Source organism: Roseateles chitinivorans (genome assembly GCF_050632235.1).
GTDB classification, from domain to species: Bacteria; Pseudomonadota; Gammaproteobacteria; order Burkholderiales; family Burkholderiaceae_C; genus Roseateles; species Roseateles chitinivorans_A.
This window is the reverse complement of sequence record NZ_CP192584.1, coordinates 115011-344447: the sequence shown is the minus strand read 5'-3', so window position 1 is coordinate 344447 and position 229437 is coordinate 115011. Positions and strand designations below refer to the sequence as shown.

Here is a 229437-nt window from a genome sequence, read left to right as displayed (position 1 = left end):
GCCAGCGGACGCTGACGCCCGCGGCCGCAGCGGCCGTGGAAACACCTCGGGCCGGCGTGCAGCCGGCCCCACGGCTCAGGCGCCGAGCTTCTTCTTCAGCAGCTCATTGACAGTGGCCGGATTGGCCTTGCCCTTGGCCGCCTTCATCGCCTGGCCGACCAGCGCGTTGAACGCCTTCTCCTTGCCGGCGCGGAACTCCTCGACCGACTTGGCGTTGGCGGCGAGCACCTCGTCCAGGATGCGTTCGATCTCGCCGGTGTCGTTGGACTGCTTCAGGTCCTTGGCGTCGATGATCGCGTCGACATCGGCGCCCTCGCCCGTCCACAGCGCCTCGAACACCTGCTTGGCCGAGTTGTTGTTGATCGTGCCATCCTGGATGCGCTTGATCAGCGCGCCCAGTTGCGCTGGCGACACCGGAGCGCTCTCGATGCCACGCTCCTCGCTGTTCAGCCGGCGCGACACCTCGCCCATCAGCCAGTTCGCGACCAGCTTGGGCGCGCCGCACAGGTCGCGGGCGGCTTCGTAGAAGCGCGCCGTGGCCAGGCTCTGCGTCATCATCGTCGCGTCGTAGGCGGGCAGGCCGTCGGTCTCCTGGAAACGCGCCGCCATCACCGTCGGCAGCTCGGGCATCTCGCCGCGCACGCGGTCGATCCATTCGGCCGAGATCATCAGCGGCGGCAGGTCCGGATCGGGGAAGTAGCGGTAGTCCGCCGCATCTTCCTTGGTGCGCATCGCGCGGGTCTCGCCGGTGTTCTCGTTGTAGAGCACCGTCGCCTGTTGGATCGCCAGGCCGTCCTCGATCTGGTCGATCTGCCAGTTGACCTCGAAGTCCACTGCGTCGACCAGATGGCGGAAGCTGTTCAGGTTCTTGATCTCGCGGCGCGTGCCGAAGGGCGCGCCGGGCTTGCGCACCGAGACGTTGACGTCGCAGCGGAACGAGCCCTCCTGCATGTTGCCGTCGCAGATGCCCAGCCACATCACCAGCGCGTGCAGCGTCCTGGCGTATTCGACGGCCTCGGCGCCGGAGCGCATCTCGGGCTCCGAGACGATCTCCAGCAGCGGCGTGCCGGCGCGGTTCAGGTCGATGCCCGACTGGCCGTGGTAGTCCTCGTGCAGGCTCTTGCCGGCGTCCTCCTCGAGGTGGGCACGGGTGAGCTTCACGACCTTCTTCTCGTCGCCGACGAAGAACTCGATGTGGCCGCCCTGCACGACGGGGATCTCGTACTGGCTGATCTGGTAGCCCTTGGGCAGGTCCGGATAGAAGTAGTTCTTGCGCGCGAAGATCGACAGCGGCGCCACCTTTGCGCCGACCGACAGGCCGAAGCGGATGGCGCGCTCGACCGCGCCGCGGTTCAGCACCGGCAGCGTGCCCGGCAGCGCCAGGTCGACCGCGCTGGCCTGCGTGTTGGGCGCCGCGCCGAAGGCGGTCGACGACCCGCTGAAGATCTTCGATTCGGTCGAGAGTTGGACGTGGTTCTCCAGGCCGATGACGACCTCGTAGCCCCGCACCAGTTGACTGTTCTTGCTCATGTCGTTCACACCCCCGCCGGTGTCTGGCGGTGCCAGTCGGTGGCCTGCTGCAGCGCGTGCGCGGCGTGCAGCAGCGTGCCTTCCCTGAAGTAGTTGCCCAGCAGCTGCAGGCCCACCGGCATGCCGCCTTCGCCGTTGCCGACCGGCACGCTCATGCCGGGCAGGCCGGCCAGCGAGCCGGGCAGCGTGAAGATGTCGGCCAGGTAGGCCTTGACCGGATCGTCCGCGCCCTCGCCCTGCTTCCACGCGACCGTCGGCGCCACCGGGCCGGCGATCAGGTCGCAGTGCTGGAAGGCCTGCTGGAAGTCGTCCGCGATCATGCGGCGCAGCTTCTGCGCCTGCAGGTAGTAGGCGTCGTAGTAGCCGTGCGAGAGCACGTAGCTGCCGATCATGATCCGGCGCTTGACCTCGGCGCCGAAACCTTCGGCGCGGGTCTTGCGGTACATCTGGTCGAGCGCCGAGTTCAGCTTGTCCGCAGGATCGAAGGCGGCGGACGTGCGGTGACCATAGCGCACGCCGTCGAAGCGCGACAGGTTCGAGCTCGCCTCGGCCGGGGCGATGATGTAGTAGACGGGAATCGCGAGCTCGGTGCGCGGCAGCGACACGTCGACCAGCGTCGCGCCCAGCTTCTCCAGCTCCGCCAGACCGGCGCGAACGGCGCCGTCCACGTCGGCGGAAAGCGCGGCCGGGAAGAATTCCTTCGGCAGGCCGATGCGCAGGCCCTTGAGCGGCTGCGCCGCGGTGGCGCCTTCACGCGCCGTCAGCATCTGCGCGCCGAAGTCCTGCGGCGGTTGCTGGACGCTGGTGGCGTCGCGTTCGTCGAAGCCGCTCATCGCCGACAGCAGCAGCGCGCAGTCCTCGGCCGAACGCGCGAACACGCCCGCCTGGTCCAGGCTGGAGGCGAACGCGATCATCCCGTAGCGCGAGCACACGCCGTAGGTCGGCTTGATGCCGGTGATGCCCGAGAAGCTGGCCGGCTGGCGGATCGACCCGCCGGTGTCGGTGCCGGTCGTCGCGGGGACGAGGCCCGCGGCCACCGCCACGGCCGAGCCGCCCGAGGAGCCGCCAGGCACGCGGGTGCGGTCCCAGGGATTCAGCGCCTTGAAGTAGGCGCTGTTCTCGTTGGCCGAGCCCATCGCGAACTCGTCGCAGTTCAGCTTGCCCAGCGAGACGGTGCCGGCGGCGTTCAGGCGCTCGACGACGGTGGCATCGAAGGGGCTGAGGTAGCCCTCGAGCATCTTCGAACCGGCCGTGGTCGGCATGTCACGGGTGACGAAGATGTCCTTGTGCGCGAGCGGCACGCCGATCAGCGCGCCGGCTTCGCCCTGCGCCAGGCGTGCGTCCGCCTCCTTGGCCCGGGCGAGCGCGTAGGCCTCGTCGACATGCAGGAAGGCGCCGAGATCCTTCGTCGCGGCAACACGCGCAAGCAGATGTTGCGTCAGCTCGGTGCTGGAGACGGTCTTGGCGCGCAAGGCGCGGCCGAGCTCGGCCACGCCGAGGTGGTGGAGGGACGGGGTCATTCGATGACTTTCGGGACCAGGAACAGGCCGTCCTCGACGGCGGGAGCGCTGCGCTGGTTGAGCTCGCGCTGGTCGGCTTCGGTGACGCGGTCCTCGCGCAGCCGCAGGGCCACTTCTTGGACCGCCGACAGCGGCGTGTAGAGGGGATCGACGCCGCTGGTGTCGACCGCGCTCATCTGCTCGACGATCGAGAAGAAGCCGTTGAGCTGCGGCAGCAGGGCGGCCTGCTCGTCGCCGGAAAGTTGCAGCCGCGCCAGTTTGGCGATGCGGCTGACGTCGTCGTGGGTGAGTGCCATGGGGAATGTCTCGTGGGCCGGTCGGACAGGCTGGGCGCCCGGCGCGCGAATCATTCGATGAACGCTGACGGAAGCCTTGCAGACGGGCCAAACCAGGGGGTGATCAGTTATTATCCCCGCTTATCTCCATGAGCCGAGGCTGCCAGCGCAGCCTCGTTCCTTATGGCAAGGAATCTCGCTCGCGCGGACGCCGCCGGTCCGCGCGGTACCCCGACCCGAACCGCCCCGAATCGCAGCCGCCCGGACAGAACGCAGACGAACGCCGCTTGATGCCGTCGAATGCCGCCGATTGCGTGTAGTTCGACGATGACGGGCGGCTCCAGGTGCCGAAGCGTCTTGTCCAGGTCTTGCCTACACACATGTTCGCCTCCCTGCGCCGCTACTTCTCTACCGACCTCGCCATCGACCTGGGCACCGCCAACACGCTGATCTACGTCCGCGGAAAAGGCGTGGTGCTGGACGAGCCCTCCGTCGTCGCCATCCGCCATGAAGGCGGTCCCAACGGCAAGAAAACGATCCAGGCCGTCGGCCACGAAGCCAAGGCCATGCTGGGCAAGGTCCCCGGCAACATCGAGGCGATCCGCCCGATGAAGGACGGCGTGATCGCCGACTTCGTGGTGACGGAGCAGATGATCAAGCAGTTCATCAAGATGGTGCACGACACCAAGCTGCTGCGTCCCTCGCCCCGCATCATCATCTGCGTCCCCTGCGGTTCCACGCAGGTCGAGAAGCGCGCGATCCGCGACGCCGCGCTGGGCGCGGGCGCCTCGGAGGTCTACCTGATCGAGGAGCCGATGGCCGCCGCGATCGGCGCCGGCCTGCCGGTGTCGGAAGCGTCGGGCTCGATGGTCATCGACATCGGCGGCGGCACGACGGAAGTCGGCGTGATCTCGCTGGGCGGCATGGTCTACAAGGGCTCGGTCCGCGTCGGCGGCGACAAGTTCGACGAGGCCATCATCAACTACATCCGCCGCAACTACGGCATGCTGATCGGCGAGCCGACGGCGGAATCCATCAAGAAGAACATCGGCTCGGCCTTCCCCGGCTCCGAGGTCAAGGAGATGGAGGTCAAGGGTCGCAACCTCAGCGAAGGCGTGCCGCGCAGCTTCACGATCTCGTCCAACGAGATCCTGGAAGCGCTGACCGATCCGCTGAACCAGATCGTCTCGGCCGTGAAGAACGCGCTGGAGCAGACCCCGCCGGAACTGGGCGCCGACATCGCCGAGCGCGGCATGATGCTGACCGGCGGCGGCGCGCTGCTGCGCGACCTGGACCGCCTGCTGGCCGAGGAAACCGGCCTGCCGGTCCTCGTGGCCGAAGACCCGTTGACCTGCGTCGTCCGTGGCTGTGGCATGGCCTTGGAGCGCATGGAACGCCTGGGTTCCATCTTCACGAACGAATAAGCAAGCCTACTGCGCGGGCGCCAGGCGTCGTTGGGCGGTGCTCGGAATCCTCACGTACAGGAAGTACGCTCCGGTTCCTGCGCTCCGTCCGCCTAGCCTGACACCCGCTCGCTACGGCCGATACGTTGTCAACGAGCGTTGTCGTCGGATCATTTGAAAGTCTGAGATCCCTCTCATGCCGCTCGGCACCCTGGATCGAAATCCACCGCCGCTGTTCCGCGAAGGCCCGTCCGCACTGACGAAACTGGCCTTCTGCTCAGCGCTGGCGATCTTCCTCATGGTCGCGGACTCCCGCTTCCAGTTCACGGCGCCCGCCCGCGCGGGGCTGGCGCTCGCGCTGCATCCGCTGCAGCGCGCGCTGCTGGCGCCCGTCGATGCATGGGAGCAGGCCGGCGACTACGCCCGCGGCATGGAGAAGGCCACCGCGGCCGAGAACCAGGCCCGGCAGCAGCTCGCCTCGCAGGCGGTCATCCTGAGCCGCGCCGCGCAGCTGCAGGCCGAGAACACGCGCCTGCGCGCGCTGCTCGACCTGCGCGAGGCGCTGCCGGTCAAGGGCCTCGCCGCCGAGGTGCTCTACGAGGCGCCGGATCCCTTCTCGCGCCGGATCATCATCGACCGCGGTGGCCATGGCGGTGTGCGGCTCGGCGCGCCGGTGGTCAACGACGCGGGCGTGCTGGGTCAGGTGACGCGGGTCTATCCGCTGTCCGCGGAGGTGACGCTGCTGACCGACCGCGATGCCACCATTCCCGTGCTCAATACCCGCACGCAGCAGCGCGGTGTCGCCTACGGCGGCGAGCGCGGCGTGATGGAGCTGCGCTTCATCGCCGCCAACGCCGACATCAAGCCAGGCGACGCGCTCGCGACCTCGGGCCTGGACGGGCTCTACCCGCCGGGCCTGCCGGTGGCCAAGGTCGCCGAGGTGGAACGCCGCGGCGATACCAGCTTCGCACGTGTCGGCCTGGCGCCGATCGCGCAGCCCGACAGCGCGCGTCACGTGCTGGTGCTGGAGCCGCTGGAAGGGCAGGAATCGGCGCGCACCGAGGCCGCGCAGGAAGCGGCCAGTTCGGCCATCGCCGCTGCCGCGGAAGCCGCCAGCAGGCCGGCGCGCGCTCGCGCGGCCTCGGCCGCCTCCGCGCCCAAAGGAGGCACCCGATGATCATGCCCCGTGGCGCGAGCCAGCTGCTGCTGCCCGCCAACCCCCTGTTCATCGCATTCAGTCTGGTCGTCGGCCTGCTGATCGACATGGTGCCCGTCGGCCGCCAACCCTGGATGCCGGATGTGCTGGCGCTGGTGCTCGTGTTCTGGAATGTCCATCAGCCGCGCCGCGTCGGTGTCGGCTGGGCCTTCGTGTTCGGCCTCATGATCGACGTGCATCACGGCGCGCTGCTCGGACAGCACGCGCTGGCGTACAGCCTGCTCGCCTTCGGCGCGGTCGCGCTGCATCGCCGGTTGCTGTGGTTCACGCTGGGCGCTCAGGCGCTGCATGTGCTGCCGCTGTTCGTGCTCGCCACGACCATCGCGGTGATCGTCCGGCTGATCGTGGGCGGCATGTGGCCGGGCTGGAGCCTCGTGCTGGCGCCGCTGCTGCAGGCGGCGTTGTGGCCGGTCGCCGCGGCGCTCCTGCTGGCGCCCCAGCGCCGCGCGCCGGATCCCGACGCGCACCGCCCGCTCTGAGCCCGCCGTGATCGGGCCCGCGATGACGGTCATCAAGAACCTCCAGGCGGAGCTGAGCCGCTTCCGGCTGCGGCTGTTCGCCGCAGCCGCGTTCGTGCTGTTCTGCTTCGGCCTGCTCGTCGCGCGGCTCGTCTACCTGCAGATCACCCAGCACGACACGCTGCTCGAGCGCGCCGAGACCAACCGTGTCTCCGTCGTCCCCATCGTGCCCAACCGCGGCCTGATCGTCGACCGCAACGGCGTGGTGCTCGCGAGCAACTACTCGGCGTACACGCTGGAGATCACGCCGTCGAAGGTGCCGGACCTCGAGCGCACGATCGACGCGTTGTCCGCGGTGATCGAGATCCAGCAGCGCGACCGTCGCCGGTTCAAGCGCCTGATGGAAGAGAGCAAGAACTTCGAGTCGCTGCCGATCCGCACGAAGCTGACCGACACCGAGGTGGCCCGCTTCGCCGCGCAGCGCTTCCGCTTCCCCGGCGTGGACATCAAGGCGCGGCTGTTCCGCAACTATCCGCTGGGCGACGTCGGCGCCCATCTGCTGGGCTACATCGGCCGCATCAACCAGGCGGAGAAGAAGTCGATGGACGACTGGTCCGAAGAGGACGTCGCCAACTACCGCGGGACCGAATACATCGGCAAGCTCGGCCTGGAGCAGGCTTACGAACGCGAGTTGCACGGCCAGACCGGATTCGAGGAGATGGAGACCAGCGCCGGCGGCCGCGCGGTGCGCCGGTTGCGCAACCGCCCGCCGACGCCGGGCAACACGCTGCACCTGTCGATCGACATCAAGCTGCAGGCGCTGGTGGAACGCCTCTACGGCGACCGCCGCGGCGCGCTGGTCGCGATGGACCCGCGCACCGGCGAGGTCCTGGCCTTCGTGTCCAAGCCCAGCTTCGACCCCAACCTGTTCGTCGACGGCATCGACGTGGACAGCTGGCGCGAGCTCAACGAGGACATCGACAAGCCGCTGCTGAACCGCGCGCTGCGCGGCACCTATCCGCCGGGCTCGACCTTCAAGCCCTACATGGCGATGGCCGCGTTGAACACGGGCAAGCGTGCCGCCAACGTGGTGATCCAGGACAACCTGAACTTCAGCTTCGGCGGACGTGTCTTCGGCAGCGCGACCGGCGACCGCGCCGGACCGAAGGACATGCGGCTGGCGATCGTGACGTCGTCGAACGTCTACTTCTATTCGCTGGCCAACGAGATGGGCGTGGACATGATCCACGACCAGCTCGAGCCGTTCGGCTTCGGCCGCAAGACCGAGATCGACCTGCAGGGCGAGGTCACCGGCCTGCTGCCCAGCACCGAGTGGAAGCGTCGCGCGTTCAAGCGGCCGGATCAGCAGAAGTGGTACGCCGGCGAGACGATCTCGCTGGGGATCGGCCAGGGCCAGAACAACTTCACGATGCTGCAGCTGGCGACGGCGATGTCGACGCTGTCCAGCGGCGGCGAGCGCTACCGGCCCCGGCTGGTGCGGGAGATCGAGGACGTCGTCAAGCATACGCAGCGGCGCGTCGCGAGCGATGCGCTGGCGCCGCTGGCGCTGCGCAAGGCGGATGTCGACGTGATCCGCAACGCGATGCATGACGTGACGTTGGAAGGCACGTCACGCGCGGTGTTCGCCGGGGCGCAGTACCAGAGCGCCGGCAAGACCGGCACGGCCCAGGCCGTCGGCCTGCGCGCCGGCCAGACCTACAGCAGCATCAAGGCGGACGAGCGCAAGCGGGACCATTCCTTGTACATCTCGTTCGCGCCGTACCAGGCGCCGACGATCGCCGTGGCGCTGATCGTCGAGAACGCGGGCTTCGGATCCGAATCGGCGGCGCCGATCGCGCGCCGCGTGTACGACTACGTGCTCACCGGCACGTATCCGAGCGAAGAGGACATCGCCAAGGTGCGGCTCGGCCAGGTCGGCGCGCCGATCGGCACGCCGCGTCGCGTCGATGACATCCCGCTGCCCAACGCCGCGGCGAGCGCGCCGGAGTCGGCGTCCTCGGCGGCCTCCGCGCCGGCGTCGACGCCCGCCACGTCGCCGAAACCGCCCATGGCAGCCACGCGGTCCGCCGCGGCGGCACCACGTCCCACGTCGGGAGCCTCACGATGAGCGCCGTCTTCAGCAAACCCAGCCTGCTGCAGCGCGTGAAGCCGCTGTTCCAGGGATTCGACATCCCGCTGCTGCTCGCGATGGCCTGGCTGATGGGGCTGGGCCTCATGTGCATGTATTCGGCCGGCTACGACCACGGCACCCGTTTCGTCGATCACGCTCGCAACATGGTGCTGGCGATGGGCGTGCTGTTCGTGACCGCCCAGGTGCCGCCGCAGCGGCTGATGCAGCTCGCACTGCCGCTGTATGCCCTCGGGGTGACCTTGCTGATCGCGGTGGCGCTGTTCGGCATCACGAAGAAGGGTGCGACACGCTGGCTGTACGTCGGCACGCAGATCCAGCCGTCGGAGCTGCTGAAGATCGCGGTGCCGCTGATGCTGGCGTGGTGGTTCCAGAAGCGCGAAGGGCAGCTGAGATTGCCCGACTTCATCGCCGCGTTCCTCCTGCTCGTCGTGCCGGTCGGCCTGATCGCGAAGCAGCCGGACCTCGGTACCTCGCTGCTGGTGCTGGGCGCGGGCCTGTACGTGATCTTCTTCGCCGGGCTGTCCTGGAAGCTGATCATCCCGGCGCTGGTGCTGGCCGGTGCTGGCATCACGGCGCTGGTGTTCAGCGAGGACCAGATCTGCCAGCCCGACGTGAAATGGGTGGTGCTGAAGGACTACCAGAAGGACCGCGTCTGCACCTTGCTGGACCCGACGAAGGATCCGCTGGGCAAGGGCTTCCACATCATCCAGGGCGAGATCGCGATCGGCTCGGGCGGCGTGACCGGCAAGGGCTTCATGAAGGGCACGCAGACGCATCTGGAGTTCATTCCGGAGCGGACCACCGACTTCATCTTCGCCGCCTACGGCGAGGAGTTCGGACTGATCGGGGCGGCAGGACTGCTGATCGGTTTCACCGCGCTGATCCTGCGCGGACTGGCGATCGCGCACGAGGCACCGACGCTGTTCTCGAGATTGCTCGCGGGGGCGATCACGCTGAGCTTCTTCACCTACGTGTTCGTGAACATGGGGATGGTCACCGGCATCCTGCCCGTGGTGGGCGTGCCGCTGCCGTTCATCTCGTATGGGGGGACCGCGATGGTGACGCTGGGCCTGTCGCTCGGGATGCTGATGTCGATCGCCAAGAGCCGGGGCGGAACGCAGCGCTGAGCGGACGGCGGGACGTCAGGCGGCGGCGTTCGACAACGGATGCGCCGCGAACCGGACGGTGAAGCGCGCGCCGGGGCCGACGCCCTCCGACTCCGCCTGCCGACGTGCCCGCGTGTCGTCGACCGCGATCTCGGCCTCGTGCTGCTGGACGATCTCGCGCACGATCGCGAGCCCCAGGCCGGAGCCGTCGACGTTGGTGCCCAGTGCGCGGTAGAACGGCTGGAAGACCTGCTCGCGTTCCGACTCGGCGATGCCGGGTCCCGAGTCCTCCACCTGCAGCACGCAGACCTGCCCGAACGGGTCTTCGACCACACGCACGGTCACCGTGCCGCCGCTCGGCGTGTAGAGCAGCGCGTTGTCGACGAGGTTGCGGATCAACTCGCGGATCAGCAGCGGATGCCCGTTGACACGCAGACTGGCCTGGCTCGCCTCGGGACCTTCGTAGCCGAGATCCAGCCGCTTTTCCATTGCGCGCGGCACGAAGTCCCGCACGGTCTCGATCGCCAGCACGGCGAGGTTCACCTCGCTGCGCCGCGCGGCGTGCTCCTGGTCCTCGGCGCGCGCCATCGCGAGCAGCTGGTTGACCATGTGCGCCGCGCGCTGGCTGGACACCGCGATCTGCTTCAGCGAGCGTCGCAGCTCCGCCGGTGAACTGCGGCCCTCGTCGATCTCGCGCTGTGCCAGCTCGGCCTGCGTGCGCAGGCCTGCGAGCGGCGTCTTCAGCTGATGCGCGGCATCGGCCAGGAAATGCTTCTGCGAGCGGATCGACTGGTCGAGGCGCTCCAGCAGATCGTTGATGGCCTGCACCAGTGGCGCGACCTCGTCGGGGATGCGCTGTTCGTCGATGGGGCTCAGGTCCGAGCTGTCGCGCGATCGGATGCGTCGCTGCAGATCGTTCAGCGGCGCGATGCCGCGCGCCAGCGCCAGCCACACCAGCAGCACCGCCAGCGGCAGGATCACGAATTGCGGCAGGATGACGCCCTTGATGATCTCGTTGGTGAGCCGCGAGCGCTTGCCCAGCGTCTCCGCGACCTGCACCAGCATCATCTTGTCGCTGCCCGCCATCCCCTCCGGCACCACCCACAGGTAGGAGATGCGCACGGCCTCGTTGTTGACCTCGTCGAAGCGACGGTTGACCTCCCAGGGGACGATAGGCGGTTCCACTTCGGGCACGGGCAACTGCGCGTCGCCGCTGAGCAGTTCGCCGCGCAGGCCGAGCACCTGGTAGTAGACGGTGTCGGATTCATCCGCGCGCAGGAGCGCAGCCGCTTCCGGCGCGAGCGCGTACCGCGAGCGTCCGCGGCGCGCCGCCGCGTCGCCCGGCGCCGGCTCGGTCACGACCTGCAGCCCGAGCGTGCGCGCCATCTCGTCGAGTTCGCGGTCGTACGGCTTGTTGGCGATGCCCTGCGCCACCAGCCAGGTCAGCGCGACGCTGATCGGCCAGATGACCAGCAGGGGCGCGAGCATCCAGTCGAGGATCTCGCCGAACAGCGAGCGGTGGCCGGAGGAATCAGCCGCCATGCGGCCGCTCAGCCGGGAATCTTCTCAAGGCAGTAGCCCAAGCCGCGTACCGTGGCGATGCGGATCGGTCCCTGTTCGATCTTCTTGCGCAGTCGATGGATGTAGACCTCGATCGCGTTGTTGCTGACTTCCTCGCCCCATTCGCACAGCCGCTCGACGAGCTGGTCCTTGCTGACGAGTCGCCCGGCGCGCTGCAGCAGCACCTCCAGCAACGACAACTCGCGGGCCGAGAGTTCCACCATCTGCTCGTTGATGTAGGCGACACGGCCGGTCGCGTCGAAGGTGAGCGGGCCATGACGGATCACGCTGGATGCGGTGCCCAGGCCGCGGCGCGTGAGCGCCCGCACGCGGGCCTCGAGCTCCTGAAGCGAGAACGGCTTGGCCATGTAGTCGTCGGCGCCGAGGTCCAGCCCCTTGACGCGTTCCTCGATGCTGTCCGCGGCGGTCAGGATCAGGACCGGAACAGACGAGCCGCGAGCGCGCAGGCGTCTTAGCACCTCCAGGCCATGCAGCTTGGGCAGGCCGAGGTCAAGGATCAGCAGGTCGAACTCGTGGGACGCGAGTGCCGCATCCGCTTCGCTGCCGCTGCCAACCTGATCGACGGCGCAACCCGATGCCCGCAACGAACGCAGCAGGCCGTCGGCCAGGACCTGGTCGTCTTCGGCGATCAAGATGCGCATGTGTCGTCCCCTCTGGTTATGAAGACATTCTAGGGAGCGGCCCGCTGGTGTTCCCTAGGCGTTTCCGAGGCGTCTGCCAAGCGGCTGCCGGAGGTGCGGGGTCAGGCCGGCGACAGGTTCGCGGGGGGACATTTCCCACCAATGATGGAAAGGAGGGGGTTGGCGGCGACTGGCTCATCCAGTGAGCGACCTGCTGCCTAAGATGGCTGCATCGATCAACACCGGCGCTGCAAAGTGGCCCGGCAGGTTCGACAAACCACTGTACAGATATACAGATTGCGCCATAATCCGTCGCAGCCAACAGGAGAAGATTGCATGGACGCCCCCGTGAAGAACGCCAACACCGAAAAAGCCAAGGCCCTGCAGGCCGCCCTCGCCCAGATCGAAAAGCAGTTCGGCAAGGGCTCCATCATGCGGCTGGCCGAAGGCGAGAAGATCGAGGACATCCAGGTCGTCTCCACCGGCTCGCTGGGCCTGGACATCGCGCTGGGCGTCGGCGGTCTGCCGCGCGGCCGCGTGGTCGAGATCTACGGGCCGGAATCCTCGGGCAAGACCACGCTGACGCTGCAGGTCATCGCCCAGATGCAGAAGCTGGACGGCGTGTGCGCCTTCATCGACGCGGAGCACGCCCTGGACGTCCAGTACGCGCAGAAGCTGGGCGTCAACCTGCAGGAACTGCTGATCAGCCAGCCCGACACCGGCGAGCAGGCCCTGGAGATCGTGGACTCGCTGGTGCGCTCCGGCTCGGTGGACCTGATCGTCATCGACTCGGTCGCCGCGCTGACGCCGAAGGCGGAACTCGAAGGCGAGATGGGCGACTCCCTGCCCGGCCTGCAGGCCCGCCTGATGAGCCAGGCGCTGCGCAAGCTGACCGCCACCATCAAGAAGACCAACTGCACCGTCGTCTTCATCAACCAGATCCGGATGAAGATCGGCGTGATGTTCGGCAGCCCGGAAACGACCACCGGCGGCAATGCGCTGAAGTTCTACGCCTCGGTGCGTCTGGACATCCGCCGCATCGGCTCGATCAAGAAGGGCGAGGAAGTCATCGGCTCCGAGACCAAGGTCAAGGTCGTGAAGAACAAGGTGGCGCCGCCGTTCAAGACGGCGGAGTTCGACATCCTCTACGGTGAAGGCATCAGCCGTGAGGGCGAGATCATCGACATGGGTGTCGCGGCCAAGATCGTCGAGAAGGCTGGCTCCTGGTACGCCTACAGCGGCGAGAAGATCGGCCAGGGCAAGGACAACGCGCGCGAGTTCCTGCGTGAGAACGCGGATCTGGCGGTCGAGATCGAGAACAAGATCCGCGACTCGCTGGGCATCCCGTTGCTGGGCGCCGCGCCCGGCGGCGACGCCGAGTAAACGCGGGGCGCACGCATGCCCCCGTCCGACGGTCGGCGGGGTCGTGCCTCGCAACCGCTGTCGCTGAAGGCTCGCGCGGTGGCGCTGCTCGCGCAGCGTGAGCACAGCGCGATGGAGCTGCGGCGCAAGCTGCTGCGCATCGCGCGCGACCGGCAAGACGAAGCGGCCGTCGAGGGCTCGGAGGCGTCTCTCGATGAGTTCGTGAAGGACAGCGAGTCGCCGGACCTCGCCCCAGAGGTCGACGCCGTGCTCGACTGGCTGAAGGCCAACGGATATCTCGACGAGTCGCGGTTCGTCGAATCCCGCATCCATGTGCGTTCGCAGCGTTTCGGCCAGCGGCGCATCGAGCAGGAGCTCGCCCAGCATGGGCTCTCGTTGGACGCGGAGCAGCGGTCGACGCTGGCGGCCGGTGAACTTGAGCGAGCCTGCGAACTGCTCAGACGGAAGTTCGGCGACGGCCCGTCCATCGACGCCGCGGCATTGGCCAAGCGCCTTCGCTTTCTCATCGGACGGGGTTTCGGCGGGGACCTTGCGCGCCGTGCGGTCCGTCAGGTGGCTGCGGGCAGCGACGACGACGCGTGAGGTCTGGCGAGGAACTCGGGTCCGACGATGGGTCGTGCCGCCTGAAAGAGCGACAGCGCCTGAAACTCCCCGAAACTTCGTGCGTCATGAGCACCTTGCGACGCGCTGACAAGCCCACGCCGGTGCGCGTCTCAACCGCGCCAAGGGCTTGATGCAACGCAGCATGCTACATTTTCGGCTTCGCAAAACAGCCCGCCGGCGTTCGTCCGCGGGCGTGTTTTCGCGTGTTTGCATCGGTTTTATGTCTTCCTCCGCCTCCCCCGAGCGCCATCCACCGCATCCCCGTCGCTCCGTCGACGCGCGGTCCTATGGCCGCGACGACGGGTGCCTTGTCGCGGTGGCCCGGCTGGATCCGGCGTTGCAAACCTCCTCTCCAAGCCGGCACCGCGGAGCGTCCGCGGCACCGGTTGCTTCTTCCTGATTCATCCATCAAGCGAGACCTCCCTATGAAGATTCACGAGTACCAGGGCAAGGAAATCCTGCGCCAGTTCGGCGTGCCGGTGCCGCGCGGCATTCCCGCGTTCACGGTGCAAGAGGCGGTCGAGGCCGCGCAGAAGCTGGGCGGCCCGGTCTGGGTGGTCAAGGCGCAGATCCACGCCGGCGGTCGCGGCAAGGGCGGCGGCGTCAAGCTGGGCAAGAGCCTGGACGACGTGAAGGCGCTGTCCGAGCAGATCCTGGGCATGCAGCTGGTCACGCACCAGACCGGCCCGGTCGGCCAGAAGGTCCGCCGCCTGTACATCGAAGAAGGCGCGGACATCAAGAACGAGCTGTACGTCTCGCTGGTGACCGATCGCGGCACGCAGAAGGTGGCCTTCATCGCGTCGAGCGAAGGCGGCATGGACATCGAGGAAGTCGCCCACTCGACCCCCGAGAAGATCATCACCGAGTACATCGATCCGCTGACCGGCATCACGACCGAGCAGTCGAAGAAGATCGCCGCGGCCATCGGCCTGAGCGGCGCTTCGGTGGACCAGGCCGTCGACCTGTTCGCCAAGCTGTACAAGTGCTACATGGACACGGACGCGTCGCTGGTTGAAATCAACCCGCTGAACTGCGATTCCAAGGGCAACCTGGTCGCCCTGGATGCCAAGTTCAACTTCGACGCCAACGCCCTGTTCCGTCACCCGGAAATCGTCGCCTACCGCGACCTGGACGAAGAAGACGCGGCTGAAATCGAAGCCTCGAAGTTCGACCTGGCCTACATCTCGCTGGACGGCAATATCGGCTGCCTGGTGAACGGTGCCGGCCTGGCGATGGCCACGATGGACACCATCAAGCTGTTCGGCGGCGAGCCGGCCAACTTCCTGGACGTCGGCGGCGGCGCCACGGCCGAGAAGGTCACCGAAGCCTTCAAGATCATGCTGAAGAACCCCGAGGTGAAGGGCATCCTCGTGAACATCTTCGGCGGCATCATGAAGTGCGACACCATCGCCGAAGGCGTCATCACGGCCTGCAAGGCCGTCAACCTGAGCGTGCCGCTGGTCGTCCGCATGAAGGGCACCAACGAGGAGCTGGGCAAGAAGATGCTGGCCGACTCCGGCCTGCCCATCATCGCCGCCGACACCATGGCCGAAGCCGCGACCAAGATCGTCGCCGCCGTCAAGTAAGCCGCAGACCCAGCCAAGGAATACGACATGAGCATCTACATCAACAAGGACACCAAGGTCATCACCCAGGGCATCACGGGCAAGACCGGTCAGTTCCACACCCTGGGCTGCCAGGCCTACGCCAACGGCAAGAACGCGTTCGTTGCCGGCGTGAACCCGAAGAAGGCGGGCGAGAAGTTCTCGGACATCCCCATCTACGGCACCGTGAAGGAAGCCGCCGCCCAGACCGGCGCGACCGTGTCGGTGATCTATGTGCCGCCCGCCGGCGCCGCCGCCGCGATCTGGGAAGCCGTCGAGGCCGACCTGGACCTGGCGATCTGCATCACGGAAGGCATCCCCGTCCGTGACATGCTGGAAGTGCGCAACAAGATGAAGGCCAAGGAACTGGCCGGCGGCAAGAAGACGCTGCTGCTGGGCCCGAACTGCCCCGGCCTGATCACGCCCGACGAGATCAAGATCGGCATCATGCCCGGCCACATCCATCGCAAGGGTCGCATCGGCGTGGTCTCGCGCTCGGGCACGCTGACCTATGAAGCGGTGGCGCAACTGACCGAAATCGGCCTGGGCCAGTCCTCGGCCGTCGGCATCGGCGGTGACCCGATCAACGGTCTGAAGCACATCGACGTGATGCAAGCCTTCAACGACGATCCGGACACCGACGCCGTCATCATGATCGGCGAGATCGGCGGACCGGACGAAGCGGAAGCCGCCCGTTGGTGCAAGGCCAACATGAAGAAGCCGGTGGTCGGCTTCATCGCCGGCGTGACCGCGCCTCCCGGAAAGCGCATGGGCCACGCCGGCGCGCTGATCTCGGGCGGTGCCGACACGGCCGACGCCAAGCTCGCCGTCATGGAAGAGTGCGGCTTCACCGTGACGCGCAACCCGTCCGAAATGGCCAAGCTGCTGAAAGGCCTGCTGTAAGTAGCAGGAAAAACCTGATGCCAGAAGCCGTTGCTGCGTAATTTCACGCACTGCGGTTTCGGGGGCGGGCGCGGACAATCCAGCCGCACCCCCGAACCAATGAAGGGGCCCATCGGGCCCCTTCCTTCGTTTGCCCCTCCAACGCTTTAGACTGGGCCCTCGTTGCGCGAGGCCCGGCGCGGGTTCCCCCACATGGACATGCTCACCAGCCCCGAGTTCTGGCTCGCCGTCGGCCAGATCATCCTGATCGACATCCTGCTCGGCGGCGACAACGCCGTCGTCATCGCGCTTGCCTGCCGCAAGCTGCCGCCCAATCTGCGCACCAAAGGCATCCTCTGGGGGACCGCCGGTGCCATCGTGCTGCGCGTCGTGCTGATCTTCTTTGCGCTGACGTTGCTCAAGCTGCCGTTCCTGAAGCTGGTCGGCGGTGTGCTGCTGCTGTGGATCGGCATCAAGCTGCTGATCCCGGAGGCTGAGGACGGCCACGAGAAGCTGGAAGCGAGCGACAAGCTCTGGGGCGCGGTCAAGACCGTCATCATTGCGGACTTCGTGATGAGCCTGGACAACGTCATCGCGATCGCAGGCGCCGCCGAAGGCGCGGGCGGCCAGCATCAGATGCCGCTGGTGATCTTCGGCCTGCTGGTGTCGATCCCCATCATCGTCTGGGGCAGCCAGCTGGTCATCAAGCTGATGGACAAGTTCCCGATCGTGATCACGCTCGGCGCGATGCTGCTGGGGTGGATCGCCGGCACGATGCTGGTGACCGATCCGGCCCTCAACAGCTGGGTGCCGATGCAGCCGGGCAGCAAGCCCGGCACGACGGAAGTGTTGCCGCAGGTGTATTACGCCCTGGGCGTCGGCGGCGCGCTGTTCGTCCTGCTCGTCGGCAAGCTGCTGGCCGCGCGCCGGCCGGCGCAAGCCTGACGAAGGGCCCGCCATGTCATGAGCGCCTCCGGCTTCCTGAAGCGACTGCTGGGCCGGGGTGCGTCTGACGACGAGGGACTGGGTGCGTCCGACACCCTGCCGACGACGCAGCCGATGCCACGCGCTGCCGGCGTGGCACTCGACGACTACGAGATCGGCGAGGAGCTGGGGCGCGGCGCAATGGCGGTCGTCCATCGTGCCGTGGATCGCCGCAACGGCCGGACCGTCGCGATCAAGCGCCTGGCGCTGCAACGCGAGTTCGCGCCGGAGGACCTGATCGACGTCCGGGACCGCTTCATGCGTGAGGCGAGCGCGGCCCGGCACCTGGATCATCCCGACATCCTGCGCGTACTGGACGCCGGCGAATGCGCCGGCGAAACCTGGATCGCGATGGAATACGTCGTCGGACAGGACCTGAGCCACCACACGCGACCCGGGCAGCTGCTGCCCCTGCGCGAGGTGCTGCTGCTGGGGGCGCGCCTGGGGCGGGCGCTGCAGTACGCGCACGGTCATGGCGTCGTCCATCGCGACATCAAGCCCGCCAACGTCATGCTGGAACGGGAGTCCGGCAGCGTGAAGATCATGGACTTCGGGATCGCGCGTGTCGCGGACGGCAGCCGGACGCGCACGGGACTGGTCCTGGGCACGCCGTCCTACATGTCGCCGGAGCAACTGGCAGGTCTGCAGGTGGATGGTCGCAGTGACCTTTATTCGCTGGGGGCCATGCTGTTCCAGCTTCTGACCGGTCATCTGCCGCACCAGACCGAGTCGATGGCCACGCTGATGCACCAGATCATGAATCAGCCAGCGCCGGATGTGCGGCGGCTCCGGCCCGAACTGCCGGAGTCGCTGGCGATGGTCGTGGCGCTGTCGCTGGAAAAACGCCCGGAATTGCGATACCAGCGCGGTGATACGCTGGCACAGGATCTGGAGTCGGTGTTGAGCCAGATTCCGGTGGAACTGGCCAATAGCACAGGCGCCACACCCCCCACCGGCGGGACAGGCATTCGAGCAAACTTTGCGGCTACAGTCCCAGGGCGCAGTGCACAATCCCCTTCCCCCAGCCGATCCCGCCAGCAAGACATGACCCTGGAGTTCTTCAGCGCCACCGATACCGGTCGTGTGCGCGACAACAATGAAGACTCGGTTGCCCTGGAACCGGGTGTCGGGCTCGCAGTGCTCGCTGATGGCATGGGGGGCTACAACGCCGGGGAGGTGGCCAGCCAGATGCTGACGACCTTCATCAAGTCGGAGCTGGGGCGATGGCTGGCCGAAGCCGGTCAGCATGCGACCGACATCGATGTTCGGCGCGCGATGGACATCTGCGTGGACAACGCCAACCGGGCGATCTTCAACGCCGCCAATACCAATCCGCGTTATGCGGGCATGGGGACGACGCTGGTGCTGGCCGTGTTCCGGGAGCAAAGCCTGTTGCTGGGACACGTGGGCGATTCGCGGGCCTATCGATTTCGAGAAGGCCAGCTCGTGCAACTGACGCGTGACCATTCGTTGCTGCAGGAACAGCTCGATGCAGGTCTACTGACGCCGGAAGAAGCCGTCTTCAGCAGCAACAAGAATCTGGTCACGCGAGCCGTTGGCGTCGAGGATACGGTGATGCTGGAGGTACACCAGCACGAGTTGCTGCCCGGGGATCAGATCCTGCTGTGCAGCGATGGTCTTTCCGACATGGTCGATGACGTCAGCGTTGCGCAAGTGCTTCAAAGCCACAACGATCTGCCCGAAGCGGCGCAGGCGCTGGTGGACACGGCCAATGACATGGGCGGCAAGGATAATATTGCGATCGTTCTGGTTCGCGCGGAAAGTCGCACCAAGCCATGGGCGTGGTGGCCATTCAGTCGCAACAATGGGCGCCGTTGAGGCGGCCCTCTACAAATAAAGACAGGACTCGAGGTCAAGCATGGGCAAGCTGGTGGTGTCGCTCGACGGTGTGGTGATCAAGGAAGTGCAGATCACCAAGGACAAGACCACGCTCGGCCGGCGGCCGTACAACGACATCGTCATCGACAACCTGGCGGTCAGCGGCGAACACGCCGTGCTGCAGATGGTCGGGGCGGATGTCTTCATCGAGGACTTGAACTCGACCAACGGCACGTACATCAACGGCAAGGCGATCAAGAAGCAGTTGTTGTCGCACAGCGATGTGATCGAGGTCGGCAAGTACAAGATCAAGTTCCTGATCGAAGACAACGCTGACTACGAGAAGACGATGATCCTGCGCCCCGGCACTGCCCCGAGCAGCGGCTTCGGTCTGCCGTCGTCGTTCGGTGGATTGGGCCCAGCCCCGGTGTCGACAGCGCCAGCCGCGATCAAGGTGCTGAACGGACCCGCCGCAGGTCGCGAGGTTTCGCTCACCAAGGTCGTGACGACCGTGGGCAAGCCCGGTGTCCAGGTGGCGTCGATCACCAAGCGGCCAAGCGGCTATGTGTTCGCGCACGTTGAGGGCGGTGCTAGACCGGTGGTGAATGGCGCGCCTTTGACGGCCGAATCGGTTCCCCTGAAGAACGGCGACGTGATTGAACTGGCGGGTACACAGATGCAGTTTGTTCAAGCCTGATCGTGGCCATCGCGATTGGAAGGGCCCTGTGGGGCCCTTTTCGCTTCTGGCGGCTCGTGGGACGGGCGTGGTTTTGGCGCGCCATCCTGTATCGAGATGATTCGCTTTTGTCGGGCGAACACCTACGCGCGTGCATGTTTTCACGGCATCGGGCCGAGGTCGCGTAAGCGACAGCAATAAATCTTCGAATCGAGGATTCGGCGCTTAGCGCCGCTCGAGGGTGCCTCTACAGTCTCCCGCATGAAGATTCGCGTGCTCGGTTGCGCCGGAGCCCTGGCGGCCGGCTACAGGACCACTTCCTTCCTGCTCGACGACGATGTGCTCATCGACGCCGGCAGCGGCGTGGCTGAGCTCACCGTGGACGCGATGGTCGAGGTGGACCACATCCTGGTCACGCATTCGCATCTGGACCATGTGCTGGCGATCGGACTGTTGGCCGACACCGTCCAGCGCCGACGCGCGCAGGCTGGTCGCCCCCAGTCAAGGTACACGCACTGCCCGAAACGCTGCAAGCACTACGCGCGCACGTGTTCAACGGTGTGATCTGGCCTGATTTCACACGCCTCCCGTCACCCGAGCGACCGGCACTGACATTCCACGAATTTGCCGTCGGTGACCGGCTGGACCTGGGGGCGGATCGACGCATCGAGGTCATCAGCGCCGCACACACGGTGCCAGCGGTGGGATTTGCTGTCGATGGGGGCGCGGTGGGGCACTGGGTCTTCACCGGTGACACCGGCCCGAACCCGGCGCTCTGGCAGCGGCTTTCTGAGATCAAGGTGGCGCACTTGATCATCGAGTGTGCATTCGGCGATGAGGAATGTGGGCTGGCCGGCATCAGCAAGCACTTGTGCCCGACGACGCTCCGGGAAGAGCTCAAGAAACTCGGTGGTGCGATCGATGTGCACATCACTCACATCAAGCCGGGAGAGCGTGCTGCGGTCATGGACGCTGTGCGGGCGCTGCGCACCACGCACAGGATCTCGGCGCTGGAGAACTTCCAGGAGTTTTTGCTCGTTTGACGAACTTCAGCAATGGTTTTGCTGATCGCAGCCCGCGCCGGACGACCGCCGCGGGCTGTGTCGTTTCTGAACGTAAGAGCGGGTGAACGAAGCGATCTGACAAACCTTGTCAGGGACATCGCGGGTGACAAATCTGGGCAGCTGACTGACAAAAAGCGTCACTTGAAGTCCGGCGCACGGCCGCCAGTCCGTGATGTCATGCACAGATCAGGGAGTTCGACGGCTGGCACGAGCCCTGCGTACATTGGGTTTGTCTCTACCCCCACTTCCTCTCTGGAGTTTTTATGAAGCGCGTTCAACAAGGTTTCACCCTGATCGAACTGATGATCGTCGTGGCGATCATCGGTATTCTGGCTGCCGTGGCTCTGCCGGCCTACTCGGACTACATCAAGAAGTCCAAGGTCACGGAAATCATCGGTGTGGCCAGCCAGCCCAAGGCTGCCATCCAGGAATGGCTGTCGGTGAACGGCTCTTTCCCGGCTGACGGCACGAAGCTCGGTCTGGAATTCAACTCGACAAAGTACGTCCAGTCGCTGACGTACACGAAGGGCACCGACACGTCTGTGACGCTGGCCGCCAAGGCTGCAACCACCGGTATCGGCGCCGGCGTTGACGGCAAGAACCTGGTTCTGACCGGCACCCGCGAAAGCACCACCGCCGACCAAATGAAGTGGACCTGCTCCAACGGCGGCGACGAAACCACCGGCATCGCCCTGAAGTACCTGCCGGCTTCCTGCAAGCCGACCTAATCTGGTCTAAACAGATCAGCGGATGGCTTCAATGCCATCTTCTTGAAAGGGAGCCCTTGGGCTCCCTTTTCATTGGTCGTTCCGCTGCCCTGCGTCGGGCGGAGCTGCGGCGTTACCATTTGGCTAGCCTTGAAAACGCCTCTCATCTCCTCAATGCGCATGACCCGCTGGCTGCTGATTGCGCTGGCGGTGTTGCTCTGGGCTGTGCCGTTGATGCACAGTGCTTGGCCGGGTCGCTTGGGGCCGCATGACTTCTCCCGCGTCGCGCAGCTGCTGGTACTGCTGATCGCGGCATGCGCGTGGGCCTTCTCGACGCCAAGATGCTCGCCCCCTTAGAGCTTTCTGTTCTGGGCCCGCACCTCGTGTTGGCCGCGCTGATCGGCGCGTCCTGCCTGCATGCCGCGCATCCGCTCATCGCCCTCCGGGAGGTGGCGCTCTTTATCGGCTTGCTGTTGCTCGCTCGGACACTGGCACGATGCTTTACCGATGATGCCCAGGTGCGCGATCGATTCCTCGATGTGGTGGCCGTCGGCGCGGCGGCCTATGGCGTGATCTGGACCCTCATCCTGCTGGTCGGTGCAGTGTTGCAACGCGAGCTCTTCTCGCCGTGGGACATCATCTTCGGTTTCGACAATGGTCGCTTCCTCAACCATGTGCAGTCGATCTCCTTGCCGCTGGCGGGCGTCGTGCTGCTCAGGCCCGGCGCACCGCGTTGGCTGAAAGCGGCCGCCGGCATTGCGCTGGTCACCGGTGGCGCGATCCTGTCGTTGTATCTGGCCCGCGCCTCCATCCTTGCCTTGCTGGTAGGCGCGGTCGTCACGGTTGCCGTCTTCGGCCGTGCGAGCGCGCGGTATGTGCTGACGATTGTCGGGACCTTGGGCACAGGCGCCGTCGTCATGGGTTTGCTGTGGGTGTTCTGGTTCCAGCACGCCTCCGAGGCGATGACCGACAACATTCTGAGCCCCCACTTCCGCGGCTTCCTGGTTAATCAGGCGCTGAGCCTGTTCGCGACCTCACCGTGGCTGGGCGTGGGGCCGATGCACTTCACCAACACCGTCAACCTGATCGCGGGCCATCCCCACAACGTCTACGTGATGGTGCTGTCGGAGTACGGACTTCCCGCCACGCTGCTGATCTTTTGGCTCGCGGTCAGATTCCTGCGGCGGGCCTTCAGTCGAGTCCGTCGACTGGTAGTCCACCAGCCGGTGCTAGCCTGCGCTCTGCTGGCTGCGACGGTGTCGATGCTCGTGGACAGCGGTTTTTCCGGCAACTGGGTCATGCCGATCTCGCAGATGTGGATCGCGGTGCTGGTAGCGCTGTTGATGTCGCTCGGACCCGCGGCGAAGCCGACCGAGACCGCGCAACGTGCGCTGCCGCGAGTGATTGGAAGTGCGCTCGTCCTGTCGACGCTGGTGACGACCACCGGCCTAGCGCTCATGGAAGTTCCGGACGACATCCCGCACCTGCATACTGGTCAGCCGATGAAGAAGCCGATCGGCGAGCAGTTCCTCAGTTTTCGTTTCTGGTCCTACGGCTGGTTTTGATGACGACATCCATGAAAGCCCCCTTCGAATGGCGGCGCCGTGCGGGCGCCTCCGCCGTCCATCTACTCAGCTGCCTGGTGGTCGCGGCACTCGTGGCAGCGCTGGTGCTGTTGCTCTGGTATCCATGGCCCTATCGCGTCATCTCCGGGGGCGAAAAGCTGCTCTTCCTCGTGATGGGGGTGGACATCGTCATGGGGCCGTTGATCACGCTGGCGATCTTCGACATCCGCAAACCGATGCGCGAGCTCAAGCGCGACCTGACGATCATCGTTGCCCTGCAATTGGCGGCTCTGGGATACGGGCTGCACACTGTCTACATCGCCCGCCCGGCGGTGCTGGCGTTGGAGGGGCAGCGCTTCCGTGTCACGACCGCCAATGACGTGGCGAGCGAGGAACTCCCTCGCGCGGTCGAAGGCCTGCGGTCGTTGTCGCTGGACGGGCCGCGCCTGGTCGCCACCGCCGAACCGTCGGACACGGAGCGCGGCGATGTCATATTCAATGCGTTGGCAGGCTCCGATATCGGCTCGCGTCCGCTGTTCTGGCGCCCTTGGGGCGCCGAGGGCCGCCAACAGGCGTTGAAGGTGGCGCGACAGCTCCAGCCGCTAATGGCCCGTGCCAAGGACCGTGCGGCCCTGGATGAGGCCATCGCCCGGACGGGCAAACCCGTGGAGCAACTCGCTGTGATCCCCATGATCGCGCGCAGCACCGACTGGTCGGTGCTGATCGACAAGACCAGCGGAGACCCCGTCGGTTTCGCACCGCTCGACGGTTTCTGATCCCGCGCGGCGGATGCGCCGCGTCGGGCGTTAGAGTTCCGCCCTGACCTCACGACCCGGATCGTCCATGACGCTTGCCGCGACGGCGCCCGCCGCCGATTTTCCCGCCGCCGCCATCGCGCCTCACCGCCAGATCCTGACCCTCCTCGGGCTGCTGATCGGCGTGACGCTGGCGCCGCTGATCGCCTACAACCAGACGCCATCTGCCACGCTATACAACCAGCTGGCAGCGTTCGCGGGCCTCGGCTTGCTGGTCGCGGGACTGGCGTGGGGACGCTCCCTGGAGGCCGGCTGGCGGCCTGACGGCGTGTCGCTTGGCCTGCTGTTGATGACGGCCGTGGCGGCCGTCGCGCCCTTCACGCATGGACTCCCCTGGTCCATGACGCTCACGAGCATGGCGATGCTGCTCGGCGCGCTGGTGGCGGTGCAGGTCGGTGGCGCGGTCACGACCCGGCAGCGCGATGCGGTGCTGACGCTCTTCTGTGTCGCGCTCGTCGGCGCGGGACTGCTGAGCGTGGTGGTCTGCATCGTGCAGATGTTCTTCCCGGAGCTGGCCAACGGTGTCCTGATCGCGCGATCGGGTGTCGTCGGCAGTGCCGTCGGGAACATGCGGCAACCCAATCACCTCGCCAGTCTGCTGATGTGGGCCTGTGTCGGCGCCGTCTGGCTGGAGCAGGGCGGCTGGCTGGGCCGGCGGCTCCGCAGCGTGCAGGCGGGAACGGCAGCGCTGTACGTGATGCTGTTCCTGTTCGTGTTCTGCGTGGTGCTCAGCGGTTCCCGAACCGGATGGATCGGTATTGCCCTGCTGGTGATCTGGGGGGCGATCGATGGGCGGCTGGCGCCTCGTGTCCGAATCGCGTTGGTCTCCACCGCGGCCATGTTCGGGATCTGCTGGGGCCTGATGGACCTGTACGCCGCAGGGGGTCATCACGCCTTCCGTGCACAGTCGCGGCTTTCCGACGAAGGCGCCGGGTCGCCGTCGCGTCTCGCCATTCTCAAGAACGCCGTCGGCCTGCTCGAGCAGTACCCGCTGACGGGCTCGGGCTGGGGAGATTTCAACCTGGCTTGGACCCTGACACCCTTCCCGGATCGGCCGGTGGCGTTCTTCGACCACACGCACAACCTCGAGATGCAGTTGCTCGTCGAGATGGGCCTGCCGTTGGGATTGTTGACGCTCGGCCTGCTGGCCTGGGGCTTGGCGACGGGGCTCTGGCGCGCCATTCAAAGCGGACCCGCCGGGCACTGTGCCGGCATGCTCGTCGCGATGATCGGCGTCCATAGCCAAGTCGAGTACCCACTCTGGTATGCCTATTTCCTCCTGCCTGCCGCGCTGGCCTTCGGCCTGTGCCTGTCGGGAAAGCGGACCGCCGATGTGCCGGGAAGCGCTCCGGTCGCGCGGCCAGCGGATGCGCCGGTGTCTCGGCGCCCAGCACTCGCCGTGCTCGGACTGGCCATCACGGCGGCGGTGCCGCTGGTGGTCGTCGACTATCTGCGCATCGTCCACATCTATGCGCCGCCGGCGGGCGCCGCGTCGCTCGACGATCGAATCCTCGCAGGCCAGCGCTCTCCGCTCTTCGCACTGCAGGCCGACTATGCCGAAGCGACCGTGCAGCCTCCCGGCGCGGTGGCGCTCGAGGCGTCACGGCAGACTGGGCACCATCTGATCGACACCCGCCTGCTGATGGCCTGGGCGAAGTCGCTCAACGCGGTGGGCGAAACCGACAAGGCCCGCTACCTGGTGCAGCGGCTGCGCGAATTCCGCAATGCGGCCAGCGAGGAATGGCTCGGCGAATGCGAGGAAGTCGTCGCGCTCGGTGCGGCGGCAAAGCCGTTCCAATGCGAACCGCCGCAGCGCGAATACAGCTTCCGCGAATTGCGCTGACCGCGTCCTTGAGGAGGGTGAGGACCTTCAGAGGCGGCGCAAAGCGCTCAGACCTCGGCGTGCCACTCGCCCGACTTCCCGCCCTGCTTCTCCAGCACGCGGATCTGCTCCATCACCATGCCGCGATCCGCCGCCTTGCACATGTCGTAGACGGTCAGCAGACCGACCTGCACGGCGGTCAGCGCTTCCATCTCGACGCCGGTGCGTCCCAGGGTTTCGACCTGCGCGGTGCAGATCACGGCATTGGCCGGCTCATCGAGCTCGAACTCGACGGCGACACGCGTGATCGGCAGCGGGTGGCAGAGCGGGATCAGGTCCGAGGTCCGCTTCGCGGCCTGGATGGCGGCGATGCGCGCCACCCCGATCACGTCGCCCTTCCTGGCGTTGCCATCACGGATCAGCGCCAGCGTCTCGGCCTTCATCCGGATGCGGCCCGAGGCCCGGGCCACGCGGTGCGTGACATCCTTGCCGGAGACGTCCACCATGTGGGCTTGTCCGTTGGCGTCAAAATGGGTCAGAGGCGAGCTCATGAGCGCGGCAACAATCGCGAAACCGAAGAGCTGTCATCATAGGTCCGGCCCTGGAGATCCCTTGAAGCGAACGAACCCCATTCCCTTCACCCGACGCTGCCTGGCGGCGCTGCTCAGCGCAGCCTTGCTCGGCCAGGGCGCCGTCGCGCAGGTGAACCTGCCGGCGCTGGGCGACTCGGTGTCGGCCGACGTCAGCATCAGCGCCGAGAAGAAGCTTGGCGACCAGGTCATGCGGCAGATTCGCCCGGACCCGGACTACATCGACGATCCGCTGCTGCTCGAGTACGCGCAGAACACCTGGCAGCCGCTGGTGGACGCCGCGCGCCGCCTCGGCAACATCAGCGATGACACCAGTGACCGCTTCGCCTGGGAACTCTTCCTGGTCCGTGACCGCTCGGTGAACGCCTTCGCGCTGCCGGGTGGCTACGTCGGCATCCATCTGGGCCTGATCGCGATGACCGGCGCGCGCGACGAACTGGCCTCTGTGATGGGGCACGAGCTGTCGCACGTCACGCAGCGGCACATCGCACGCAGCATCGTCGGCGACGCCCGCACCAGCGCGCTGGCCACGGTCGGGCTGCTGCTGGGTGTCCTGGCCGCGGCGAAGAGCCGCAGCATCGACGGTGCGCAGGCGGCCATCGTCACCAGCCAGGCGGCGGCGGCGCAGGCACAGCTGAACTTCTCGCGGGACATGGAACGCGAGGCCGATCGGGTCGGCTTCCAGGTGATGACGCAGGCCGGCTACCAGCCGGCCGGCATGGCCAGCATGTTCGAGCGCATGGAACAGGCCTATCACCTGATGGACTCGGGCGCCTACCCCTACCTGCGCAGTCACCCGCTGACCAGCGAACGCATCGGTGAAGCCAAGGCACGGCTGGGCACGAGCAGCCAGGCCAGGCTGGTCGGCACTTCGGAACATGCCTTGATGGCGGCGCGTGCGAAGGTGTTGATGGACCAGCGGACCGACCCTTGGCGGGTGCTCCAGGGCCTGGACGCCGGATCGCGGGCCGGAGAGAAGAACATCGACCAATTGGCCGCCCGCTATACCAGCGCACTGGCCTCGATCAAGCTGCGCGACTTCTCCCGCGCCGAGGCCACCTTGAAGACCGCCGATGCCTTGGCCGGTCTGCTGGGAGCCGATCCGGGCGCGAAGCGCCTGCTGGTCTACGCGCACGCTGAACTGGAAGTGGCTCGCGGGAAGCCTGAAGCCGGCTTCGCGGCGCTGGAGCCGTTGAAGAACGAACGCTCGCGCCCGATGCTGATGATCCGTGCCGACCTGGCGCAGGCGGATCCACGCCCGGAGGTGAAGCGTGAAGCCGCCGAGGCGCTGCAGACGCACCTCGCGCTGCATGCGCAGGATGCGCTGGCATGGCAGGAAAGCGGCACCTTGTGGCAGCAGCTGGGTCAACCGTTGCGGTCGCTGCGCGCGCAGGGAGAGACGCGGGCGGCGCTCGGTGACATCACCGGAGCGATCGACCGTCTGGCCTCCGCGGAGCGGCAGGGCCGCGCGAGGTCAGCCGACCAGTTCGAGGCTTCGGTGATCGACTCGCGCCTGCGCGACCTGCGCTACGAGCGTCGCCAGATGTTGATGGAGATGTATCCGCGCGGCGTGCCGCAGGGCGCCGAGCCCTGACCGCGAGTCACTCGCTGTCGGGGAACAGGCGTTCGATCAGCACGTCGATCGCCATGCCGCACAGCGAGTAGATCAGCGAGCCGATCAAGGCCGCGCTGAAACCGGCGACGGTGAAGCCGTCCAGCACGCTGGCCGTCGCCCAGAACAGCAGCGCGTTGATGACGAAGAGGAACAACCCCAGCGTCAGCAGTGTCACGGGCAGCGTGAGCAGGACCAGTACCGGTCGCAGGATCGTGTTGAACAGACCGAGCACGAAGGCCGCGATGAGTGCGGTGACGAAGCCCTTCACCTGCACGCCGGGATAGAGATGCGCCACCAGCAGCAGCGCGGCGGCCAGCAGCATCCAACGGGTCAGCGTTTTCATGCGCTCAGCATACCGGCATCGATCATCAGGAAAATACGAACTTGAAATCGACAACAACGCAGGATAATTCGAACCTTCCGAAGGGGAGTAGCCGCGCGGCCCAGGCCGCGGCAGACGCCCGTCAAGACGTTGCCGTGAAGGCAGCCGGGCCCTGCACCTGATGCCGGATTCGCAAGGTCGCCAGACCGCGAACCGCATCAGCCTTGCAAGACCCTTCGGCCGCACCGTGCCGCCCTCGTGGCGGTGCGTTGTCGTTGAAACCGGGACGGCGCATGCTCGGGCACGCCGTCCGCCTCTTGCAAGGAGCTCTCATGAGCACGATCGTCCCCATGTGGCTGTGGGTGGTATTCGTCGGCATCGTCGTGGTGTCCCTCATCCTGGACTTCGTCGTCCTGCGCAAGCAGGGCGCGCATGACGTGGGCGTCAGGGAAGCGATCAACTGGTCGCTGGTGTGGGTGGCGCTGAGCGTCGCCTTCATGGGCCTGCTTTGGTGGGCCGTGCGCGACGGCACCGGCAGCACGGAACTCGCCAACACCAAGGCGCTGGAGTTCATCACCGGCTATCTCATCGAGAAGTCGCTGGCGGTCGACAACATCTTTGTCTTCCTGATGATCTTCACCTACTTCGCGGTGCCCTCGGCCTACCAGAAGCGGGTGCTCATGATGGGCATCATCGGCGCCATCGTGCTGCGCACGGTGATGATCCTGGTGGGCGGCTGGCTGATCGCGCAGTTCCACTGGATCCTCTATCTCTTCGGCGCCTTCCTGCTGATCACCGGCATCAAGATGTGGTGGGCGGCCGGCCAGGAACCCGACCTCGAGGACAACCCGGCGCTGAAGCTGCTGCGCCGCGTGCTGCCGGTGAGCAAGAACTTCGACGGCGAGCGCTTCTTCACGCTGGAGAACGGCAAGCGCATCGCCACGCCGATGCTGCTGGTGATCGCGCTGGTGGGCATGACCGACGTGATCTTCGCGGTGGACTCGATCCCGGCGATCTTCGCGATCACCAACGATCCGTTCATCGTGCTGAGCTCCAACATCTTCGCGATCCTGGGCCTGCGCGCGATGTACTTCCTGCTGGCGGCGATGGCGTCCAAGTTCCATCTGCTCAGCTACGGCCTGGCGGTGGTGCTGGTGTTCATCGGCGCGAAGATGATGCTGATCGACGTGATCAAGATCCCGGTGCTGCTCTCGTTGGGCGTCGTGGTCGCGATCCTGGCGATCACGATGATCTGGAGCCTCAAGACGGCGCCCAAGCTGCCCGTGTCTCCGGAAAGCAAGGCCGAACCGCTGAACTGAGGACGACGACGGGCATGGATTGCCCGTCGGTCTCTTCCCCGAAACCCGCGCGACGCGCCAGCGTCCCGCGGGTTTTGTGCTTTACAGAACAGAAACAGGGACGTCGCGCGTTCGCCACGCGCAACGACCTCCGCAACGCAAATCTTTGACACACTCAAATGAGAATGCTTAGCATTTGCGGCCTTTGAGACCCGTCCGGCCTCAATCACCCGCCACCGCCAGCCAGTCGCGACCAGGGAGGGGCCTCGCCACCGTGCGCCGTGAAGCGTCGGGACGACGCCGCCAGCACGCGCAGCCAGCCGAGCCGATTCCAACAAGAACTTCCCTCGGAGCTCGATTCCATGTCCCGCTACATCAAGAGCCGCAAGCATGCGGTGGCCCCGCTGGCCGCACTGGCCGCCTCCCTGACCTTCCCGCTGGCCCACGCCGCCGAAACCCCGGCACCCGCAGACGCCTCGACCGCTTCCGCCGCCGCCGCGCCCTACCTGCCGCAGGTGAAGGTCGAAGGCACGGCCCAGTCCGACTACAAGACCGACAAGAGCGCGTCCTCGAAGCTGACCCAGCCGCTGCTGGAAACGCCCAAGACGATCTCGGTGATCAAGAAGGAAGTGCTGCGGGAGCAGGGCGCGGTCTCGCTGATCGACGCGCTGCAGAACACCCCCGGGATCACGATGCAGCTGGGTGAGAACGGCAACACCTCCGCCGGCGACACCTTCCAGATGCGCGGCTTCTCGGCCAGCACCTCGACCTTCGTCGACGGCATCCGCGACCTGGGCGCGGTCACGCGCGACGTGTTCAATATCGAGCAGATCGAAGTCGTGAAGGGCCCCTCGGGCGCCGACACGGGCCGCGGCGCGTCCGCCGGCTACATCAACCTGATCAGCAAGCTGCCGCAGATCGAGAACTCGATCGACGGCGTGATCACGGTCGGTGATGCCAGCCGCAAGCGCGCCTCGATCGACGTGAACCAGAAGGTGATGGACAACACCGCCGTGCGCCTGAATGCCGTGTGGCAGGACAACGGCGTGCCGGGTCGCGACATCGTGGATCGCAAGACGCACGCGATCGCGCCGGGGATCGCCTTCGGCCTGAACACGCCGACGCGCTTCTTCCTGTACTCGCAGCACGTGCGTCAGAACAATGTGCCGGACGGCGGCATCCCGGCGATCGGCTGGGAAGGGTTCACCGTCGCGAACCCGGCCGCGGGCGCGACGCCCGCAGTCATCGCGGGTCTGAACGCGCTGAAGACCGCCGCCAAAGTGGACTCCGACAATTACTACGGCAGCCGCAACGACCGCGAGAAGGTCAAGGCCGACATGGTCACGGCCAAGCTGGAGATGGACATCGGCAACGGCCTGACCGTGCGCAACACCTCACGCTATGGCCGGACCCACATGGACCGCGTCATCACCGGCATCGTCGGCATCACGAACGTGCCGGGCACGGGCACCGCCGCCGGCATCGTGACCGCGGACCCGTCGACCTGGCAGATCGCCCGCTCGCGTCAGCGCGTGGACCAGACCAACGAGATCCTGGCCAACCAGACCAGCATCAACGCCGCGTTCAACACCGGCGGCATCAAGCATGACCTGGCCACGGGCGTCGAGCTGATGTACGAAAGCCAGGACAGCCTGGGCTTCGGCACCACGACCCAGAGCATCAATGGCGTCGGCTACACCGCCATCGCCAACCCCGCGGCCAACCTGTACAACCCCAACGCGAACGACGTGCTCGGCATGCCCTACCGCACGGGCGCGGACAGCGAAGGCAGCACCATCACGCAGGCGATCTATGCGCTGGACACGCTGACCGTGACCGACGCGCTCAAGCTCACGCTGGGCGTGCGCACCGAGCACTACAAGATCAAGACCACCACCGGCTCGGTGGTCCTGGCGCAGGGCGCCGCGACCGGCTCCAACATCAACACGATCAGCACCTCGCGCTTGAACGCCGGCAAGTGGATCACCAGCTGGAACCTGGGTGCCGTGTACAAGCTGGCCGACAACGGCACGGTCTACGCCGCCGTGGCCAACTCGCTGACGCCTCCCGGCAGCGCCAACTTCTCGCTCAGCACCTCGGGTCAGGCCAGCACGGCTGCCGATGCGCAGGAGACGAAGAACGTCGAGCTGGGCACCAAGTGGGACCTGCTGAGCAAGCGCCTGAACCTGACGGCCGCGCTGTACCGCAGCGAGAACGACGGCCAGGTGAGCGTGGACGCGCTGACCAACGTCGCCACGCAAGGCGGCAAGACCCGCGTGCAAGGGATCGAGCTGGCCGCAGTGGGTCAGCTCACCAACTTCTGGCAGGTGACCGCCGGCGTCCAGACCATGGACACCAAGCAGATCAACCAGCGCGCCGCCTCCACCGCCACCAACCCCACCCAGACGGTGACGGACGGCGTGCGCTGGTCGCCGAAGTGGTCCGCCACGCTGTGGACGTCGTACCAGTGGAACGACTGGACCGGCGCCGTCGGTGCGCGTCACACGTCCGAGCAGAAGCGCGTGGTCACCGTCGCCGCGGCGCCGTCGACCGGCCTGCCGGAACTGCCGGCGTACACCGTGATGGACGTGATGGGCGCCTACCGCGTCAACAAGAACGTCTCGCTGCAGCTGAACGTGACCAACGTGTTCGACAAGAAGTACATGAGCTCGTTGAACAACGGCGGCGGTCGCCTGGTGCTGGGCGCTCCGCGCGCGGCGACGCTGTCGGCCAACATCGGCTTCTGATCGACGCCTGAGCGTTTGAGGTAGCGTACGGCCGGCCCGTCCCTGTCCTAGCAGGGGCGGGCCGTCGTCCGTCCTCACCTCCTGAATTGATTCGATCCGGACATGCTTCTTCACATCCCCGAAGTGCTCAGCAAGCAGGACGTGCGCGAGATGCGCAAGCTCCTGGACGCCGCCGACTGGACCGACGGTCGCGCGACCGTGGGCGAGCAGGGCGCGAAGGTCAAGCAGAACCGGCAGCTGCCGGTCGAGCATCCGGCCGCGCGCGAGATCGGCGCGCACATCCGCGAGGTGCTGGCACGGCATCCGCTGTTCATCTCGGCGGCGCTGCCGCTGCGCACGCTGGCGCCGCTGTTCAACCGCTACGAGGGCGGCGAGCATTACGGCTTCCACGTCGACGGCGCGATCATGCGCCAGCAGGGCAGCGACCAGCCGCTGCGCAGCGACGTGTCCTCCACCCTTTTCCTGAGCGAGCCCGACGAGTACGACGGCGGCGAGCTCGAGGTCGTCGACACCTACGGCACGCACGAGGTGAAGCTGCCCGCGGGCGACCTCATCGTCTACGCGAGCACCAGCCTGCATCGCGTGACACCGGTGACGCGCGGCGCGCGCGTCTGTTCGTTCTTCTGGACGCAGAGCCTGATCCGCCAGGACTGGCAGCGGGCGATGCTGTACGAGCTCGACCAGACCATCCAGAAGCTGCGCGGCCGGCTCGGCGACGACGCCGAGACGACGGCGCTCACCGGCCACTATCACAACCTGCTGCGGCTCTGGGCCGAGACATGAGCGGACCCAAGCGCACGAATCCAGGCGGCCATGCCGGCAGCCCTGCGGGCAGCGCCGTGAAGCGGTCCGGCTGGCTGAAGCAGCTGCACCAGTGGCACTGGATCAGTTCGGCGATCTGCCTGATCGGCATGATCCTGTTCGCCGTCACCGGCATCACGCTGAACCACGCGGCCGACATCGAGTCCAAGCCGGCCATCGTCAGCAAGACCGCGCAACTGCCGGGAGAACTGGCCGCGCCGTTGAAGCCGAAGTCCGCCAACGAGCCCGACAGCAAGGCGCCGGTGCCGGTCTTGGTTCGCGCGTGGCTGACCAAGGAGCTGGGCCGCGCGATCGACGGCCGCGAGGCCGAGTGGAACCGCGACGAGATCTACCTCGCGCTGCCGCGCCCGGGCGGCGACGCGTGGATCCGCATCGCACGCGACAGCGGCGAGGTCGAGTTCGAGGACACCGATCGCGGCTGGATCTCCTACCTCAACGACCTGCACAAGGGCCGCCACGCCGGCGTGGCCTGGAGCTGGTTCATCGACATCTTCGCCGTCGCCTGCCTGCTGTTCTCGATCACCGGCCTGCTGATCCTCAAGTTCCATGCGGTCAGCCGCCCCAGCACCTGGCCGCTCGTCGGCCTGGGTCTCGTGATCCCGGCGCTGCTGGCGCTGCTGCTGATCCATTGATTTTTTCCGCTCCGAGCCGCCGCCAGGATCCTCCCGACCTTCAACCGAGACTCGACCATGAATCGCTCCGCAAGTCGTACCCTCCTCCAGCTCGGTGCCCTCGGCACGCTGGGGACCCTGGCCGTGGGCTCCTCCGCCTGGGCCGCCACCGTCCAGCTCAAGCTGGAAGTGCCGCGCCTCAACGTTGCCGAATACCACCGTCCCTACATTGCCGTGTGGGTCGAGAAGGCCGGCGAATCCGGCCCGGCCGTCGCGCAGCTGGCCGTCTGGTACGACACCAAGAAGCAGAACAACGCCGGCACCAAGTGGCTCAAGGACATGCGCCAGTGGTGGCGCCAGGGCGGCCGCAACCTGACCGTGCCCGCCGACGGCGTCACTGCCGCCACGCGCGCCCCGGGCGAGCACGCGATCTCGCTGGACACCAGCGCCGCGCTCGCCGCGCTGCCTCCGGGCAAGTACGAAGTGGTCGTCGAGTCCAGCCGGGAGGCCGGCGGCCGCGAGGTGCAACGCCTGCCGCTGACCTGGCCGGTCAAGGCCGCCGCGACGGAGAAGGCGCAGGGCGAGCACGAGCTCGGCGCGCTGGAACTGACGGTCAAGCCCTGATCGCGTCGCGACAGGCTCCACGACAAGACACGGAGGAACTGACCATGATGAAGACTTCGATTGCTGCCCGGATCGCTCCCGTCGCGCTGGCCATCGCCGCGCTGCTCCCGCTGACCGCGCAGGCGCACATGACCTGGCTGCTGCCCAACAAGGCGGCCTTCGACGGCAAGGAGCCGGTGGCGTCGTTCGACGCGGCCGTCTCGGAAGACCTCTTCAACTTCGAGCGCGCGCTCAAGCTGGAGACGCTGCGCATCACCGCGCCCGACGGCAAGACCGTCGAGGCCGAGAACCGCAGCGCCGCCCGTCACCGCGAGAGCTTCGACGTGAAGCTGACGCAGGACGGCACCTGGCGCGTGAGCAACGTCAGCCAGTCGCTGATGGGCGCGTACAAGCAGGGCGGCGAGACCAAGCGCTTCCGCGGTACCAAGGAGAGCTTCGCCAAGGACGTGCCGGCCGACGCCGAGGTCACCGCGCTGACGGTGATGAGCAACCGCCAGCAGACCTTCGTCAGCAAGGAAGAGGCCGGCAAGGTCGATTTCAAGCCGGAGGGCGACGGCCTGGAACTGCTGCCGCTGGGTCCGGTCACCGACCTGAGCCACGGCGACAAGACGAAGTTCCGCCTGGTGCTGGACGGCAAGCCGGCCGCCGACGTGCAGCTCAAGCTGATCCGCGAGGGCAACCGCTACCGCTACAAGTTCGGCGAGGTCGAACTCAAGTCCGACGCCAAGGGCGAGTTCACCGTCGAATGGACGGAGCCGGGCCGCTACTTCATCGGCGCGAGCACCGGTCCGGCACGCGGCCCGAACGCGCCCACCGGCACGCGCGAAGCGCCGGTGCAGCGCGCCAGCGTGAGCGCCACCTTCGAGGTGCTGCCGAAGTGAACGTGACCCGCGGAACGATGGCGACGCGGGGCGCGGGCATCGCGCTCGAGCCGCGCGTCCTCGTTCCGCTGCGCATCGAGGGCGAGCCGCCGGCGCTCGGACAGGCCGTTCATGCGCTGGCCGGCGAGTCGATGGGAACGACCTGGTCCGCGCGCTTCATCGGTCCGGCGGGCTTGCGTCTCGCCGCGATCGAGGCGGCCGTCGTGCACGCCTGCGACGAGGTGATCGCGCAGATGAGCAGTTGGAATGCAGGTTCGGACCTCTGCCGCTTCAATCGTGCGGCGGCAGGCACCTCGTGTCCGTTGCCGGACGGCTTTGCCACGGTCGTCGATGCGGCGCTGCGGATCGCCGCAGAGAGCGATGGCGCCTATGACCCGACCGCCGGCGCGCTCGTCGCGCTGTGGGGCTTCGGTCCTTCGGGCGAGACCGCGCTCGCGCCGCGCCACGATGCGCCCGGCTTCCGCGCACCGTCGGCCGAGGACTGCGATCGCGTCCATTGCGGCTGGGATTCAGTCCCGTGGGATGGAGCGCGACGCGTGCTCACCCAACCCGGCGCGGCCACGCTGGATCTGTCGGCCATCGCCAAGGGCTTCGCGGTCGACCGCGTGTCCGCCGTCCTCTCGGCGCTGGGTCTTCCGGACCACCTCGTCGAGATCGGCGGGGAGCTGCGCGGTGCCGGGCTCAAGCCGGAAGGTCAACCGTGGTGGGTCGACCTGGAGCCGCCGTCCGCCGATTGCGGCCTCGCGCCGGTGCGCATCGCGCTGCACGGCCTGTCGGTGGCGACCTCCGGCGACTACCGGAAATTCTTCGACGAGGCCGACGGGCCGCGGCGTTCCCACACCATCGATCCGCGCAGCCGGCGTCCGATCGAACACGGCCTGGCATCGGTCACCGTCGTGCACGGCAGCGCGATGTGGGCCGACGGCTGGTCGACGGCGTTGATGGTGCTCGGCCCGGACGAGGGCCTCGCGCTCGCGGAGCGCCTCGGACTGGCCGCGCTGCTGGTGCGGCGTCGCGCGCCTTCTGAAGGCGGCGGCTTCGAGGAGCGTTTCTCCACGGCGATGCGCGCGCTGATGCTGTGATGTCCTGATGGCTGCGATCCTGTCCCGACCCGCGACGGCCTTGCTGCTGGTCGCGCTCTACCTGCTGATGTGTGCCGCCGTCTGGTGGCGACATCGCCGCCGGTTGCGGCAGGCGGCCGACGCCGCTGCCGCGTTGCTGCCCGCCGCCGACGCGGGCCCGACGGTGCTGGTGCTGCACGCGAGCCAGACCGGCCAGGCCGAGGAACTCGCCTGGCAGACCGCCAAGGCGCTGCACCTGGCCGGCATGCCGGTGCGCGTGGCGTCGCTCGGCGAGATCGATCGCGACGCCTTGCGCGGTGCGCGTCATGCGCTGTTCATTGCCAGCACCTACGGCGAAGGCGATGCGCCGGACAGCGCCGCGCCATTCGCGCGTGACGTGATGGCGGCCGACGGACCCGCATTGGACCTGTCTTCGCTCGAGGTCGGCGTGCTGGCGCTGGGCGACTCGACCTACACGCATTACTGCGGCTTCGGGCGTGCACTCGATGCCTGGTTGCACGAGCGCGGCGCGCGGCCGATGTTCGACCGCATCGACGCCGATCGTGCCGACGAGCACGCGCTGGCCCAATGGCGCCAACGGCTCAGTCACTTCGCGGGTACCGCTGATCTGGCGGAATGGGAAACGCCGGTCTACTCGTCGTGGCGCCTGAACGCGCGGCGGCATTTGAATCCGGGCAGCCAGGGCGGTCCGGTGTTCCATCTGGAACTGACGCCGGCGGACGGCTCGCCGCTGCCGGTCTGGGAAGCGGGGGACCTCGTGCAGGTGTGCGTCGCGACCGAGGGTGCCGACCAGGCCGGCGACGTCGACCACGACGCGCAGCGGCCGCGCGAGTACACGATCTGCTCGCTGCCGGCTGACGGACGCGTCGAGCTGATGGTCCGCCGCACCACGCGCGAGGACGGCACGCCGGGACGCTCGTCGGGCTGGCTGACCGAAGGGCTGCCGCTCGACGGCACCGTCGCCATGCGCCTGCGTGCGCATGCGAGCTTCCGCATCGGTGGGAACGCCGATCGCAAGCTGATCCTCGTCGGCAACGGGACCGGGTTGGCGGGACTGCGCGCGCATCTGAAGGCACGGGCGATGACCCGCATGGACACGTCGAACGCACCCGCGTGGCTGCTGTTCGGCGAACGCGAGTCGGCGCACGACGCGCATTACCGCGACGAGATCGACGCCTGGCAGCGCGACGGCCTGATCGCGCACGCGGACTGGGCCTTCTCGCGCGACCAGATCGAGCGCGTGCATGTGCAGCATCTGCTCGAGCGCCACGCGCAACGGCTGCGCGAGTGGATCGCGGACGGCGCCGCGCTCTACGTCTGCGGCAGCCTGCAAGGGATGGCCGGCGCGGTCGACGCGGTGCTGCGCGAGTCGCTCGGCGACGCCGATGTCGACGGCCTCATCCGCGACGGCCGCTACCGCCGCGACGTCTACTGAGCGGCGCATCGCGGTCTCGCGCCGGCGCGCACACGACTCGCGCACGACGCGATGACCACGGGGAACCCCGTAGGTGAAGACGTGCGGCGCGCGTAGGACACGCGGAGATTGATGCGCGCCTGCGACAAACACGGGGCCGCACGTTGACTTCGGGGCCGTTTCCCCCGGTAAAGCCTTCTCAATGGCAGAGGTGCGCAGTACCATTGCCCGCGCAGGGTGCCATCGAGTACCGAAGGCGTCAGACCTTCACCAGGGCCCGGCACATCAACAACCCTTGATGGAGAGAATCGAAATGGCAACTGCGAAGAAGGCTGCGCCCGCCAAGAAGGCGGCACCGGCCAAGAAGGCGGCTCCGGCGGCGAAGAAGGCCGCCGCTCCCGCGAAGAAGGCGGCACCGGCGAAGAAGGCCGCGCCCGCGACGAAGGCGGCAGCCCCTGCGAAGAAGGCTGCCGCGCCCGCGAAGAAGCGCACCCCCAACGCCGCCTTCATGAAGGCCCTGACCCCCAGCGCCGCGCTGGCCGCGATCGTCGGCGACAAGCCGCTGCCGCGGACCGACGTGGTGAAGAAGGTCTGGGAATACATCAAGAAGCACAACCTGCAGGACCCGGCGCAGAAGCGCGTCATCAACGCCGATGCCAAGCTGAAGGAAATCTTCGGCAAGGCCAAGGCCGACATGTTCGAGATGACCCGTCTGATCAACAGCCACCTGAAGGATTGAGCGGCCGGGGCCGAGAGGCTCTTCCGCATTCCGGACAAGGCCCGCTTCGCGCGGGCTTTTTGCGTCCGTCTTGCGCCGGGAGTGCGTCCGTCTTGCGCCCGTCTCGTGGCCCGTAGGGACCACGCTCAGCGAGCCTCAGAGCCGTTCAAGCGCCGCGCGCAACTGGCGCACGTCGATCGGCTTGAGCCAGTAGTCCTGGAAGCCGGCTGCCCGCGCGCGCTGGCGCTGGTCATCCATCACGTCCGCAGAAAGCGCGATGCAACGCAGCTGGGCGAATTGAGGCTGGGCACGCACCAGGGCCATCAACTGCAGACCGTTCATGTCGGGCAGGTTCATGTCCATCAGCACCAGCGACGGGGTGGCGCGCGACAGGGCGTCCATCGCCTGTGCGCCGGTCTCGGCGATGTCCAGGGTCCAACCGGGCATCAGACGGAACACCTCTTCCATCAGCACGATGTTGATGCGGTCGTCCTCGACGTAGAGGACGTGGCGGGCGGCGGTGGGGGACGACATGGCGATGACTGGCAGGGGACACGGAGACGATAACAGTGAATGCCGCCGACGGCAGCGTTGTCCATGCCGCCGGTGCTTTTACCCACGGGTGTGCGAACTGTGAGGCCGGTGTGACAAAAACCACGCGCGACCACACCCCCGGCTGAGGGGAAGGCCCGGAGCGACGGGGTTTCGCTCCCTACACTGCCGATCAATTCCTGTCACATCTGGTGATTCAAGCCCACCGATCGATACAGGAAAGACTGCCGGCAAGGCCTGACCCCGACGAGGTGTTCTCACGGAGGCGGCCGCCGAATAAAGAGACTTGTCATGTCGTTGGTGGCCGCATTCGCGCTGGCCGCGTCCACGGTGACGCTGCCGAACTGCTCCTGGGATCGCCCCGGGGTCAACCCATTCATGGGTGATCTGGTGGCGGCCGTCGACCGGTACAAGGACATCCCGCCGGCGACGCGCGCCAAGCTGAAGAGCCGCATGGCGGAGCGCCAGTACGACGAGATCGTCGACATCCATCGCGACAGCATCGTCGGCCGCTACGACTACGGCACCGAGATCCGCGACATGCACTTCGGCGCCGGCTCGATCTGCAAGACCGTCACGCGCGGCAAGTGGACCGAGCAGACGCTGGAACGCGGACTCGTGTACTGCGAGGACGGCCAGTGCATCCTGGTGCCGACGGTCTGCCGCAATGTGAGCCGCATCTCGCGCGGCAAGCTGAAGCCCGCCGCGGGCGGCGCGCAGACGGCGAAGAATGAAGACGATCCGCTGATGTTCGAACCGCCGGCAGCCGGTGCCGCGGACGGCGGCGGCGACCCGGGCAGCTTCGCGCGCACGGCGGGCCTGCCGCCGACGGCGACATCCGATACCAGTCTGCTCGCGCCCACCACGCCGGGTAGCAGCAGCGGCCTCTCCGGTGGCGGGCCCGCCCCTGCGCCCGCCGGGAATCCCGGCATCATCACCCTGCCTCAGATCCCGCAGAACAGCGGTGGCAATGGCGGCAGCCTGCCCATCGTGCCGGGTGTGCCGGAGCCGCAGACCTGGTTGCTCTTCGCGCTGGGGTTGGGGGTGTTGGCGTTTGCGGTGAAGCGTAAGACGGCCGTCTGACTTCACTGGTCGTCTCGATCCGAACGACCGAGCCGTGCGATGGAGATGGCGCCGTGTTGGATCAGCCGCGCGCGAGCAACGGCTTCAGGTAACGGCCCGTGTGGCTCGCCTCGCAGGCGGCGACGTCTTCGGGCGTTCCCGCGACGAGCAGCAGTCCGCCACCGGATCCCCCTCCGGACCCATGTCGATCAGCCAGTCGGCCGTCTTGATGACGTCGAGGTTGTGCTCAATGATGACGATGGTGTTGCCGGCGTCGCGCAGTTGATGCACGACCTTCAGCAGCAGCGCGATGTCCGCAAAATGCAGACCGGTCGTCGGCTCGTCCAGGATGTAGAGGGTGCGGCCGGTGTCCCGCTTGGACAGCTCCAGCGCCAGCTTGACCCGCTGCGCCTCGCCGCCCGACAGCGTCGTCGCGCTCTGTCCCAGCTTCACGTAGCCCAGGCCGACATCCATCAGCGTCTGCAGCTTGCGCGCCAGCGTCGGCACCGCGCTGAAGAACGGCAACGCATCCTCCACCGTCAGGCCCAGCACCTCCGAGATGTTCTTGCCCTTGTAGAGGACCTCCAGCGTCTGGCGGTTGTAGCGCTTGCCGAAGCAGGTGTCGCAAGGGACGTAGACGTCGGGCAGGAAGTGCATCTCGACCTTCAGCACGCCGTCGCCCTGGCAGGCCTCGCAGCGGCCGCCGGCCACGTTGAAGCTGAAGCGGCCTGCGCCGTAGCCGCGCTCGCGCGCGGTAGGCATCTCGGCGAACAGCTCGCGGATGGGCGTGAACAGGCCGGTGTAGGTCGCCGGGTTCGAGCGCGGCGTGCGGCCGATCGGCGACTGGTCGACGTTGATGACCTTGTCGAAGGCGTCCATGCCCTCGATCTCATCGTGCTCGGCCGGCTCGGCATGGCTCTGGTAGAGCTTGCGCGAGACGGCCGCGTACAGCGTGTCGTTGACCAGCGTGCTCTTGCCGGAGCCGGATACGCCCGTCACGCAGGTCAGCAGTCCGACCGGGAACTCCGCGGTCACACCCTTCAGGTTGTTGCCGCGCGCATTGACGATCTTCAGCGTGCGCGGATCGGGGCTGTCGGACAGCGCATGCCGCTTCTTCGGCACCTCGATGCGTTCGAGGCCGCTCAGGTAACGACCGGTCGACGACTCGTGGTTGGCCGCGACTTCCTCGGGCGTGCCCTGCGCCATGATCCGGCCGCCGTGGACGCCCGCGCCCGGACCGAGGTCCAGCACGTGGTCCGCGGCACGGATCGCGTCTTCGTCATGTTCGACGACGAGGACGGAGTTGCCCAGGTCGCGCAGCCGGCGCAGCGTGGCGATCAGGCGGTCGTTGTCGCGCTGGTGCAGGCCGATGCTGGGCTCGTCCAGCACGTACATCACGCCGGTCAGGCCGGAGCCGATCTGCGACGCGAGCCGGATCCGCTGCGCCTCGCCGCCGGACAGCGTGTCGGCGCTGCGGTCCAGGCTCAGGTAGTTGAGGCCGACGTCGTTGAGGAAGTGCAGCCGCGAGGCGATCTCGCGGATCACCTTGTCGGCGATCTCGGCCTTCGCGCCCTTGAGCTTCAGACCTTCGAAGTAATGCAGCGCCTCGCGCAGCGTCGCGTGCTCGACCTCGTAGATCGGCTTGCCGCGTTCGCCCTCGACGGCTTCGGCCGGCTGGAGCAGGACGTTGCGAGCCTCGCGACGCAGGCGCGAGCCCTCGCACTGGGGGCAAGGCTTGGCGCTCTGGTAGCGCGCGAGTTCCTCGCGCACCGCGGCCGAGTCGGTCTCGCGATAACGCCGCGTCAGGCTGGGCAGGATGCCTTCGAAGGGATGGGCGCGCTTGACGCTGCGCTTCTTCCCGTTCGCGCCCTCGGCCTCGTAGGTGAAGGTGATCTCGTCGTCGCCGGAGCCTTGCAGCAAGACCTGGCGCGCCTGCTCGGGGAGCTCCTCGAAGGGCAGCTCGATGTCGAAGCCGTAGTGCTTGGCCACCGTCTCCAGCATCGAGAAGGTGTACGCGTTGCGCCGGTCCCAGCCCTTCACCGCGCCGCTGGCCAGGCTCAGCGTCGGGAACGCGACGACGCGATCCGGATCGAAGACGGTGACCTGGCCGAGACCTTCGCAGGACGGGCAGGCGCCCACCGGCGAGTTGAAGGAGAACAGCCGCGGCTCGAGCTCGGGCAGCGAATAGCTGCAGATCGGACACGCGAACTTGCTGGAGTAGATCGCTTCCGTGCCGCTGTCCATGTCCAGCACCAGCGCGCGGCCGTCGGCCAGGCGCAGCGCGGCCTCGAAGCTCTCGGCCAGACGCTGGCGCAGCGTATCGGCGCTGTCGTGGCGCAGCTTGATGCGGTCGACGACGACGTCGATGTCGTGCTTCTCGGCCTTCTTCAGCGCCGGCAGTTCGGTCACCTCGACGGTCTGCCCGTCGACGCGGAAGCGCACATAGCCCTGCGCCTGCAGGTCCTGGAACAGCTCGACGAACTCGCCCTTGCGATCGCGCACGACCGGGGCGAGGACCATCAGGCGCGACTCGTCGGGCATCGCCAGCACCGCGTCGACCATCTGGCCGACGCTCGACGCCTCCAGCGGCAGATGGTGGTCGGGGCAGAACGGCGTGCCGGCGCGCGCATAGAGCAGGCGCAGGTAGTCGTGGATCTCGGTGACGGTGCCGACCGTCGAGCGCGGGTTGTGGCTGGTGGCCTTCTGCTCGATCGAGATCGCCGGCGACAGGCCTTCGATGACGTCGACGTCGGGCTTGTCCATCAGCTGGAGGAACTGCCGCGCATAGGCCGAGAGACTCTCGACGTAGCGGCGCTGACCCTCGGCGTACAGCGTGTCGAAGGCCAGCGAGGACTTGCCCGAGCCCGACAGCCCGGTGATGACGACCAGCTGGTTGCGCGGCAGGTCGACGTCGATGTTCTTGAGGTTGTGGGTACGCGCCCCCGGACGCGGATCATCGGCGTCTCGCCGACCGGTCGCATCGCCTGGCCCAGGTAGCGGCCAGGGTTCGCCTGCAGTGCGGCGCCCGCCTTCGGCTCGGCGCCGGGCTCGGACGGGGCGGGGGCGACGGGCGGGACTTTCGTGGACATGGGGGCCGGGACACAACTGGAGTCGAACTCGCCATGATAGGGCCAGGGCCGGCTCCGCGTCGGGCCCTGCTGACATCGCGTGGCAGCGGGAGGAATGCCTAAATCCTTCTCGGCGACCCCGTCTTTGCGGGGGGCGTCCACTTTTCGGACGTGCAGAATCAGCCATTCCCCTCCTGCCCACCCCTGATTGATGAAGCTCAAAGCTCCGTCGCTGTCGCTGCGCAGTGTGATCCTGCTTGCGGTGGTGATCGGAATCGCCGTGCCGGCGCTGGCGCTGGTGGCGTTCAGCGACGCCTTCATCCGGCGCAGTCTGGAGCCGGTGCTGGAAGGCCAGCGCGCGGCCGTGCTGACGCTCGCCGCGAACGGCCTGGCCGAGCCGCTGTGGACGGTGGACAGCCCCGCCGTGCAGCGCGCGCTGGACCAGCTGCTGTCGGACGTGAATGTCTGCGCCGTCGAGCTCAGCGAGGAACGCGCCGACACCCGCGACATCGTCCGCACCAAGTGCAGCCCCGGCTGGCCGACGGTCACGCTGGCCGCGACCATCCAGCGCGATGCGCAGGTGCTGGGCAGCCTGCGGGTGCAGTTCGACGACGCCGCGCAGGAGCGCATGCTGGAGGAGGGCCGTCGGCAGACCGCGCTGATCGTCGCGTTCCAGGTCGCGGCCGGTGTCGTCATCGTGCTGCTGGTGTTCTATCTGCGTCTGGTGCGCCCGATCGACCGCCTGAAGCGGCTCGCGAGCGCGATCGCCGAACGCCAGCCGGTGCCGCGCCTGCGCTGGAACCGCAACGACGAACTGGGCCAGCTCGGCGTGCACCTGGACCAGATGGGCCAGCAGATCGCCGGCCTGCTGGCCGACATGGAAGGCAAGAACGCGCAGCTGCATCAGCTGGCGATGTACGACCACCTCACCGGACTGCCGAACCGGACGCTGTTCCGCGAGGTGTTCCTGCACGAGGCGGCCGTGGCGCGCCGCGAGCAGACGCACCTGGCGCTGCTGTTCGTCGACCTGGACCGCTTCAAGGCGATCAACGATTCGCTCGGCCATGCGGCCGGTGACCGCATGCTGCTGCAGGCGAGCGAGCGCCTGCGTCAGGCGGTGCGGGAGTCGGACCTGGCCTGCCGCGTCAGCGGCGACGAGTTCCTGCTGCTGATGCGCGACTCCAGCGAGCACGTCGGCGTCGCCGCGCAGCGCCTGATCGAGGCGCTGAACGCGCCGCTGCAGCTCGAGGGGGTGTGGCGAGCGTGTCGGCGAGCGTCGGCATCGCGCTGTTCCCGCGCGACGGCGAAGACTTCGACACCCTGGTCCGGCACGCCGACCTGGCGATGTACCGCGCCAAGCAGATGGGCCGGTCGCGCTACAGCTTCTTCCAGCAGGACATGGACGCGGCCGCCGTGGAGCGGATGGAGCTCGAGCGCGAATTGAAGCTGGCCCTCGAGCGAGACGAGCTGCTGCTCCACTACCAGGCCGTCGTCGACGCCCGCACCGGCCAGTGGTCGGGGCTGGAGGCGCTGATGCGCTGGCAGCATCCGCAGCGCGGCCTGGTGATGCCGGGCCAGTTCATCGAGCTGGCGGAGGAGACGGGCCAGATCCTGGCGCTGGGCTGGAGCACCATCGAGCAGGCCTGCGCCCAGCTGGCGCGCTGGAAGTCGGCGGGGCGGCATCCGGGGCCGATCTCGATCAACCTGTCCGCCCTGCAGTTCCGCGAGCCGCGGCTGGCCGAGCGCATCGCCGAGGCGATGCGCCGGCATGCGGTGGCGCCCGGCGAGCTCGCCATCGAGCTGACCGAAAGCTCGCTGCTCACCGACACCGATACCGTCCTGCAGACCTTGTCGCGCCTGACGGACCTCGGGCTCAGCCTGTCGGTGGACGATTTCGGGACGGGGTATTCCTCGCTCGCCTATCTGAAGCTGCTGCGCCCGGCGCGCCTGAAGATCGACCGGGCGTTCGTCCGGGACCTGCCCAACAGCGCCGACGACCGCGCGCTGGTCCGGGCCATGATGGGCATGGCCGAGGCCCTCGGCATCGACGTCGTCGCCGAGGGCGTCGAGACCGAGGAACAACGCGATGCGCTGCTGGCCCTCGGCTGCTGGCAGCAGCAGGGCTATTTCTATTGCCGGCCGCAGCCCGCCGTGGCGCTCGCGGACCGGCTGGCCGTCTGGCCGCCCCAGGCGGGGGCATCCCGGGTCGCGCAGGTCTGAGACCGCCCCCCTAACTTCCGTTCAACCGGCTGACCGGCATTTCGGCGCGCGATTGCGGCAATTCGTCGCGTCCGGATGGTCTTGTCATTTCCGGCGGCGCACAGTCCACCCTCGTTGACCTTCCAGGACAGGAAAGACACCGCAGGGGACCGCCATGAACGACGCAGCAAAGACCTTCCTCACCGCCCTGGCCGCCGTGGCCAGCGCCGCCGTCATCGCCTTGTGGCTGGCGGACTCGAACGAGGCCGCGCGTCCGTCCAACACCCTGCCCCTGCACTGGGCCGAGCAGACCGTGCCGGGACCTCAGGCTGATCGGGCCGATCAGGCCAGCAAGCCGCACGGATGACCGTGCGGCTTGCGCTCCGATAGACGCCACGCTTCCCCCGGCATTTCGAAGCCCGCCTGACCAGCGGGCTTCTTTTTTGTCCGTTCCGTGTGTCCGTTGTGTCCGACATGTCCGCGGACACAACGGACACGATCGATCAGAACACCGATGGAATGGGGCATCCGGGCGATCGACGATGCCGGCCACCTCCATTCGTCGCGATTCCGCGCAGTTCACGCCGCCGTCGCGCGCATTCGTCGCTTGTGCCTCGCGAAGCGGGGTCGCAATGACGACACTGACTTCACTGACACACGCAACCCCTTCCAGGAGATCGACATGAGCACCACCCCTTTCAAGACCCGTTCCACCCGCAGCCCGCGCATCGGCATGACCGGCGCGGCGAGCGTCAAGGCGTTCGCCTTCGGCATCGGCGCCACGCTGGCGATCGCGTTCAGCCTGCTGCACGTGCAGGAACAGCGTGAGCAACGCGCCGCCGTCATCACGCTGGATCCGGTGGTCATCACCGCCAAGCGCACGCAGCTGCCCACCGTCTACATCACCGGCCGTCGTGACACGTCGGCCGACGGCCAGCGACTGGCTTCGGCCGCGCAGGCCGGTTGCACGACCCCGCTCTGCTGAGCTCCCGCGGTTGCGCCGTCAGGGCGGCGACCGCGGCTGATCAGCTGTAGCGCTCGCCAACGACAACGCCCGGCATTGCCGGGCGTTGTCCTTTTCGTCATGACGATCGCGTGACGCGACGACGGGCCCGGACTGGACGGGGGTCAGTCCTCGCTCAGCACGCGCAACAGCGCCTCGCCATAGGCCTCGAGCTTCTTCGCGCCGATGCCGCTGATGCCGGACATCTCGTCGAGCGACTGCGGCTGCACGCGCGCGAGTTCCGCGAGCGTGACGTTCTGGAAGATCACATAGGCCGGCAGGCCGTGCTCGCGCGCCACCTCGGCGCGCCAGGCCTTGAGCGCGTCGAAGCGTCCCTGCGCCGCCGCGTCCAGATCGGTCTCCGCCTCCGAGCGCCGTGACGACGAGGCGCCCGACCGGCTGGACTTGCTCCGCTTGGCCGGCGTGGCGGGTTGGCGCAGCAGCATCTGCACCTCGCCGCGTAGCACGGCCTTGGCGTCGCCGCCGAGGGACAGGGTGTTGTACTCACCCTCCGTGACCGCGTAGCCGAGCGCGATCAGCTGGCGGATCACCGCGCGCCACTGCTGCTCGCTGAGCGACGCGCCCACGGCCCAGGTGCTCAGTTCCTGATGCCGGTACTGCTTGACCTTGTCGGTCTCCTTGCCGCGCAGCACGTCGATCAGGTGGCCGGAGCCGAAGCTGAAGCCCGTCACCTGATGAAAGCGGTAGATGCACGACAGCGCCATCCGCGCCGCTTCGGTCGCGTCCCAGGTTGCGGGCGGGTTCACGCAGTTGTCGCAGTTGCCGCAGGGCTGGCTGTCCTCGCCGAAGTAGGCCAGTAGGCGCACGCGCCGGCAGTCGATGGCCTCGGCCAGCGCCAGCAGCGCGTCGAGCTTGCCGCGCTGCACCTGCTTGAACTCGTCGGTGGACGGGCTCTCGTCGATCATGCGCCGCTGCTGGACGACGTCGGCCAGGCCGTAGGCCATCCACGCCTCGGCGGGCGCCCCGTCGCGGCCGGCACGGCCGGTCTCCTGGTAATAGCCTTCGATGTTCTTGGGCAGGTCCAGATGGGCGACGAAGCGCACGTCGGGCTTGTCGATGCCCATGCCGAAGGCGATGGTCGCGACCATCACGATGCCGTCCTCGCGGAGGAAGCGGTCCTGGTGGCGGCGGCGCTGGTCCTGCTCCATGCCCGCGTGGTACGGCAGCGCGTTGATGCCCTTGGACTTCAGCCAGTCGGCGGTCTCGTCGACCTTCTTGCGGCTCTGGCAGTAGACGACACCGGCGGCGTCCTCGTGCTCGTCCTGGATGAAGCGCAGCAGCTGCTCGCGCGGGCTGTCCTTCTCGACGATCAGGTAGCGGATGTTGGGCCGGTCGAAGGACGCGACGAAGATCTGCGCCTCCTCGAGCTGCAGCCGCTCGATGATGTCCGCGCGGGTGATGTCGTCGGCGGTGGCCGTCAGCGCGATGCGCGGGATGTCGGGGAAGCGCTCGTGGAGCAGGCTCAGCGACAGGTATTCGCTGCGGAAGTCGTGGCCCCACTGGCTGACGCAATGCGCCTCGTCGATCGCGAACAGCGCGAGCAGGCCGCGCTCGTACAGCGACTGCATCTGCGCGATGAAGCGCGGCGTGTTGACGCGTTCCGGCGCCGCGTAGAGCAGGGTCAGGCGGCCGGCGAGCATCTCGCGCTCGATGCGCTGGGTCTCTTCGAGCGTCTGCGTGGAATTGAGGAAGGAGGCGTTGACGCCGGCTTCCTCGAGGGCGCCGACCTGGTCGTGCATCAGGGCGATCAGCGGACTGACGACCACGGTGACGCCGTGGCCGGCGCGCTGGCGGGCGATCGCGGGGATCTGGTAGCAGAGCGACTTGCCGCCGCCGGTGGGCATGAGGACCAGCGCGTCGCCGCCGGCGGTCACGTGGTCGACGATCGAGGCCTGCTGGCCGCGAAAGGCGCTGTAACCGAACACCTCTTGCAGGATGTCGAGCGGGACGGGATGATGGTTGGACGAACTCATGGAGCGCTCGATTGTCCCGTACATCGGCGGGTCCGTCGTTCAGCCGGGCTTGACCCGGCGGGAACGCGGCGCAGAGCGGCATCGAACCTCCACAGCACAGGCAGACACGTCGACATGATTGCTGCGCCGTTGCCCGATGACGAGAATGCCCGCCTGTCCACGCTGCGCGTGCTGCAGGTGCTGGACACGGACCCCGAGGAACGCTTCGACCGCCTGACGCGGATGGCCAGACGGCTGTTCCAGGTGCCGATCGCGCTGGTGAGCCTGGTGGACGCGGACCGGCAGTGGTTCAAGTCGGCACAGGGCCTGGACGTGTCGGAGACGCCGCGGGACATCAGCTTCTGCGGCCACGCGATCATGTCGGACGACATCCTGCTGATCCCCGACACGCACGCGGATCCGCGCTTCGCGGACAACCCGCTGGTCAGCGGCGGGCCGAGGATCCGTTTCTACGCGGGCTGCCCGGTGCGCGCGCCGAGCGGGCACCGGCTCGGCACCTTGTGCCTGATCGACCGCGCGCCGCGGGGCTTCGACACGGACGACCAGGCGACCCTGCGCGACATGGCCTTCATGGTCGAACAGCAGTTCGCGGCGATGTACATGGCGATGGTCGACGAGCTGACGGGACTGGCGAACCGGCGTGGCTTCGAGTCGCAGGCGGGGCACGTGCTGGCGCTGTGCCGGCGCAAGCAGTGGCCGGCCACGCTGCTGTACTTCGACCTGGACAACTTCAAGCATGTGAACGACCGCTACGGTCACGCGGAGGGCGACTGGGCGCTGAAGTCCTTCGCGGACATCCTGCGCTTCTGCCTGCGGTCCTCGGACGTGGTGGCCCGCACCGGCGGGGACGAGTTCGTCGCGTTGCTGAGCGGCACGGCGACCGAGCAGATGGCGCCGGCGCTGGAGCGGGTGCGCAACCAGGTCGGTGCGCTCAACCTGCGGGCGCAGCGGGGCTACGAGCTGGCCTTCAGCGTGGGCGACGCGGCCATGTCGGGTGAGGAACCGCTGGCGCTCGAAGAGTTGATGCAGCAAGCGGACGCGGCGATGTACGCCCACAAGCAGTCGCGACGGCGGATGAACTGAGCCGACGCTGCTCATCCAGGTCGTTCAACGGCTTGTGGCCGGTATCAGGTTGGCGTTTTCGAGCGATCGCTCCGGGATGGAGCGGGCGGCATAATCCGACCCCTGCGCCGCGTTTCGGCAAGCCGGACCGGCCCGAAACAGCCAGCAGACGCCCGAAGCGCACGTTCCGGGCGATTGGCGGCGCAAAAGTTTCCCTTTCCGAACACCCCAACCATACGCAAGCGAAGGCAACCACCATGGCCTCGGTCAATAAAGTCATCATCCTCGGCAACCTGGGCCGTGATCCCGAACTGCGCTACACGCCGAGCGGCAGTGCGGTGTGCAACGTGAGCATCGCCACGACGCGCAACTGGAAGAGCCGCGAAGGCGGCGAGCGCCAGGAAGAGACCGAATGGCACCGTGTGGTGTTCTACGACCGCCTGGCCGAGATCGCCGGCGAGTACCTGAAGAAGGGCCGTCCGGTCTACGTCGAAGGCCGCCTGAAGACCCGCAAGTGGCAGGACAAGGAAGGCAAGGACAACTACACCACCGAGATCATTGCCGAGCAGATGCAGCTGCTGGGCGGCCGCGACGGCGGCGATGAGATGGGTGGTGGCGGTGGTGGTGGCTACAGCCGCGAACAGCGCGGCGGCGGCCAGGGCGGTGGTCAAGGTGGCGGCGGCAGCGGTCGCGACAGCGGCGACTTCGACGCCCCGCGCGCGCCGGCGCCTCGCGCCGCAGCCCCTCGCGCCCCGGCCCCCGCGCCGAAGGCCGCGACCGGCTTCGACGACATGGATGACGATATTCCGTTCTGATCGATCATCGGACACGTGCCAATGAGAAGGCCCGCAGGAATCGCTTCCTGCGGGCCTTTTTGCTTCAGTGCGTGAAGCTTTGGAGTCAGTCCTTCGTCTTGGACTTCTGGTCCAAAGTCGGCACGTTGGCCGTACGCGGCGAAGGGAAAGTGAGTGTAGCCACACGTGCCGCATCTTTCATGGTCTGCCGAAGTTCCTGCGCCTCCTTTTTGGCTGGGCTGATCTGTCCCACGATTGACAGATTAGTGCTGCTTGATGCCCAGGGGGCCCCGTTCTGCCCGTTATTCACGAAGGCTATGCTGGGCGGTTTCCGATTTTCGGCTCTTCTTGCGACTTAGTCATGCGAGGGGGCATTCCCCGACAACCAGGGGAGTGTTCGCATGACCAACGGAAAACAACGATGCACACATCAGAAGCTGATGCGGCCGTAGAGGCCCTCGACGACCGCGCCCTGCGTGCCAGGCTGGCGCACACGGATTGGGAACATGACCCCCTGTTCGTGCCCAGCGAGCAGGTCTTTCGCATGTTCCGCCGCACCCGCGAGGAAGCGGACGTTGGCCGCGTAGGGCTGCTTTCAGAGGTGTTGTCACGGCGCCTGCTAAGCCTTGCCCGCGGCTTTGCGGTGCGCAGCGGCATCTACCCGGGCAGCATCGGCGACCTCGACCAGGCCTCCGAAGAGTTGTCCCAGTTCGTTTGGGAGTGCCTGGTCACGCGCCCTCTGGATGCGGCGCATGCGGAGAAATTCTTCGGGCAGTTGTTCAACCGGCGTGCACTCGACTTCCAACGTCGCACGCTGGCCAAGAAGCGCAAGCTGCAGGACAGCCTGGATGCCATGGACTGCTCGCCCGAAGACGACGACCCCGACAAGACCATCCGCAAGGTGTCGGCGCTTAGGCAGCACACCACGCCAGCCGACGCCTTGGCCAGCAAGCAGGAGCACGCGCAGGTCGCCGCTCGCTTGCAGGTCGTCCTCACCAAGGAGGAGCATTACGTCTACACGATGCTCTACGTCGAGGAGATGCTGGTCAAGGAGATCGCGTCCGCGCTCGGGGTCACCACTCGAACCGTCAACAACTACAAGAACACCGCCCTCGACAAAGTCGCAGAGATGCGGAAGGAGTTCAACAAATGACATCGCCCGCCCGTAGGCTGTCGCTCGACGAAGTTCTGGACGAGTTCTTCTTCTCAGCCGACAAGCCGTCGCCCGCCATGGTTCTTCGAACCTGCGAGGCACACCCGGAATATCGCGAGGACATCCTCGAGTTCGCAGCCCTTTGGGCGTCGCACGACGCCTCGCCCGAGGTGGCAGCGGATGTCTTGGACGTCCCCGAGGAGTCCGTGTCGCGCCTGCAGAGCTTTGTCCTCAATCGTATTCACGAGCTGGATGGCAAACCGACGCCGGCCTCGGATAGCGAGGCCGTCAAGCGCGCCGTCTCCGCCTTGAAGGGCGCGAAGCTGGCAAAGGCCGCTACGGCTGTTGGTTTTGGCAGCAGCGTCCTGCTGCTGGTGAAGGTGCTCACAAGCATCCCCAATGTCCCCGCGAGGGTCATGAGGGATTTGGCACAGCATCTTCAGGTCTTGCAGGCAGACCTTCAGCAATGCCTCGCGCAGCAGCTCGCCGGCTCAAGGAAGATGAGCTACAGCTCGACCAAGCCGCCAAACTCGGCCGGTGCGGAAACCTGGGAGAGCGCTGTTCGCGCCTTGCCGGTCAGTGAGGACGAGAAAAAGCGGCTGCTTGCGTTCCAGGAGGGTGATGCCCCGTGACACCCTTCCAGCGCGCTCGTGAAGCTGCGAAGCAGCTGCGGCAGGAACTCTTCAAGGAGGCTGCCGGGACTGGCATCGTGTCCAGCGTAATCATTGACGCAGTGGCCCAGGAGGATGTCGGGAACTTCACGATTTCCGACGCGCATTCTTCGGACAAGACACTCGGGGGCGCCGATGCGGTCCTCGACCACGATTTCAACCTCATCGTGGTCCGCAACGACGTATCGACGTGCGAGCGCGCCTTCCTCATCGCGCACGAGTTCGGCCACTGGAAGCTGCATCACGAGAGCCACGAAGGCTGCCACAAGGTTGTCGAATCCACGCTGAAGCCCGAAGAGGGCGACACGCTCGGCGCACAGAAGGTCGAGGCCTATGGCGCGCGCGAGCGCGCTGAACTGCAGGCGAACACCTTCGCCCGCGAGTTACTGCTGCCGAGAGACGTTGCCCGCAACCTGTACTTCGCGGGGAAGACGGCGGAACAGCTCTCGATGGAACTGGACCTGCCCCTGGAGCTCGTCAGGCAACAGCTGTTTGACGGCCTGCTGCTTCCTGAGCCGCCGCCGGAGGTCCCGAAGCCGCCGAAGGTCATCATCCCGACGCAGGAGCAGATAGACGCCGCACAATCCAAGGCCGTCACATCGTTGGTCAAGGCAGGCCCGGGTACCGGCAAGACCGCCACGCTGATGATGCGCGTGCAACACTTGCTTGCATCGGGCGCGAAGCCAGAGGAGTTGTTGCTGCTCACCTTCTCCAACCGTGCGGCACGGGAGTTGGTGGACCGGCTGAAAGAGCTCGGCGTGGCCAATGCCCACGACATGTGGGTGGGCACTTTCCACGCCTTCGGGCTCGAGTTCCTCCGCAAGAACTGCGAGGAGTTTGGCCTGGTATCACGCTTCGGGGTCGCGGACAAAATGGCCGAGATTGCCATGCTGGAGCCGGAAATCTACGGCCTGGGTTTGCAGTGGTTCAACCCCCTCGGTGACCCGCTCGACTGGCTGAAGACCGTCGTCGAGGCCATCCAGCGGGCGAAGGACGAGCTGGCCAACGCCGGCGACTACAGCGCGGCCGTGGAGAAGGCCGCGAATGACACGCCTGACGACCTCCTTGCGAGACGACGAGACGTCGCGAGGCTATACAGCTGCTACGAGTCGAAGATGGATGACAACACCCGTCTCGTCGACATGGGCGACCTCGTGATGCTCCCAGCGCTCGCGCTGACGAACAACTACGACAGCTTCAAGGCCAGCGTCGGCAGGTTTAAACACATCCTGGTTGACGAGTACCAGGACGTCAACCGCGCGAGCGCACAGCTCGTGAAGGCTCTCGCCGCGTACGCCGACACGCTCTGGGTGGTCGGCGATGCACGCCAGGCCATCTACCGGTTCCGTGGTGCGTCGATGCGCAGCATCGTCAACTTCGGCGACGACTATCCGGACCACCAGCCTTTTCCGCTCAACGAGAACCGGCGCAGCTACGAAGAAGTCGTCCGCGTCTTTGAACATTCAGGACGCGCGACCCACCCGTTGCAACTCATCCTGCCGCTGGACGATGTAGAGCCGGCTCGCGGCGCGAGTGGCGTGAAGCCCCGCCACGTTAAGTGCCCTACCACTGACATTGTTCGCGGTGAGGTTGCGGCGAACATCGCCCGTATTCATGGACTCGGCGTCACGTACCGAGACCAAGTTGTGCTCGCGAGCACCCACGAAACCTGCGGCGACACCGCTGCAGCTTTGAACGCTGCCGGGATACCTGCCCTTCACCTGGGCGACATCTTCCAGCGGCCCGAGGTCAAGGACCTGCTGGCGTTGCTTCAGGTCTTCATCGACCGCTCTGGCAGCGGTCTGTTGCGCATCTCCCGCCTGCCTGGCTTGGAGATGCCGTCCACCGACATCGACCTCATCCTCGCTTGGCTCGACCGGTTTCGGCCAGACCCGTTGTCTTGGTTCGACTCGCCGCCACCGGGCCTCTCTGCCCTTGCCATCTCCGCGCTGCAGCGATGGAAGGCCGTCTTCGAAGGGCTTTCATCCAAGGAGTCGCCGTGGGACGTCATTTGCACACTGCTGCTGGACCGGACGCGCATCCTGGACCCGCATCTGTTGGGGACCGGCATCCTCGACGTCACGCGGCGCATCGCCCTCTGGCAGCTCATCTACTTCCTGCGCGTGCCCGACGGCGGCCACGCGTACCAAACCGTCGGCAGCTTCATCTCTCGCTTGCGCCGCCGCCTGCGCATCGGTGATGACCGCGAGCTCCGCGTGCCGCCGCCTGAAGCCGACAGCCTCAATGCCGTAGCAGTGATGACTATCCACGGCAGCAAGGGGCTCGAGTTCGAAGCGGTCCACCTTGTCGACATCGACGCCAAGCACTTCCGCATGGGCGCTGACCCGGACTTGGTGCCGGAATCGTTGCTGCAGTCACTTCAGCACAGCGAGAACTTCGAGGAAGAAACTGAGGCCTCAAACAAGCTGTACGTTGCGCTATCAAGAGCACGAGAGCATCTCGTCTTGTACGAGAGCCAAGGCGCGTACAAGGCGCAATGCGTGAGCGCCATCGCACACGCAGCCCATCTTCTCCAGCCGGTTCAAGGGTTTGCGACCGCACCCAAAGCCGCAATACCGACGACCAAAGGTGCAGCGGGTCATGCGGGTGCCTGCGAGTTTCCAGGCTTCTTGACCTACATGGTCTGCCCGAGGCGCTACTACTACGATTTCATCAAGAACCTCAAGCCAGCAGCCGGACTGCATCCTGCAGCGCTGATTGAGGGCGCGGTGATGCGCGAACTCTTCGTTTCCTACGGCGCCGACGCTTCAGTGCCTGCTAGCGAGGTGGACGGCGCCTTGGCGTCACTAGGCCATGCCTTCAAAGACTCGCTGCCTCACCTGCGTGCCTACGCCGACGCGCTACTGTCTGCGGGACGCAGCCTGACAGGAGTACCGCGGGCGGCCATGGCCAAGCCGTTCCAAGTCACGTGCGCGGGGCTGCAAATCACCGTGATGGCACACCGCATTTCAAGCTCTGGCAACGCCTACACGATTCACTTCGTCCGCACCAAACCGTCCGGCAAACTCGGGCGGCAGAGGTCTGCAATCCGCTGGCTGCTGAAGTACTTGGCTGCAGCGAACACGAGCTACTCCTTCTCCGCCCGTATTCACGTTCTCAGCACGGGGGAAGAAGAGACCCTGTGGCCGGACGGACCTAGGTTCGACAACAAGTTTGCGATGGCAGCCGCGGAGGGCCTCCTGGCCGGCAACTTCGAAGCTCGCCCCAACCCCTGGGAGTGCCCGAAGTGCAGACACTTCCTGCACTGTCCAGCCTAGCGACTAGCTCAGTCCTTGCTCCGTAGCGCCGCCACCGGTCCCACTCCGGTCGCGGCGCTGTAGGCGTTTCACTCGAGCGCCTGCTTCTCGCGCATGAACTAGTGCGTGAGCGCGCCCGGCGGGCTGCGCCTGCCAGCTCATGTCAGAGCGCGATGTTCCTCGCATCCGCCGCAAGGCGCAGCGTTGACGAGCGCCCACGGCTGGGCCTGACGTCCCAATCCATGGCGCCGCAAGCACGCCACGTTCCCCGCGCGGGACGGTTTCCGATTTCCAGGGCTCCCTGCGACTTACCCAGCATGAGCAGCGCATCCCGTGCCGCTCACCTAGCTGACAAAGGTTTGTCCAAAATGCCCACGCGCATCTACATCCAGTCGGAACTCTTCCCCGACATCAAGTTCATCGAAATCAACGACGAGGCCACCATCGAGGAGGCGAAGCACGCCGCGTTCGCGCTGCTGCCGCCTGGCACCGACCTGACCGACCTGAAGCTGTCGGTCGAGGACGACGAGGACGGCGCCCACCACGGCGCCACCCACGTCAAGCACCTGAAGAAGGAGCACGGCATCCGCCTGCACCTGCACCGCTGCCTGGTGGTGGAAGTGCAGGTCCGCTACGGTGGCCAGGTCGTGCACCACAAGTTCCGCCCGGCCGCCACCATCGGCCGCGTGCGCCTGTGGGCTGGCGAGAAGGTGGGCATGTCGCCCGGCGACATCGCCGAGCACGTCCTGCAGATTGCCGGCACGACCGAGCAGCCCGACGTGGACATCCACATCGGCACGCTGACCAAGTGCCCGCAGTGCTCGGTGACGTTCGACCTGGTGCCCGCGCACCGCATCAACGGCTGAGGGAGGGGTATGGCACCGGACGAGCAATCGCTGCGTGCCGACCTCGTGTCGGCACGCTTCCTCTCGGGCGAAGACCGCAACCGCTGGCAGTTCAAGAAGCTGGAGTGGCCCTTCGTCTACATCAACGTCACCGCCCGCGACCGCCGCGAGTACACGCTGCGCCTGAACTGCAGCGGCTTCCCGATGAACCCGCCCACGGGCACGTTCTGGGACCTGTCGACGGGCTGCAGGCTGACGTTCGACAAGTGGCCCCAGGGCGGCGAGCGCCTGCAGCTGGCCTTCAAGCCCGGCTGGCAGGGCGGTGACGCCCTCTATATCCCGTGCGACCGCGCAAGCATCGTTGGTCACGGTGACTGGTTCGCCCAGTATCCGCAGCTCATCTGGAAGCCCGCCAAGGGCATCAGCCACTACCTGGAGGTGGTCCATGAACTTCTTCAGAGCCGCGACTATGTCTGCGCACCGGCTTGAGCTGCCGGCCACGCTCTGGACCGACCTGCTTGCGCATCTGCGCCAGCAGGGTGGCGGCGTGCGCGAGAGCGGTGCCTTTCTGCTCGGCCACAAGACCGACGCCTGCCGCGTGGTGACCCGCTTCCTGCCCTACGAGCAACTGCAGGCAGACGCCCTTCAGGGCGACTACGTCCAGCTGGAGGCGGCGAGCTTCGCGAAGCTGTGGGAGGTCTGCCGCGCCGAAGGCCTGAGCGTCGTGGCCGACGTTCACACGCATCCCGCCGGACCCGGCCAGAGCCGCTCTGACCGCACCAATCCGATGGTCGCGCTGAGAGGGCACATCGCACTCATCGTGCCGCGATTTGCCACCGGCAACCCGCGCCCGCGTGACCTGGGGCTGTACGTGTACGAGGGCAACCACCGGTGGGTGTCGTACTCGCGTTCCGATGTCGAGCGCCTGCTGCGACTTACCGATGCTGGAGTTCCGAAATGAATGATTTCAACGCCGAGTCCATGCACCGCCTGGCCAAGATGGCGCTGGACGCTGGCGAGGTGGCCTCGCCCGAGGAAGCTGTGGCGCTGTTCTCCCGCTACCGGCTGCGCATCCATCTCGGCGCGGGCTGGGCGGGCACGCTCGCCGGCCAAGCCTGCTTGCTGACGGCCCTGAACACGGCCGTGCGCGCTTTCCTCGGCGGCGTCGAGGTCTATGGCGACCTGGAGAACACGCTCGACGTTCCGCTGTACCAAGGCCGCAGCGCCCGAGGTGTCGCCGAAGAACTCGGCGGGCAGGTCGCGGACACCACGTCCACGGCGCTGCCGACGCTGGTCATCGGCGCCGCCCCTGATGGCGCGCTGCCCGAGTTCTGTGTGCGCCTGAGCTGGGACCACTGGCGCTTCGAGATTGCACCGGCCGCTGAAGGCAGTACGCTGGCGTGCGCTGACGACAACCCGCTGGCCGGCATCGGCGCGGCGGCCCTGGGCGTCAACGAAGCGTTCATGCACGTCCGTGGCGACCTGGCAGAGGCGGGCCACCGCAGCGTTGGCATGTCGCTCTGGAATCCGCTGGCGGTCGCCGACTGGCGCAGCGATGCGCACAAGGGCCCGGCGCTGGCCTACCTGCCGAAGTCGCTGTGGCTCGTCGGCTTGGGTCACTTGGGTCAAGCGTATGCCTGGACGCTGGGGCTGATGCCCTATCCGCTGGAAGCGCGCCCGCATCTAGTCCTTCAAGACTTCGACAAGGCCGCCAAGTCCAACCTCAGCACGTGCCTGCTGCTGTGGGCAGCGGACCTGCTCAAGCCCAAGGTCCGGGTGGTCGCAAGTCGCCTGGAGGTTGCAGGCTTCACGACTGCGCTGGTGGAGCGTCGCTTCGGCGCCGCGCACCAGGTCATGGCCGAGGAGCCCACCACGGCACTCTTCGGCGTCGACAACGTGGCCGCGCGCCGCGACCTCGACACCGCCGGCTTCTCGATGGTCGTCGAGGCCGGCCTGGGCAGCGGATATCGCGACTTCCGGAACATCCGCCTGCACACGTTCCCAGGTCCGCGCCAGCCGTCGGCAATCTGGGCGGCGGCGTCGACGGCCCAGGCCACCATTGAGCTGAACGCCGCCTACAAGAAGCTCGCGGACGAGCACAATGACATCTGTGGCATGACGCTGCTCGCCTCGCGCGCGGTGGCCACGCCCTTCGTGGGCGCGCTGGCGGCCGTGCTGGCCATGGCCGAGGTGATGCGTCCGCTGCACGGCGGCCTGGTCCACGCGGCCCTGGACGTGCAGATGAAAAGCATGCGCCATCGCACCGGTGCAGCGCCCGCGGTCTACGGTGGCCTCGCACCGGCCTTCGTTCATGCCGACAAGGAGTTGGTCGGCCGCGTGGGCAAGTCGACGTGAGCGGGCGTCGCTACCGGCGCCGGCGGCGGGACGACCTATCGTCGGCGGTCGACGGCGTCGCGCGTATCGCCGCGAAGCTCGGTCCGGTCGGTGCCTTGTGGACGGGCGTGATTGGCTTCGCCTTCTTCTACGCGGTCCTGCCGGCCTGCGTCCTGACTTGGTGCGAAGGGCGTAAGGCCGCCCTCAACGGGCCGGCTGCGGCCATCTTCGCGCACGCGATTGACCAAATCGTATGGCAGCGCGTGATTACGCCTTCCCAGTGGGCCGGCATCGCCACGCTCTTGGTCTGCGGCGCGATTGCAATCTGGAAGCTGTTCGACCAGGCTGACCTCGAAGACGGCGACGTGACATTGCTGAGTGCAGCCTCAAGGTTCATCAGCCGCCTAGTTGGGCATTGAGCCGGTCAAGTTAGACAGCACTTTTTATACTTTCGTCCGCTTCCGCAGGGACATGGCGCGTTGCGGCCGACCTTTAACCCCCTTGCCGCACTGACCATCTGCGGGAGCAGTTCCGATGCTCGTTGGGGCTTATTCATACCGGCCGTCGCACGGTCCATCTCGGCCGACTGCTCCCACGGAAAATCGAGGGTTATACCGAACTGAACATCGCCGTCAGCGTCAATGGAGACACCGAACCACTGTGGAGCGCGTTGGGCGTACTTGCGCCGGCGACAGTAATCGTCGAGTGAGGCTATTGATGCTGCATCGGACGTCCGAGAGCAATGAAATGTGAAGCCGCCTTTCGCCCCGTCAGTGGACAGGGTGAAGTCGTGGCGTTTCCCGTCGAATCGAGTCTGCCGGATAAGCGATTCGATACCCCTGTTGATGGTTCCTGCGGAGTCTTCGCTTATGGCCAGCAGCGCGAGGCCGAGCTCTAGCGTTGCTGGCTCTGCTCGGTCCTCTATCGCGGCGACTAGGCGCTCAAAATGCGTCCCGACCATCCTCGTCAGAATGCCGGGTGGTGTCCTCTCGCCTGGCATATTTTCCCGACGCACCGTCATCGCTACGTCCAGGTCGACGTTGATAGAGTCGTCGAGATGGACCATGTCGTACTCGCCGCTCAGCCAGAGGTTCATGCGCAGGTGATAGGCCAGAGCCGTCAGTTCGTGGCTAAGGGTTATCTCTTCAATCGCTGAAGTGCGGAGTTGGGCATAGCTCAGCAACCTGAGGGGCGTCGCCAACATCTCGGTCATCGTGTCGAGCAAAAACACGTCCATGATGAACGGTGCCCGGATGACGTCGGTCGTTTGGTATTTCAGAAACTGACGTGCCTGGAAGGCAAGCGCTGGATAGTGCTCAGCGACCACACTGAACAGATGAATCTCCTTGATGGTCGCGGGCAGCCGGACTTCGGTGCCGCTCGCATCGACCAGCCTGCACCCGCCAGTCATGAGCTCGTTGGCACACTTCCAGCCTTGGTCGTATGAATCTTGGATTGCGCCAGCGAAGTCCTTCTTCAACTGCCCATCGTTCCCCTTCCTCGCCTCAATGGTCAGCTTCTTCGCTTTGCACTGAACGATGATGAGTCTGTCGGCGAATGCCACCAGAACATCCGCCTCGCCAACGATGGCTTTGCCACGGTGAAGGTTGACGTTTGAATGAACATGCTCGCGGCCGAAAACGGCTGCCAAACGGCGTGACGAGTACTGCTCGATGAATGCACCGCGGTTGTCCTTCGCGGTTGGCCAGTAGGCCTTGTCTGCGAGCATCCAGAAGAACGGCGACTCGTACAGCGCTTCATAAATCGCATAGTGCTGGAACAGCAGGAACGTTCCACGGTCTGTGGGCAACAACGGGGTCGCCGCCAGCGCGCTGAAATCGCCGAGTTCTTTGAAGTTCTCGTTGTGACCAGAGAACAGGAAGGTTGTCAGGAAAGCATCGACCGCTGGTCTCGCGACTCCACTTCGATGCGCTACCTCTGACGCGGATAGCTCAAATACAGGCAGCCATGTTGAAGGCTCCGTCCCCGCTCGGCGAGCCTCCGCGAACAAGGCTGTCGACTTGTCATCCATGAGCTTGCACATCGCGTGGGCAATCGCTCGGCCCTGCGTTGACGTGAATCCCTTGTTCTCGAGAAGCCAGGCGTCATCGGCTCCGTATTTCTCAGGCAGCAGGTCGCGGTACTGGAAGGCGTACGCGGACTCGCCCCCGTAGAAGATGGGTTCTCGGAGCATTGCACCTTGCCAAATGTCCGGCTCGGCGGCAGCGGACTTGCCCGCTGCCGCCGAGACTATCGTCGCCCACATCGGATGGGACATCGCGCGGTGCAGTTCCTCCATCAATGCGTCAGTCCGCTCGACGTAGAACTTGAGAACCTCTCGCGCGTGCTCGTCCAGCACTAGGGGAGCCTTGACCATCAACCCAAGCAGCGTGTTCACCTCCGTCCGGATAAGGCGGTCATGCCCGAACATGCCTTCCATGTCGGCCGGTTGGAGCTGCCCGCTGTACTTGATGATGGTGTCGCGATGGCAGATATGTGCAATCGCGTGCGGATAGCCAGGGGAGGCGGTGAGCGCAGTGAGGTCTTCAAGAATCTGCGCTTCTGTGCGTGGCGCTTCGAGCAAGTGAAACTCCCTAGTGGAAATGGCGTCGACGCGGCCTGCATCGCTTGTTCCACAACTAGATATTCCGTCGAATTTACGCGGCTGACATCCACAGAAGCGCCAGTGCAGCCAATTGCAGACCAGACGCTATGCTGCGCCCATGAAAATCGCTTGCATCGGGTGGGGCTCGCTGGTCTGGGACCCGCGTACCCTTCACTGTGCCGGCGCTTGGCTGCCAGGGGGCCGCTGCTGCCCATCGAGTTCGCGCGCACATCCAAAGATGGCCGGCTGACGCTTGTTCTACTTGATGGCGCCCAGGTCGTTCCCACGAGGTTTGTCGAGTTGACCTACGACTCCGCCGAGGCTGCACAGATGGCACTTGCTGCCCGAGAGGGTAGTGGCGTTGCGTCCATTGGGCTTTGGCCTGGACCGGAGCCAAAGTACGCCGTTGGAGCACCAGCTATCGCTGAGTGGGGGCAGCCAAGGGCTTTGATGCGGTGGTCTGGACGGCGCTGAAGCCGAAGTTCCGTGGCGCTGCTGGACAAGTGCCCAAAGATGCCGGCGATGTGCTCGACTACCTCCGTGGACTGGATGGTGAAGCCGCAGCACGAGCGCGCGACTATGTATGCAGGGCGCCTGCGGAGGTTCGCACACCATTCCGGGCGGTCATCGAGGCCGAACTCGGCTGGGCGAACGGCCAGCCCTAAACCAGGGGCCACTGCTGGCGCTGCATCGCTACCCACAAAATTAGCGCTGTAGGGCCATTTCGACTGGAAACAGAGGTGCTCACCGCGGACAACCCAAAAATCTGTACATCGCTCGCCCTGAAACTCCTGTCACTCACTTGGAAGCCTCTAACAACATTTTTTAGTGGCAATAACCGTTCTGATCGGTTCGACTCTCTTCGAGTCGATGTCTGAACGAACAAGGCCCGCTGGCATGACTGCCACGGGCCTTTTTCATTACCAATGAGCGGCCGTTGTCAGGGCTGCACAGCCACCGTCAAATCCAACTCCACACTCGCGCCCTTCGGCAACGCATAGACCCCGACCGAGGTCCGCGCATGCGTGCCCGCCGGGCCGAGGATCTGCACCAGCAATTCCGACGCACCGTCGGCCACTTCGCTGAGCTGGGTGAAGTTCTGCGCGCACTGCGTGAACACGTTCAGGCGCAGGATCTGCTCCACCGCGTCGAGCGAGCCAAGTGAGCGCTGCAGCAACACCAGCGCACGCATGACGCAGATCTTCGCGGCGAGTTGCGCGCGCTCGAGATCCACATCGGCGCCGACGCGGCCTGTCACCACGACGGTGGTCCCGACTCGCGGCACCTGGCCGCTGAGGTACACGGTGTTGCCGTCGCGGGTCAGCGGCTGGTAGTTGCCGCCGGCCTTGATCTCGCCGTCGAAGTCATAGCCCAGTTGCTGGGCGGCCTGGGTGAGGGCCTGGTCTCTGCTCATGGTGATCTCGTCGAATGGGGAATGGCCCATTCTCACGCGATCACCCCTTGTGATCGGACCTCACATCCATCACGACCAGACCGGCAAGCATCACCAGCGGTAATAGCAGCGACCAGAACTTCCACCCCGCATACGCGAACGCCCCCGACAGCGCGCCGACCGCAAACGCCACCACCGGCCAGATGAACCGCTTCAGCCTGTCCCGTACCTCCGGGCCGGCCGCGCCGCGCAGCAGGTCGACGCTGTCGATCACCACCTGCGTGACGTTCCCGGTCATCACCGTGGTCGGCGTCAGCGCCGGCCATGCCAGGCGACCCGCCGCGTTCTGCACGCCCATCGCGGCCGTCATGAACAGCCCCGTCGCCATCGCCCACGGCGCATCCGGCGCGAGCGCCGCCCCCGCCGGCACGCTGCAGACCAAGGCCACCAGCAAGAGCACCGTCTGCATCACCAGCAAGGGCCGGCTCGCCACCGTCTTCGTCCGCTCGCAGCGCAGCGCCACCAGGCGCGCGAGCGCCACCGCCACGATGAAGGTCGGGAACACCAGCAGCTTCAGCAGCACGCTGTTGGCGCTGGCGCGGCTGAGCTCCGCGCCGATCAGCACGAAGTTCCCCGTCACGTGCGCGGTGAACAGGCCGAACAGCGCGACGAAACCCACCGTGTCCACATAGCCGCCGATGAAGCCCAGCGCGAGGCTCGCCAGCAGCAGCTTCTTCGCGCCGGTCATGCCGCCCCCTTGCGTTCGAGCACCGCGATCCGCGCCGCCATCGCCAGCGCGCAGATCAATCCGAGGTGCTCGAAGAACGCGTTCTTCGCCATGAATCGCGCCTGCCCGCTCAGGTCCCAGAAGTTGTTGGCGACGAGCATCGCCACCAGCGTCAGCACGCCCAGCGCGCCGGCTGCCAGCCACACCTGGCGGTTGACGATCAGCAGCACCGAGCCGATCAGCTCGACCGCGATCGCCAGCACCGCCCACAGCATTGCCGGCTGCAGGCCGAAGTGCGCCTGCTCCGCGACCGCGCCGGGGAAGTTCATCGCCTTGTCGATCCCGCCGATGAGATAGGCCGAGGCCAACCCCACCCGAAGCAGGCACCCGAAGGTGGGCCATTGCAGGATTCCCTCCACCCATCGGGGGGCGGCAGGGGAAGACGTTTTCATCGCTCGGAATTCGCTCATCGCCTGTCTCTCATCACACCGCCCAGCAGGCGCAGCCCAACGCGCCCCAGAAGCCGCGCAGGTCCGACGCCGGAATCTCCGAAGCCCACGCGTTTGCATGCGCATGCCCGTGGACGCCGCAGGCCGTGTCGCAGCAGGCGACGCGCTGCATCGCCGCCTGCAGCGGCTTGCCCTCCGCGCCCCACGCGCCATAGCCGCCGAAGCGCCGCACCGGCGACCAGTCCGGCATCGCCGGCGGCGGCGCCGAGTCGTCGAGTTCGGCGAACTCCCCGCGCCCCACACGACCTTGCCACCGACCATCGTCAGCAGCGCGCTCGTGTCGGCGATCTCCGATTCCGGGCAGCCGAAGAAGTCGCGGTCCGGCACGACCAGATCAGCCAGCTGGCCCGCGGCGATCTGACCCTTGTTGCCCTGCTCGTTGGAGAACCACGTGACGTTCTCCGTCCACATGCGCAGCGCCGCCTCGCGGTCCAGGCAGTTGCGCTGCGGCGTGATCTGCAGTCCGCCGACGGTACGCCCGGTCACCAGCCACGACAGCGACACCCACGGGTTGTACGAAGCCACCCGCGTCGCGTCCGTTCCTGCCGAGACCTTCATGCCCCGGCGCAGCATCTCCGCCACCGGCGGCGTCGCCTCGGCGGCGCGTGCACCGTAGCGCTCGACGAAGTACTCGCCCTGGTAGGCCATGCGGTGCTGCACCGCCACGCCGCCGCCCAGCGCGGCGATCCGGTCCATCGAGCGCGTCGAGATCGTTTCCGCATGGTCGAAGAACCAGTTCAGCCCGTCGATCGGCGTGTCGCGATGGACCTTCTCGAAGACATCGAGCGACCGCGAGATCGTCTCGTCGTAGGTCGCGTGCATGCGCCACGGCCAGCGGTTCTGGACCAGGATGCGCACCACCTCCTCGAGTTCGCCTTCCATCTGGTCCGGCATGTCCGGCCGCGGCTGGCGGAAGTCCTCGAAATCGGCCGCCGAGAACACCAGCATCTCGCCCGCGCCGTTGTGGCGGAAGTAGTCGTCGCCCTGCTTGTAGGTGACCGACTGCGCCCAATGGAGGAAGTCCTCCTTCTCCTGCCCCGCCTTCTGGGTGAACAGGTTGTAGGCCAGGCGGATCGTCAGCTGTCCGGCGTCGGACAGCTTCTGGATGATCTGGTAATCCTCGGGGTAGTTCTGGAAGCCGCCGCCCGCGTCGATCGCGCCGGTGACGCCCAGCCGGTTGAGCTCGCGCATGAAGTGGCGCGTGCTGTTGAGCTGGTACTCGAGCGGGAGCTTCGGGCCCTTGGCCAGCGTCGCGTAGAGGATGGAGGCGTTCGGCTTGGCCAGCAGCAGGCCCGTCGGATTGCCCGAGGCGTCGCGCAGGATCTGGCCGCCCGGGGGCTCCGGTGTCTCGCGCGTGTAGCCGACGGCCCGCAGCGCGGCGCCGTTCAGCAGCGCGCGGTCGTAGAGGTGCAGCAGGAAGACCGGCGTGTCCGGCGCGATCGCGTTGAGTTCATCGATCGTCGGGAGGCGCTTCTCGGCGAACTGGTGCTCGGTGAAGCCGCCCACCACGCGCACCCATTGCGGCGCGGGCGTGATGTCGACCTGCGCCTTCAGCATGGCCATCGCATCGGCCAGGCTGCGCACGCCGTCCCAGCGCAGCTCCATGTTGAAGTTGAGACCGCCGCGGATGATGTGCAGATGGTTGTCGATCAGGCCCGGCAGCACGCCGCGGCCCTTCAGATCGATGCGCCGCGTCGAGTCGCCGGCGAGCGCCAGGATCTCCTGGTTCGCGCCGACGCCCAGGAAACGGCCGTCCTTGATCGCCACGGCCGTGGCGGTCGGCCGCGCGCGGTCCAGCGTCGTGAAGCGGCCGTTGAACAGCACCAGGTCGGGCGTGGTCGTCTCAGACATCGCGGGTCTCCTTGGTCGTCGTCTGCGTGTGTGGCTGCGTACCCGCCTGCAGCTTGGCCTTCTCGCACCCGGGCATCTGGCCGAACATGTGCGGACGCACCTTCTGTTCGATCCAGCTGGCCTGGTGCGTGTCGCGCTGCAGCCATTGGCGCACGAGCGGCGGGATCTGCTCGCCGGCGAGGATGCCCAGCAGGCCCACCAGCGCGATCACCGGCGGCGCCGGCGAGCGCACGTTCAGCACGCCGTAGATCACCCCGACCAGCAACCCGACGGCGGCCGACAAGACATAGGTATTCATGAGAGCCGCCTTCCTGCGGAGGTGCCGATCGGGAGAAACGCGTGAGGACGCGCAAGGAGGGCGATCAGCCCTCGTGGGCGTTGAACATCGACTTGGCGTAGTTGATGCCGATGCCGTACGAGCCGCCGACCTTCTTCGCGATGCCGGTGGTCAGATCGTAGGTCTCGCCGCGCGCCCAGTCGCGCTGCAGCTCCAGCAGGTACTGCAGCGAGGTCATCGGCTGCGCGCCGGCCTGCACCATGCGCTCGACCGCGCGCTGATGCGCCTCGGCCGAGACGTCGCCGCAGGCGTCGGTGATCACGTAGACCTCGAAGCCCTGGTCGATCGCCGACAGCGCCGGGCCGACGATGCACACGCTGGTCCACAGGCCGGCCAGCACGATGCGCGGCTTGCCGATGCGGTTGATCTCCTCGATCACCGCGACGTCTTCCCAGGTGTTCATCGAGGTGCGGTCCAGCAGCTTCTGGCCGGGGAAGGGCGCGGTGATCTCCTCGAACATCGGGCCGGAGAAGCTCTTCTCGGCGACCGTGGTCAGGATGGTCGACACGCCGAAACCGGCGGCGGCCTGCGCCACCAGCGAGGCGTTCGTGCGCAGCTCGTTGGCGGAGATCGAATGCGTGGCGAAGGCCATCTGCGACTGGAAGTCGATCAGGACCAGCGTGTGGTCCTTGGGGTTCAGCAACTTGGCGCCGGGGGCGGCCTTGGCGATCGGGGTCATGGACATCTCCTTCGAGGGGGTGAAAGGCCGATCCGCACCCGATGGCGTCGGCGCCATCGAGCGTGCGGCGATCGGCCCGGAACGATCAGGACTTGGCGAAGGCCAGCAGGTCGGCGTTGAGCTGGTCCTTGGCGGTGACGGCCAGGCCGTGCGCGCCACCCTTGTAGACCTTCAGCGTGGCCTTGGGGGCCAGCTTCACCGACAGCTCGCCGGAATGGGCTATCGGGACGATCTGGTCGTCGTCGCCGTGGATGATCAGCGTGGGCACGGTGATCTTCTTCAGGTCTTCGGTGAAGTCGGTTTCCGAGAACTGCTTGATGCAGTCGAACTGCGACTTCAGCGAACCCTGCATGCCCTGCAGCCAGAAGCTGTCGCGCGCACCCTGCGACACGACCGCGCCCGGACGGTTGGCGCCGAAGAACGGCGTGGTCAGGTCCTTGTAGAACTGCGAGCGGTCCTTCTGGACGCCGGCGCGGATGCCGTCGAAGACCTCCTTGGGCAGGCCGTTCGGATACGCGGCGGACTTCATCATCGTCGGCGGCACGGCGCCGACCAGGACGACCTTGGCCACGCGCTTCGTGCCGTGACGGCCGACGTAGCGGGTGACCTCGCCGCCGCCGGTCGAGTGGCCGACCAGCACGGCGTTCTTGACGTCCAGCTTGTCGAGCACCGCGGCCAGGTCGTCGGCGTAGGTGTCCATGTCGTTGCCGTTCCAGCTCTGGCTGGAGCGGCCGTGGCCGCGGCGGTCATGCGCGATCACGCGGAAGCCGTTCTGGCCGAGGAAGAGCATCTGGTCTTCCCACGCATCGCTGCTCAGCGGCCAGCCATGCGAGAAGACGACCGGCTGGCCGCTGCCCCAGTCCTTGTAGAAGATCTGGGTACCGTCCTTGGTGGTGACGTAGCTCATGGGGGCTCCTGGCAGGGGGTGTGTGGAAGAAGAAGTGGAAGGGGTTGCGGCCCCGGCGCCGTCGGCCAGCGCGAGCGGCAGCGCCGCGGCGAGCGCGAGCTGGCCGCCCAGCGCGAGCACGTCGCGGCGGGTGGGGTCCGTGGGGAGAAATGCGGTGGTCATGGCGGGGCTCCGGGGATCACCTCATCGTAGGAACCGATGCCCCGGCAAACCAGCCGCCGATGGCGCACCCGCTGCTCTCCCGTCGGAGGCAGACGTCCGTGACGCCGCGTTGCAGACGGGGCCCGGAAGGGCTGCGGACGATGACACGCGCCGGCAGCCGACGACCGCGGCCGACGACGGGCTATCGGCGGCGGCGGCCGGCGATGGCTACAGGCGGACTACAGGCGGAGGATGCCGCGCTTGAGCGCGAGCACGACGGCATGCGTGCGGTCGCGCGCGTCGAGCTTGGACAGGATGGTCTTGACCCGCGCCTTGATGGTGTCCTCGGACAGCGACAGCTTGCCGCCGATCTCGCGGTTGCTCATGCCCTGGGCGATGTGCTCGAGCACGTCGATCTCGCGGCCGGAGAGCTGCTCCTGGCCGGCGTGGGCGGCGATCTCCTGCGCGACCTCGTTGGGGATCCAGCGGTTGCCGCGATGCACGGCGCGGACCGCGTCCAGCAGTTCGGTGCGCAGCTGCGTCTTCAGCAGGTAGCCGCTGGCGCCCAGCTTCAGCGCCTGCCAGGCCTGGCCGTCGGACTTGAAGGTCGTCAGCACGATGACCCGCGCGGCCGGGCTCAGCGCGCGCAGCCGCGCCAGCGCCTCCAGCCCGTCCATGCCCGGCATCTGGATGTCCATCAGCGTGACGTCGGGGCGCAGCCGCTCGTAGGCCTGCAGGCCCTGCCAGCCGTTGTCGGCCTCGCCCACCGGCGTCATGTCCGGCTGCTCGCCCAGCACCGCGGCGATGCCCTCCCGCATCAGCGGGTGGTCATCGACCGTCAGGACGCGGATGGGATCGGGCGCGGGCACCATGGCGGCGATCATAGGCGCGAGCCCCGCCGGACGTCCCAGTTCCAGGGGGCCGATACCCTTTCGGGTAAACGTTGTCGACTCGACCGGGGCTATCGCGGCGCAGCATCGCTTCCGATGATCGGGCGTCTCTCAGGGAAGCGCTTTCAACGCCTCCCCCGGCGCCCGTTTCACGGTCCGCCCTGCCCTTCATTGCCCCTCACCGCCCCGGGAGCCGTCCATGTCCCTGATCGAGCGCCTCCATGCCGTCCCGGACGCCGTCCTCGACGCGATCGTCCTCCACCGCAATCCGCTGCTGCGCGCCGGCATCGCCGCCGCGCTGTCGCCGTTCTTCCGCGCTCATGACGCCGGGGACGACGCCGGCTTGATCGCCGAGTCGGGCGTGCTGCCGACGCTCGCCGCCGGCCCGTCGGGCCGCGTCGAGCCGATCCGGCTCGTCGTCGCCGATCACGAGGGCGCGCTGCAGGCGCTGGCCGGCATGCCGCGCCGTGGCGCCCCCGTCGGACACGGCGGACACGGCGGATCCGGCTCGCCTGCCGGCTCCGGCCTGCCTGGACCGCACTGGCTGGTCGTCAGTCCCGTGGTGCATGGCGGCCGGGTCCGCCAGGCGATGGCCGCGGGCGTGCTCGGCTACGTGCACGCCGCCTGCGCGCTGGAGGAGTTGCGCGATGCCGCGCGCGCCGTGGCGGCCGGTCGGCGCTACCTCTGCCGCACCGCTGCCGGCGCCGTGGCCGAGGGCTGGCTCGGCGACGACCTGACCCCGCGCGAGCGCGACGTGCTGCGCATGCTGTGCCTCGGGTTGGACAACAAGTCGATCGGCCTGCGGCTGGGGGTCGCGGCCGGCACGGTCAAGACGCATGTGAAGACCCTGCTGCAGAAGCTCGGCGCGCGCAGCCGCACCCAGGCTGCCACCGAGGCGCTGCGGCGCGGGCTGCTCGACGACGAGCCGCTGATCGACGATCCCTTTCCGCATCCGGTGCGCGTCGCCGCGCGCGGGCCGGCGCAGGGGCTCTACGGGCTCCGTCCGCTGCCTGCCGCGTGAACGGGACGTGACGCGGCGTGGTGCGGCGTGATGTGGCCCGACCCGACGTGACGCGGCGCAACCGGAACGTGACCCGGCCATGGACCGCATGGCTGCTCGCGGCGGCCTGCCTGCTCGGCGCCGGCCTTGCGCCGGCTCATGCGGCCGGGGAGGGACCGCCGGACTTCTCCCACCGGTCGTGGACCGTCCGCGACGGCGCGCCGCCGGACGTCTGGACACTGGGCGGCGGACGCGAGGGCGTGCTCTGGCTCGGTACCGGCATGGGCCTGTACCGCTTCGACGGCCTGCGCTTCGAGCGCTACCGGCCCGGCGATCCGTCGCTGCCGGCACTCAACATCAACGCGCTGCTGGTCGACGACGATCGCACGCTGTGGCTGGGCTTGTTCGACGGCGGCGTCGTGCAGCTGCGCGAGGACCGGGTCGTCCGCCACGGCGCGGCCGAGGGACTGCCGGGCGGCCGCGTGCTGCGGCTGGTGCGGGCATCCGGCGCGCTGTGGGCGGCGGCGGGCAAGGGGCTCGCGCGCTTCGACGGCCAGCGCTGGCATCGCGTCGGCGAGGAACAGGGTTATCCGGAGCCCGGCGCCGAATACCTGTTCCGCGACCGGCAGGGCACCCTGTGGGTCAGCTCGGGCGAACGGCTCTATCGCCTGGCCGCGGGCGCCGACCGGTTCGACTACACCGGCGTGGCCACCGGCCGCTCCGCGGTGATGACCCAGGACGGGCAGGACCGGCTCTGGCTGGCGGACGGGCGCGGCGGCGTGCGTCCGCTGGGGCTGCCGGGGTCCTGGCGCGCCTGGGCCGCGTTGCCGGAGACCGCCCCGGCGCCCGGACCGGTGCGGGCCGACGACCTCGCCGCGGCGGCCTTCTCGCCGAGCGTGGTGTCCTCGCGCGACGGTCAGCCGGTCACCCTGGTCAAGCAGATGCTGTTCGCCAGCGATGGCGGACTGTGGGTGACGGTGAACGGTCGCGGCGTGTTCCGCACCGACGCCGCGGACACGGCGCGGCTGCCGGCGGGTGAGCAGCTGGACTGGGCGCGCGGGCAGTGGTTCACCGTCGCGGACGGCCTGGGCTCGTCGATCACCGTGCCGCTGCTGGAGAGCGACGACGGCGAGATCTGGGTCGGCACCAACGTCGGCGTGAGCAGCCTGCGCGCGCACCGCATCCAGCGTGTCACGCGGCTCGAGGACGCGGCCGCCACCGGCTTCAGCGTGCAGCCGGACGGCACCGGTGTGCTGCTGTCGAGCTCCTCCGCGAGCTGGCGCGTCGATCCGCCGGGCGGTGCGGTGCGCGAGAACGGCGTCGATCCCCGGCCGCTGTCGCGGCGGCCGGCCACGCAGGCGGTGCGGGCGACCGACGGCTCGCTCTGGCTCTGGGACAACGAGACGCTCTGGCGCTCGCCGCCGGGCGGGCGATGGGAACGCTGGAACCTGCCGCTCCCCGCCGGCACGCGGGCCGCCGCGGACGCCATGGCGGCGGATCCGACGGGCGGCCTGTGGTTGTCGCTGCACGAGGCCGGGGTGTTCCACGCGACACGCGCCGGCCTCGAACGGGTCAGCGAGGCGGACCTGGACGGCACGCCGCCGGGGACGATCGCGGTCGATGCGGACGGCGCGGTCTGGTTCGGGCACGACGGCGTGCTCACCGGCATCGACGACCGCGGCCGGCACCGGCGCTTCGGGCCCGGGCAAGGCTTGCGCACGGGCCGCATCCTCACGGTGATCAACACCCGTCACGGACTGGTCGTCGCGGGCGAGAACGGCGTCGCCCTGGGCCGCGACGGGCGGTTCGCCACGATCACGCTCGACCGGGATCCCGCCTTCGGACGGGTTTCAGGCGTCGTCGAGTCCTTCGACGGCGACCTCTGGCTGAACGGCGCGCGCGGCCTCGTGCGGCTGGCGGCGGCGGAGGTGCCCTCGCTGTTCGTCGAGTCGGCGCACCCGCTGAGCTACCAGCTGCTCGATGCCGCCGACGGCCTGCCGGGTGTCGCGCGACAGGCGTCGGCGACACCCACCGCCACGCGCGATGCGCGCGGCCGGCTGTGGTTCGTGACCAACCTCGGGGTGGTCTGGCTGGATCCCGCACGGACGAAGCGCAGCGCGCGCGAGGTCGGCGTCGACGTGCAGGCACTGATGGCCGGGGGCCAGGACTATCCGGCGGCACAGGGGCAGCAGTTGCCCGAGGGGACCAATGCGTTGACGTTGCGCTACGCCGCCCGCGTGCTCAGCAAGGCCGAGCAGGTCCGCTACCGGTTCCGGCTGGTCGGCGTCGACGCCGGCTGGCGCGACGCCGGCACGCAGCGCGAGGCGACCTATGCCAACCTCGGTCCCGGCGACTACCGCTTCGAGGTGCTCGCGTCGAATCCGGACGGCCTGTGGAGCCGCCAGCCGACGGTGCTCGCCTTCCGCATCGCGCCGATGCTGCATCAGCACCCGGCGTTCCGCTGGGCCGTGGCGCTGGCGTTGGTCGTGGCCGTCTGGGGCGGCTACCGGTTGCGCGTGCGGTCGCTGCAGGCCCGGTGGCGACTGCGGCTGGCGGACCGCCACCGTGAGCGCGAACGCATCGCCCGCGACCTGCACGACACGCTGCTGCAAGGCTTCCAGGGCCTCCTGCTGGGCCTGGACGCGAGCGTGCGGCGCGTCGCCGACGCGGCGTTGCGCCAGAAGATGGAACGCGACCTGACGCGCGCGGAGGCGTTGCTCGCGGAGGGGCGTGATCGCGTCGGGCAACTGCGGCAGCGGATCGACGACGAGGACGCCGCGGATCGCGAAGGTCACGGCGACGGCGATGACGACCGTGGCGACGGCGGCGACGGTGACCGCGGCGGAAACGGCGGCGATGGCTGGCACGGACGTGCCTGGATCGATCGCCTGGCGCGCGCCGGTCAGGACCTGATCCGCCCGCCGGGCCAGTTCCGGATGCGGGTGCTCGGGACGCCGCGCGCGTTGCCGGCGTCGGTGGGGGACGAACTGCTGCTGATCGCGCGCGAGGGCCTGACCAACGCCGACCGCCATGCGCGGGCCACCGAGGTGACGCTCGAACTCGATTACCGGGTCGACGCCGTGGCGCTGACCGTGCGCGACAACGGCATCGGGCTGGCGCCGGACTGGGAGTCGGGCCAGTCACGCGGCCTGCGTTACGGCATGTGCGGGATGCGCGAGCGGGCGCGGCTCATGGCGGCGGGGTTTTCCGTGCGCAGCGTGCCGGGTGCCGGCACTGAACTGGTGCTCCGCGTGGTCGATGCGCGACACGCGGGACGGCGGGGGCGCTGGTGGCCGTCGCGCGTGCCCGTCTCCCCGTGAAGTCCCGGAGGGTCAGGCCTGACCCCGCTTCCTAGAATCCGCGCGCAGTCGAGGTCCGATTGCTTGAGGAGGGAAAAGAGATGAAGAAATTTGCCGCGCTGTCCGCGCTTTGCCTGTCCATGACCGCCGCGCTGCCGGCCTTCGCCGATCCTACGCCGGTGCCCGACATCGCGCAGGCGCAGTCGCTGCGCGACGCCGTCCGCGCCGACCGCAAGGGCGTCGTCCTGAAGGCGCTGGTCCTGGACGAGGCGCAGACCAAGAAGTTCGTCCCGGTCTACGAGGCCTACGAACGCGAGCTCGCCGCCCTGAACCGCCAGTTCACCCGCATGTCGGTGGAGTACGTGCAGATCGGCGAGAAGCCGACGAACGCGCAGTCGAAGTACTTCTCGCGTGGTTACCTGGGCTATGTCGACGCGGAGCAGAAGCTCTACAAGAAGTACCACCCGCGCGTGGTCAAGGCGATCGGCGAAGTGGGCGCCGCCCGCTTCCTGTCCGTGGAGCGCCGCATCCGCGCCCTGCAAGACTACGACCTCTGGATCTGAGCCTGCTCTGAGTTCACAGCGGTCATCGGTTTCTCGACTCCCTCTCCCGCTTGCGGGAGAGGGCAGGGGTGAGGGCCAGCGGCGGTGGAAGTGCTGAAGCCTTCTTGCTGACTGCCGAGTCCGCTGGCCCTCACCCCACCCTCTCCCGCAAGCGGGAGAGGGAGCAAGAGGGGGCGAGGCGGATCTCAGATCCAGCCGAGATCGATCGCGCGCAGGACGGCCTGCGTGCGATCACGCACGCCCATCTTCGCGAACACCGCGGAGCAGTGGTTCTTGATGACGCCCTCACTGTTGCCCAGCAGCGCGGCGATCTCGGTGTTGCTGCGGCCGCTGGCGACCAGCCTCAACACCTGGAGTTCCTTCGGGCTGAGCGTCTCCGGCTCGGGCGTCGCGGCGAAGGCACGCTCCACCGGCGCGCGTTCCATGCGCTCGGTCAGCAGCGGCCGCAGCGCGGTTGATCCGCCGACCACGTCGCGCAGCGCCTGCACCAGCGTGTCCGGGCTGATCGCCTTCAGCAGGAACCCTCGCGCCCCCGCCCGCACCGCCTCGTCGAAGGCGGACGTGTCGTCGAAGGTCGTCAGCAGCACCACCGGAATCTTCAGCGCCCGCGCCGCCAGGGCGCGGATCAGCCCGATCCCGTCCAGCCGCGGCATGCGCATGTCCGACAGGATCACGTCCGGCTGCTCGCGCGCCAGCAGCTCCAGCGCCTCGGCGCCGTCGGACGCCTCGCCGATCAGGCGGATGTCGTCGTGCAGCGCCAGCAGGCCCTTCAGGCCCTCCCGCACCAGCTGCTGGTCTTCCACCAGCAGCAGCTTGATCGTGTTCTCGCTCATGTCGTCTCCTTCCCTGGATGGCGCCGGCCCGCTTCAGGCGCGCCGCGGGCAATTCAATTCGATCAGGAATCCGGGGTGATGCCGCAGCACCTGCATCGTCCCGCCCAGTTCGGCCATGCGTTCCTGCATGCCCTTCAGGCCGTTGCCCTCGCGCAGCTTGCGCGTGCCCCGGCCATTGTCGTCAACCCGCACGCGCACCTGTGATCCCGCGGCCGGCAGCGCGGCCCGGGCAGGATCACCGGCAGCGAATGCCGCCCCGCCGGCCGGTGCCGCCGTCGCGTCGACCGCTTCCAGCGTCACCCGCACGTGCGTCGCGCCGGCATGGCGCACCGCGTTGGTCACCGCCTCCTGCACGCAGCGCAGCAGCGCGTGCGCGCAGCGCGGCGTCAGGTCTTGCGCGACCGGGTCCAGCGCCAGCTCGATCTGCGTGCTGGCGATGCCGTCCGCCAGCGTGCGCAGCGCCGCCTCGAGGTTGATGCGCTGGCTTTCGCGCTCGCGCGACACGGCCGCGCGGACCTCCGCCAGCAGACCCGCCGCGCCCAGCTTGGCCTTCTCCACCGCCTGCGCCGCGCCCGGCTCGTCGTGACGCTGGAGCAGCGCCTCGCTGAGCTGCAGGTGCAGGTTGAGCGCGGTCAGGTGGTGGCCCATCACGTCATGCAGCTCGCGCGCCATGTGCAGGCGCTCGGCGTAGCGCAGCTGCTCGATCTGCAGGCGCTCGCCGGACTGCTTCTCCGCCAGCATCGCCTGGAACCAGCGGCGGCGCTCGCCCTCCGCGGCGGCCAGCCGCCCCAGTCCGAAGGCCATGCCGTGCAGTGCCACCATCGACATCGACAGGCCCAGGCTGTTCAGCCACCAGGGCATGTCGGGCTGGAGCTGCTCCAGCCGCTGCGCCTCGCTGGGCAGCAGCCAGTACAGCGCGACGTTGATGACGACCTGCGCCAGCGCGACATTGAAGGCGCGCCGCACGTTGAGCAGCAGCGCCGCCAGCACGGTGACCAGGAAGGGCAGCCCGGGCGTCACCAGCAGCGCCAGCAGGTTGAGCAGGAGCACCCGCGACAGCGCGTTGCGGGGCGGCAGGTCCAGGTGCTGCTGGCGCGCCAGGCGCCAGAAGTGCCAGGCGAACACCATCACCAGCGCCAGGCAGGTGAGGACGAAGGGGGCGTCGTGGGTGGTCCCGCCGGTGCGGCGGTAGAGGCTGGCCAGGACGCCGTCGTAGGGCTCCGTCTGGTTGCCCATCAGGCCCCAGATGGCCGAGCCCAGCTCCAGCAGGCAGATCGCCAGGGCGGCCACGCGCAGCACGAAGGCGGGCTGGGCGATGCGGGCGAGCAGACGATCGAGGGGGCGATCCAAGGGGCGATCCAGAGGACGATGCAGACAGGGCCGACACGGCCGACAAGGCGCCAGCGTGCCACAGGCGACGTCCGGCAGGGAAGGGGCGCATTGTCATGGGACCGCCGCGGGGCGGTCCCGCCCATGCGACGAGTGCCCCGAATCGCCGGATGAGTTGCGGGCCGCGCCGCCCGGGACGGCGCTTCCGGCCGGGCCTAGGCGATCGCCTCGGCGATCACGCCGCCGCCCAGGCAGACGTCGCCGTCGTAGAGCACGGCGCTCTGGCCCGGCGTCACCGCCCACTGCGCCTGCGGGAAGTCCAGCCGGATGCTGTCCTGGCCCGGCGTCAGCGCGCAGGCGGCGTCGGCCTGGCGATAGCGCGTCTTGGCGCCGAAGCCGCCGAAGGCTGGCGGCCGGTCCGTCCAGCTCAGGTCCTGCGCGACCAGGCCGCGGCTCTGCAGCAGCGGGTGGTCGTGGCCCTGGACGACGACCAGCGTGTTGCTGTCCAGGTCCTTGCGGGCGACGAACCACGGCGCGTGCTCGCCGCCGCCGCGCGGCGCGCCCTTCTCCTTGACGCCGCCGATGCCCAGCCCCTGGCGCTGGCCCAGCGTGTAGAACGACAGGCCGACGTGCTCGCCCACCTTGCGGCCGCGCTCGTCCTTGATCGGACCGGGCTTCTGGGAGAGGTAGCGGTTGAGGAACTCGCGGAACGGGCGCTCGCCGATGAAGCAGATGCCGGTCGAGTCCTTCTTCTTCGCGTTGGGCAGGCCGATCTCCTCGGCGATGCGGCGGACTTCGGTTTTGGGCAGGTCGCCGACCGGGAACATCGTCTTCTGCAGTTGCGCCTGGTTGAGCCGGTGCAGGAAATAGCTCTGGTCCTTCAGCGGATCCAGCCCCTTCAGCAGCTGCACGCGGCCGTCGACCTCGCGCACCCGGGCGTAGTGCCCGGTGGCGATCTTCTCCGCGCCCAGGCGCATCGCATGGTCGAGGAAGGCCTTGAACTTGATCTCGGCGTTGCACAGCACGTCCGGGTTGGGCGTGCGGCCGGCCTGGTACTCGCGCAGGAACTCGGCGAAGACGCGGTCCTTGTATTCGGCGGCGAAGTTGACGTGCTCGATCTCGATGCCGATGACGTCCGCCACCGCCGCCGCGTCGACGAAGTCGATGTTGGAGGAGCAGTACTCGCTGTCGTCGTCGTCTTCCCAGTTCTTCATGAAGATGCCGACGACCTCATGCCCGGCCTGCTTCAGCAGCCAGGCCGTCACGGCGGAATCAACGCCGCCGGACAGGCCGACGACGACGCGTTGCTTCTTGGGAGTCATGGGGCGGCATTGTCCCAAAGGTCGGCATCACCCAGTCCGGGCGGGGTCGGAACGAGGGCGGCACGCCCGTCCGTGACGCAGGACACGCCCGAGGGGCGATCCCCCCATCCGGGTGTCAGGGATGGCTGACAAGGGTTTGCGCCGATCCCGACAGGCGCTCGCGGCAACGCCGACTCCACCGGCGCCCGGGGCGGGAAGAAACTGAATGCAACAGGGAGCACCAGATCATGAACATCGTCATCGTCGACGGATCCATCACGGCACGGGCGCAATGGCAGGCACTGCTGGCACGGGAGCGCCAGATCCACGTGGTGGGGGAAGCCGCGGACGAACAGTCCGCCGTCGAGACGATCATCCAGGCGCAGCCGGACGTGGTCCTGATGGACCTGGCACTGCAGCCGGGCAGCGGCCTGCGGGTGCTGCGGGCGATCCGGCAGCTGGGCGTGGGCGCCCGGGTGATCGTGCTGACCCACAGCTATTACGAGGACATGCGGCGCGCCTGCGCGGAGCACGGCATCTCGGGCTTCTTCGAGAAGGGCAGCCAGACCGACGAGGTGCTCGCGATCCTGCGCGGCTGGCTCGCGCCGCTGCAGCCCGACGAGCACGCGCGCCAGGCCGCCGTGGACGGGCTGGACGTGGCGGCGCGCACGCACGTGGCCTTCGACGAACTGGCCGACCTGGCCTGCGACATCAGCGGCGGCGCGATGGCGGCCGTGGGCCTGGTCGACGGCGACCAGCTGCGCCTGATCGGCACCTCGGGCCTGCACCTGCGGCTGATGCCGCGTGCCCGCGGCCTGTGCACGCACGTGATGCACCACGGCCATCTGCAGGAAGTGCCCGATACCTGGCACGACCAGCGCTTCGTCGACCATCCGCTGGTCCAGGGCGCGCCTTATGTGCGCTTCTATGCGTCGGTGCCGCTGTCGCTGTCGACCGGCGAGGTCGTCGGGAGCCTGTGCGTGATGGACCGGCTGCCGCGCCGCCTGCGCGAGCGGCAGCGCGAGTCGCTGACGACCCTGGCGCGCTGCGCCGTCAACGAGCTGGAAGCCTGCCGGCGCGCGCCGCGCCACAGCGAGCAGGCGATCAGCGCCGCCATGACCCTCTGAACCCGCGGCGGGCCGGCGCCGCGCAGGACGACGGGCCCCTCGGGGCCCGTCGCCGTTGCGGGCGGCTCAGCGCATGAGGCTCAGTGCGGCCAGGCCCGCGGCGCGTAGAGCGACGGGTGGCCGCTCACCGCCTCGATCGGCAGCCGGCGCCCCGCCGCGTGATCCTCGATGCACTGCAGGATCAGCGGGCTGCGATGGCGGTCCTGGCTGGCGCGGATCTCGTCCAGCGTCAGCCACAGCGTGCGCTGGATGGGCTCGTCGAACGGACGTCCCGGGATCTGGTCGCCGACGCGGCCGGTGAAGGCCAGCCGCACGTAGGTGACGTCGTCGTTGCGGTCGGGACGCAGGAAGCGCGACATGTAGACGCCGAGGAAGGCGTCCGGCGTGAACGGCCGGGCGGTTTCCTCGAGGACTTCGCGGACGACGGCGTCGATCGCGGACTCCGCCTGCTCCAGGTGGCCGGCGGGATTGTTCAGCAGCAGTCCGTCCCGGGTGAGCTCCTCGACCAGCAGGTAGCGGCCCTCCTGTTCGATCACGGCGGCGACGGTGACGCTGGGCTTGAATCGTTCGGTCATTGGTCCTTCCTGATAGGGCGGCGCGAGCCGCGGCGCCAATGCCGGGAGCGGCCACCGCTGTGGGTGCGGGCCGCATTGTGAACGCCGAAAATGAAAAACCCCGGCATGCCGGGGTCTTGTCATTCGGACAGGGGATCAGCGGCGGCCGCGATCGTGGTCGTCCCGGTCGCGATCCGGGCCTCGACCGTGGTCCCGGTCATGGTCGGGACCACGGCCATGATCCCGGTCCGGGCCGCGATCGGGCCCCCGGCCGTGACCGTGGTCATGGTCGTCGCGCCAGTCGCGGCGGCCGTCCGGACGCCAGCGGTACTCGGTGTGCTCGCGGCGGTACTGCGGTGCGTACACGTCGCGGTACCAGGTCTCGCGGACGAAGTACACGGGGCGGCCGCAGGCGTTGTAGCGTCCGCAATAGCGCGCCCAGTTCTTCTGGTGGCCCGGGGGCACCATCAGGTAGACGGCGGGTTCCGGCGCGGGGACGCGCTGGACCAGCACCGGCCGTTCGTACACGACCTGCGGACGGACGTTGCCGATGTCGATCTGCCCGTAGAAGCCCGGCTCGCCGATGCTCACCGACACGCCGACGTCGGCCGCCCGGGAAGCCATCGGCACCAGGGCCGCCATCGCCAACGCACTGCTGAAAACAATTTTCTTGATCATGGGGTGACTCCTTTCGGGGGTCATTGGACGCCTCCATTTAACGCCGCTTTCACCCCGGCGGACGACCGCTGTTCACCACTCGAAACAGCATTGCCGGCAGGTTGCCGACCCGTTGCCTTCGGGTTGCGGACAGCTGTCTCCCTGGTGAAAACCCCTGTCGCGGGCGAGCCTCGCCCAAGGCGGTGACCCGGTTAAGCTCCCCTCGACCCTGAATCGGACGGAGGACCTCCAGATGCTGATCGGTGTGCCGCAGGAAAGCGCGGCGGGAGAGACGCGCGTCGCCGCGACGCCGGAAACCGTCAAGAAGCTCGTCGCGCAGGGCCATGCGCTGCGGGTGGAGCAAGGTGCGGGCCTGAACGCCAGCGCGACCGACGAGGCGTTCGCCGCCGCCGGCGCGGAGATCGTCGGCCGCGAGGCCGCCTTCGGGGCCGACCTGGTGCTCAAGGTGCGGTCCCCGGATCCGGGCGAGCTGCCGCTGTTCAAGCCGGGCGCCGTGCTCGTGGGAATGCTGAACCCGTTCGACCGCGACGGCCTGCAGCGTCTGGCCGATGCCCGCCTCACCGCCTTCGCGCTGGAGGCCGCGCCGCGGACCTCGCGCGCCCAGAGCATGGACGTGCTGTCCAGCCAGGCCAACATCGCCGGCTACAAGGCGGTGATGCTGGGCGCCTTCCACTACCAGCGCCTGTTCCCGATGCTGATGACCGCCGCCGGCACGATCAAGGCGGCGCGGGTGGTGGTGCTCGGCGTCGGCGTCGCGGGCCTGCAGGCGATCGCGACGGCCAAGCGGCTGGGCGCGGTGATCGAGGCCTCGGACGTGCGGCCCGCCGTCAAGGAGCAGGTCGAGTCGCTCGGCGCCAAGTTCATCGACGTGCCCTACGAGACCGACGAGGAACGCGAGGCCGCGGTCGGCGTCGGCGGGTATGCCCGTCCGATGCCGCCCAGCTGGCTGCAGCGCCAGCAGGTGGAGGTCGCCAAGCGCGTGGCGCAGGCCGACGTGGTCATCACCACCGCGCTGATCCCCGGCCGACCGGCGCCGGTGCTGGTCACCGAGGAGATGGTCCGCGCGATGAAGCCCGGTTCGGTGATCGTCGATATCGCCGCTCCGGCCGGCGGCAACTGTCCGCTGACCGAGCCCGGCCAGACCGTCCGCAAGCACGGCATCACGCTGGTCGGCGAGACCAACCTGCCCGCGCTGGTCGCGGCGGACTCGTCCTCGCTGTACGCGCGCAACCTGCTGGACTTCCTGAAGCTGGTGCTGACGAAGGAGGGCGGCTTCGCGCTGCCCGCCGACGACGACATCGTGACCGCCTGCCTCGTCGTGCACGAGGGCCAGGTGTTGCGCAAGGCCTGAGCGCCAGCGCCGCCCCCCGTTTCCTCGTTTCCCGGAAGGAGCTCTCCGCATGGACGCCGTCTCCCCCACCCTGATCAACCTGACGATCTTCGTGCTGGCCATCTACGTCGGCTATCACGTCGTCTGGACCGTCACGCCGGCGCTGCACACGCCGTTGATGGCCGTGACCAACGCGATCTCCGCCATCGTCATCGTCGGCGCGATGCTCGCGGCCGCGCTCACCGAGACCACGCTCGGCAAGGGCCTGGGCACCTTCGCCGTCGCGCTCGCGGCGGTGAACGTCTTCGGCGGCTTCCTCGTCACGCGGCGGATGCTCGAGATGTTCAAGAAGAAGGAGCGCAAGGCGCCCGCCGAGGCCAAGGGCGACGGGGCCGGCAACCACGTGACGAAGGGCTGATCCCATGTCGATGAACCTCGTCACGCTGCTCTACCTGATCGCGAGCGTCTGCTTCATCCAGGCGCTGAAAGGCCTGTCGCATCCGACGACCTCCATCCGCGGCAACGTCTTCGGCATGGCCGGCATGACCATCGCCGTGCTCACGACCGGCGCGCTGATCCTCAAGCTCGCGGGCGGGCAGACGCTCGGCCTGGGCTACGTGCTCGGCGGCCTGGTCATCGGCGGCGGCATCGGCACGGTCATGGCGCAACGCGTCGAGATGACCAAGATGCCGGAGCTGGTCGCCTTCATGCACAGCATGATCGGCCTGGCGGCGGTGTGCATCGCCGGCGCCGCGGTCGTGGAGCCGCACGCCTTCGCCATCGCGCCGCGCGGCGAACCGATTCCCGGCGGCAACCGCATCGAACTCGCCCTCGGCTGCTTCATCGGCGCGGTGACCTTCTCCGGTTCGGTGATCGCCTTCGGCAAGCTCAGCGGCAAGTACAAGTTCCGGCTGTTCCAGGGCGCGCCCGTCACCTTCCCCGGCCAGCACTGGCTGAACGCGATCCTCGGCCTGGCCGCGGCGTTCTTCATCTTCGGCTTCTGGCATTCGCAGAGTGCGATGGATTTCATCCTCGTCGCGCTGCTGGGCTTCGCGCTGGGCGTGCTGCTGATCATCCCGATCGGCGGCGCCGACATGCCGGTGGTCGTGTCCATGCTGAACAGCTATTCCGGCTGGGCGGCGGCGGGCATCGGCTTCTCGCTCAACAACAGCATGCTGATCATCGCGGGATCGCTGGTGGGCAGCTCGGGCGCGATCCTGAGCTACATCATGTGCAAGGCGATGAACCGCTCGTTCTTCAACGTGATCCTGGGCGGGTTCGGCGCGGAAGCCGGCGCCGCGGCCGCCACGACGCAGCAGCGCAACGTGAAGAGCGGCAGCGCCGACGATGCCGCCTTCATCCTCGGCAATGCCGAGAGCGTCATCATCGTCCCCGGCTACGGCCTGGCGGTGGCGCGCGCGCAGCATGCGGTGAAGGAGCTCGCGCAGAAGCTGATCGACAAGGGCGTGACGGTCCGCTACGCGATCCATCCGGTCGCCGGCCGCATGCCCGGCCACATGAACGTGCTGCTCGCGGAGGCCGAGGTGCCCTACGACCAGGTGCACGAGATGGAGGACATCAACGCCGAGTTCGGGCAGACCGACGTCGCCATCATCCTCGGCGCGAACGACGTGGTGAATCCGGCCGCGTTGCAGAAGGGCAGCCCGATCTTCGGCATGCCCATCCTCGAGGCGTACAAGGCGCGGACCATCATCGTCAACAAGCGATCCATGGCGGCCGGCTACGCGGGCCTGGACAACGAGCTCTTCTACATGGACAAGACCATGATGGTCTTCGGTGACGCGAAGAAGGTGGTCGAGGACATGCTCAAGGCGGTCGAATAGGACTGCGGTAGTCCGCTGTCGGAACACGCGCGGACGCCGACGGCCTTCTCCCATCAGTTTTGATGGATGGCCTACCGGCATCGGTGGGAGATGTCGGCGTTGACGGCAAGTGGAGGTCAATGCGGCCGCCGGCCAACATGAACAGACTTCAGGGTCCGTCGCTCTCCTCTGTTCATCATGTCCGACACCCCAGATCTGTTGACCGGCGCTCGCGCGCTGCCGCCTGCGAACAGCACGCCGACGCCCAGGACGCGCGATCGGCGCGTCCGCCCCGAGGACAGTCGGGAGGACGAGGTCGTCGATCCATCCGGCGAGGCCTCGGAAGAAACGACCGCCGCCAGCACCGCTGAAGCCGTGGCCGTGCCGGGTGACGTCGTTGCGCCCGACGGGGCGCCCGATGCCGGCACGGTAGCGTCCGAGGCACCGCCTGCCGCCGCCGCGCCCGAGGGAGAGAAGCATGACGACCGCTATGCCGCGCTGCTGGCGGCGGGCATCGGTCTGCTGGGCATCGGGGGCGCTGCCGGCCTCGCGGGATCGTCGTCGGGCAGCGCGCCGCCGATCGCGACCATCGATCCGCCGAAGCCCGAACAGCCCCGGCAGGATCCCCCGTGTCAGGGCAGAAGCCGGATGCCGGCTCCGGTTCCGGTCCCGGTCCCGATCATCCGGGGGCGGACCTGCCACCGCCGGATCCGTCCAAGCCTGGGGAACCCAAGCCCGACCAGCCCAAGCCGGATCAACCCAAGCCGGATCAACCGCAGCAACCCGACCCGGCCAAGCCGGACCCGGACCCCACGACGCCGACGGACCCGGATCCGAAACCCCCGGCGCCTGTGCCGGCCGCGCCTCTGTTGTCGTTGGCGGTGGATACCGGCAGCAGCGATCATGACCGGATCACCTCGTCGGGCTCGGTGAACGTCTCGGGTCTGGAGGCAGGCGCCACGCTCGCCTTCAGCCTCGACGGAGGCAAGACCTGGACCGCGCACGGCGGCGATGCGTTGCTGCCGGATTCTCTGTTCGGCACCGACGGTGAGAAGCATCTGACGGTCCGGCAGATCGATGCGAGCGGCAACGAGGGTGTCGCCGCGGAACTGTCCTTCGTGCTGGACCGGACGGCGCCCGACGCATTGCATTGGACGATGCCGGCCGACAGGCCGGCGCTCGGCGCGGCCGACAGGATCGTGCCGCTGGGCGCCGAGGCAGGGGCTCTCGTCGAGTACCGCCTCGCCACGACGGCCGCGTGGCAGACCGCCGTGGACGGGCAGATCCCGATGTCGATGTTCCACCAGGACGGAATCGCGCACCTGGCGGTGCGTCAGACCGATCTGGCCGGCAACGTGGGTCCGGTGACGACGCTGACCGTCAATCTCGACGCCACCGTGCCGCACGCGCCGACGCTGGCCCTGCAGAACGACACGGGCGTCAGCAGCACCGATGGCATCACCTCGTCGGGCAATGTCGTCGTGGGCGGGCTCGAGCCCGGCGCCAGGCTGCTGGTGAGCACGAATGGCGGCGACTGGGACGAGTGGGCGGCAGGCACGGGCGTGGTGAATGTGGATGCGCAGTTCCCGTATGGCGGCCAGCCGACCGTGCAAGTCAAGCAGGTCGATGCCGCCGGCAACGCCAGCGTGGCAGCGGCGCTGACCTTCACGCTGGACCAGGAGGCGCTGATCCCGAACTGGACCTCTTCCAGCAGGCATCAGCAGACAGGCGGGGCCGCACCGGACCAGGTGAGCCTCAATGCGCAGGATGACTTCACCATCAGTCTCCACAGCCTCGGCGCCCGGCATCAGGACAGCCTGGCCTACCGCGTCGATGGCGGCGCCTGGCGGGACGCGCCCGCTGACGGCCATCTCCCCTTGAGCACGTTCGGGGCCGACGGCAAGCATCTGCTGGAGCTGCGGGAGACGGATCTGGCCGGCAACGAGGGCCTGAGGAAGGTCGAGGTGACCCTCGACGCGACACCGCCGGTGGCGCCGACGCTCGCGCTTTTCCACGATGACGGGCCGAGTGCGACGGACCATGTGACCACCGATGGCCGGGTGGTGATCTCCGGTCCGGATCTGCTGGGCCTGGACTTCCAGTCCCGCCTCAACGGAGGGGGCTGGGTGGACGAGCGGCTGGGGGACAACTCACCGCGCAACTACCCCAGCGTCGGCGAGACCGACCTGGAAGTGCGGTTCATCGATGCGGCGGGCAATGTCGGTCCGTCGAGTCATCTCCATTACACGGTGGGTGATCCGGACACGACACCGTCGCCGTCTCCTGGCTCGGCGAAGATCCAGATCCCGAACGATCCGGCAATCTCATCGCTCTGGAACACGGCCTATACGCAGTCGGGAACGATCCTGGTGTTCAACGCCTCGAATGGGGAGTACCGCTGGGACGACGGCGCCTGGAACGCGCTGGGCGACGGCACGATCCGCAAGGAGCAACTGCCCGGTGAGGGCCTGCATACGCTGTCCATCCGGACGCAGGATGCGGCCGGTCACCCGGCCCTCACGCAGCGTCAGTTCACGATCGACGACACCAAGCCTGAGGCGCCGCATCTGGCGCTGATCCACGACACCGGCGCCAGCGACACCGATCTGCTGACGTCCGATCCCTCGCTGCGGGTGACCGGGCTGGAGCCGGGGGCGACCTGGGTGTTCTCGGGCGGCTTCGATCACATCTTCCACTATGGATCCGGCGACACGATCTCGAAGGCGGATCTCCATCTGCCGAGCGAAGACTATGCCGGACTGGTCCGTGTCACCGTCCAACAGATCGACCAGGCAGGCAACCTCAGCGACTATGGCCGGATCGACCTTCAGCTGCGCCCCGATGGCGCCGTGATCTGAGCGTCGCCGACCCGCCCCCTAGGTCCGAGGTGTCGCCGACACCCACGATGACCTAGCATCTGCCGCGGCCGGCCTCTTGCGGGGCCGGCCGTTCCCTTTCATGTGCGGCGTGGGGGCGACTTGGCGGTATTCACCCGATCGATGGAGGTCCGTCCGACAGCGGCGACGGTGTCGATCCGGCGGCTCGCGCTGCTGGTGGCGCTGCCGTTGCTGGTGCTCTGGGTCGTCCATCTGTTCTCCCAGCACTACGGGACAGCAATGCCGGCGCAGGTGCTGCGGCTGACCGAAGCGCGTCTGCTGCCGGGCGATGCCCGCGATCCCGCACAGGTGCCCGGCGCGTTGCCGGAGGCCAGGCCCGGTGCGCCGTCCCGTGGGCATGCCTCGCCGGAATCCGCCGCGTCGGCCGTCGTCTCGCAGCCGTTGAATCCGACGGCCACGCCGACGCCGATGCCGTCGACGATCCCGAGCACGCCGGCCGTGCCCCTCGCGCCGGGGCACGTGGTCGCGTTGCCGGTCCAGATCCACGACACCGACGCGCCAGGTCCCCTCTGGTTCGCGCTCGACTTCCGGCTGGACCGGGCCGCCGAGGCGCCGTACTGGCTCGTGATCCAGCATCGGCCGGCCGCGACGGTCTATCTGGACGGGCAGTTGATCGCGACTTCCAGCCCGGGCAGCGGCTACTCCGCCGAGGACGAGGACGACCTGGCGCAGCGCGGCCTGCTGCTCGCGGGACGACGCCTGCAGGTGAGCATCCCGCCTGCGATGCTGCCCGCCGGAGAACATCGGCTCAGCCTGCGCCTGGCGCGCCCCGGCTTCGAAGGCGCCGGCCTGTCCGCGCCGCTGCTGGGCCCGTCGGAGCAGATCCGCGCGTTGCAGGAGGGACGCCGCTTCTGGCAGGTGATCCGCGTGACGACGGCGCTGGCCGGCTTCGTGATCGGCGCATTCATGCTGATGGTCTGGCTCGCCCTGCGCCAGGAATGGCTGTATGGCGTCACCGGCCTGTTCTGTCTGTGCACCGCGTTGCTGCTCACGCCCTACCTGCTCAACGGCGCGCTTTTCCCGGCGCCGTGGTGGCGTGTGGCGCTCGATCTGGTCGACGTGCTGTCGAAGGCGGGCCTGCTGTTCCTGGTGGCACGGCTGTCGGGCATCGGCGCGCGATGGCCGGAGAAGGTGGCCGTCGCGTATCTCGTGCTCGGCACCGTGATCGACGGCGCCGCCGCCTTCCTCGGCTGGAGCTGGACCGACTTCCACCATCCCTGGCCCTGGTGGGCCCTCGGCAGCCGCGCCGTGGTGCTGGGCGCCGCCGCGGTGCTCGCGGCCCGCGCCGCGCTCGCGACGCCCCGCCGCGCGCACCTCGTCGGCGCCTGTGCGGTGGCGCTGTCGGCCTGGGTCTGGCTCTATGTGAGCTGGTTCGCGCTCGTGCTGTCCCGGCAGATGAGCGTGGTCGACATCAACGTCGTCGGCCATGCGGTGCTGATCGCGATCGCCGGCGTGGCGCTGCAACGGCGCTTCGTCGGCTCGCTGCGCGACGAGGCGATGGCGCGCATCCGGCTCGAGCAGGCGCTCGATGCGCGCACCCGCGAACTGCAGGACCGCTGGGAGGACCTGCAGGACAGCGAGCGCCAGCGCAGCGCCGCGCAGGAACGCGAACGGCTGCTGCAGGAGATGCACGACGGCCTCGGCTCGCAGCTCGTGACCGCGCGGCTCTGCGCCGAGCGTGGCGTGTCGCCGCAATCGCTGGTCGAACAGCTCGACGAATGCATCCGCGAGATGCGGCTCACCGTCGATGCGCTCGCCGTCACGGATGGCGACCTCACGCTGCTGCTGGCCAACCTGCGGCACCGGATGGCGCCGCGCCTGCAGGACGCCGGACTCGAACTCGACTGGCAACTGACCGACGTGCCCTTGCTGCCGACGCTGCGCGGCACCGGCGGCCGTGAGCTGATCCGCATCGTGCAGGAGGCGCTCAGCAACGTCATCCACCACGCCGATGCGACGCGGGTCCGCTTCTCCACGCGCGTCGACGAGGCGCGGGGGCAGGTCTTGCTGTCGATCGTCGACAACGGCCGAGGGATGGCGGCGGACCTGCGCCAGGGCAACGGCCTGCGCGGCATGCGTCGCCGCGCGGAACGGATCTCGGCCGAGATCGACTGGCGCGCGCCGGAAGAGGCGCCGATGGAGGGCGGCACCGAATTGCTGCTGCGATTGCCGCTGCGCGCCGGCGCGTGAGACCGGTACTGCCGTGGTCGGCGCGAGACGCAGGACGCGCCTTCGCGCGCGCAGGCACGATGCGGGCCCGCCATCGCGTGGCATCGACGCTGTTTCCTGCGCGTTCTGGAGTCATCTCTCCACTTTGTGCGGTCTATCGAATCCCCTGATGGGGCGCCGATGGCGATCGGCGAGAATCCGCGCCGTACCTTGGAGACAGAACAATGGAGAAGAACTGGCTGAAGCACTATCCGGCGGGGGTGCCTGCCGAGATCGATGCGGACGTCTATCCCTCGCTCGTCGAGCTGATGGAAGCGGCGTTCAAGCAGTTCCCGGAGCGCCCCGCGTACAAGATGCTGGGCAAGTCGATCAGCTTCGCGCAGATCGACGAGGTCTCGCGCGCGCTGGCCGCGTACCTGCAGGGCCTGGGCCTGGAGAAGGGCGATCGCGTCGCGATCATGATGCCCAACATGCCGCAGTACCCGGTCACCGTCGCGGCGGTGCTGCGCGCCGGCTACGTCGTGGTGAACGTCAATCCGCTGTACACGCCGCGCGAGCTGGAGCACCAGCTCAAGGACGCCGGCGCGAAGGCGATCGTCATCGTCGAGAACTTCGCCGCCACGCTGCAGCAGGTGCTCGCGAACGTGCCGACCAAGCACATCGTGCTCGCGGCGATGGGCGACATGCTGGGCTTCGCCAAGGGCATGGTCGTCAACTACGTCGTGCGCAAGGTCAAGAAGCTGGTGCCGGCCTTCGAGCTGCCCTCGGCGGTGCGCTTCAACGACGCGGTCTCGAAAGGCCGTGCCCAGACCTACAAGCGTCCGGCGGTCGGTCCCAACGACATCGCGGTGCTGCAGTACACCGGCGGCACGACCGGGGTGTCCAAGGGCGCGGTGCTGCTGCATCGCAACCTGGTGGCCAACACGCTGCAGTGCGAGGCCTGGTACCAGCCCGCGCTGAAGAAGAAGCCGGCCGATGAACAGCTGATGAGCGTCTGCGCGCTGCCGCTGTATCACATCTTCGGTTTCACCACGAATCTGATGCTGTCGATGCGCGTCGGCGGCTGCAACGTGCTGATCCCCAACCCGCGCGACCTGCCGGCGGTGTTCAAGGAACTCAGCCGCCACAAGATCCACAGCCTGCCGGCGGTCAACACGCTCTTCATGGCGATGGCCAACCACGCGCAGTTCAACACGGTGGACTGGAGCGGGCTGGTGATCTCGGTCGGCGGCGGGATGGCCGTGCAGCAGGCGACGGCGCGGCTGTGGCTGGAAAAGACCGGCTGCCCGATCGTCGAAGGCTACGGCCTGTCGGAGACCTCGCCGGTCGCGTGCTGCAACCCGACGGACAGCACGGCCTACACCGGCTCGATCGGCCTGCCGCTGTCCGGCACCGAGGTGACGCTGCTCGACGACGACGGCAACGAGGTCCCGTCCGGCAGCGCCGGCGAGATCGCGATCCGCGGTCCGCAGGTGATGGCCGGTTACTGGCAGCGGCCGGACGAGACCGCCAAGGTCATGACGTCCGACGGTTACTTCCGCACCGGCGACATCGGCACGGTGGACGAGCGCGGCTTCTTCCGCATCGTCGACCGCAAGAAGGACATGATCCTGGTCAGCGGGTTCAACGTCTATCCGAACGAGATCGAGGACGTGCTGACGCAGATGCCGGGCGTGGCCGAGTGCGCCGCGGTCGGCGTGCCCGACGAGAAGGCCGGCGAGGCGGTGAAGGTCGTGATCGTGCGCCGCAACCCGGCGCTGACCGAAGCCGACGTGAAGGCCTTCTGCGAAGCCAACCTGACGGGCTACAAGCGCCCGCGGATCATCGAGTTCCGGACCGAACTGCCAAAAACGCCGGTTGGCAAGGTGCTGCGTCGTGAATTGCGCGACAAGAAGTAGCAGTCGGTAGCAGTTTTAGGGATTGCACTTGGGCGAAACCCGCCCTTGACGCCCTAAAGTTCGCCCTCCTGAGGAGGAGGCAAGGCCGTGCTCGAAGAACGCTACGAAAAGACAGAGGCCGGGAGGGCGGAGATCAAGTCGCGCGCGCTGGTGCAGGCGCGCGTGGCGCGCAACCTGTTGCTGGTGATCGACGCCAGCAAGTCCGGCGGTGACTGGGTGGGCGTGGTGCAAGGCGCCGCGCCGACGGATCTCGAACTGCTGGTGCAGCATCAACTGGTGAAGGTGACGGCCGGCGCGCCGCTGTCGCGGCCCATGGGTCCGGCATCGATCGCGACCCCGATGGGAACGGGCGGACCGTCGTCGCGGATGAGCGGCGCTTCGGCCTCGCGTTCCGCGGCGTCGCGGCTGGCGGGGGCACCGACCTCGTCGCTGCCCTTCCAGGAGCTGTACACCGCGCTGAGCACCTTCGCCAAGCAGCAGGGGCTGCTGAAGGGCTACAAGATCGCGCTGGAGGTCGAGCAATGCGCCGACATCCACCAGCTGCAGACGCTGGCGCTGGACATCATCGACCGCGTGCGTGCCGCCAAGGGCGACGCCGCGGCGCACGAGCTGCGTGCGACACTGGGGTTCAACTGAACCGGACCGCCTGACTTCCTGGAGGCGGTCCTTCCATTGTTGGGAGCCCCTCCATGTCCACGTCCTACCGCGTCGCGGTGCTGGTCGGCAGCCTGCGCAAGGCGTCGTTCAACCGCAAGCTGGCCCTCGCGCTGGCCGATATCGCCCCCGCTGAGCTGAAGCTCGAGATCGTCGAGATCGGCGCGCTGCCCTTCTACAACGAGGACGACGCGGCCGAGCCGCCGGCGGCCTGGGTGGAGTTCCGCAAGGCGGTGAAGTCCGCCGACGCGGTGCTGTTCGTGAGCCCCGAATACAACCGCTCGATCCCCGGCGTGCTGAAGAACGCGCTGGACGTGGGCTCGCGTCCGTACGGACAGAGCGCCTTCGACGGCAAGCCGGCGGCGGTGTTCACGCTGTCTCCGGGCGCGCTGGGCGGCTTCGGCGCGAACCACCATCTGCGCCAGGTGCTGGCCTGCCTGAACACGCCGCTGCTGCCGTCGCCGGAGGTCTACCTCGGCGGCGCGGCCGACATGTTCAAGGACGACGGCAGCTTCGCGAAGCCGGAGACGGAAGCCTTCCTGCGCAAGGTCCTGACGACCTTCGCGGCCTGGGTGGGCAAGCACAAGGGGTGAACGTTGGCGGCGAGGTTGTTTGTCGAGCAGCCGCTGGGTGCGGTCGGGCTCGAAGATGAGTTGGCGCTGCCCTCCGGGGCGGCGCGTCATGTGCAGGTGCTGCGGCTGCAGCCGGGGGACGAGGTCACCTTGTTCGACGGCAGCGGCGACGAGTGGACCGCGGTGGTCACGGCGATGGGGCGCAGCGAGGTCCGTGTCGCGCTGAAGGCGCGTCAGGCGGTGGATCGCGAGCTCAGGCGTGCGGTGACGTTGGCCGTGGTGATGCCGGCCAACGACCGGATGGACGGCATCGTCGAGAAGGCCTGCGAACTCGGCGCGGTGGCGATCCAGCCGCTGATGAGCGAGCGCTCCGTGCTGCGCCTCAGCGGCGACCGCGCGGACAAGAAGCGCGCGCACTGGCAAGGCGTCGCGATCGCGGCCGCCGAGCAGTGTGGTCGTTCGAAGCCTCTGCAGGTCGCGCCGGTGAAGACGCTGGCGTCCTGGCTCGCCGAGCTTCCCGCCGATGCCGACGAGCAGCGGTGGCTGCTGAGTCCCGTCGCTGCGCAGCCGCTGTCGTCGCTGACCTCGGCATCGAGCGATACGCAACGCATCACCGTCCTCAGCGGTCCCGAAGGTGGCCTCAGCCAGGTCGAGGAGCAGTCCGCCCGCTCACGCGGATTCAGCGCCGCGAAGCTCGGTCCGAGGATCTTGCGAGCCGACACTGCGCCGCTGGCTGTGCTCGGCTGGCTGGCGCTCAGCGAAGCCTGAGGCGAGGCTGGCCAGCAGTTCGTCGACGACATCCTTCATCGGGCGCCCGCGATTGTTGTCGGAGTCGTCGATGCCGCGATCGAGCGAGGCTTTGAACTCGCGAAGCCGCTCTTCCCGCTGCAAGCGCATTGCTTCCGTTTGCTGTGCATCCATTCGTCGATCCATTTCCAATCTCACGACCGCTCCCACGAGGCCAGCAGTGACTGGTGGTCTCGCGACATCTGCATGACGTGTGTGACCTCGACGGTGTCGTCGTCGAGGATGCGATAGAAGATTCGATAGTTGCCGTGCGTGCGGCGGCGAAAGCCGGCTGTCTCGAAGCCTGAGATCACGGGATATGACTCGGCCATGTGGCCGAGGCCCGCGATCTTTTCGTGCAGTTCCCCGATGAAAGAATCTGCACGGCGCTTGTTCTTGCGCGCGATGTACTGGTGTATTGACCGCAAGTCCGCCCACGCCTCCGGGTGGAGGCTGACCTTCATGCGCTGCGGTCGCCCTTGATTCCCAATTCCCGGTAAAGGCGGTCAAAAGCCTCTTCTACGGGGATGTACTCTGAAGACGGCGTCGACAGCCTGCTCTCAAGCAGCTCCTTGAACGCTTGTGCTTGAGCATCCCGCCAGCCCTTCAGCTCCTCACTCTCGCGCAGCACCTGCGTGCGCGACGAATACTTTCCGCTCTCGATCAGACTCAGCACGATGGCCTCCAGTTCGGGTCCCAGATCTGTGTGAATCATCTCGGTCATTCCCTCGAAAAGAAATCGCATCGTCGGGTGAGACTCATCCCCAGCAAGGGGGCCCACCTTCGGCGGAGTTACTCGTCGGAGTCAGTGTTCCCTGCGTTCTGCTTGCGAGCCGAGCCGGCGACGAGGTCGAACTTGAAGAGCCGGCATTCGATGGGTCCGTTCCACATCGGGATGCGGCGCGACTCCTTGAGTCGCATCTTGCTCGGCAACTTCATTTCCGGGCACAGCAGCCACGCGGTCCATCCCGCCGGATGCTGCGTGTAGGCGCGCTTCCAATGCGCTGAGAGGCGCGGGAAGAAGTCGTCGCCCGCATCGCGCTCTTCGGACAGCGCGCCGCCGTCCAGGCGCTGCGTGCCGGCCTTGCCGCGGACCTCGATCCGCTCGCCGTAAGGCGGGTTCAGCATCAGCGTGCCGGCCATGTCGTCCGGCAGCGCCGGCGCGGGACGTTCGAGCGCGTCACCGCCGTTGAACTGGATGTACTGCGCCACGCCGGCTCGCTCCGCGTTGCGTCGCGCGAAGTCGACCATCCGGAACGACACGTCGCTCGCGAAGATGGGCACCGCGGACGGACGCTCCGCCGCGCGGGCCTCTTCCTTGATCGCGCGCCACGCAGGGAGCAACGACTGGAATGGCTTCAGCTTCTCGAACGCGAAACGGCGCTGGATGCCCGGCGCGATGTTGCAGGCGATGGTCGCCGCTTCCACCGGGATCGTGCCCGAGCCGCAGCACGGGTCGTGCAGCGCGCCGCCCGCCTCGCGCGTGCCCTTCCAGCCCGCCGCGGCCAGCATCGCCGCCGCGAGTGTTTCCTTCAGTGGCGCATCGCCCTTGTCCTCGCGCCAGCCGCGCTTGAACAGCGATTCACCCGAGCTGTCGACGTAGACCGTCGCCAGGTCCTCGGTCAGATGCAGCTGCAGCGGCAGGTCGGGCCAGCGCGTGTCGACGCTCGGCCGCTCGCCGGTGGCGTCGCGCAGGATGTCGCAGACGGCGTCCTTCACCCGCAGCGTCGCGAAGTTCAGGCTGTGCAGCGGCGAGCGCTGCGCGGTCGTATCGACGCGCAGCGTCTGCTGCGGCGTGATCCAGCGCGTCCAGTCGACGGTGCGCGCGATCGCGTAGATGTCGTCCTCGTGGCGGTACTCCTCGCGCGCGACCTCGATCAGCACGCGCTGCGTGAGCCGGCTGTGCAGGTTGAGCCGCATCACCGCCGCGAGCGTGCCGTACAGGCCGACGCCGCCGCGGAAGGCCTTCGGGCCCTGCAGGCAATCGTCCGGGCCGAGGATGTCGCGCACCTCCGCCTCCAGCCAGTCTTCGACGCCGGCAGCGCAGGGCAGGAACAGGTGATAGGCGGAATCGGACATCGTGGGTGCGGCGTGAGTCGGGCGCAGAGCCGCCCGGGAGGATCAAGCGGCTGATTGTCCCACCGCCGGCCTGGCTGATCGAAGCGCTGCTGGCCCTCACCCCCACCCTCTCCCGCAAGCGGGAGAGGGCGTGAGAATGCACCGAGCCATTCGGAGCAGGACCACTGGGGTGGCCCCTCTCCCGCACTGCGGGAGAGGGCGGGGGTGAGGGCCAGCGGCGGTGGCAGGACGGCGTCAGCGCGACTTGCGCAGATTCGCCGGCGCGAGCTTGAGCGCCTCGCGGTACTTCGCGACGGTGCGTCGCGCCACAGTGATGCCCTGTTCGCCGAGCATCGTCGAGAGCTGGCTGTCCGACAGCGGACTCGCCGTGTTCTCCGCCGCGATGAACTGCTTGATCAGCGCGCGCACCGCCGTGCTCGACGCGTTGCCACCGGCCTCGGTCGACAGGCTCGACCCGAAGAAGTACTTCAGCTCGAAGGTCCCCACGGCGTGGCCATGTACTTGGCGGTCGTGACGCGCGAGATTGTCGACTCGTGCAATCCCAGCTCGTCGGCGATCTCCCGCAGCACCAGCGGTTTCATCGCCAGCTCGCCGTGCGTGAAGAAGCCGCGCTGCCGCTCGACGATCGCCTCGCTGACGCGCTGGATCGTGTCGAAGCGCTGCTGGATGTTCTTGATGAACCAGCGCGCCTCCTGCAGCTGCCCGCCCAGCGGCGAGTTGCTGACGCCGCCGCGCGTGGCGCGCAGCGCCTGCGCATACAGGTCGTTGATGCGCAGCTTGGGCAGCACGTCCGGATTGATGGACACGCGGAAGTTGCGCCCGGACTTCTGCACGATCACGTCGGGGATGACGGGCCGGTTCTCGCTGCGCGCGTAGCGGCGACCAGGCTTGGGTTCCAGCCCGGCGATCAGCGATTGCGCATCGCGCAGCAGCTCCTCGTCCGCGCCGGTCAGCGACATCAGCCGGCGCCAGTCGCGTTTGGCCAGCAGTTCCAGGTGCCGGCGGCAGATCACGATCGCCAGCGCCTGCTCGGGCGAGCGCGGCAGCGTGCGCAGCTGCAGCTCCAGGCATTCGCCGAGGTCGCGCGCGCCGACACCGGCGGGCTCCATCGACTGCAGCCACTTGAGCGCGACCTTGAAGCGGTCGAGCAGCTCCTCGCGCTGCTCCAGATCGGCGTCCTCGCCGAGGATCGCGGCGACGATCTCCTCGAGCGGATCCTCGAGATAGCCGTCCTCGTTGAGCGATTCGATCAGCGCCAGCAGCGCCGCGCGGTCCACCGCGCTGAGGTTCATGCCGGGGATCTGGCCGCGCAGCACGTCCTGCAGCGATTCGTCGGGCGCTTCGGTCTCGGGACGTTCATCATCGTCACCGGAGGACGACGACGCGCTGCCGGGCGTCTCGCGGATGCCGTCGAAGTCGTCGCGCTCGGTGCCGTTCTCCCAGTCGTCGCGCTCGGTGGTGCCGAATTCCTCGGCCCGCATCTCCTCACCGGCGGGCGTGTCCCCGGCGGGCGCGTCCGACTCGGTCTGCGCGACGCGCTCCTCGCGTTCCTCGCGCTCGGTCAGGCGTTCCTGCGTCGCGGTCGGCAGCGGCGCGTCGAATTCCTCGTCGGTCTCCAGCAGCGGGTTCGTCGCGAGCATCTGCTCCACCTCCTGGTGGAGCTCCAGCGTCGACAGCTGCAACAGACGGATGGACTGCTGCAGCTGAGGCGTCAGCGCAAGATGCTGGGACAGGCGAACCTGTAGCGTCGGCCTCATGTCGACTCCCGGCCCTTACATCTTGAAGTGTTCGCCGAGGTAGACCCTGCGCACGTCCTGATGCTCGACGATGTGCTGGGGCGTGCCTTCGGCGAGCACCGCCCCTTCGCTGATGATGTAGGCGCGGTCGCAGATGCCCAGGGTCTCGCGCACGTTGTGGTCGGTGATGAGCACGCCGATGCCGCGCTGCTTCAGGAAACGGATGATCCGCTGGATCTCCAGCACCGCGATCGGGTCGACGCCGGCGAAGGGCTCGTCCAGCAGGATGAAGCGCGGCTGCGTGGCCAGCGCGCGGGCGATCTCGACGCGGCGGCGCTCGCCGCCGGACAGCGCCGGCGCGGGCGTGTCGCGCAGCTTCTCGATCGACAGCTCGTTGAGCAGCTTGTCCAGCTCCGCGTCGATGCGCGAGGAGGGCCAGGCCTTGCCCTTGTCGTCGAGCTGCAGCTCGAGCACGGCGCGGATGTTCTCCTCGACGTTGAGCTTGCGGAAGATCGACGCTTCCTGCGGCAGGTAGCTCAGCCCCATGCGCGCGCGCTGGTGGATGGGCAGGGTCTGCACCGGCTGGCCGTCGATCTGGATCTCGCCGGCATCGGCGCGGACCAGGCCCACGATCATGTAGAAACTGGTCGTCTTGCCGGCCCCGTTCGGACCGAGCAGGCCGATCACCTCGCCGCTGTGCAGGTCGAGGTGGACATCCTTGACCACCTTCCGGACGCCGTAGGACTTCTGCAGGCCCCAGGCCTGGAGGCGGCTGCGGGAGGGATTCGTGGGGGTTTCCGTCATTGCTGGGGCGACTGGCGAGGCGTCAGGTTGATGCTGGGGCGCAACGGCAGCGGGGCGCTGCTGGCGGGCGGCGGCTCACTGGCGGCGTTGCGCGGCATCAGCACGACACGGCCGCGGCCGCTCGGATGCGGCGAACCGGTGCCGGTCTCGACGACCAGGCGCTCGGTGCGGTTGTCGTAATTCAGCGTGGCGCCGGACAGCGCCTGCTTCAGCTGGTCGCCCTGCATCACCCGCGCCTCGGCGTTGCCGACCAGGCGGATGGTCTCGGTGCGGGTGTCGTATTCGATCTGGTCGGCCCGGCCCTCGATGCGCTCGCCGGGCGTGTCCCGGTCCTGGCGGAAATGGACCTGCTTGGCGGAGGTGCCGTTGGCGTAGGCCTGGTAGTAGCCGTCGCTGGTCTCCTGCACGTCCATGCGATCGGCGCGCAGCTCCATCGAGCCCTTGGTCATGATCACGTTGCCGTTGAACTCGGACCGCTGCTTGACCTTGTCGATCGCGCCTTCACGGTCGAAGACCAGGTTCAATGGCTTGGCGCGGTCCTCCTTGGCGGCCTGCGACAAAGGCGCGGCCAATGCCAGCGCGAGCGCGGTCGACAACAGCAGGGGGCGGCGAAGCGACATGGGGGGATCCTGACGGCACAAAACTTGCTGGCCATTCTAGCCATCGCTGCGAGGAGGAGCAGGCGCCCGGCCCGCGTGAGCGAGGGGCCTAGTCTTCGCGCTTGTGGAAAGTTCGGTTTTGGTGCATTCCGCAGGCGGGCGGGGGACCGAGCAGGAGCCACCCGACTGGGGGCCCTTTTCTCCATCTCCCTCCTTCGCTTGTCTCCCGGCAAGCGAATTCCCTCCTTAAGTTCCGAAAAGGGCCCCCAGTCGGGCGGCTCAGGCAGCGCTCGCTGCAGGCTCCGTGCCTTGGTAACCGCGGGGAACCGCGCCCAGCAGTCGCTTCGTGTACTCCTGCTTCGGAGCGGCCAGCAGCGCGCGGGCATCGGCCTGCTCGACGACGTCGCCGTGCTGCATCACCAGCACCTCGTCGGAGATGAACTTCACCACCGCCAGGTCATGGCTGATGAAGATGTAGCTCAGACCGAATTCGTCCTGCAGGTCCTTCAGCAGGTTCAGCACCTGGGCCTGGACCGAAACGTCCAGCGCCGAGACGGCCTCGTCCAGTACCAGCACCTCGGGCTGCAGCGTCAGGCAGCGCGCGATCGCGATGCGCTGGCGCTGGCCGCCGGAGAACTCGTGCGGGTACTTGTGCAGCGCCGACTCGTCCAGACCGACCTTCTTCAGCAGCGCGCTGGCCGTGGCGATGCGCTCGTCGTGGCTCCCGCCGATGCCGTGGATCTCCATCGGCTCCAGCAGGGTCTGCACGATCGTGAAGCGCGGGTTCAGCGAGGCATACGGGTTCTGGAACACGACCTGGATCCGGCGGCGCATCTTCTGCCAGTCCGGGCCGTTCATCTTCAGCAGGTCCTGGCCTTCGAAGAGCACCTGGCCGCCGGTGGGCTCGTGCAGGCGCAACAGCGTCAGGCCCATCGTCGTCTTGCCGGAGCCGGACTCGCCCACCACGCCGAGCGTGTGGCCCTTGCGCAGCTGGAAGTCGACGCCCTTGACGGCCTTGAACTCGGTCTTGCTGAACAGGCCCGACTTGAAGAAGAAGCTCTTCTTCAGGCCCTTGACCTCGAGGATCACCGGCGCGTCCGGGTCCTTGGCCTTGCCCGTGCCTTCGGACACCAGGCGGCCGGCGATGTGGTCGTCGATGACCATCAGCCGCGCCGGGTTCTCCGTGAGCGAGGGGCGGCAGGCCAGCAGCGCCTTCGTGTACGCGTCCTGCGGGTGGTGGAAGATGTCCGCCACCGGCGCCTTCTCGCGGATCTCGCCATGGCGCATCACCACGACCTGGTCGGCGATCTCGCCCACCACGCCGAGGTCGTGCGAGATGAACAGCATGCTCATCTTGTGCGATTCCTTCAGGCGCGCGAGCAGCTCCATGACCTGACGCTGGATGGTCACGTCGAGCGCGGTGGTCGGCTCGTCGGCGATCAGCAGCTTGGGGCTGCAGGCCAGCGCGACCGCGATCATCACGCGCTGCTGCTGGCCGCCGGACATCTCGTGCGGATAGCTCTTCAGGCGCCGCTTCGGATCGGGGATGCCGACCTCGTTGAGCAGCTCCTCGGCGCGCACCAGTGCCTGGCGCCGGGTCATGCCCAGGTGCTTGATCAGCGGCTCCATGATCTGGTCGGCGACCGGGAACACCGGGTTCAGCGAGCTCATCGGATCCTGGAACACGCAGGCGATCTCGCGCCCGCGCACCGACTGGAGCTCGCGCAGCGAGGTCTTCAGCAGGTCGCGGCCCTGGAACAGGATCGCGCCCGTGCGCTCGGCGTTGTCGGGCAGCAGGTTGAGGATGGACATGGCCGTCACGCTCTTGCCCGAGCCGGACTCGCCCACCAGGGCGACCGTGCCGTTCTCCGGGATGTCGAAGCTGACGCCCTTGACGGCCAGCTGGCGCTGCATGACGCCGTCGACCTTGCCCATGCGGAAGGCGACCTTCAGGTCTTGAATGCTCAACAGCATGGCGTTACTCCAGACCGCGCAGTTTGGGATCGAGCGCGTCGCGCAACGCATCCGTGAAGAGGGCGAAGGCCGTGACGAACACCGCCATGAAGCCGGTCACCGCGGCCAGCTGCCACCAGTAGCCGAGGATCAGCTCGCTCTGCGCCTCGGCCAGCATCGTGCCCCAGGAGACCTGGTCCACGCTGACGCCCAGGCCCAGGTAGGACAGGATGACTTCGCTCTTGATGAAGCCCACCACGTGCAGCGAGAGCTGCACCAGCGCGACGTGCGAGACGTTGGGCAGGATGTGCTTGAACATGCGCGAGCTCTTGCTCGCGCCGATGGCCTCGGCGCTGCGCACGTATTCGCGCACGGAGTGCTTCATGAACTCGGCGCGGACCAGGCGGTAGATGCCGGTCCAGCCCGCCAGGCCCAGGATCATGACCACCGGCAGCACGCCGCGGCCGAAGACCACGGCGAAGGCGAAGATCAGCAGGATGTTGGGCATCGCCGTGAAGACGTTGTAGACCCACTCCAGGAAGTCGCCGACTTTGCCGCCGTAGAAGCCCGAGAGCGCGCCCAGCACGGTGCCGATGAGCGTGGCCACCAGCGCGGCCAGCACGCCGACCATGATGGAGATCTCGGCGCCTTTGATGGCCTTGGCCAGCACGTCGCGGCCCAGGCGGTCGCCGCCGAAGGGCAGCGTCTCGGCGCGCGGCGCCTCGTCGGTCTTGTACTGCTTGGCCTTCTCGGTCCACTCGGCGTACTTGGGCGCGAGCGGGTCGATGTCGCTCAGGTCGACGTTCGGGCCCTTGGGCTGGGCGATGGCGCCGGCGCTCTCGGCCGGCGCGGGACCCAGGAAGGTCGGCGGCGCGTTGGGCACGCCGGTCTCCTTCTGCCAGTCGCGGGCCACCAGGCCCAGGCCGGCGGCCAGCACCAGCAGCAGCGACAACGCGACGACGACCATCGCGAACATGCCGAGCTTGTCGGACTTCAGGCGTCGCCAGGAGGCGTGCCAGACGCCGCGCGAGCGTTGCGGCTTCGCGGCCGCCGTTTGATTGGACAGCACTGCGCTCATTTGAGGACCACCCGGGGGTCAACCAGCTTGTAGAGGAGGTCGGTGATCAGGTTGACCACCATCGTCAAGGCCGCGATGTAGATCGCGAAGGCCTGGATGACCGGATAGTCGTTGCGGTTGACCGCCAGCAGGATCTCGCGGCCCAGGCCCGGGATCGAGAAGAAGACCTCCAGCAGGAAGGAGCCGACGAACACGCCGGGCAGCGCCACGGAGATGTTGGTCATGATCGGGATCATCGCGTTGCGCAGCACGTGCTTGAGCAGGATGGTCTTCTCGGTCAGGCCTTTGGCGCGCGCGGTGCGCACGTACTCATGGCCGATCTCGTCGAGGAAGAAGGTGCGGTACAGCCGCGTGTACGGCGACAGCGCGACGGCCACCGCGACCAGCACCGGCAGCGGCGCGTAGGTCGTGAGGTTGGTCCACAGCGAGTCGCTCCAGCCCTGCACCGGGAACCAGCCGAGCCGGAACGCGAAGAAATACTGCGCCACGATCACGTAGACCAGCAGCGAGATCGACACCGCGACCGTCGTGAGGATCATGACCGCGCGGTCGGTGAGGCTGCCGCGCATGTAGGCGACGGCCAGCGCGAACGGGATCGCGAGGATCACTTCGAGCACGAGGATCGGCAGCATCACCGTCAGCGTGGCCGGCATGCGCGTGGCGAAGAGGTTGGCCACGGACTCGTTGGTCGCCCAGCTCTTGCCCCAGTCGAAGGTGACGATCTGCTGCAGGAAGATCAGCAGCTGTTCCCACACCGGCTTGTTCAGTCCGAGCTGATCGCGGATGGCCTCGATCTGGTCCTGGCTGGCGTTCAGGCCGCCCAGCACTTCAGCGGGATCGCCGCCGAACCATTTGAAGAGGAAGAACACCAGCAGCACGACCCCCAGCAAGGTGGGGATCATTTGCCACAGGCGCCTGATGAGATAGGCCGCCATACGCGCGGGACTCCAAGCAAGCGCCGCCGTGCCCGATGTCGGACCCGGCGACCGATAAAGACAAACCCCGGACGCTTGTGACGGCCGGGGCCTGAGGGTCGAAAACCACGCGCGAGTCTACGTGAGCGCCTGCAGGCCCCGACCCGGCATTTGCCCTGAATCCATCGGAGAAAACTGATGAAGCATGCTCGTGGAAGCAGGGTCGTTCATCCGCAATGCGCCCCTGTCGCCCGCGCGTTCGCGGTCTCGGGGTTGTTGGCATGGCGGGCGCGGACATCGCCCACTAGACTGGCGCGCTTTCGAATTCAAGGACGGCATCCAGATGCGACGCGGCATGGCCGGGACACGATCCCAGGCGCTCTTACTTTCGGCATCTCTCGCGTCATCCCTGGCGGTCCTGGCGACGTTCACGGCGATCCCGTCGAGCGCGCTGGCCGCCGATGACGCCACGCCCGCGGCCACGGCGCCCGCGCCCAAGGTGCTGCGCTACGCGATCCGCGTCGCGGAGACCGGCTTCGATCCGGCCCAGGTCACCGACCTGTACTCGCGCAACATCACCGCCGGCATCTTCGACGCGCCGCTGCGCTACAGCTACCTGGGCCGTCCCTACCGGCTCGAACCCGCCGTCACCGACGGCATGCCCGAGGTCAGCGACGACGCGCGCCGCTTCGTGTTCAAGCTCAAGCGCGGCGTGCTGTTCAGCGACGATCCCGCGTTCAAGGGCAAGCCGCGCGAACTCACCGCCGACGACCTGATCTACACGATCAAGCGCCACTACGACCCGCGCGTGAAGAGCGGCCACCTGTACCGCTTCGAGGGCGCGAAGATCCTCGGCCTGTCCGAGGTGCGCGCCGAGGCGCTGAAGAACAAGACGCCGTTCGACTACGACCGCCCGGTCGACGGCCTGCGCGCGCTGGACCGCTACACGGTCGAGATGCGCGTGGCCAACAGCGATCCGCGCATGCTGCTGCACTTCGCCGATCCGATGGTGGGCATCGTGGCGCGCGAGGTCGTCGAGTTCTACGGCGACCGGATCATGGAGCACCCGGTGGGCACCGGCGCGTGGAAGCTCGGCGAGTGGCGCCGGTCCTCGCGCATCGTGCTCGAGAAGAATCCCACCTACCGCGACGAGCGGTATCACGAGGACGTCGCCACGGCGAAGCCCGGGCTGGCCGATGCCGTGCGTCGCCTGCAGGGCCGCAAGCTGCCGCTGATCGACCGCGTCGAGATCGCCGTGATCGAGGAAAGCCAGCCGCGCTGGCTGTCCTTCCTGCGCAAGGAATTCGACCTGCTCGACGACCTGCCGGCGGAGTTCGCACCGGTCGGCATGCCGCAGAACAAGCTCGCCCCCAACCTGGTGAAGGAAGGCGTGAAGGCGGTCCGCTACGAGCGCGCGGACGTCGCGATCTCCTACTTCAACATGGAAGACCCGGTCGTCGGCGGCTACACGCCGGAGAAGATCGCGCTGCGCCGCGCGATCGCGCTCGGCGTGGACCTGGACCAGGAGATCCGCCTGCCGCGCCGCGGTCAGGCGATCCCGGCGCAGGGGATCATCTCGCCGGGCGTGACCGGCTACGACAAGGGCTTCAAGTCGGAGATGAGCCAGTTCGACCGGGCGCGCGCCAAGGCGCTGCTCGACCTGTACGGCTATGTCGACAAGGATGGCGACGGCTGGCGCGACCTGCCCGACGGCAGCCCGCTGGTGCTCGAATACGCGACGCAGCCCGACGGCCAGAACCGTCAGCTGGCCGAGCTCTGGCAGAAGAACATGGATGCGATCAACGTGCGCATCCGCTTCAAGATCGCGAAGTGGCCCGAGAACCTGAAGTCCGCCAACGCCGGCAAGCTGCAGATGTGGGGCATGGGCTGGAGCGCCGACGTCCCCGACGGCGAGAACTTCCTCGGCCTGGGTTACGTCGGCAGCAAGGGCCAGTCCAACAAGGCGCGCTTCGACATGCCCGAATACAACGCGCTGTACCGTCAGCAGCACGGCATGCCGGACGGTCCCGAGCGCCTCGCGGTCATGGACCGCGCGCAGAAGCTGCTGATCGCGTACATGCCCTACAAGGTCCATGTGCACCGCATCTTCACCGACATGACGCAACCCTGGGTCATCGGCTACGACAAGAACCTGTACCAGCGCGACTTCTACTCGTACGTCGACATCGACACCGACGCGCTGACCAAGGCCCACCTGAAGAAGTGAACTGACGCCGTGACGATGCCCCGCGCCCGATCTTTCCTGTCGACACTGCGCGGGCCCGTCCTCGCGTCCGCGCTGGCGCTGGCCGGCGTGAACGCCGGGCACGCGGCGGCCTCAGCGCCAGAGGCCGCACCGCATGCGGGGACGCCATCGTCCGCCGGGCCCAAGGTGCTGCGCTACGCCTTCCGCGTCGCGGAGACCGGCTTCGATCCCGCGAAGATCACCGACCTCTACTCGCGGATGATCACGCCCCACATGTTCGAGGGGCTCTACACCTACGACCAGCTGGCGCGGCCCGCGAAGATGAAGCCGCTGACCGCGGCGGCGCTGCCGGAGGCCTCCGCCGACTTCAAGACGTGGACGGTGAAGCTGCGCCCGGGCATCCGCTTCGCCGACGATCCGGCGTTCAAGGGCAGGACGCGCGAACTGACCGCCGAGGACTACGTGTATTCGTTCAAGCGCTTCGCCGATCCGGCGGTAGCGTCGCCGAACTGGAGCGAGATCGAGGAACTGGCGCTGGTCGGCCTCAACGAGTACCACGAGCAGGTCCGCAAGTCCGGCAAGCCCTTCGATTACGACAGGCCCATCGAGGGCCTGCGTGCGCTGGACCGCTACACGCTGCAGCTCAGGTCGAAGGAGACGCGGCCGCGCATGATGGAAGTCTTCGCGCAGGGTGACCTGTACGGCGCCGTCGCGCGTGAGGTGATCGAGGCCTATCCGGGCGACTCGATGGCCCATCCGGTGGGCACGGGACCGTTCGTGCTCAAGCAGTGGCGGCGCAGTTCGTTGATGGTGCTGGAGCGGAACCCGGCCTACCGCGAGCGGTTCTACGACCAGGAAGTCGACCCCGCGCCCGACGACACCGAAGGCCAGGCGCTGAAGGCCCGCTTCAAGGGCCGCCGCCTGCCGATGATCGACCGGGTCGAGGTCGGTGTCATCGAGGAGAACCAGCCGCGCTGGCTGTCCTTCCTGAACGGCGAGTACGACTTCATCGAGCGCACGCCCGAGGACTTCATCACCCAGGCGATGCCCAACGGCAGGATCGCGCCCAACCTCGAGAAGCAGGGCAAGCACGCGTACCGGACCGTCGCGTCGGACGTGCTGTTCACCGTGTTCAACATGGAAGACCCGCTGGTGGGCGGCTACACGCCGGACAAGATCGCGCTGCGCCGCGCGATCGGCCTGGCCATCGACGCCGGCCGCGAGCTGCGTCTGGTGCGCCGCGGCCAGGCCATGCTGGCGCAGTCGCTGTACATGCCGGGGACGACCGGCTACGACCCGGACTTCAAGAGCGACATGAGCAGCTTCGATCCGGCGCGCGCGAAAGCGCTGCTGGACCTCTACGGCTACGTCGACAAGGACGGCGACGGCTGGCGCGACCGGCCCGATGGCAGTCCGCTGCTGCTGGAGAGCCTGACCACGCCCGACCAGTTCCAGCGCCAGATCGACGAGATCGTGCGGAAGAACCTCGACGAGATCGGCGTGCGCATCGTCTTCAAGCCGGCGAAGTGGCCGGAGAACCTGAAGTCGCTGCGCGCCGGCAAGTACCAGATCTGGTCGCTGGCGACCTCGGCGTCCAAGCCGGACGGCCAGGACTCGCTGGCGCGGATGTACAGCGGGCAGATCGGCGCGCAGAACTACGCGCGCTTCCGGCTGCCGGCCGTCGACAAGCTCTACGACGAGGCCTCGCACCTGCCCGACGGGCCGGAGCGCCTGAAGCTCTTCGAGGAGACCAAGCGCTACGCGGTCGCCTACATGCCGTACAAGTACCGCGGCCACCGCTTCATCACCGACATCGCCCAGCCGCAGCTGGTCGGCTACCGCCGTCCGCAGTTCTGGCAGAACTGGTGGGAGTACGTGGACATCGATCCCGACGCCGCCGCGAAGTTCAAGCACTAGGTCAGGCACTAGGCCCCGACGTTTCAAGGTCCCGACATTCCATGCGTGCACGCCGTTCCGTTCCGTTCCTCCGCGCGACCGGCGCGTTGACGCAGGGCGCCGTGGCGCTCGCCGTCGTGGCCGGCGCGCTGCTCGCCACCCTGGCGACGTCCGCGGTCGCCGCGCCGCCCCCCGTCGCCAGGCCCGCCGAGGCGCCGCCCGCGAATCCGGACAAGCCGGAGAAGGTGCTGCGCTACGCCTTCCTCGTGGCCGAGACCGGTTTCGATCCCGCGCAGCTGAGCGACCTGTACTCGCGCATCGTCACGGCCCACATCTTCGAGTCGCTCTACAACTACGACTACCTCGCGCGTCCGTTCAAGCTCAAGCCCAACACGGCGGTGGCGATGCCGGAGGTGTCCGAGGACTTCCGCACCTGGACCATCAGGATCCGTCCGGGCATCTACTTCGCCGACGATCCGGCGTTCAAGGGCAAGCGGCGCGAACTGACCGCCGAGGACTACGTCTACAGCCTGAAGCGCTTCTACGATCCGGCGACCAAGGGGCCGCTGTACTCCAGCTTCAAGCAGGAGGGCATCCTCGGCCTGGAGGAGTTGCGCGTCGCGGCGCTGAAGACGAAGAAGCCCTTCGACTACGACAAGCCGGTCGAGGGCGTGCGCGCGCTGGACCGCTACACGCTGCAGTTCAAGCTCGCGGAACCTCGGCCGCGCTTCATCTACAACCTGGCCGGCGGCGACACCTACGGCGCGGTGGCGCGCGAGGTCATCGAGACCTACGCCGGCAAGACGATGGAGCACCCGGTCGGCACGGGGCCCTTCATGCTGGAGCGCTGGCGGCGCGGCTCGCTGATCCGGCTGGTGAAGAACCCCGGCTTCCGCGAGGTCTTCTACGACGCCCAGCCGGCGCCGGGCGACACGGAAGGCGAGCAGCTGGCGGCCCGTTTCAAGGGACGCAAGCTGCCGATGGTGGATGCGGTCGAGATCAGCATCATCGAGGCCGGCCAGCCGCGCTGGCTGTCCTACCTGAACCGCGAGTTCGACCTGCTCTATCAGCTGCCGGAGGAGTACGCGGACGTCGCCATCCCGCACGGCAAGCTCGCGCCCAACCTCGACAAGCAGGGGATGAAGCTGTACCGCGTGCTGGCGAGCGACCGCACGATGTACTACTTCAACATGGAGGACGCGACGGTCGGCGGCTACACGCCGGACAAGGTCGCGCTGCGCCGCGCCATCGGGCTGGCCACGGACGTGCCGACCGAGATCGTCACCACGCGCCACTTCCAGGCCGTGCCGGCGCAGTCCGTGATCGCGCCGGGGACCTGGGGCTACGAGGACGACTACAAGAGCGAGAACAGCGACTACGACCTGGCCCGCGCCAAGGCGCTGCTCGACACCTACGGGTATGTGGACAAGGACGGCGACGGCTGGCGCGACAAGCCCGACGGCAGCCCGCTGCTGCTGGAGGTGGCGTCCTCGCCGGATTCGCGCTCCAAGCCCTATGACGAGCTGTGGCAGCGCGACATGGACAAGCTGGGCATCCGGATGCGCATCCGCATGGCGCAGTGGCCGGAGAACCTGAAGTCGGCGCGCGCGGGACAGCTGATGATCTGGCAGCTGGGCTTCAACAGCTCGACGCCGGATGCGCAGCTGGGACTGGAGCTGCTCTACGGACCGGCGGCCGGCGGGCAGAACCTGGGCCGCTTCAAGCTCGAGCGCTACGACGAGCTCTACCGGCAGATGATGGTGCTGCCCGACGGTCCCGAACGCGCGGCGCTGCTGCGCGAGGCGCAGAAGCTGCTGACGGCGTACATGCCGCAGAAGTTCCGCGTGCACCGCATCGTGACCGACATCGCACAGCCCTGGGTGGTCGGCTACCGGCGGCCGTTCTTCAACCAGATCTTCTGGCCTTACGTCGACATCGAGACGGACAAGCTGCCGAAGCGCTAAGACCTTCTTACTCCCTCTCCCGCTTGCGGGAGAGGGCAGGGTGAGGGCCAGCGGCCGTCGCAGTACGGCAGAGCGAGCCCGGGCGATCGAACCGGTCACGCGCGTGACGGCCAGCCCGAAGGATCTCGGCTACCGTCAGGACTCGACAAGGAGTCCCGCATGCCCCCGACCCCGCAGATCGACCACTACCGCCGTTTCCTGCGTGAGCAGCGAGGCCTGGTCTTCGACGACTACGCGTCGCTCTGGGGCTGGTCGGTGACGGAGCTGGACGCGTTCTGGCGCAGCATCTGGGACCACTTCGACCTGCGCTCGGAGACGCCCTTCGAGGCGGCGCTCTGCGAGGAGCGCATGCCCGGCGCGGTCTGGTTCCGCGGCGCGACCTTGAACATCGCGGCGCAGGCGCTGCGGCACGTGGACGCGGCGGAAGCCGCGGGCCATCCGGCGATCGTCCACGCGAACGAGGCGATGCTCGCGCGCGGCGAGCTCGGCGAGATGCGCTGGTCCGAGCTGCGACGCCAGGTCGGCGCGCTCGCGGCCTCGATGCATGACCTTGGCGTTCGGCGCGGCGACCGCGTCGCCGCCTACCTGCCCAACGTGCCGGCGACGGCGGTGGCCTTCCTCGCCGTCGCGAGCCTGGGCGCGGTGTGGTCGGTGTGCTCGCCGGACATGGGACCGGTGGCGGTGCTGGACCGCTTCCGCCAGATCGAGCCCAAGCTGCTGATCGCCGCCGACGGCGTGCGTTACGCGGGGCAGGACATCGACCGCATGGGGATGCTGGGCCAACTGCTCGACGAACTGCCGACCGTGACGGACGTGGTGCTGCTCGGCAACCTGGATCCGCAGGCCGATCCTGCGCCGCTGGCTGCAGCCGGATCCGCTGCTGCTGCCGGTGGTCCTGCTGTCACGGAGGTGGCCGGGGCGAAGACGACACGCCGCGCCCACCGCTGGGACACGCTGATCGCCAACACGCGATCGCACGCGCCGGAGGCGGTGCCTTTCGACCATCCGCTGTGGATCGTCTATTCGAGCGGCACGACGGGCCTGCCGAAGCCGATCGTGCACGGACACGGCGGCGTCCTGCTGGAGATGCTCAAAGGCGCTATCCACAACAACGTCGGCGCCACGGCGGAGACGGGTGACCGCTTCCACTGGTACAGCTCGACGGGCTGGATCATGTGGAACTGCCAGGTCGGCGCGCTGATGGGCGGCACGACGATCTGCCTGTTCGACGGCAGTCCGGCGGGACCGAAGGACGCGCCGGACTGGAGCACCTTGTGGCGCTTCGTGGCGCTGTCGGGGGCGACCTTCTTCGGCGCTGGGGCGGCGTTCTACGCGAGCTGCCTGAAGGCCGGCGTCGAGCCGCTGACGCACGGCGACCTCAGCCGCCTGCGCGCGATCGGCAGCACGGGCAGCCCGCTGGCGGACGAGAGCTACGACTGGATCTGGGCGAACTGTCCCCGGCCTGAGGGCCGGCCGATCTGGATCTGCATCATCAGCGGCGGCACGGACTTCGCCGGCGCCTTCCTCACGGGGCTGATCACGGAGCCGCTGGTGCGCGGCCAGATGCAGGTGCGGAGCCTGGGCGCGGCGGTGCACGCGTTCTCGGAGGTCGATGCGGACGGACAGGGACGGGCGCTGATCGACGAGGTCGGCGAGCTCGTCTGCACGCGGCCGATGCCGTCGATGCCGCTGTACTTCTGGGGCGACCGGGACCACGAGCGCTACCTGTCGAGCTACTTCGACATGTACCGTGGCCCCAATGGCGAAGGCGTCTGGCGTCATGGCGACTGGCTGCGCGTCACGCCGTCGGGTGGCGGGATCATCTACGGTCGTTCGGACGCGACGATCAACCGCCACGGGATCCGGATGGGCACCTCGGAGCTGTACCGCGCGGTGGAGACGCATGCGGAGGTGCTGGACAGCCTGGTCGTGGACCTGGAGTACCTCGGCCGGCCGAGCTGCCTGCTGCTGTTCGTGCAACTGCGCGACGGACTGACGTTGGATGACGCGCTGCAACTGCGCTTGAAGACCTCGATCAAGAAGGCGCTGTCGGCGCGGCATGTGCCGGACGAGATCCACCAGGTCGAGGCGATCCCGCGCACGCTGTCAGGCAAGAAGATGGAGCTGCCGATCAAGAAGCTGCTGCTCGGCGCCACGGCGGATCAGGTCATGAAGCGCGACGCGATGGCGAATGCGGAGGCGGTCGCGTGGTATCAGCGGTTCGCCAAGGACCGCGCGTAGTCCGCGCTCCAACGCCACCTTTCAACGTGTGACACGTTGGGGGGTGAGGGATGGCGAAGTGACCTCCTCGCAATCGGTCATCAATTGATGCACCGCTTTCAACTGTTTGTCGACCAGAGCTTTCGAGATAGGGGCATCCAGCTCGTAGTCGGCGATCGCTCGTAGCTCCCGCTGCTGCCTGAGCAACTTGCTGATGGCCACCGATCGCTCCGATTCGACAGTGCTGCAGGCCTGGGCGGGATGCCGAAGTCGCGAGATCAATTGAGCGTGGACGCCACTGAATGGATCGCATGAGCCGCGCGCCGGAAGGCCCCCTCCCAGGCCAGACATCGGTGGTACGACGCGTAGTACGCGCGGTTGATGGACGCGCGTTGGGACGCCTCATCCGAGCGGCAACCGAGCTCGCGTGCGAGCCTGTGCCAGGCGCTGGGTTTGTTGGACATGACGAGCTCCAGGAATCTGCGTGGACAAGCGATCAGCAGGGGCCACCATCGGTCAGACGAAGGTAGAACGAATCGCGATCCAGGCGGTGACTTCGGAGGACGTCGTCGAGTCGTTTGTCCCAGGTGTTGGCATCCTCGTAGTCCAGCGAGGTATGCACGTCATATCGCGCCCAAGATCCTTCGTCAGTCTGGAAGGTGCAGAGCCAAGGCGTGCCTTCAAGGCGAATCCGATGGCGCCTCAGGAACTCTCCGGTCAGGTGCAGCATGGCCAAGGCATCCGACGGTGAAATCCTCTGATGCTTCAGGACTTCCTTCATGGCCCCCGCGGAGGCGTCCCAGTCCTCCATCGCACATCGGGCGATGAGGTCGGCGTCGGCTGCAGCGCCAAAGGCCACATGCGGGTGTCGCAACGCGTGAATCAGCGCGTCGAAATCTGCCTCGTTCGCGTCGGTTCGTTGAACGGGCAGTGACGTCACCGAAGTCTCGGCATCGGGACGATCGTTCTTGAATTTCACGCTCATTGTTCGCTCGCTTTCGTCGGTGGGTCTGGTGACCCGATGACTGCAGTGTCGGCAGAGAGGGCGCTTGCGTCTTTCCTCCAAAGTGCGGACTCGATGGGGGCGCTGATTCAGGGAGGTCAGTCCCCCTGCCGATACTGATCAAGGTCATTGCCCGCCCTGCGTTACATGACGCCTTCGCGTCGCTCCCGCGACGCGCCCCCGCTTCCAGGGACGGCGGCCCCGCGGGCAAGTTCCAGGCCCGTCGCTGACACCGACCGTTCACCGGTCTGTCACCCCGCCCTCTGAACATCCGCCGCGTTCCTCCGCGACCGCGCCATCAAGACCTGACCCCCGGGCAGATCGGCGTGCGGCTGCGGCGCTTCCTGTCCGCGACCTCCCTGGAGTCCCCATGCGCAAGCCCTTCGCCCGCTCCCTGTCCGCCCTCGTTACCCACGGCATCACCCGCGCCTGCCTGCCGCTGGTGCTGGCCGTCGCCGCGCCGTTCGTGTCCGCCACCGTCGTCACCTTCGACGACCTGGGCGACGACGGCTTCGTCCCCGCCCACTACGCCGGCCTCGACTGGTCCGCCAGCTCCTGGTTCCAGTACGCCGGCGAGCAGGCCCCGTACACGCCGCATTCCGGCGACCGCCGCGCCACGCTCGGCTTCGACGGCAGCAGCGCCACCAGCGCCATCGGCTTCCTCACGCCCAGCACCTACCAGGGCGCCTGGTTCTCCGGCTTCGACGGCGTCAGCGTCGCCGTCGACCTGTACCTCGGCGGCGCGCTCGTCGCATCGACCTCGCTGCTCAACCTCAGCGACAGCCCCGCGTTCCTCGGCAGCGGCTACGCCGGCCTCGTCGACCGCCTCGTGTTCCGCAGCAACGATCCGGCCTTCTTCGTCATGGACGACCTGACCTTCGCGTCCGCCGTGCCGGAACCCGCCTCGGGCGCGCTGGCGCTGGGCGGCCTGGCCGTCGCCGCGCTGGTGATCCGCCGCCGCAAGGCCGCGTCGTCGTCCACCGTCTCGTCCATCGCCTGAGGAGCCCCGCCATGACGCAGCAGCAACCGCCCCGCCGCCAGTTCCTCCGCGCCGTCGCCGGCGCCGCCGGCGCCACCGCCGCGATGACCAGCTTCCCGCCGGCCATCGCCCGCGCGCTGTCCATCAAGGCGGCCGTGCGCACCGGCACGATCCAGGACGTCGAGCACATCGTCATCCTGACCCAGGAGAACCGCTCCTTCGACCATTACTTCGGCACGCTGAACGGCGTGCGCGGCTTCGGCGATCCGTTCCCGGCGCCGGTGGCGGACTCCGCCAACGTCAAGGGCCGCTCGGTCTGGGTCCAGCCCACCGTCAACAACGCCGCGCCCGGCGCGATCGCGCCCTTCCACCTGAACACCGCACAGAACTTCGCCTTCATGCGCGTCAGCGGCACGCCGCACTCGTGGACCGACGCGCAGGCCGCCTGGGACCACGGCCGCATGAACAACTGGCCCAAGGCCAAGCAGAACCACTCGATGGGCCACTTCAAGGAGCAGGAGCTGCCCTTCCAGTTCGCCCTGGCCAACGCGTTCACGCTGTGCGACGCGTATCACTGCGCGACGCAGACCGGCACCAACACCAACCGCCTGTTCATCTGGACCGGTACCAACGATCCGCTGCGTCTGGGCAACGGCCCGTCCACCGACAACAGCCACGACTGGTTCAACCCGAACCCGCTCGACGACTACACCTGGACGACCTACCCTGAGCGCCTGCAGTCGGCCGGCATCAGCTGGCAGGTCTACCAGAACATGGACGACAACTTCACCGACAACTCGCTGGCCGGGTTCAAGGTGTTCCGCGACGGCTGGTACAACCGGCCGGGCTTCTCGCAGGTGCTGAAGGACCGCGGCATCTCGACGCGCGACCTGGACCGGCTGCGCGACGACGTGATCAACAACCGCCTGCCGCAGGTGTCGTGGGTCGTCGCGACCGCGGAGGGCTCCGAGCATCCCGGCCCGTCCAGCCCCGCGCAGGGCGCGGACTACACAGCCAAGGTGCTGGACGCGCTGACCTCGAATCCCGATGTCTGGGCCAAGACCGTCCTGTTCATCAACTTCGACGAGAACGACGGCTTCTTCGACCACGTACCGCCGCCGGCCGCGCCGTCGTACGTGAGCTGGAACGCGAACCCGGCGCAGGCGGTGCTCGCCGGCGCGTCGACGGTCGACACGACCGGTGAGTACTGCGAGATCCTCAACGGCGCCTCGGCCACCTACCTGCACCGTCCGTACGGCATGGGCCCGCGCGTGCCGCTGTACATCGTGTCGCCTTGGAGCAAGGGCGGCTGGGTGAACTCGCAGACCTCGGACCACACGTCGGTGCTGCGCTTCATCGAGGCGCGTTTCGGCGTGAAGGAGACCAACATCGGCGCCTGGCGTCGTGCGGTCGCGGGCGACCTGACCTCCTGCTTCAACTTCGCCGATCCGGAGGACAGCGAGTTCTTCTCGAAGCTGCCCGACACCGTCGCGCTCGCCAACAAGGCGCGCGCGCTGCCCGGCACGACGACGCCGGCGATTCCCGGCTCGCTGCAGTTGCCGTCGCAGGCTGCCGGCGTGCGCCCGGCGCGTGCGCTGCCTTACGACCTGCAGGCGACCAGCGCGGTGACGCCCGGCGCGGGGCCGAACGCGACGGCGATCGCGGTCACGTTCCAGAACACGGGCAGCGCCGCCGCCGTGTTCCATGTCTACGACCGCACGCGCCTGGGCGAGATCCCGCGCCGCTACACGGTCGAAGCGGGCAAGCAGCTCACCGGCAGCTTCACGCCGCAGAGCGCGGGCGCGTACGACCTCTGGGTCCTGGGTCCCAACGGTTTCCATCGCCACCTCGCGGGCAATGCGCGGCGTGCAGCGGCGGCGGGCCAGCCCAATCCGGATGTCATCGCGAAGTCCGCGCCGGCGACCGGCGAGCTGGTGCTGACGCTGGTCAACACCGGCCCGGTCGCGGCGGCTTTCACCATCGCGCACAACAAGTACCAGGGCACGGCGCCGCGCACGGTCAACGTGCCGGCGCGCAGCAGCAGCGAGGTGCGGGTCCCCGTCGCCGTCGCAGCGCATTGGTACGACGTGTCGGTGCGGGTGAACGGCCAGACCGACTTCCTGCGCCGCTTCGCCGGCCACATCGAGACCGGCGCGCCGTCGGTCAGCGATCCGGCGATGGAAGGCGTGGCGAAGGCGGATCAGTACCGCGTGCAGGGCGTGTAAAGGTCTGCCGTCGGCAGGGTTGGGCAGGACGCGGGAGCGTTCCTTGCCCAACCCGGACCTCCCCATGAAATCACGGAGGTCCTCATGTCCGTCGTGCGTCTTCGTCCACAACGACAACCGCGTTCCGTTCTTCGATCCACCGTCGCTGCGATGGTGGCTGCCGTCGCATTGGGTGCGACCGCCACCGGCGCGCACGCGCAGTCCGGCGGTGTGCCGCCGGATGCCGCCGGCTTCACCGAGTACGTCGCCGCGCAACTGCGCCAGCAACTGGGCGACGGCACCGTCGTCGTCCGCGAACCGCTGACGCTCGGCGTCGCGGACCAGCGCACGCGGCTCGACAAGCTCTATGCCGGCTGCCAGACCAACCGCGGCAATTGCGCCGACGACGTGAACGTCTTCGTGAAGACGACGACGCAGCAGTTCCGCGCCTCGACGATCCCCGCGACGCGTGAATCGCTGCGGCTGGCGGTGCGCACGGCCGCCTCGGTGCAGCAGGCGCAGCGCGAGGTCGGCGGCGACGCGACCACCTTCCGCCCGCGGCCCTTCATCGGTCCGCTGGTGACGGTGCCGGTCTTCGACACCATGCGTGCGACGCGGCTGATCAGCGAGAAGGACTACAAGACGCTGAACCTGTCGGTCGACCAGGTGCGCGAGACCGCGCGCAAGAACACCTACGACGCGATGCCGCAGGTGCTGCAGCACGCCAAGCCGGTGCCGGCGGGCGAGGTGGGCAAGCTCGACGGACCGATGCTCCAGCCCAGCCGGTTGATCTTCATCGACGACTGGAAGCCGCTGGCCGACGCGCAGAAGGGCAAGCTGATCGTCGCGGCGCCGGCCAACGACACGGTGCTCTACGTCGGCGACGACGACGCGTCGACGCTCGACGCGCTGCGCGCGCAGGTGCGCGACCTGATGGGCAAGTCCGCCAATCCGCTGACGGACGTGCTGCTGCGGTGGTCGCCGTCGGGGTGGGTGCCGGTGCAGTGAGGGGTGCGGCGGCGACGTGGCTCGCCGCCGCTGCCCACGGACGGACCATCGCGGCGCGTCCGCTTCCTCCGCAACAGTCGCGGTGGTCTACCGCGCCAGATGCCTGCGGATCAGTTGTCGTCCCATCGACCAGCCCACGCGCTGAAGGGCGAGCAGCCAGCCGCCCGTGAGCCACAGCGTGCCGACGGCGACCAGTGCCAGCATCGCCGGTGGGCTGTCGGCGGGCAGCAGGCGTGGCATCACGCTCGCGAGCAGGATGGCACCCAGCGTCATGCGCAAGCCGGCGATCTGCGCCAGCCAACTGGTCAGTACCGGCAAGCCGACCGTCATCAGCGCGGCCAGCGCGGGCCACCCGCCGTGCGGACGCGCGGCCTGCAGCCGCCAGACGGGGTTGGGCGTGTACAGGCCGGCGCGCAGTACCATCGGGCCGGCCAGCAGCCATGCCGCGAGCAGACCCGCAGGCAGCGGCGCCAATGCGCCCGGCAGCAGCATCAGGTAGAGGTAGAGCGCGGTCTGTGTCATGCCGGTCGCGAGATCGTCAGGCATGGCCAGCATCACGCCGACGAGCGCGGCCAGGATCGCCAGCGGCACCAGCCAAGCGTGCACGGGGTCCTGCATCGGGAACTGGATGTCGACATGGCCGGCGATGCCGCTCGCGGCGACCAGCGCCGCGCCGATCCACGACCAGAGGTGGGGCAGTCGCCCCACGCGCAGCCTTCCGAGCGGCGATTCCGCGATCTGCTGCCGGCCGTTGCGCAGCGAGCCCATCAGGGTGTCGAAAACGAGGATGCCCAGGGGCAGCGCAACGCCCGCCACCACGGTGCGGCTCACCGCGTGCGGCCAGTCGAGCCCGGTCGCGAGATGGAGGCCGAAGAACAGGGCCAGCATCAGCAGGAACTGCCAGGCCTGCACCCGCTTGATCAGGAGGAGGGCCGCCTGCTGCTCGGCGCGGTCCGCGCCGAGGCGCCGCAGCAGGAAGCCGCCGGCGTGATGCAGATGCAGGTGGAAGGCGTAACCCATCAGGGCGGCGGCCAGCGAGGCGATCGAGCGGTCGCGGCCCTGCATCGATCCCGCCAGACGTGCGACGGCGGCGGTCGGACCGAACTCGCGCAGCACCGCGGGATCGGTCACCGGTCGCGGGAACTCCCGCAGCAGTTCAAGCAGCGCGGCGGCGCGTTCCGCGCCCAGCCGGCGTTCGGTGCGGAAGTCCTGCTCCCATCCGAAGTGGTCGCGCAGCAGGTCGATCATCCCGACCGGCAATTCGCCATGCGTTTCGAGGATCAGATGCGCGAAGCACATCGAGGCGTGGTCCTGCGCCTCCAGCGGCATCGCAAGCAGCGCCTCGCGCAGCGAGGGCACGGCGGCCACCAGTCGTGGCTGGCCTTGCCGACGCAGCTGGAGGAGCTCTTCGCAGAGCGACTCGGGCGTGCGCCAGGCCGGTACGGGTGGCGTCTCGGGTCCGGGCCGGGGAGCGTGCCGCACGGCAGGCTGCTCCCGCGCAACGGGCAGCGCGCGCGGCGACGCGTCGTCGTCATCGCGCGGCAGTGGCAGAGGCGGCAGTTTCGCCAGCGAGGCTTCGCGAGCCGCAGCAACGCGCCCGGCATCGACATCGGCAGCGACCGCGACATCGGGGGCGGCCGTGGCTTCAACCGCGGCCACGGCCTGGTCTCCGGGCGGGAGCGGCAGATCGACCTCAGGCGTCGGCGCTTCTGCAGCCTGCTGGTGCCGCCGCGCATGCGCCACAAGACGGTCGTAGGCCTCGCGCAGCGCCTGATACGCCTGCGCGTCGTCGTCGGGCCGGGTCTTGCGCAGCGTCTTCGCGTAGGCGCGCTTGATCTCGCCGAGATCGGTGCTCGGGTCGGTCAGGCCCACGCGCGCGCAGTCTGCATGCCAGGCGTGCGTCCAGTGTCCGGTGTCGCTCATCGTGGGGTCGCTCATCGGTGCTTCGCTGGGGACTGCGCCATCAGTCGCCGTCCCGCCGCCCAGCCGAAACGCTGCGCGGCGAGCATGACCGCCAGTCCGACCGGTATCGCGATCAGGGCGGGCCAGGTCGGTCGATGGGCCTCCAGCAGCGCACCTGCGATGCCGGCCTCGATCATGAAGGTCGACATGATCACGCGCTGGCCGCAGCGCGTGGCCAGCCAGGCGAACAGCGTCGGCAGTCCGACGGTGCCCAGCAGCAGGGCGGCCAGCGGTCCGCCGCGAGGCCAGCGGGGCAGTGCGTCGCGGACGGGCTCGGATTCGGGCCGGTAGATCCCCTGGGACAGGACGAGCGTGCCTGCCGCCACCCAGGCCGCCGCGAATCCCGCCCAGAGCGCGGAGTAGGAGGACATCCCGACCACGAGGCCTCCCCAGAGGAGGACGCCCGACAGGATCATCGCCCGTGGCAGGGGCATCAGCAGGAAGGCCGTGATCGTGCAGAAGACCGCCATGCCGAAGCGCCCCGTGCCGCTGAGGTGGAGCCAGGGCGTGACCGCGCCGCCCGCGCCGGCGAGGGCGAAGACGGCCACGGCGATCCAGGGCGTGACCGACTCCCAGAAGGTCTTGCGTTGCGGCTCCTGCGGCGTGACGCCCCCCATCATCTGCAAGGCGGCGAGCAGCAGTTGCAGCCCGGCGGCGGCCACTTGCATCAAAGCGGCCCCTGCGGCGACCTGCAAGGCGATGCCGGCAGCCTGCAGCGGGGCGCCGCTGACCAGCATCGTCAGCACCCAGACCAGGGCCGTCATCAGGATCAGATGGACGCCTTGGGCCAGCAGTGCGGTGCGACGGATGTTCCGGTCGTCGACCGGATGGAGGCCGAGGCGACGCCGCAGCGGTTCGCCCGCCCGCTCCAGCTGCGCCGGCAACGCATCGCCCATCAGCAGGACGGCCAGGTACCCGCGCCGTCGCGACGCCGGCTGGCGGGCTTCCAGCCACTGGCTCAGTCGGACCAGGACGCCATATTCCTCGAGCACCGCCGGATCGCGGACCGGCACCTGCCCGCCGGGCAGTCGTCCGATCAACGCGGCGTAGCGGGTCGCCCCCAGGTGTTGCCCGCTGCGGAAGTCCTCGATCCAATCGAAGTGCTCGTCCAGCAGCGCGAAGAGTTCAGGCGGAACAGGCCGATCGAGCTGGATCAGCAGATCGGCCATGCGGATCGAGGTCTCGGTCCGCTGCGACAGTGGTACGGCTTGAAGCGATCGTGCGAGCTCCGGCAGGGCGTTCGAGAGCGGTTCGCGGCCGGCCTGCACGAGCGTCTCGATCCACTCGCAGAGCGCTTGCGGCGACCGGTGGAGGACGGCGTCGTCAGCTTGCGGATTCTGCGAAGGCAACGATGAATGTGACGGCGCCGATGATGGTGACGGCGTCGGCGCGGCCGTGACCGTGATGGTGGCCGTGGCTGGATCGTCGATCGCCGGTCCGGGGTCGTGCGCCGCGTGCGGGTCCAGGCGCGCCGACGCCTGCCGCGCGTGTGCGACGACGCGGTCGTAGGCCTCGCGCAGCGCCTGGTACGCCGCCGCATCGTCGTCCGGCCGGGTGACTCGCAACGTCCCGGCGTAGGCGCGCTTGATCTCCGCGAGGTCGACGCTCGTGCTCGTCAACCCGATGCGCGCGCAATCGTCCGGCCAGGACGATGCCCCGGGTCTGGTCGTGTTCATCGCCGCGCGGGTCAGAAGCGGAAGCCGCCGTCCACGCTGTCCAGCGCCTCGCGCATCTGCTGGCGGGCCTGGCGGATGACGCGCGGGTCCTGCGTGTCGAGCGCCTGCTCGAACTGCCCCAGCCACGCCTGGATCGCGCTGCGCTGTTCACCGAGGCGGTCCTCATACAGCCGCTTGGCGCGCTCGACCAGATAGCGGTTCTCCTCCTCGTCGCGCGGATGGCGCTTGAGCGCGCGCAACTGCTTGAGCGCCTCGGCGATCTGCGTCTCGCTCATCTCGGTGGCCGTGTTGCGGATCAGCAGGCTGGCGGCATGGCCGCCCAGCACGTCGCGCACGTCCGCCTCCAGCAGGCCGTTGGCGTCGTAGGTGAAACGCACCTCGATCGAGGCCTCGCCGGCCGGCGCCGGCGTCAGCGCGAGTTCCAGCTTGCCCAGATGCAGGTTGTCGCTGCCCACCGGAGACTCGCCCTGGCGGATGTCCAGCTCCACCATCTTCTGCTGGTCGAAGACGCTGTAGTAGCGCTGCACGCGCGACACCGGCACTGGCGTGTTGCGCTCGATGATCGGGCTGAACCGGTCGCCGACGCGCTGCTGGCCGACCTGCTGCGAGGTGATCACCCCCAGCGAGAACGGCATCACGTCCGTCAGCACGACCTCGTCGAGCGCCGCGTCGCGCGCCTTCAGACCGGCCTGCACGGCCGCGCCCTGCGCGATCGCCTGATCGGGATCGATGGTGCGCAGCGGCAGGCGCTGGAACAGCCGCGTGATCATCTGGCGGATCATCGGCATGCGCGTCGCGCCGCCGACCAGCACCACCTCGTTCAAGGCCGCGGGCGAGAGCTGAGCGTCCTGCAGCGCGCGCTCGATCGGGCGGCGCAGGCGCTGCAGCAGTTCGGCGGTCGCGGCCTCGAAATCGGCTCGGCTGATCTCCAGCTCCGCGCGGCGGCCGTCCAGCATCAGGCCCATGACGGCGCTCTCGCGCTCGCTGAGGTCGCGCTTGGCCTGCTCGGCGGCGCGCCACCACAACGCGGGATCCTTCTGCAGCCGCTCGCGCTCGGCCAGCGACAGCGCGCCGCAGCGCTCGATGAACAGCTTGCCCACGGCGTGGGCGAAGTCCTCGCCGCCCAGGCGTGTGTCGCCGGCGCTGGCGCGCACCTCGACGACGCCGTCGAAGTACTCCAGCACCGACACGTCGAAAGTGCCACCGCCCAGGTCGAACACCAGGAAGGTGCTGTTGTCGGGCCGGTCCTGCAGGCCGTAGGCCAGGCCGGCGGCGGTGGGCTCGTTGAGCAGCCGCTCCACCTTGAGTCCGGCCAGTTCCCCGGCGGTGCGCGTCGCGCGGCGCTGGGCCTCGTTGAAGTAGGCGGGGACGGTGATGACGGCCTCGGTGACCGGCTCGCCGAGGAAGGCCTCGGCATCCGCCTTCAGCGATTGCAGCACCAGCGCCGACAGCTCTTCCGCGCGCAGCGTCCTGTCGCCGAGCCGCACGGTGCGCTCCGTGCCCATCATCCGCTTGAAGGCCTGCGCGGTGCGGGCCGGATCGGTGGCGGCGCGCTCGCGGGCGGCCAGGCCGGTGATCAACTTGCCGGCGTCGTCGATCGCGACCGCGGAGGGGGTCGCGAAGTCGCCCAGCGCGTTGGGGATCAGTTGAGGGCGGCCGTCGCGGAAGACCGCGATGAGGCTGTTGGTCGTGCCGAGGTCGATGCCGACGATCATGGGAGGCAGAGGGGTCGGGTGTGGTGCGCGGCGCGAGGCCGCGGGCGCGCCTGAGCGCGAGGCGGCGGCAGGATATCAGCGCCCTGCCGCCGCCGACCCCTCGTCCGCCCGGAGGCCCCCTCACGGGGGAGAACATCCGAGGCGAATCCGGCGACCTGTCACACCGCGGTGGCGCCCGCGTTGCGCACCGTCAACAGATCGCCGAGCTGCACGCGACGCAGGAACTCCGAGCGGATCCGGTCGGCCACCGCGCTGACCACGTTGCTGCCGTCCTCCGAGGGGTCGATGTGGACGCGGAACGGACGCTGGCCGAAGGGCGTGCCGACGACGTCGACGACGGCCCGCGCCACCTCGGTCGGATCCGCGTCCGCCGGCTCGGCGGCGGCCAGGTTGGTCATGATCTCCTGGGCCAGGCCTTGCGTCGGACCGCTGTCATAAGCCGCCACGCGATCGACGTCGCCCGGCGAGCCCGAGTGCACGAAGTGGTTGGTGCCCTTCGTGAAGGCGCCCGGGACGACGATCGCCGTCTCGATGCCCCAGCGCGCCAGTTCGCCCGCATAGCTGACGGCGACCGCATCCATCGCCGCCTTCGCCGCGAAGTAGGGTGCCAGGTAGGGCGGCGTGCCGCCGCGCGTGCTGCTGCTGCCGATCCACAGCAGCAGGCCGCGGCCCTGCCGGCGCAGCTGCGGCAGCGCCGCGCGGTTGACGCGCTGCGCGCCGATCACGTTGACGTCGTAGAGCTGCGCGTACTGCTCCGGCAGGAAGGCTTCCGCCGGGCCGAAGGCCATGTGGCCGGCGTTGTGCATGACGACGTCGAGCCGGCCCTGCTCGGCCACGATGCGGGCGATGGCGGCATCGGACGAGTCCTGCGACTGGACGTCGAGTTCCAGTGCGTGCAGCTTCACGCCGTGCTCGCGCGCATAGGCGTTGACGGCGGCGACCTGCGGCGCGTTGCGGCCCTGCGTGGCGCGCATGCTGGCGTAGACGGTGTGGCCGGCGTCGGCCAGCGCACGCGCGCTCATGGCGCCGAAGCCGCTCGAGGCGCCGGTGACGAGGATGACTTGGGAAGACGAGGTCGACGTGCTCATGACAGTGCTCCGGAATGAAGGGACTGAAGACAGGACTGAGGAGAAACGGCGCGGCGCCTGGGCGCTCACGCGAAGCCGCCGTTGGCGCGCAGGACCTGGCTGTTGATCCAGCCGCCGTCCTTGCCGACGAGGAAGGACACGGTGTTGGCGATGTCCTCCGGCGTGCCCAGGCGTTCCAGCGGCGCGACCTTGGCGACGCTGTCGATCTGCTCCTGCGACTTGCCCTTGAAGAAGAGCTCGGTGCCGACGGGCCCCGGGGCGACCGCGTTGACGGTGATCGAGCGGCCACGCAGCTCGTTGGCCAGCACGTGCACCAGGCCCTCGACGCCCGCCTTGGAGGCGATGTACGGGCCGTAGTTGGGGAAGGACTTGGCGATCACGCTGGTCGACAGCGCCACGATGCGGCCGCCGGCGGCGACCTTCTCGGCGGCATGCGCCAGCACCAGGAAGGCGCCGCGCAGGTTGGTATCGATGACCTGGTCGAAGGTCTCCAGGCTGGACGGCTTGATCGCGCCCATCGGCATCACGCCGGCGCTGTGCACGACCGCGTCCAGGCGGCCGTGGCGGCGCAGCGTCTCCTCGAAGAGCGCGGCGACCTGGCCCGCATCGGACACGTCGGCCTGCACGGCGGTGGCGCGGCCGCCGGCGGCTTCGATCGCGGCGACGGTCTCCTGGGCCGCGGCGGCGTTGCCGGCGTAGTTGACGACGACGGTGTAGCCGTCTGCGGCCAGCCGCTTGGCGATGGCCTGGCCGATGCCGCGCGAGCCGCCGGTGACGAGGGCGGTGCGCAGGCCGCGGTCGGTGGAGATCGAGGACGAGATCGGGGCAGCGGTCGAAGAGGAAGAGGCGGTCATGGTTCGCTCCAAGGGTTGTCGGAAGGGGGATGAAGGACTTCCGGGTTGCGATGGAACGAATTCTGGTTGTTGATCGGATCCGGAAAAAGGCGTGACAATTGGCTTGTCAGTTCAACCTGACTCAACAAATGCCTGCGAGGATGCGGGAATGGACCGATTCGAGACCCTTCAGCTGTTCACCCGGATCGTGGAGCTGCGCAGCTTCACGCAGGCGGCGGCGCATCTGGACATCCCCCGGGCGACGGCCACGCACGCCATCAAGGCGCTGGAGGCGCGGCTGGGCACGCGGCTGCTGGACCGGACCACGCGCGACGTGCGGCCGACGCTGGACGGCCAGGCGTACTACGAGCGTTGCGTGATCGTGCTCAACGAGCTGGACGATGCCGAGGCCTCGTTGAAGCAGGTGGCGTCGAACCCGCGCGGGGTGCTGCGGGTGGACATGCACGGGGTGCACGCGTCGCAGATCGTGCTGCCGCGCATCGACGAGTTCCGCGAGCGCTTCCCGCAGATCGAGCTGGTGGTGAGCGGCGGCGACCGGCTGGTGGACCTGGTGCGCGAAGGCGTCGACTGCGTGCTGCGCGCGGGCACGCCGCGCGACTCGACGCTGGTGGCGCGCAAGCTGGCGTCGATGCCGCAGGCCATCTGCGCGAGTCCCGAGTACCTGGCCCGCGCCGGCACGCCGCGGCATCCGGACGATCTGCCGTGGCACCAGACGGTGCGCTTCTTCGCCAGCGGCGGCGGGGTGGACTATCCGATCGAGCTCACCGTGGACGGGCAGCTGCGGCGCTACGCGCTGCCGGGCTGGATCTCGGTGAACGATGCCCAGAACTACTACGCCTGCGCGCTGCGCGGCTGCGGGCTGATCCAGGTGCCGCGCTACCACCTGGAACCGGACCTGCGCGCCGGGCGGCTCGTCGAGGTGCTGTCGGGGTGGGAGAGCCCGCCGATGACGTTGTCCGTGCTCTACCCGCAGCACCGGCAGCTGTCGCTGCGTGTGCGGGTGTTCGTGGACTGGCTGGCGCAGCTGTATGCGGAGCGATTCCCGGAGTCCCCGCCTCCGGCGTGACGCCGGCTTCTCGTCTTATGCAGCCGGGAAGTGTCTCGCGGCGATGTCCGCGACCCGGCGACCATAGAGACGCGCCGTCTCCAGGTCACCCGGGGACATTTCATCCGGAGAGGCATCGGCCGGCGTCTGCGCCATCGAGCCGAGGAATGAGCCCATCCGATTCACATCGTCGCGCTGCGAGGCCTTGGTGTTGGAGGACTTCACCCCCATGCCCACCCAGATGCCGGCGTGCTGCGCTGCCAGCAGGCTGAAGTACTGCAGCGTCGCCAGCTTGTCGCCGTTGACGCTCGCGCTGTTGGTGAAGCCGCCGAAGACCTTGTCCTTCCACAGATCGGCGAACCAGGGCTTGGACGACATGTCCGCGAACTTCTTGAACTGCCAGCTGGGGCCGCCCATGTAGGTGGGGGATCCGAAGATGACGAAGTGCGCCGCGTTGATGTCCGACCAGGCCTGATCGGAGAGGTTGCCTTCGCTGTCGATCTGGATCAGGGCGGCCCCTGAACCCTCGGCGATCGCGTCGGCGACCCGGGTGGTGTGGCCGTAGCCGGAATGAAAGATGACGACGCCGTTGGACTTCGTGGAGAGGGTGTTCATGTCGTGATTCCCAGAGTGGAAGCCGACTATGGCGCTCGCTTCTATGGCGATAAAGTGTCCCAATGAGAATGCATTGTTCTCCCTGGAAGTCACAATGAAGAATCTGGAACCGCTGGCAATCTTCGTCCGCATCGCCGAGATGGGCAGCTTCACGCGGGCCGCCGAGAGCCTCGGCATCCAGAAGGGCCGGGCGTCGATCGTCGTCCGCGAGTTGGAGGCCCGGATGGGCGTCCGTCTGCTGCACCGCTCGACCCGGACGGTGCAGCTGACCGAAGATGGACGAAGCTTCCATGCCCGCGCCCGGGCAGTCCTGGCCGACGCCGAAGAGCTGGAGGCGATGTTCGCCGGGAGCGAGGCCCCGCTGCGCGGTCGCCTCCGCGTCGATCTGCCGACCGAGTTCGCACGCTCCACCATCGTCCGGGCCTTGCCGAGCTTCGTCGACGCCCATCCCGACCTGGTGCTCGAGATCTCGAGCACCGACCGTCGCGTCGATCTGATCCAGGAAGGCATGGATTGCGTGCTCCGGGTCGGCGGGATCGTCGACGAGTCGCTCGTGGCGCGACGGCTGGGCGTCCTTCCGATGGTCAATGCGGCGAGTCCCGCCTATCTGGAGCGATTCGGCGTTCCCCGGTCGCTGTCGGACTTGCTGGATCAAGGCCATCGCATGGTGCATTACGCGCCGACGCTGGGGAGCCCGCCCGTCGGTTGGGAGTACCCGGATGGGAGCGGCTACCAGACGCTGTCGCTGCCGGGCTCGATCAGCTTCAACAACGTGCAGACCTATCACGTCGCGGGTCTTGCCGGACTGGGACTCATCCAGGCCGGGCGCGCCAGCCTCACGCCCTTCCTCGCCAGCGGCGAGCTGGTCGAGGTGCTGCCGGGATTGACGCCGAAGCCTCTGCCCGTGTCGGTCGTGGTCGCGCATCGGCAGAACCTCCCCGACGGGTGCGCGTCTTCATCGACTGGCTCGCGCAGACTCTGGCGCCACATCTCGACGCCTAGCGCGCGAGGGGCTCGCACGCAGGCGGGCAGAGGGAGAATCGCCGCCTGCACCGCCCCACGTCGGCTAGACAGCCTGTCGCTGTCTACACCTGGTGCGGTCAGACTGCTCATGACCGACGCTCAATACAAGACCTTGCCGCAGTGGCCCAACGCTTATCCGGCCAGCGGCGCCAGCGCCACCCTGAAACTCCTCAACGAGGATTTCATCGTGACCGAGCTGCCGCTGCAGCTGCCCTCCGGTGGGGGCGAACACCTTTGGCTGGACATCGAGAAGAACGGTGCCAACACCGCCTTCGTCGCGCAGCAGCTGGCCGAGGCCGCCGGCGTGGAGGAAAGGGACGTGGGCTATGCCGGCCTCAAGGACCGCTACGCCATCACCCGCCAGTGGTTCAGCATCTACCTGCCGAAGGGCGAGACGCCAGACCTGACCCTGCTTCAGCACCCCGAATTCAAGGTGCTGAGCCAGAGCCGCCACGTGAAGAAGCTGCGCCCCGGTGATCTGCAGGGCAACCGCTTCCGCATCGTGCTGCGCGACGTGACCGGCGACCGCGATGCCATCGAAGCCAATCTCAAGTCCGTGGCCTCGCAGGGCGTGCCCAACTACTTCGGTGCCCAGCGGTTCGGCTTCGAGGGCGGCAACGTCGAGCAGGGCCGGGCCATGCTGGCGCGCGAGATCCGCGTGCGCAACCCGAAGAAGAAGGGCATCTACCTGTCGGCGGTGCGTTCCTTCGTCTTCAATGAAGTGCTGGCGCTGCGTATCCATCAGGGACTCTGGGGCAGGACCCTGCCCGGTGACGTGATGGACGAGTCGGGCCGGCCCACCGGCCCGCTCTGGGGACGGGGCCGCGTGAGCACCACCGACCAGGCGCAGGCGCTGGAGAACGGCGTGGCCGAACCTCATGCCACCTTGTGCGACGGCATGGAACACGCCGGCCTGGATCAGGAGCGCCGTGCCCTGGTGGCGAGTCCGGCGGACATGTCGTGGGCATGGCCGCAGGCCGATCAGCTGGTGCTCGAGTTCTCCCTGCCCGCCGGGAACTACGCCACGTCCGTCCTGAACGAGATCCTCCGCACCACGGAGCCTGACCGGCACACGGAGAGCGAGTCCGCGACCGGCGAATGACGGTGTCCTCCCGTCGAGCCCGGGGTTGACGATCTGTCGCCTTGTGTATTACTGTACTGATACACGCTGACGATGCCGTCGGCGCCGACACCTGACCGATGGACGCCGACCTCCTCTTCAGCATCAACCCGGGCTCTCCCGAGCCGATCTACCGCCAGCTGGTGGAGCAGCTGCGCCGCCGCATCGCCAGCGGGCAACTGGTGGCGGGGGAGGAGATCCCGTCGGTGCGCGAGCTGGCGCAGGCGCTGGCGGTGAATCCGATGACCGTCTCCAAGGCCTTCGGGCTGATGGAGGCGGAAGGGTTGGTGGAGCGCCGCCGCGGCCTGCCGATGGTGGTGGCGGCGCAGCATCAGAAGGCGATGAAGACGCGCGGCCGCGTGGAGCTGCTGCGCCCGACGCTCGAGAAGGCCGCCGCCGAGGCGCGCCAGCTGGAGCTGCCGCCGGATCAGGTGCTGGCGCTGTTCAAGGCGCTGCTCGAGGACCAGGGAGAGACGCGATGACGCACATGCTGAAGCAGACACTGCACGAGACGCTCGATCACACGATGACCATCAGCCCGGCGCAGAGCCGGGCGCTGGGCGACGACGCCCTGGCCGAGCCGCCGGTGCGCGCCAGCGGCCTGCGCGTCGACTTCAAGGGGCAGCCGGGCGTGCTGGCCGGCCTGGACTGGTCGCTCGCGCAGGGACAGGTCGTCGGCCTGCTGGGCCGCAACGGCGCGGGCAAGACCACGCTGCTGGAGACGCTGCTGGGCCTGCGCGAACCGCAGGCCGGCGAGGTGCGGCTCTTCGGCCAGCCGGCGCTGACGCCGGACGACGCGCTGCGCGCGCGGCTGGGGTATGTGCCGCAGCAGTCGGCGCTGTTCGAGGACTTCCAGGCCGGCGACCTGCTGCGCTACTTCCGCAGCTTCTATCCGCGCTGGAACGACGCCAAGGTCGATGGGCTGATGTCGCGCTGGGAGATCCCGCGCGACCGGCGCGTCGCCCAGCTCTCGCAGGGCCAGCAGCAGCGGTTGTCGATCATCCGCGCGCTGGCGCACGAGCCCGACCTGCTGGTGCTGGACGAGCCCGTCGCCAGCCTCGACGCCGCGGGGCGGCGCGACTTCCTGCGCGAGCTGGTCGACCAGGTGCTGGACCGCGGCACGACGGTGCTGTTCTCGACGCACATCCTGTCCGACCTGGAACGCGTGGCCTTCAATGTCGCCTTCCTGAGCCGCGGCCGCATCGCGCTGCAGGCGCCGCAGGACGCGCTCGCGGAGGAGATCCGGCTGCTGTCCGGGCCGGTCGGCCGCCTGCAGGCGGCGGTCGACGCGCACGGCGGCCAGGTGCTGGGCCGCCGCGACCTCGGCGAGCAGCCGCGCTGGCTGGTGCGCTTCCCCGAAGGACGTCTGCCCCAGGGAGATGCCGCGCTGCGCTGCGAGGCGCTCAGCCTCGAGGACCTGTTCCTGGAGCTGACGCAGTGAACGCCGCCATGAAGGCGCCAATGAACGCCGCGTTGCCGTCGCCCGGTCTCGGCGGCCATGCCGCCGCGCTGCGCGCGATCGGCCGGTCGCTGCGGCGGGTGTGGTGGCTGCTGCTGCCGGTGGCGACGATCACGGGCCTCGCGTCGATCAGGTCGGCCTCCGCGGCCGGGGCCGCCTTCTGCATCTCGACCGCGATCCTGCTGCAGTTCGCGTGGTGGATCTGCGGCACGTCGCTGACGATGCAGAACCATCCCGACTCCGCGCGCCTCGTGCCCGGGCATGTGCGCCAGCTCCGCGAGGTGGCGGTCGCGCTGTTCTTCGTGATCGCCGTGGCCGACGGGTTGCTGATGCACGCGGTGTTCGGCCGATTCCTGATGTTCACGATGATCGCGGGCGCCGCGATCGTCGGCTTCGGCGTCACGATGCGCTGGCCGTGGGCCTGGTTCGTGATCTGGGTCGCCCCGTGGTTCGTCGGTCCGTTGCTCCCGGACGCGGGGCTCTGGCGCAACGCGGCGAACCTGATGCGCGACTGGCACGAGCAGCAACCGCTGATGCAGACGGTCCTGTGCATGCTCGCGATGGCTGCGGTCCTGTGGCGGATGCTCCAGGACGGCGATGCGGCGCATCGGCGCTCCTGGCGCGCGACGCGTCAGATCCGGGACATGTTCTCGATGAAGGGCGGGGCCCATGCCCGTCCGCCGGAGACCCGGCTCGGCCGCGTGCTCGCGAAGCCGTTCTCGTGGGGACTGCCGGCGTGGCGCGAGCATCTGCTGCGCACGGCGTCGCCGACCGCCGACAGCGTGGTCGCGCGGGCCGAGATCGCCGCGATGCGCGGCGCTCATTGGTCGTCCATCCTGAGCGCGGCCGTCGTCGTCGTCGTCCTGCTGCTGGTCGCGGAACTCGCGGCGCTGTTCTGGCTGCCGGAATCACGGGGGACGAAGGTGCTGCAAGGCGCGCTGCCGGGCAGTTCGTTCGGGGTGATGTGCGCGTTGTTCGGCCCGATGCTCAGCGCGACCACGACGCTGTATCGCACCCGCGCCGAGCAATCCCTGCTGGTGCTCGTCCCGGGCATGCCGCGCGGCGAGGCGATGAATCGCGTGATGGCCCGACGGCTGCTGACGCAGTTCTTCGTCGTGCTCGGGTTCGGCGCGGGATCGCTGCTTCTGATGGCCGCGCTCGCTCCCGGCGATTGGTCCGACGAGATGCCGCTGATGGGTCTGTACTTCGCCGCGACTGCGGTGCCGGGCTGCCTGCTGCTGTGGCTGGACTGGTCGCGCCAGCGTCAGCCGGGCGCCGCGCAGTCGGGCGTCATGATCCTGGCCATGGTGCTGGCGATGGGGATGGGCGTGGCGGGCCACCGGCTCCTCGACCTGTCGCCCTGGCACATCCTGGCCGTCACCGGGCCGCTGACCGCGGCGCTGGGTGCCTGGCGCTGGCGCGCGGTGCGCCGCATGGCGCCGTTCTGGCCGGTGGGCCGGCGCGCGGGGGACTGAGCGCGCGGGAACGTCCGCTCAGACGGCCTGCTCGGCCCGTGCGCTCAGATCGGCAGCTCGGTGTAGTACCGCCCACCGTGGAAGATCAGCGGCTGCGCCTGTTCGGCGCGGGTGCAGGCCTCGACCTCGCCGACGAAGATGACGTGGTCGCCTTCCTCGTACTGGCTGCGATTCGCGCATTCGAAGACGGCCGCACAGCCCTCCAGCACCGGGGCGCCGCCGCAGCCTTCTCGGAAGCGCACGCCGGCGAAGCGGTCGATGTCGCGCGTGGCGAAGCGTTGCGCCAGCTCCTTCTGGTCGGCCGCCAGGATGTTGATCGCGTAGTGCGAGCCGCGGCTGAACACCGGCATCGAGCCGGCCCGGCGCGCCAGGCTCCAGAGCACCAGCGGCGGCGACAGCGACACCGAGTTGAACGAATTGGCCGTCAGTCCGACCAGGGTGCCGTCCTCCGCGCGGGCGGTCACGATGGTGACGCCGGTGGCGAACATGCCGAGCGCCGCGCGGAACTCCTGCGGGTCGAGCGGCGAGGTGGCACAGGTCGGAGACGGCGTGATCAGTGGCGACTGGGACATGATGACCGGGATTGTCGCCTGCCTAGAATCCCGCCATGGTTGATGCTGACTTCTCCCCCGACGCCGATGTTCACCTTCCTTCGGCGCCCGCCTACGGCTTCGGCCCATGCGATTGCCGCCGATGCGGCGCGGACGGTGCCCCGCGTCAGCCCGCGCGGCGTCTGTTCACTGGACTGATCGCCGCCGGCGGCGCGCTGGCGCTGTCTCCCGCCTGGGCGCAGGACGGGGTCGATGTCGGCAAGCAGAGCCGCTTCACGAAGCTGGTCTCGGCCGAGCAGGTCGAAGCCGCCGCGCAGCAGCAGTACGCGCAGATGATGCGGCAGGCCCAGTCGCAGAAGGCGCTGGCCCCGGCCAGCAACGCGCAGCTGATCCGCCTGCGGGCGATCGCGCAGCGGATCATCCCGTTCGCTGGCGCATGGAACGCGCGCGCGCAGCAGTGGCGCTGGGAAGTGAACCTGATCGGCAGCAAGGAGCTCAACGCGTTCTGCATGCCGGGCGGCAAGATCGCGTTCTATTACGGGATCCTGCAGCAGCTGCAATTGAGCGACGACGAGGTCGCCATGATCATGGGCCACGAGATGGCCCACGCGCTGCGGGAGCATGCCCGCGAGCGCATGGGCAAGAACATGGCGACCAATGGCGCGATCCAGCTGGGCGCCGCGATCTTCGGCCTGGGCGACTTCGGCCGCGGCGTGGCCAACATGGGCGGGCAACTGCTGTCCCTGACCTTCAGCCGCGAGGACGAGAGCGAGGCCGACCTGGTCGGCATGGAGCTCGCGGCCCGCGCCGGTTACAACCCGCAGGCCGGCATCACGCTGTGGGAAAAGATGGGACAGGCGAGCAAGGGCGCGCCGCCGCAGTTCCTGTCCACGCACCCGTCCGGCCCGACGCGGATCCGCGACATCGAGCGCACGCTGCCTCGGGTGCAGAACCTGTACGCCCGCGCGTCCAAGCCCGAGCAGCGTTACCAGCCGCCCGCCAAGTCCTGACGGAGGACGGCGGGGACCACGGGCAAGCACGGGGAGACACGGCGCCGCTTTCGGGGCCTGATGGCTCGAAAGGCCGATGCCATCGGCCTTCCCTACGGTTAGGTGTTGGCACAGCGATTGCCGAGGCCGCCCACGAGGGTCACACTAGGCCCCGTCCACCTGAGGGTCCACATGCCGGGTCAGGAGCCATCGCACGGGCCGGGTGCATCCCCCGCACCCGAGGAAGGCGTCGCGCACGTCGGGGCGGCGCTCGACTACGTCACCGACGCGGTGATCCTGCTCGAGCACGACTGGACCATCGAGTTCGTCAACGTCGCCTTCGAGCGCGCGAGCGGCCGGCAGCGCGAGGCGTTGATCGGCAGGAATTACTGGACGACGCTGTCCGGCGCGATGGGCGAGCGCTTCGATGTCGAGGCCCGCTCCGCGATGCAGACGCGCGCCGCGCACATCTACGAGGAATTCAACGCCCGCCTGAGCAAGTGGTTCGAGTGCCGCGCCTTCCCCTGCGAGCACGGCCTGGTGGTGCTGTTCATCGACGTCACGATGCGCAAGGCCGATGAGCTGACGCGCGTCGACTTCGAGGAGAAGCTGATGCGCATCCAGCGGATGGAATCGCTGGGCACGCTGGCGGGCGGCGTGGCGCACGACTTCAACAACATCCTGGCGGCGATCCTCGGGCACGCGGGAATGATGCTGGACGAGCTGCCGTCAACCTCGCCACTGCGCGGGCACATGCAGCAGATCAAGCGGGCCGGCGACCGGGCGCGTGAGATCGTGCAGCGCATCCTGGCCTACGCGCGCGGCAGCGGCCATGAACTGTCCAAGCACAAGCTGCGGCCGCTGGTCGAGGACAGCATCGGCCTGCTGCGGTCGACGCTGCCGGCGTCGGTCCGGCTGACGGTGGACCTGCACGGCGACGACTGCGTGGCGACGGTGGATCCCGCGGAGGTCCAGCAGGTCGTGCTGAACCTGTGCACGAACGCGTGGCAGGCGATGCCGGGTGGGCACGGGCAACTGCATGTCAGCCTGCGGGCCGTGCATTTCGATGTGCCGCATGCGTTCGCGATCGGCCGCGTGGCTCCCACGCACTACGCGGAACTCAGCGTGCGTGACGACGGGCACGGCATGGAGGAGGAGGTGACGAAGCGGTTGTTCGAGCCCTTCTTCACCACCAAGCCGCGCGGGCAGGGCACGGGTCTGGGGCTGCACATCGTCCACGGCATCGTGCATGCGCACGGCGGCGCGATCGACGTGCAGTCGCGGCCGGGGATGGGGACGGTGTTCTCGGTCTACCTGCCCGTGGCGGGCAGCGAGACGGCGACGCTGGACACGGCGGCGCTGGCGAAGGTCGCCGACCCTGGCGTGGGCGAGCATGTCCTCTATGTCGACGACGATCCGATCGTGCTGATGATGGTGGAGGCCCTGCTGAAGAAGGCGGGCTACGACGTGCGCACCTATGCCGAGCCGACGGAGTGCCTCGCCGACATCGAGAACGGCCGCGTGCCGGTGCAGCTGCTGATCACCGACTTCAACATGCCGGGCATGACCGGGCTGGAGCTGGCGGTGGCGGTGCGCGAGACCTTGCCGACGGTGCCGGTGATCGTGACGACCGGCTACATCGGCGATGAGCTGACCGATGCGGCCGATCGCATGGGCGGCGTGGCGGTACTGCAGAAGGAGCGGAGCTTCGAGGAACTGGTGGAACTTGCCGCGCCTCGCGCTGCGCGGCTTCCCGGAGTCACGGTTCCTGGACACGGGCCTCTCGCCGCTCTGAAGCCGTCTTGCTCCCTCTCCCGCTTGCGGGAGAGGGTGGGGGTGAGGGCCAGCGGCCGGCGCAGTCCTCAACCCCAACGACCACCGACGAAGGGATTCGTGCGGCGCTCCTCGCCGAAGCTGCTCTCCGGCCCGTGGCCGGGCACGAAGACCGTGTCGTCGCCCATCGGCCAGAGGCGCTCGTTGATCGAGCGGATCAGCGTGTCGTGGTCGCCGCCGGGGAAGTCGGTGCGGCCGATGCTGCCGGCGAAGAGCACGTCGCCGACGAAGCAGCGCTTCGCGCTCGCGGAGTGGAAGACGACGTGACCGGGCGTGTGGCCGGGGCAGTGGCGCACGGTCAGCGTCTCGTGGCCGATCTGGACGGTGTCGCCATCCTCCAGCCAGCGCGTGGGCGTGAACATCTCGGCCGGCGGGAAGCCGAACATCGCCGACTGCTGCGGCAGTCCGGCGATCCAGAACTGGTCGCCCTGATGCGGTCCGACGATGGGCAGGTCGCGCAGGCGCGCGAGCTCGCCGGTGCCGCCGGCATGGTCGATGTGGGCGTGGGTCAGCCAGATCGCCTTCAGCGTCAGGCCCAGGCGGTCGATCTCTGCGAGCAGGCGGGGGATCTCGCCGCCCGGGTCGACGATCGCGGCTTCATGCGTGACGTCGCACCAGACGATGGAGCAGTTCTGGCGGAAGGGGGTGACGGGAACGGTGTGGTCGCGGAGGGGCATGGGGGCGATACGAAAGCTCGCCCCGATTATCGGGCGCGACTGCCGGGTGGCCGTCACCGGAGGTCAAGAGGCATCACGCCTGACCCAACCGCTCCTTCGCCAGCTTCGTCCCTTCCGCCAGCGCCTGCAGCTTGCGCCACGCCACGTCCCGTCCCATCGGCGCCAGGCCGCAGTTCGTGCACGGGAACAGTCGCTCCTTCGGCACGAACTCCAGCGCCCGGCCGATGGTGTCCGCCACCTCCTCCGGTGTCTCGACCACGTCGCTGGCCACGTCGATCACGCCGACCATCACGTCCTTGCCGGCCAGCAGCTTCATCAGGTCGGGCGGCACATGGGAGTGGATGCATTCCAGGCTCACCTGGTCGATGCGGCTGCGGGCGAGCGCGGGGAACACCGCCTCGTACTGGCGCCATTCATCGCCCAGGGTGCTCTTCCAGTCGGTGTTGGCCTTGATGCCGTAGCCGTAGCAGATGTGGACCGCCGTCGTGCAGGTCAGGCCCTGCGCCGCGCGCTCGAGCGTCTGCACCCCCAGTCGGCCGCCTCCTTCATGTAGACATTGAAGGCGGGCTCGTCGAACTGGATGATGTCCACGCCATCCGCCTGCAGTGCCAGGGCCTCCTGATTCAGCAGCTCGGCGAACGCGAACGCCAGCTTCACCTTGTCGCCGTAGAAACGGTCCGCCACGGTGTCGACGATGGTCATCGGTCCCGGCAGGGTGAACTTCAGCTTCTTCTTCGTGTGTGCCCGCGCCAGCTGCGCCTCGAAGGCATGCACGCGCCCCTTCAGGCGCAAGGCGGACACCACCTGCGGCACCATCGCGTCATAGCGGTTGTCGCGGATGCCCATCTTCACCTTGTTCTCGAAGTCGATGCCCTCGACCTGCTCGAGGAACCCATGCACGAAGTGCTGCCGCGATTGCTCGCCGTCGCACACGATGTCCAGGCCGGCGTCTTCCTGCGCCTTGATCCACAGCAGCGTCGCATCGGCCTTGGCCTGGAGAAGCGCGTCGCCTTCCGCCCGCCATTGAGGCCAGAGCTTGTTGGTTTCAGCGAGCCAGGCCGGCTTCGGCAGACTGCCGGCGATGGAGGTTTCAAACATCAGGGGATTCCTTTCAGGCAAAGACGGGTGCGGCGAGTGATCTCGCCATTCATTCGGCGTGTGTTCGGCGGATTCAATCGACGGATTCAACCGGCGGGTTCGAGCTCGACATGGGCCGCCCATTGGTCGAGCAGGTGCCGGTAGGGCTTGATGAACTGCTCCTCCGCGAACTTCCCCTGCTTGACCGCCAGCTGGCTGCGCTCCTCCCGGTCGTAGACGATCTGCGTCAACGAGTAGTCCTGGTGCTTCAGGCTCGGTTGGTAGCACTGCCCCGCCGCGGAATTGGCGTTGTAGATCTCGGGGCGATAGATCTTCTGGAAGGTCTCCATCGTGCTGATGGTCCCGATCAACTCCAGGCTCGAGTAGTCGCCCAGCAGGTCGCCGAAGAAGTAGAACGCCAGCGGCGCCACGCCGTTCGGGGGCATGAAGAACCGGACCTGCATCCCCATCTTCGCGAAGTACTGGTCGGTCGACGACAGCGCGCTCTGCTGGTATTCGACGCCCAGCACGGGGTGGACATTCCCGGTCCGCCGATAGGTCTTGCTGGTCGACGCGCTGATGCAGATGACTGGCCGCTTGTTGAATCGCGCCTGGTAGGCGCTGGAGTTCGCGAACTGCCTGAACAGCTTGCCGTGCAGGTCGCCGAAGCCTTCCGGCGTCCCGAATTCCGGGCGGTCCACGTTGTACGCCGGGAGCAGGACGCTGAAGTCGTAGTCGCGGACATAGGAGGAGAAGTTGTTCCCCACGATGCCGTCGATGCGCTGACCGGTCTTCCGGTCGAGGATGCTGGGCTGGAGGATCTCGATCAACGGAAATGCCGCGTCACCGCCTTGAGCGTCAACGCTCATCTCGACGGAGATGATCTCGAGCTCGACCGTGTAGCGGTCACCCGTCGGGTTGTCCCAGTGCGCCAGGTCATTGAAACGGTTGTCGATCATCCGCAGCGTGTTGCGCAGGTTCTGCTGCCGACTCGCTCCGCGGGCCAGATTGGCGAAGTTGGTCGTGATGCGCGTGCTGTCCGACGGCTGATAGTCCTCATCGAAGCGGATGCTCTTGAGGTTGAAGGTGAAGGCTTCGTTCATGGCAGTGGCGTGGGCTGATTTCTGGGAGAGGCATCGATCGCGGTGTCAGGCCGCGACCCGGTCCTCGGCCTGGGGGGACGTGGCGTGGCGGGCCAGGTCGATCAATGGCAACGACCGCTGGACCGCCAGGGCGGCCCGCTTCAGCAGGGCCTCGTCGCGCAGGCGGTAGTCGATGAAATCCTTGTCGGTCGCGTACACGCCCAGCGGCAGGGTGCGCGCTTGGAAGAAGCTGAAGAGCGGCCGCAGCTGGTGGTCGATCACGAGGGCATGGCGCTCGCTGCCGCCGGTCGCGGCCAGCAGGACCGGCTTGTCGATCAGGGCGTCCTGATCGATGAAGTCGAAGAAGTGCTTGAACAGGCCCGTGTAGGAACCGCGGAAGACCGGGGTCGCCACCACCAGGACGTCGGCCTGCTCGACCGCGACAAGCTCGCGCTCCACGGCGGCGGGCAGGTGGGAACGCCAGACCGAGCCGGCGAACTGCGGGACCAGCGGACCCAACTCGATCAGGTGCTGCTCGCAGGGGACCGCCTCGGCGATCAGATCCAGCAGGTGCGCAGCCAGGGCCGCGGACTTGGAGGGGCGTTGCATCCCGCCGGAAACGGCGACTAGACGGAGGGGACGGGTCATAGGGAGCGGATGCTAGTCAGGGGAGGCCATGACGTAAAATGGTGAATTCTCACGAATCCATGAAAATGGCTCATCTGAATGCTTGAACGCATCCATCTCAGCATCGTTCAGCAGGTCGAGAAGCAGGGGTCCCTGACGGCGGCCGCCGGCGTGCTGAACCTGACCCAGTCCGCCCTGAGCCACAGCATGAAGAAGCTGGAGCAGCAGCTGGGCGCCGACATCTGGCTGCGTGAAGGCCGCAGCCTGCGCCTGACGCAGGCGGGCCAGTACCTGCTGGCGGTGGCGAACCGGGTCCTGCCGCAACTCGATCTGGCCGAAGAGCGCCTGGGCCAGTTCGCGCTCGGCGAGCGCGGCGCGCTGCGCATCGGCATGGAGTGCCACCCGTGCTATCAGTGGCTGCTCAAGGTGGTGTCGCCGTATCTCACCGCCTGGCCCGACGTGGACGTGGACGTGAAGCAGAAGTTCCAGTTCGGCGGGATCGGCGCGCTCTTCGGCTACGAGATCGATCTGCTGGTCACACCTGACCCCTGTTCAAGCCGGGACTGAGTTTCGTGCCGGTGTTCGACTACGAGCAGGTGCTCGTCGTGGCCAAGGGGCATGCGTTGGCGGGGGCGAGCTATGTGAAGCCCCAGCAGCTGACCCAGGAGGTGCTCATCAGCTATCCCGTGGACATCGAGCGCCTGGACATCTACAGCCAGTTCCTGCTGCCGGCCGGCGTCACGCCCCGGCGCCACAAGGCCATCGAGACCACGGACATCATGGTGCAGATGGTGGCCAGCGGCCGCGGGGTGGCCGCGCTGCCGCGCTGGCTGGTCGACGAATATGCGGCCCGGATGGACGTGGTGCCGGTGCGGCTGGGCGCACGCGGCATCCCCAAGCAGATCTTCCTGGGGGCCCGCGAAGCGGAGACCACCATTGACTACGTGCGGGCCTTCATCGAGCTGGCCCGCCAACCAGGCGCCGCGATCGCCGCCGCGCGAGGCGCCGACTGAGGACCTCTCTCGACGGCGAACGGTTACCTCCGTTGCATCGTCGTGCGCGGTGTTGGAGAGGGAGTGCCGCATCATCGGCACCGCTGCAGTCCCACTCCCCTCGAGCACCCGCCGTGACCCAGACTTCCCGCTCTCTCCGCGCCTCCGTCGTCACCCTGCTGACCTGGGCGGCCAGCTCGACGGTGCTCGCCGCCGGGGCCACCACGACCTTCCGCAGTCTCGAGGCCGAGTCGGGCACGCTGGTCAACGGCGCGCGCCTGGTGTCGCTGACGGCCGCGCCGACCACCCGCTTCGCGAGCCCCGAGCTCGAGGCCTCCGGCCATGCCTACGTCGCGCTCACCGCCACCGGCCAGGAGGTGTGGTGGACCAACACCACCGGCAAGCCGATCAGCTTCATCAACCTGCGCGCCAGCATCCCGGACGCGCCGGCGGGCGGCGGCATCACCGCCACGCTCAACCTCTACGTCAACGGCGTGTTCCGCCAGCGCCTGAACCTCAACTCGCGCCAGAGCTGGCTCTACGAGGGCGCCGAGTACCAGGCCAGCGACCAGAATCCCGCGAGAGGCCGGCCGCGTGCCTTCTTCGACGAGGCCTCCGCCTTCGTCGTGGGCGAGCCGATCGGCCCGGGCAGCACCTTCTCGCTCAAGCGCGACGCCGACAACACGGCGGCCTTCTACAACATCGATGTCATCGACGTCGAGAACCCGCCGCCGCCGCTCCCGCAGCCGGCGAACTCGATCTCCATCACCAGCTGCGGCGCCGTGGCCGACACGGCGCCCACCAACGGCGCGGGCAACCCGCAGGCGCGTGACAGCACGGCGGCCATCCAGAACTGCCTCAACCAGGCGCAGGCCCAACGCAAGACGCTGTGGGTGCCGCCCGGCATCTTCTATCTGAAGGGCAGCGACGGCCTGGTCGGCCATGGCGTGACCATCGAAGGCGCGGGCATGTGGTACAGCACGATCTACCGCGACGTGCCGCTGCCCTACACCCGCGGCGGGCTGGGCGCGCTGTTCCAGCTCACCTCGGCGACGGTGCGCAACCTGCACCTCGACTCGAATGCGCGGAGCCGCGAACCGGTCGACGGCGCCGGCGGCGCGATGGACATCACCGGCACCAACTGGCTGGCCGAGAAGCTGTGGACGCAGCACGTGCTGTCGGGTTTCTGGGCCTCCGGCACCGGCGGCGTGGTGCGCGACAACCGGCTCACCTCGATCTGGGCGGACGGCTGCAACCTCAACAACGTGTCGATGGGCGCCACCGTCGGCAACCACCTGACGGCCACCAACAACTTCGTGCGCGGCACCGGCGACGACGCGATGGCGATCAACTCGGTGAACTACAACGACACCGGCAGCGGACGCGTGTTCTACACGGCGATGGCCAACGCCACGCTGAGCAACAACACGCTGATCGGCGCGTGGAACGGCAAGGGACTGGGCATCTACGGCGGCAGCGGTCATCGCGTGACCGACAACCACGTCGCCGACACGGCGCGCTACATCGGCCTCGGCCTGGGTCGTTTCGGCGTCAACGGCAGCGACCTGCACAGCACGCGTGTCACCGGCAATCGCGTCGAGCGCGCCGGCGGCAACGGCTTCGACCAGGGCCAGCCGGCGCTGCAGATCGGCAACGGCGGTGACGGGCAGAACGTGGGCGTGGTGGACGACCTCTACGTGGCCGGCAACACCGTCGTCGGCGCGTTGTACGACGGCATCGGCTTCTCCGCCGCGAGCAACGTCGTGCTGGAGCAGAACACGGTGGTCGCGCCGTGGCGCAACGGCATCGTCGTGCAACCCCCGTTCTATCCGGCACCGAGCGGCAGCGCGCGCATCACCGCCAACGCGGTGCAGACGCTCGGCAACGGCGCCCAGCCCTTCATCAACAACTCGGGAGGCTTCCGTGCGACCTTGAGCCAGAACAGCTGGCAGCTCGGCCGCAGCGCCGGTGCCTTCCGCAGTCAGCCGATCTCCCTGCCGGGCACGCTGCAGGCGGCGAACTACGACAACGGCGGCGCCACTGTGGGCTACAGCGTGTTGTCGCTCAACGGCTCGGCCAGCAGCTACCGGCCCGATGGGGTCGACCTGGAACAGACGTCGGACGAAGGCGGCGGCTACAACGTCGGCTGGACCGGCAGCGGCCAGTGGTTCCGCTACACGGTGAACGTGCCGAGCGCGGGCAACTACACCGCCAGCTTCCGCGTGGCCTCGCCTTCGGGCGCGCCGCGGGCGCTCCATTTGGCCGATGCGTCGGGCCGCAGCCTCGGTGGCGACATCGACGTGCCGGCGACCGGCGGCTGGCAGACCTGGACCACCGTCACCGCCACCGTGCGGCTGGCCGCCGGCCCTCAAGTGCTGACGGTATTCCAGGACGCTCCCGGCTGGAACCTGCGCCGCATCATGTTCGCGCCGCGTTGAGCCGCGCCATCGTCCAGCGCATCGCCGGCCACGCGACCCGGCGCACGAGGAACGAGCTCAGCGCCAGCACCGAGCCGATGAGGATCGGCAGGATCGAGCCGAAGGTCCACGCCATGCCGACGACGAAGCCGAGCAGGTATTCGGCGCGGTACGTCGGCCATGAGATGCCGCTGAGCAGGAGTGCCAGCAGCACCAGCGCGGCGTGATCGGAGGTGCCGAGGCTGAAGGCCAGCGACAGGCCGATGCCGGCACAGGCGGCGCCCAGCGCGGCGGTCACGATGGCGCGCGTCGCCGCGCCGGAGGTCGCTCGGCGCAGGAAGCGGCCGGCGAGGATCCACGTCAATGCGGGCAGGGCGACGATGCCCCAGCCGTTGGACACGGACGGCAGGTCCGGATTGGCGAGCAGGTGATGGCTGAGGATGCCGCCATGGGTCCACTGCCAGGCGAGGTGGGCGAGTTCGAGCAGCGCGACCACGATCGTGAGCAGCACGCGCGGACGGCGGGTCTCCGCAACGGTGGCGGGGGAGAGGGACATCGCGCGCTCCTGGCGTGGAAGAAGCCGCGATGGTCGGCGCAGGGGCCAGGCCTTGCGCGGCGAAAGCGATGAGACGTCGAATGCGTCGGATGGGCCGGCGATCAGCCCGGCTGTGGTGCTCGGGTGTTCACCGCCAGTTGGTCGGCGAAGGCTCTCCGGTAGGCCGGACGCGCTTCGCCGCGCGCGACATAGGCGGCCAGTCGCGGGAATTCGTCGAGCATTCCCGTGGACCGCAACCGCAGCAGGACGTGCACCATCATCAGATCCCCCGCGCTGAAGGCGCCGTCGAGCCAGTCGGCGTCGCCCAGTCGCTCCGACAGCTGCTGCAATCGCGTCCGGACCCGCGTCTCCAGCAGGGGGAGCCGGGCCTCATGCCAAGGCTTGTCGCGTTCGAACAGGCGGGCCATCGTCAACTCGAGGATGGGCGGCTCCAGGGTGTTCACCGCGGCGAACATCCAGGTGACGGCGCGCGCCCGCGCGTCGGCATCGTCGGGCAGCAGGCCTGGATGCCGTTGTCCGATGTGAAGGACGATCGCGCCCGTCTCGAAGAGCGTCAACCCCTCCTCTTCATAGGTGGGGATCTGGCCGAAGGGATGAAGCGCCATGTGCGGCGCTTCCTTCATGGCCAGGAACGAGACGAGGCGGACGTCGTAGGCGAGCCCGGCCTCCTCCAGCGCCCAGCGCACGCGCGTGTCGCGCGCCAGCCCCTTGCCCCCGTCTGGGGAACGGTCGAAAGCGGTGATGGTGATGGTCATGGCGGTGATCCTTGCACGGGGTGTGCATGGGAACGACGAACGACCCTCACCGCGATCGACACGTGAGCGCAAGAAAGCGTGCCGCGGGACCTTTCAGCGACCCGAACGGAAGCCTCGGACCGCCAGCCGTGCGAGGACCGCGGCGACCACGAGCGCCACGCCGTCGAGGACGAACAGCTCGACGCCAGGACCCGCCCGCTTGGCCATGTCGGTCGATCGGCCGAAGTGATTCGCACCGAGGCCGTAGGCCTCGACGAAGGCCATCGCGGTGATCCACGCCGCCGCCGCGACGGTCGCGATGGCGAGCACGGTGGCCACATTGGCCTTGAAGTAGCTCTTCTTCCTGGGGGTCGTGGTCGGCGCGTGGTCCGCGACCGCCGCCACGTCGAGATCTGCCTGCATGGTCATTCCTCCGATTGCTCCAGGAGGCGTTGTATGAGGCAAGCTCGATCACGCGTCCCGTCGTGTCGTGAACTGCGGAATGAAGCGTTGAATGGGGTTGCGCCGAGGGCGGATGGAGGAGCGGTCAGACGTGAGTGGCGCCGACGATTGCAGGGCCGAAGGGTCGCATGCTCCAATCCCTGCATGCCCAAAGACGCCGTCTTCCTGTCCGGCACCGAGAACCGCTCGATGTCCTCGGCAACGGTCATCCCGGTGCTGCACTACCCGGACGTCGCGGCTGCGGTGGCGTGGCTCGTGCGGGTGTTCGGCTTCAGCGAGCGCCTGCGCATCGGCAGCCATCGGGCGCAGCTCGATATCGGATCCGGCGCCATGGTGGTGGCGCAAGGCGATGCGCCAGCGGAGCCCGTCTTCTCGATCATGGTCCGCGTCGCGAGTGCCGATCAGCACGCCGCGCGAGCGGCGACCGAGGGCGCCACGCTCTTGTCCGAACCGCACTCGTTCCCGTATGGGGAGCGCCAGTACACGGCCTCGGATCTGGCGGGATACGTCTGGACCTTCTCGCAGTCCGAGCGCGATGTCGACCCGGCGTCCTGGGGCGGTGAGCTTGTCGCCGATCAGCCGGGTTCGAGTTGATCCGTCGCCGCACGCGAACCAAGAAGGAAATCGGCCTGGTACGCCGTCCCGGACTCGAAGACGCCGTGGGCGTCCTGTCATCCGGCGCTGCGTACCAGGCCGTGTCGCCAGGCGGGGGACTCGCCTCCCCGTCGAGTCTTAGAGCGAGTTGAGGAACGCCAGCAGTGCCTGCCGGTCCGCCGTGCTCAGCTTGATGAAGCGCTGGCGGCTGGCATCGCCTTCACCGCCGTGCCACAGCACCGCTTCGGTCAGCGTGCGGGCCCGGCCGTCGTGCAGGTAACCCACCTTCACGCCGTCGCCCGCCACGCGCTCGGTGTACCCGATGCCCCACAGGGCCGAGGTGCGCCATTGGCTGCCGGTCGCCTGCGATTCCGCGAAGTTGTCGGCCAGCTCGCTGCCCATGTCATGCAGCAGCAGGTCGGTGTAGGGCTTGATGGTCTGGTTGCGCATCTCGGCCAGCTCGGTGCCCGCGCCCGTCTTCATCTCGGCGATGTGGCAGGCCGTGCAGCGGATGGTGGAGAACACCTTGGCGCCCGCCGCGACCTTGACCGGGTCCACGTCCAGGTAGGACAGCGGGGTCACGCCCTTGGGGAAGCCGCTGACGAGGCTGCGCTGCGCCGGCACGCCCAGTTGCGCGACATAGCGCGAGAGCAGGGTCAGCTCGTCCTCGGTGACGCCCTTCTCGACCTTCTTGTTGTTGCACTGGGCCGGGCCGGCCAGGCAGTCGCGGTTCGGGTAGACCGGCGACGTGACCGACATGTCCAGCAGCAGCGCGTTGGCGGTCTGGTGACGCAGGCTCACCTTGGCGGCCTTCCAGCCGTAGCGGCCCACGCGCACGGCACCCGTCTCCGGGTCGTACACCAGGTTGGCCTGGCCCTTCACGCCGTCCTCGTCCGCGGTCGTGCGCACGCGGGACAGGATGTCCGCGTCCGTGATCGCCTCCAGCAGACCCATGCCGATCACCGGCTGCGCGCTGCGCAGCGAGAACACCGTCGGCGTCGGGCCGTCGAAGCTGACCTTGGGCTTGCTCAGGGTCACCACGGTGCCGTCGGCCAGCGTGACGTTCTTCGTGTCGAAGCCGGCCACGCGCACGCCGTTGCCCCAGTCCTGCGCCGCGCCGGTGGTGGCCGAGCGGGCGTTCATCTGCACGGCCTCGCCGTACACCGGGTGGGGCAGCTGCTTGCCGTTGGCGTCCAGCGCCGCGACGCGCACGGCCATGGTGTCCAGGCGCTGGTTGAGCACCTGCGGCGCCAGGCTGCGGCCGTTGTTGATGTGGCAGCCGAAGCAGTTGGTCTGGTTGAAGCGCGGCCCCTGCAGCTTCACCGCGTCGGTGTTGCGGTCGTTGCCCTGCTCGTTGTGATCACCGGTCCACATGTTGGTGTGGAACCAGCGGCGACCCTCGACGAAGCGCTGCATGTTCTGCATGCCGATCTGGAGATTCGGCTGCTGGAACATGAAGGTCGCGTTGTCCGCGTAGTCGTACGAGACCGACCCGGTGCCGCCCGACAGCGTCTCGACCGGCAGCGCCGCGTTGTTCAGCCGCGGCTGCACGCCGTACTGCGGACGCAGGCCGCTGCCCACCACGTAGGTCACCTCGTTGGTGTAGTACCGGAAGTTGCCGTTGTCCTGGATCGCGTCCATCGCCGCGCGGCTGGAGAAGAACGAGGGGGTGAACTCGATGGCCTGACCCACCTTGAGCGGGCTGGCCGGGATGTTGACGCCGTTGGGCACCATCACGCCGTTGGCGTTGGGGGACAGGTCCTGATGGCCGGGCATGTTGTCCAGCACCACCGAGCAGCCGTCGTTCGCGCCGATGACGCCGCCGTAGCCCGTGGTGGGCTTGAGCAGGGCGTTCTGGGGCGGCTTGGGCACCACCGGGCAGGAGGTCTTGTCGACGAAGCCGTCGGTGTAGGTGGTGCGGTCCAGCAGATTGCCGGGCGACATCCAGCCGTAGCCGGTGACGTTCGGATCGTCGGTGCGGCGGAAGAACGAGTGGCCGCCGCCGCGCTGCGCCTGCTGGAAGTACTGGTTGACGATGAGGGTCGGCTTGGTGACGCCGGCCACGCGGCTGTTGTCGATGAACTCGACGCCCCAGGTGCGGTTCTTGAAGTAGTTGGCGATGAAGTTGAGGTACGCGCCCGGGCCCTTGTCCTGCGGCTTGCCGTTGGCATCCACGGTGTCGTTGGGGCCGAAGCCGATCTCGTTCCAGTCCTCGCCACGCTCGCGGCCGTGGCGCGAGCGGCCGACGAAGCCCATGCGGGTCACCAGCGTGCCGTCCGGCAGGGTGAACTGCGTCGTCTCCAGCGTCGCCGGTGTCGCCGGCGTGACCACCGTGCTGTTGGCGGGCGGCGTCGGGACGGCGGAGGCGGTGAGCAGCGGCAGCGTGTTGTCGCTGCCCGGCGCGTTGAAGCTGACCTCGAGCAGCGAGTAGCCGTACTGCGTGCCGCGGGCCACGCCCTGCAGGCGCAGGTAGCGCGCGTTGGCGTTCAGGTTGAAGAACTCTTCCGTGCCGCCCTTGCCGCCGGCGACATACCGCAGCTGGTACCAGGTCTCGCCGTCATCGGAAACCTGCAGCGCGTATTCCTTGCCATAAGCGTTCTGCCACACCAGCTTCATGTAGCCGACGGGGGTCTTGGCGCCGAAGTCGAACTGGATCCAGGCCTTGTCGTCGAAGGCGCTGGCCCAGCGCGTGTTCAGGTCGCCGTCGAGCGTCTTCTGCGCGGTGTCGCCGTTGTTCTCCAGCGCGCTGGAGGTCGCCTTGATGCCGGTGATGGCCTTGCCGGGCTGGCTGATGTCCAGGCCGGTGGGCGACTGCAGCGACGGGGGCAGCGAGGGCGTCGGGGTGCCGCCGCCGGAGGGCAGGCTGGGCGGCGCGGGCGCGGGCGGAGGCAGCTCGGGCTCGTCGGTGCCGACGGGCGACGACGCGGGCGGCGAGGCCGGCGGTGAAGCGGCAGGAGGCGAACCGGCAGGGGCGCGCCGGCCACCGGCGGGTTCGCCGCATCGCTGGAGGAACCGCCGCCGCCGCCGCAGCCGGCCAGCGTGCCGGCGGCGCTGAGGGCGACGACCGCGCTGAACACGAGGCCCCAGGGGCTCAACGGGCGCAACGGGCTCGGGGGGCTCGGTGGGGCGGGGCAGACCGACGTCGGGTCAGCCTCTGAAATGTTGTGGCGCATGGCGCTTCCTGCAGGTCCGATGGAACGAGACACCAGCGGGCCGCGAACGCGTGGCCCAGGTGGACTTTTGCCTAGTTCAAGCAGAGAACGTGCCGGTTGCGCCTGGTCACAAAGTGCGGTCAGCGCCGCGAATCACGGGTTCAGTACCCTTGGCGCTAGTTCCAAAGAGGTAGTTGGACGGCAGTCGGGCGATACGCGGATCAACACCAGGGTCAGGTTTTGTCAGCCCTGACATCCGATGCGACAAATAGTGTCACTTTGATCCGGGACAAGCCGTGCGGTCACACGAGCACGCAGTGTGCGACCGCGCCGAAGTGGCAGCCGCTGCCCACCACGACGAACAGGTGCCAGATGCCATGGGCGTGGCGGCTGCAGCCCGGATTGGCGAAGAAGTAGGTCCCGACGGTGTAGGCGCCGGCGCCGGCGACGAACAGCGTCACGCAGGCCGCCGGCAGCGCCTGGAGCGCGGGGATGCACACCAGGGTGGCCAGCCAGCCGATCGCCAGGTACACCTTGAGCATGGGGCGCTGGACGTCGCCCCACACCGTGCGCCGGATCCCCCACAGCGACACGAGCCAGACGCTCGCCAGGGCCACCCACCGCAGCCAGCCGCCGCCGGTCAGGACCGCGAACGGCGTCATCGTGCCGGCGATCAGCAGGAAGATGGCGCAGTGGTCCAGCCGGACCCAGAGGCGCTGCCGCCGACCGCGGGTGCTGTGGCAGAGGGTGGAGGCCGCGAACAGCGCGATCAGGGCCGCGCCGAAGATGCAGGCGACGGCGACGCGCCGGCCGCTGCCCGTGCCCGACGCCTGGTACGCCAGCCAGGCGGCCGCGGGAATGGCCGCCAGCAGGCCCAGCAGATGGGTGCCCGCGTTCAAGCGTTCGCCTGGGTACATCGCCGCCCTGCGCGTCATGAGATGGCCCAGCGTAGCCGGGTCATGTGACGCTCCGTCGGGCGTCGGCGCCCGCGGCGGCCTCAGGGCGGCCTCACGGCGGCATCACGATCCGGTCGGGATCACGAACGCCCTCAACTCGACCATCAGCCCGTCGCGGAAACGCCAGACGTCGCAGTAGGCGTTCCGGACTGGCTGCCCGTCGTCGCCCTGGCTCTCGATGGTGCCCAGCGCGATGACGAAGTCCCGCTCGGCGACCAGGTCGGTCACGGTGAACGAGGGCGCCTCCGCGTAGCCGGTCGACATCCACTGCCGCACCGCCGCCTTGCCGTCGAGCGTGTCTTCGCCGACTGTGGTCCACACGATGTCCTCGGCGCAGAACGCCAGGAAGCCTTCGGTGTCGCCGCGCGTGATGGCGGCATTGGCGGCCGTCAGGGCGGCCTTGTTGCGATCGGACATGGGGGCTCCTGGATGAGGGCGAGCCTCGGCAGGGCAAGCTGCGCGCCGGTGCCGGCTTCTCCCTCCCGGGGTCGCCGTCGCGATCGAGCGGTCAGTCGTTCAACGGTTCAACGGCTCAACGGCTCAACGGTTCAGCGTCTCGGCGCCGAGTCCTGCGGCGGGGCATCGCAGTGCAAGCCCGCCACGCCCAGCGTCCGCGCCGCCGCGCAGGCGTTGATGGCGCCGGACGTGCCCATCGAGCCCAGCAGCGCGCGTTTCAGCCGCTCGGCATCGGCCGTCGGCACGGCCGCGCGCAGCAGCGCGATCACGCCGGTCGCGTGCGCCGCGGCGAGCGAGCTGCCGGCGTCGATGTCGTAGCCGCCGCCGGGCACCGTCGTCAGCACGGCGCGCCCCGGCGCGGCGAGCCAGCCTTCCGAGCCCGCGGCCTCTCCGGTGCTCGCCACCACCAGCGTCCCCGGCACCTCGCTCGGAAATCCCTTGCCGAGCCGCCCCGGCGGTGCCGCCGCCACCAGCACCGCGCCGCGCGACAGCGCGTGCTGCGCGAGCCGCGTCAGCAGCGGATCGCTCGGACCGCCCAGGCTGAGGTTGATCACGTCGGCGCCGTCGGCGATGGCCGCGCCGAGCGCCTGCGCCAGCGTGAACGAGTTGCAGCGCGCGGGCGCCGGCCCCGCGTCCGCGCCGGCCCGAGCGACGTCGGTCCAGCAGGCGCGATAACTGGTCATCACGGCGCCGGGCGCGACGCCGACGATGCCCTGCCGGTTGTTCACCTTGGCTGCGATGAGCCCCATCACCTCCGTGCCGTGGCGCTCCGGCACGGCATCGACCTGCGCGCCGCCGCCGGCGACGTAATCCCGCTGGCCCGACACCTGGCCGAGCAGGTCCGGATGCCGGGCGTCGACGCCGGTGTCGATCACCGCGACCTTGACCCGCGCGCCGACGCTCACCTGCTGCAGCGCCGCCGTGGACATCTGCTGGAAGCCCTTCTGCAGGCCGAAGTAGGGATCGTTGTAGAGCGAGGTCGTGGAGGACGCCGCGGGTGCCGGCGGCGGGACCGCCGCGGGGGCGCCACCGGCGCGACGTCCGGCGCGGGGCCGGCCAGCGTCTCGAACTCGTTCAGCGGCTGCGCGAGCTTCACGCGCGTGTCCTGGCGCAGACGCGCCAGCACCGCGTCGACATCGTCGCCCGCGCCCAGCGCGTAGAGCATGCAGCGCAGGTTCAGCGGCGCGATGGTCCAGGCGGCCTGCTCGCGCAGACCGTACTCGCGCGCCAGCGCTTCGGACATCGCGAGGGCCCGCGCGCTGCCCGCATAGCCCGCCATCCGGCGGTAATCGCCGCGCGCCGACCCGCCGGCGCCGGGGAGCGGCTCGCCGCGGTCCTCGACGGCCAGGATGATGCGGCGGTCGTCGGCGGTGGCCATCGAGGGCGGCGTCGCCGTCACGGGTGGCGCGTCGACCTGCGCGCTGACTGGCGCGTCGCCGGAGGCCGCATGGGCCGGACCGCTCAATGCGACGATCGCCGCCAGGGCGGGCAATGCCGCGGCGACCCGCCCGATCCAGCGCGAGCGCGTACGCCCTCTCCCGCTTGCGCGAGAGGGCAGGGGTGAGGGCCAGCGCACGCGGCCGTCGAGGAGACTCCCCAAAGTCCTGGCAACGTGGTCGAAGGCAGGCATCGCTCAGCGCCCCGGCGCCGCGGCGCCGACCGGCTCGGCGAGCAGCACGCCCGGCTCCGCGCGCAGGCGATCGACCATCGCGGGAACGGCCTCGACCGGCGCCGGCTGCAGCGGCGCGAGCAGCAGGCTGCTCGCGTCCTCGTCCGCGCCGACGATCCGCAGTCCGTGGTGCGTCAGCACCTGCCGCAGCCGGCCCATGTCCACGCGCTCCTCGGGCACCAGCCGCACGACCGCGCCCGCGGGCAGCGCGGCCGGCTGGCTCAGCGTCACGTAGTCGGCGGGCGGATGGCCGTCGCTCCACAGGCGCAGGCCGAGCACGCACATCGCCACCGCCTGCACCGCCACCGCCGCCGTCAGCCAGCGCGTCGTGCGCGAGCCGCCGTCGTTGGCGGAGGCGCCGCGCGGCCCTTCGACCGGCGTCACCGGTCCCGCGTCGCGGTCGCGCGCCCACAGCCGTTCCAGGCCGGCCTGGATCGCGGCTTCCTCGGCTTCGCCGCCGGCCGTGCCCGCGGCGCCCGATGGACGCGGCGCGTCCTGCATGCCGCGGTGGATCTGCTGCTGCAGCGCGAGCTCGTCGCGGCAATGGGCGCAGTGCGGCAGGTGTGCCTGCACCAGGCGGCGCTGCTCCGGCGTCGCCGTGCCGGCGACGACCCAGGCGATCGCGTCCCACACCTGGCGGTGCTCGTTGGGTTGACCCATCGCCGGATCGCCTGCGGGAAGTCCGGCGCGGTCGGAGGGGGCATCGTGGGAAGTCATCGGATCGGTCCTTCAGTGCCGCTGGCCGGGGAATCTCGCCGCCCAGCTCGGGCAGCACGTTGCGCAGCCGGACCCGCGCATGGAACATGCGGGCCTTCACGGTGCCGGTGGCGCAATTCATGATGCGGGCGATGTCCTCGCAGGTCTCGCCCAGGTAGTACGCCAGCTCCAGCGTCACCCGCTGTTCCACCGGCAGCGCCGCCAGCCCGCGGGCCACCCAGTCGCGCAGTTCGCGGTCGGCGGCCTCGTTGAACGCGGGCTCGGCCATCGCCAGTTCGGCGTCGCTCACGGCGGAGGCATTGATCTCCTGCGCCGTCACGCCGTCGCGCAGCGCCTTCAGCATGCAGCGGTAGGCGATGCCATGGATCCAGGTCGAGACCCGCGACTCGCCGCGGAAGTTGCCGGCGGTCCGCCACACGATCCACAGCGTGTCGTTGACGACCTCCTCGGCCAGGTCGGGCCGGCCGCAGCTGCGCAGCACGAAGCGCGACAGCCGCGGCTGGCAGTGCCGGTACAGCTGCTCGAAAGCCGACCGGTCGCCGGCCGCGGCGGCCTGCAACCAGGCACGCAGACGCGACTCGGCGGCCGTGTCCGCTTCATTCGGAACAGGTTGAAACATGGGCGACTGATTTCTGCAGAAGTGTCCCTCATGGGTGCCAGAATCGCCGCCGATGGTTGCCGTGCCCCCAAAAATCTCGCTCGAGCCGTCGCCTGGCTGGCGTCGGGCCTCGTCGCGTCGGGGGGCGTCGCCGCGCAGAACTGGGGCGGCACGGTGGCGGTCGTGAGCGAGCGCGTCTCGCGCGGCATCAGCCTGAGCGGCGACCATCCGGGCGCCACGGCCGACCTCTACTACCGCGACGACCGCAACTGGAGCCTGGGCCTCGGCCTGGGCACGATGCGCATGCGCAACGGGGCGAAGGCGGAGGCGATCCTCTCGGCGACCCGCTGGTGGCAGATCGACGACCGCCGCGTCGTCACGCTGTCCGGCGCCCACTACGCCTATGCCGGCGGCGGCAACGCGGACCGGCTGCGCTACAGCGAGGTGTCGCTCGGCGGACTCTGGGACGCGGCCGCGTGGGGGCAGTGGGGCGCGACGGTGTCGGTGTCGCCGGACCTGGCCGCATACACCTCGTGGGGCTACCTCGGGCATCGCGGCGCGACCATCGCCGAGCTGACCTGGCACCGCCGCCTGGTGGATGCGCTGGCGGCCGACCTGGGCGGGGGCATGGTCTCCAACTGGGGCCATGGCAGCGGGTCCTACCGCTTCGCCAACGCCGGGCTGTCCTACACCGTCGGGGACTGGCGCTTCAGCGCGTCGCGTCTCTACAGCTCGCTGCCGCAGCGCGGCGACCCGTCGCTGCAGCGCTGGGTCGCCGGCGTGGCCTGGTCGTTCTGAACCCTCCCGCAGTCAGCCTGACTGCTGCTCCAGGAACCGCTGCGCATCCAGCGCCGCCATGCAGCCGGTACCGGCGCTGGTGATGGCCTGGCGATAGATGTGGTCCTGCACGTCGCCGGCGGCGAACACGCCCGGCACGCTGGTCATCGTGAAGAAGCCTTCCGAGCCGCTGCGCGTCAGCACGTAGCCGTCGCGCAGCTCGATCTGCCCGCGGAAGATCTCCGTGTTGGGCTTGTGCCCGATCGCGATGAAACAGCCCTGCAGCTTGATGTCGGTCGTCGTGCCGTCCTGCGTGCGCTTGAGTCGCACGCCGTTCACCCCGCCGGCGTCGCCCAGTACCTCTTCCAAGGTATGGAACACGTGCAGCTCGATCCTGCCGGCCTTGACCTTGTCCATCAGCTTGTCGACCAGGATCGGCTCCGCGCGGAACTTGTCGCGGCGATGGACCAGATGGACCTTGCTGGCGATGTTGGACAGGTACAGCGCCTCCTCGACGGCGGTGTTGCCGCCGCCGACGACGCAGACTTCCTGCCCGCGATAGAAGAAGCCGTCGCAGGTCGCGCAGGCGCTGACACCGCGGCCCATGAACGCCGCTTCGGAGGGCAGGCCCAGGTACTGCGCCGACGCGCCGGTGGCGAGGATCACCGCGTCGGCGGTGTAGACCGCGTTGTCACCCGTGAGCGTGAACGGACGCCTGGAAAAGTCGACGCTGTTGATGTGGTCGAAGACGATCTCGGTCTGGAAACGTTCAGCGTGCTGCTGGAAGCGCTGCATCAGTTCCGGGCCCTGCACGCCCATCACGTCGGCGGGCCAGTTGTCGACCTCGGTCGTGGTCATCAGCTGACCGCCTTGCGCGATGCCGGTGACGAGCAGCGGCTTCAGGTTGGCGCGCGCGGCGTAGAGCGCGGCGGTGTAGCCGGCAGGGCCCGAGCCGAGGATCAGCAGGGCGGTGTGTCGTTGGGGGAGGCTCATGTCGGTTCTGCTTGGCGTTTCGTCACGGATCACAGCTTGGCGCGGTCCAGGCGCTGGGCGAATTCGTCGGCCGGCAGGAAGCCGATCGTGCGGGCGGCGGCGAGTTCCTTCCCCTGCGGGTCGAAGAACAGGATCCCCGGCGGGCCGAACAGCTGGAAGCGCTTGAGCAGCGCCTTCGCCTCGGCGCTGTTGGCGGTCACGTCGGCCTGCAGCAGCCGCGCGTTGCGCAGCCGCGGGGCGATCGCGGGGTCGGAGAAGGTGAGGTGCTCCATCTCCTTGCAGGCGACACACCAGTCGGCGTAGAAGTCCAGCATCACCGGCCGGTCCGACGACGCGAGTGCCGCGTCGAGCTGCGCCACCGTCGTGATGCGCTCGAAGGTCGGCGCCGAGGTGGCGCGCGACGCGGCCTTGGCGCTGGCGAGCGGCAGACCGTCCACCGGGCCCCGCGCCAGATGGCGCAGCGGCATCAGCACGCTGTCGCCGCCGGACAGCGCGCCGCCGATCATCGCGGCGGACCACAGCGCCACCAGCGCGCCGCCGGCCTTGAGGGCGCGCGGCCGGCCGGCCTCGAACGCACCCAGGCAGATCGCCGCGACCAGCGCCACCGCGCCGATCAGGAACATCAGCGCGCCGGTCGGCAGCACAGGCGAGACCAGCCACAGCGCGACCGCGATCAGCAGCAGGCCGAAGAAGGTCTTCACATGCTCCATCCAGCGGCCCGCGCGCGGCAGCAGCGTGCCGGCGGACAGCCCGAGCAGCAGCAGCGGCACGCTCATGCCGCAGGCCAGCGCGAACAGCGCCGAGCCGCCCAGCACCACGTCGCGGGTCTGGCTGATGTAGACGAGCGCGCCGGCCAGCGGCGCCGCGACGCAGGGCCCCACCAGCAGCGCCGACAGCCCGCCCATCAGGAACACGCCGACATGCCGGCCGCCCTTGATGCGGTTGGACGCGTTGTTGACGCGGTCCTGGATGAAGCCCGGCATCTGGAATTCCCAGACGCCGAACATCGACAGCGCCAGCACCGACAGCAGCAGCGCGAAGCTGCCCAGCACCCAGGGGTTCTGCAGCGCGGCGGCGAAGCCCGAGCCGAGCAGGCCGGCGACGACACCGGCGCTGGTGTAGACCATCGCCATGCCCAGCGAGTACGCGACGGCCAGCGAGAAGCCGCGCGCCCGCGAGACCGGCGCGCCCTGGCCGACGATGATCGACGACAGGATGGGGAGCATCGGCAGCACGCAGGGCGTGAACGAGAGCAGCAGGCCGCCGAGCAGGAACATGCCGACGACACGCAGCAGGCTGCCGGACTGGAGCGCGGCGGCGCTGCTGTCGACGGGGGCCTGGTCGGCGGCGGAGGCCCCGGCCGTCGAGGACGACGACGGCGTCGCGGTGGTGCTCGCGGACGTCGACGCGGCCGGGGTTCCGGATCCCGTCGGCGCCGCGTCCTCGATCGGCGCGGACAGCGCGTCCGGCTGCGCCTCCCAGCGCGCCTTCAACAATCCGTCGCCGCCTCGTTCCAGATGCACCAGCGCCTGCTGCGGCGGATAGCAGAGTCCGCGATCCGCGCAGCCCTGGTAGCGCACCGTCAGCGTCTGCGGCACGACGCCCTGCGGCAGCGGCTGCACGACGCGGACGGCGTCGGCCCACAGCGTCATCGTCTTGTTGAAGTTGGGATCGAAGACTGCCTTGCCGGCCGGCAGCCCCGGCGCGGGCAACGCGGCGCCGTCGGCCTCGATGGCGAAGCGCTCGCGGTACAGGTGGTAGCCGGCGGCGATGTCGAATTCGACGACCACCGCGGACGTGGCTGCAGCGCCTGAGCCGCCCGCGCCCTCCGCAGGCGCTTCGATGCGAGCGCGTCCCGGGAACGCCTGGGTGGGTTCCAGGAACGCGGGTTGATCGATCGCCGCGCGGGCGGGTCCCGGGGCGGTGACGGCCAGCGCGAACGCGGCCGCCGCACCGGCGAGGAAGGTGGCGAGGAGTCTCATGGCGAGGTCGGAAGTGGGATCAGTTGGTCGGGGTCGTGCGTGCGGACCTGGCCGTCGGCATCGACGAGCAGGAATCCGACGCCCGGCGTGTTCAGGCGCGAGGGCGCGTCGGCGCCGATCAGCATGGCCATCGTGGCCAGCGCGCCGGCCGCGACGCACAGCGGCGCGATGACGCTGACCGCCTGCCAGTGGCGGACCGGCTGCCCGCTGCGCGGATCGAGGATGTGGCAGCAGCGCCGGCCGTCGGGGGTGATGAAGAAGCGCTCGTAGTCGCCGCTGGTGGCGAGCGCGCCGTCGGCCAGCGGGATGCGGGCGCAGACCTCGTCCTCGCGGCGGGGATGGCGGATCGCGAAGACCCAGGGCTCGCCGTCCGGCCGCGGACCGATGACGCGGATGTCGCCGCCGAGGTTGACGAAGCCGTGGCGCACGCCGAGCCCGCGCAGCGCGGCGACGGCACGATCGGCGGCGTACTCCTTGCCGATGCCGCCGAAGTCGATCTCCATGCCCGCCTGCGGCAGCGCGATGGCGCGCCCGTCCCATTGCACGCGGTGCCAGCCGATGCGCTGCCGCAGCAGCGCCAGCGCGTCAGGCGCGGGCTCGCGGCCGGCCTTGAAGTCCCAGGCGCGGCGCAGGCAGCCGCTGGTGATGTCGAAGAGGCCGTCGCTCTGCCGATGCAGCTCGGCCGCGAAGTTCAGCAGCTGCGCCGTCTCCTCGTCGACGGCGACGGCATTGCGGCCGGCCCGCGCATTGATCGCGGAGATCACGCTGTCGTCGCGATAACGCGAGTACTTGCGCTCGATGCGGCGCACCTCGGCCTCGACGGCCTCGCTGGCGTCGGCGGCCAGGTCCGCCGCCACGCCGCCGAGCACGACCTCGTTGGGCGAGGCCATCGCGGTGAAGGCATGGCGGTGGACGGACCACATGGCGCGCTCGTCGGTTCCAGCGGGGCGGTCGGTCAGAACCGGTGGGACAGGCCGACCTGCAGCCAGTCGGCCTGGAAGCGGTCCAGCCCCGGCGAGCCGCTGCCGCCCAGGCGCCAGGCGGCGCGCTGTTCGTAGTGCTCGAGGCTGAGGTCGGCGGTCCAGCGGGGCGCGATCTCGTAGGCGACCTTCATGCCGACGGTGATCGCGCCGAACGCGGACAGCCGCTGGTCCGGGGACAGGTATTGCGGCGAGGTCGCCGTGTAGCCCGGCGGCAGCGGCGCGCCGAGCGCGGCGTCGTAGACCGGGTCGTAATAGAACTTCGCGGCCCGCTGCGTCGTGTAGCGCAGCGACGGCGTCAGCGTCCATCCGCCGGACAGCGGCTGCACCCACGCCGTCTCCAGCGTGTTGGCGCGCACGCCGAAGCTGTCGGCGTAGTAGCGCCAGCTGCTGCGCAGCGTCGCCTTCCAGTCGGTGAAGTGGTGGTTCCAGCGCGTCATCAGCGTGTACTGCTCGCGGCGGTCGGGGCGACGGTCCGGGAACTTGTACGGGTCCGAGTACATGCCGTGGCCCCAGCTCGCGCCGAGGCTGAGCTGCACCAGGTCCACCGCCGTCCAGGCCTGCGTCACGCCGGCGGTCAGCTGCGTCGTGTTCCGGCCGCGGCTGAGCGTCGGGTCGTCGGAGGAGCCGATCCAGTCGTCGCTGAAGGCGGCGCCGATGTTCCAGGTGGTGTTGTTGTCCTCGCTGGAACGGCGATAGCCGGCGGAGACGGTGCGCGAGCGGTAGTCATGCTCGGTCGAATACGCGGCGCCGAGCGACCACGCATCGCGGTCGTTGTAGCGGGTGACCTGGATGTCGCCGGCCTTGCGGGTCTCGTCGAGCCGCGAGGCGCCGGAGACCGCGCTGTGATAACGCGGCGAGGCGCCGGAGACGCTGTCGTTCACCAGCGAGCCCTCGACGGACCAGCGGCCCGCGACCGGCACCATCAGGTAGACCGACGGCGCCGTGACCTTGATCCGGTCGAAGCCCGGCTGGCGGTCGCGGTAGTGCAGCAGCTTGACGGACATCTCGGCCTGCTCGGGCGGGGTCTCGGCGAGCGCCGGAGCCTGCAGACCCGGGAGCAGCAGCGCGGCGGCGAGCACGCCACCCCAGGCGCCGCGGTGGCTGCCGGCGTCCTGAGGGGTGGCCAGGCGGTCGTCCGTGGTCATGTCGTGCTCAGTTGCAGCCACAGCCACCTCCTCCCACGCCGTTGCCGCCGGAGGCGTTTTCCTTGCTCGTGTAGATGTGCTGCGCGAAGCGGTCGCCGAGGACGTCGCCGCCCATCGTCATCTCGGGACGGGCGAGCGCGCCCTTCTCCCAGGCTTGGGGAGGCTGCATCGCGCAGCCGGTGCTGGCGAGCGCGACCAGCGCGGCGATCGCGGCCGGCGCGCGGCGGCGCCAGGAGGAAGTCAGGGACATCGGAATCTCCTTCAAGAGGTCTTCAGCGCGGCGGCGATGCGGGCTTCAAGTTCAGCCTCGTCCTCGGCGCGGAAACCGCTGTGCTGCATCAGCACGCGTCCGTCGGGGCCCAGCAGCACGGAGCTCGGCATCGTCCGCACGCCGACACGGCGGGCCGAGTCGCCCTTCGGGTCGAAACCCAGCGAGACGTTGGCGGGCACTTCCTTGAGGAAGGCCTGGGCATCCGCGCGGCTCGCGTCCAGGTTCACGGCGACGATGCGCAGGCCCTGCGCGCCGTACTTGGCCTGCATGCGGTTCATCCACGGGAAGGACTGGCGGCACGGGCCGCACCAGGAGGCCCAGAAGTCGACGTAGGTCACCTTGGCCCTGCCGTCGTGCAAAGGGACCGGCGCACCGTCGGCGCTCGGGACGTTCGCGACGGGGAGCGGCTGGCCGACATCGACCGCCGATGCATCCATCGGCGTGAGCGCCAGCGTCGTTGCCAGGCCGACAGCGGTCAGCGCGAGGGGCGCCGCGCTGGCGCTGCGGCGACGCCACAGGATCAGCGCAGAGAGGCCCGCCATCACCAGCAGCAACGGATCCGCCGCGCCGGTGCCGGCACCGATCGTGCAACCGCCGCCGCCGCTGTTCGACGCTTCCGTGCTGCCCGGCGCACCGCGCAGCGCGACCGTCGCCGTGGCGGGCGTCATGTCGCCCTGCAGCGTGAGCGTGCCGGTGTCCGTGCCCGTGGGCGCAGAGGCGGCCGCGGCGGCGCCCAGCCAGCGCAGCGTGACCTGGCAGTTCGCGCCGGGCTGCACGGTGAAGGGCGCGGCGCCGCAGGCGTTGGTGCCGGTGGTGGCTATCGAGAAACGGGCGCTGTCCACGCTCAGCGCGCTGACGTGCAGCACGCCGGGGCCGCTGTTGGTCAGCGTCAGCGGTCGGCCGTTGGTGTCCGCAGGGCCGAAGTCCAGCGAGGTGGCCGACAGCTGCAGCGCCGGTTGCGGCGGTGCGAGGCCGACGCCGGCCAGCGTCAGCGGCGCGGGCAGGGAGGCGTTGTCGGCAACGACCGCGGCCGTGGCGGCGCGGGCACCGACGCCGCGCGGGCTGAAGCCGATGGCGAGATCGCAGTCGGCGCCGACCGCCAGCGAGGCGCCGGCGGCGCAGGTGGAGGTCGTGTCGACGCGGTAGTCGGCGGCGGCCTCGCCGGCGAGCGCGAAGCTGCCCAGCGTGGCGGCGACGTCGCCGGTGTTGCTCAGCGTGAAGTGCTTGAGGCCACCGTCCGCGCCCATCGTGACGGTGCCGAAGTCGGCGCTGGTCGCGGCGGTCCAGACCAGGATCGGCGTGTTGGTGAGCACGCCGGTCCCGCCCAGCGCGACAGTCTGCGGGGAGGCGGCCGCGTTGCTGGTCAGGCTCAGGGTGCCGGTGGCCGCGCCGGCGCCGGCCGGGGCGAAGCGGACCGCGACGGCGCAGGTGCCGCCGGCGGGCACGCCGCCGCTGCAGGTGTCGGTCGTGGTGAACGGGCCGGTGGCGGCGATGGCGCTGAAGGTGAGTGCGGCGTTGCCGGTGTTGGAGACGGTGATCGTCTGCGCGGCGCTGGTCCGTCCGACGGTCAGGGCGCCGAAGCTGAGCTGCGCGGTCGACAGCGAGGAGACCGGCGTGGGCTGGGCCTGGCCGGTGCCGCTCATGGCGATGTTGACGTTGGCGGTGGCGTTGCCGGCGGTGGGCGCGATCGCCGCGACGGCCAGGGTGGCGGCGCGCGCGCCGGTGGCGGCTGGCGCGAAGGTGGCGGTGACGGTGCAGGTCGCGCCGACGGCCAGCGGCGTGCCGACGGCGCAGCTGCCGCCGCGGGTGAAGTCGGCGGCGTTGGCGCCGGTGACGCCGATGCTGCTGAAGTCGAGCGAGGCGGTGCCGGTGTTGCTCAGCGTGACCGTGCGCGCGGCGGAGGCGCTGGCCAGCGGCTGGTTGCCGAAGTCGAGGGTGCTGGCGTCGGCGGAGAGCACGGCCGTCAGCGTGACATTGCCGGTGCCGGTGAGCGCGATGGGGATGGGCGTGGCGATGCCGTTGTGGCTGATCGTCAGCGCGCCGCTGCGGGCCCCGGCGGCGGTCGGGTGGAAGACGACGCCGACGGTGCAGCTGGTGCCCGCGGGCACGGTCGCGCCGCAGGAGCCGCCCTGCACGGCGAAGTCGCCGCTGGCGACCGCGGAGAGGCTGCCGAGCGCGGCGATGCGGCTGGCGCTGATGGTGATGGTGGAGACCGCGCTCGACTGGCCGACGGCGGTCTGCGCGAAGCTGATGGAGGCGGGCGAGTTGCCGAGGTAGGCGGCGATGTTGGCGATGTCCGCGGCCGAGACGGCCCCGCCGACGCCGCCCATCTGCGGAATCGTGTTGATGGCGTTCTGGATCATCGCCGGGTTGTTGCGGCCGCGGTCGACGACGGCGGTGGAGGCCACCGTGTGGCAGGCGGCGCAGACCTGCGAGAACTTGGACTGGCCGGCGATCGGGTCGGCGGCGAAGGCGGGACCCGCCAGGACCGCGGCCGTGAGGGCGACAGTCGCGACGATCGCGCCGGGAAGGGCGGTGCGCAGGGGAAGGGTCATGGCGGGAGCCTCGTCAGGATGAAGAGAGGGAAGCAGAAACAGAAACAGAAACGGACGCGGTCGACGACAGCGGCGCCCCGGGCGCGGGAGCGGACGTCGACAGGAGGAGCGGCAGCAGCACCGGCGCGGCGAGCAGCCAGCAGGCGTTGAAGCCCGCATGCCAGGCGATGCAGCGGGGCAGTGAGCGGTGTCGCCGGTAGCCGCGGCCGATCCACCAGGCGGGCACGGCGGTGGCGAGCGCCAGCAGCAGCGCGGAAAGCGGCGGCGCGGGCGTGACGATGGCGAGCACGATCGCGTGCGCCGCGCCGAAGGCGAGCGCGGTCAGCACGACGGCATGGCGTCGCGCGGCGGCGGCGCGTGCGGTCGACAGCCGCTCCTGGAGGCCGAGCCGGAAGAGGATCTCTTCGAAGCAGGGCGCGAGCAGGAGCTGCCGGAGTACGACGTCCCAGGGGATCGGGACGGGGAGGAAGAGCGGCATGGGCGCGGCGGAAATTCACGCAGGGGTTCTGCGTAGGTGCCGGCGCGCGGAAGAAAGGTTGCGAACGCGCAGAGGCGTTACGAGTCGGTCACAAAAGGGATCGGGGCCGTCGCCCCGGGGCGAGGCGTTCAGCCGCGTCGCCGGCCGGCCATTTCCTCGCCCATCACCCGCTGCTCGGGGTCAGGTGTTGCCGCCCGGGCCGCCGGATACGCGTCGTGGTCCTCGGCATCGAGGTGACGCCGATAGAGCGTGGCGAAGGCTCGCCAGCGCTCACGCGCGGTGGCGAGCTTGTCGTCGGGCATCGGCCCGTCGAGGATCGCTTCCAGGTCCGGAACGATCGCGGCCCAGCGCGCTTTCATCTCCCGATGGTCGGCCAGCAGACGGTCGGCGAGCTCGCCGTTTCCGTGCTCGCGCAGGCGAGAAAAGACGTGCAGCTCCTCGTCCTCGTGATGCAGCGGCGCGGCGATCGTGAAGTAGCGCAGCACGTCCCTCGCGGCGTCCCGCGCCTGCGCGTCGCCGCCGTGCGTGGCCACATGCGCGCCGAGGCGTTCGAGCAGGTCCAGCGTCCGTGCCATCCGCTCGTGGCACGCGGCCATCAGCGCGAAGGGCTCGTCGAAGCCCGCGGCGGGGGCGGCGTGCAGGAGAGTCATGGATGGACGTCCCGCGTCATTGCCGAGTCACCGCCGGAATGCGCCTGGGCCGCGGTCCCGGATCACTCCAGGTAGTGCCCCATGCGCTTGCGCTTGGTCTCGAGGTAGCGCTCGTTGTGCGGATTCGCCGCGATGCGCAGCGGCACCAGCGCCTCGACCTCGATGCCGCCTTCGACCAGCGCGTCGCGCTTCTGCGGGTTGTTGGTGATCAGCCGGACGCTCTTCACGCCCAGCAGGCACAGGATGTCGATGGCGTCGGCGTAGTCGCGCTCGTCCTCGGCATGGCCCAGGCGCAGGTTGGCGTCGATGGTGTCGACGCCGGCTTCCTGCAGCGCGTAGGCGCGCAGCTTCTCGACCAGGCCGATGCCGCGGCCTTCATGACCGCGCATGTAGATGACGATGCCGCCCTCGTCCTTGAGCAGGTCCAGCGCGCCCTGCAGCTGCGGACCGCAGTCGCAGCGCAGCGACTGGAAGACGTCGCCGGTCAGGCACTCGCTGTGCACGCGCAGCAGGCCGCCGCGCTCCTGCAGCGGACCGACCGACAGCACCAGGTGCTCCGAGCCCGTCGCCGGGCTGCGGAAGGCCCGCGCCTGGAAGTCGCCCAGCGTGGACGGCAGATGCACCACTTCCCACTCGGTCGCCCCTTGCGTCCCCAAGGGGATCTTCTCGCAGTGATTCACAGCCATCTCTCCAGCTTCGCGCCGGCGTCCTCGCGGACCGCCGGGTGGCGTCGTTCATTCGATCGTTCGTTCATGTCGTGCGATGCGCGCCCGTCGGAACGACGGCGCGCACGTGCAAGGCCAGCAATTTAACCCGTCTCAGGGAAAACGCGCTGTCCGGTCGTGGAGAGGCCTCTCGGTCGCCAGGGCGTGGGCATGCAAAATCGGTCGCACCGATACCGCCCCTGGGACGCCCATGACCGCTCTCCCGCCCGCCGCCGCGCCTGCATCCACCCCGATGCTGCCGACGCCGCGCTTCGACGAATTCCCGCGCTACGAGGCGCTGACGCAACTGCTGTTCAGCTACGCGGAGGCCTGTCCCAACCTGGTGTCGGTGCGCTCGCTCGGCAAGAGCTTCGAGGGCCGCGAGATCTGGGTGCTGATCCTGACCAACACGGCGACCGGCATCGACGTCGAGAAGCCCGCGTTCTGGGTCGACGGCAACATCCACGCCGCGGAGCTCACCGCCTGCACGACCTGCCTGTACTACCTGCACGACCTGCTGAGCAAGTACGGCACCGACCCGCAGGCCACGCACCTGCTGGACACGCGCACGATCTACATGGTGCCGCGCCTGAACCCGGACGGCGCGGAGCTCGCGCTGGCGGACCGGCCGCGTCACATCCGCTCGTCGACGCGGCCGTATCCGTTCGACGAGGAGCCGGTCGAGGGCCTGAGCGTCGAGGACATCGACGGCGACGGCCGCATCCTGACGATGCGCGTCGCCGATCCGCACGGCGGCTACAAGAAGCATGCGGACGATCCGCGCCTGATGGTCCCGCGCCAGCCCGGCGAGTTCGGCGGCGAGTACTACCGCCTGATGCCCGAGGGGCTGGTCATCAACCACGACGGCTTCAGCATCAAGGTCAACCGCGACAGCGAGGGCCTGGACCTGAACCGGAACTTCCCCGCCGGCTGGCGGCAGGAGTTCGAGCAGGTCGGCGCCGGCCCGTACCCGACCAGCGAGCCCGAGGTGCGCGCGATGGTGGACTTCATGGTGGGCCATCCCAACATCGGCGCGGCGATCAGCTTCCACACGCACAGCGGCGTGATCCTGCGGCCCTGCGGCACGCGCAGCGACGACGAGATGCCGCCGGAGGACCTGTGGGCCTTCCAGCGCTTCTCCAAGCTCGGCGAGCAGCACACCGGTTATCCGGCGGTGAGCATCTGGCACGAGTTCAAGTACCACCCCAAGGAAGTGATCACCGGGACGCAGGACTGGGTGTACGAGCACCTGGGCGCGCTGTTCTGGGTGGTGGAGCTGTGGTCGCCCAACAAGGAAGCCGGCATCACCGGCTACAAGTGGATCGACTGGTTCCGCGACCATCCGGTGGAGGACGACCTCAAGCTGCTGAAGTGGAGCGACGAGCACTGCGGCGGCCAGGCGCACGTCGAGTGGACCTCGTTCATGCATCCGCAGCTGGGCCCGGTGGAGATCGGCGGCTGGGACAAGATGAACTTCTGGCGCAACCCGCCGCCGCACCTGCGCGAGCGCGAGGCGGCGCGCTTCCCGGCGTGGATGAACCAGATCGCGTTGAGCCTGCCGAAGCTGGAGCTGCTGCGCACGGAGGTGCGTGCGCTCGGACCGGACACGTGGCGGGTGCGCATGGCGGTGGGCAACAGCGGCTGGCTGCCGGCCTACGTGACCAAGCAGGCGCTGGCGCGCAAGCAGACGCGCGGCGTGATGTTCGAGATCTTCCTGCCAGTGGATCCGGAGGTCGGGCTGGTCAGCGGCAAGCCGCGCATGGAAGGGCCGCAGCTCGAGGGCCATGCGCCCAAGCAGACGCAGCTCGCCTTCCTGCCGGAGCGCGACATCACCGGCGATCGCGCGTATGGCGAATGGGTCGTGAGAGCGCCGCAGGGCACGCGCCTCAGCCTCGCCGCGTGGGCGGATCGGGCCGGTACCGTGAGGACCGAAGTCACCCTCGATTGACGCGGGTCGTCAGGTCAGTGCCGCGGCTCGTTCTTGTCCTGCTCGGCTGCGGCGATCACGGCCTCGCGCCACAGGCGCGCGGGAATGAAGGTCCTCAGCTGTTCCATCGCGCGCTCGACGAGCGCCGGATGCAACTCATGGCCGATGTTCGGGAGCACGTCCGCCGTGATGTCGGCGCCGAGCGACATCAGCTCGCGGGCCGCGTTCAGCAGCGCGGGGTAGGGCAGTTCGCTGTCGTCCTTGCCGTGCAGCAGATGGATGGAGACATCCTTGGGCGCATGCTGCGGCCAGTAGGCATACGCGCTGCCGAACGCGAGCACGCGACCGGCCAGTGCCTCTTCCTGCTGCAGCGCCTCCAGCGCCAGGATCGCGCCCTGCGAGAAGCCGCCCAGCGCCACCCGTCCCCATTCCAGATCGAGCTTCTCCGCCCAGCCGCGCACCAGCGCGACCAGCGACGGCACGGCCTCGGTCAGGCGCTCCGCCTTGGCCGCGTCGTCGCCCTGCTCGGAGTACCACTGGAAGCCCGCGCCGCCGCCCGGGATGGCGTCGAAGGGCTCGAAGCCCTCGGGCAGCACCAGCGCCGCGCGCGGGTATTGGCGGTGCAGTGCCTCGGCGAGCGGGCGCATCTGTTCGGCGTCGCCGCCGGCACCGTGCAGCAGCACGAACAGCAGGTCGGGGGCTCCGTCCTTGGGGAGCAGCACATGGGCTTGGGTCATGGCCCGATTGTCCGTCACGTGTTGTCGATGCGCTCCAGCGCCGCCCGGATATCCGCGGCGTTCGTGGGCCTGACCAGGCGTTCCACCTCCTGGCCGTCGCGCATGAAGATCAGCGTCGGCCACAGCTTTACCTTGAACGAGCGCCCCAGCGGCCGGCCCTTGCCGTCCTCGACCTTGATGTGCTGGACCATCGCGTGCCGGCCGTCGAAGGCCTGCGCCAGCAGGGGCTGCGCGGCCTCGCAGATGGGGCACCACGGGGCGCCGAACTCGAGCAGCAGCGGATGTCCCTTCGACAGCGAATCGACGGCGTCGCGGATGGGCTCGGTCAATGCGTATTGGGGGGTCATCGGCATGGGAACTCTCCTTGATCTGTCAGAGGCCACCGCCCGGTCGGAACGGTTCCGGCGGAGCGGAGCGGGCGGAGCCGGTCACGCCGCGGCGCGGCGCAGGCTCATCTCGAACACCACGCCTTCCGGCACATTGAATGCCCGGATGCTGCCATCCATCTTCGCCAGGTAGGTCTTCGCGACGAAGAGCCCCTGGCCGCGGCGTTCGCCGTTGACCTGCGGGGCGGTGTCGGAGACGCCGTACTCGAAGATCTGCTCGAGCATCGCCGCATCGATGTGCGGCCCCTGGTTGCGGATGCGCAGCAGGACGAAGCCGGGCTCGCCCGCCTCCAGGGTGATGGCAATGGGCGTGCCCTCGGGCCGGTAGCGGTCGGCGTTGCGCAGCACGTGCGTGACGGCGTCCTCCAGCGCGTAGGCCTCGGCGTGCACCGGCTGCGGCTCGGGCAGGGCGGTCTCGAAGCTGACGTGATCGATGCCGGCGTAGTGCGCGTTCGCGGCCACCTCGCGGCAGAAGGCCGCCAGGTCCAGCGCCTCGGTGTGCAGGTCGGCCGAGGCCAGCGCCTCGCTCGGCGGCGCGCTGCCGTACAGCACCTTCACCGCCTGCTGCATCCGCTGCACATAGCGGTGGCTGGGATCGTCGCCCGCGCCGTGCAGCACCATCAGCGACTGCAGCGGGGACATGATCTCGTGACCGACCGCGTGCCACATCTCGCGCTCGCGCTCGGCCCGGAGCTGCTCGCGGCGCAGGCCGTCCTTCACGCGGGTCAGTGCGTCCGCCAGGCTGCCGGCCAGGATGCCCAGCTCGTCGCGGCCGCGCAGGTCGGCCACGTCGAGTTCGCCGATGCGCTGCTCGGCCCGCGCGTCCTGCATGTTGTAGGAGACGGCGGCCGCGCGCTTGGTCAGCACGGCGATGCCGCGGATCAGGCCGAGCTCCACCATCAGCCAGGCGAGCGCGATGGCCGACAGCATCGCCGCCGCCAGCCAGGCCAGCGGACGCGCCTCCAGCGCCAGTTGTCGGTCGAGGCTGCGCAGGTCGCCGCGCAGGTCGAGCCGGTAGCGGCCGCTCGGCGTGGCCACGTCGTCGGACGCGGTCAGCCAGCGGACCTCGGCCGCGTCGGTGCCGGCGCCGACGCCCAGGATCTCGCCCTGCACCGGCAGGCGCCGCATCACGTGGATCAGCCACGGCAGCGCCCGTTCCGACAGCTCCGGGCCGCGACGTTCGGCGATCGTCGTCGCCTGCTTGCCCAGACGCTCGATGCGCAGCGTCTCGCCCGGCTGCAGCGAGGCGCCGATCCGGTCGAGCGACAGCGCGAGCGATGCGCCCGGCCGGGCGCTGTCGAAGAGAACTGGCATCGATGCCGATGCCGATGCCGATGTGATGTCTGCATCGGAGGCCGCCGCCCTGGCGGGCACGGCATCGGACGCAACGGCGGCAGGCGGGGTGGATGAGCCGGTGGGTTCCGACGGGCCGAGCAGCTCGACCCGCACCCGCATCTGGTCCAGGTCCGCTGGCGGCCAGACCGGGCGGGCGCGGCGGCCGGCGTCGTCGAAGAGCGCGTCCTGGAACGCTTCCACCGGGAGCCGGATCGAATAGAAGGTGCGCCGCGCGCAGTCCGGTCCGCTGCTGCCTTCGGCACACGGACCTTCACGCCACAGCCAGCCGCGGAACTCGCGCATCGGGCGCGCCTTGCCGGGCAGCTGCGGGCCCGCGCCGAGGAAGCCGGTCAATCGGCCCCGCTGCGTGCCGTCGGCCGAGGCGGCGCCCTCGAAGGGCGCGATCCAGGTCTGGGTGCTGCCGCGCAGCTTCAGCGTCACGCGCGCACGGTGAACGCCGCTCAGGTCCAGCGCGCCGTGCTCACGGCCGGCGAGCGGACCGCTCTCCAGGCTGCCGACCAGGTAGAGGAAACCGCCCGCATAGGCGTTCGCGCCGACGGCTGCGCACAGGCTCGCGCCGTCGGGCCAGCGCAGGCCGCAGCCGGCCATCTCGACGGCGCGCTGCGCCTTGTTCTGGTCGTCGAAGTCGATCGCCGAGAACGGCAGCAGCACCGGTGCCTGGCCGTCGCGGTCGCCCGCCCCCATCGTCGGATTGAGCAGCGCCAGCTGACCGCTCGGATGGCGCAGCTGCAGCACGATCTCGGACAGCGACTGGCGGAACCCCTGCGCATAGCGCTGGTAGGCGCGCTGCTTCTGGTCGATCAGGACGGTCAGCACCAGGCCGATCGTCGCCAGGGCCAGCAGCAGGAAGGCCAGGTGCACGACCGCGCGGCGGCGGAACGCCGCCAGGCCCAGGCGCGGCACGACCAGCGCGGGCAACTCGACCGGTCCAAGCTTCATGCCGCGTCCCTGTCGGCACGCATATCGGCGCTCACCGCGGCCCCGACCACCGGAACCCGCGCATCGGCACGTTCTCGATCGCGTCGAAGCTCGGATCGACTTCCTTCAGCGCCTCGCGCAGCGTCGACACGTGCTTGCGGACGTTGTCGCGGGTGCGGCCGCTCTTGACGACGTCGTACAGCTCCTCGTACGACACCACCTGCGGCGCGCGCTGGTACAGCGTGGCGAGGATGCGCTGCGCCGTCAGCGGCAGGTTGATGCGCTGGCCCTTCCACAGCGGGCTGCGCTGCCAGAGCGGATCCAGCTGCAGCGCCTCCGGCGCGGCCGCGACCGGTTCGGCGGCTTCCCGCGCGCGCGCGGCGCGCAGGATGTCGAGGAAGGTGTCGATGAACTCGGCCTCGTCGAAGCTGGTCTTCTGCAGGTAGTCCCAGGCGTCGAGCGCCTTCATGATCCCGCGGTAGATGGCGGCCGGCATCGCCGACACGACCAGCACCGGCGTGCCGGCGTTCAGCTTGTTGATCTCGTTGATCAGCGCGATGCCGGCGTTGCGCTCGCGGCCGAGCTCGATGTCGAGCACGACCATCTCGTAGCGCTCGCGCGCCAGCGCGGCCTCGGCGGCGTCGCGGTCGAACCATTGGTCGACCTGCAGCTCGGGACGCGCGGCGCGGATCCAGCCGGTGAGCTGCTCGCTGGTGGGGCGGTCGTCCTCGATGACGGCGACCTTGTTCCTGGGGATAGCCATGGCGCGGATTATCGACAGCGTGGCGTTCACCGGCGCGACCGGCCTGTGAGGGTTTCTTCCGGACCGTGAAGGGACCGGCCGACGCCCGCATTGAGGCTTCCGGGCCCTTTCCGGACCATGAGCGACATCCCAACACCCGATCGACGGGAACCCCGGAGGACCTCATGAACGACCGCCTGCAATCGATCCGCAACGCCGCCGCGCGGCTCAAGGCTCGGCTGCCCGGTTTCTCGCGCCGCAGCCAGGGCGACGCACTCGGTGACGAGTTCGGCGGCGAAGGCGCCGGTGCCGGTGGCCTGGGCGCGCCGCTGAAGCGTGCCGGTGCCGGCCTGGTCCGCTGCCTGCCCTGGCTGGCCGGCCTGACCGCCGTGGCCGGCGCGGTGGCGCTGCTGGTGACGCATCCCCCGTTCACGAGGTGCCGCGCGGCGCCGTCAGCCTGCGCACCAACGTGCTGACCGGCGGCGTGACCGAGGCCCGTTCCGGTTCCATGCTCCAGATCCCCGGCCTGCACGATGTCCGCGATCTGCCGGTGCGTGACCGCAGCTATCACCCCGAACGCTTCGCCCGCGCGGACGGCGAAGCGCCGCTCCAGTCGCTGGAAGGACTGTCCCTGGGCCTGGACCTGACGGTGCGCTGGACCGTCGACCCGACGCGCCTGGCGCAGCTCGCCGCCTCGCTGCCCGACGACATCGAAGGCGACGTGATCGCCCCCGCATTGCAGGGCATCGTCTACCGCCAGATCGCGACGCACACGGTGCGCGAGATCTTCTCCACGCAGCGCGGCCCCATCCAGGCCGCGCTGGAGTCGGAACTGCGCCGCAAGCTGGCGCAGGACGGCATCGTGCTGCGCGGCCTGGAGATCGGCAACGTCGACCTGCCGCAGGAGTACCGCACCGGCCTGGAGAACCTGCTGTCCGAAGGCCTGGCCAGCGAGAAGATGCGCTACACGCTGGAGCTCAAGGAGAAGCAGGTCAAGCAGACCGAGCTGGAAGCGGCCGCCGAGAAGGTCCGCCGCGAGACCTCCGCGGAAGCCGCCGCGCGCGAGCAGATCATCGCGGCCAAGGGCCAGGAAGAGGCGATGAAGCACGTGCTGCCGTTCAAGCAGCGCCAGGTCGAGCAGCGCCAGCTGGAAGCCGAAGCCGAGCGCGTCGCGCGGGTCCGCATGGCCGAGGGCAACGCGCAGGCGCGCGGCATCGAAGCCGAGGGCGAGGCCAAGGCGCGCGAGAAGCTGGCCGACGCCGAGGCCTATCGCCAGACGCGCATAGGCAAGGTCGCGGTCGACCAGATGGCCGCCGAAGGCGCGTTGCTGAGCCGCCATCCGCTGCTGATCCAGAAGGCCATGGCCGACAAGCTCTCCGACAAGGTGCAGGTGATCATCGCGCCGCCCCCGTCGGACGGCGGATTCATCGGCAAGACGCTGCTGGGGACGAAGCAGGAGACGCGTCCGGAAGGCCGTCCGGAAGTCGAAGGCGAGGGGACCTCGCAATGAGCCGCCATCGCGCCCCCGCGTTCCTGATCCCGTCCCTGATCCTGAGTCGAAAGGGTTCCGATATGTGCCGCCTGAAGGTCGTGATGGCCGCCGCGATCGCCGCCGTCGCCGTTCAACTGCTCTGCGTCCACTCGGCCGATGCCGCCACGTCGACGGCGGCGTCCACGAGCGCGCCGGCCGACGATGCCGCGCCGAAGCCGCCGATCAAGCGCGTCTCGCCGGACGACGCGGCGCCGCGCACCGCGCTGGTGGTGCAGGACAGCGTCGCGATGCGCGCGGCGGCGAAGGACTCCTCGCCGGCGCAGGCGCAGCTCTGGCGCGGCGAGGCGCTGGAGATCCGCGGCGAGCGCCCGGACCACTTCCAGGTCTACGACTACCGCCGCGAGCGCGGCGGCTTCGTCCGCAAGTCCGCGTTGCTGCCGCTGAGCGGGCCGGCCGCGCAGCCGGACGCACTGCTGGCCGCCCTGCGCGTCGTGCGTCAGCAGCCAGGCTCCGAATCGCTCGGGCTGGGCCTGGCTGCTGCCTATGTGCAGGCGGCGAGCGCCGCGCAGATGAACGGCGCGGACGGCGCCGAGGCGCTCGACGCGATGGGCACCTTGGCCGAGCGCCTGGCCGATCGCGCCTCGCGCGCGCAGTCCCGCCCGGACGGTGCGACGGTCGCGCCGACCGCCGCCGAGACGCAGGTCGCCGCGCAGCTCGACGTTGCCGCGCGCTACGGCCTGCGTTTCCGCACGCTGGAGCGCGAGGCCGGGGCGATGCAGCTCTGCTACGACGGCGAGGCGTTCCGCCGCGTGCTGGCGATGCCGTCGGCGACGCCGGAGCAGAGGGCGCGCGCCGCGCTGTCGCTGACGCGCGTCGACTGTCTGGATCCGGTCGCGACGCCGCCGCAGCGCGAGCAGATGGACCAGTGGCGCGCGGACGTCCTCGACAAGGTCGACCTGCATGACCCGGCATTGGCGACGCATTGGCGCAACCGCGTGCTGATGCGCCAGTCGGGCGTGTGGAGCAGCCTGGCGTTCATCCGCGCGCGGCGTGCGAGCGTGGCGGGCGCCGCCGGGGCGGCCGTTTCACCCGCGACCTTGCAGGTCGACGCTTCGTCGGCCGCATCGCGCCGCTCGCTCGAAGCCTTCGCCCGCGTCGTGCCGGCGGAGCTTTCCGACGACGACCAGCCCGCCTACAACGACGCCGCCATGCGCGGCAACGCGATGCGCTGGGCGGCGTTGCCGGCCGGTGCGTCGGAGCAGACGCTGGGCGCGGTGAAGCTGAACGTCGCGGCCGGTCAGCCCGGCGAGACCTGCCTCACCCTGACGATGAACGGCGCGAAGGAAGGCAGCGCACCGCTGCTGCGCCATTGCGCATGGGGGCTGGTGATGACGGCGTCGGCGCGGATCAACCGCGAGGGCAACGCGATCGCGATCGCGTCGGTGCCGGCGGACGGCTGGCGCGAGCTTCAACTGCTGCGCCGCACGTCGCAAGGCTGGAAGGTGTCGGTGCTGCCGCCGGTGGCGGCACAGCCGGGCCTGGGCTACGCGGAGTTCGCCGGCTGGGTGCCCGGCGGCAAGGAACTGCTGGTCGCGCGTGAGTCCCGCGCCGAAGGCCGCTACAAGCGCAGCTACGAACTGGTCGACCTCGACACGCTGGAGACCAGGCGCCAGACCGGCGATGTGGCGATGCTCGGTGCGTTCCAGCGATGGCAGGCGGCGGATTGGAAGGGCGCGACGCTCAGCCTGCGCTGAAACAAGCGATCGACCGCGCTCGAACCAGAAGTTCGAGCGCGGTCCATTTGTTCAATCCGCCGTGAGCTTCACCAGCACCTGCCTCAGCCGCTGCGCGTCGATCGGCTTGGTGAGGAACTCGTTCATCCCGGCGGCGAGCGCCTCGTCGCGTTCCTGGACCAGTGCCGCCGCTGTCAACGCGATGATCGGGAGATCCGCCGCGTCGTAGCGCTGGCGCAGCTGGCGCGTCGCCTCGTGGCCGCTCATGACCGGCATCTGCACGTCCATCAGCACCGCGTCGAAGGGCTTGCCCATGCTGGCCGCGGCCATCACCGCCTCCACCGCCTGGCTGCCGTCGCTGGCCTGAGAGACCTCCGCGCCCCACTGCTCGAGCATGGCCACGGCGATCATCATGTTCACCGGGTTGTCCTCGACCATCAGGATGCGGCGTCCCGCCAGTTCCGCGTCGTCCGCCGGCGCGCGGCGTTGCGCGCTCACCGGTGCCGGCGCCGCGGGCAGCGGCAGCTCGGCCCAGAAGGTCGCGCCCGCGCCGGGCTGGCTGTCCACGCCCACATCGCCGCCCATCAAGGTCGCCAGCTCGCGGCAGATCGACAGGCCCAGGCCCGTGCCGCCGTAGCGGCGCGTGGTCGACTCGTCGGCCTGCGTGAAGGGCTGGAAGAGCCGCTCGTGCATGGCTTCGGCGATGCCGGGACCGGTGTCGCTGACCTCGACGCGCAGTCGCCGCTCGTCCACCCGGCGCACCTGCACCGCCACGCGGCCCTGCTCGGTGAACTTCAGCGCGTTGCTCAGGTAGTTGCTCAGGATCTGCCGCGTGCGCACCGGATCGCCGATCACCCAGGCCGGCACCGCGTCGTCGACGTCGATGCTGAACCCCAGCCCGCGCGCCTGCGCCAGCGTCAGGTACCCCATGCGCATCGTCGCCAGCATGTCGCGCAGCGCGAAGGGCACCGTCTCCAGCGTCAGCCGGCCGGCCTCGATCTTGGACAGGTCCAGAATGTCCGACATCAGGCCCGCCAGGCTCTCTGCGCTGTCGACCATCTGGTCCAGGTAGTGGCTGCGCGTGTCGCCGTTCAGATCCGGCTGCTGCAGCAGCCGCGCCAGGCCGACCAGGCCGTTCAGCGGCGTGCGGATCTCGTGGCTGATGTTGGCCAGGAAGGCGCTCTTGGCGCGGTTGGCCGCCTGCGCCTCGTCCTTGGCCTGCGCCAGCGCGGCCTCGACGCGCCGGCGCTCGGTCACGTCTTCCATGATCCAGATCGTGCCGCCGCGGCTGGGGTGGTTCGGGTCCACGGCACGCGCCAGGATCCGGCACAGGAAGCGACTGCCGTCGCGGCGACGCATCAGGCGTTCGACCTCGACCTGCTCGCCCGCCGCCAGGCGCGGTCCCAGCTCGTGGCCGACGGCCTCGTAGTCTTCCGGGTTGGGCCACACGACGCCGCCGGCCTGGCCGATCAGCCCGCCGGCGGGCCAGCCGAACATCTCCTCCACCAGCCGGTTCGCCTGCACGAAGTGCTGGTCGCGCGTCAGCGCGATGCCGATCGAGGCGTTCTCCAGGATCGCCGCATGGACCAGCCGCGTGCGCTCGGTGTCGCTGACGTCGCGCGAATTGACGACCAGGTAGGACATCCCGTCCATCACGAAGGGCGCGGCCGACAGCAGCATCGGGATCGTCTGCCCGCGCCGGTTGACGAAGCTCGCCGGCAGGTCGCTGACGCGGCCGTGCTGGCGCAGCGCCTCGACCAGCCGCTCGCGGTCGGCGATGTCCTGCCAGATGCCCAGCTCTTCCGAGCTGCGGCCCAGCACCTCGTCGGCGGTGTAGCCGCTGACCAGCTCGAAAGTCTTGTTGACCATCACGTAGCGGCCGCTGACGGTCTCGGTCAGCGTGACCACGTCGGGGCTGGTCGCGAACAGGTGGGAGAGCAGCGCCTCGGAGCGGCGCAGCGCGTCCTGCGCGCGCGAGGTCTCGGTCTGGTCGATGAAGAAGGACAGCGTCGCCGGACCGGTGGCCGCGTCCACGCGCACGCTGGTGGCCTGCACCAGGCGGCGGCGGCGCGACAGGGTCCGCAGGCGGAACTCCGTCATCGGCAGCATCGCGCCGACGGGCATCGCCTCGATCTTGGCCGCGCGCTGGCGGGCGCGTTCCTCGTCGCCGGGCTCGTAGTGCGAGAACAGGTCCTGGCCGATCATCGACGAGCGCTGCGTGTAGCCGAACATCGCCATGGCCGCCGGGTTGGCGTCCATCACGCGGCCCCAGCGGTGCAGCACCAGCGGCGACGGCGAGCGGCGGAACAGCTCGCGGTAGCGCGTCTCGGTGGCCACCATGGCCTGTTCGGTCTGGACCTCGTCGGTGACGTCGCGGCCCACGCCCCAGTAGCCGCGGAAGTTGCCCTTGGCGTCGAAGCGCGGCTCGCCGCTGACCGACACGTAGTGCAGCGTGCCGTCCTCGGACGTGCGGCGCATCACCAGGGCGCGGAACGGGCGGTGGGATTCGAGGTCGGCGCGGTGGGCGTCGAGTTCCTCGTCGGAGAGGCCCAGGTGCTCGATCTCCCACGGTGCGCGGCCCAGCCGCTCGGCCATCGACAGGCCCGAGGCGCCTGGGTTGTGCTCGGTCAGGTGGGTGAAGCGGAACTGGCGGTCCATCTCCCAGTACCAGTCCGCCGCCATGTTGAGCAGGTGGCGGAAGCGCGCGTGGCGGTCGTTGACCTCCTGCATCGCGCGCCGGATCAGCTTGGCCGTGCCCAGGCCGACGACCAGCCCGGAGGTCAGCAGCAGCAGCTGGGTCAGCAGCCGGGCGGTGAGCCCGACCGGCGCGGTGCCGACCTGGATCCAGCCGCCGAGTTCCGCCGAGGCCAGGCCGCCGAGCGCGGCCAGTCCCAGCCCGAACAGCGACAGTCCCGCGCCCAGGCCGATCATGCCGGTGCCCAGCGCGACCATCAGGCCCATGATGCCGAGGCTCGCCGCGTTGAGTCCGAGCTGGCGCGACACCGCCAGCGACAGCGCCGTGGCCATCGCCAGGCACATCAGCGCGACCGCCGCCGCGGGGCCGTGGTGGGACGGGAGGCGCCAGAGCATCGCCAGGCCGGCGAAGGTGGTCACGAGCGCCAGCACGGGCGGCAGCAGGCCGCCCAGGGGTTCCGAGGCGCCGGCGCTGGCCAGCAGCATCAGGCCGGCCATGCCGGACAGCAGCACGCAGGCGGCCATGAACAGCCGCGCGGCGCGCCATTGCAGCGTCGCGGGCAGGCTGTCGCCGCGCGACAGTTCGTGCCCCACCAGACTGCTCAGATCGTCCTGGGAATCCTTGCTCACTCGACCCCGCCCCAACTCGTTATGGATGGACATGCCCTTTCTCTCCTTGGAAAGGTCCGGGGCGAGCGGCATGCCAGATCGGCGTGCGGCGGCCCGGAATTGCAACGTCCGGTAACGGAGTCTCGGTGAGCCGAGGGTGTTCTGCAGAGGCGTGGAATCCCGAAACGCGCCCGGTTCGGTGCGCGTTCGAGGTTTTTGCCAACTAGTTGGCGGGCGTCACCGCCGGCGGATCAGGCCGTGGCGGCCGGGCGCAGCGCGTCGCGTGTCGCCAGCGCCACACGGCGGGCGGCAGCGGCGAAGTCCTCGCTGGCGGACGCGTACAGCACCGCGCGGGAGGAATTCACGATCACCGTGCCGCCGCCCTGGCGCCAGCCTGCGGACACCGTCGCCGCGGCGTCGCCCCCTGGGCGCCGACGCCGGGGATCAGCAGGGGCAGCGTCGGGGCGAGGGCGCGCACGCGCTCGATCTCCTTCGGGTAGGTCGCGCCGACCACCAAGCCCAGCTGGCCGTTGACGTTCCAGTCGCCCTCGGCCAGCGCGGCCAGGTGCTCGAACAGGCGCGGCTGGCCCGGCACGTCGGCCAGGCGCTGCATCTGCCAGTCGTCGCCGCCCGGGTTGGAGGTGCGGCACAGCAGGAAGGCGCCCTTGTCGGCGTAGCGCAGGTAGGGCTCGACGCTGTCGCGGCCCATGAACGGCGACAGCGTCACCGCGTCGGCCTGGTAGCGCTCGAAGGCCTCTCGGGCGTACTGCTCGGCGGTGGCGCCGATGTCGCCGCGCTTGGCGTCGAGGATCACCGGGACGTGCGGCGCGTGGCGCTTGATGTGGGTCATCAGCTGCTCGAGCTGATCCTCGGCGCGGTGCGCGGCGAAGTAGGCGATCTGCGGCTTGAACGCGCTCGCCACGTCCTTGGTGGCGTCGACGATGGCGGCGCAGAAGTCGTAGATCCGGCCGGCGTCGCCCTTCCAGTGGGTCGGGAACTTCGCGGGATCGGGATCCAGCCCGACGCAGAGCAGGGAGTCGTTCAGGCGCTCGGCGGCCTGCAGCTTCGACATGAATTTCATGTGCGGTATTGTCCCGCTTTTGCTTGCGATGACATCCGGGGCGACGTCCCCGGGCGCTGGGAGGCGGGGATGGACGTGTTGAGAACGGCGCGCTTGCGCCTGCGGTGGTTCCGGCAATCGGATGCGGCCTTCGTCCGCGGGCTGCTCAACGAGCCGGCCTGGATCGAACACATCTACGACGCGCAGGTCCGCACCGACGAGCAGGCTGCGGCCTGGATCCGCGAGCGGCTGGAGGCGCGCTACTGGCTGCTGGGCTACGGGTTCTGGGCCGTCGAGCGGCTCGAGGACGGGGAGCTGCTGGGCCTGGCCGGCGTGATCCAGCGCGAGGGGCTGCCGCATCCGGACATCGGCTACGGCTTCCCGGCGCGCTTCTGGGGCCACGGCTACGCGCGGGAAGCCGCGGCGGCCACCTTCGACTACTGCCGGCAGGCGCTCGGCCTGCGGCATCTGCTGGGCACGACGGCCCCGGAGAACCATCCGTCCGGACGTGTGCTGCTCGCGATCGGCATGAGCGACGAGGGCCTGCAGCAGACCGAGGCGCACGAGGGGCTGTCGCGTGTCTACAGCTGGCATGACCCGGCCCCGCGGGACGATGCCGGGGAGATCGCCGCGCTGCGCGCGCGCTGGCATGCCGCGCTGCGTGGCACGGCGAGGCCGGCGCTGATGGCCTGCGTGACGCCGGAGACCGTCGACCGCGTGATGGCCAGCCGCACGGATCTCTCCCCGCAGGCTCTGGACCACCTGGCGCAGCGCTGGGCGCCGCTGGCGGACGATCCGACGCTGCGGGCCGTGCGCACGCCCGCGGGCTGGCGTCTGGACGTGCCGGCGGACCGCTGAGGTCCACGACCACTGCCGCGCGCGTGCGCAGGCGCGCTTAAGCGTGGCTGAAGTCGGCGGGGAGGGCCTCGCCTATGCTCGCTGCCATGGACATTTCTGCTCAGACCGGCGCGCGCATCCTGCTCATCGAGGACGACGAGCGCCTGGCGCAACTGGTCGCCGACGCGCTGCGCAAGGCCCATTACGCGGTGACCGTCTGCGGCGACGGCCTGGCCGGCGAGGCGCTGATGCGGCAGGAGACCTTCGACCTGGTGCTGCTGGACGGCAACCTGCCGGGCAAGGACGGCTTCGACGTGCTGCGCGACACGCGCCGCGATTTCGCCGGCCGCATCGTGATGATGACCGCGCGGGACGACGACATCGATCAGGTGCTGGGCCTGGAAGGCGGCGCGGACGACTACATCGCCAAGCCGGTGGCGCCGCGTGTGCTGCTGGCGCGGCTGAAGGCGCTGCTGCGCCGCGACGCGCTGCCGGCGGCGCATCCGGTCGGCGAGGCGCTGCACTTCGGTCCGCTGACGCTGCTGCCGCAATCGCGGGAACTGCGGCTGAACGGCGAGCCCGTCGTCCTCACGACCGCCGAGTACGAGCTGCTGAACTTCCTGGCGCATCGCGCGGGGCAGGTCGTCAGCCGCGACGACATCATGCAGGGCCTGCGCGGACTGGAGTTCGACGGCCTGGACCGCGCCATCGACGCCCGCATCTCGCGGCTGCGCAAGAAGATCGGCGACGACGCGCAGGCGCCGGTGCGGATCAAGACGGTGCGCGGGCAGGGCTATCTCTTCGCGATCGACTGATGGCCGCGATCACGCTGCGCGCCTCGCTGCTGCGGATGGCGCTGGGACTCGGGCTGGCGGTGCTGGCGCTGATCCTGCTCGTCGAGGCCCTGGTGCTGATCGGCGCCTCCGAGGTCACCAACGACTACGTCCGCAACTTCATGCGCGGCACGGTGGACCTGCTGGTGCGCGACCTCGCGCCGCTGGACCCGCCGGCGCGGCGCGAGCGGGTGCGCGAGCTGGACGCGCAGTTCGACTATCCCGTGCGGCTGATCCGCACCGACCTGTCGCAGCTCAGCGCGGACCAGCGCCGCCGGCTCGAACGCGGCGAGGTGCTGGTCACCGGCTTCAACCGCCGCATCTACGCGGCGCTGCCGGGCGAACCCGACCAGCTGCTGCTGCTCGGCCCGCTCGATTCCAAGCGGGCCGGCGAACTGCCGAAGGAACTCGCCGCGCAGCTCGGCGTCGCGGTGGTGATCGCACTGGCCGTCGCGCTGATCGCGTGGTGGCAGCTGCGGCCCTTGTGGCGCGATCTGCGCGGACTGCAGCGCGCGGCGGAGCGCTTGAGCGCGGGCCGCCTCGACACTGAACTGCCGCCGTTGAAGAGCCGGCTCTTCGCGCCGGTCGCCGCGGCGACGCGGGCGATGCTGGAGCGGCTCGCGGCCGCGATGGCGACGCAGCGCGAGCTGACGGGCGCGGTCTCGCATGAGCTGCGCACGCCGCTGGCGCGGCTGCGCTTCGCGGTCGATGCGCTGGTCGACGAGGAGGATCGCGACCGCCGCGAGCAGGCGGTGATGGCCTGCGAGCGCGACATCGCCGAACTCGACGAACTCATCGACGCGAGCCTGACGCTGGCGCGGCTCGACATGGGCGCGTTGCAGCCGCATGTGATGCAGGGCAACCTGGGCGACATGCTCGCGAAGGAGGCGGCCTCGCTGGCGCCGCTGCTCGACGGCAAGGCGCTGGACACCGACCTGCGCCTGCCCGACGCCTTGCCCTTCGACGAACGGCTGCTGCCCTATGCGGTCCGCAACGGGCTGCGCAACGCGGCGCGGTATGCGAAGGGCCGCATCCTGCTGACGGCGTGGGTCGAGGCGGGCCAGCTCTGGCTCGCGATCGACGACGACGGCGAAGGCGTGCCGCCGTCGCTGCGCGAGGCGGCGTTCGAGCCGTTCAAGCGGCTGGAGCGCAAGGGGCGGGGGACGCGCGGTTTCGGTCTGGGCCTGGCCATCGTGCGGCACGTCGCGCACGCGCACGGCGGGCATGCGCGACTGGGCGAAGCGCCGCGCCTCGGCGGCGCGCGGCTGCTCCTCTACTGGCCGGCTGAAGCGGCCTGAAGATCCGAGTACTGCCCCCGCCGCAGTGCGCAGACCGCCCCGCGTGAAGCTTCGTCAAGCGCCGCGTGCACGGCTGTCATCGACCGTCACACAAGCGCTCAACTCACGCCACAGACGCGGCGCGGTCGAATTCCCAGAATGAGCTCCATGTCGAACGAGCCTGATCACTGACCCAGGCGACCCGGAACGACAGATCGATCAACAGCTCTGAAGGAGTTCCAGATGAACAGCAACAACAACACGCGCACTTCGATCAACGGCAAGAAGGCCGGTCTGCTGGCCGCCGCGGCCGTCGCGCTGACCCTGGGCGTCGGCGTCGCGCACGCCGATCCGGTGACCCCGTACTACATCGGCGGCGACGTCGGCAAGACGACGCAGCGTGTGGATGGCAATTCGCAGAAGCGCACCTCGGACAGCTACAGCATCTTCGGCGGCTACAAGTTCAACGAGAACTTCGCCGCTGAACTGGCCTACACCGACCTGGGCAAGGTCGACTTCGGCGGCGTGACCGCGAAGAACAAGGTGTACTCGCTGGACGGCATCGCCCGCGCCCCGCTGGGCAAGGGCTTCGGTGTCTACGGCAAGGTCGGCGTGGCGTACGCCGAGCGCGACTTCAACAACGGCCTGGGCGACAAGGACAAGACTGGCCTGAAGCTGGGTGTCGGCGTCGACTACGCGCTGACGAAGAACGTCTCGCTGCGCGCTGAAGCCACCCGCTTCAATAACATGCCGCAAGCCAACGGCTTCGACAAGAAGGACGATCGTCTGAGCATGGGCCTGGCCTACCAGTTCTGATCGACCGGCGACGGTTGACCGGTGCCGATTCCCCCGGCACCGGGCCTGACGGGGCTGCTCCGAGCGACACCCGAACCCCGATTCCCCGCCAGGTGCAAGGGCAGTGCAGCAATGCACTGCCCTTTTTCATGGGGCCCGGCGATCGGGCCGGTTCGCACGCCGCGCGGTTCGCGACGTGGCAAGACCTGGCGCCGGCAAGCGGTCGGTGACAACGCGGACTTCCCCCAGGCATGCATACTTGTTGAGGTTATTTGCGGCGATCAAGCGGGTCGCTCCAATGGACTTGTCACAACGTCGTGACGCCCTCTGAGTCCATTAGGAGAACATCTTGAAGTTCATCACAACGAGCCCGTCGCAGCCCCTCGTCAAGTCGGCATCGACGACGTCTGGCGGATCGCAGGTCCTGGCACTCTGCGAACTGTCCGACGCCGAGATCGACACCGTGTACGGCGGCGATTCGTGGGCGGGCACGCCCGCAGGGCGCGCGACGGCGGACGGCGCCGCCTGCGCCAATACGATCCTGACCTGGAGCGGCATCGGTGCCACCGTCGGCAGCATGGGCGGCAGCTTCATCAGCGTGCTGGGTGGCTGGGCCATCGGCGGCGGTCTGGCGGCGAAGTTCTCCCAGGCCTGCAACGCAGCGCGGTGAGCGCCGACGCGCCCGCGCGTCCGTGCCGGGGCCGTCCATTCCGGACGGTGGCGCGCATGATCGCGGCGGGCGCAGGGGCCCGGTTCGTGCTCATGCTGCCGGGCTGCTGCGCGGCCTGGTCCTATCCGACGCTGGTCGTGGCCCTCCTCGGTGCGCTGGCGTGGGGGCCGTCGTCTTCCGGGTGACGCTGGTGTTCCTGGCGGCCGCCGTCGACGGCACCCGTCCCCGGCTCTCGCGAGCCGGCGTCGCCGTCCTCGGGGTCGTGAGCGCCGCGATCGGCGCGGAGGCCTTCTGGGCGATGGCGGCGGTCGCGCCGGAACCCCTGATCGGCAGCGCGCTCCAGGTCATCGCCGTGGCGTGGGTCGCCTGCTGCGCGCTGCTCATCCGGCACCGCTGGCGGCAACCCGGCACGATTGACCGGGACGACTGATCGACCGGCCGACGAAAAAAGGGGCAGTGCCGATGGCACTGCCCCTTTGTCGATGTGTGGCCGATCAGATCCGCTTCGCCAGCGCTTCGGCGGTGCCGGTGTAGTTGCCCGGGGTCATCGCCAGCAGGCGCTGCTTCTCGGCCTCGGGCAGTTCCAGACCCTGGATGAAGGTCTGGATCGATTCGCGCGTGATCGCCTTGCCGCGCGTCAGTTCCTTCAGACGCTCGTACGGATTGGGCAGCGCGTAGCGGCGCATCACCGTCTGGATCGGCTCGGCCAGCACTTCCCACGACGAATCCAGATCGGCGTCCAGCGCGGCCTGGTTGAGTTCCAGCTTGTCGAGGCCCTTGGTCAGCGAGTCGTAGCCCAGCAGCGCATAGCCCAGCGCCACGCCCATGTTGCGCAGCACCGTCGAGTCCGTCAGGTCCCGCTGCCAGCGGGAGATCGGCAGCTTCTGGCTCAAATGCGTCAGCACCGCGCTGGCCAGGCCGAAATTGCCCTCGGCGTTCTCGAAGTCGATCGGGTTGACCTTGTGCGGCATCGTCGACGAGCCGATCTCGCCGGCCTTGGTCTTCTGCTTGAAGTAGCCCAGCGACACGTAGCCCCACACGTCGCGCGACCAGTCCACCAGGATGGTGTTGGCGCGCGTCACGGCGTCGAACAGCTCGGCCATGTAGTCGTGCGGCTCGATCTGGATCGTGTACGGGTTGAAGGTCAGGCCCAGCTGCTTTTCGATGACCGACTGGCTGAACGCCTCCCAGTCCTTCTCCGGGTAGGCGGACAAGTGGGCGTTGTAGTTGCCCACGGCGCCGTTCATCTTCGCCAGCAGCTTCACCTCGGCGATCACGGTGCGTGCGCGGCGCAGGCGCGCCACGACGTTGGCGATCTCCTTGCCGACGGTCGTCGGGCTGGCGGTCTGGCCGTGCGTGCGGCTCAGCATCGGCGCGGCGGCGTGGGTCTGGGCCATCGCGGTCATCTTCTCGATGACGCGGTCCAGCGCCGGCAGGATCACCTGGTCGCGTGCGGCCTTCAGCATCAGGCCGTGGCTGGTGTTGTTGATGTCCTCGCTGGTGCAGGCGAAGTGCACGAACTCGCCGGCGCCTTCCAGCTCCGCCTTGCCGGCGAACTGCTGCTTGATCCAGTACTCGACCGCCTTGACGTCGTGGTTGGTCGTCTTCTCGATGTCCTTGATCGCCTGCGCATCGGATTCGGAGAAGTTCGTCACCAGCGCCCGCAGGAACTCGCGCGAGGCCGTCGACAGCGGCTTCAGCTCGGCCAGTCCGGCGTCGGACAGCGCGATGAACCATTCGATCTCCACCTGGACGCGGCGGTGCATCAGGCCGAATTCCGACAGCAGCGGACGCAGCGCGGCCATGCGCGACGCATAACGGCCATCCAGGGGCGACAGGGCGGTGAGGGCGGAGAGATTCATGGCGCGCTGGGGCCGGAACCGGCCATTCAGGGGTGGGACAAACCCGAGGATTCTACAGAGCGGGTCACAATGGCGCCCGCTTCGCCCAGCCGCCGCCCGAAGGAGGGCGTCCGGCGGGGCGGGAGGCGAGGACTTTGAGGGAAGGTTCGAGGGAAGGCATGCAAGTGAGAAGTCAACGCAAGGGCGCCGTCTGGATGACCGCCCAAACGCTCGTCATGGCCGCGGCGTCCGCCGTCACGATGACGCTGATGAGCGGCTGCAAGCCTGCCGGGGACGCGCCCCGGCCGCTGGCGCCGGTCGAGGCCGCCTCCGCCAATCCGGCCGTCAGCGCCACGCTGCTCAAGCAGAGCGACGAGGTGCTGGCCCGCTACCGCCAGATGATCGTGCTGATGGACGGCGAAGGGGCGCTCAAGCCCGCCGAGCGCGAGGCGGTGCGATCGATCGGCATGCTGCTCTTCCACGACATGCAGGAGAGCATCCGGGCGCTCGTCGAGACCGCGGGCAAGAGCACCGATGCCGCCGGCCTCGCCGCGCTGTCGGAACTGCTGGACCGCATCGAGCAGGAGCCGTCGTGGTTCGACGCCGACCGGCTCGCATTCAAGGAATTCCTGACGCAGCTCTCGCAGCAGTTCTCGACCTCGCAGAGCATCGCCGGCCTCAAGCTGGCCAAGCGCGCGGGCGAGGACCTGGGCGTGCTGGCCGAGATCGAGAACGCCTACGAGCAGGAACTGCGCGACACCTTCGGCCGCTTCGCGCAGCGCGGCATCGTGCCCAAGCGCGAGAAGTGGACCGACTACGTCGCCAAGCTCAAGGGCCTGTACGCGCGTGACCGCATCCTGAAGGACTACGCGACCATCCTGCCGGACCTGCAGGCGCGTCCGAGCGTGACGGACGGACCGGAAGACGCAGCGCCCGCGGCCCCCGCCACGCAGACGGCCCAGGCGCCGGCCGCGACCCGCGGACCGACCAAGGCGGAGCGCGAATTCTTCGGCCGCCAGCTGCCGCCCAAGACGGTGCTGCTGACCTTCGACGACGGCCCGCATCCGCGCTACACCGACGAGATCCTGGAGATCCTCAAGCGCTACCAGGCGCCGGCCGTGTTCTTCGAACTGGGCCGCAACCTCGGCAGCGTCGACGCCAGCGGCAAGGTCAAGCCCGGCCCCGGCAGCGAGGTGGCCAAGCGCGTGCTCGCCGCCGGCCATCCGATCGCGAACCACAGCTTCAGCCACGGCGTGATGTCGAAGTTCGAGCTCGACAAGGTCCGTCAGGAAGCCAGCTCCACCGAAGCGCTGCTCGACGCCGCCGGCCGCGACGGCCAGGCGCTGTTCCGCTTTCCCTACGGCGCGCGCAACGACGCCGCGCTGGGCGCGATCGAGGCGCTCAAGCTGCGCTCGATGATGTGGAACGTCGATTCGCTGGACTGGTCCGACCCGATCCCCAAGTCGATCGCGGCGCGTGTGCTGGGCGAGCTCGGCAAGCAGCAGCGCGGCATCGTGCTGTTCCATGACATCCACGCGCGCACCGTCGAGGCGCTGCCGCTGGTGCTGGACCAGCTGAAGGCCGAGGGCTACAAGTTCGCGGCCTGGAAGGACGGCAAGATCGTCGCGGCCGAGACGCCGGCCGCCGACGTCGCGCCGCCGGATCTCGCCGGCGCGAACCTCTATCGCGACAGCGTGGCGCTGGTGATCGGCATCGACCAGTACAAGGCCTGGCCGCGGCTGCAGCATGCGGTGCGCGACGCCCGCGCGATCCAGGAGACGCTGCAGACGCAATTCGGCTTCCGGCCGGAGAACGTCACCACGCTCACCGACGGCGACGCGACGCGCGCCAACATCCTGCGCGCGCTCAACGGCATGGCGCGCAAGGGCGGCGACGGCAAGCTCAAGCGCGACGACCGCGTGTTCGTGTTCTTCGCCGGCCACGGCAGCACGCGCAAGCTGCCGAGCGGGCGCGACGTCGGCTACATCATCCCGGTCGACGCCGGCACCGACGACCTGCAGACCGACGCGATCGCGATGCCGCAGCTGCAGGAGCTCAGCGAGGCCCTGCCGGCCAAGCATGCGTTCTTCGTCATCGATGCCTGCTACTCGGGACTCGGACTGACGCGCGGCGGCGCGCCGGGCGGCAGCGCCAACTTCGTGCGCGACAACGCGCGCCGCATGGGCCGCCAGATGATGACGGCCGGCGGTGCCGACCAGCAGGTCGCGGACGACGGTCCGGGCGGCCATTCGGTCTTCACCTGGACGCTGCTGCAGGCGCTGTCCGGCAAGGCCGACCTCAACGGCGACGGCCTCATCACCGCGACGGAGCTGGCCGCCTACGTCGCGCCGGCCGTGTCCGCGATCGCGCACCAGACCCCGGCGTTCGGCAGCCTGCCGGGCAGCGAGGGCGGCGAGTTCATCTTCGAGCTCGCCTCCACGCAGGAGCAGGCGCTCAGCGGCGACAGCAACCAGCTCGACGTCAAGACCAGCGCGCTCGCCAAGCAGGCGGACGACGCCCGCAACGCGCAGCTGCAGCCGGTGGCGCAGGCCTCCGCGCCGACCGGCGCCGCGCCGGGATCACCGGCGGCAAGCGCCACCGCGGTGCAGGTCACGCTGAAAGGCCTGGACGGCACCGACACGGCGATCGCGACCAGCGCCGCGCCCGCGCCGACCAGCGCGCGCATCGCGGCGCAACGCGCCAACGACCGCGGGCTGCAGCTCTACAAGGAACGCCGCTACGACGAAGCCGAGGCCGCCTTCACCGAGGCGCTCAAGCTGCAGCCGAAGTTCGCGCTGGCGGCCAACAACCTGGGGTTCATCTACTACAAGCGCGACAAGCCGGCCGAGGCCGCGCGCTGGTACCGCAAGGCGATCGAGATGGACGGCAGCCGCGCGCTGGCGCACCTGAACCTCGGCGACGCGCTGCTGCGCGCGGGTGACGACACCGGCGCCCGGGCCGCGTACCAGGCCTTCATCGAGCTCTCGCCCAAGCATGCGCGGGCGGCGGAGCTCAAGGCCTGGATCGAGCATCCGGACAGCGCGAAAAAGCCGGAGCCGCCGCGCTGAATCAGCGTTGAATGAGCGGTGATCCCGCGTTGAACGAGCGCCGATCCGGCGTCGATCAAGCGTTGGAAAGGACCGACGGCGGGCGGGTTGTCCCTGATGTAAGGGGCGTTCCGCCTGCTGCTTAATCCGTCCTTTCCCGCTCGGTTGACGACTGGTTACCGCTTCTTTCGATGCTTTCCCTGGCCTCCGATGGCGTCGCACCGCGCCTCATCCGCGTGCATCAGATCGATCCCCTTGCCTGGGCGCCGCTGCTGGCGGCCAGCGAGAGCGAGGGGCGGCAGATGCTGCGCCGCCTGATGGATGAATGGCGCAGCGGCGCCAACCGCTACGAACAGCCCGGCGAATCGCTGTGGGCCTGGCTGGCCACGAACGGCCAGGTGGTCGCGGTGGGCGGCCTCAACGTCGAGCCCCCGCCCGGGCGTCCCGGCACTGGCCGCATGCGTCGCTTCTACGTGCATCCCGACTGGCGCGGACACGGCCTGGCGAAACGCCTCGTGAACGCCGTGCTCGCGAGCGCGCAAGGGCACTTCAGCCGCCTGCACGTCAATTGCGAGGAAGCGGACGCCGCGACGTTCTGGACCCGGTGCGGCTTCGCACCGATCGACGCGACCCTCGATGCGATCGAGCGTCCCGCCCGCTACACGCACGTGCGGCTGCTGCCGCAGTTCCAGGCCGCGTAGTCAGGCCGCTCAGCCAGGCCGCTCACTCAGGCTGTCTTCGGCGGCCAGTGCGTCGCGCACACCTCCGCGACCTGCGGCAGCGCCTCGATGCGTTGCAGCAGCGCGGAGAAATCGGGGCGATGGGCCTCCAGGTGCTTCCTCGATCCCGACCACTTCGACACGATCACCGCCATCGCGTCGAGCGCGCCCGGCTTGGCGCCGCTGAGCCAGGGCTGACCGGGGAACATGTCCGCGAAGATCTCCCAGTGCCTGTGCAACCGCGCCCGGGTGCCGGCGACGATGGCCTCGCGGTCGTCCTTGCCGTCGCGGGTCGAGTAGCGTTCCGGGTAGTCGATGATGCTGATGCAGCTGTAGCAGTTGGCGGCGATGTAGACGAGGCCGCGCAGGATCTGGTCGCGCCGGCGATCGCTGTCGCCGAGCAGTCCCGCGGCGGGAAAGCGCAGGCCGAGGTGCATCAGGATGGCGCCGCTCTCGGTGAGCACGTCGCCGTCGGGCGTGTGCAGCGTCGGGATCTGCATCAGCGGATTGAGCGCGCGCAGCGCGTCCTGCTCCGAACCGCTTTCCCACGAGGACGCATGCACCGTGCGGTACGACTGGCCGCACCAGCGCAAGCCGATCTCGACGATCGCCGAGCCGGAGCCCGGGGTGCCGTAGAGGACGTAGCCGGCGTCGGACGCCGAGGGCGAGGCGGTCATCGCGATCTCCGCGGAAGTGGTGCGGAGGGAGTGTAGGAGGCGTCCCGGCGGGTGTGTGCGTCACCGGCCCAGGGGACGGCGATACACCCGAATGAGGGCGGCGCCGCTGTCGCCTGCGGGCATCAGTCCCCGGGGGCGACTCGGTAGAATCGGGCCACACCATGAAGCTCATCGGATCCCTCCTCAGTCCCTACGTCCGCAAGGTCCGCGTCGTCATGGCGGAAAAGAAGCTCGACTACCAGTTCGAGCTGGAGGACGTCTGGGGCAGCGACAACATCCTCAAGATCAATCCGCTCGGCAAGGTGCCGTGCCTGGTCATGGAGGGGCAGGATTCGATCACCGGCGCGGTGTTCGATTCGCGCGTCATCGTCGAATACGTCGACACGCTGTCGCCGGTGGGCCGGATGATCCCCGAGCGGGGCCGCGAACGCTGCGAGGTGCGCACCTGGGAGGCGCTGGCCGACGGCCTCATCGACGCCTGCGTCGCGGCGCGCCTGGAGCAGACCTGGTCCGGCCGCGCGCCGGAAGAACGCAGCGACGCCTGGGTGGAGCGCCAGATGGGCAAGGTCCTCGCCTCGCTGCAGGCGATGGCCAACGGCCTGGGGGAGAAGAACTGGTGCTCGGGCAACCACTTCACGCTGGCGGACATCGCGCTCGGCTGTGCGCTGGGCTACCTGGACTTCCGCTTCGCCCAGATCGACTGGCGCGCCGCGCACCCCAACCTCGCGAAGCACTTCGACAAGCTCATGACGCGTCAGAGCTTCCAGGACACGCGGCCGCCCGCGGACGCCTGATCCGCTGACTTCCCGCCGGTGTTTCCAACTGGGCCCACAATGGCCCGGTCCGGCGGGGGATCGATCCAGATCGCCGCCGTCCTGATATTCCATTGACGGATCCCGGGAGGATTGGATGGGTGTGAAGCGGGTGCTGGCGCCGGTCGGGCGCTTTTTCGGTGGCGTGTGGTGGTTCCTGAACGGCACGCGGCGCGTGGTGTTCACGCTGCTCTTCTGGGTGATCCTGATCGCCCTGATCTGGGCGGCGGTGCATGGCGGCAAGCCGCTGCAGGACAAGACGACGCTGGTGCTGGACATCCGCGGCGATGTCGTCGAGCAGTTCTCCGGCTCGCCGCGCGACCAGGCGATCGCGCAGATCAAGGGCGAGGCCCGGGCGCAGACGCGCCTGCGCGACATCCTGCGCGCGCTGGACGCGGCGGCCAAGGACGACCACATCGTGCAGGTCGTGCTGAACCTGGACCAGTTCGGCGGCGCCACGCCGGCCGCGCTGCATGAGATCGAAGCCGCGCTGACGCGCTTCAAGACGAGCAAGAAGCCGGTGGTGGCGGCCGGGTTGGCCTTCGACCAGCGGGGCTACTACCTGGCCGCGCAGGCCACCGAGGTCTACATCCACCCGATGGGCGGCGTGATGATCGAGGGCTACGGCCGCTATCGCAACTACTACAAGGACGCGCTGGACCGCGTGGGCATCTCGCCCAACGTGCTGCGCGTGGGCACCTACAAGAACGCGGTCGAGCCCTACTTCGCCAACGGCCCGTCGCCGGCGACGCTCGAAGCCGACGCCTATCTGTACGACGAGCTCTGGGCGCGCTACCAGACCGTGATCGAGACGGCGCGCAAGCTGCCGAAGGGATCGCTGCAGCGCTCGATCGACGAGCTGCCGCAGCGGCTCAAGGCGGCCGGCGGCGATACCGCCAAGTTCACGCTGGCCGAGAAGTGGGTCGACGGCCTGAAGACCGAGGACGAGGTCGAGGCGCTGCTCGAGAAGCGCGGCGCCAAGGACGAGAAGCGCCTGCGCCAGATCAACCTGGGCGCCTATGTCGCGCAACTGCCGCCGAAGCTGCCCAAGCCCGAGGGGCAGGTCGGCGTGATCGTGGCCGAAGGCGAGATCGTGGACGGCAGCGCCGGTCCCGGCAAGATCGGCGGCGAGTCGATGTCCCGGCTGATCCGCCAGGCGCGCGAGGACGACAAGATCAAGGCCGTCGTGCTGCGCGTCAATTCGCCGGGTGGCAGTGCCTTCGCCTCCGAGCTGGTGCGCCGCGAGCTGGAACTGACGCGCGCGGTCGGCAAGCCGGTCGTCGTGTCGATGGGCGGCGTGGCCGCGTCGGGCGGCTACTGGATCTCGATGTCCTCGGACGAGGTGATCGCCGACGCGTCGACGATCACCGGCTCGATCGGCGTGTTCGGCATGCTGCCCACCGGCGAGAAGCTGCTGGATAAGCTGTCGGTCCACACCGGCGGCTACACGACGACTTGGCTGGCCAGCGGGTATGACCCGCGGCGCCCGCTGGATCCGCGCATGGCGCAGGTGGTGCAGTCGTCGATCGAGCACATCTATGCCGACTTCACCGGCAAGGCCGCGCAGGCGCGCAAGAAGTCGCCGCAGCAGATCGACGCCGTCGGCCAGGGCCGCGTGTGGACCGGTGCGCAAGCCCTGGAGCGCGGGCTGGTCGACAGAAACGGCCTGCTGTCCGACGCGATCGCCAGCGCCGCCAAGCGCGCCAAGCTCGGCGACGAGCCGACGGTGCGTTACGTCGAGCCGGACCGCAGCGCCTTCGACCGCGTGCTGACGAGCATGGGCGATGCCGCGGCACCGTCGCTGCGCGGCATGGTCATGCACGCGCTGGGCGGCATCCCGGCGGTGCCGGCGCCGCTGCGCGAGGCGCAGGTCGACATCACCTGGTTGGCCGAGCAGGCCGAGGCGGGGCCGGCAGGTTCCAGGCCGCCGGTGCGCGCGATCGTGCACTGCCTCTGCACCGCGCCGTAGCTATACTCCCCGCCGATGGCGCCGATTTGTCCGGCTTGCGGGCGCCCAAGAAATGCAGCTAAAGAGGGACACCCGATCCATGGATCGAGACCCGGTGTTCCGCTTCAAGCAGCGGCGCCGGGTTTTGTTTTTTGAGGTGTTCCATGGGATCTGTCGGTGACGTCACACCGCAGCGCTTGTTGTTCGACGAGCCGCTGACCTTGCGCAGCGGGGCCCGCATCGCGGGCTACGAGTTGATGGTCGAGACCTACGGCCGGCTCAACGAGGACAAGTCCAACGCCATCCTCGTCTGCCACGCGCTGAACGCCAGCCACCACGTGGCCGGCACGCATGCCGGCATCGACAAGAGCGAGGGCTGGTGGGACAACCTGGTCGGTCCGGGCAAGCCGCTGGACACGGACCGCTTCTTCGTCATCGGCATCAACAACCTGGGCTCGTGCTTCGGCTCGACGGGCCCGATGCACCTGAACCCGGACACGGGCCGCGTGTACGGCAAGGACTTCCCCGTCGTCACCGTGCACGACTGGGTCGACGCGCAGGCGCGCGTGCTGGACCGCTTCGGCATCCAGAAGCTGGCGGCGGTGCTGGGCGGCTCGCTGGGCGGGATGCAGGCGCTGGACTGGTCGCTGCGCTACCCGGAGCGCCTGCGCCACTGCATCGCGGTGGCAACGGCGCCCAACCTGTCGGCGCAGAACATCGCGTTCAACGAGGTCGCCCGTCGGGCCATCATCACCGACCCCGAGTTCCACGACGGCTTCTTCTACGAGCACGGCGTCGTGCCGCGCCGCGGGCTGCGGGTGGCGCGGATGATCGGCCACATCACCTACCTGAGCGACGACGTGATGGAGGAGAAGTTCGGCCGGCAGATGCGTTCGGCGGAACTGGGGTATTCGACCTCGGACATCGAGTTCCAGATCGAGAGCTACCTGCGCTACCAGGGCGACAAGTTCAGCGAGTACTTCGACGCCAACACCTATCTGCTGATCACGCGCGCGCTGGACTACTTCGATCCGGCGCGCGAGCACGGCGGCGACCTGAGCCGCACCTTCGCCACGGCGTTGTGCAAGTTCCTGGTGGTGAGCTTCACGACCGACTGGCGCTTCTCGCCGGCGCGCTCGCGCGAGATCGTCAAGGCGCTGCTCGACAACAAGCGCGACGTGTCCTACGCCGAGATCGACGCCCCGCATGGCCACGACGCCTTCCTGCTCGAGGACCCGCGGTATCACGGCGTGCTGCGTGCCTACTTCGACCGTATCGCGAAGGAGCACGAGAAGCCGATGCCGGGCGGCGCGCCGGCACCGGTCTCGCATCGTCTGCAGGGAGTGTCGGTATGAGCGATCGCGCGGTGATGGACATGATCGCGGCGCTGGTGCCGACCGGTTCGCGCGTGCTCGACCTGGGTTGCGGCACCGGTGAGCTGCTGGCGCACCTGCAGGCGACGAAGGGCTGCACCGGTTACGGGGTGGAGCTGGACGATACGAACGTGCTCGCCTGCGCGCAGCGCGGCGTGAACGTGATCCAGCTCAACCTGGAAGAGGGCCTGGCGATCTTCGAGGACCAGAGCTTCGACGTGGTGCTGCAGCTGGAGACGCTGCAGAACCTGCGCAACACCGAGGCGATGCTGCGCGAGACCGCGCGCGTCGGCCGGATGGGCGTCGTGAGCTTCCCCAACTTCGCGCACTGGCCGAACCGGCTGCAGGTGCTGTCGGGCCGGATGCCGGTGACGCGCGTGCTGCCATACCAGTGGTACGACACCCCCAACATCCGCGTCGGCACCTATGCCGACTTCCAGATCCTGGCGCGCAAGTGCGGGCTGCGGGTGCTGGACAGCTTCGGCGTGCAGGAAGGCCGCCAGGTCCGCGTGATGCCGAACCTGATGGCGAGCATGGCGGTGTTCAAGTTCGATCGGGATTGAGCGTCGACGAGCCGGGTCGCTGTCCAGCGACTCGCGTTCAGTCCTCGTAGCGTCCCAGCCGCACCATCGTCTGTCCGCTCAGGCCGGCGCGGCGAGACGGCATGATCAGCACGCACGCGTCGTGCGGCGTGACCCATCGGCGATCGCCGTCCTCGGCCAAGGGCGTGCCGGCGTCGGGGATCACCTTCAGATGGTGCGTCGGCACCAGGAAGCGGAACGCTGGCGTCACCGCGGTCACGCCCTCGCCGACACGCACCAGCCGTTGCCGTTCCGGCGCCGCCACGCGCAGCTGCGCGTCCGCCCACGCCGCGTCGACCATCTCCAGATGGCGCAGGAAACGCAGCGTCACGTCGAGCGCCATGTCGGCGCTCTCCGGTTCCCAGTGCGAGCCGCACTCGACCAGCACCGCCTGCCGGTCGCTGCGTGGATCGGCGAACCCACCGCGGTCGATCAGCCGCAGGCCCGCCGCATGGCCGGTGTCGACCAGCAGGGTTTCCGGCTGGCCCAGGGCCTTGGCCAGCGGCACGCTCTTGTCCGTCATGCCGCAGATCGTCAGCGCCGGTGCGCCGGCCTCCTGCATCGAATGCAGGTCCAGCAGCACGTCGGCGGCATCGACGAACGGCGCCAGCTCGCGCGCCCGCCGCAGCTCCACCGACTCCCGCGCGCCGCGCAGCACGGCGTCGTCCCAGACGCGGTTCATGTCCTCGTCGACGCAGCGCGACGCGAACGGCTCCAGCGCATTGAACCGGCCGAAGGCCTCGACGTTGGCGAAGGCCAGCACCAGCCGGCCGCGCAGCGGCGTCACGCCCTGCCTGAGCAGCGCATCCAGCGCGATCGCGCCGCACAGCTCGTTGCCGTGCGTCAGCGCCACCACCATCGCCGTCGGTCCCGGCCTGCCGGAGTCCAGCACATGGACGAACTCGACATCGGTCCCGGTGCCGCGGCGCCAGCGCTCGATCGCCGGCGGCTGGAGCCGGACCTCCGGGTTGAAGGACGGGAAGGACTCGAGCAGGGCAGGCGTCATCGTCTTCGAAACGTGGGGGCGTCCACGGCCGGTGGACATGCCGGGCGATCCTACACTCCGGCCTCATGAAGACTCTCACCGGCCATGACGGCCTGCCGCTGCACTGGCGGGAATGGGGCGCCGACCTCTCGCTGCCCACCCGGGGCACCGTCCTGATCGTCCACGGCCTGGGCGAACACATCGGCCGCTACGAGGCCGTCGCCCAGCGCCTGAACGACTGGGGCTGGCACGTCGCCGGCTTCGACCAGCGCGGCCACGGCGCCTCCGGCGGCCCGCGCGGCGACATCCCCCGCCGCGACAGCCTGCTGCTCGACCTGGCCGCGACCATCGACTGCCTGCGCGCCGACGACCGCAAGGGACAGGGGCCGCTGATCCTGCTCGGGCACTCGATGGGCGGCGCCGTCGCGGCGCGCTTCGTCGCCGGCGCCCTGGAGAACGCCCCCTGGTCGCGCCCGGTCGACCGGCTCGTGCTCAGTTCCCCGGCGCTGGACCCGGGCCTGTCCGCCTTCCAGCGCGGGCTGCTCGGCGCCACGCTGCCGCTGGTGCCCCACCTGGCGGTCGGCAACGGCCTGGATGCCGCCTGGATCTCGCGCAGCCCCGAGGTGGTCCAGGCCTACCAGGATGATCCGCTGGTCCACGACCGCATCACCCCGACCCTGGCCAAGATGATCGCCACCTTCGGCGCGGAGACCCTGCCGCTGGTGCCGCGCTGGACCACGCCGACGCTGCTGATGTGGGCCGGTGCCGACCGTTGCGTCGCGCCTGCCGGCAGCGCCGCCTTCGCCGCCGCGGCGGCAGCGGGTGGTGCGGTGCAGGCCGTGCCCTTCCCGGGCCTGTCGCACGAGATCTTCAACGAGCCTGAGCGCGAACAGGTCTTCGCCCGGCTGCGCGCCTGGCTGGGCGCACGCTCCTAGAATCGGCCGATCCACCGGAATCCCGGCCTGGCGTCCGCACCCGGACTGCCACCAGGACCCGGTTCCGTCACTTTCCGCCCGGACCGGCCGCCCAACGCGACCCCGGACCCAGCCAAGGCGGCCCACCGGCCGCGCAGGAGACCCGCATGAACGCACGTGATCCGTCGTTGCCGCTGCAGACCGATGAAATCAGCGCCCTGGGCGCCTTCGCCGAGAAGGTCTGGGACCAGGAGATCGTCCCCGCGCTGACCGACTACATCGCCATCCCCGCCAAGAGCCCGATGTTCGACGCCGACTGGCAGGCCAACGGCTACATCGAGCGCGTCGTCCGCGACGCCGCCCAGTGGGTGGAAGGCAAGAAGATCCCCGGCCTGAAGCTGGAGGTCATCCGCCAGGAAGGCCGCACGCCGGTCATCTTCTTCGAGCTGCCGTCGACGAAGCCGGCGAGCACCGACACCGTCGTCCTCTACGGCCATCTGGACAAGCAGCCCGAGTTCAACGGCTGGCGCGCCGACCTCGGCCCGTGGACGCCCAAGTACGAGGACGGCAAGCTCTACGGCCGCGGCGGCGCCGACGACGGCTACGCGATCTACGCCTCGATCACCGCGCTGCTGGCGCTGGACCAGCAGGGCATCCCGCGCCCGCGCTGCGTCGGCCTGATCGAGGCCTGCGAGGAGTCCGGCTCCTACGACCTGCCGGCCTACATCGACCTGCTCCGGCCGCGTCTGGGCAACGTGTCGCTGGTGGTCTGCCTGGACTCCGGCGCCGGCGACTACGACCGCCTCTGGATGACGACCTCGCTGCGCGGCATGGTCTCGGGCGTGCTCAAGGTCGAGGTGCTGACCGAAGGCATCCACTCCGGTGACGCGTCGGGCGTGGTGCCGTCCTCCTTCCGCATCCTGCGGCAGGTGCTGGACCGGCTGGAGGATTCCAAGACCGGCCGCCTGCTGCCCGAGTCCTTCCATTGCGACATCCCCGGCGTGCGCTTCGAGCAGGCCCAGGCGACCGCCGCGATCCTGAAGGAAGAGGTCTACAAGCGCCTGCCCTGGGCCTGCGGTGCCGACGGCGCGCCGGTGCTGCCGGTGACCTCCGACCCGGTCGAGGTGCTGCTCAACCGCACCTGGCGGCCGACGCTGTCGGTGACCGGCGTGGACGGCTTCCCCGAGCTGAAGAGCGCCGGCAATGTGCTGCGTCCGTACACCGCGTTCAAGCTGTCGCTGCGCCTGCCGCCGCTGATCGACGGCAACGAGGCCGCGCTGAAGCTGAAGGCGCTGCTCGAGGACAACGCCCCGTACAACGCCAAGGTCAGCTTCGTGCCGGACGGCCGCGCCGGCGCCTACGGCGCCACCGGCTGGAACACGCCGGAGCTGTCGCCGTGGCTGAGCCAGGTGCTGGACGACGCCAGCCAGGCCCACTTCGGCCAGCCGGTCGGCTACATCGGCCAGGGCGGCACCATCCCGCTGATGAGCATGCTGCAGAAGGGCTTCCCGGCCGCGCAGATGATGGTCTGCGGCGTGCTGGGCCCCAAGAGCAACGCCCACGGTCCCAACGAGTTCCTGCACGTGCCCTACGGCAAGCGCCTGACCGCTGCGGTGGCGCAGGTGATCGCCGCGCACCCCTGACCGCCGCGGACCCGGTCGGCGGCTCACCGGTCGCCATGGTCCGCTGATCGACGCACAGAGAGGCGGCCCGCGGCGACGCGGCGTCCGCCCGGAGGAGACGGGATGGATCAGGTCAAGGCGATGCGGGTCTTCACCCGCGTGATCGACGAGGGCAGCCTCGCCGGCGCCGCGCGAGCGATGGACCTGGCGCCCGCCGTGGTCACGCGGCTCGTCGCGGATCTCGAGGAACACCTCGGCGCGCGGCTGCTCAACCGCACGACGCGGCGGCTGTCCCTGACGGACGTCGGCGAGGGCTACCTCGAGCGCTGCCGCCGCATCCTCAGCGACATCGAGGAGGCGGAGGCGCTCGCTTCGGCGGCGACCAACGAGCCGCGCGGCACGCTGCGCGTCCTCATTCCCCCGGCCATCGCGATCCACCAGCTGGCGCGGCACATGGCGCGCTTCCATGCGCTGTACCCGCTGGTCAGCGTCGAGCTGGTCGCGCCCGGCCCCGTCGACACGCTCGACGAGAGCTTCGACATCACCGTCATCTCCACCCGCAGCCCGCTGCAGGGCGACTTCATCGCCCGCAAGCTGGCGCGCACCGAGGTGATCCTGTGCGCGTCGCCCGAGTACCTGGGCCGGCGCGGCAAGCCGCAGCATCCCTCGGACCTCAAGCAGCACGACGTCATGCTGCCGCCCATCCACGAGCTGACCCGCGGCGTGACCTTCGAGCGCTGCGGCGCCGACGGTCTCACTACCGAAAGCTTCTTCGCGATCCCCAGCCGGCCGGTGATGACGACCTCCTCGGTCGACACCAAGTACGCCTGCGCGCTGCACGGGCTGGGGGTGGCGGGGCTGCCGTCCTTCGTCGTCGGCGACGCGCTCATGGAAGGGGCGCTCGAGCGCGTGCTGCCGCAGTGGCGCATCTACAGCTACCAGCTGTGGGCCGCGATGCCGACCCGCAAGTTCGTCCCGGCGCGCACCCGCGCATTCATGGACTTCCTCGTCGAGATCTTCGGCGGGAAGGACGAGGATCCGTGGCTCACCGCCGCGGGTTGCCCGTCGTACCGCGCCGCCCAGGAGTTCCTGGCCGCGCAGGCCGCGAAGGCCGCCGCCACGCCGGCCGAGGGCGATTGAGGCGTCGCGGCGCCCGGCCGCGCCGCATCGGCGCTTCAGCGCAGGCTGAAGCCGACCTGCGTGTACTGCGGCTGCAGATCTTCGATCAGGCGCAGCAGCGGCGACAGCTCGATGTAGCGCGTCGCCGTTTTCACGACGTAGGCGTAGAAGCGCGGCAGGTCTTCCGCGTAATGCGGCTTGCCGTCGCGGTGCTTGAGCCGGCAGAAGATGCCCATGATCTTCAGCTGCCGCTGCAGCACGGTCCACTCGAGGCGGCGCCAGAACAGGCCGAAGTCCAGCGCCATCTCGTGCGGGTCCTCGCCGTTCGGGTCCAGGCCGAACAGGCCGGCGCGTTTCGCGCCTTCCCAGTAACGCACCGCCCAGTCGAGCTCCTCGGCCTCCTCCCAGGAGATGAAGGCGTCGCGCATCAGCGAGGCGATGTCGTAGGTGATCGGGCCCATCACCGCGTCCTGGAAATCGAGGATGCCGGGCGTGGCGAAGCTCGCGCCATCGCCGCCGGTCCCCGCCGGGCAGACCATCAGGTTGCGCGGCATGTAGTCGCGATGCATCGGCACGCGCGGCTGCGCCAGGACGTTGGCCGACAGCAGCGCCACCGTCCGGTCCCAGTAGCCGCGCTGCTTGTCGTTCCAGGTCTTGCCGTGGTGGGCCTGGACGCACCAGTCGACGAAGATCTGCAGCTCGCGGCGCACGAAGGCCTCGTCGAACAGCGGCAGCGCGCCGTCGGCGCGGGCCGCCTCGCTGGTCTGCCAGCGCAGCAGCGTGGCGGTGGCGTCGCGCATCAGCGCGCGGGGCACTGCCGTGTCACCCGCGCGCTGCGCGGCGAGCAAGGCGTCCAGGTAGGGCGCGTTGCCGAGGTCCTCCATCAGCGCGAAACCGAGCGCCACGTCGTGCGCGAGCATCCGCGGCACATGCAGGCCGCGTTCCGCCATCAGCGCGCCGACCTTGACGAAGCTGGCCACCTGGTTGGGCGCGGCCGGGTCGTCCATGATGATCAGCGTGCCGCCGTCCTCAGTGGCGATGCGCAGGTAACGGCGGAAGCCGGCATCGCTGCTGGCCGCGGCGAGCGACGCCTCGCGCAGTCCGTGCGTCGCCACGAGCGGCGCCAGCCAGCGATGGAATCGGTCGGCGCGATCGGCGTCGGGCCAGGGCGGGGTCGCGGCGTGCTGGGCGTGCGGGTCGGAAGCGGTCATCGGCGGGGGAAGCGGAAGGGCCGCTGCGCGAGCGGCCCCGGGGTCGGTGACAAGGCGCTCCGGCGGTCCTGCCGGCTCACGAGCCTCGTGGATAATGATTCTACAAACCCCGGGCAGCGCGGCGCGATCGACGCGCGGCCGCCTGACCTCTGCAAGACGCTGCCCGCCTGATGCGCCCACCGGTTTCCCGTCCCCGTCCGATCTCGCTGGCCGCCGCGCTGGCGGTCGCCTTGCCTGGCTTCTCCGCGGTCTGCGCGTCGTCCGCGCAGGCGCAGGAGTCCGCCGGTCAGCCGCTGATCCTCAAGTCGGTCAAGCAGCTGCACCAGACCAAGCGCAAGGATGCCCGTCCGGCCATGGCGCTGAGTGCCGACCGCATCACCAGCGACATGGACCAGACGTCCACCGCCGAGGGCGACGTCCAGTTGCGTTACGGCGGCATGCTGCTCCGGTCGAAGTCCCTGCGCTACGACTACCCGCAGGATCTGGCCACGGCCGAGGGCGATGTCGAACTCAGCCAGAACGGCGCCGTGCTGCGCGGTCCGAAGCTGGAGCTGTTCGTCGACAAGTTCGAAGGCCAGCTGCAGAGCCCGACCTATTTCTTCGCCGCGACCGGCGGCAGCGGCAGCGCGCGGGCGATCCATTTCCTCGGCGACCAGCGCATGCGCGCCGACGAGGCGACGTACTCGACCTGCCCGGTGTCGGAGAAGGGCGAACAGGACGCCGCCGATGCCGCCTCCGGAAAGGGCAAGCGCGACTGGGAGCTGGTCACCAGCAGCCTGAACCTGGACTTCGACGCCGGCGAAGGGGTCGCGAAGAACGCCGTGGTGCGTTTCCTCGGCGTGCCCATCCTGGCGGCGCCGTCGCTGAGCTTCCCGCTCGGCGACCAGCCGAAGTCCGGCCTGCTGCCGCCCAACGTCAACATCGACAACCGCAGCGGCGTCGAGTACAGCCAGCCCTTCTACTGGAGCATCGCGCCCAACCGCGACGCGACGATCACGCCCTTCGTGATGACGCGCCGCGGCCCCGGCGTCGATACCCAGTTCCGCTACCTGGAGCCGGGCCACCGCGGCCAGATCGACTACGCGCTGTTGCCGCACGACCGGGTCACCGGCATCTCGCGCTGGGACCTGCGTCTGAACGCCGACGGCGACGTGATGCCGAACTGGACCTACAACGTCCACACCGAGCGCGTCTCCGACGACAACTACTGGAAGGACCTGCGCAGCCGCATGCTGTCGCAGACGCCGCGCCTGCTGTCGACCGACCTGCGCACGCAGCGCGACTACAGCTTCAACTGGGGCGAGATGCAGACCTACGCGCGGGTCCAGAAATGGCAGCCGCTGCAGGTCGCGGAGACCCAGGACCGGTTCGCCTCGCCCTATCAGCGTTCTCCGCAGGTCGGCGTGCGGCTGCAGACCGGCGCCGACGAATCGGTGCTGGCCGGCTACCTCCCGACCGGCCGCCGCGCGCGGCTGGAGGGCGGCCTGGAGCTCGAATACAACCGGTTCGACCTGCCCGGCGGCGCGCTCGGCTCGCAGACCCAGACCGGCGAGCGGGTGCACCTGCTCGGCCACGTCAGCCTGCCGTTCAGCGGCGCGGCCTGGTGGCTGATCCCGAAGATGTCGGTGAACGCGGCGAGCTACAACCTCGACCAGGCGATCGACGCGACCGGCCGGCGCTCGATCGGCCGCACGATCCCAACCTTCAGCGTCGACCACGGCTGGATCCTGGAGCGCAACACCTCGCTGTTCGGCCAGGCCATGCGCCAGACGCTGGAGCCGCGCGTCCTGTACGTCAACACGCCGTACCGCGACCAGAGCGCGATGCCCAACTTCGACGCGGCGCCGCGGGACTACAACTTCGATTCGGTCTTCGCGGAGAACCAGTTCTCCGGCGTCGACCGCGTCAACGACGCCAACATGCTGGCCTTCGGCGCGACCACGCGCTGGATCGAGGACGAGCGCGGCGAGGAACAGCTGCGCCTGGGCATGGTCCAGCGCTACCTGTTCCGCAACCAGCAGATCACGCCGGACGGCTCGCCGCAGACGCACCGCCTGTCCGACGTGGTGCTGCTGGCCTCGGCGCACTTGAACCAGGCCTGGTGGACCGACAGCACGCTGCAGCTGAACTCCGCCGACGGCAAGGTCGAACGGACCGTGCTGCGGCTGCGGTATTCGCCGGGCCCGTTCCGGACCGTCAGCGCGTCCTACCGCCTCGCCCGCGGGCAGAGCGAGCAGGTCGAGCTGGCCTGGCAATGGCCGCTGTTCGGCCCGGACCGCAAGTCGATCACCGGCGGCGCGGGCTGCGCCGGCGCCTGGTACGGCGCGGGCCGACTGCAGTACTCGATGCGCGACAAGCGCTTCACCGATTCCGTGATCGGCGCCGAGTACGACTCGGGCTGCTGGATCCTGCGCGTCGGCGCGGAACGCCAGGCCACCGGCCGCGCGGAAACCAACACCCGACTGATCCTCCAGCTGGAGCTGGTCGGCCTGTCGCCGCTGGGCTCCAATGCGCTGAAAGTGTTGAGAGACAATATCCCGGGTTACCGTTCGCTGAGCTCCGAGCGCTCGGCTTTTGGCACATATGACTGAACTGCGTTCGATGCGATATCTCCAGCCGGTGGCGGCCACCCTCCTGTCCCTGAGCGCCGCCCTGGCCGGCTCGGTTTCCTCGGCGCAGACGACGCCCGCTCCAGCCGCTGCGGCCGCAGCCTCCGCGCCCGCCGCGGCGGCATCGACCCCGGCGGTCAATCGTCCGGTCGTCGAACAACGACAGCTCAAGCCGGGCGACTACATCGCCGTGATCGTCAACACCGACATCGTGGCGGCGTCGGAAGTGATCCAGCGGACCGAGCGTGCACGCGAGGAAGCCCGCCAGCGCGGCCAGACCGTCACCAACGAGCTGCTGCACAAGCAGGCGGTGGACAGCCTGGTCGACGAGCGCGTGGTCGTGACCTACGCCCGCGAGAACGGCCCGCGGGTGGACGAGCCGGAACTGGACCGCGTCGTCGCGAACGTCGCGACGCAGAACAAGCTGACGATGCCCGAGTTGCGCCAGCGCCTGGCTGCCGAAGGCATCGACTTCAAGCGCTTCCGCGAGAACCTGCGCGACCAGATGCTGAGCGAGCGCGTCCGCGAGCGCGAGGTGCAGGGGCGCATCCGCATCACCGACGGCGACATCGACAAGTACCTCGATGAGCGCCAGGCCGCGCTGCAGGGCCGTGCGCAGCTCAACATCGCGCAGATCCTGGTGCCGGTCCCGGAAGGATCGAGCGTGGCGGTCGTCGCGGAGCGCAAGGCGCGCGTGGACGCGGCGCTGGCCCGCATCAAGGCGGGTGAGGACTTCGCCAAGGTCGCCCGCGACGTGTCGGAGGACGCCAACAAGAACCGCGGCGGCGAGATCGGCCTGCGCGCGGCGGACAAGCTGCCCGACGTCTTCGTCGAGGCGGTCAAGGACCTGAAGGACGGCGAGGTGAAGCCCGAGCCGCTGCGCTCCGAGGCCGGCTTCCACCTGCTGAAGCTGATCGAGCGTCAGACCGGCAAGGCGTCGATCAATGTGGTCGTGCAGACCCATGCCCGCCACATCCTGCTGCGCCCGTCCGAGCAGCTGAGCCCGGAGCAGGCCACCCGCCGCCTGGTCGAGTTCAAGCGCGCGATCGAATCCGGCCGCGCCACCTTCGAGCAGCTGGCCCGCGCCAACTCGGAAGATGGCAGCGCGCAGGAAGGCGGCGACCTGGGCTGGGTCTCGCCGGGCGGTTTCGTCCCCGAGTTCGAGCAGGCCATGGACGCGCTGCCGCTCAAGGGCATTTCGGACCCGGTGCCGTCGCGTTTCGGCATCCACCTGATCCAGGTGATGGAGCGCCGCGATGTCGTGCTTGACAACAAGCAGCTGCGTGAGCAGGCCCGCAATGCGCTGCGCGAGCGCAAGTACGACGACGCCTACAACGACTGGATGAAGGAAATGCGCGCCCGCGCCTTCATCGAGACGCGCGAGTGGCTGGACTGACTGGCCGGGACTGAGTTCATGGGACATGTCGCGCGCAAGCGCTTCGGCCAGCACTTCCTGACCGACAAGGCCATCATCGACGGCATCGTCGATGCGATCGCGCCGGGCGAGGATCAGGCCATGGTGGAGATCGGCCCGGGCCTGGGCGCGATGACGCTGCCGCTGCTGCAGCGCCTGCCGGCGTCGAGCCGCCCGCTGACGGTCATCGAGCTGGATCGCGATCTCGCCGCCCGCATGCGCAAGCGCGGCGACGTGACGGTCATCGAGTCCGACGTGCTGAAGGTCGACTTCGCCGCGCTGGCCGCCGAGCGCGGCCGCAAGCTGAAGGTCGTCGGCAACCTGCCGTACAACATCTCGTCGCCGATCCTGTTCCACCTGCTGGGCTTCGTGGATCACGTGGTCGACCAGACCTTCATGCTGCAGAAGGAAGTCGTCGACCGCATGGCCGCCAAGCCGGGCAACAAGGATTTCGGCCGGCTGAGCGTCATGCTGCAGTGGCGTTACGACGTCGAAGCGCTGTTCGACGTGCCGCCGGAAGCCTTCGATCCGCCGCCGCGGGTCGATTCGGCGATCGTGCGCATGGTGCCGCTGTCGGCGCCGGCGAAGATCGACGAGGCGCTGCTGAGCGAGCTGGTCGCGTCGGCGTTCTCCCAGCGCCGCAAGCTGCTGCGGCATTCGCTCGGCAAGTGGCTGGAGGCCCGCGGCTTCCAGGGCGAATTCGACCTGCAACGCCGCGCCGAGGAAGTGCCGGTGGCGGAGTTCGTCGCGCTGGCGCTCGCGGTCCAGGGCTGAGCCATTTCCGCATCACGCGTGTCCTCGCGCGATGGGCCCGGCCAAACAAAAGGCCTTCCGTCGCCGGAAGGCCTTTGCGTCGAACCCGGAGGTCAGTCGTTCTTCAGATCCTCATGCGGCGCTGAGCCACATGGACGTGTCGAAGGCGCTGCACATCATCGGCATGTTCATGCCGAAATTCGGATTCGGATTCGCCTTGGTGCTCTTGAGCACCGGCTTCACCTCGGGGGCCACTTCGGTCGCCCGCTCCCAGGAACCTTGTTCTTGAGAGCGGGCTACTGAAAAGAATAGAAGCACCGGAATGACACCTTCCGCTCGGCCCAGAAATCGGCCGCCTCGCGGAAGACATCGAGCAACTGCTCGCGCGCTTCACGATCGAATTTCGCATGGTCCGGCAACTGGTCCAGCACCACGACGAAACCTGGTTGCGCCCCCGACTTGTTGACCAGGTTGGTCATGCAGTCGTACAGCGCTTCCATGTTCTTGCCGAAGTGGGCCGGGAACAGGAAATTGCTGGCAATCAATTCCAGCACGTCCTGTTTGGTCTCCGCTGGAGACAGGTCGGCGTACAGGAAGTGTTGGCCGGCGTCCTGCGCGGCCTGCATCAAGTCCTCGACCCGGTAGGCTCTGATCGCCTGCACGATGTTGGGACGGACTGTCTGCAAAAGCATTGTCGCGTTCCTCCTAGATGGGGGTTCCGAGTTCATGTCCGACACGGCCCATGACCCCGGACAGAACCCGCTGGGGAGCCTGCGATCGTCGGTGGCGTGGGCTGGATCAGAGAGGGTTAACCCTGAACTCTGAAACCGAGATGGTACAGAAACGGACTCGAATGCTCAAGCCGGGGGTGACCAGAATGCCCTAAAAAGCGGCAATGTCAGCGTGCGCACACATTCGCTATGGCTCTTGCACGCCATGGGCGTCATGCCACAGAAATTCACTGGTGAGCCGCTACAAACTTTTTCTATAGGCCGGGCCGCCAGTCGGGTTTAAGGGCCTTCCGGCCCCTCTTTGGAGGGGGCTGGAAGGCCCGGGACCGAATAATCTTCGGCCCGGCGGCGGCCGGGAATCAGCGGGCGGCGTTCGCGTCCGCGACGGTCAGGGCCGTCATGTTCACGATGCGGCGCACGGTGGCCGAGGGTGTCAGCACGTGGACCGGCTTGGCCGCGCCGAGCAGCACCGGCCCGATCGCGATGCCGCCGCCGGCGGCCGTCTTCAGCAGGTTGTAGCTGATGTTGGCGGCGTCGATGTTGGGCATGACCAGCAGGTTGGCCTCGCCCGTCAGCGTGCTGTTGGAGACCAGCTGCTCGCGGTAGTGCGGGTCGAGCGCGGCGTCACCGTGCATCTCGCCGTCGGCTTCCAGCCAGGGCGCCTGTTCCTTGATCAAGGCCAGCGCGTCGCGCATCTTGACCGCGGACGGGCAGTTGCTCGAGCCGAAATTGCTGTGCGACAGCAGCGCCGCCTTCGGACGCAGACCGAAGCGCATCATTTCCTCGGCCGCCATCTGCGTGATCTCGGCGATCTGCTCGGCGGTCGGGTCGTAGTTGACGTGGGTGTCGACCAGCATGACCTGGCGACCCGGCAGGATCAGGCCGTTCATGCAGGCGAAGGTCTTGACCCCGGGGCGCTTGCCGATGACCTGGTCGATGTACTGCAGGTGCATCGCGGTGTTGCTCCAGGTGCCGCAGAGCATCCCGTCCACTTCCCCTTGTGCAGCATCATGGCGCCGATCAGCGTCAGCCGGCGGCGCATCTCGATCTTGGCGAGCTGCTGGGTCACACCCTTGCGCTCGGTCATCGCGAGGTAGGTCTGCCAGTAGTCGCGATAGCGCTGGTCGAACTCGGTGTTCACCACCTCGTAGTCGCGGCCTTCCTGCAGGCGCAGGCCGAAGCGTTCGCAGCGTTGCGCGATGACTTCCGGGCGGCCGATCAGCGTCGGGCGGGCGATGCCCTCGTCGATGACGATCTGCACCGCGCGCAGCACCCGTTCCTCTTCGCCTTCCGCGTAGGCCACGCGTTTGTGCTTGGCCTTCTTCGCGATCTGGAAGATCGGCTTCATCGTCGTGCCGGAGGCGTAGACGAAGCTCTGCAGCTTCTCCAGATACGCCGGCATGTCGGCGATCGGACGAAGCGCGACGCCCGAGGCCTCCGCCGCCAGCGCGACCGCCGGGGCGATCTTCATCATCAGGCGCGGGTCGAAGGGCTTCGGGATCAGGTACTCCGGGCCGAAGCTCAGGTTCGCACCGGCGTAGGCCGCGGCGACGACCTCGCTCTGCTCGGCCTGGGCGAGCTCGGCGATCGCGTGGACGGCGGCGATCTCCATCTCGTCGTTGATCGTCGTCGCGCCGCAGTCCAGGGCGCCGCGGAAGATGTACGGGAAGCACAGGACGTTGTTGACCTGGTTCGGATAGTCCGTCCGGCCCGTGGCCATCAGCGCGTCGCCGCGGATCGCGTGGACGTCCTCCGGCTGGATCTCCGGATTCGGATTGGCCAGCGCGAAGATGATCGGCCGGGCCGCCATCGAAGCGACCATGTCCTGCTTGAGCACGCCGCCCGCCGACAGGCCCAGGAAGATGTCCGCGCCGGCGATCACGTCGCGCAGGCTGCGCTGTTCCGTGGGCTGGGCGTAGACGGCCTTGTCCGGGTCCATCAGCTCGGTGCGGCCTTCGTAGACCACGCCGGCCAGATCGGTCACCCAGATGTTCTCGCGCGGCAGGCCCAGCTTGACCAGCAGGTTCAGGCAGGCGAGGGCGGCAGCGCCGGCGCCCGAGGTCACCAGCTTCACCGACTTGATGTCCTTGCCGGCGACCTTCAGGCCGTTGAGCAGGCCGGCGGCGACCACGATGGCGGTGCCGTGCTGGTCGTCGTGGAAGACGGGGATCTTCATCCGCTTGCGCAGCTCGCGCTCGACGTAGAAGCAGTCCGGCGCCTTGATGTCCTCGAGGTTGATGCCGCCGAAGGTGGGCTCCAGCGCGGCGATCACGTCGACCAGCTTGTCGAGGTTGTGCTTCTCGTCGATCTCGAGGTCGAAGACATCGATGCCGGCGAACTTCTTGAACAGGACGCCCTTGCCCTCCATCACCGGCTTGGAGGCCAGCGGGCCGATGTCGCCCAGGCCGAGCACGGCGGTGCCGTTGGAGATCACCGCGACCAGGTTGCCGCGCGAGGTGTAGCGGAACGCGTTGGCGGGATCGGCGACGATCTCCTCGCACGCGGCGGCCACGCCCGGCGAGTACGCCAGGGCCAGGTCACGCTGGTTGATCAGCTGCTTGGTGGCCGCGATGGCGATCTTCCCGGGGGTCGGGAACTCGTGATATTCGAGAGCGGCCTGGCGCAGCTGCGCACGTTTTTCTTCGGACGTGGACATGGGGGACTCTTCTGGTTGAAACCGGTCCGCCGTCGTGGGCCGGGTCGGCGATTGTAGGAGTCCGCCCCGACGGCGGCAGTGCGGACTATGCGTATGCTGCATGTCGGCAGGGCCGCAGGCACATACGCGAAACTGCGCATCGCCAGGGGCGTCCCGCGCGCCATACTGCCTGCCCCGCGCGCGCGGCAGACGGATGACGCGGCACGTGCCTGGGCGATCCTTTCAAGCGCCTTTCACGCCACGTTGACGTCACGTTCGCGCCCCGCGTCCCGACCCTCGCCCGACCTTCCGTTCGACCACCGCTTGCCTGCTCCCACCATCATGCGGCCCGCCGCCCCCTTTCCTCCGATGGCGCAGGGCGTCCGGCCCCGGCGCTGGCGTCGCGCCCTGCTGTGGGGGACGCTGGTCGGGCTGCTGCTGGTCGCGCAGTCGCTGCTGCTCTCGCTGACCTTGAGTCATGAGGCGGCCCGCGCGCAGGAGGCGTCGGACCTGGCCGCCGCCGAGGTGACCGCACGTGCCAAGCAGCTGATCGGCCGCGACCTGCAGGGGCTGCAGGGCCTGATGTGGGCCGAGGATGACGACTGGCGCGGCAACGCCGCCGCGCAGCTGCGCCAGACCCGGGTGCTGCTGCGCATCGAGCTGCGCGATTCCGAGCGCCAGGTGCGCCGCGCGGTCGACTCGCCGTATGCGCCGCCGCTGTTCTCCATCCTCGCGCGCGAGCAGCTCCAGATCGAGACCGAGCTCGCCTGCATCGCCGCGCTGCGGCAGGGTACGCCGCTGTTCTCGCGCTCGTATTTCGTGCCGGGACCCGGCGGCGACGGCATGGAGGTCGCCGACCTCTGCCTGCCCCGCGTGCGTGCCGGGGAGCCGCGCTCCTACGTCGTCGCGACGATGGGCCTGCGGCCGCTGCTGGAGGAGTCGGTCTCGCAGGACCAGGCACGGCGCTTCGAGATGTCCTTCGTCGAAGGCGACGGCACGCGCCTGGCGCGCACCGGCCTGACGCGCGGCACCGGCTTCTACCTGTCGGAGCGGCTGCTCGACCTGCCGGGCCTGAGCCTGCAGCTGCGCGTCGACAACGCCACCGGACGGCCACAGCTGATTCCGAACCTGGCGACGGCGCTGGTGCTCGGTCTGTCGATGGCGCTGTTCGCGCTGGTCATCATCCTGGCGCGCGACACCCGCAAGCGCGCGCAGGCGGAGCACGCGCTGGCGGAGTCGCTCGCGTTCCGGCAGGCGATGGAGAACTCGCTGATCACCGGGCTGCGCGCGCGCGACCTGGACGGCAACATCAGCTATGTGAATCCGGCGTTCTGCGCGATGGTCGGTTATCCGGCGGAGGAGGTCGTCGGCACCGGCCGTCCGCCGCACGCACCGCCGTACTGGCCGCCCGAGTTCACCGACGAATACTGGCGCCGCCACCACGACCGCGAGGCGCGCTGGGAGGCCGGCCTGCCACCGCGCGAGGGCTTCGAGACGGTCTTCGCGCGCAGCACGGGCGAGCGCTTCCCGGTCATGATCTACGAGGCGCCGCTGCTGAATGCCGAAGGCCAGCAGACCGGCTGGATGAGCGCGGTGCTGGACCTGAGCGCGCAGCGCAAGGTCGAGGAACTGTCGCGCCAGCAGTCGGACCGGCTGCAGGCCACCGCGCGGCTGGCGACGGTGGGGGAGATGGCGTCGCTGCTGAGCCACGAGCTGAACCAGCCGCTGGCGGCGATCGCGAGCTACGCGACGGCCTCGATCAACCTGATGGTGCGCGAGGCCGACGATCCGCAGACGCCGGCGATGGTGCGCCAGGCGGTGACGCGCATCGCGGAGCAGGCCGAACGCGCCGGCCGCGTGATCAAGAGCGTGCACGACTTCGTCAGACGCCGCGAAGCGGCGCGCGAATGGGTGAACGTCGAGCAGCTGCTGGACGCGGTGCTGCCGCTGATCCGGCTGCAGGCGCGCAAGAGCGGTGCGCGCATCGAGATGGATCTCGCCAAGGGCCTGCCGCGCGTGCGCTGCGACCGGACCATGGTCGAGCAGGTGCTGCTGAACCTCACCCGCAATGCGATCCAGGCGATGGATGGCCCGACGCCGCTCGCCGATCGCGCGCTGATCATCCAGGTGAAGCGGCTGCAGCCGCGCTGGTTGAGCTTCGCGGTGATCGACCACGGGCCGGGCATTCCGCCGGAAGTGGCGCGCCAGCTGTTCACGCCCTTCTTCACGACCCGCACCGAGGGCATGGGCCTGGGCCTGAGCCTGTGCCGCACGGTCGTGGAGCAGCACGGTGGCGCCATGGATTTCGAAAGCCGCGTCGCGCCCGCGTCGCCGACCGGGACCGAGTTCCGGTTCAGCCTGCCGTGCGAGGATGCACCCGGGTCGGCGCAGAAGCCGGGCGCCGACCGGTTCCCCATCATTGGATCTGGAGAGTCGTCCCCATGAAGCCGCAGTCCCTGCCGATGGTCTACCTCGTCGACGACGAGGAAGTGGTGCGCGATGCGCTCGCCTGGCTGCTGCGGTCGCGGCGCCTGCTGTCCGAGGGCTTCGGCAGCGCCGAGGCCTTCGAATCGATGCTGGACGGCCTGCCGCGCAGCGGGCGCGACTGGCCGTCGGCGCCGAGCTGCCTGCTGCTCGACGTCCGGATGCCCGGGATGAGCGGCCTGGCGCTGTTCGAGCGGCTGATCGAGCGCGGCCTGCTGGAGACGCTGCCGGTGATCTTCCTGACCGGCCACGGCGACGTGCCGACGGCGGTGGCGGCGGTGAAGCAGGGCGCCTACGACTTCGTCGAGAAACCGTTCTCGGACAACGCGCTGGTGGACCGCGTCGAGCATGCGCTGGCGCAGAGCGCCGAGGCGATCGCCGCGCGCGATGCGAAGTCGGCGCTGGGGCATCGCGTCGGCGACCTGACCGAGCGCGAGCGCGAGGTGATGCAGCTGGTCGTGCAAGGCCTGCCCAACAAGCTGATCGCGGACCAGCTCAACATCAGCGTGCGCACGGTGGAAGTCCACCGCGCGCGTGTCTTCGAGAAGATGGACGTGAAGTCCGCGGTCGAGCTGTCCAACCTGCTGCGCGGCGACAATGCCGCCCATGGGTGATTCTTCTGAAGCATCCGGCGCGTCTGCCGGTGCATCCGCCGGTGCATCTGCCGGCAGTTCCGGCATGGCCGAGCGACGGGACGGACCTCCGCTGGGCGAGTTCGACCTGATCGACCGCTTCTTCGGCCGCGCGGGGCGTGCCGGCCGGACCGAGGGCGGCGCGGTGACGCTGGGCATCGGCGACGACTGCGCGGTGCTGACGCCGTCGGCGGGCCACCAGTGGCTGGTGACGGCGGACATGCTGGTCGAAGGCCGGCACTTCCTGTCGACGGTCTCGCCGCGGCGGCTCGGCCACAAGGCGCTGGCGGTGAACCTGAGCGACCTCGCGGCCTGCGGCGCGACGCCCCGGGCCTTCTTCCTGTCGCTGGCGCTGCCGCGTGTCGACGAGGCCTTCCTGGCGGGCTTCGCGCAGGGGCTGTTCGAACTCGCCGACGCGCATCACATCGTGCTGGCCGGCGGCGACACGACGGCGGGGCCGCTCAACATCAACATCACCGCCATGGGCGAGGTGCCTTCGGGCCAGGCCCTGTTGCGCTCGGGCGCGAAGCCTGGCGACGACGTCTGGGTCAGCGGCACGCTGGGCGATGCACGGCTGGCGCTGGAAGTGTTCCGCGGCACGCTGTCGCTGAGCGCGGCGCAGTTCGACGAAGCGCGGATGCGGATGGAACTGCCGGAGCCGCGCGTCGCGCTAGGCCGCGCGCTGCGTGGGATCGCGACGAGCGCCGTGGATGTGTCGGACGGCCTGGCCGGCGACATCAGCCATGTGCTGAAGCGTTCCAACGTCGGCGCGACCTTGCGGCTGGCGGATCTCCCCGCTCGGCGGTACTGGGCGCGATGCCGGAGGACCTCCAGCAGCTGTGCCTGCTGAGCGGCGGCGACGACTACGAACTCGCGTTCACCGCGCCCGCTGATGCGCGCGAGCGTGTGCTCGACGCGGGGCGGGCATCCGGCACGCCGGTGTACCGCGTCGGTCGCATCGATGAACAACCTGGCCTGCGCGTCGTCGACGGCGCGGGGCGTCCGCTGCAGGACACGCTGCAGAGTTTCGATCACTTCAAATCATGAGCGCGGTGCGCCCCACTTTCGGCTTCATGGCCAGGCATCCCGCGCACTGGATCGCGATGGGTTTCGGCAGCGGGCTGGCGCCGAAGGCACCGGGAACGGTAGGCACGTTGTGGGGCTGGGCCGCGTTCGCGATCCTGAACCTGTGGCTGACACCGCTGCTGTGGGGCGTGGTGATCGCCGCGAGCATCCCGATCGGCTGGTGGGCCTCGACGGTCACCGCAAGAAACCTCAAGACCTGCGATCCCGGTTCGGTCGTGTGGGACGAGATCGTCGCGATCTGGATCGTGCTGTGGCTGATCATGCCGGCGGGCTTCTGGTGGCAGCTGGCGGCGTTCGGCGTCTTCCGCTTCTTCGACGCGGCGAAGCCGGGCCCGGTGCGCTGGGCCGATGCGCTGTTCAAGATCGAGCCCGGGCAACCGGTGACGGTGTGGCAAGGCTTCGGCATCCTGTTCGACGATCTCGTGGCGGCTGCATGTACGCTTGTGGTGTTGGCCGGCGCGAGGGCCTTGCTGCACTGAAGCGCTGAGGCGCCGGCGCCGGCGCCGATCGCATCCATCCACGGATCAGATCATCCAGATCCATCGACGAGGAGATCCCCATGCTGTTTCCCGACGAATCCGAACTGATCGAACGCATCGCTCTGGCCCTGATCCAGCGCAAGGAGCGCATGGGCACCGCGGAGTCCTGCACCGGCGGTCTAATCGCGGCGGCGTGCACGAGCCTGGCGGGCTCGAGCCAATGGTTCGAACGCGGCGTGGTGAGCTACACCAACCAGGCGAAGACGGAGCTCCTCGGCGTGCCGGCGGCGCTGATCACGCTGCATGGCGCGGTGAGCGGCGAGGTGGCCGAGCAGATGGCGCGCGGCCTGGTGGCACACGCGCCGATCGACTGGGCGATCGCGGTGACCGGCGTGGCCGGGCCGGGCGGCGGCACCGAGAACAAGCCGGTCGGGACAGTGTGGCTCGCGCTGATGCACGGCCGGCAGCGCGTTCGGGTGTGGAAGGAACACTTCACCGGTGACAGGCATGCCGTGCGCTCGCAGACCGTGCGCGCGGGCCTCGAGGCGCTGTGCGATGCGCTCGAAGACCGAGACTCCTGAGCAGTCAGGGTTAGGAACGCGATCCCTCTTTCGCGTCCGCCATCGCCTGGTATTTGGCGATCAGCCGATCGAAGACTTCGTCCGCGGGTTTGCCTTTCCCTGCTGTGGCCGCAGCCTTGCCGCGAGAGATGGATTCTTCAAACGCCTTCATCCAAGCAATGCGGTTGGCGTGTCGACTCTTGGTTGTTCCGATCTCGGTCATGCAGTGTGCTGAGTCTGGTTTGTTTTCAAGCATTGAAGGCCCTCGCGAGGTCTTGAGATGAATGAAGAATGCGATGAACCATGACACGCTGTGCCATGACGTTCACGGAGTAGAAGATGCCGTATCGCCCATGACTGCGGCGCCGGATGTGAGGGTAGGGGCGAAGGCGGGCGGACGGAAATGACTCAGCCATGGTCGACAGCCCGTTGACCTTGGCCATCAGTTCGGCCAGGAACGACGGGGCACGCGAAGGGTTGTCCCGCGCGATGTATTCGCCAATGGAGTCCAGATCTGCCCGCGCCTTCCGAAGAAGGCGGACGATCACTTCTTCGAGTCCGCCAGGGCCTGGTACTTGGCGATCAACGGCAGGAAAACGTCTTCGACGCTTTCGCCCTCACTGGTGGCCGCCTCGGCAACGCCTTCGGCGAAGGAGTCCTCGAACGCCTTCAACCTGGCCTCGCGCCAAGCCTGCAGCTCCACGCTGTCGCGCAGCACCTGTGTGCGCGACGAATACTTTCCGCTCTCGATCAGATTCAGCACGATGGCCTCCAGTTCGGGTTCCAGATCTGCGTGAATCATCTCGGTAGGTCCTGCAAAAAGAAATCGCTTCAGAGGGGGAGATCGCATCCCCAATCAGCGGGAGCAGCCTTGAGGGGCTTGATCGCACGAGTGAGTGAATCAAACTTGACCGACGTTCACACCAGGCAAGACCTGTCCCTCACAGCCCAGCCAGGATCGTGTTCGCCTGCGCGTCGTCGAGATCCGGCGGCTGCCAGCCGCGGAGCCAGTCGGCGAACTTCTCCGCCGGCATCGGCCGCGACAGGAAGTAGCCCTGCCCCTGGTCGCAGCCCAGCGTCTGCAGCAGCGTCCATTGCTTGGCCGTCTCCAGCCCTTCCGCCACCACCGTCAGCCCCAGGTTGTGAGCGAGCTCGATCGTCGAGCGCACGATCTTCGCGTCGTCGATGTCGCGCTCCATGTTCATCACGAAGCTGCGGTCGATCTTCAACTCGTCCACCGACAGCTGCTTGAGGTAGGCCAGCGACGAGTAGCCCGTGCCGAAGTCGTCGATCGACAGCTTGAAGCCCAGCGCGTGCAACTGCTCCAGCGTCTGCAGCGCGCGCTGCGGGTCGTCCATGATCGCGGACTCGGTGATCTCCAGGCACAGCGCCGGCGGCGGCACGCCCGCGACCAGGTCCGCCACCTTGATCGGCAGGTCCTGGTCCATCAGGTCGCGCGTCGACAGGTTCACGCTGATCGGCAGCGCCAGACCGTCCCGCTGCAAGCCCATCCACGCCTGCGCCGACGCGTGCAGTACCCACGCGGTGATCTGGCGGATGAAGCCCGTCTGCTCGGCGAAGGGGATGAACTCCATCGGCGGCACCAAGCCGCGCGTCGGGTGCTGCCAGCGCACCAGCGCCTCTGCGCCCGCGATCTTCTGGCCGTGCAGGTCCACCTTCGGCTGCAGGAACAGGCGGAGTTCCCCGGCGTCGATCGCGTGCCGCAACTCGCTCAGCAGCGAGAGCGATTCCTGGCTCGCCGCATCCATGCTGGGGGCGTAGACCTCGCACCCGCTCTGGCCGCGCTTGGCCGCATGCATGGCCAGTTCCGCCCGCGCCAGCAGCAGCAGCGGATCACGCCCGTGCTGCGGGTACAGCGCCACGCCCATCCCCGCCGACAGGTCCACCGTCTGGTCGTCGATGCTCAGGGCGCGTTCGAAGTCGCGCTGGATGCGCTTGCAGATCGCCTCGGCCCGCGTCGCGCCGGCGCCGTCGATCAGCAGCAGGAATTCGTCCCCGCCCACGCGCGCGATCAGGCTGACCTCGTCCTTCAGCAGGTGCCGCAGCCGATCCGCCACCGCCCGCAGCAGCCGGTCGCCGAACGGGCGCCCCAGCACGTCGTTGACGTGCTTGAAGCGGTCCAGGTTCAGCATCAACAGCGAGAAGCGTTCCTCGCTCTCCGCCATCCGTCTCGCCAGCGCCTGATGGAACTGCTCGCGGTTCGGCAGGTCCGTCAGCGGATCCCAGAACGCGAGCCGGTTCACCTCTTCCTCGCGCGCCCGGATGCCCTGGCGCATCGCCTCGAAGGCCTCCGCGAGATCGCCGATCTCGTCGCGCGAGGGCCGCGTGACGGGCTGCGCATAGTCGCCTTGACCGAGCCGGTGCGCCGCGCTCGCCAGCGCCTTCACCGGCCCGCTGATGCGCCGTGCCGTCAACACCGCGCCGATCGCGAACAGCAGCACGCCGACGCCGCTCAGCCCCAGCAGCATCCATTGCAACCGGCGGTAGGGCGCCAGCGCTTCATCGACCGAGCGCAACAGCAGCACCGCCACCGACTTGTCGGTGTCGCCGCCGTGCGCCAGCGGTTGCAGCCGCGCCTGGAACAACTCGTCGTCGAGCGGCAGATGGAAGGTTCTCGCGTCGCGGTCCGCTGCGCCCAGTGTGGGCAACGACTGGACCGCACGGGCGGTCGCGGCCGGATCGAGCACCGACGCGAGCACCTGCCACTGCCCCGTCGCCGATTGCGCCAGCAGCACGCCCTGGATGCGCACGATGCGCTTGAGTTCCTGCAGCTGGTCGCTCTTCAGTTCGAACCCGGTGAAGATCCAGCCGCCCAGGCCCGCGGCGCGCATCCGCGCGACCACGACCTGGTAGGCCTTCCCGTCCAGCAGCAGCAACTGGCTCTGCGCGCGGCCCTGTTGCTCGCGGGTGACGCCGCGCAGCAGCGGTGTCACCTTCGCCGCGATCGCGTCGGTCGCCGTCACCAGCTTGAACGAATCGTCCGCATACCCGATGAACGCGGCGTCGCCGCGCTCGCTCAGGTTGGTGAAGACGTCCTGCAGCATGGCGCGCAGTTCCTCGCCCTGGATGCCGGCGGACACGAGCTGGCGCAGGCCGTAGTCGGACTGCAGCAGATCGGCCACCAACCCGCGCTGCTGGTTGTCCTCGTCGATGAGCTGGACCAGGATGCGTTCGCCGGCCTCGAGTTCCTCGGTCACCTGCGCGCGGGCATTGCGTCCGATGCCCTGGTCGATCAGCGCGAGGTTGAGCAGCTGGACCACCAGCAGCAACGCCAGGAACAACGCGACGATGCGCCCTTCCAGCCGCCGCAGGTTGAGGAAGTCCGGCCAGCGCATCGCGCGTCAGTCCTTCAGCTCGACCTTCAGCACACCGGTCGCACTCGCCCCCACCGTCAGCGGCTGCGCGGTCGGAGCGGCATTGCCCAGGCGCGATGCCCACAGCCGCAGGCGGTGGTCGCCGGGCGGCAGGTTCAGCCTGACCTCGCCCTTGGCGTCCGTGATGCCGAAGGCCGGCGTGTCGACGACCACGATGTGCGCGCTCATCCGGTCGTGGATGTTGCAACCCAGTTGGGCCACGCCCGGCTTGTCGAAGACCACCGGCTCCGACGGCGTGCCCGAGTACAGCTTGAGCTCGAACTTCTTCGTCGGCGAGAACGAATAGACGTGGTGGCGGACGGTGTCGAAGTTGGGAAAGTTGACCGCGGTGCCGGTCTGCACCACCAGCAGCTGGGGCTGGAACTGACGGTCGCGCTGGGCCATCTGGGCGACGACGCCCGCGGCCGGCTTGGCCGGCTGGCCTTTCAGTTCGACGGCGACGGCCGCATTCGGCACGGGCGCGCCGTCGGCGTCACGGACCTGGATCGTCCAGTCCGCTGCGTGGGCCGCGGTCGCGCTCAGGAACACGCCCGACAGCATCGCGGCGGCCATCGACAAGGGGGCGGAACGGAAGGGACTCATCAGCGACGCCAGGTGGACGACAAGCGTCAACCATAGCGGGTTTTCTGGGCCGGCGGGCGCAGGGCTTGCTCCAGCAGGAGGGCCAATCGCCCCAGCGCTTCCCAGGGGTCGGCCGGCCATTCCGGGTGGCGCAGACCCTTGACGATGCCGTCGCAGATCTGCGCGGCGACGACCAGCCGCGTCAGCGCCGCCCCGTGCAGTTGCGGCACGATGCGCTCGAAGAGGCGCTCCTTCGGGCCCCAGATGCGGGACTCCCGCAAGGCCATCGGCAGCGGCTTGCCCGCGGCCACCGCGTCGTGGACGCGCTTCAGGCCGCGGATGTCCTCGGCCATCGTCCAGTGCACCAGCACGGCGGCCTCGCCCTCGGCCTTCAGGCCGTCGAGCATGCGCAGCACGCGGCCCACCTTGCCGCTCAGCAGCGCCTCGCTGAGCTTGAAGACGTCGAAACGCGCCACGTCCAGCACGGCGGCCTCGATCTGCTGCAGGCTGAGCTCGCCGGCCGGGTGCAGCAGCGCGAGCTTCTGCAATTCCTGGTGCGCGGCGAGCAGGTTGCCTTCCACGCGGTCGGCGAAGAACTCCAGCGCCCGCTGGCCGTCCGGTCCCGCCGCGACCGGCTGCCCCTGCTGCTGCAGGCGCCGGGCGATCCAGGCAGGCAGCTCGCGCCGCTCGACCGGATCGACCTTCACCGACACGCCGGCGCTGTCCAGCGCCGTGAACCAGGCGCTGCTCAATTGGGTCTTGTCCAGGCGGGGCAGGGTCACCAGCGTCAGCACGTCCGGCGGCAGGCCGTCGACGTAACGCTGCAGCGCGTCCGAGCCGTCCTTGCCCGGCTTGCCGCCAGGAATGCGGATCTCGATCAGCTGCTTGTCGGCGAACAGGCTCATCGCCTGGGAGGCCGCGATCACCGAGGCCCAGTCGAAGTGCGCGCCGCTGACGATGAAGACCTGCCGCTCGTTGTAGCCCTGCTTGCGCGCCTCGGCGCGCAGGACATCGGCGGCCTCCTGCGCGAGCAGCGGCTCGTCACCGTGCACCACGTACACCGGCTTGAGTCCCTTGGCCAGGTGGCCGGCGAGTGCGTCGCCCTTGATCTGCATGCGCGCGGTCCGTCCCGGGTCAGGTGGGGAGGTGCACCGCCGCGAGGCGGCGCAGCAGCAGGCCGACGGCTTCCACCTGCATGGCCTTCTGCAGCGAGTTCTCTTCCTGCTCCTTTGCCAGCGCCGCGCTTTCGCTGTAGTTCATGTCGCGCGTCAGGCGCAGCTCGGTGCGGGGCAGCAGGATGTCCCCGCCGGCCGTGCGCAGCGAGTAGTCCAGCGACAGCCGCAGCTGCCATTCCGTGATCTGGCCCGCCGCGGTCGTCGCCACCGAGGTCTTATCGCGGATCTCCCGCTCGGCGTCGATGATCACGTCCGCGCGGTTCGGGTCCTCGACCAGGCGGACGGTGCTGCGCTGCACCTGCCGGCGCAGCTCCTGCGCCAGCGGCGAGTGCGGGACGAAGCCGGTCAGCGCCAGCGTCTTGAAGTGGTAGACCGGTTCCTTGCGCAGCTCGAAGCCGCAGCCCGTCAGAAGGCCGGCCGCGCCCACGGTACCCAGCGCGCCCAAGGACGCGAACGACGACAGCAGATCACGGCGCTTCATCATGCTCACACCACCACGTTGACGAGACGACCCGGCACGATGACGACCTTCTTGGGCGCCTTGCCTTCGGCGAATTTCTCGAAGTCCGGACTGGCCAGCGCGATCGCCTCGATCGCGGTCTTGTCGGCCGAGGCCGCCACCTTGATCGCGCCGCGCAGCTTGCCGTTGACCTGCAGCATCAGCTCGATCTGGTCCTGCACCAGCGCCGACTCGTCGACCTGCGGCCAGGCGGCGTCCAGCAGTTCGCCCAGTTCGGCGGCGAAGCCGAGCTCGTTCCACAGCGCATGCGCGATGTGCGGGCAGGCCGGGTAGATGACGCGCAGCAGCACCGAGAAGCCTTCGCGAACCGCCGCCGACTGGCCTTCGGCCTTGAAGCCTTCCAGCGCGTTCAGCAGCTTCATCGCGCCGGAGACTACGGTGTTGTACTGCATGCGCTCGTAGTCGTACGAGACCTGCTTCAGCACCAGGTGGACCTCGCGGCGCAGCGCCTTGCCGTCGTCGTTCAGCGCGGCGAAGTCCGCGCCACCGGCCTTGATCGCGTCCACGTGCTTGGTGCCGAAGCCCCAGACGCGCTTCAGGAAGCGGTGCGCGCCTTCGACGCCGGCGTCGTTCCACTCGAGCGTCTGCTCGGGCGGCGACGCGAACATCACGAACAGGCGGGCCGTGTCGGCGCCGTACTCGTCGATCAGGGCCTGCGGGTCGACGCCGTTGTTCTTCGACTTCGACATCGTCGTCATCTCGTACTCGAGCGGCAGGCCGTCGGCCTTCAGCGTGCCGCCGGTCGGCACGCCGTGCTCGTTGCGGATGACGTCGACCTCGTGTTCCCAGTAGTAGTTCTTGCCGGCGTCTTCCGGCTTGCGGGAGAAGGCGCCCTTCAGCACCATGCCCTGCGTCAGCAGGTTGGTGAAGGGTTCGCTGAACTTGATCAGCTTCAGGTCACGCATGACCTTGGTCCAGAAGCGCGCGTACAGCAGGTGCAGGATCGCGTGCTCGATGCCGCCGATGTACTGGTCCATCGGCATCCAGTAGTCGGTGCCGGCGGCGACCATCTGCTCCGGATTGGTCGCGTCGCAATAGCGCATGAAGTACCACGAGCTGTCCACGAAGGTGTCCATCGTGTCCGTCTCGCGCTTGGCCGCGGCGCCGCACTTCGGGCAGCTGCAGTCCAGGAAGTCCGCGCGCTTGTTCAGCGGATTGCCGCTGCCGTCGGGGATGCAGTCCTCGGGCAGCACGACGGGCAGGTCCTTCTCGGGGACCGGCACCGCGCCGCAGGTGGCGCAATGGATGATCGGGATCGGCGTGCCCCAGTAGCGCTGGCGGCTGACGCCCCAGTCGCGCAGGCGCCAGGTCGTCTTCTTCTCGCCCAGGCCCTTGGTGCCGACCAGCTCGGCCACCTTGTCCACCGCCTGCTTGTGCGTCAGGCCGTCCAGCACGCCGGAGTTGATGCACAGGCCGCGCTGCTTGTCGCCGTACCACTCGGCCCAGGCGTCGGTCGAGTAGGCCTCCTCGCCCACCGCCACGACCTGCTTGATCGCGATGCCGTACTTCTTCGCGAAGGCGAAGTCGCGCTCGTCATGCGCGGGCACGCCCATCACGGCGCCGTCGCCGTAGCTCATCAGCACATAGTTGCCGACCCAGACCTCGATCTGCTCGCCGGTCAGCGGGTGCGTCACGAAGAGGCCGGTCGACAGCCCCTTCTTGTCCTGCGTGGCCAGCTCGGCCTCGGTCGTGCCGCCCTGCTGGCATTCCTCGATGAACGCGGCCAGCGCGGGGTGGGTCTTCGCGGCGTGCGCGGCCAGCGGGTGCTCCGGCGCGACGGCGCAGAAGGTCACGCCCATGATCGTGTCGGCGCGCGTCGTGAAGACGTAGAGCAGGCCGCCCTGGATGGGCTGGCCGTCCTCGCCGGCGATCGCGTGCGGGAAGGCGAAGCGCACGCCCTCGCTCTTGCCGATCCAGTTCTCCTGCATCAGGCGCACGCGCTCCGGCCAGCCCGACAGGTAGTTCTGGTCCGACGGATCGGCCACCGCCGCCAGCAGTTCCTCGGCGTAGTCGGTGATCTTCAGGTAGTAGCCGGGGATCTCGCGCTTCTCGATCGTCGCGCCCGAGCGCCAGCCCTTGCCGTCGATGACCTGCTCGTTGGCCAGCACGGTCTGGTCGATCGGATCCCAGTTCACGACCTGCGTGCGGCGCTCGGCGATGCCGGCTTCCAGCATCTTCAGGAACAGCCACTGGTTCCAGCGGTAGTAGTCCGGCTTGCAGGTGGCGATCTCGCGCGACCAGTCGATCGCCAGCCCCATGGCCTGCATCTGCGACTTCATGTACGCGATGTTGTCGTAGGTCCACGCGGCCGGCGGCACCTTGTTCTTCATCGCCGCGTTCTCCGCGGGCAGGCCGAAGGCGTCCCAGCCCATCGGCATCAGCACGTTGTAGCCCTTCATGCGCAGCTGACGCGTCAACATGTCGTTGATCGTGTAGTTGCGGACATGGCCCATGTGCAGCTTGCCGCTCGGGTAGGGCAGCATGGAGCAGGCGTAGAACTTCGGCTTGGACGCGTCCTCGACGACGCGGTAGGCGTCGCGGGCGTTCCAGTGATCGCGGGCGGCCTGTTCGACCTCGGAGGGGGCGTATTTCTCGTTCATGGTGGCTCGGGCAACGTAGCCGTCGATTGTAGGAGGCCGCGCGCGGCCGCCCCATCCTCTGTGGGCGGGCCACCCAGCGGGGGTGAGCGATCAGCGCTTCGGGGGAGGCGTGACGCCCTTGTCAGGTCCGGTGCCATCGGCGGGCTCGCCGTTCTCGGCGACGAACGCGATCCGGTTCAGCCCTGCCTTCTGCGCCCAGCCGATCAGCTGCGCGACCTTGCCGTAGGGCACGGACTGGTCGGCACTCAGGCGCAGTTCGGCATCGGGCTGGCGCTGGGCCAGTTGCGCCAGGCGCTCGCGCATGGCCTTGGCATCGAGCTTGTCCTCGCCCAGCACGTACTCGCCCTCGGGCGTGATCGACAGCGCGATGAAGCTCGCGCCGGGCGCGGGCGACGCGGCGTCGCTCTTGGGCAGATCCAGCTTGAGCGCGCTGCCCATCAGCGGCGCCGCGATGATGAAGATCACCAGCAGCACCAGCATGACGTCGATCAGCGGCGTCATGTTGATCTCGCCCATCGGCTTGGGCGCTTCGCGGCGTTCGAGGCGGCCGAACTTCATCGCGTGCGGGTCCGGGGGGAGCGGTCGGGCAGGGCGCTCAGGCGCCGCCGACGAGCTCGCGCAGGTCGTGCGCGAAACCTTCGAGCTCGGCCTCGCAGGCGGCGACCCATTTGCCGAACAGGTTGTAGGCCAGCACCGCCGGGATCGCCACGGCCAGGCCGGCGGCAGTCATGATCAGCGCCTCGCCGACCGGGCCGGCGACCTTGTCCAGGCTGAAGTTGCCGGTCGACGAGATGCTCAGCAGCGCGTGGTAGATGCCCCAGACCGTGCCGAACAGGCCGACGAAGGGGGCGGTGGCGCCGATCGTCGCCAGCACGACCTGGCCCCGGCTCAGGCCGTTCAGCACGGCATGCAGCGCGTCGCGCAGGCGGCGCGTCAGCTGCGAGGTCCTCTGCGCGGAAGCGGCCAACGTGCCCGGCGCGCTGTCCTGCATCGCGGCGTCGATCAGCGGCAGCATCAAGGCGCCGCGATCGAGGGTCTTCAGCTGGTCGCGCCCCTGGCCGACGTCGGGCGCCGCCCAGAACACCGGCAGCGCGCGGCCGAGGTCGGTCCGCGCCCGGGCCAATGTCCAGCCGCGCCAGAAGATCAGCACCCAGCTGCACACCGACATCGTCAGCAGCAGCAGGGAAACGAAACGGGCGACACCGTCGCCCGCTTGCCAGAGGTGGATCAGTTCGGTCATCGCGTCGCGGGTCGGGCGCCGATCAGGGGCGGTCGCGGGCTCAGGCGATGCCGAGCACGTCGTTCATGTCGAACAGGCCGGTCTTGCGCTCGCCCAGGAAGCGCGCCGCGCGCAGGCTGCCCTGTGCGAAGGTGGCGCGGCTCGAGGCCTTGTGGCTGATCTCGATGCGTTCGCCGACGCCCAGGTACATCACGGTGTGGTCGCCGATCACGTCGCCACCGCGCACGGTCGCGAAGCCGATCGTCGACGGATCGCGCTCGCCGGTCACGCCTTCGCGGCCGTAGACGGCGCAGGTCTTCAGGTCGCGGCCGAGCGCTTCGGCGACGACTTCGCCCATCTTCAGCGCGGTGCCGCTGGGCGCGTCGACCTTGTGGCGGTGGTGGGCCTCGACGATCTCGATGTCGTAGCCCTGCGCCAGCGCCTTGGACGCCTGCTGCAGCAGCTTGAGCACGACGTTCACGCCCACGCTCATGTTGGGCGCCATCATGACGGCGGCGCGTTGCGCGAACTCGCCGATCTTCGCCTTCTCGTCCGGGCTGAAGCCGGTGGTGCCGATGACGGTCCGCACGCCCAGCTCGGCGCACAGCGCGAGGTGCGCCATCGTGCCTTCGGGGCGGGTGAAGTCGATCAGCACGTCCGCCTGGGCCAGGCCGGCCTTGACGTCGCTGGAGATCGCCACGCCCGTGGTCTGGCCGAGGAAGGCGCCGGCATCCTGGCCCAGCGCGGGGCTGCCGTCGCGATCGAGCGCGGCCGCCAGTTCGAGGTCGTCCGATGCCAGCACCGCCTCGACCAGCATGCGGCCCATGCGGCCGGACGCGCCGGTGATCGCGATCCGCAGACGGCTCATCGACGGGGCTCCAGCGGCGGGTAGTCGCGCGTCGGGCCGATCGGCTCCGGCGCCGAGGCCGCGGCGGTGCGCACCGGCGGCGGCAGCGCCTTGCGCTCCTCGTCCGTCAACTCGAGCTTGGGCTCCTTGCCGCGGAGCTTCAGCGTGTTGATCGACGCGATGAATTCCTTCTCGGTCGGCAGGTCGTCCGGCGCGTCGATCTTCGACAGCTGGTCGCCGTCGAAGGTCAGCAGGATGTGGCGGTTCTGCGGTGCGGCGCCCTGGCGCCGGATCGTGAACACGTAGTCCCAGCGGGCCTCATGGAAGACGTCGGTCAGCAGCGGCGAGCCGAGCACGTCGCGCACCTGCGCGCGCGTCAGGCCGGGCTTCAGGGCCGCGATCTGCTCCTTGGTGACGACGTTGCCCTGGACGATTTCGACGCGATACGGCGTGACCAGGCCGAGCACCTTCTCGCCGCTGACGGAGAGCGCGTCGAACTTGGGCATCTGCGAGCAGCCACCCAGCGTCAGGAGACCCAGGGCCAGGCCGGCCACGGCGGCGCCCGTGGCGTTCCGGCGTGCAATGCGGGGGATACGGAAATTCAATGACATGGCACGTCTCGGCCGAGGCGCTAGGACTATGATCGGCGGATTCTAGCGGCACGCACCCACGCTCTCCGCAGGCGCCAACCCCATGAACCGGTCAGACGAAATCAAGAACAGCGGGCTCAAGGCCACCTTGCCCCGCATCAAGATCCTCGAGATCTTCCAGACGACCCAACAGCGGCACATGACCGCCGAGGACGTTTACAAAGCTTTGCTCGATGAACGCGCGGACATCGGTCTCGCGACGGTCTATCGCGTGCTCACGCAGTTCGAGCAGGCGGGATTGCTGTCGCGCAACCACTTCGAGTCCGGCAAGGCCGTGTTCGAGCTCAACGAGGGGCATCACCACGATCACCTCGTGTGCCTGACCTGCGGCTTCGTCGAGGAGTTCTACGATCCGCAGATCGAGGAGCGTCAGCACGCCATCGCGCTGGATCGCGGCTTCCAGCTGCAGGAGCACTCGCTCGCGCTGTATGCGAACTGCGTGAAGAAGGACTGCCCGAACAAGGTCGTCCGCTGATCGGCGCCTGTCTCCGCGGCTCAGACGACAAGGGGCTCCGCTGGAGCCCCTTCTTCATGGCGGGATCGACCGGCCGATAAGCCGGGCGGGTCCTCAGTTCGTGTCGTTGAGGCCCTGCTCGATCGCGCGTTGATGGCGCTCGACGAACTCGCGGTAGGTGTCGATGCCGCGCAGCTGCAGGATGGTGTTGCGCACGGCGGCCTCGACCAGCACGGCCAGGTTGCGGCCCGCGTCCACGGCGATCACGACCTTGCGCACCGGCATGCCCAGCACGTCCTCGTACAGCGGCTCGTAGGGCAGGCGTTCGAAGTCGCGCTCCATCGTCTCCTTGCGGACCAGGTGCACGATCAGCTTGAGCCGCATCTTCCGGCGCACCGCCGTCTCGCCGAAGATCGCCTTGATGTCCAGCAGGCCGATGCCGCGGACTTCCAGCAGGTTCATCAGCAGTTCGGGGCAGCGGCCTTCGATCGCCGTCTGCGCGATGCGGAAGAAGTCCACCGCGTCGTCCGCCACCAGACCGTGGCCACGGCTGATCAGCTCCAGGCCCAGTTCGCTCTTGCCGAGGCCGGATTCGCCGGTCAGCAGCACACCCAGGCCGAGGATGTCCATGAACACGCCGTGCCGCGTCGTGCGGTTGGCGCAGACATGCGCGAGGTAGGCGCGCACCAGGTCGATGACGTGGCCAGCGCTTTCGGCGGTGGTGAACAGCGGGATCTCGGCGCGGTCGCACATGGCGACCAGGCGGTCCGGCGGGACCTGGTCGTCGGCGACGATGATCACCGGCGGTTCCAGCGTGACGATGCGCGCGATGCGGCGGTCCAGCACGTCGCCGGAAGCCTGGCTCAGGTAGCCGACCTCGCGCCGGCCCACGATCTGGACGCGGTACGGATGGATGTAGTTCAGGTAGCCGACCAGGTCGGCGGCCGACTGCGCGTCGCGCAGTGCGGCTTCGTCGAAGCGGCGCTCAGGATGCGCGTGGCCGGCGATCCACTCCCAACGCAAGGCTTCGCGGTGTTCCTCGAACAACCGGTCCGCGCTGATGGAGGTGGCTTTCAAGTGCGGTGGGCCGTGGTCGTGGCGGTGAGGAGGCGGCGTGCTGCGTCGGCGCTCAGGCGACCGACTTCAGCGGTTCCCAGTCGGCGATCAGGCGATGCACCGTCGCGGCGTCGGACTCGGTCTTGAGGCGCTCGCGCAGTTCGCGGTCGGACAGCATCTCCGCGATCTCGGACAGGATCTCGAGGTGTCTCTGCGTCGCCGCTTCGGGCACCAGCAGGAAGATCAGCAGCGTGACCGGTTCGTCGTCCGGCGCGTCGAAGCCGATCGGCTGCTGCACGCGCAGCACGGCGGCCAGCGGATTCTTCAGGCCCTTGATCCGGCCGTGCGGGATGGCGACGCCATGGCCCAGTCCGGTCGACCCCAGACGTTCCCGGGCGAACAGGTTGTCCGTGACCGCGGCGCGGGAAATGGAATGGTTGTTCTCGAAGAGCAGCCCCGCGTGTTCGAAGACCCGCTTTTTGCTGGAAGCGTCCACATCGACCAGCACGTTGCTGGCGGGAAGGATGGCGGCGAGACGGTTCATCGGGCATGTGCCAGTCACGACGACCGGCGGGCTGGGGGAGCAGCACTGCGCACCAGCGGGGCGCAGATTCGAAGGTTGAGGGACAGGATTATAGGAATCCCGCCACCGGCAGGGGTGTGACGGATGCGACGCTCCTGTGAAAACGTCGTCCTTGGTGTTGCATTGCAACAATTCTCGGCAAAAAGGCGGCCCGATGGGCCGCCTTGCGGGCGGAACCCCGGGAAATCCCCGAGGTCCGCGGGAGGTCTCGCCGCCGGCCTGGGCCGCGACGGGGGCCGGTCATCCGGCGTTCAAGTCCATGCGCTTGGCCGATTCGTGATGATGGTTCTGCACACGGTCCTTGTGGCGGCAGACCTGCCGATCCAGCTTGTCCATCAGCTCGTCGATGGCCGCGTAGAGGTCCTCGTGCGAGTGCTCGCAGAAGATCTCCCGTCCCTTCACATGCAACGTGACTTCCGCGCGTTGGCGTCGATCCTTCTCCTTCTGCTTCTCCACGGTCAGCAGGACGTTGATGTCCACGACCTGGTCAAAGTGCCGGATGACCCGGCTCAACTTGTTCAGCACGTACTCACGCAGAGCCTGTGTCACTTCGAGATGGTGGCCGCTGATGGTCAGGTTCATAAAGCCTCCTTTCACAAGGGCTTGGTCGGAAACGGGTCGGAGTCGGCGGCGGATGCCGCGGGAAAAGAGCGGTTCAGGGTCTTGGGGTGGTCCTGGGGGTGGGGGCCTTGAGGCGGTGGAGAAATCGATGTGGGTGGAAGGCCACGCCGCCGACCGGGAGTCGGAAGCGTTCGGGAGCGGATGGAGGGATCAGGAGATGGCGTCGGAATGAACGGTCCGCGAGGGACCCGGAAGGCCGCGAGGGCCGATGGCATGCGGGTTCTGAGGCGACATCGATGAAGAAGACGAGTCCAGTCTGCACCCGATCCGGGACCTGGGCAAGTGATCAAAAGCAAGGTTTGGGGGCGAATATTCCCGCCTTGCGGCATGGCGAGGTCCGTGCTCGAATGCTGGGTGTTGTGCGGCGGACGCTCCTGAGCGCTCTTCCTTGCCGCCCCCGAGGACGCGATGTGATAATTCCGTGTCCCGATTACTGGAGTTTCCCTTGGACAGCGACCACCCTCGGTGGCCATCCACTCCAGCGTCAATCCGCCGCAGCTTCTGAGCGTTCCGCGTCACCGCACCAACGCCGCCGCGACGCTTGTCCGGAGTGAGACGGGCCACCTTCGACCTGCATCCCGCGCGCGCCGCTTTCCGGCGCCGCCCGCTCCCTGACAAATCCTGCGCCGCGACGATCCCGAGGGTCCGTCAACGCGCACTCAGGCTTGCGCGTTCGCCAGAGCGCGTCACCGCCGACGAAGGACCTGCATGCTCAATGTTTTCACGCTGGACAACGGCCGCCTCAAGGGAGGCATGGTCCAGGAGGAGATCGCGACCGCCGCCGAACTGCTCGCGCGCACGGACGACGGCCGCGACCCGGTCTGGGTCGACCTGGAGTCGCCCACGCCGCAGGAGAAGGACTGGATCCGCGAGCGCTTCGGCCTGGTGATCCCCGAGGACATCGTCGACGAGGATCTGGAAGAGTCCGCCCGTTTCTACGAAGAGGACAACGGCGAGCTGCACATCCGCTCCGACTTCCTGATCGACGACATGGAAGCGCCGCGCAACGTGCGCGTGGCCTTCATCCTGTTCAACAACGTGCTGTTCTCGGTCCACAACGAGGACCTGCCGGTGTTCCGGCTGCTGCGCCTGCGCGCGCGCCGCATCCCCGCGCTGATCGAGGATGCCAAGGACGTGCTGCTCAAGCTCTACGACGCCGATGCGGAGTACTCCGCCGACGTGCTCGAGGGCATCTACGACAACCTCGAGAAGGTCAGCGCGCGCGTGCTGAAGAAGGACGTCAACGACACCGAGGCCGGCGCGGTGCTCGCGGCGATCGCCCGCGAGGAAGACCTGAACGGCCGCATCCGCCGCAACGTGATGGACACGCGCCGTGCGGTCAGCTTCATGATGCGCAGCCGCATGCTCAATGCGGAGCAGTTCGAGGAATCCCGGCAGATCCTGCGCGACATCGATTCGCTCGACTCGCACACGGCCTTCCTCTTCGACAAGATCAACTTCCTGATGGATGCCACCGTCGGCTTCATCAACATCAACCAGAACAAGATCATCAAGATCTTCTCGGTCGCGAGCGTCGCGCTGCTGCCGCCGACGTTGATCGCCAGCGTTTACGGCATGAACTTCGAGGGCATGCCGGAACTCCACTGGAAGTACGGCTACGTCTTCGCGATCGGACTGATGATCGCGTCGGTCACCGCGCCCTTCATCTACTTCCGGCGCAAGGGCTGGCTCGCCTGAGCCTGTCGTCCTGCCGGACCTCCTCGACTCCTCCCGGCGCAAATACAAAGGGCCTCCGCGGATGCGGAAGCCCTGGGTATAAAAGTAGCCTCAAGACGCCCCTGGCCAACGAGGGAGGGAGGGAGGAGGAGGAGAAAGGCCTCGGGATTGCAGCTTCACGAGGAAGCAGGTCTTGCGGCTGAAAGTGGATGCGTTGACTGTACTCCCATCGCTGCCGGGATCGGTGGAAACCCGGAATGCCCTCCCAGACCGCTGCGCCTTCCGGCCCGTTTAAGCGTCCTCAAAGGGAGCGCTGCTACCGGCTGTCGACGCTGATGTCTGTCTTCAGCGATGTGTTGAACGAGCCGTCATGGTGCAGCGCATCGCGGTCGATGTCATCCCACCGATGAACGAATAGGTGAGCAACTGTCACCGCTGTCCCGCCTAGCCGGGACAGTTTTCAGGGTGATGACGACCCCTCGCCACAGGCGCGCCGATTGCCAAATCCCGCGCCTTTCGTTCAGCTTTTACAAGCGATGGTGGCGCGGGAGATCAGGTTTTCCGGTTCAGCGCAGCGGCGACCTGCTCATTGCGGTTGCGCGACCAGCTTGTCCACCGCCTGGGTGAACTGCGTGCTGTCCGGACTGACGCCGGACGCGAAGCTCATGACCTGCTTGCCGTCGCGCGAGATCAGGTACTTGTGGAAGTTCCACTTGGGCGACTGGCCCGTGCGCTTGGCCAGATCGGCGAACAGCGGGTTCAGGTCGGATTTTCCGGCGGCCACGTTGCTCTTGCTGAACATCGGGAACTTCACGTTGAAGGTGTTCTCGCAGAACTCGGCGATTTCCTTGTTGCTGCCGTACTCCTGGTTGCCGAAGTCACCGGACGGAAAACCGAGCACCACCAGCCCCTTGTCCGCATAACGCGCCGAGAGGGCTTCGAGCGCCTTGTACTGCGGCGTGTAGCCGCAGAAGCTGGCGGTATTCACCACGAGGACCACCTTGCCCGCATACTGGCAGAGCGCCTGGGGCTTCTCGTCCTGCAGACGGGGCATCTGCCGGTTGAGCAGTTCGGGGCATGCGGCGCCCGACGTTGAGGTCGCTGCGGCGGTCTCGACCGCAGGCGCGGCATGGGCGGAGGTCGCGGCGAAAGGCGCCGCCAGCGCCAGCAGGAACGCGGCTCGCCGGAGCAAGGAACCGAAGGACGGGGTCATGTCGTTGTCTCCTGGGATCGGTAAATCCGGATGGGTCGAAAGCCGGGGCGCTGCGCAAGAAGCGAACGCGGCCTCAGGTTCGTCGGAAGTGCGATTAGGCCAGATCGCCCCACGAGCCGATGGCGTAAGGGAATGTCATGGTGCGGCCGGTAGAATCCGCCGCGCTTAACAGGACGCAGACAGATGCTTTATCCCGAACTCTTCAAGCAACTCGAGGCCGTGCGCTGGAACATGGACACGGATATCCCGTGGGACAAGTTCGACGCGTCCAAGCTGACCGACGACCAGGCGCGCACGATCAAGATGAACGCGATCACCGAGTGGTCCGCGCTGCCGGCGACCGAGATGTTCCTGCGCGACAACAAGGACGACAGCGACTTCTCGGCCTTCATGAGCGTCTGGTTCTTCGAGGAGCAGAAGCATTCGCTGGTGCTGATGGAGTATCTGCGCCGCTTCCGTCCGGACATGGTGCCGACCGAGGCCGAGCTGCACGAGGTGCGCTTCGAGTTCGACCCGGCGCCGGCGCTGGAAACGCTGATGCTGCATTTCTGCGGCGAGATCCGCCTGAACCACTGGTACCGCCGTGCCGCCGAATGGCACACCGAGCCGGTCATCAAGGCGATCTACGAAACGCTGTCGCGCGACGAGGCCCGTCATGGCGGCGCCTACCTGCGCTACATGAAGCGCGCGATGACCAAGTTCGGCGACGAGGCGAAGGCCGCGTTCGCGAAGGTCGGCGTGCTGATGGCGTCCGCGCGCCGCACGGCGCAGGCGCTGCACCCGACCAACCTGCACGTGAACGCCAAGCTGTTCCCGCGCGACACCATCCAGAGCCGCCTGCCGGATCCGGAATGGCTGGAGCGCTGGCTGGACAAGCAGATCCAGTTCGACACCGTGTGGGAGAACAAGGTCGTCGAGCGCATCCTGCACAACATGAGCCTGTTGATGGAGCGCAGCTTCGCCAGCGTCCAGGAGCTGAACCGTTTCCGCAAGGAGCTGACGCAGCGCCTGGCCCAGGCAGCGCAGCAGGCGCAGGGCGGCGACGCCGCGCCGCAGGCGACCTGACCCCGCGCGCCACCCGATCGCACGAAGGCCCGCTGATGCGGGCCTTTTCTTTTCCGCTCGAAGACGCGCGGCGCTCGCACATGGCCCCGGGACATGCGCGCCGGGCCGGAGACGGCCACAATGCGTCATTCCTCTTTCCTCTTGTTCCAAAGCCATCCGCCGAACGCTCATGAAGTATCTGCACACCATGGTCCGCGTGACCGACATCGAAGCCTCCATGAAGTTCTACCGCGACGCGCTGGGACTGCAGGAAGTGCGCCGCAGCGAGCACGAGGCGGGTCGCTTCACGCTGGTCTACCTCGCCGCGCCCGGCGATGAGGATGCCCAGATCGAACTCACCTACAACTGGGATCCCGAGGCCTACACGGGCGGCCGCAACTTCGGCCACGTCGCATATGCGGTCCCGGACATCTACGCGGCCTGCCAGCGACTGATGGACGCCGGCGTGACGATCAACCGCCCGCCGCGTGACGGCCGCATGGCCTTCGTGCGCTCGCCCGACAACATCTCCGTCGAACTGCTGCAGGACGGCCCGGCGCTGCCACCGGCCGAGCCGTGGATCTCGATGGCCAACACGGGCGCCTGGTAATGATTCGAACGCTTGCCTCCCTGTTGCTGGCCGTGCCGCTGGCCTGTGCCGCGCAGGCGCAGGGCAAGCTGCTGTTGACCGGTGGTGTGAGCAGCATCGACGGCGCGGCCGGTGGCGGCCTGACCCCGTGGGCGCTGACCGGCAGCTATGCCACCAGCGGCCAGATCGGCGCCACGGCCTACTTCACGCGCCTGCCGGTGCAGGACTACAGCCTGTCCGGCTACGGCGCCTCCGTGGCTTTCGGCGAGCGTGCCGAACTGTCTCTCGCGAAGCAGGACTTCAGCGCTGGCGGCACCGGCGCGGCGCTGGGGCTGCCAGGGCTCCGCCTGAAGCAGACGATCCTCGGCGCGAAGGTCCGGCTGGGCGGCGACGCCGTACTGGATGCCGACACCTGGATGCCGCAGATCGCGCTGGGGGTCGAGTACAAGCACCTCGATGCTGGCGGTCTTGCGCCGACGCTGGGTGCGCTCGGCGCCAAGCGCAACGGCGTGGACGTGTACCTGAGCGCCACCAAGTTGTTCCTTGCGCAAAGCACCTTGGTGAACGTGACGCTGCGCGCGACGCGGGCCAATCAGAACGGCCTGCTGGGCTTCGGCGGCACGGCCAGCAGTCGGTATTCGCTGATGCCTGAGATCTCGGTCGCGTACCTGATCAACAAGGAATGGGCGATCGGCGCGGAGTACCGGATGAAGCCCGACAAGCTCAATCCGTCCGCCCTCGGCGACGGGCTGCGTGAGGATGACTGGAAAGATGTGTTCGTCGCCTGGGCGCCGAGCAAGCATGTCTCGCTGACGGCGGCGTATGTGGACCTGGGGCGCGTGGTGCCCGGCATCCAGCCGCGTCGTCAGCGCGGGGTCTACGGGTCGATCCAGTTCGCGTACTGATCCCCGGCGCGGTGCTGGCGCCGTCACGACGAATCGACGAGGAGGCCTGGACGATGCGATCTGCTCGAAGGATCTGGACGGCCGGCGCGCTGGCGCTGCTGATCGGCGTGGGTGTCCATGCCAACGCGGCGGACGACGCGCTCTACCGCTCGCTCGGCGGCGAGGAGGGCATCGCGCGCATCGTCGACGGCATGATCGATCGCGCGTATGCGGACGACCGCATCAAGAAGAAGTTCGACGGCGTCAATCCGAAGGCGCTGAAGGAATCGATCCGCAAGCAGTTCTGCCAACTCAGCGGCGGACCCTGCGTCTACGACGGTGAGACGATGGTGAAGTCCCATGCGCACCTGGCGCTGGACAAGGCTGACTTCAATGCGCTGGTCGAGGACCTGCAGTTCGCCATGGACGACCAGAAGGTGCCGTTCACGGTGCAGAACCGCTTGCTGGCGCTGCTGGCGCCAATGCATCGGGACATCATCACGCGGTGATGGCCGACGACCTCGACGACGACTGATCGACAGCGCGTCGACAGAAAGCAGAAAGCCCGGCAGAGCCGGGCTTTCTTGAATCTGGTGGCCAAGGGCGGAATCGAACCACCGACACGCGGATTTTCAATCCGCTGCTCTACCAACTGAGCTACTTGGCCGTGAGACTGGGTCTCGCTCCGTTGTTCCAGGTCTTGCGTCCTGTGCCGAACAACGAAGACAGCGACTATAGCACTAAATTCCGCTGCCGCGCTTGTTTCTCGACAAATCGACGCCGAGCTGCTTGAGCTTGCGGTACAGGTGGGTGCGTTCCAGGCCGGTCTTCTCGGCCACGCGGGTCATCGAGCCGTTCTCCTTGGCCAGATGGAATTCGAAGTAGCTCTTCTCGAACGCATCGCGTGCCTCGCGCAACGGACGGTCGAGCTCGAAGACCTGTTCCGATGCCAAGCCCTGGTGCGGCAGCGGCGTCACCGGCGCGAGGCCCGCCGTCTGGACCGGCAGGGTGCCGGTCGCGATGGGCGGCAGCGTCTCGGGACGCGGGTAGCTGTTGCCGATCACCGTGCCGATCACCGGCGCCGCCGGTGGTGCCGGCCGCGGCGTGGTCTTCACCAGCGCCTGCTCGACCGCGCGCAGCAGCTTCTGCAGCGTGATCGGCTTCTCCAGGAAGGCCATCGCGCCGAACTTGGTCGCTTCGACCGCCGTGTCGATCGTGCCGTGGCCGCTCATCATGATGACCGGCATCGTCAGCTGGCCGGTGCTGCCCCACTCCTTGAGCAGCGTGATGCCATCGACGTCCGGCATCCAGATGTCCAGCAGCACCAGGTCCGGGCGCGCACGCTCGCGGCTCGCCCTCGCCTGCTGGGCGTTCTGTGCGAGTTCGATGGTGTGCCCCTCGTCGGAGAGGATTTCGGACAAGAGGGCCCGGATGCCCAGTTCGTCGTCAACAACAAGAATGGTTGCCATGTATGCCTACTGTTCACGCGGCCGAGGCGCGTCCTGCGCAGGGCTCGGTGCAGTCGCGAGTTTTGAAAATGATAACGAAACTTGTGCGCCACTCGGCGGCAGGTCGGTACCGCTGGACGCTGGGAGATTCACCAAGCGGATGCGCGCCCCGTGCTCATCGGCGATTTTCTTCACCACCGCGAGCCCCAGCCCCGTGCCCTTGGTCTTGGTCGTGACGTAAGGCTCGAAGGCGCGCTTCAACACGTTCTCGGCAAAACCTGGCCCGTTGTCGACGATCACCAGCCGCAGCGCCCGCAGCTCGCCGGATTCGGTCAACGCCTTCTGGGTCCGCACCGTCACGTGTCCGTCCGGCTGATGGCTGACCGCGTCCAGCGCGTTCTGCACGAGGTTATGGATCACCTGCCTCAGCTGCGGCGCATCGCCCAGCATCAGCGGCGGGTCCGTCGCCAGGTCCGCCGTCAACTGGCCCGCCTCCTGCGCTTCGGCGTACAGCGTCAGCACTTCGGCCACCAGTCCGTTCAGGTCCAGCGGCGCCAGCTTGGCCGCCGGGAGCCGAGCATAGTCCCGGAATTCATTGACCAGCTGCTTCATCGCCTGCACCTGGTTGACGATGGTGCCCACCGATCTCACCAGCATCGCCTGGTCGGTGCCCTCGAGCTTGGACTCGAGCTTGAACTGCAGGCGCTCCGCCGACAGTTGGATCGGCGTCAGCGGGTTCTTGATCTCGTGCGCGAGCCGCCGCGCCACCTCGCTCCACGCCGCGGAGCGCTGCGCCGACACGACCTCGCTGATGTCGTCGAACACCAGCAGCCGCGCGTCCTGCGGCAGCAGCGCGCCGCGCACCAGCAGCGTCAGCGCGGTCTTCTCGTCGAGCTGCAGCTCGAACGAATCCTGCCAGTGCTCGCGCTCGCCGGCCTCGGGGCTGCTCTGGAGCTCGAAGCGCTGCCAGATGTCCTTGCCGAAGGCCGCCAGTACCGGCAGGTCCTCAAGCGGCCGGCCCACGTAGGCCGACAGCGGCAGCTTCAGGATGCGCGTCGCGCCGGGATTGACGGTCTCGATGCGGCGTTCGGCATCGAACACGATCACGCCGGCCGTGAGGTTGTCGAGGATGGTCTGCACATGCGTGCGCGCACGCTCCAGCTGCGTCACGCTGAGCTCGACCAGCGCTCGCGCATCGGCCAGCTGCTGCGTCATGTCCGCGAACGACCGCGTCAGCCCGCCGAGCTCGTCGCGCGAGCGGAAGACCGGCTTGGCCTTCAGGTCGCCGGTCGCGACCTCGCGCATGCCCTCGGCCAGCAGCAGCAGCGGCTGCACCAGCTGGTTGGACAGCGCCACCGCCAGCAGCAGCGCCGCGAACACCGCCAGGATCAGCACCAGCGTCAACGTGTTCAGGTACATGCGCCGCAGGCCGTCGCGCAGCAGCGAGCGCTGCAGGTACTCCTGGTTGGCCGCGGACACGTTCAGCGCATTGCTGATCACCTTGCCGGAGATCTGCTTGACGACCATCAGGTAGCGGTCGCTGTTGGTCAGCTGCAGCGCGCTGCTCGGCAGCAGCGCCAGCGACCGGATCCGCGCCTCGCCCTGTACCGCCAGCTGCTCGTCCTCCAACCCTTCGAGCCGCGACGCGATGCCATTGCTGCGTGCCTGCGAGATCAGCGCGGCACTGGGGCGGGCGGGGATCTCGCTCGACTCGCCGCCGGCGGACAGCATGACCTGGCCGTTGCCCGCGACCAGCGCGACGCTGCGCGCGCCCATCTGGTCGCGCAGGCGCTCCAGCGCCAGCGGGGCCAGCGCGCCGTCTTCCCAGCGTTCGGCGGCGGCGCGGGTGCGTACGGTCTGTTCCGTGCGCAGGTTC

General features: G+C 68.7%; 194 protein-coding genes, 1 tRNA gene, 1 other RNA gene and 16 pseudogenes (2 of these 212 running past the window's edge). 114 read left to right on the top strand and 98 right to left on the bottom strand.

Translation table 11 applies throughout. The annotated features are described in order from the left end of the window. A protein-coding gene (locus ACQ859_RS01450) for a hypothetical protein (RefSeq protein ID WP_431264296.1) crosses the window boundary here: on the top strand, nt 1–15 show its 3' end. 723 nt of this gene lie to the left of the window's left edge; 15 of the gene's 738 nt are visible here — the last part of the coding sequence; its start codon lies off the left edge, out of view; the stop codon is at nt 13–15. Between the two features lie 60 nt (nt 16–75). On the opposite strand, the gene gatB is transcribed toward ACQ859_RS01450, so the two are convergent. From gatB to gatC, 3 genes are read right to left on the bottom strand one after another with little or no spacing between them, the layout of a single operon-like run. After that, nucleotides 76–1530 (bottom strand): Asp-tRNA(Asn)/Glu-tRNA(Gln) amidotransferase subunit GatB, encoded by a 1455-nt coding sequence (gene gatB, locus ACQ859_RS01445; RefSeq protein WP_431264295.1) that lies wholly within the window; start codon nt 1528–1530, stop codon nt 76–78. A gap of 5 nt (nt 1531–1535) precedes the next feature. Then, nucleotides 1536–3050 (bottom strand): Asp-tRNA(Asn)/Glu-tRNA(Gln) amidotransferase subunit GatA, encoded by a 1515-nt coding sequence (gatA, locus tag ACQ859_RS01440; RefSeq protein WP_431264294.1) that lies wholly within the window; start codon nt 3048–3050, stop codon nt 1536–1538. Beyond that, on the bottom strand, nt 3047–3346 hold the full coding sequence (gene gatC, locus ACQ859_RS01435; RefSeq protein ID WP_431264293.1) for an Asp-tRNA(Asn)/Glu-tRNA(Gln) amidotransferase subunit GatC: 300 nt from the start codon (nt 3344–3346) through the stop codon (nt 3047–3049). Before gatC ends, gatA begins: the two co-directional genes overlap by 4 nt. A 359-nt stretch (nt 3347–3705) precedes the next feature. On the opposite strand from gatC, the gene ACQ859_RS01430 reads away from it, so the two are divergent. From ACQ859_RS01430 to rodA, 6 genes are all read left to right on the top strand, one after another. Then, nucleotides 3706–4749 carry a rod shape-determining protein gene (locus tag ACQ859_RS01430; RefSeq protein ID WP_067280645.1) on the top strand — a complete coding sequence of 348 codons (1044 nt, stop codon included), beginning with the start codon at nt 3706–3708 and terminating at the stop codon, nt 4747–4749. 52 nt (nt 4750–4801) lie between these two features. Beyond that, a non-coding RNA gene (locus ACQ859_RS01425) (sX9 sRNA) lies at nt 4802–4883 on the top strand. Nucleotides 4884–4924: 41 nt separating this feature from the next. Continuing rightward, on the top strand, nt 4925–5905 hold the full coding sequence (mreC, locus tag ACQ859_RS01420) for a rod shape-determining protein MreC (RefSeq protein ID WP_431264292.1): 981 nt from the start codon (nt 4925–4927) through the stop codon (nt 5903–5905). Beyond that, entirely contained in the window at nt 5902–6423 is a 522-nt protein-coding gene (gene mreD / locus ACQ859_RS01415) for a rod shape-determining protein MreD (protein WP_431264291.1), read from the top strand. Before mreC ends, mreD begins: the two co-directional genes overlap by 4 nt. Before the next feature lie 22 nt (nt 6424–6445). Beyond that, entirely contained in the window at nt 6446–8530 is a 2085-nt protein-coding gene (gene mrdA / locus ACQ859_RS01410) for a penicillin-binding protein 2 (protein WP_431264290.1), read from the top strand. Continuing rightward, nucleotides 8527–9681, top strand: a complete 1155-nt coding sequence (rodA, locus tag ACQ859_RS01405; RefSeq protein ID WP_431264289.1) for a rod shape-determining protein RodA — start codon at nt 8527–8529, stop codon at nt 9679–9681. The genes mrdA and rodA overlap by 4 nt, the downstream gene beginning before the upstream one ends. A gap of 15 nt (nt 9682–9696) precedes the next feature. Here the strand turns inward: rodA and ACQ859_RS01400 are convergent, their stop codons facing one another. Both ACQ859_RS01400 and ACQ859_RS01395 read right to left on the bottom strand, forming a co-directional pair. Then, on the bottom strand, nt 9697–11202 hold the full coding sequence (locus tag ACQ859_RS01400; RefSeq protein ID WP_431264288.1) for a sensor histidine kinase: 1506 nt from the start codon (nt 11200–11202) through the stop codon (nt 9697–9699). 8 nt (nt 11203–11210) lie between these two features. Then, nucleotides 11211–11882, bottom strand: a complete 672-nt coding sequence (locus tag ACQ859_RS01395) for a response regulator (RefSeq protein WP_067280662.1) — start codon at nt 11880–11882, stop codon at nt 11211–11213. Nucleotides 11883–12197: 315 nt separating this feature from the next. Between ACQ859_RS01395 and recA the strand changes: the two genes are divergently transcribed. The 14 genes and pseudogenes from recA (at nt 12198) to ACQ859_RS01325 (ending at nt 25826) form a co-directional block, all read left to right on the top strand. Continuing rightward, nucleotides 12198–13244 (top strand): recombinase RecA, encoded by a 1047-nt coding sequence (gene recA / locus ACQ859_RS01390; protein WP_088408665.1) that lies wholly within the window; start codon nt 12198–12200, stop codon nt 13242–13244. A 78-nt stretch (nt 13245–13322) separates the two neighbouring features. Beyond that, nucleotides 13323–13826: a regulatory protein RecX gene (locus ACQ859_RS01385; protein WP_431264287.1), complete on the top strand. Its 504-nt coding sequence runs from the start codon at nt 13323–13325 to the stop codon at nt 13824–13826. Nucleotides 13827–14272: 446 nt separating this feature from the next. Beyond that, the gene (gene sucC / locus ACQ859_RS01380; RefSeq protein ID WP_431264286.1) at nt 14273–15433 is read left to right on the top strand and encodes an ADP-forming succinate--CoA ligase subunit beta; all 1161 of its coding nucleotides are present in this window, start codon (nt 14273–14275) and stop codon (nt 15431–15433) included. Nucleotides 15434–15460: 27 nt separating this feature from the next. Next, nucleotides 15461–16354, top strand: coding sequence for a succinate--CoA ligase subunit alpha (gene sucD, locus ACQ859_RS01375; RefSeq protein ID WP_067280677.1), 894 nt, complete (start codon nt 15461–15463; stop codon nt 16352–16354). A gap of 192 nt (nt 16355–16546) precedes the next feature. Beyond that, nucleotides 16547–17278: a TerC family protein gene (locus tag ACQ859_RS01370; protein WP_431264285.1), complete on the top strand. Its 732-nt coding sequence runs from the start codon at nt 16547–16549 to the stop codon at nt 17276–17278. Nucleotides 17279–17296: 18 nt separating this feature from the next. Continuing rightward, nucleotides 17297–18166: pseudogene (locus tag ACQ859_RS01365) on the top strand (serine/threonine-protein kinase); the annotation flags it as partial. 195 nt (nt 18167–18361) lie between these two features. Beyond that, nucleotides 18362–19156 carry a Stp1/IreP family PP2C-type Ser/Thr phosphatase gene (locus ACQ859_RS01360; protein WP_431266702.1) on the top strand — a complete coding sequence of 265 codons (795 nt, stop codon included), beginning with the start codon at nt 18362–18364 and terminating at the stop codon, nt 19154–19156. Between the two features lie 40 nt (nt 19157–19196). Beyond that, on the top strand, nt 19197–19853 hold the full coding sequence (locus ACQ859_RS01355; protein WP_421036986.1) for an FHA domain-containing protein: 657 nt from the start codon (nt 19197–19199) through the stop codon (nt 19851–19853). Between the two features lie 240 nt (nt 19854–20093). Further along, nucleotides 20094–20396 carry a hypothetical protein gene (locus ACQ859_RS01350; protein ID WP_431264284.1) on the top strand — a complete coding sequence of 101 codons (303 nt, stop codon included), beginning with the start codon at nt 20094–20096 and terminating at the stop codon, nt 20394–20396. Beyond that, a complete protein-coding gene (locus tag ACQ859_RS01345; RefSeq protein WP_431264283.1) occupies nt 20381–20875 on the top strand; it encodes a hypothetical protein in 495 nt (164 codons plus the stop codon). Before ACQ859_RS01350 ends, ACQ859_RS01345 begins: the two co-directional genes overlap by 16 nt. A 284-nt stretch (nt 20876–21159) precedes the next feature. Beyond that, on the top strand, nt 21160–21624 hold the full coding sequence (locus ACQ859_RS01340; protein WP_431264282.1) for a pilin: 465 nt from the start codon (nt 21160–21162) through the stop codon (nt 21622–21624). Nucleotides 21625–21917: 293 nt separating this feature from the next. Then, nucleotides 21918–23168: an O-antigen ligase family protein gene (locus tag ACQ859_RS01335; RefSeq protein ID WP_431264281.1), complete on the top strand. Its 1251-nt coding sequence runs from the start codon at nt 21918–21920 to the stop codon at nt 23166–23168. Further along, complete coding sequence (gene tfpZ / locus ACQ859_RS01330; RefSeq protein ID WP_431264280.1) at nt 23168–23944, top strand: TfpX/TfpZ family type IV pilin accessory protein; 777 nt, start codon at nt 23168–23170, stop codon at nt 23942–23944. Before ACQ859_RS01335 ends, tfpZ begins: the two co-directional genes overlap by 1 nt. A 67-nt stretch (nt 23945–24011) precedes the next feature. Next, nucleotides 24012–25826 carry a Wzy polymerase domain-containing protein gene (locus tag ACQ859_RS01325; RefSeq protein ID WP_431264279.1) on the top strand — a complete coding sequence of 605 codons (1815 nt, stop codon included), beginning with the start codon at nt 24012–24014 and terminating at the stop codon, nt 25824–25826. 47 nt (nt 25827–25873) lie between these two features. On the opposite strand, the gene moaC is transcribed toward ACQ859_RS01325, so the two are convergent. Beyond that, complete coding sequence (gene moaC, locus ACQ859_RS01320; protein WP_431264278.1) at nt 25874–26356, bottom strand: cyclic pyranopterin monophosphate synthase MoaC; 483 nt, start codon at nt 26354–26356, stop codon at nt 25874–25876. Between the two features lie 61 nt (nt 26357–26417). Between moaC and ACQ859_RS01315 the strand changes: the two genes are divergently transcribed. Then, nucleotides 26418–27989 (top strand): M48 family metalloprotease, encoded by a 1572-nt coding sequence (locus ACQ859_RS01315; RefSeq protein WP_431264277.1) that lies wholly within the window; start codon nt 26418–26420, stop codon nt 27987–27989. Nucleotides 27990–27996: 7 nt separating this feature from the next. Here the strand turns inward: ACQ859_RS01315 and ACQ859_RS01310 are convergent, their stop codons facing one another. Continuing rightward, complete coding sequence (locus ACQ859_RS01310; RefSeq protein WP_297532188.1) at nt 27997–28353, bottom strand: phage holin family protein; 357 nt, start codon at nt 28351–28353, stop codon at nt 27997–27999. A gap of 311 nt (nt 28354–28664) precedes the next feature. Between ACQ859_RS01310 and ACQ859_RS01305 the strand changes: the two genes are divergently transcribed. From ACQ859_RS01305 to ACQ859_RS01265, 9 genes are all read left to right on the top strand, one after another. Beyond that, nucleotides 28665–29651 carry a TerC family protein gene (locus tag ACQ859_RS01305; protein WP_431264276.1) on the top strand — a complete coding sequence of 329 codons (987 nt, stop codon included), beginning with the start codon at nt 28665–28667 and terminating at the stop codon, nt 29649–29651. 341 nt (nt 29652–29992) lie between these two features. Continuing rightward, a complete protein-coding gene (locus tag ACQ859_RS01300) occupies nt 29993–32377 on the top strand; it encodes a catecholate siderophore receptor Fiu (RefSeq protein WP_431264275.1) in 2385 nt (794 codons plus the stop codon). 102 nt (nt 32378–32479) lie between these two features. After that, entirely contained in the window at nt 32480–33160 is a 681-nt protein-coding gene (locus ACQ859_RS01295; protein WP_431264274.1) for a Fe2+-dependent dioxygenase, read from the top strand. After that, on the top strand, nt 33157–33831 hold the full coding sequence (locus ACQ859_RS01290) for a PepSY-associated TM helix domain-containing protein (RefSeq protein WP_431264273.1): 675 nt from the start codon (nt 33157–33159) through the stop codon (nt 33829–33831). The genes ACQ859_RS01295 and ACQ859_RS01290 overlap by 4 nt, the downstream gene beginning before the upstream one ends. Nucleotides 33832–33888: 57 nt before the next feature. Continuing rightward, complete coding sequence (locus ACQ859_RS01285; RefSeq protein WP_088408638.1) at nt 33889–34434, top strand: DUF2271 domain-containing protein; 546 nt, start codon at nt 33889–33891, stop codon at nt 34432–34434. 44 nt (nt 34435–34478) lie between these two features. After that, complete coding sequence (locus ACQ859_RS01280; protein ID WP_431264272.1) at nt 34479–35315, top strand: DUF4198 domain-containing protein; 837 nt, start codon at nt 34479–34481, stop codon at nt 35313–35315. Beyond that, nucleotides 35312–36397, top strand: coding sequence for an FAD:protein FMN transferase (locus ACQ859_RS01275; RefSeq protein WP_431264271.1), 1086 nt, complete (start codon nt 35312–35314; stop codon nt 36395–36397). Before ACQ859_RS01280 ends, ACQ859_RS01275 begins: the two co-directional genes overlap by 4 nt. 7 nt (nt 36398–36404) lie before the next feature. After that, nucleotides 36405–37832, top strand: coding sequence for a sulfite reductase subunit alpha (locus tag ACQ859_RS01270; RefSeq protein ID WP_431264270.1), 1428 nt, complete (start codon nt 36405–36407; stop codon nt 37830–37832). 292 nt (nt 37833–38124) lie between these two features. Continuing rightward, on the top strand, nt 38125–38550 hold the full coding sequence (locus ACQ859_RS01265) for an SWIB/MDM2 domain-containing protein (RefSeq protein ID WP_331616094.1): 426 nt from the start codon (nt 38125–38127) through the stop codon (nt 38548–38550). A 135-nt stretch (nt 38551–38685) separates the two neighbouring features. On the opposite strand, the gene ACQ859_RS01260 is transcribed toward ACQ859_RS01265, so the two are convergent. Then, nucleotides 38686–39063 carry a response regulator gene (locus tag ACQ859_RS01260; RefSeq protein ID WP_431264269.1) on the bottom strand — a complete coding sequence of 126 codons (378 nt, stop codon included), beginning with the start codon at nt 39061–39063 and terminating at the stop codon, nt 38686–38688. 309 nt (nt 39064–39372) lie between these two features. On the opposite strand from ACQ859_RS01260, the gene ACQ859_RS01255 reads away from it, so the two are divergent. Then, nucleotides 39373–40164: an MHFG family PEP-CTERM protein gene (locus ACQ859_RS01255; protein WP_431264268.1), complete on the top strand. Its 792-nt coding sequence runs from the start codon at nt 39373–39375 to the stop codon at nt 40162–40164. A 61-nt stretch (nt 40165–40225) separates the two neighbouring features. Here the strand turns inward: ACQ859_RS01255 and uvrA are convergent. After that, a pseudogene (gene uvrA, locus ACQ859_RS01250) lies at nt 40226–43059 on the bottom strand (excinuclease ABC subunit UvrA). A 363-nt stretch (nt 43060–43422) separates the two neighbouring features. On the opposite strand from uvrA, the pseudogene ACQ859_RS01245 reads away from it, so the two are divergent. The 5 genes and pseudogenes from ACQ859_RS01245 to ACQ859_RS01225 form a co-directional block, all read left to right on the top strand. Next, a pseudogene (locus ACQ859_RS01245) lies at nt 43423–44448 on the top strand (diguanylate cyclase domain-containing protein); the annotation flags it as partial. A gap of 17 nt (nt 44449–44465) precedes the next feature. Next, nucleotides 44466–44528 (top strand): annotated as a pseudogene (locus ACQ859_RS01240) (hypothetical protein); the annotation flags it as partial. A gap of 27 nt (nt 44529–44555) precedes the next feature. Next, entirely contained in the window at nt 44556–45431 is an 876-nt protein-coding gene (locus ACQ859_RS01235; protein ID WP_431266701.1) for a putative bifunctional diguanylate cyclase/phosphodiesterase, read from the top strand. A gap of 154 nt (nt 45432–45585) precedes the next feature. Then, nucleotides 45586–45777 carry a hypothetical protein gene (locus ACQ859_RS01230; RefSeq protein WP_431264267.1) on the top strand — a complete coding sequence of 64 codons (192 nt, stop codon included), beginning with the start codon at nt 45586–45588 and terminating at the stop codon, nt 45775–45777. 315 nt (nt 45778–46092) lie between these two features. Further along, a complete protein-coding gene (locus ACQ859_RS01225; RefSeq protein WP_431264266.1) occupies nt 46093–46395 on the top strand; it encodes a hypothetical protein in 303 nt (100 codons plus the stop codon). 143 nt (nt 46396–46538) lie between these two features. Here ACQ859_RS01225 and recQ read toward each other — a convergent pair whose 3' ends face one another. After that, complete coding sequence (gene recQ / locus ACQ859_RS01220; protein ID WP_431264265.1) at nt 46539–48407, bottom strand: DNA helicase RecQ; 1869 nt, start codon at nt 48405–48407, stop codon at nt 46539–46541. A gap of 114 nt (nt 48408–48521) precedes the next feature. Between recQ and ACQ859_RS01215 the strand changes: the two genes are divergently transcribed. The 10 genes from ACQ859_RS01215 to ACQ859_RS01170 all read left to right on the top strand — a co-directional run bounded on the left by ACQ859_RS01215 (nt 48522) and on the right by ACQ859_RS01170 (nt 58942). Then, entirely contained in the window at nt 48522–49490 is a 969-nt protein-coding gene (locus tag ACQ859_RS01215) for a diguanylate cyclase (protein WP_431264264.1), read from the top strand. 236 nt (nt 49491–49726) lie between these two features. Next, entirely contained in the window at nt 49727–50284 is a 558-nt protein-coding gene (locus tag ACQ859_RS01210) for a single-stranded DNA-binding protein (protein WP_088408626.1), read from the top strand. Nucleotides 50285–50684: 400 nt separating this feature from the next. Continuing rightward, the gene (locus ACQ859_RS01205; RefSeq protein WP_431264263.1) at nt 50685–51416 is read left to right on the top strand and encodes an RNA polymerase sigma factor; all 732 of its coding nucleotides are present in this window, start codon (nt 50685–50687) and stop codon (nt 51414–51416) included. After that, a complete protein-coding gene (locus tag ACQ859_RS01200; protein WP_431264262.1) occupies nt 51413–52048 on the top strand; it encodes a hypothetical protein in 636 nt (211 codons plus the stop codon). Before ACQ859_RS01205 ends, ACQ859_RS01200 begins: the two co-directional genes overlap by 4 nt. Then, nucleotides 52045–55365, top strand: a complete 3321-nt coding sequence (locus ACQ859_RS01195; RefSeq protein WP_431264261.1) for a UvrD-helicase domain-containing protein — start codon at nt 52045–52047, stop codon at nt 55363–55365. Before ACQ859_RS01200 ends, ACQ859_RS01195 begins: the two co-directional genes overlap by 4 nt. 347 nt (nt 55366–55712) lie before the next feature. Then, on the top strand, nt 55713–56210 hold the full coding sequence (locus ACQ859_RS01190) for a hypothetical protein (protein ID WP_431264260.1): 498 nt from the start codon (nt 55713–55715) through the stop codon (nt 56208–56210). Nucleotides 56211–56219: 9 nt separating this feature from the next. After that, entirely contained in the window at nt 56220–56678 is a 459-nt protein-coding gene (locus ACQ859_RS01185; protein ID WP_431264259.1) for a DUF7665 family protein, read from the top strand. Then, on the top strand, nt 56635–57150 hold the full coding sequence (locus ACQ859_RS01180; RefSeq protein ID WP_431264258.1) for a Mov34/MPN/PAD-1 family protein: 516 nt from the start codon (nt 56635–56637) through the stop codon (nt 57148–57150). Before ACQ859_RS01185 ends, ACQ859_RS01180 begins: the two co-directional genes overlap by 44 nt. Next, nucleotides 57147–58544: a hypothetical protein gene (locus tag ACQ859_RS01175; protein ID WP_431264257.1), complete on the top strand. Its 1398-nt coding sequence runs from the start codon at nt 57147–57149 to the stop codon at nt 58542–58544. The genes ACQ859_RS01180 and ACQ859_RS01175 overlap by 4 nt, the downstream gene beginning before the upstream one ends. Further along, nucleotides 58541–58942 carry a hypothetical protein gene (locus ACQ859_RS01170; RefSeq protein WP_431264256.1) on the top strand — a complete coding sequence of 134 codons (402 nt, stop codon included), beginning with the start codon at nt 58541–58543 and terminating at the stop codon, nt 58940–58942. Before ACQ859_RS01175 ends, ACQ859_RS01170 begins: the two co-directional genes overlap by 4 nt. A gap of 5 nt (nt 58943–58947) precedes the next feature. Here ACQ859_RS01170 and ACQ859_RS01165 read toward each other — a convergent pair whose 3' ends face one another. From ACQ859_RS01165 to ACQ859_RS01125, 9 genes and pseudogenes are all read right to left on the bottom strand, one after another. Further along, complete coding sequence (locus tag ACQ859_RS01165) at nt 58948–61107, bottom strand: YecA family protein (protein WP_431264255.1); 2160 nt, start codon at nt 61105–61107, stop codon at nt 58948–58950. A 961-nt stretch (nt 61108–62068) separates the two neighbouring features. Next, nucleotides 62069–62542, bottom strand: a complete 474-nt coding sequence (locus ACQ859_RS01160) for a RidA family protein (RefSeq protein WP_431264254.1) — start codon at nt 62540–62542, stop codon at nt 62069–62071. Between the two features lie 40 nt (nt 62543–62582). After that, complete coding sequence (locus ACQ859_RS01155; RefSeq protein ID WP_431264253.1) at nt 62583–63269, bottom strand: YoaK family protein; 687 nt, start codon at nt 63267–63269, stop codon at nt 62583–62585. Next, a complete protein-coding gene (locus tag ACQ859_RS01150; RefSeq protein WP_431264252.1) occupies nt 63266–63700 on the bottom strand; it encodes a DoxX family protein in 435 nt (144 codons plus the stop codon). The genes ACQ859_RS01155 and ACQ859_RS01150 overlap by 4 nt, the downstream gene beginning before the upstream one ends. 31 nt (nt 63701–63731) lie before the next feature. Next, nucleotides 63732–65608, bottom strand: a pseudogene (locus tag ACQ859_RS01145) (amidohydrolase). Next, a complete protein-coding gene (locus ACQ859_RS01140) occupies nt 65601–65906 on the bottom strand; it encodes a XapX domain-containing protein (protein WP_431264251.1) in 306 nt (101 codons plus the stop codon). The pseudogene ACQ859_RS01145 and the gene ACQ859_RS01140 overlap by 8 nt, the downstream one beginning before the upstream one ends. Before the next feature lie 64 nt (nt 65907–65970). Then, nucleotides 65971–66624: a hydrolase gene (locus ACQ859_RS01135; protein ID WP_431049128.1), complete on the bottom strand. Its 654-nt coding sequence runs from the start codon at nt 66622–66624 to the stop codon at nt 65971–65973. Nucleotides 66625–66709: 85 nt separating this feature from the next. Then, nucleotides 66710–67693 carry an alpha/beta fold hydrolase gene (locus ACQ859_RS01130; protein WP_431264250.1) on the bottom strand — a complete coding sequence of 328 codons (984 nt, stop codon included), beginning with the start codon at nt 67691–67693 and terminating at the stop codon, nt 66710–66712. 218 nt (nt 67694–67911) lie between these two features. Next, nucleotides 67912–68556, bottom strand: a complete 645-nt coding sequence (locus ACQ859_RS01125; RefSeq protein WP_431264249.1) for a response regulator — start codon at nt 68554–68556, stop codon at nt 67912–67914. Between the two features lie 205 nt (nt 68557–68761). On the opposite strand from ACQ859_RS01125, the gene ACQ859_RS01120 reads away from it, so the two are divergent. From ACQ859_RS01120 to ACQ859_RS01110, 3 genes are all read left to right on the top strand, one after another. Beyond that, nucleotides 68762–69583: a helix-turn-helix domain-containing protein gene (locus ACQ859_RS01120; protein WP_431264248.1), complete on the top strand. Its 822-nt coding sequence runs from the start codon at nt 68762–68764 to the stop codon at nt 69581–69583. A 32-nt stretch (nt 69584–69615) separates the two neighbouring features. Beyond that, nucleotides 69616–72882, top strand: a complete 3267-nt coding sequence (locus ACQ859_RS01115; protein ID WP_431264247.1) for a triple tyrosine motif-containing protein — start codon at nt 69616–69618, stop codon at nt 72880–72882. A gap of 80 nt (nt 72883–72962) precedes the next feature. Beyond that, nucleotides 72963–73424 (top strand): hypothetical protein, encoded by a 462-nt coding sequence (locus tag ACQ859_RS01110; protein ID WP_431264246.1) that lies wholly within the window; start codon nt 72963–72965, stop codon nt 73422–73424. Nucleotides 73425–73609: 185 nt separating this feature from the next. On the opposite strand, the gene ACQ859_RS01105 is transcribed toward ACQ859_RS01110, so the two are convergent. From ACQ859_RS01105 to mnmA, 3 genes are all read right to left on the bottom strand, one after another. Next, nucleotides 73610–74257 carry a response regulator gene (locus tag ACQ859_RS01105; protein WP_431264245.1) on the bottom strand — a complete coding sequence of 216 codons (648 nt, stop codon included), beginning with the start codon at nt 74255–74257 and terminating at the stop codon, nt 73610–73612. A 33-nt stretch (nt 74258–74290) separates the two neighbouring features. Beyond that, nucleotides 74291–75607, bottom strand: a complete 1317-nt coding sequence (locus ACQ859_RS01100; protein WP_431264244.1) for a sensor histidine kinase — start codon at nt 75605–75607, stop codon at nt 74291–74293. Between the two features lie 194 nt (nt 75608–75801). Next, entirely contained in the window at nt 75802–76908 is a 1107-nt protein-coding gene (gene mnmA, locus ACQ859_RS01095) for a tRNA 2-thiouridine(34) synthase MnmA (RefSeq protein WP_431264243.1), read from the bottom strand. Between the two features lie 227 nt (nt 76909–77135). On the opposite strand from mnmA, the gene ACQ859_RS01090 reads away from it, so the two are divergent. After that, nucleotides 77136–78014 carry a response regulator gene (locus ACQ859_RS01090; protein WP_431264242.1) on the top strand — a complete coding sequence of 293 codons (879 nt, stop codon included), beginning with the start codon at nt 77136–77138 and terminating at the stop codon, nt 78012–78014. An 80-nt stretch (nt 78015–78094) separates the two neighbouring features. On the opposite strand, the gene ACQ859_RS01085 is transcribed toward ACQ859_RS01090, so the two are convergent. Both ACQ859_RS01085 and ACQ859_RS01080 read right to left on the bottom strand, forming a co-directional pair. Further along, entirely contained in the window at nt 78095–78589 is a 495-nt protein-coding gene (locus ACQ859_RS01085) for an NUDIX hydrolase (protein WP_431260125.1), read from the bottom strand. 135 nt (nt 78590–78724) lie between these two features. Continuing rightward, complete coding sequence (locus ACQ859_RS01080) at nt 78725–79246, bottom strand: hypothetical protein (protein WP_431264241.1); 522 nt, start codon at nt 79244–79246, stop codon at nt 78725–78727. A gap of 232 nt (nt 79247–79478) precedes the next feature. On the opposite strand from ACQ859_RS01080, the gene ACQ859_RS01075 reads away from it, so the two are divergent. The 9 genes from ACQ859_RS01075 (at nt 79479) to ACQ859_RS01035 (ending at nt 91357) form a co-directional block, all read left to right on the top strand. Continuing rightward, nucleotides 79479–80597, top strand: a complete 1119-nt coding sequence (locus ACQ859_RS01075; protein ID WP_431264240.1) for a Re/Si-specific NAD(P)(+) transhydrogenase subunit alpha — start codon at nt 79479–79481, stop codon at nt 80595–80597. Nucleotides 80598–80646: 49 nt separating this feature from the next. Next, the gene (locus ACQ859_RS01070) at nt 80647–80994 is read left to right on the top strand and encodes an NAD(P) transhydrogenase subunit alpha (protein ID WP_431264239.1); all 348 of its coding nucleotides are present in this window, start codon (nt 80647–80649) and stop codon (nt 80992–80994) included. 4 nt (nt 80995–80998) lie between these two features. Beyond that, nucleotides 80999–82420 (top strand): NAD(P)(+) transhydrogenase (Re/Si-specific) subunit beta, encoded by a 1422-nt coding sequence (locus tag ACQ859_RS01065; protein ID WP_431264238.1) that lies wholly within the window; start codon nt 80999–81001, stop codon nt 82418–82420. 608 nt (nt 82421–83028) lie between these two features. Beyond that, nucleotides 83029–85257: a hypothetical protein gene (locus tag ACQ859_RS01060; protein WP_431264237.1), complete on the top strand. Its 2229-nt coding sequence runs from the start codon at nt 83029–83031 to the stop codon at nt 85255–85257. A gap of 141 nt (nt 85258–85398) precedes the next feature. Beyond that, nucleotides 85399–87486, top strand: a complete 2088-nt coding sequence (locus ACQ859_RS01055; protein ID WP_431264236.1) for an ATP-binding protein — start codon at nt 85399–85401, stop codon at nt 87484–87486. Between the two features lie 203 nt (nt 87487–87689). Beyond that, nucleotides 87690–89363 carry a long-chain-fatty-acid--CoA ligase gene (locus tag ACQ859_RS01050; RefSeq protein ID WP_431264235.1) on the top strand — a complete coding sequence of 558 codons (1674 nt, stop codon included), beginning with the start codon at nt 87690–87692 and terminating at the stop codon, nt 89361–89363. Nucleotides 89364–89450: 87 nt separating this feature from the next. Next, on the top strand, nt 89451–89999 hold the full coding sequence (locus tag ACQ859_RS01045) for a hypothetical protein (RefSeq protein WP_431264234.1): 549 nt from the start codon (nt 89451–89453) through the stop codon (nt 89997–89999). Between the two features lie 53 nt (nt 90000–90052). Further along, entirely contained in the window at nt 90053–90610 is a 558-nt protein-coding gene (locus ACQ859_RS01040) for an NADPH-dependent FMN reductase (RefSeq protein WP_431264233.1), read from the top strand. 3 nt (nt 90611–90613) lie between these two features. Then, nucleotides 90614–91357 carry a 16S rRNA (uracil(1498)-N(3))-methyltransferase gene (locus ACQ859_RS01035; RefSeq protein WP_431264232.1) on the top strand — a complete coding sequence of 248 codons (744 nt, stop codon included), beginning with the start codon at nt 90614–90616 and terminating at the stop codon, nt 91355–91357. A gap of 173 nt (nt 91358–91530) precedes the next feature. Here the strand turns inward: ACQ859_RS01035 and ACQ859_RS01030 are convergent, their stop codons facing one another. From ACQ859_RS01030 to ACQ859_RS00990, 9 genes and pseudogenes are all read right to left on the bottom strand, one after another. Then, nucleotides 91531–91839: a type II toxin-antitoxin system RelE/ParE family toxin gene (locus ACQ859_RS01030; RefSeq protein WP_431264231.1), complete on the bottom strand. Its 309-nt coding sequence runs from the start codon at nt 91837–91839 to the stop codon at nt 91531–91533. Continuing rightward, nucleotides 91836–92099 carry a ribbon-helix-helix domain-containing protein gene (locus ACQ859_RS01025; protein ID WP_431264230.1) on the bottom strand — a complete coding sequence of 88 codons (264 nt, stop codon included), beginning with the start codon at nt 92097–92099 and terminating at the stop codon, nt 91836–91838. The genes ACQ859_RS01030 and ACQ859_RS01025 overlap by 4 nt, the downstream gene beginning before the upstream one ends. Nucleotides 92100–92167: 68 nt before the next feature. Continuing rightward, nucleotides 92168–93454, bottom strand: a complete 1287-nt coding sequence (locus ACQ859_RS01020; RefSeq protein ID WP_431264229.1) for a THUMP domain-containing class I SAM-dependent RNA methyltransferase — start codon at nt 93452–93454, stop codon at nt 92168–92170. A gap of 234 nt (nt 93455–93688) precedes the next feature. After that, a pseudogene (locus ACQ859_RS01015) lies at nt 93689–95211 on the bottom strand (RNA polymerase factor sigma-54). A gap of 15 nt (nt 95212–95226) precedes the next feature. Beyond that, nucleotides 95227–95994, bottom strand: a complete 768-nt coding sequence (gene lptB / locus ACQ859_RS01010) for an LPS export ABC transporter ATP-binding protein (protein WP_431264228.1) — start codon at nt 95992–95994, stop codon at nt 95227–95229. Further along, nucleotides 95991–96614 (bottom strand): lipopolysaccharide transport periplasmic protein LptA, encoded by a 624-nt coding sequence (lptA, locus tag ACQ859_RS01005; RefSeq protein WP_431264227.1) that lies wholly within the window; start codon nt 96612–96614, stop codon nt 95991–95993. The genes lptB and lptA overlap by 4 nt, the downstream gene beginning before the upstream one ends. Nucleotides 96615–96872: 258 nt before the next feature. Then, entirely contained in the window at nt 96873–98567 is a 1695-nt protein-coding gene (locus ACQ859_RS01000; RefSeq protein WP_431264226.1) for an ABC transporter ATP-binding protein, read from the bottom strand. Between the two features lie 4 nt (nt 98568–98571). Then, nucleotides 98572–99624, bottom strand: a complete 1053-nt coding sequence (locus ACQ859_RS00995) for an ABC transporter permease (RefSeq protein WP_431264225.1) — start codon at nt 99622–99624, stop codon at nt 98572–98574. Further along, nucleotides 99621–100559, bottom strand: a complete 939-nt coding sequence (locus tag ACQ859_RS00990) for an ABC transporter permease (protein WP_088408590.1) — start codon at nt 100557–100559, stop codon at nt 99621–99623. Before ACQ859_RS00990 ends, ACQ859_RS00995 begins: the two co-directional genes overlap by 4 nt. Before the next feature lie 322 nt (nt 100560–100881). Between ACQ859_RS00990 and ACQ859_RS00985 the strand changes: the two genes are divergently transcribed. The 4 genes from ACQ859_RS00985 (at nt 100882) to ACQ859_RS00970 (ending at nt 108845) form a co-directional block, all read left to right on the top strand. Further along, nucleotides 100882–102765: an ABC transporter substrate-binding protein gene (locus tag ACQ859_RS00985; protein WP_431264224.1), complete on the top strand. Its 1884-nt coding sequence runs from the start codon at nt 100882–100884 to the stop codon at nt 102763–102765. Nucleotides 102766–102780: 15 nt separating this feature from the next. Beyond that, entirely contained in the window at nt 102781–104661 is a 1881-nt protein-coding gene (locus tag ACQ859_RS00980) for an ABC transporter substrate-binding protein (protein ID WP_431266700.1), read from the top strand. A 41-nt stretch (nt 104662–104702) separates the two neighbouring features. Beyond that, entirely contained in the window at nt 104703–106604 is a 1902-nt protein-coding gene (locus ACQ859_RS00975) for an ABC transporter substrate-binding protein (RefSeq protein WP_431264223.1), read from the top strand. Nucleotides 106605–106763: 159 nt separating this feature from the next. Further along, nucleotides 106764–108845 carry an acetoacetate--CoA ligase gene (locus tag ACQ859_RS00970; RefSeq protein WP_431264222.1) on the top strand — a complete coding sequence of 694 codons (2082 nt, stop codon included), beginning with the start codon at nt 106764–106766 and terminating at the stop codon, nt 108843–108845. Nucleotides 108846–108866: 21 nt separating this feature from the next. Here the strand turns inward: ACQ859_RS00970 and ACQ859_RS00965 are convergent, their stop codons facing one another. The 3 genes from ACQ859_RS00965 to ACQ859_RS00955 are packed head-to-tail and all read right to left on the bottom strand — an operon-like array spanning nt 108867 to nt 109809. Then, nucleotides 108867–109046, bottom strand: a complete 180-nt coding sequence (locus ACQ859_RS00965; RefSeq protein WP_431264221.1) for a hypothetical protein — start codon at nt 109044–109046, stop codon at nt 108867–108869. Nucleotides 109047–109102: 56 nt separating this feature from the next. Then, nucleotides 109103–109288: a hypothetical protein gene (locus tag ACQ859_RS00960; RefSeq protein ID WP_431264220.1), complete on the bottom strand. Its 186-nt coding sequence runs from the start codon at nt 109286–109288 to the stop codon at nt 109103–109105. Nucleotides 109289–109320: 32 nt separating this feature from the next. Then, complete coding sequence (locus tag ACQ859_RS00955) at nt 109321–109809, bottom strand: hypothetical protein (protein WP_431264219.1); 489 nt, start codon at nt 109807–109809, stop codon at nt 109321–109323. 388 nt (nt 109810–110197) lie between these two features. On the opposite strand from ACQ859_RS00955, the gene ACQ859_RS00950 reads away from it, so the two are divergent. From ACQ859_RS00950 to ACQ859_RS00940, 3 genes are all read left to right on the top strand, one after another. Then, the gene (locus ACQ859_RS00950; RefSeq protein WP_431264218.1) at nt 110198–110827 is read left to right on the top strand and encodes a PEP-CTERM sorting domain-containing protein; all 630 of its coding nucleotides are present in this window, start codon (nt 110198–110200) and stop codon (nt 110825–110827) included. 11 nt (nt 110828–110838) lie between these two features. Beyond that, nucleotides 110839–113031 (top strand): phosphocholine-specific phospholipase C, encoded by a 2193-nt coding sequence (locus ACQ859_RS00945; RefSeq protein WP_431264217.1) that lies wholly within the window; start codon nt 110839–110841, stop codon nt 113029–113031. Nucleotides 113032–113181: 150 nt separating this feature from the next. Beyond that, entirely contained in the window at nt 113182–114018 is an 837-nt protein-coding gene (locus ACQ859_RS00940) for a hypothetical protein (RefSeq protein ID WP_431264216.1), read from the top strand. 87 nt (nt 114019–114105) lie between these two features. On the opposite strand, the gene ACQ859_RS00935 is transcribed toward ACQ859_RS00940, so the two are convergent. The 5 genes from ACQ859_RS00935 to ACQ859_RS00915 form a co-directional block, all read right to left on the bottom strand. Next, nucleotides 114106–115941 carry a hypothetical protein gene (locus tag ACQ859_RS00935; RefSeq protein WP_431264215.1) on the bottom strand — a complete coding sequence of 612 codons (1836 nt, stop codon included), beginning with the start codon at nt 115939–115941 and terminating at the stop codon, nt 114106–114108. An 11-nt stretch (nt 115942–115952) separates the two neighbouring features. Further along, nucleotides 115953–117656, bottom strand: a complete 1704-nt coding sequence (locus ACQ859_RS00930; protein WP_431264214.1) for a hypothetical protein — start codon at nt 117654–117656, stop codon at nt 115953–115955. 11 nt (nt 117657–117667) lie between these two features. Next, nucleotides 117668–119371: an Hsp70 family protein gene (locus ACQ859_RS00925; RefSeq protein ID WP_431264213.1), complete on the bottom strand. Its 1704-nt coding sequence runs from the start codon at nt 119369–119371 to the stop codon at nt 117668–117670. Nucleotides 119372–119529: 158 nt separating this feature from the next. Next, complete coding sequence (locus tag ACQ859_RS00920) at nt 119530–120459, bottom strand: SDR family NAD(P)-dependent oxidoreductase (RefSeq protein ID WP_431264212.1); 930 nt, start codon at nt 120457–120459, stop codon at nt 119530–119532. Nucleotides 120460–120524: 65 nt separating this feature from the next. Then, on the bottom strand, nt 120525–121313 hold the full coding sequence (locus ACQ859_RS00915; RefSeq protein WP_431264211.1) for an SDR family oxidoreductase: 789 nt from the start codon (nt 121311–121313) through the stop codon (nt 120525–120527). 148 nt (nt 121314–121461) lie between these two features. Here ACQ859_RS00915 and ACQ859_RS00910 point away from each other — a divergent pair, with 148 nt between their 5' ends. Beyond that, nucleotides 121462–122379 carry a LysR family transcriptional regulator gene (locus ACQ859_RS00910; protein ID WP_431264210.1) on the top strand — a complete coding sequence of 306 codons (918 nt, stop codon included), beginning with the start codon at nt 121462–121464 and terminating at the stop codon, nt 122377–122379. Nucleotides 122380–122394: 15 nt separating this feature from the next. On the opposite strand, the gene ACQ859_RS00905 is transcribed toward ACQ859_RS00910, so the two are convergent. After that, nucleotides 122395–122973, bottom strand: a complete 579-nt coding sequence (locus ACQ859_RS00905) for a flavodoxin family protein (RefSeq protein ID WP_431264209.1) — start codon at nt 122971–122973, stop codon at nt 122395–122397. A gap of 94 nt (nt 122974–123067) precedes the next feature. Between ACQ859_RS00905 and ACQ859_RS00900 the strand changes: the two are divergent. The 5 genes and pseudogenes from ACQ859_RS00900 to ACQ859_RS00880 all read left to right on the top strand — a co-directional run bounded on the left by ACQ859_RS00900 (nt 123068) and on the right by ACQ859_RS00880 (nt 128050). Continuing rightward, a pseudogene (locus ACQ859_RS00900) lies at nt 123068–123975 on the top strand (LysR family transcriptional regulator). A 109-nt stretch (nt 123976–124084) separates the two neighbouring features. Next, on the top strand, nt 124085–125098 hold the full coding sequence (truD, locus tag ACQ859_RS00895) for a tRNA pseudouridine(13) synthase TruD (protein WP_431264208.1): 1014 nt from the start codon (nt 124085–124087) through the stop codon (nt 125096–125098). Nucleotides 125099–125196: 98 nt separating this feature from the next. Continuing rightward, nucleotides 125197–125598, top strand: coding sequence for a GntR family transcriptional regulator (locus ACQ859_RS00890; protein WP_431264207.1), 402 nt, complete (start codon nt 125197–125199; stop codon nt 125596–125598). After that, nucleotides 125595–126557: an ABC transporter ATP-binding protein gene (locus ACQ859_RS00885; protein ID WP_431264206.1), complete on the top strand. Its 963-nt coding sequence runs from the start codon at nt 125595–125597 to the stop codon at nt 126555–126557. The genes ACQ859_RS00890 and ACQ859_RS00885 overlap by 4 nt, the downstream gene beginning before the upstream one ends. Continuing rightward, nucleotides 126554–128050 (top strand): hypothetical protein, encoded by a 1497-nt coding sequence (locus ACQ859_RS00880; RefSeq protein WP_431264205.1) that lies wholly within the window; start codon nt 126554–126556, stop codon nt 128048–128050. Before ACQ859_RS00885 ends, ACQ859_RS00880 begins: the two co-directional genes overlap by 4 nt. 44 nt (nt 128051–128094) lie before the next feature. On the opposite strand, the gene ACQ859_RS00875 is transcribed toward ACQ859_RS00880, so the two are convergent. Next, complete coding sequence (locus ACQ859_RS00875; protein WP_331614856.1) at nt 128095–128622, bottom strand: flavin reductase family protein; 528 nt, start codon at nt 128620–128622, stop codon at nt 128095–128097. A gap of 35 nt (nt 128623–128657) precedes the next feature. Between ACQ859_RS00875 and ACQ859_RS00870 the strand changes: the two genes are divergently transcribed. Together ACQ859_RS00870 and ACQ859_RS00865 are read left to right on the top strand one after the other, a co-directional pair. Next, nucleotides 128658–129611 (top strand): M48 family metallopeptidase, encoded by a 954-nt coding sequence (locus ACQ859_RS00870; protein WP_431264204.1) that lies wholly within the window; start codon nt 128658–128660, stop codon nt 129609–129611. A gap of 171 nt (nt 129612–129782) precedes the next feature. After that, nucleotides 129783–131306, top strand: a pseudogene (locus tag ACQ859_RS00865) (hybrid sensor histidine kinase/response regulator); the annotation flags it as partial. Between the two features lie 146 nt (nt 131307–131452). Here the strand turns inward: ACQ859_RS00865 and ACQ859_RS00860 are convergent. The 4 genes and pseudogenes from ACQ859_RS00860 to msuE form a co-directional block, all read right to left on the bottom strand. Then, complete coding sequence (locus ACQ859_RS00860; RefSeq protein WP_431264203.1) at nt 131453–132100, bottom strand: MBL fold metallo-hydrolase; 648 nt, start codon at nt 132098–132100, stop codon at nt 131453–131455. Nucleotides 132101–132173: 73 nt separating this feature from the next. Next, nucleotides 132174–133198 (bottom strand): annotated as a pseudogene (locus tag ACQ859_RS00855) (methionine synthase). An 86-nt stretch (nt 133199–133284) separates the two neighbouring features. Then, complete coding sequence (locus tag ACQ859_RS00850) at nt 133285–134280, bottom strand: DUF1852 domain-containing protein (protein WP_431264202.1); 996 nt, start codon at nt 134278–134280, stop codon at nt 133285–133287. A gap of 45 nt (nt 134281–134325) precedes the next feature. Then, nucleotides 134326–134907, bottom strand: a complete 582-nt coding sequence (gene msuE, locus ACQ859_RS00845; protein WP_431264201.1) for an FMN reductase — start codon at nt 134905–134907, stop codon at nt 134326–134328. 78 nt (nt 134908–134985) lie between these two features. Between msuE and ACQ859_RS00840 the strand changes: the two are divergent. Both ACQ859_RS00840 and ACQ859_RS00835 read left to right on the top strand, forming a co-directional pair. Beyond that, nucleotides 134986–135899 (top strand): annotated as a pseudogene (locus ACQ859_RS00840) (LysR family transcriptional regulator). A 113-nt stretch (nt 135900–136012) separates the two neighbouring features. Next, on the top strand, nt 136013–138316 hold the full coding sequence (locus ACQ859_RS00835) for a carbohydrate-binding protein (protein ID WP_431264200.1): 2304 nt from the start codon (nt 136013–136015) through the stop codon (nt 138314–138316). On the opposite strand, the gene ACQ859_RS00830 is transcribed toward ACQ859_RS00835, so the two are convergent. From ACQ859_RS00830 to ACQ859_RS00820, 3 genes are all read right to left on the bottom strand, one after another. Then, nucleotides 138297–138851, bottom strand: a complete 555-nt coding sequence (locus ACQ859_RS00830; RefSeq protein WP_431264199.1) for a hypothetical protein — start codon at nt 138849–138851, stop codon at nt 138297–138299. The genes ACQ859_RS00835 and ACQ859_RS00830 overlap by 20 nt on opposite strands. 101 nt (nt 138852–138952) lie before the next feature. Beyond that, entirely contained in the window at nt 138953–139606 is a 654-nt protein-coding gene (locus ACQ859_RS00825) for a glutathione S-transferase family protein (protein ID WP_431264198.1), read from the bottom strand. Between the two features lie 93 nt (nt 139607–139699). After that, entirely contained in the window at nt 139700–140008 is a 309-nt protein-coding gene (locus tag ACQ859_RS00820) for a hypothetical protein (RefSeq protein ID WP_431264197.1), read from the bottom strand. Nucleotides 140009–140191: 183 nt separating this feature from the next. Between ACQ859_RS00820 and ACQ859_RS00815 the strand changes: the two genes are divergently transcribed. Then, nucleotides 140192–140641: a VOC family protein gene (locus tag ACQ859_RS00815; protein ID WP_431264196.1), complete on the top strand. Its 450-nt coding sequence runs from the start codon at nt 140192–140194 to the stop codon at nt 140639–140641. Nucleotides 140642–140779: 138 nt separating this feature from the next. On the opposite strand, the gene ACQ859_RS00810 is transcribed toward ACQ859_RS00815, so the two are convergent. Further along, nucleotides 140780–143383 (bottom strand): di-heme oxidoredictase family protein, encoded by a 2604-nt coding sequence (locus ACQ859_RS00810; protein WP_431266699.1) that lies wholly within the window; start codon nt 143381–143383, stop codon nt 140780–140782. Here ACQ859_RS00810 and ACQ859_RS00805 point away from each other — a divergent pair. Next, on the top strand, nt 143274–143696 hold the full coding sequence (locus ACQ859_RS00805) for a hypothetical protein (protein WP_431264195.1): 423 nt from the start codon (nt 143274–143276) through the stop codon (nt 143694–143696). The two genes, ACQ859_RS00810 and ACQ859_RS00805, sit on opposite strands and share 110 nt — an antisense overlap. Nucleotides 143697–144095: 399 nt before the next feature. On the opposite strand, the gene trhA is transcribed toward ACQ859_RS00805, so the two are convergent. The 6 genes and pseudogenes from trhA to ACQ859_RS00775 all read right to left on the bottom strand — a co-directional run. Next, the gene (trhA, locus tag ACQ859_RS00800; RefSeq protein WP_431264194.1) at nt 144096–144692 is read right to left on the bottom strand and encodes a PAQR family membrane homeostasis protein TrhA; all 597 of its coding nucleotides are present in this window, start codon (nt 144690–144692) and stop codon (nt 144096–144098) included. A 120-nt stretch (nt 144693–144812) separates the two neighbouring features. Continuing rightward, nucleotides 144813–145166, bottom strand: a complete 354-nt coding sequence (locus tag ACQ859_RS00795) for a nuclear transport factor 2 family protein (RefSeq protein WP_431264193.1) — start codon at nt 145164–145166, stop codon at nt 144813–144815. Nucleotides 145167–145297: 131 nt separating this feature from the next. Further along, on the bottom strand, nt 145298–146134 hold the full coding sequence (locus ACQ859_RS00790) for a S8 family peptidase (protein ID WP_431266698.1): 837 nt from the start codon (nt 146132–146134) through the stop codon (nt 145298–145300). Next, a complete protein-coding gene (locus tag ACQ859_RS00785; RefSeq protein ID WP_431264192.1) occupies nt 146107–146697 on the bottom strand; it encodes a hypothetical protein in 591 nt (196 codons plus the stop codon). The genes ACQ859_RS00790 and ACQ859_RS00785 overlap by 28 nt, the downstream gene beginning before the upstream one ends. Nucleotides 146698–146838: 141 nt before the next feature. After that, entirely contained in the window at nt 146839–147591 is a 753-nt protein-coding gene (locus tag ACQ859_RS00780; protein ID WP_431264191.1) for a zf-HC2 domain-containing protein, read from the bottom strand. Between the two features lie 67 nt (nt 147592–147658). Then, nucleotides 147659–148210, bottom strand: a pseudogene (locus tag ACQ859_RS00775) (RNA polymerase sigma factor); the annotation flags it as partial. Nucleotides 148211–148240: 30 nt separating this feature from the next. On the opposite strand from ACQ859_RS00775, the gene ACQ859_RS00770 reads away from it, so the two are divergent. Further along, nucleotides 148241–148987 (top strand): hypothetical protein, encoded by a 747-nt coding sequence (locus ACQ859_RS00770; protein ID WP_431264190.1) that lies wholly within the window; start codon nt 148241–148243, stop codon nt 148985–148987. Nucleotides 148988–148999: 12 nt separating this feature from the next. Here the strand turns inward: ACQ859_RS00770 and trxB are convergent, their stop codons facing one another. The 9 genes from trxB to ribA all read right to left on the bottom strand — a co-directional run bounded on the left by trxB (nt 149000) and on the right by ribA (nt 158709). Then, the gene (trxB, locus tag ACQ859_RS00765; RefSeq protein WP_431264189.1) at nt 149000–149959 is read right to left on the bottom strand and encodes a thioredoxin-disulfide reductase; all 960 of its coding nucleotides are present in this window, start codon (nt 149957–149959) and stop codon (nt 149000–149002) included. 29 nt (nt 149960–149988) lie between these two features. Beyond that, nucleotides 149989–151941, bottom strand: coding sequence for a protein-disulfide reductase DsbD (dsbD, locus tag ACQ859_RS00760; RefSeq protein WP_431264188.1), 1953 nt, complete (start codon nt 151939–151941; stop codon nt 149989–149991). After that, nucleotides 151938–152864 carry an FAD:protein FMN transferase gene (locus ACQ859_RS00755; protein WP_431264187.1) on the bottom strand — a complete coding sequence of 309 codons (927 nt, stop codon included), beginning with the start codon at nt 152862–152864 and terminating at the stop codon, nt 151938–151940. Before ACQ859_RS00755 ends, dsbD begins: the two co-directional genes overlap by 4 nt. A 32-nt stretch (nt 152865–152896) precedes the next feature. Further along, a complete protein-coding gene (locus ACQ859_RS00750; protein ID WP_431264186.1) occupies nt 152897–154069 on the bottom strand; it encodes a DUF3570 domain-containing protein in 1173 nt (390 codons plus the stop codon). Between the two features lie 7 nt (nt 154070–154076). After that, entirely contained in the window at nt 154077–154319 is a 243-nt protein-coding gene (locus ACQ859_RS00745) for a DUF4266 domain-containing protein (protein WP_431264185.1), read from the bottom strand. An 11-nt stretch (nt 154320–154330) separates the two neighbouring features. Next, nucleotides 154331–156895: a choice-of-anchor D domain-containing protein gene (locus ACQ859_RS00740; RefSeq protein ID WP_431264184.1), complete on the bottom strand. Its 2565-nt coding sequence runs from the start codon at nt 156893–156895 to the stop codon at nt 154331–154333. Nucleotides 156896–156908: 13 nt separating this feature from the next. Then, on the bottom strand, nt 156909–157373 hold the full coding sequence (locus ACQ859_RS00735) for a CPBP family glutamic-type intramembrane protease (protein WP_431264183.1): 465 nt from the start codon (nt 157371–157373) through the stop codon (nt 156909–156911). 128 nt (nt 157374–157501) lie between these two features. Then, nucleotides 157502–158023: a hemerythrin domain-containing protein gene (locus tag ACQ859_RS00730; protein WP_431264182.1), complete on the bottom strand. Its 522-nt coding sequence runs from the start codon at nt 158021–158023 to the stop codon at nt 157502–157504. Nucleotides 158024–158085: 62 nt separating this feature from the next. Further along, nucleotides 158086–158709: a GTP cyclohydrolase II gene (gene ribA / locus ACQ859_RS00725; protein ID WP_431260197.1), complete on the bottom strand. Its 624-nt coding sequence runs from the start codon at nt 158707–158709 to the stop codon at nt 158086–158088. 229 nt (nt 158710–158938) lie between these two features. Here ribA and ACQ859_RS00720 point away from each other — a divergent pair, with 229 nt between their 5' ends. Beyond that, nucleotides 158939–160675, top strand: a complete 1737-nt coding sequence (locus tag ACQ859_RS00720) for a M14 family metallopeptidase (protein ID WP_431264181.1) — start codon at nt 158939–158941, stop codon at nt 160673–160675. 14 nt (nt 160676–160689) lie between these two features. On the opposite strand, the gene ypfH is transcribed toward ACQ859_RS00720, so the two are convergent. The 4 genes from ypfH to ACQ859_RS00700 all read right to left on the bottom strand — a co-directional run bounded on the left by ypfH (nt 160690) and on the right by ACQ859_RS00700 (nt 164814). Continuing rightward, nucleotides 160690–161391 carry an esterase gene (gene ypfH, locus ACQ859_RS00715; RefSeq protein WP_431264180.1) on the bottom strand — a complete coding sequence of 234 codons (702 nt, stop codon included), beginning with the start codon at nt 161389–161391 and terminating at the stop codon, nt 160690–160692. Nucleotides 161392–161405: 14 nt separating this feature from the next. After that, nucleotides 161406–161744, bottom strand: coding sequence for a thioredoxin family protein (locus ACQ859_RS00710; RefSeq protein ID WP_431264179.1), 339 nt, complete (start codon nt 161742–161744; stop codon nt 161406–161408). Between the two features lie 75 nt (nt 161745–161819). Further along, complete coding sequence (locus ACQ859_RS00705) at nt 161820–164072, bottom strand: ATP-binding protein (RefSeq protein ID WP_431264178.1); 2253 nt, start codon at nt 164070–164072, stop codon at nt 161820–161822. Between the two features lie 31 nt (nt 164073–164103). Continuing rightward, nucleotides 164104–164814, bottom strand: a complete 711-nt coding sequence (locus tag ACQ859_RS00700; RefSeq protein WP_431264177.1) for a response regulator — start codon at nt 164812–164814, stop codon at nt 164104–164106. A 164-nt stretch (nt 164815–164978) separates the two neighbouring features. Between ACQ859_RS00700 and ACQ859_RS00695 the strand changes: the two genes are divergently transcribed. The 3 genes from ACQ859_RS00695 (at nt 164979) to ACQ859_RS00685 (ending at nt 168039) form a co-directional block, all read left to right on the top strand. Beyond that, the gene (locus tag ACQ859_RS00695; protein WP_431264176.1) at nt 164979–165269 is read left to right on the top strand and encodes a hypothetical protein; all 291 of its coding nucleotides are present in this window, start codon (nt 164979–164981) and stop codon (nt 165267–165269) included. Beyond that, nucleotides 165230–166303, top strand: a complete 1074-nt coding sequence (locus tag ACQ859_RS00690) for an SPFH domain-containing protein (protein WP_431264175.1) — start codon at nt 165230–165232, stop codon at nt 166301–166303. The genes ACQ859_RS00695 and ACQ859_RS00690 overlap by 40 nt, the downstream gene beginning before the upstream one ends. Nucleotides 166304–166365: 62 nt before the next feature. Further along, nucleotides 166366–168039, top strand: coding sequence for a hypothetical protein (locus ACQ859_RS00685; protein ID WP_431264174.1), 1674 nt, complete (start codon nt 166366–166368; stop codon nt 168037–168039). Between the two features lie 51 nt (nt 168040–168090). Here ACQ859_RS00685 and ACQ859_RS00680 read toward each other — a convergent pair whose 3' ends face one another. Then, entirely contained in the window at nt 168091–171375 is a 3285-nt protein-coding gene (locus ACQ859_RS00680) for a PAS domain S-box protein (RefSeq protein WP_431264173.1), read from the bottom strand. Between the two features lie 197 nt (nt 171376–171572). Next, nucleotides 171573–172402 (bottom strand): annotated as a pseudogene (gene pyrF, locus ACQ859_RS00675) (orotidine-5'-phosphate decarboxylase). A 69-nt stretch (nt 172403–172471) separates the two neighbouring features. Between pyrF and ACQ859_RS00670 the strand changes: the two are divergent. The 6 genes from ACQ859_RS00670 (at nt 172472) to ACQ859_RS00645 (ending at nt 177223) form a co-directional block, all read left to right on the top strand. After that, nucleotides 172472–173239: a GNAT family N-acetyltransferase gene (locus tag ACQ859_RS00670; RefSeq protein WP_431264172.1), complete on the top strand. Its 768-nt coding sequence runs from the start codon at nt 172472–172474 to the stop codon at nt 173237–173239. 86 nt (nt 173240–173325) lie between these two features. Beyond that, nucleotides 173326–174033, top strand: a complete 708-nt coding sequence (locus tag ACQ859_RS00665) for a winged helix-turn-helix domain-containing protein (protein ID WP_431264171.1) — start codon at nt 173326–173328, stop codon at nt 174031–174033. Beyond that, nucleotides 174033–175349 (top strand): ATP-binding protein, encoded by a 1317-nt coding sequence (locus tag ACQ859_RS00660; protein ID WP_431264170.1) that lies wholly within the window; start codon nt 174033–174035, stop codon nt 175347–175349. The genes ACQ859_RS00665 and ACQ859_RS00660 overlap by 1 nt, the downstream gene beginning before the upstream one ends. Before the next feature lie 222 nt (nt 175350–175571). Further along, nucleotides 175572–176144, top strand: coding sequence for an outer membrane beta-barrel protein (locus tag ACQ859_RS00655; RefSeq protein ID WP_431264169.1), 573 nt, complete (start codon nt 175572–175574; stop codon nt 176142–176144). A 328-nt stretch (nt 176145–176472) separates the two neighbouring features. After that, nucleotides 176473–176793 carry a hypothetical protein gene (locus ACQ859_RS00650; protein ID WP_431264168.1) on the top strand — a complete coding sequence of 107 codons (321 nt, stop codon included), beginning with the start codon at nt 176473–176475 and terminating at the stop codon, nt 176791–176793. Nucleotides 176794–176953: 160 nt separating this feature from the next. Next, a complete protein-coding gene (locus tag ACQ859_RS00645; RefSeq protein ID WP_431264167.1) occupies nt 176954–177223 on the top strand; it encodes a hypothetical protein in 270 nt (89 codons plus the stop codon). Nucleotides 177224–177287: 64 nt separating this feature from the next. On the opposite strand, the gene purB is transcribed toward ACQ859_RS00645, so the two are convergent. Next, a complete protein-coding gene (purB, locus tag ACQ859_RS00640; RefSeq protein WP_431264166.1) occupies nt 177288–178655 on the bottom strand; it encodes an adenylosuccinate lyase in 1368 nt (455 codons plus the stop codon). A 158-nt stretch (nt 178656–178813) separates the two neighbouring features. Here purB and ACQ859_RS00635 point away from each other — a divergent pair, with 158 nt between their 5' ends. Together ACQ859_RS00635 and ACQ859_RS00630 are read left to right on the top strand one after the other, a co-directional pair. Next, entirely contained in the window at nt 178814–181702 is a 2889-nt protein-coding gene (locus ACQ859_RS00635; protein ID WP_431264165.1) for a polysaccharide deacetylase family protein, read from the top strand. Nucleotides 181703–181872: 170 nt separating this feature from the next. Beyond that, a complete protein-coding gene (locus ACQ859_RS00630; protein ID WP_431264164.1) occupies nt 181873–182382 on the top strand; it encodes a GNAT family N-acetyltransferase in 510 nt (169 codons plus the stop codon). A gap of 26 nt (nt 182383–182408) precedes the next feature. On the opposite strand, the gene ACQ859_RS00625 is transcribed toward ACQ859_RS00630, so the two are convergent. Further along, on the bottom strand, nt 182409–183077 hold the full coding sequence (locus tag ACQ859_RS00625) for a glutathione S-transferase family protein (RefSeq protein WP_431264163.1): 669 nt from the start codon (nt 183075–183077) through the stop codon (nt 182409–182411). 161 nt (nt 183078–183238) lie between these two features. Between ACQ859_RS00625 and ACQ859_RS00620 the strand changes: the two genes are divergently transcribed. The 4 genes from ACQ859_RS00620 (at nt 183239) to metW (ending at nt 187773) form a co-directional block, all read left to right on the top strand. Further along, complete coding sequence (locus ACQ859_RS00620) at nt 183239–183871, top strand: glutathione S-transferase family protein (protein WP_431264162.1); 633 nt, start codon at nt 183239–183241, stop codon at nt 183869–183871. A gap of 115 nt (nt 183872–183986) precedes the next feature. Then, nucleotides 183987–185858, top strand: coding sequence for a signal peptide peptidase SppA (gene sppA / locus ACQ859_RS00615; protein WP_431264161.1), 1872 nt, complete (start codon nt 183987–183989; stop codon nt 185856–185858). 143 nt (nt 185859–186001) lie between these two features. Next, nucleotides 186002–187192, top strand: coding sequence for a homoserine O-succinyltransferase MetX (gene metX, locus ACQ859_RS00610; protein ID WP_431264160.1), 1191 nt, complete (start codon nt 186002–186004; stop codon nt 187190–187192). Continuing rightward, on the top strand, nt 187189–187773 hold the full coding sequence (metW, locus tag ACQ859_RS00605; RefSeq protein ID WP_431264159.1) for a methionine biosynthesis protein MetW: 585 nt from the start codon (nt 187189–187191) through the stop codon (nt 187771–187773). Before metX ends, metW begins: the two co-directional genes overlap by 4 nt. Before the next feature lie 37 nt (nt 187774–187810). Here the strand turns inward: metW and ACQ859_RS00600 are convergent, their stop codons facing one another. After that, nucleotides 187811–188836: a succinylglutamate desuccinylase gene (locus ACQ859_RS00600; protein ID WP_431264158.1), complete on the bottom strand. Its 1026-nt coding sequence runs from the start codon at nt 188834–188836 to the stop codon at nt 187811–187813. Nucleotides 188837–188862: 26 nt separating this feature from the next. Here ACQ859_RS00600 and ACQ859_RS00595 point away from each other — a divergent pair, with 26 nt between their 5' ends. The 3 genes from ACQ859_RS00595 (at nt 188863) to ACQ859_RS00585 (ending at nt 192452) form a co-directional block, all read left to right on the top strand. Further along, nucleotides 188863–189711: a lysophospholipase gene (locus tag ACQ859_RS00595; RefSeq protein ID WP_431264157.1), complete on the top strand. Its 849-nt coding sequence runs from the start codon at nt 188863–188865 to the stop codon at nt 189709–189711. Between the two features lie 146 nt (nt 189712–189857). Then, on the top strand, nt 189858–191333 hold the full coding sequence (locus tag ACQ859_RS00590) for a M20 family metallopeptidase (RefSeq protein ID WP_431264156.1): 1476 nt from the start codon (nt 189858–189860) through the stop codon (nt 191331–191333). A gap of 102 nt (nt 191334–191435) precedes the next feature. Beyond that, a complete protein-coding gene (locus ACQ859_RS00585) occupies nt 191436–192452 on the top strand; it encodes a LysR family transcriptional regulator (protein ID WP_377159391.1) in 1017 nt (338 codons plus the stop codon). A gap of 35 nt (nt 192453–192487) precedes the next feature. Here ACQ859_RS00585 and ACQ859_RS00580 read toward each other — a convergent pair whose 3' ends face one another. Beyond that, nucleotides 192488–193642, bottom strand: a complete 1155-nt coding sequence (locus ACQ859_RS00580; RefSeq protein ID WP_431264155.1) for an aminoglycoside phosphotransferase family protein — start codon at nt 193640–193642, stop codon at nt 192488–192490. A gap of 170 nt (nt 193643–193812) precedes the next feature. On the opposite strand from ACQ859_RS00580, the gene ACQ859_RS00575 reads away from it, so the two are divergent. Genes ACQ859_RS00575 through ACQ859_RS00560 form a run of 4 tightly spaced genes read left to right on the top strand, consistent with a single transcriptional unit; the run spans nt 193813 to nt 198707 of the window. Further along, entirely contained in the window at nt 193813–196233 is a 2421-nt protein-coding gene (locus ACQ859_RS00575; protein ID WP_431264154.1) for an LPS-assembly protein LptD, read from the top strand. Between the two features lie 10 nt (nt 196234–196243). Continuing rightward, the gene (locus ACQ859_RS00570; RefSeq protein ID WP_431264153.1) at nt 196244–197647 is read left to right on the top strand and encodes a peptidylprolyl isomerase; all 1404 of its coding nucleotides are present in this window, start codon (nt 196244–196246) and stop codon (nt 197645–197647) included. 18 nt (nt 197648–197665) lie between these two features. Continuing rightward, on the top strand, nt 197666–198439 hold the full coding sequence (gene rsmA / locus ACQ859_RS00565) for a 16S rRNA (adenine(1518)-N(6)/adenine(1519)-N(6))-dimethyltransferase RsmA (RefSeq protein ID WP_431264152.1): 774 nt from the start codon (nt 197666–197668) through the stop codon (nt 198437–198439). 31 nt (nt 198440–198470) lie between these two features. Then, a complete protein-coding gene (locus ACQ859_RS00560) occupies nt 198471–198707 on the top strand; it encodes a hypothetical protein (RefSeq protein ID WP_431264151.1) in 237 nt (78 codons plus the stop codon). Between the two features lie 7 nt (nt 198708–198714). Here the strand turns inward: ACQ859_RS00560 and ACQ859_RS00555 are convergent, their stop codons facing one another. Both ACQ859_RS00555 and ACQ859_RS00550 read right to left on the bottom strand, forming a co-directional pair. Then, nucleotides 198715–199110 (bottom strand): barstar family protein, encoded by a 396-nt coding sequence (locus tag ACQ859_RS00555; RefSeq protein WP_431264150.1) that lies wholly within the window; start codon nt 199108–199110, stop codon nt 198715–198717. Between the two features lie 398 nt (nt 199111–199508). Further along, a pseudogene (locus tag ACQ859_RS00550) lies at nt 199509–201805 on the bottom strand (NADP-dependent malic enzyme). 348 nt (nt 201806–202153) lie between these two features. On the opposite strand from ACQ859_RS00550, the gene ACQ859_RS00545 reads away from it, so the two are divergent. The 5 genes and pseudogenes from ACQ859_RS00545 to ACQ859_RS00525 all read left to right on the top strand — a co-directional run bounded on the left by ACQ859_RS00545 (nt 202154) and on the right by ACQ859_RS00525 (nt 207046). Next, a complete protein-coding gene (locus ACQ859_RS00545; protein ID WP_431264149.1) occupies nt 202154–204229 on the top strand; it encodes a two-component system sensor histidine kinase NtrB in 2076 nt (691 codons plus the stop codon). Beyond that, nucleotides 204226–204882, top strand: a complete 657-nt coding sequence (locus ACQ859_RS00540) for a response regulator transcription factor (RefSeq protein ID WP_421036859.1) — start codon at nt 204226–204228, stop codon at nt 204880–204882. The genes ACQ859_RS00545 and ACQ859_RS00540 overlap by 4 nt, the downstream gene beginning before the upstream one ends. Nucleotides 204883–204946: 64 nt before the next feature. Next, a pseudogene (gene thiL / locus ACQ859_RS00535) lies at nt 204947–205947 on the top strand (thiamine-phosphate kinase). Next, the gene (locus tag ACQ859_RS00530; RefSeq protein ID WP_431260235.1) at nt 205944–206465 is read left to right on the top strand and encodes a phosphatidylglycerophosphatase A family protein; all 522 of its coding nucleotides are present in this window, start codon (nt 205944–205946) and stop codon (nt 206463–206465) included. Before thiL ends, ACQ859_RS00530 begins: the two are co-directional and overlap by 4 nt. A gap of 80 nt (nt 206466–206545) precedes the next feature. Continuing rightward, entirely contained in the window at nt 206546–207046 is a 501-nt protein-coding gene (locus ACQ859_RS00525; RefSeq protein ID WP_431264148.1) for a CinA family protein, read from the top strand. A 10-nt stretch (nt 207047–207056) separates the two neighbouring features. On the opposite strand, the gene ACQ859_RS00520 is transcribed toward ACQ859_RS00525, so the two are convergent. The 12 genes from ACQ859_RS00520 to ACQ859_RS00465 form a co-directional block, all read right to left on the bottom strand. After that, nucleotides 207057–207248, bottom strand: a complete 192-nt coding sequence (locus tag ACQ859_RS00520) for a hypothetical protein (RefSeq protein WP_431264147.1) — start codon at nt 207246–207248, stop codon at nt 207057–207059. A 25-nt stretch (nt 207249–207273) separates the two neighbouring features. Beyond that, entirely contained in the window at nt 207274–207573 is a 300-nt protein-coding gene (locus tag ACQ859_RS00515) for a type II toxin-antitoxin system RelE/ParE family toxin (protein ID WP_088407567.1), read from the bottom strand. After that, nucleotides 207570–207788, bottom strand: coding sequence for a type II toxin-antitoxin system ParD family antitoxin (locus ACQ859_RS00510; protein WP_431264146.1), 219 nt, complete (start codon nt 207786–207788; stop codon nt 207570–207572). Before ACQ859_RS00510 ends, ACQ859_RS00515 begins: the two co-directional genes overlap by 4 nt. A gap of 178 nt (nt 207789–207966) precedes the next feature. Next, complete coding sequence (locus ACQ859_RS00505; protein WP_431264145.1) at nt 207967–210381, bottom strand: putative bifunctional diguanylate cyclase/phosphodiesterase; 2415 nt, start codon at nt 210379–210381, stop codon at nt 207967–207969. Nucleotides 210382–210387: 6 nt separating this feature from the next. Next, nucleotides 210388–211002, bottom strand: coding sequence for a methylamine utilization protein (locus ACQ859_RS00500; protein ID WP_431264144.1), 615 nt, complete (start codon nt 211000–211002; stop codon nt 210388–210390). Nucleotides 211003–211028: 26 nt separating this feature from the next. Further along, nucleotides 211029–212096 carry a DNA polymerase III subunit delta gene (gene holA / locus ACQ859_RS00495; protein ID WP_431264143.1) on the bottom strand — a complete coding sequence of 356 codons (1068 nt, stop codon included), beginning with the start codon at nt 212094–212096 and terminating at the stop codon, nt 211029–211031. Nucleotides 212097–212115: 19 nt separating this feature from the next. Then, on the bottom strand, nt 212116–212640 hold the full coding sequence (gene lptE / locus ACQ859_RS00490) for an LPS assembly lipoprotein LptE (protein WP_431260240.1): 525 nt from the start codon (nt 212638–212640) through the stop codon (nt 212116–212118). A gap of 2 nt (nt 212641–212642) precedes the next feature. Then, entirely contained in the window at nt 212643–215276 is a 2634-nt protein-coding gene (leuS, locus tag ACQ859_RS00485) for a leucine--tRNA ligase (protein WP_431264142.1), read from the bottom strand. A gap of 90 nt (nt 215277–215366) precedes the next feature. Next, nucleotides 215367–215834, bottom strand: coding sequence for an ExbD/TolR family protein (locus tag ACQ859_RS00480; RefSeq protein ID WP_431264141.1), 468 nt, complete (start codon nt 215832–215834; stop codon nt 215367–215369). A 37-nt stretch (nt 215835–215871) separates the two neighbouring features. Next, nucleotides 215872–216516, bottom strand: coding sequence for a MotA/TolQ/ExbB proton channel family protein (locus ACQ859_RS00475; protein WP_431264140.1), 645 nt, complete (start codon nt 216514–216516; stop codon nt 215872–215874). A gap of 40 nt (nt 216517–216556) precedes the next feature. Further along, a complete protein-coding gene (gene dapB / locus ACQ859_RS00470; protein ID WP_431264139.1) occupies nt 216557–217363 on the bottom strand; it encodes a 4-hydroxy-tetrahydrodipicolinate reductase in 807 nt (268 codons plus the stop codon). Next, on the bottom strand, nt 217360–217953 hold the full coding sequence (locus ACQ859_RS00465; protein ID WP_431264138.1) for an outer membrane protein assembly factor BamE: 594 nt from the start codon (nt 217951–217953) through the stop codon (nt 217360–217362). The genes dapB and ACQ859_RS00465 overlap by 4 nt, the downstream gene beginning before the upstream one ends. Before the next feature lie 82 nt (nt 217954–218035). On the opposite strand from ACQ859_RS00465, the gene fur reads away from it, so the two are divergent. Further along, entirely contained in the window at nt 218036–218467 is a 432-nt protein-coding gene (gene fur / locus ACQ859_RS00460) for a ferric iron uptake transcriptional regulator (RefSeq protein WP_431264137.1), read from the top strand. Between the two features lie 93 nt (nt 218468–218560). On the opposite strand, the gene hprK is transcribed toward fur, so the two are convergent. From hprK to hpf, 3 genes are all read right to left on the bottom strand, one after another. Further along, nucleotides 218561–219523, bottom strand: a complete 963-nt coding sequence (gene hprK, locus ACQ859_RS00455) for an HPr(Ser) kinase/phosphatase (protein WP_067281136.1) — start codon at nt 219521–219523, stop codon at nt 218561–218563. 52 nt (nt 219524–219575) lie between these two features. Then, nucleotides 219576–220046 (bottom strand): PTS IIA-like nitrogen regulatory protein PtsN, encoded by a 471-nt coding sequence (gene ptsN / locus ACQ859_RS00450; protein ID WP_088407577.1) that lies wholly within the window; start codon nt 220044–220046, stop codon nt 219576–219578. Between the two features lie 279 nt (nt 220047–220325). Then, complete coding sequence (gene hpf / locus ACQ859_RS00445) at nt 220326–220667, bottom strand: ribosome hibernation-promoting factor, HPF/YfiA family (protein WP_297523898.1); 342 nt, start codon at nt 220665–220667, stop codon at nt 220326–220328. A gap of 747 nt (nt 220668–221414) precedes the next feature. On the opposite strand from hpf, the gene corA reads away from it, so the two are divergent. Further along, nucleotides 221415–222404 (top strand): magnesium/cobalt transporter CorA, encoded by a 990-nt coding sequence (corA, locus tag ACQ859_RS00440; RefSeq protein WP_431260247.1) that lies wholly within the window; start codon nt 221415–221417, stop codon nt 222402–222404. 565 nt (nt 222405–222969) lie between these two features. Here the strand turns inward: corA and ACQ859_RS00435 are convergent. Beyond that, nucleotides 222970–223596: a glutathione peroxidase gene (locus tag ACQ859_RS00435; RefSeq protein ID WP_431264136.1), complete on the bottom strand. Its 627-nt coding sequence runs from the start codon at nt 223594–223596 to the stop codon at nt 222970–222972. A gap of 183 nt (nt 223597–223779) precedes the next feature. On the opposite strand from ACQ859_RS00435, the gene ACQ859_RS00430 reads away from it, so the two are divergent. The 4 genes from ACQ859_RS00430 to ACQ859_RS00415 all read left to right on the top strand — a co-directional run bounded on the left by ACQ859_RS00430 (nt 223780) and on the right by ACQ859_RS00415 (nt 226622). Then, the gene (locus tag ACQ859_RS00430; protein WP_331615247.1) at nt 223780–224661 is read left to right on the top strand and encodes a ferritin-like domain-containing protein; all 882 of its coding nucleotides are present in this window, start codon (nt 223780–223782) and stop codon (nt 224659–224661) included. Between the two features lie 169 nt (nt 224662–224830). Continuing rightward, nucleotides 224831–225250 carry a VOC family protein gene (locus ACQ859_RS00425; RefSeq protein ID WP_431264135.1) on the top strand — a complete coding sequence of 140 codons (420 nt, stop codon included), beginning with the start codon at nt 224831–224833 and terminating at the stop codon, nt 225248–225250. Further along, nucleotides 225250–226134, top strand: a complete 885-nt coding sequence (locus ACQ859_RS00420; protein ID WP_431264134.1) for a DUF3034 family protein — start codon at nt 225250–225252, stop codon at nt 226132–226134. Before ACQ859_RS00425 ends, ACQ859_RS00420 begins: the two co-directional genes overlap by 1 nt. 53 nt (nt 226135–226187) lie before the next feature. Next, the gene (locus ACQ859_RS00415) at nt 226188–226622 is read left to right on the top strand and encodes a group I truncated hemoglobin (protein WP_431264133.1); all 435 of its coding nucleotides are present in this window, start codon (nt 226188–226190) and stop codon (nt 226620–226622) included. An 82-nt stretch (nt 226623–226704) separates the two neighbouring features. Here ACQ859_RS00415 and ACQ859_RS00410 read toward each other — a convergent pair. The 4 genes and pseudogenes from ACQ859_RS00410 to ACQ859_RS00395 all read right to left on the bottom strand — a co-directional run. Continuing rightward, nucleotides 226705–226780, bottom strand: a tRNA-Phe gene (locus tag ACQ859_RS00410). Between the two features lie 73 nt (nt 226781–226853). Then, nucleotides 226854–227039 (bottom strand): annotated as a pseudogene (locus ACQ859_RS00405) (helix-turn-helix domain-containing protein); the annotation flags it as partial. Nucleotides 227040–227300: 261 nt separating this feature from the next. Next, nucleotides 227301–227582, bottom strand: a pseudogene (locus ACQ859_RS00400) (response regulator); the annotation flags it as partial. A gap of 6 nt (nt 227583–227588) precedes the next feature. Next, a protein-coding gene (locus tag ACQ859_RS00395) for an ATP-binding protein (RefSeq protein WP_431264132.1) crosses the window boundary here: on the bottom strand, nt 227589–229437 show its 3' portion. The gene runs 404 nt beyond the window's last position; only the last 1849 of its 2253 coding nucleotides appear in the window; the start codon falls outside the window, past its right edge — the gene reads right to left on this strand; its stop codon occupies nt 227589–227591.

Coding starts and splice junctions, on each gene's coding strand:
- sppA (WP_431264161.1), top strand. CDS start 183,987: ATGGGTGTGAAGCGGGTGCTGGCGCCGGTCGGGCGCTTTTTCGGTGGC.
- ACQ859_RS00620 (WP_431264162.1), top strand. CDS start 183,239: ATGAAGCTCATCGGATCCCTCCTCAGTCCCTACGTCCGCAAGGTCCGC.
- ACQ859_RS00520 (WP_431264147.1), bottom strand. CDS start 207,248: ATGACCGAGATCGGAACAACCAAGAGTCGACACGCCAACCGCATTGCT.
- ACQ859_RS00630 (WP_431264164.1), top strand. CDS start 181,873: ATGCTTTCCCTGGCCTCCGATGGCGTCGCACCGCGCCTCATCCGCGTG.
- ACQ859_RS01155 (WP_431264253.1), bottom strand. CDS start 63,269: ATGACCGGCGCGAAGAAGCTGCTGCTGGCGAGCCTCGCGCTGGGCTTC.
- gatC (WP_431264293.1), bottom strand. CDS start 3,346: ATGGCACTCACCCACGACGACGTCAGCCGCATCGCCAAACTGGCGCGG.
- ACQ859_RS00685 (WP_431264174.1), top strand. CDS start 166,366: ATGTGCCGCCTGAAGGTCGTGATGGCCGCCGCGATCGCCGCCGTCGCC.
- leuS (WP_431264142.1), bottom strand. CDS start 215,276: ATGAACGAGAAATACGCCCCCTCCGAGGTCGAACAGGCCGCCCGCGAT.
- ACQ859_RS00735 (WP_431264183.1), bottom strand. CDS start 157,373: ATGCCGCTCTTCCTCCCCGTCCCGATCCCCTGGGACGTCGTACTCCGG.
- ACQ859_RS00540 (WP_421036859.1), top strand. CDS start 204,226: ATGAAGCCGCAGTCCCTGCCGATGGTCTACCTCGTCGACGACGAGGAA.
- ACQ859_RS01280 (WP_431264272.1), top strand. CDS start 34,479: ATGATGAAGACTTCGATTGCTGCCCGGATCGCTCCCGTCGCGCTGGCC.
- ACQ859_RS00465 (WP_431264138.1), bottom strand. CDS start 217,953: ATGTCATTGAATTTCCGTATCCCCCGCATTGCACGCCGGAACGCCACG.
- ACQ859_RS00655 (WP_431264169.1), top strand. CDS start 175,572: ATGAACAGCAACAACAACACGCGCACTTCGATCAACGGCAAGAAGGCC.
- ACQ859_RS00755 (WP_431264187.1), bottom strand. CDS start 152,864: ATGTGGTCCGTCCACCGCCATGCCTTCACCGCGATGGCCTCGCCCAAC.
- ACQ859_RS01230 (WP_431264267.1), top strand. CDS start 45,586: ATGAACGACGCAGCAAAGACCTTCCTCACCGCCCTGGCCGCCGTGGCC.
- ACQ859_RS01040 (WP_431264233.1), top strand. CDS start 90,053: ATGTCCACGTCCTACCGCGTCGCGGTGCTGGTCGGCAGCCTGCGCAAG.
- hpf (WP_297523898.1), bottom strand. CDS start 220,667: ATGAACCTGACCATCAGCGGCCACCATCTCGAAGTGACACAGGCTCTG.
- ACQ859_RS01140 (WP_431264251.1), bottom strand. CDS start 65,906: ATGAATACCTATGTCTTGTCGGCCGCCGTCGGGTTGCTGGTCGGGGTG.
- ACQ859_RS00905 (WP_431264209.1), bottom strand. CDS start 122,973: ATGAACACCCTCTCCACGAAGTCCAACGGCGTCGTCATCTTTCATTCC.
- ACQ859_RS00935 (WP_431264215.1), bottom strand. CDS start 115,941: ATGAGCGACACCGGACACTGGACGCACGCCTGGCATGCAGACTGCGCG.
- ACQ859_RS01150 (WP_431264252.1), bottom strand. CDS start 63,700: ATGAAAACGTCTTCCCCTGCCGCCCCCCGATGGGTGGAGGGAATCCTG.
- ACQ859_RS00570 (WP_431264153.1), top strand. CDS start 196,244: ATGCGATATCTCCAGCCGGTGGCGGCCACCCTCCTGTCCCTGAGCGCC.
- ACQ859_RS00945 (WP_431264217.1), top strand. CDS start 110,839: ATGACGCAGCAGCAACCGCCCCGCCGCCAGTTCCTCCGCGCCGTCGCC.
- lptB (WP_431264228.1), bottom strand. CDS start 95,994: ATGACGGAAACCCCCACGAATCCCTCCCGCAGCCGCCTCCAGGCCTGG.
- ACQ859_RS00940 (WP_431264216.1), top strand. CDS start 113,182: ATGGTGGCTGCCGTCGCATTGGGTGCGACCGCCACCGGCGCGCACGCG.
- dsbD (WP_431264188.1), bottom strand. CDS start 151,941: ATGAGACTCCTCGCCACCTTCCTCGCCGGTGCGGCGGCCGCGTTCGCG.
- ACQ859_RS01125 (WP_431264249.1), bottom strand. CDS start 68,556: ATGATCGCCGCCATGGTGCCCGCGCCCGATCCCATCCGCGTCCTGACG.
- ACQ859_RS00500 (WP_431264144.1), bottom strand. CDS start 211,002: ATGAGTCCCTTCCGTTCCGCCCCCTTGTCGATGGCCGCCGCGATGCTG.
- ACQ859_RS00585 (WP_377159391.1), top strand. CDS start 191,436: ATGGATCAGGTCAAGGCGATGCGGGTCTTCACCCGCGTGATCGACGAG.
- ACQ859_RS00870 (WP_431264204.1), top strand. CDS start 128,658: ATGGTTGATGCTGACTTCTCCCCCGACGCCGATGTTCACCTTCCTTCG.
- ACQ859_RS01340 (WP_431264282.1), top strand. CDS start 21,160: ATGAAGCGCGTTCAACAAGGTTTCACCCTGATCGAACTGATGATCGTC.
- ACQ859_RS01400 (WP_431264288.1), bottom strand. CDS start 11,202: ATGGCGGCTGATTCCTCCGGCCACCGCTCGCTGTTCGGCGAGATCCTC.
- ACQ859_RS01185 (WP_431264259.1), top strand. CDS start 56,220: ATGGCACCGGACGAGCAATCGCTGCGTGCCGACCTCGTGTCGGCACGC.
- ACQ859_RS00435 (WP_431264136.1), bottom strand. CDS start 223,596: ATGACCCCGTCCTTCGGTTCCTTGCTCCGGCGAGCCGCGTTCCTGCTG.
- mrdA (WP_431264290.1), top strand. CDS start 6,446: ATGACGGTCATCAAGAACCTCCAGGCGGAGCTGAGCCGCTTCCGGCTG.
- ACQ859_RS00975 (WP_431264223.1), top strand. CDS start 104,703: ATGCGTGCACGCCGTTCCGTTCCGTTCCTCCGCGCGACCGGCGCGTTG.
- ACQ859_RS00825 (WP_431264198.1), bottom strand. CDS start 139,606: ATGACCATCACCATCACCGCTTTCGACCGTTCCCCAGACGGGGGCAAG.
- ACQ859_RS01075 (WP_431264240.1), top strand. CDS start 79,479: ATGCTGATCGGTGTGCCGCAGGAAAGCGCGGCGGGAGAGACGCGCGTC.
- ACQ859_RS00875 (WP_331614856.1), bottom strand. CDS start 128,622: ATGTCCCAGTCGCCACTGATCACGCCGTCTCCGACCTGTGCCACCTCG.
- ACQ859_RS00970 (WP_431264222.1), top strand. CDS start 106,764: ATGCCCCCGACCCCGCAGATCGACCACTACCGCCGTTTCCTGCGTGAG.
- ACQ859_RS01130 (WP_431264250.1), bottom strand. CDS start 67,693: ATGACCACCGCATTTCTCCCCACGGACCCCACCCGCCGCGACGTGCTC.
- ACQ859_RS01300 (WP_431264275.1), top strand. CDS start 29,993: ATGTCCCGCTACATCAAGAGCCGCAAGCATGCGGTGGCCCCGCTGGCC.
- ACQ859_RS01090 (WP_431264242.1), top strand. CDS start 77,136: ATGAACATCGTCATCGTCGACGGATCCATCACGGCACGGGCGCAATGG.
- ACQ859_RS00790 (WP_431266698.1), bottom strand. CDS start 146,134: ATGTCCACGGCGGCGCTGCAGCAGGTGAGCGTCGGCGCGCGGGTCAAG.
- ACQ859_RS00475 (WP_431264140.1), bottom strand. CDS start 216,516: ATGACCGAACTGATCCACCTCTGGCAAGCGGGCGACGGTGTCGCCCGT.
- ACQ859_RS01355 (WP_421036986.1), top strand. CDS start 19,197: ATGGGCAAGCTGGTGGTGTCGCTCGACGGTGTGGTGATCAAGGAAGTG.
- ACQ859_RS00525 (WP_431264148.1), top strand. CDS start 206,546: ATGCTGTTTCCCGACGAATCCGAACTGATCGAACGCATCGCTCTGGCC.
- ACQ859_RS00665 (WP_431264171.1), top strand. CDS start 173,326: ATGGACATTTCTGCTCAGACCGGCGCGCGCATCCTGCTCATCGAGGAC.
- ACQ859_RS00955 (WP_431264219.1), bottom strand. CDS start 109,809: ATGAGCGTGAAATTCAAGAACGATCGTCCCGATGCCGAGACTTCGGTG.
- ACQ859_RS00425 (WP_431264135.1), top strand. CDS start 224,831: ATGAAGTATCTGCACACCATGGTCCGCGTGACCGACATCGAAGCCTCC.
- ACQ859_RS00815 (WP_431264196.1), top strand. CDS start 140,192: ATGCCCAAAGACGCCGTCTTCCTGTCCGGCACCGAGAACCGCTCGATG.
- ACQ859_RS01175 (WP_431264257.1), top strand. CDS start 57,147: ATGAATGATTTCAACGCCGAGTCCATGCACCGCCTGGCCAAGATGGCG.
- ACQ859_RS01335 (WP_431264281.1), top strand. CDS start 21,918: ATGCGCGTGGGCCTTCTCGACGCCAAGATGCTCGCCCCCTTAGAGCTT.
- ACQ859_RS00555 (WP_431264150.1), bottom strand. CDS start 199,110: ATGCTTTTGCAGACAGTCCGTCCCAACATCGTGCAGGCGATCAGAGCC.
- truD (WP_431264208.1), top strand. CDS start 124,085: ATGACCGACGCTCAATACAAGACCTTGCCGCAGTGGCCCAACGCTTAT.
- recA (WP_088408665.1), top strand. CDS start 12,198: ATGGACGCCCCCGTGAAGAACGCCAACACCGAAAAAGCCAAGGCCCTG.
- ACQ859_RS01305 (WP_431264276.1), top strand. CDS start 28,665: ATGAGCACGATCGTCCCCATGTGGCTGTGGGTGGTATTCGTCGGCATC.
- ACQ859_RS01030 (WP_431264231.1), bottom strand. CDS start 91,839: ATGAAGGTCAGCCTCCACCCGGAGGCGTGGGCGGACTTGCGGTCAATA.
- mreC (WP_431264292.1), top strand. CDS start 4,925: ATGCCGCTCGGCACCCTGGATCGAAATCCACCGCCGCTGTTCCGCGAA.
- ACQ859_RS00710 (WP_431264179.1), bottom strand. CDS start 161,744: ATGCCGATGACCCCCCAATACGCATTGACCGAGCCCATCCGCGACGCC.
- ACQ859_RS00720 (WP_431264181.1), top strand. CDS start 158,939: ATGACCGCTCTCCCGCCCGCCGCCGCGCCTGCATCCACCCCGATGCTG.
- fur (WP_431264137.1), top strand. CDS start 218,036: ATGAACCGGTCAGACGAAATCAAGAACAGCGGGCTCAAGGCCACCTTG.
- lptE (WP_431260240.1), bottom strand. CDS start 212,640: ATGATGAAGCGCCGTGATCTGCTGTCGTCGTTCGCGTCCTTGGGCGCG.
- metX (WP_431264160.1), top strand. CDS start 186,002: ATGGGATCTGTCGGTGACGTCACACCGCAGCGCTTGTTGTTCGACGAG.
- ACQ859_RS01205 (WP_431264263.1), top strand. CDS start 50,685: ATGCACACATCAGAAGCTGATGCGGCCGTAGAGGCCCTCGACGACCGC.
- gatA (WP_431264294.1), bottom strand. CDS start 3,050: ATGACCCCGTCCCTCCACCACCTCGGCGTGGCCGAGCTCGGCCGCGCC.
- rodA (WP_431264289.1), top strand. CDS start 8,527: ATGAGCGCCGTCTTCAGCAAACCCAGCCTGCTGCAGCGCGTGAAGCCG.
- ACQ859_RS01295 (WP_431264274.1), top strand. CDS start 32,480: ATGCTTCTTCACATCCCCGAAGTGCTCAGCAAGCAGGACGTGCGCGAG.
- ptsN (WP_088407577.1), bottom strand. CDS start 220,046: ATGAACCGTCTCGCCGCCATCCTTCCCGCCAGCAACGTGCTGGTCGAT.
- corA (WP_431260247.1), top strand. CDS start 221,415: ATGCTCAATGTTTTCACGCTGGACAACGGCCGCCTCAAGGGAGGCATG.
- ACQ859_RS00830 (WP_431264199.1), bottom strand. CDS start 138,851: ATGTCCCTCTCCCCCGCCACCGTTGCGGAGACCCGCCGTCCGCGCGTG.
- ACQ859_RS00850 (WP_431264202.1), bottom strand. CDS start 134,280: ATGAACGAAGCCTTCACCTTCAACCTCAAGAGCATCCGCTTCGATGAG.
- ACQ859_RS01135 (WP_431049128.1), bottom strand. CDS start 66,624: ATGACCCCGATCGCCAAGGCCGCCCCCGGCGCCAAGTTGCTGAACCCC.
- ACQ859_RS01395 (WP_067280662.1), bottom strand. CDS start 11,882: ATGCGCATCTTGATCGCCGAAGACGACCAGGTCCTGGCCGACGGCCTG.
- ACQ859_RS01325 (WP_431264279.1), top strand. CDS start 24,012: ATGACGCTTGCCGCGACGGCGCCCGCCGCCGATTTTCCCGCCGCCGCC.
- ACQ859_RS00920 (WP_431264212.1), bottom strand. CDS start 120,459: ATGAGCACGTCGACCTCGTCTTCCCAAGTCATCCTCGTCACCGGCGCC.
- ACQ859_RS00705 (WP_431264178.1), bottom strand. CDS start 164,072: ATGAAGCTTGGACCGGTCGAGTTGCCCGCGCTGGTCGTGCCGCGCCTG.
- mnmA (WP_431264243.1), bottom strand. CDS start 76,908: ATGACTCCCAAGAAGCAACGCGTCGTCGTCGGCCTGTCCGGCGGCGTT.
- ACQ859_RS00695 (WP_431264176.1), top strand. CDS start 164,979: ATGAACGACCGCCTGCAATCGATCCGCAACGCCGCCGCGCGGCTCAAG.
- gatB (WP_431264295.1), bottom strand. CDS start 1,530: ATGAGCAAGAACAGTCAACTGGTGCGGGGCTACGAGGTCGTCATCGGC.
- ACQ859_RS01235 (WP_431266701.1), top strand. CDS start 44,556: ATGTACCGCGCCAAGCAGATGGGCCGGTCGCGCTACAGCTTCTTCCAG.
- ACQ859_RS00415 (WP_431264133.1), top strand. CDS start 226,188: ATGCGATCTGCTCGAAGGATCTGGACGGCCGGCGCGCTGGCGCTGCTG.
- ACQ859_RS00780 (WP_431264191.1), bottom strand. CDS start 147,591: ATGACTTCCCACGATGCCCCCTCCGACCGCGCCGGACTTCCCGCAGGC.
- ACQ859_RS01360 (WP_431266702.1), top strand. CDS start 18,362: ATGACCCTGGAGTTCTTCAGCGCCACCGATACCGGTCGTGTGCGCGAC.
- ACQ859_RS01310 (WP_297532188.1), bottom strand. CDS start 28,353: ATGAAAACGCTGACCCGTTGGATGCTGCTGGCCGCCGCGCTGCTGCTG.
- ACQ859_RS01080 (WP_431264241.1), bottom strand. CDS start 79,246: ATGATCAAGAAAATTGTTTTCAGCAGTGCGTTGGCGATGGCGGCCCTG.
- ACQ859_RS01055 (WP_431264236.1), top strand. CDS start 85,399: ATGGAGGTCCGTCCGACAGCGGCGACGGTGTCGATCCGGCGGCTCGCG.
- ACQ859_RS00985 (WP_431264224.1), top strand. CDS start 100,882: ATGCGACGCGGCATGGCCGGGACACGATCCCAGGCGCTCTTACTTTCG.
- ACQ859_RS01265 (WP_331616094.1), top strand. CDS start 38,125: ATGGCAACTGCGAAGAAGGCTGCGCCCGCCAAGAAGGCGGCACCGGCC.
- ACQ859_RS00660 (WP_431264170.1), top strand. CDS start 174,033: ATGGCCGCGATCACGCTGCGCGCCTCGCTGCTGCGGATGGCGCTGGGA.
- ACQ859_RS00995 (WP_431264225.1), bottom strand. CDS start 99,624: ATGAGCGCAGTGCTGTCCAATCAAACGGCGGCCGCGAAGCCGCAACGC.
- ACQ859_RS00915 (WP_431264211.1), bottom strand. CDS start 121,313: ATGACCGCCTCTTCCTCTTCGACCGCTGCCCCGATCTCGTCCTCGATC.
- ACQ859_RS00580 (WP_431264155.1), bottom strand. CDS start 193,642: ATGACCGCTTCCGACCCGCACGCCCAGCACGCCGCGACCCCGCCCTGG.
- mreD (WP_431264291.1), top strand. CDS start 5,902: ATGATCATGCCCCGTGGCGCGAGCCAGCTGCTGCTGCCCGCCAACCCC.
- ribA (WP_431260197.1), bottom strand. CDS start 158,709: ATGGCTGTGAATCACTGCGAGAAGATCCCCTTGGGGACGCAAGGGGCG.
- lptA (WP_431264227.1), bottom strand. CDS start 96,614: ATGTCGCTTCGCCGCCCCCTGCTGTTGTCGACCGCGCTCGCGCTGGCA.
- ACQ859_RS01190 (WP_431264260.1), top strand. CDS start 55,713: ATGCCCACGCGCATCTACATCCAGTCGGAACTCTTCCCCGACATCAAG.
- ACQ859_RS00990 (WP_088408590.1), bottom strand. CDS start 100,559: ATGGCGGCCTATCTCATCAGGCGCCTGTGGCAAATGATCCCCACCTTG.
- ACQ859_RS01225 (WP_431264266.1), top strand. CDS start 46,093: ATGAGCACCACCCCTTTCAAGACCCGTTCCACCCGCAGCCCGCGCATC.
- ACQ859_RS01270 (WP_431264270.1), top strand. CDS start 36,405: ATGGCTGCGATCCTGTCCCGACCCGCGACGGCCTTGCTGCTGGTCGCG.
- ACQ859_RS01025 (WP_431264230.1), bottom strand. CDS start 92,099: ATGACCGAGATGATTCACACAGATCTGGGACCCGAACTGGAGGCCATC.
- ACQ859_RS01085 (WP_431260125.1), bottom strand. CDS start 78,589: ATGACCGAACGATTCAAGCCCAGCGTCACCGTCGCCGCCGTGATCGAA.
- ACQ859_RS01105 (WP_431264245.1), bottom strand. CDS start 74,257: ATGAGCGAGAACACGATCAAGCTGCTGCTGGTGGAAGACCAGCAGCTG.
- ACQ859_RS00595 (WP_431264157.1), top strand. CDS start 188,863: ATGAAGACTCTCACCGGCCATGACGGCCTGCCGCTGCACTGGCGGGAA.
- ACQ859_RS01180 (WP_431264258.1), top strand. CDS start 56,635: ATGAACTTCTTCAGAGCCGCGACTATGTCTGCGCACCGGCTTGAGCTG.
- ACQ859_RS00960 (WP_431264220.1), bottom strand. CDS start 109,288: ATGTCCAACAAACCCAGCGCCTGGCACAGGCTCGCACGCGAGCTCGGT.
- ACQ859_RS01215 (WP_431264264.1), top strand. CDS start 48,522: ATGATTGCTGCGCCGTTGCCCGATGACGAGAATGCCCGCCTGTCCACG.
- holA (WP_431264143.1), bottom strand. CDS start 212,096: ATGCAGATCAAGGGCGACGCACTCGCCGGCCACCTGGCCAAGGGACTC.
- ACQ859_RS00680 (WP_431264173.1), bottom strand. CDS start 171,375: ATGTCCATCCATAACGAGTTGGGGCGGGGTCGAGTGAGCAAGGATTCC.
- ACQ859_RS00890 (WP_431264207.1), top strand. CDS start 125,197: ATGGACGCCGACCTCCTCTTCAGCATCAACCCGGGCTCTCCCGAGCCG.
- ACQ859_RS00420 (WP_431264134.1), top strand. CDS start 225,250: ATGATTCGAACGCTTGCCTCCCTGTTGCTGGCCGTGCCGCTGGCCTGT.
- dapB (WP_431264139.1), bottom strand. CDS start 217,363: ATGAGCCGTCTGCGGATCGCGATCACCGGCGCGTCCGGCCGCATGGGC.
- ACQ859_RS00925 (WP_431264213.1), bottom strand. CDS start 119,371: ATGATCGTCGGCATCGACCTCGGCACGACCAACAGCCTCATCGCGGTC.
- sucC (WP_431264286.1), top strand. CDS start 14,273: ATGAAGATTCACGAGTACCAGGGCAAGGAAATCCTGCGCCAGTTCGGC.
- ACQ859_RS01255 (WP_431264268.1), top strand. CDS start 39,373: ATGTCGTTGGTGGCCGCATTCGCGCTGGCCGCGTCCACGGTGACGCTG.
- tfpZ (WP_431264280.1), top strand. CDS start 23,168: ATGACGACATCCATGAAAGCCCCCTTCGAATGGCGGCGCCGTGCGGGC.
- ACQ859_RS01000 (WP_431264226.1), bottom strand. CDS start 98,567: ATGCTGTTGAGCATTCAAGACCTGAAGGTCGCCTTCCGCATGGGCAAG.
- metW (WP_431264159.1), top strand. CDS start 187,189: ATGAGCGATCGCGCGGTGATGGACATGATCGCGGCGCTGGTGCCGACC.
- ACQ859_RS01260 (WP_431264269.1), bottom strand. CDS start 39,063: ATGTCGTCCCCCACCGCCGCCCGCCACGTCCTCTACGTCGAGGACGAC.
- ACQ859_RS00740 (WP_431264184.1), bottom strand. CDS start 156,895: ATGACCCTTCCCCTGCGCACCGCCCTTCCCGGCGCGATCGTCGCGACT.
- ACQ859_RS01285 (WP_088408638.1), top strand. CDS start 33,889: ATGAATCGCTCCGCAAGTCGTACCCTCCTCCAGCTCGGTGCCCTCGGC.
- ACQ859_RS00635 (WP_431264165.1), top strand. CDS start 178,814: ATGCAAGTGAGAAGTCAACGCAAGGGCGCCGTCTGGATGACCGCCCAA.
- ACQ859_RS00930 (WP_431264214.1), bottom strand. CDS start 117,656: ATGAACACGACCAGACCCGGGGCATCGTCCTGGCCGGACGATTGCGCG.
- ACQ859_RS01200 (WP_431264262.1), top strand. CDS start 51,413: ATGACATCGCCCGCCCGTAGGCTGTCGCTCGACGAAGTTCTGGACGAG.
- ACQ859_RS00700 (WP_431264177.1), bottom strand. CDS start 164,814: ATGGCTATCCCCAGGAACAAGGTCGCCGTCATCGAGGACGACCGCCCC.
- ACQ859_RS01430 (WP_067280645.1), top strand. CDS start 3,706: ATGTTCGCCTCCCTGCGCCGCTACTTCTCTACCGACCTCGCCATCGAC.
- ACQ859_RS00670 (WP_431264172.1), top strand. CDS start 172,472: ATGGACGTGTTGAGAACGGCGCGCTTGCGCCTGCGGTGGTTCCGGCAA.
- ACQ859_RS01065 (WP_431264238.1), top strand. CDS start 80,999: ATGTCGATGAACCTCGTCACGCTGCTCTACCTGATCGCGAGCGTCTGC.
- ACQ859_RS00910 (WP_431264210.1), top strand. CDS start 121,462: ATGGACCGATTCGAGACCCTTCAGCTGTTCACCCGGATCGTGGAGCTG.
- ACQ859_RS01210 (WP_088408626.1), top strand. CDS start 49,727: ATGGCCTCGGTCAATAAAGTCATCATCCTCGGCAACCTGGGCCGTGAT.
- ACQ859_RS00480 (WP_431264141.1), bottom strand. CDS start 215,834: ATGAAGTTCGGCCGCCTCGAACGCCGCGAAGCGCCCAAGCCGATGGGC.
- msuE (WP_431264201.1), bottom strand. CDS start 134,907: ATGACCCGTCCCCTCCGTCTAGTCGCCGTTTCCGGCGGGATGCAACGC.
- ACQ859_RS00575 (WP_431264154.1), top strand. CDS start 193,813: ATGCGCCCACCGGTTTCCCGTCCCCGTCCGATCTCGCTGGCCGCCGCG.
- ACQ859_RS00820 (WP_431264197.1), bottom strand. CDS start 140,008: ATGCAGGCAGATCTCGACGTGGCGGCGGTCGCGGACCACGCGCCGACC.
- ACQ859_RS01160 (WP_431264254.1), bottom strand. CDS start 62,542: ATGAGCAGAGACCAGGCCCTCACCCAGGCCGCCCAGCAACTGGGCTAT.
- ACQ859_RS00505 (WP_431264145.1), bottom strand. CDS start 210,381: ATGCGCTGGCCGGACTTCCTCAACCTGCGGCGGCTGGAAGGGCGCATC.
- sucD (WP_067280677.1), top strand. CDS start 15,461: ATGAGCATCTACATCAACAAGGACACCAAGGTCATCACCCAGGGCATC.
- ACQ859_RS00860 (WP_431264203.1), bottom strand. CDS start 132,100: ATGCCCCTCCGCGACCACACCGTTCCCGTCACCCCCTTCCGCCAGAAC.
- ACQ859_RS01110 (WP_431264246.1), top strand. CDS start 72,963: ATGAAGAAATTTGCCGCGCTGTCCGCGCTTTGCCTGTCCATGACCGCC.
- trxB (WP_431264189.1), bottom strand. CDS start 149,959: ATGAGCCTCCCCCAACGACACACCGCCCTGCTGATCCTCGGCTCGGGC.
- ACQ859_RS00745 (WP_431264185.1), bottom strand. CDS start 154,319: ATGTCCCTGACTTCCTCCTGGCGCCGCCGCGCGCCGGCCGCGATCGCC.
- ACQ859_RS01120 (WP_431264248.1), top strand. CDS start 68,762: ATGTCCCTGATCGAGCGCCTCCATGCCGTCCCGGACGCCGTCCTCGAC.
- ACQ859_RS00750 (WP_431264186.1), bottom strand. CDS start 154,069: ATGACCACGGACGACCGCCTGGCCACCCCTCAGGACGCCGGCAGCCAC.
- purB (WP_431264166.1), bottom strand. CDS start 178,655: ATGAATCTCTCCGCCCTCACCGCCCTGTCGCCCCTGGATGGCCGTTAT.
- recQ (WP_431264265.1), bottom strand. CDS start 48,407: ATGAGTTCGTCCAACCATCATCCCGTCCCGCTCGACATCCTGCAAGAG.
- ACQ859_RS01020 (WP_431264229.1), bottom strand. CDS start 93,454: ATGTCCGATTCCGCCTATCACCTGTTCCTGCCCTGCGCTGCCGGCGTC.
- ACQ859_RS00590 (WP_431264156.1), top strand. CDS start 189,858: ATGAACGCACGTGATCCGTCGTTGCCGCTGCAGACCGATGAAATCAGC.
- ACQ859_RS00950 (WP_431264218.1), top strand. CDS start 110,198: ATGCGCAAGCCCTTCGCCCGCTCCCTGTCCGCCCTCGTTACCCACGGC.
- ACQ859_RS00795 (WP_431264193.1), bottom strand. CDS start 145,166: ATGTCCGATCGCAACAAGGCCGCCCTGACGGCCGCCAATGCCGCCATC.
- ACQ859_RS01070 (WP_431264239.1), top strand. CDS start 80,647: ATGGACGCCGTCTCCCCCACCCTGATCAACCTGACGATCTTCGTGCTG.
- ACQ859_RS00560 (WP_431264151.1), top strand. CDS start 198,471: ATGGGCCCGGCCAAACAAAAGGCCTTCCGTCGCCGGAAGGCCTTTGCG.
- rsmA (WP_431264152.1), top strand. CDS start 197,666: ATGGGACATGTCGCGCGCAAGCGCTTCGGCCAGCACTTCCTGACCGAC.
- ACQ859_RS00625 (WP_431264163.1), bottom strand. CDS start 183,077: ATGACCGCCTCGCCCTCGGCGTCCGACGCCGGCTACGTCCTCTACGGC.
- ACQ859_RS00600 (WP_431264158.1), bottom strand. CDS start 188,836: ATGTCCACCGGCCGTGGACGCCCCCACGTTTCGAAGACGATGACGCCT.
- ACQ859_RS01290 (WP_431264273.1), top strand. CDS start 33,157: ATGAGCGGACCCAAGCGCACGAATCCAGGCGGCCATGCCGGCAGCCCT.
- ACQ859_RS00770 (WP_431264190.1), top strand. CDS start 148,241: ATGGGTGCCAGAATCGCCGCCGATGGTTGCCGTGCCCCCAAAAATCTC.
- ACQ859_RS00430 (WP_331615247.1), top strand. CDS start 223,780: ATGCTTTATCCCGAACTCTTCAAGCAACTCGAGGCCGTGCGCTGGAAC.
- ACQ859_RS00980 (WP_431266700.1), top strand. CDS start 102,781: ATGCCCCGCGCCCGATCTTTCCTGTCGACACTGCGCGGGCCCGTCCTC.
- ACQ859_RS00545 (WP_431264149.1), top strand. CDS start 202,154: ATGGCGCAGGGCGTCCGGCCCCGGCGCTGGCGTCGCGCCCTGCTGTGG.
- ACQ859_RS01350 (WP_431264284.1), top strand. CDS start 20,094: ATGAAGATTCGCGTGCTCGGTTGCGCCGGAGCCCTGGCGGCCGGCTAC.
- moaC (WP_431264278.1), bottom strand. CDS start 26,356: ATGAGCTCGCCTCTGACCCATTTTGACGCCAACGGACAAGCCCACATG.
- ACQ859_RS01050 (WP_431264235.1), top strand. CDS start 87,690: ATGGAGAAGAACTGGCTGAAGCACTATCCGGCGGGGGTGCCTGCCGAG.
- ACQ859_RS00730 (WP_431264182.1), bottom strand. CDS start 158,023: ATGACTCTCCTGCACGCCGCCCCCGCCGCGGGCTTCGACGAGCCCTTC.
- ypfH (WP_431264180.1), bottom strand. CDS start 161,391: ATGACCCAAGCCCATGTGCTGCTCCCCAAGGACGGAGCCCCCGACCTG.
- ACQ859_RS00530 (WP_431260235.1), top strand. CDS start 205,944: ATGAGCGCGGTGCGCCCCACTTTCGGCTTCATGGCCAGGCATCCCGCG.
- ACQ859_RS00885 (WP_431264206.1), top strand. CDS start 125,595: ATGACGCACATGCTGAAGCAGACACTGCACGAGACGCTCGATCACACG.
- ACQ859_RS01370 (WP_431264285.1), top strand. CDS start 16,547: ATGGACATGCTCACCAGCCCCGAGTTCTGGCTCGCCGTCGGCCAGATC.